Origin of the sequence: Caldimonas brevitalea (assembly GCF_001017435.1) — a bacterium.
In the GTDB taxonomy this organism is placed as follows: domain Bacteria; phylum Pseudomonadota; class Gammaproteobacteria; order Burkholderiales; family Burkholderiaceae_C; genus Caldimonas; species Caldimonas brevitalea.
The window spans coordinates 4,237,455-4,464,963 of the sequence record NZ_CP011371.1; the positions used below are offsets into that span (position 1 = coordinate 4,237,455).

General features: G+C 67.9%; 197 protein-coding genes, 1 other RNA gene and 1 pseudogene (2 of these 199 only partly in view). 93 read left to right on the forward strand and 106 right to left on the reverse strand.

Features of this window, described 5'->3' with window-relative positions; all coding sequences use genetic code 11:
• Positions 1-268 carry the 5' portion of an AraC family transcriptional regulator gene (locus AAW51_RS17660; protein WP_047195650.1) on the reverse strand. 770 nt of this gene lie to the left of the window's left edge, so the window shows 268 of its 1,038 coding nt (coding positions 1-268); its start codon is at positions 266-268; its stop codon lies beyond the left edge, outside the window.
• 279 nt (positions 269-547) lie between these two features.
• Here AAW51_RS17660 and AAW51_RS17665 point away from each other — a divergent pair, with 279 nt between their 5' ends.
• The gene (locus tag AAW51_RS17665) at positions 548-1,672 is read left to right on the forward strand and encodes a zinc-binding dehydrogenase (protein WP_047195651.1); all 1,125 of its coding nucleotides are present in this window, start codon (positions 548-550) and stop codon (positions 1,670-1,672) included.
• Positions 1,673-1,746: 74 nt separating this feature from the next.
• The gene (locus AAW51_RS17670; RefSeq protein ID WP_047197979.1) at positions 1,747-3,171 is read left to right on the forward strand and encodes an aldehyde dehydrogenase family protein; all 1,425 of its coding nucleotides are present in this window, start codon (positions 1,747-1,749) and stop codon (positions 3,169-3,171) included.
• Positions 3,172-3,269: 98 nt separating this feature from the next.
• Here AAW51_RS17670 and AAW51_RS17675 read toward each other — a convergent pair whose 3' ends face one another.
• The 10 genes from AAW51_RS17675 to AAW51_RS17720 form a co-directional block, all read right to left on the reverse strand.
• Entirely contained in the window at positions 3,270-4,889 is a 1,620-nt protein-coding gene (locus AAW51_RS17675; protein WP_053013686.1) for a carboxylesterase/lipase family protein, read from the reverse strand.
• Positions 4,890-4,964: 75 nt separating this feature from the next.
• Positions 4,965-6,026: a lipase secretion chaperone gene (locus tag AAW51_RS28315; protein ID WP_053013688.1), complete on the reverse strand. Its 1,062-nt coding sequence runs from the start codon at positions 6,024-6,026 to the stop codon at positions 4,965-4,967.
• Complete coding sequence (locus tag AAW51_RS17685; RefSeq protein ID WP_047195652.1) at positions 6,023-6,916, reverse strand: peptidylprolyl isomerase; 894 nt, start codon at positions 6,914-6,916, stop codon at positions 6,023-6,025. The genes AAW51_RS28315 and AAW51_RS17685 overlap by 4 nt, the downstream gene beginning before the upstream one ends.
• A 132-nt stretch (positions 6,917-7,048) precedes the next feature.
• Positions 7,049-7,681, reverse strand: coding sequence for an esterase/lipase family protein (locus AAW51_RS17690; protein ID WP_047195653.1), 633 nt, complete (start codon positions 7,679-7,681; stop codon positions 7,049-7,051).
• A gap of 346 nt (positions 7,682-8,027) precedes the next feature.
• Complete coding sequence (locus AAW51_RS17695) at positions 8,028-8,663, reverse strand: esterase/lipase family protein (protein WP_053013690.1); 636 nt, start codon at positions 8,661-8,663, stop codon at positions 8,028-8,030.
• A gap of 367 nt (positions 8,664-9,030) precedes the next feature.
• On the reverse strand, positions 9,031-9,648 hold the full coding sequence (locus AAW51_RS17700; RefSeq protein ID WP_047195654.1) for a TetR/AcrR family transcriptional regulator: 618 nt from the start codon (positions 9,646-9,648) through the stop codon (positions 9,031-9,033).
• A gap of 74 nt (positions 9,649-9,722) precedes the next feature.
• The gene (locus AAW51_RS17705; protein WP_047195655.1) at positions 9,723-11,396 is read right to left on the reverse strand and encodes a long-chain fatty acid--CoA ligase; all 1,674 of its coding nucleotides are present in this window, start codon (positions 11,394-11,396) and stop codon (positions 9,723-9,725) included.
• A 67-nt stretch (positions 11,397-11,463) separates the two neighbouring features.
• Positions 11,464-12,696: an acyl-CoA dehydrogenase family protein gene (locus AAW51_RS17710; RefSeq protein WP_047195656.1), complete on the reverse strand. Its 1,233-nt coding sequence runs from the start codon at positions 12,694-12,696 to the stop codon at positions 11,464-11,466.
• A 48-nt stretch (positions 12,697-12,744) separates the two neighbouring features.
• Positions 12,745-13,836, reverse strand: a complete 1,092-nt coding sequence (locus AAW51_RS17715; protein ID WP_047195657.1) for a phosphotransferase — start codon at positions 13,834-13,836, stop codon at positions 12,745-12,747.
• A 16-nt stretch (positions 13,837-13,852) separates the two neighbouring features.
• The gene (locus tag AAW51_RS17720) at positions 13,853-14,626 is read right to left on the reverse strand and encodes an SDR family oxidoreductase (RefSeq protein ID WP_047195658.1); all 774 of its coding nucleotides are present in this window, start codon (positions 14,624-14,626) and stop codon (positions 13,853-13,855) included.
• 253 nt (positions 14,627-14,879) lie between these two features.
• On the opposite strand from AAW51_RS17720, the gene AAW51_RS17725 reads away from it, so the two are divergent.
• The 3 genes from AAW51_RS17725 to AAW51_RS17735 are packed head-to-tail and all read left to right on the forward strand — an operon-like array spanning position 14,880 to position 18,262.
• On the forward strand, positions 14,880-16,676 hold the full coding sequence (locus tag AAW51_RS17725; protein ID WP_047195659.1) for an acyl-CoA dehydrogenase: 1,797 nt from the start codon (positions 14,880-14,882) through the stop codon (positions 16,674-16,676).
• Between the two features lie 20 nt (positions 16,677-16,696).
• Positions 16,697-17,149 (forward strand): PaaI family thioesterase, encoded by a 453-nt coding sequence (locus AAW51_RS17730; protein WP_047195660.1) that lies wholly within the window; start codon positions 16,697-16,699, stop codon positions 17,147-17,149.
• 36 nt (positions 17,150-17,185) lie between these two features.
• Entirely contained in the window at positions 17,186-18,262 is a 1,077-nt protein-coding gene (locus AAW51_RS17735; protein WP_047195661.1) for a chemotaxis protein CheB, read from the forward strand.
• Positions 18,263-18,293: 31 nt separating this feature from the next.
• On the opposite strand, the gene AAW51_RS17740 is transcribed toward AAW51_RS17735, so the two are convergent.
• Positions 18,294-18,686, reverse strand: coding sequence for a BLUF domain-containing protein (locus AAW51_RS17740; protein ID WP_053013692.1), 393 nt, complete (start codon positions 18,684-18,686; stop codon positions 18,294-18,296).
• Between the two features lie 221 nt (positions 18,687-18,907).
• On the opposite strand from AAW51_RS17740, the gene AAW51_RS28320 reads away from it, so the two are divergent.
• Both AAW51_RS28320 and AAW51_RS17750 read left to right on the forward strand, forming a co-directional pair.
• Complete coding sequence (locus AAW51_RS28320; protein WP_053013694.1) at positions 18,908-21,292, forward strand: hybrid sensor histidine kinase/response regulator; 2,385 nt, start codon at positions 18,908-18,910, stop codon at positions 21,290-21,292.
• A gap of 119 nt (positions 21,293-21,411) precedes the next feature.
• On the forward strand, positions 21,412-22,716 hold the full coding sequence (locus AAW51_RS17750; protein WP_053013696.1) for a sensor domain-containing phosphodiesterase: 1,305 nt from the start codon (positions 21,412-21,414) through the stop codon (positions 22,714-22,716).
• A 38-nt stretch (positions 22,717-22,754) separates the two neighbouring features.
• On the opposite strand, the gene ctaD is transcribed toward AAW51_RS17750, so the two are convergent.
• Entirely contained in the window at positions 22,755-24,398 is a 1,644-nt protein-coding gene (gene ctaD, locus AAW51_RS17755; protein ID WP_047195662.1) for a cytochrome c oxidase subunit I, read from the reverse strand.
• 306 nt (positions 24,399-24,704) lie between these two features.
• Between ctaD and AAW51_RS17760 the strand changes: the two genes are divergently transcribed.
• Positions 24,705-25,373 (forward strand): FkbM family methyltransferase, encoded by a 669-nt coding sequence (locus tag AAW51_RS17760; protein ID WP_047195663.1) that lies wholly within the window; start codon positions 24,705-24,707, stop codon positions 25,371-25,373.
• A gap of 10 nt (positions 25,374-25,383) precedes the next feature.
• Here AAW51_RS17760 and AAW51_RS17765 read toward each other — a convergent pair whose 3' ends face one another.
• A complete protein-coding gene (locus tag AAW51_RS17765) occupies positions 25,384-26,628 on the reverse strand; it encodes a cation:proton antiporter (protein WP_047195664.1) in 1,245 nt (414 codons plus the stop codon).
• A 238-nt stretch (positions 26,629-26,866) separates the two neighbouring features.
• Between AAW51_RS17765 and AAW51_RS17770 the strand changes: the two genes are divergently transcribed.
• The gene (locus AAW51_RS17770) at positions 26,867-27,385 is read left to right on the forward strand and encodes a hypothetical protein (RefSeq protein WP_047195665.1); all 519 of its coding nucleotides are present in this window, start codon (positions 26,867-26,869) and stop codon (positions 27,383-27,385) included.
• A gap of 51 nt (positions 27,386-27,436) precedes the next feature.
• Here the strand turns inward: AAW51_RS17770 and AAW51_RS17775 are convergent, their stop codons facing one another.
• The 7 genes from AAW51_RS17775 to AAW51_RS17805 all read right to left on the reverse strand — a co-directional run bounded on the left by AAW51_RS17775 (position 27,437) and on the right by AAW51_RS17805 (position 35,918).
• Positions 27,437-27,649 (reverse strand): hypothetical protein, encoded by a 213-nt coding sequence (locus tag AAW51_RS17775; protein WP_047195666.1) that lies wholly within the window; start codon positions 27,647-27,649, stop codon positions 27,437-27,439.
• Positions 27,650-27,813: 164 nt separating this feature from the next.
• Positions 27,814-28,500: an anti-sigma factor gene (locus AAW51_RS17780; protein WP_047195667.1), complete on the reverse strand. Its 687-nt coding sequence runs from the start codon at positions 28,498-28,500 to the stop codon at positions 27,814-27,816.
• Positions 28,497-29,120: a sigma-70 family RNA polymerase sigma factor gene (locus AAW51_RS17785; RefSeq protein WP_047195668.1), complete on the reverse strand. Its 624-nt coding sequence runs from the start codon at positions 29,118-29,120 to the stop codon at positions 28,497-28,499. Before AAW51_RS17785 ends, AAW51_RS17780 begins: the two co-directional genes overlap by 4 nt.
• A 127-nt stretch (positions 29,121-29,247) precedes the next feature.
• The gene (locus AAW51_RS17790; RefSeq protein WP_047195669.1) at positions 29,248-31,395 is read right to left on the reverse strand and encodes a PQQ-dependent dehydrogenase, methanol/ethanol family; all 2,148 of its coding nucleotides are present in this window, start codon (positions 31,393-31,395) and stop codon (positions 29,248-29,250) included.
• A gap of 68 nt (positions 31,396-31,463) precedes the next feature.
• On the reverse strand, positions 31,464-32,939 hold the full coding sequence (gene styD, locus AAW51_RS17795) for a phenylacetaldehyde dehydrogenase StyD (protein ID WP_047195670.1): 1,476 nt from the start codon (positions 32,937-32,939) through the stop codon (positions 31,464-31,466).
• 117 nt (positions 32,940-33,056) lie between these two features.
• On the reverse strand, positions 33,057-34,031 hold the full coding sequence (locus AAW51_RS28325; RefSeq protein ID WP_053013698.1) for an AraC-like ligand-binding domain-containing protein: 975 nt from the start codon (positions 34,029-34,031) through the stop codon (positions 33,057-33,059).
• 177 nt (positions 34,032-34,208) lie between these two features.
• Positions 34,209-35,918 carry a sensor domain-containing diguanylate cyclase gene (locus AAW51_RS17805; protein WP_047195671.1) on the reverse strand — a complete coding sequence of 570 codons (1,710 nt, stop codon included), beginning with the start codon at positions 35,916-35,918 and terminating at the stop codon, positions 34,209-34,211.
• A 255-nt stretch (positions 35,919-36,173) separates the two neighbouring features.
• Between AAW51_RS17805 and AAW51_RS17810 the strand changes: the two genes are divergently transcribed.
• On the forward strand, positions 36,174-37,022 hold the full coding sequence (locus tag AAW51_RS17810) for an alpha/beta fold hydrolase (RefSeq protein ID WP_047195672.1): 849 nt from the start codon (positions 36,174-36,176) through the stop codon (positions 37,020-37,022).
• On the forward strand, positions 37,019-39,130 hold the full coding sequence (locus AAW51_RS17815) for an EAL domain-containing protein (RefSeq protein ID WP_053013703.1): 2,112 nt from the start codon (positions 37,019-37,021) through the stop codon (positions 39,128-39,130). Before AAW51_RS17810 ends, AAW51_RS17815 begins: the two co-directional genes overlap by 4 nt.
• A gap of 10 nt (positions 39,131-39,140) precedes the next feature.
• Here the strand turns inward: AAW51_RS17815 and AAW51_RS17820 are convergent, their stop codons facing one another.
• Positions 39,141-41,195, reverse strand: coding sequence for a M3 family metallopeptidase (locus tag AAW51_RS17820; RefSeq protein WP_047195673.1), 2,055 nt, complete (start codon positions 41,193-41,195; stop codon positions 39,141-39,143).
• Between the two features lie 141 nt (positions 41,196-41,336).
• Here AAW51_RS17820 and AAW51_RS17825 point away from each other — a divergent pair, with 141 nt between their 5' ends.
• On the forward strand, positions 41,337-42,383 hold the full coding sequence (locus tag AAW51_RS17825; protein WP_053013704.1) for a 5'-methylthioadenosine/S-adenosylhomocysteine nucleosidase: 1,047 nt from the start codon (positions 41,337-41,339) through the stop codon (positions 42,381-42,383).
• 8 nt (positions 42,384-42,391) lie between these two features.
• Here the strand turns inward: AAW51_RS17825 and AAW51_RS17830 are convergent, their stop codons facing one another.
• Genes AAW51_RS17830 through AAW51_RS17840 form a run of 3 tightly spaced genes read right to left on the reverse strand, consistent with a single transcriptional unit; the run spans position 42,392 to position 46,072 of the window.
• Complete coding sequence (locus AAW51_RS17830) at positions 42,392-43,321, reverse strand: DHH family phosphoesterase (protein ID WP_047195674.1); 930 nt, start codon at positions 43,319-43,321, stop codon at positions 42,392-42,394.
• On the reverse strand, positions 43,318-45,609 hold the full coding sequence (locus tag AAW51_RS17835) for a xanthine dehydrogenase family protein molybdopterin-binding subunit (protein WP_047195675.1): 2,292 nt from the start codon (positions 45,607-45,609) through the stop codon (positions 43,318-43,320). The genes AAW51_RS17830 and AAW51_RS17835 overlap by 4 nt, the downstream gene beginning before the upstream one ends.
• Before the next feature lies 1 nt (position 45,610).
• Entirely contained in the window at positions 45,611-46,072 is a 462-nt protein-coding gene (locus AAW51_RS17840) for a (2Fe-2S)-binding protein (RefSeq protein WP_047195676.1), read from the reverse strand.
• A gap of 174 nt (positions 46,073-46,246) precedes the next feature.
• Here AAW51_RS17840 and AAW51_RS17845 point away from each other — a divergent pair, with 174 nt between their 5' ends.
• From AAW51_RS17845 to AAW51_RS17855, 3 genes are all read left to right on the forward strand, one after another.
• Positions 46,247-46,858, forward strand: coding sequence for a flavin reductase family protein (locus AAW51_RS17845; RefSeq protein ID WP_047197989.1), 612 nt, complete (start codon positions 46,247-46,249; stop codon positions 46,856-46,858).
• A gap of 66 nt (positions 46,859-46,924) precedes the next feature.
• Positions 46,925-49,333, forward strand: a complete 2,409-nt coding sequence (locus AAW51_RS17850; protein ID WP_083438393.1) for a putative bifunctional diguanylate cyclase/phosphodiesterase — start codon at positions 46,925-46,927, stop codon at positions 49,331-49,333.
• 294 nt (positions 49,334-49,627) lie between these two features.
• The gene (locus AAW51_RS17855) at positions 49,628-50,563 is read left to right on the forward strand and encodes a Tim44 domain-containing protein (protein WP_047195677.1); all 936 of its coding nucleotides are present in this window, start codon (positions 49,628-49,630) and stop codon (positions 50,561-50,563) included.
• A gap of 31 nt (positions 50,564-50,594) precedes the next feature.
• Here the strand turns inward: AAW51_RS17855 and AAW51_RS17860 are convergent, their stop codons facing one another.
• From AAW51_RS17860 to AAW51_RS17870, 3 genes are read right to left on the reverse strand one after another with little or no spacing between them, the layout of a single operon-like run.
• Complete coding sequence (locus AAW51_RS17860) at positions 50,595-51,416, reverse strand: metallophosphoesterase family protein (RefSeq protein WP_047195678.1); 822 nt, start codon at positions 51,414-51,416, stop codon at positions 50,595-50,597.
• Complete coding sequence (locus tag AAW51_RS17865; RefSeq protein ID WP_169788048.1) at positions 51,413-52,537, reverse strand: diacylglycerol/lipid kinase family protein; 1,125 nt, start codon at positions 52,535-52,537, stop codon at positions 51,413-51,415. The genes AAW51_RS17860 and AAW51_RS17865 overlap by 4 nt, the downstream gene beginning before the upstream one ends.
• Positions 52,534-52,827, reverse strand: coding sequence for a hypothetical protein (locus AAW51_RS17870; protein ID WP_047195679.1), 294 nt, complete (start codon positions 52,825-52,827; stop codon positions 52,534-52,536). Before AAW51_RS17870 ends, AAW51_RS17865 begins: the two co-directional genes overlap by 4 nt.
• A 247-nt stretch (positions 52,828-53,074) precedes the next feature.
• On the opposite strand from AAW51_RS17870, the gene AAW51_RS17875 reads away from it, so the two are divergent.
• Positions 53,075-53,440 carry a hypothetical protein gene (locus AAW51_RS17875; protein WP_157359950.1) on the forward strand — a complete coding sequence of 122 codons (366 nt, stop codon included), beginning with the start codon at positions 53,075-53,077 and terminating at the stop codon, positions 53,438-53,440.
• Between the two features lie 102 nt (positions 53,441-53,542).
• Here AAW51_RS17875 and AAW51_RS17880 read toward each other — a convergent pair whose 3' ends face one another.
• The 3 genes from AAW51_RS17880 to AAW51_RS17890 all read right to left on the reverse strand — a co-directional run bounded on the left by AAW51_RS17880 (position 53,543) and on the right by AAW51_RS17890 (position 58,035).
• Positions 53,543-55,465 carry an ATP-dependent metallopeptidase FtsH/Yme1/Tma family protein gene (locus tag AAW51_RS17880; protein ID WP_053013706.1) on the reverse strand — a complete coding sequence of 641 codons (1,923 nt, stop codon included), beginning with the start codon at positions 55,463-55,465 and terminating at the stop codon, positions 53,543-53,545.
• A gap of 148 nt (positions 55,466-55,613) precedes the next feature.
• Positions 55,614-56,624: a cytochrome d ubiquinol oxidase subunit II gene (gene cydB, locus AAW51_RS17885; RefSeq protein ID WP_047195681.1), complete on the reverse strand. Its 1,011-nt coding sequence runs from the start codon at positions 56,622-56,624 to the stop codon at positions 55,614-55,616.
• Positions 56,614-58,035: a cytochrome ubiquinol oxidase subunit I gene (locus tag AAW51_RS17890; RefSeq protein WP_047195682.1), complete on the reverse strand. Its 1,422-nt coding sequence runs from the start codon at positions 58,033-58,035 to the stop codon at positions 56,614-56,616. The genes cydB and AAW51_RS17890 overlap by 11 nt, the downstream gene beginning before the upstream one ends.
• Positions 58,036-58,206: 171 nt before the next feature.
• Here AAW51_RS17890 and AAW51_RS17895 point away from each other — a divergent pair, with 171 nt between their 5' ends.
• Together AAW51_RS17895 and AAW51_RS17900 are read left to right on the forward strand one after the other, a co-directional pair.
• On the forward strand, positions 58,207-58,500 hold the full coding sequence (locus tag AAW51_RS17895) for a hypothetical protein (protein WP_047195683.1): 294 nt from the start codon (positions 58,207-58,209) through the stop codon (positions 58,498-58,500).
• A gap of 59 nt (positions 58,501-58,559) precedes the next feature.
• On the forward strand, positions 58,560-58,748 hold the full coding sequence (locus tag AAW51_RS17900) for a DUF3606 domain-containing protein (protein WP_047195684.1): 189 nt from the start codon (positions 58,560-58,562) through the stop codon (positions 58,746-58,748).
• Positions 58,749-58,821: 73 nt separating this feature from the next.
• On the opposite strand, the gene AAW51_RS17905 is transcribed toward AAW51_RS17900, so the two are convergent.
• The 3 genes from AAW51_RS17905 to AAW51_RS17915 form a co-directional block, all read right to left on the reverse strand.
• Entirely contained in the window at positions 58,822-59,586 is a 765-nt protein-coding gene (locus tag AAW51_RS17905) for a 2OG-Fe dioxygenase family protein (protein WP_047195685.1), read from the reverse strand.
• Between the two features lie 93 nt (positions 59,587-59,679).
• Positions 59,680-59,916 carry an RNA-binding S4 domain-containing protein gene (locus AAW51_RS17910; protein WP_047195686.1) on the reverse strand — a complete coding sequence of 79 codons (237 nt, stop codon included), beginning with the start codon at positions 59,914-59,916 and terminating at the stop codon, positions 59,680-59,682.
• Positions 59,917-59,996: 80 nt separating this feature from the next.
• Positions 59,997-61,121 carry an ABC transporter substrate-binding protein gene (locus AAW51_RS17915; protein ID WP_047197993.1) on the reverse strand — a complete coding sequence of 375 codons (1,125 nt, stop codon included), beginning with the start codon at positions 61,119-61,121 and terminating at the stop codon, positions 59,997-59,999.
• Positions 61,122-61,472: 351 nt separating this feature from the next.
• Here AAW51_RS17915 and AAW51_RS17920 point away from each other — a divergent pair, with 351 nt between their 5' ends.
• Both AAW51_RS17920 and AAW51_RS17925 read left to right on the forward strand, forming a co-directional pair.
• Positions 61,473-62,387, forward strand: a complete 915-nt coding sequence (locus tag AAW51_RS17920; protein ID WP_047195687.1) for a gamma-glutamyl-gamma-aminobutyrate hydrolase family protein — start codon at positions 61,473-61,475, stop codon at positions 62,385-62,387.
• A 114-nt stretch (positions 62,388-62,501) separates the two neighbouring features.
• Complete coding sequence (locus tag AAW51_RS17925; RefSeq protein ID WP_047195688.1) at positions 62,502-63,557, forward strand: NADP-dependent oxidoreductase; 1,056 nt, start codon at positions 62,502-62,504, stop codon at positions 63,555-63,557.
• A 109-nt stretch (positions 63,558-63,666) separates the two neighbouring features.
• Here AAW51_RS17925 and AAW51_RS30900 read toward each other — a convergent pair whose 3' ends face one another.
• The 4 genes from AAW51_RS30900 to gorA form a co-directional block, all read right to left on the reverse strand.
• A complete protein-coding gene (locus AAW51_RS30900; protein ID WP_053013708.1) occupies positions 63,667-64,275 on the reverse strand; it encodes a BON domain-containing protein in 609 nt (202 codons plus the stop codon).
• Positions 64,276-64,468: 193 nt separating this feature from the next.
• On the reverse strand, positions 64,469-64,810 hold the full coding sequence (locus AAW51_RS17935) for a hypothetical protein (RefSeq protein WP_047195689.1): 342 nt from the start codon (positions 64,808-64,810) through the stop codon (positions 64,469-64,471).
• A gap of 168 nt (positions 64,811-64,978) precedes the next feature.
• Positions 64,979-65,848: a D-hexose-6-phosphate mutarotase gene (locus tag AAW51_RS17940; RefSeq protein ID WP_047195690.1), complete on the reverse strand. Its 870-nt coding sequence runs from the start codon at positions 65,846-65,848 to the stop codon at positions 64,979-64,981.
• A 42-nt stretch (positions 65,849-65,890) separates the two neighbouring features.
• Entirely contained in the window at positions 65,891-67,282 is a 1,392-nt protein-coding gene (gene gorA / locus AAW51_RS17945) for a glutathione-disulfide reductase (protein WP_047195691.1), read from the reverse strand.
• A 122-nt stretch (positions 67,283-67,404) separates the two neighbouring features.
• On the opposite strand from gorA, the gene AAW51_RS17950 reads away from it, so the two are divergent.
• The 4 genes from AAW51_RS17950 (at position 67,405) to AAW51_RS17965 (ending at position 70,776) form a co-directional block, all read left to right on the forward strand.
• Positions 67,405-68,472, forward strand: a complete 1,068-nt coding sequence (locus tag AAW51_RS17950) for an oxidoreductase (protein ID WP_047195692.1) — start codon at positions 67,405-67,407, stop codon at positions 68,470-68,472.
• A gap of 65 nt (positions 68,473-68,537) precedes the next feature.
• Complete coding sequence (locus AAW51_RS17955) at positions 68,538-68,954, forward strand: DoxX family protein (RefSeq protein WP_047195693.1); 417 nt, start codon at positions 68,538-68,540, stop codon at positions 68,952-68,954.
• Positions 68,951-69,916, forward strand: a complete 966-nt coding sequence (locus AAW51_RS17960; protein WP_083438395.1) for an ion transporter — start codon at positions 68,951-68,953, stop codon at positions 69,914-69,916. Before AAW51_RS17955 ends, AAW51_RS17960 begins: the two co-directional genes overlap by 4 nt.
• 41 nt (positions 69,917-69,957) lie before the next feature.
• Positions 69,958-70,776: an acyl-CoA thioesterase gene (locus tag AAW51_RS17965; RefSeq protein WP_047195694.1), complete on the forward strand. Its 819-nt coding sequence runs from the start codon at positions 69,958-69,960 to the stop codon at positions 70,774-70,776.
• A gap of 6 nt (positions 70,777-70,782) precedes the next feature.
• Here AAW51_RS17965 and thpR read toward each other — a convergent pair whose 3' ends face one another.
• Complete coding sequence (thpR, locus tag AAW51_RS17970) at positions 70,783-71,319, reverse strand: RNA 2',3'-cyclic phosphodiesterase (protein WP_047195695.1); 537 nt, start codon at positions 71,317-71,319, stop codon at positions 70,783-70,785.
• A gap of 124 nt (positions 71,320-71,443) precedes the next feature.
• Between thpR and AAW51_RS17975 the strand changes: the two genes are divergently transcribed.
• The 6 genes from AAW51_RS17975 (at position 71,444) to AAW51_RS18000 (ending at position 77,144) form a co-directional block, all read left to right on the forward strand.
• Positions 71,444-72,205: an SDR family NAD(P)-dependent oxidoreductase gene (locus AAW51_RS17975; RefSeq protein WP_047195696.1), complete on the forward strand. Its 762-nt coding sequence runs from the start codon at positions 71,444-71,446 to the stop codon at positions 72,203-72,205.
• Between the two features lie 369 nt (positions 72,206-72,574).
• A complete protein-coding gene (locus AAW51_RS17980) occupies positions 72,575-73,438 on the forward strand; it encodes a branched-chain amino acid ABC transporter permease (RefSeq protein ID WP_047195697.1) in 864 nt (287 codons plus the stop codon).
• 1 nt (position 73,439) lies between these two features.
• Entirely contained in the window at positions 73,440-74,471 is a 1,032-nt protein-coding gene (locus AAW51_RS17985) for a branched-chain amino acid ABC transporter permease (protein ID WP_047195698.1), read from the forward strand.
• Entirely contained in the window at positions 74,464-75,228 is a 765-nt protein-coding gene (locus AAW51_RS17990) for an ABC transporter ATP-binding protein (RefSeq protein ID WP_047195699.1), read from the forward strand. Before AAW51_RS17985 ends, AAW51_RS17990 begins: the two co-directional genes overlap by 8 nt.
• Positions 75,215-75,922 carry an ABC transporter ATP-binding protein gene (locus tag AAW51_RS17995; protein ID WP_047195700.1) on the forward strand — a complete coding sequence of 236 codons (708 nt, stop codon included), beginning with the start codon at positions 75,215-75,217 and terminating at the stop codon, positions 75,920-75,922. Before AAW51_RS17990 ends, AAW51_RS17995 begins: the two co-directional genes overlap by 14 nt.
• A 46-nt stretch (positions 75,923-75,968) precedes the next feature.
• Complete coding sequence (locus AAW51_RS18000; protein ID WP_047197996.1) at positions 75,969-77,144, forward strand: ABC transporter substrate-binding protein; 1,176 nt, start codon at positions 75,969-75,971, stop codon at positions 77,142-77,144.
• Positions 77,145-77,447: 303 nt separating this feature from the next.
• Here the strand turns inward: AAW51_RS18000 and AAW51_RS18005 are convergent, their stop codons facing one another.
• Positions 77,448-78,659: an MFS transporter gene (locus AAW51_RS18005; RefSeq protein ID WP_047195701.1), complete on the reverse strand. Its 1,212-nt coding sequence runs from the start codon at positions 78,657-78,659 to the stop codon at positions 77,448-77,450.
• A gap of 111 nt (positions 78,660-78,770) precedes the next feature.
• Between AAW51_RS18005 and AAW51_RS18010 the strand changes: the two genes are divergently transcribed.
• From AAW51_RS18010 to opgC, 6 genes are all read left to right on the forward strand, one after another.
• Positions 78,771-79,826 (forward strand): AraC family transcriptional regulator, encoded by a 1,056-nt coding sequence (locus AAW51_RS18010; protein ID WP_047195702.1) that lies wholly within the window; start codon positions 78,771-78,773, stop codon positions 79,824-79,826.
• A gap of 546 nt (positions 79,827-80,372) precedes the next feature.
• A complete protein-coding gene (locus AAW51_RS31370; protein ID WP_083438396.1) occupies positions 80,373-80,741 on the forward strand; it encodes a tlde1 domain-containing protein in 369 nt (122 codons plus the stop codon).
• A complete protein-coding gene (locus AAW51_RS18015) occupies positions 80,741-81,193 on the forward strand; it encodes a hypothetical protein (protein ID WP_083438397.1) in 453 nt (150 codons plus the stop codon). Before AAW51_RS31370 ends, AAW51_RS18015 begins: the two co-directional genes overlap by 1 nt.
• A gap of 295 nt (positions 81,194-81,488) precedes the next feature.
• Positions 81,489-82,799, forward strand: a complete 1,311-nt coding sequence (locus AAW51_RS18020; RefSeq protein WP_047195704.1) for an Hsp70 family protein — start codon at positions 81,489-81,491, stop codon at positions 82,797-82,799.
• A 140-nt stretch (positions 82,800-82,939) separates the two neighbouring features.
• Entirely contained in the window at positions 82,940-83,707 is a 768-nt protein-coding gene (locus tag AAW51_RS18025; RefSeq protein WP_047195705.1) for a ProQ/FINO family protein, read from the forward strand.
• Positions 83,708-83,873: 166 nt separating this feature from the next.
• Entirely contained in the window at positions 83,874-85,037 is a 1,164-nt protein-coding gene (gene opgC, locus AAW51_RS18030) for an OpgC domain-containing protein (protein ID WP_047195706.1), read from the forward strand.
• On the opposite strand, the gene AAW51_RS18035 is transcribed toward opgC, so the two are convergent.
• From AAW51_RS18035 to AAW51_RS18045, 3 genes are all read right to left on the reverse strand, one after another.
• A complete protein-coding gene (locus tag AAW51_RS18035) occupies positions 85,015-85,857 on the reverse strand; it encodes an SGNH/GDSL hydrolase family protein (protein WP_238947626.1) in 843 nt (280 codons plus the stop codon). The genes opgC and AAW51_RS18035 overlap by 23 nt on opposite strands.
• The gene (locus AAW51_RS18040; RefSeq protein ID WP_047195707.1) at positions 85,854-86,213 is read right to left on the reverse strand and encodes a hypothetical protein; all 360 of its coding nucleotides are present in this window, start codon (positions 86,211-86,213) and stop codon (positions 85,854-85,856) included. The genes AAW51_RS18035 and AAW51_RS18040 overlap by 4 nt, the downstream gene beginning before the upstream one ends.
• A 165-nt stretch (positions 86,214-86,378) precedes the next feature.
• Positions 86,379-86,828 carry a VOC family protein gene (locus AAW51_RS18045; protein WP_047195708.1) on the reverse strand — a complete coding sequence of 150 codons (450 nt, stop codon included), beginning with the start codon at positions 86,826-86,828 and terminating at the stop codon, positions 86,379-86,381.
• A 156-nt stretch (positions 86,829-86,984) separates the two neighbouring features.
• On the opposite strand from AAW51_RS18045, the gene AAW51_RS18050 reads away from it, so the two are divergent.
• The 3 genes and pseudogenes from AAW51_RS18050 (at position 86,985) to AAW51_RS31380 (ending at position 88,325) form a co-directional block, all read left to right on the forward strand.
• On the forward strand, positions 86,985-87,263 hold the full coding sequence (locus AAW51_RS18050) for a GNAT family N-acetyltransferase (protein WP_047195709.1): 279 nt from the start codon (positions 86,985-86,987) through the stop codon (positions 87,261-87,263).
• A 93-nt stretch (positions 87,264-87,356) separates the two neighbouring features.
• Positions 87,357-87,620, forward strand: a pseudogene (locus AAW51_RS31375) (PPC domain-containing DNA-binding protein); the annotation flags it as partial.
• 117 nt (positions 87,621-87,737) lie between these two features.
• Positions 87,738-88,325 carry a DUF924 family protein gene (locus tag AAW51_RS31380; protein WP_053014028.1) on the forward strand — a complete coding sequence of 196 codons (588 nt, stop codon included), beginning with the start codon at positions 87,738-87,740 and terminating at the stop codon, positions 88,323-88,325.
• A gap of 19 nt (positions 88,326-88,344) precedes the next feature.
• Here the strand turns inward: AAW51_RS31380 and AAW51_RS18060 are convergent, their stop codons facing one another.
• The 3 genes from AAW51_RS18060 to AAW51_RS28330 all read right to left on the reverse strand — a co-directional run bounded on the left by AAW51_RS18060 (position 88,345) and on the right by AAW51_RS28330 (position 93,897).
• A complete protein-coding gene (locus AAW51_RS18060; RefSeq protein ID WP_047195710.1) occupies positions 88,345-90,066 on the reverse strand; it encodes a long-chain fatty acid--CoA ligase in 1,722 nt (573 codons plus the stop codon).
• 69 nt (positions 90,067-90,135) lie between these two features.
• On the reverse strand, positions 90,136-92,388 hold the full coding sequence (locus AAW51_RS18065; protein WP_053013710.1) for an ATP-binding protein: 2,253 nt from the start codon (positions 92,386-92,388) through the stop codon (positions 90,136-90,138).
• Positions 92,389-93,897, reverse strand: coding sequence for a serine/threonine protein kinase (locus AAW51_RS28330; protein ID WP_053013712.1), 1,509 nt, complete (start codon positions 93,895-93,897; stop codon positions 92,389-92,391).
• Between the two features lie 365 nt (positions 93,898-94,262).
• On the opposite strand from AAW51_RS28330, the gene AAW51_RS28335 reads away from it, so the two are divergent.
• Positions 94,263-95,354: a porin gene (locus AAW51_RS28335; RefSeq protein WP_053013714.1), complete on the forward strand. Its 1,092-nt coding sequence runs from the start codon at positions 94,263-94,265 to the stop codon at positions 95,352-95,354.
• Positions 95,355-95,632: 278 nt separating this feature from the next.
• On the opposite strand, the gene AAW51_RS18080 is transcribed toward AAW51_RS28335, so the two are convergent.
• Positions 95,633-96,889: an EAL domain-containing protein gene (locus AAW51_RS18080; protein WP_238947627.1), complete on the reverse strand. Its 1,257-nt coding sequence runs from the start codon at positions 96,887-96,889 to the stop codon at positions 95,633-95,635.
• A gap of 153 nt (positions 96,890-97,042) precedes the next feature.
• On the opposite strand from AAW51_RS18080, the gene rarD reads away from it, so the two are divergent.
• Positions 97,043-97,927 carry an EamA family transporter RarD gene (gene rarD / locus AAW51_RS18085; protein WP_047195711.1) on the forward strand — a complete coding sequence of 295 codons (885 nt, stop codon included), beginning with the start codon at positions 97,043-97,045 and terminating at the stop codon, positions 97,925-97,927.
• 30 nt (positions 97,928-97,957) lie between these two features.
• Here the strand turns inward: rarD and AAW51_RS18090 are convergent, their stop codons facing one another.
• The 3 genes from AAW51_RS18090 to AAW51_RS18100 all read right to left on the reverse strand — a co-directional run bounded on the left by AAW51_RS18090 (position 97,958) and on the right by AAW51_RS18100 (position 103,801).
• Entirely contained in the window at positions 97,958-98,779 is an 822-nt protein-coding gene (locus tag AAW51_RS18090) for a TIGR00266 family protein (protein ID WP_047195712.1), read from the reverse strand.
• A gap of 147 nt (positions 98,780-98,926) precedes the next feature.
• Positions 98,927-101,539: a cyanophycin synthetase gene (gene cphA, locus AAW51_RS18095; RefSeq protein WP_047195713.1), complete on the reverse strand. Its 2,613-nt coding sequence runs from the start codon at positions 101,537-101,539 to the stop codon at positions 98,927-98,929.
• A 54-nt stretch (positions 101,540-101,593) separates the two neighbouring features.
• Positions 101,594-103,801, reverse strand: a complete 2,208-nt coding sequence (locus tag AAW51_RS18100; RefSeq protein WP_083438399.1) for a cyanophycin synthetase — start codon at positions 103,799-103,801, stop codon at positions 101,594-101,596.
• Positions 103,802-104,052: 251 nt separating this feature from the next.
• On the opposite strand from AAW51_RS18100, the gene AAW51_RS18105 reads away from it, so the two are divergent.
• From AAW51_RS18105 to AAW51_RS18120, 4 genes are all read left to right on the forward strand, one after another.
• Positions 104,053-106,335 carry a cyanophycin metabolism-associated ABC transporter gene (locus tag AAW51_RS18105; RefSeq protein ID WP_047195714.1) on the forward strand — a complete coding sequence of 761 codons (2,283 nt, stop codon included), beginning with the start codon at positions 104,053-104,055 and terminating at the stop codon, positions 106,333-106,335.
• A 21-nt stretch (positions 106,336-106,356) separates the two neighbouring features.
• A complete protein-coding gene (locus AAW51_RS18110) occupies positions 106,357-106,833 on the forward strand; it encodes a cyanophycin metabolism-associated DUF1854 family protein (RefSeq protein ID WP_047195715.1) in 477 nt (158 codons plus the stop codon).
• 66 nt (positions 106,834-106,899) lie between these two features.
• The gene (locus AAW51_RS18115; protein ID WP_047195716.1) at positions 106,900-108,699 is read left to right on the forward strand and encodes a zinc ribbon domain-containing protein; all 1,800 of its coding nucleotides are present in this window, start codon (positions 106,900-106,902) and stop codon (positions 108,697-108,699) included.
• Between the two features lie 143 nt (positions 108,700-108,842).
• Positions 108,843-109,352 (forward strand): hemerythrin domain-containing protein, encoded by a 510-nt coding sequence (locus AAW51_RS18120; RefSeq protein ID WP_047195717.1) that lies wholly within the window; start codon positions 108,843-108,845, stop codon positions 109,350-109,352.
• A gap of 110 nt (positions 109,353-109,462) precedes the next feature.
• On the opposite strand, the gene AAW51_RS18125 is transcribed toward AAW51_RS18120, so the two are convergent.
• On the reverse strand, positions 109,463-110,524 hold the full coding sequence (locus AAW51_RS18125) for an AcrVA2 family anti-CRISPR protein (protein ID WP_047195718.1): 1,062 nt from the start codon (positions 110,522-110,524) through the stop codon (positions 109,463-109,465).
• Positions 110,525-111,185: 661 nt separating this feature from the next.
• On the opposite strand from AAW51_RS18125, the gene AAW51_RS18130 reads away from it, so the two are divergent.
• The 8 genes from AAW51_RS18130 to AAW51_RS18165 all read left to right on the forward strand — a co-directional run bounded on the left by AAW51_RS18130 (position 111,186) and on the right by AAW51_RS18165 (position 124,390).
• The gene (locus tag AAW51_RS18130) at positions 111,186-114,047 is read left to right on the forward strand and encodes a type VI secretion system Vgr family protein (protein ID WP_047195719.1); all 2,862 of its coding nucleotides are present in this window, start codon (positions 111,186-111,188) and stop codon (positions 114,045-114,047) included.
• Positions 114,044-115,093, forward strand: coding sequence for a DUF4123 domain-containing protein (locus tag AAW51_RS18135; RefSeq protein ID WP_047195720.1), 1,050 nt, complete (start codon positions 114,044-114,046; stop codon positions 115,091-115,093). Before AAW51_RS18130 ends, AAW51_RS18135 begins: the two co-directional genes overlap by 4 nt.
• A 24-nt stretch (positions 115,094-115,117) precedes the next feature.
• Complete coding sequence (locus AAW51_RS18140) at positions 115,118-118,330, forward strand: T6SS effector BTH_I2691 family protein (protein ID WP_047195721.1); 3,213 nt, start codon at positions 115,118-115,120, stop codon at positions 118,328-118,330.
• Entirely contained in the window at positions 118,327-119,433 is a 1,107-nt protein-coding gene (locus tag AAW51_RS30070; RefSeq protein ID WP_157359952.1) for a DUF6708 domain-containing protein, read from the forward strand. The genes AAW51_RS18140 and AAW51_RS30070 overlap by 4 nt, the downstream gene beginning before the upstream one ends.
• Positions 119,434-119,592: 159 nt before the next feature.
• Complete coding sequence (locus AAW51_RS18150; RefSeq protein WP_047195723.1) at positions 119,593-120,699, forward strand: DUF6708 domain-containing protein; 1,107 nt, start codon at positions 119,593-119,595, stop codon at positions 120,697-120,699.
• Between the two features lie 90 nt (positions 120,700-120,789).
• Positions 120,790-121,596: a DUF6708 domain-containing protein gene (locus tag AAW51_RS30075; RefSeq protein WP_157359953.1), complete on the forward strand. Its 807-nt coding sequence runs from the start codon at positions 120,790-120,792 to the stop codon at positions 121,594-121,596.
• A 420-nt stretch (positions 121,597-122,016) separates the two neighbouring features.
• Positions 122,017-123,123, forward strand: coding sequence for a DUF6708 domain-containing protein (locus AAW51_RS18160; RefSeq protein WP_047195725.1), 1,107 nt, complete (start codon positions 122,017-122,019; stop codon positions 123,121-123,123).
• Positions 123,124-123,283: 160 nt separating this feature from the next.
• Positions 123,284-124,390, forward strand: a complete 1,107-nt coding sequence (locus tag AAW51_RS18165; RefSeq protein ID WP_047195726.1) for a DUF6708 domain-containing protein — start codon at positions 123,284-123,286, stop codon at positions 124,388-124,390.
• 278 nt (positions 124,391-124,668) lie between these two features.
• On the opposite strand, the gene AAW51_RS18170 is transcribed toward AAW51_RS18165, so the two are convergent.
• The 18 genes from AAW51_RS18170 to flgB form a co-directional block, all read right to left on the reverse strand.
• Complete coding sequence (locus AAW51_RS18170; RefSeq protein ID WP_047195727.1) at positions 124,669-125,322, reverse strand: response regulator; 654 nt, start codon at positions 125,320-125,322, stop codon at positions 124,669-124,671.
• Between the two features lie 28 nt (positions 125,323-125,350).
• A complete protein-coding gene (locus tag AAW51_RS18175) occupies positions 125,351-126,412 on the reverse strand; it encodes a hybrid sensor histidine kinase/response regulator (protein ID WP_047195728.1) in 1,062 nt (353 codons plus the stop codon).
• A gap of 14 nt (positions 126,413-126,426) precedes the next feature.
• On the reverse strand, positions 126,427-126,816 hold the full coding sequence (locus AAW51_RS18180) for a response regulator (RefSeq protein ID WP_047195729.1): 390 nt from the start codon (positions 126,814-126,816) through the stop codon (positions 126,427-126,429).
• Complete coding sequence (locus tag AAW51_RS28340) at positions 126,813-130,076, reverse strand: PAS domain-containing sensor histidine kinase (RefSeq protein ID WP_053013716.1); 3,264 nt, start codon at positions 130,074-130,076, stop codon at positions 126,813-126,815. The genes AAW51_RS18180 and AAW51_RS28340 overlap by 4 nt, the downstream gene beginning before the upstream one ends.
• A gap of 282 nt (positions 130,077-130,358) precedes the next feature.
• Positions 130,359-132,956 carry an EAL domain-containing protein gene (locus AAW51_RS28345; protein ID WP_053013718.1) on the reverse strand — a complete coding sequence of 866 codons (2,598 nt, stop codon included), beginning with the start codon at positions 132,954-132,956 and terminating at the stop codon, positions 130,359-130,361.
• Positions 132,953-135,166, reverse strand: a complete 2,214-nt coding sequence (locus AAW51_RS28350) for an ATP-binding protein (RefSeq protein ID WP_053013720.1) — start codon at positions 135,164-135,166, stop codon at positions 132,953-132,955. Before AAW51_RS28350 ends, AAW51_RS28345 begins: the two co-directional genes overlap by 4 nt.
• Before the next feature lie 216 nt (positions 135,167-135,382).
• Positions 135,383-136,399 (reverse strand): hypothetical protein, encoded by a 1,017-nt coding sequence (locus AAW51_RS18200; protein ID WP_047195730.1) that lies wholly within the window; start codon positions 136,397-136,399, stop codon positions 135,383-135,385.
• A 22-nt stretch (positions 136,400-136,421) separates the two neighbouring features.
• Complete coding sequence (flgL, locus tag AAW51_RS18205; RefSeq protein ID WP_047195731.1) at positions 136,422-137,333, reverse strand: flagellar hook-associated protein FlgL; 912 nt, start codon at positions 137,331-137,333, stop codon at positions 136,422-136,424.
• 40 nt (positions 137,334-137,373) lie between these two features.
• Positions 137,374-138,753 carry a flagellar hook-associated protein FlgK gene (gene flgK / locus AAW51_RS18210; protein ID WP_047195732.1) on the reverse strand — a complete coding sequence of 460 codons (1,380 nt, stop codon included), beginning with the start codon at positions 138,751-138,753 and terminating at the stop codon, positions 137,374-137,376.
• 102 nt (positions 138,754-138,855) lie between these two features.
• Positions 138,856-139,269, reverse strand: a complete 414-nt coding sequence (locus AAW51_RS18215; RefSeq protein WP_047195733.1) for a rod-binding protein — start codon at positions 139,267-139,269, stop codon at positions 138,856-138,858.
• 13 nt (positions 139,270-139,282) lie between these two features.
• The gene (locus tag AAW51_RS18220) at positions 139,283-140,392 is read right to left on the reverse strand and encodes a flagellar basal body P-ring protein FlgI (protein WP_047195734.1); all 1,110 of its coding nucleotides are present in this window, start codon (positions 140,390-140,392) and stop codon (positions 139,283-139,285) included.
• Between the two features lie 35 nt (positions 140,393-140,427).
• Entirely contained in the window at positions 140,428-141,087 is a 660-nt protein-coding gene (gene flgH / locus AAW51_RS18225; protein ID WP_157359954.1) for a flagellar basal body L-ring protein FlgH, read from the reverse strand.
• Entirely contained in the window at positions 141,087-141,875 is a 789-nt protein-coding gene (flgG, locus tag AAW51_RS18230) for a flagellar basal-body rod protein FlgG (RefSeq protein WP_169788050.1), read from the reverse strand. Before flgG ends, flgH begins: the two co-directional genes overlap by 1 nt.
• A 31-nt stretch (positions 141,876-141,906) precedes the next feature.
• On the reverse strand, positions 141,907-142,632 hold the full coding sequence (flgF, locus tag AAW51_RS18235; RefSeq protein ID WP_047195737.1) for a flagellar basal-body rod protein FlgF: 726 nt from the start codon (positions 142,630-142,632) through the stop codon (positions 141,907-141,909).
• A 10-nt stretch (positions 142,633-142,642) separates the two neighbouring features.
• A complete protein-coding gene (locus tag AAW51_RS18240; RefSeq protein ID WP_047195738.1) occupies positions 142,643-143,830 on the reverse strand; it encodes a flagellar hook protein FlgE in 1,188 nt (395 codons plus the stop codon).
• A 12-nt stretch (positions 143,831-143,842) separates the two neighbouring features.
• A complete protein-coding gene (locus tag AAW51_RS18245) occupies positions 143,843-144,514 on the reverse strand; it encodes a flagellar hook capping FlgD N-terminal domain-containing protein (protein ID WP_047195739.1) in 672 nt (223 codons plus the stop codon).
• Between the two features lie 4 nt (positions 144,515-144,518).
• Positions 144,519-144,941, reverse strand: a complete 423-nt coding sequence (gene flgC / locus AAW51_RS18250) for a flagellar basal body rod protein FlgC (RefSeq protein WP_047195740.1) — start codon at positions 144,939-144,941, stop codon at positions 144,519-144,521.
• 4 nt (positions 144,942-144,945) lie between these two features.
• Entirely contained in the window at positions 144,946-145,305 is a 360-nt protein-coding gene (flgB, locus tag AAW51_RS18255) for a flagellar basal body rod protein FlgB (protein ID WP_047195741.1), read from the reverse strand.
• Between flgB and flgA the strand changes: the two genes are divergently transcribed.
• Positions 145,304-146,053, forward strand: coding sequence for a flagellar basal body P-ring formation chaperone FlgA (flgA, locus tag AAW51_RS18260; protein WP_238947628.1), 750 nt, complete (start codon positions 145,304-145,306; stop codon positions 146,051-146,053). The two genes, flgB and flgA, sit on opposite strands and share 2 nt — an antisense overlap.
• Here the strand turns inward: flgA and AAW51_RS18265 are convergent.
• The 17 genes from AAW51_RS18265 to fliE form a co-directional block, all read right to left on the reverse strand.
• A complete protein-coding gene (locus AAW51_RS18265) occupies positions 146,038-146,790 on the reverse strand; it encodes a glucosaminidase domain-containing protein (RefSeq protein ID WP_047195742.1) in 753 nt (250 codons plus the stop codon). The two genes, flgA and AAW51_RS18265, sit on opposite strands and share 16 nt — an antisense overlap.
• A complete protein-coding gene (locus AAW51_RS18270; protein ID WP_047195743.1) occupies positions 146,777-147,202 on the reverse strand; it encodes a flagellar protein FlgN in 426 nt (141 codons plus the stop codon). Before AAW51_RS18270 ends, AAW51_RS18265 begins: the two co-directional genes overlap by 14 nt.
• Entirely contained in the window at positions 147,199-147,480 is a 282-nt protein-coding gene (gene flgM / locus AAW51_RS18275) for a flagellar biosynthesis anti-sigma factor FlgM (RefSeq protein ID WP_047195744.1), read from the reverse strand. Before flgM ends, AAW51_RS18270 begins: the two co-directional genes overlap by 4 nt.
• Positions 147,481-147,514: 34 nt before the next feature.
• Entirely contained in the window at positions 147,515-148,480 is a 966-nt protein-coding gene (locus tag AAW51_RS18280) for a flagellar motor protein MotB (RefSeq protein ID WP_047195745.1), read from the reverse strand.
• Positions 148,481-148,499: 19 nt separating this feature from the next.
• Positions 148,500-149,369 carry a flagellar motor stator protein MotA gene (gene motA / locus AAW51_RS18285; protein ID WP_047195746.1) on the reverse strand — a complete coding sequence of 290 codons (870 nt, stop codon included), beginning with the start codon at positions 149,367-149,369 and terminating at the stop codon, positions 148,500-148,502.
• 15 nt (positions 149,370-149,384) lie between these two features.
• Positions 149,385-150,101: a FliA/WhiG family RNA polymerase sigma factor gene (locus AAW51_RS18290; protein ID WP_047195747.1), complete on the reverse strand. Its 717-nt coding sequence runs from the start codon at positions 150,099-150,101 to the stop codon at positions 149,385-149,387.
• A 4-nt stretch (positions 150,102-150,105) separates the two neighbouring features.
• Positions 150,106-150,570 carry a flagellar basal body-associated FliL family protein gene (locus tag AAW51_RS18295; RefSeq protein WP_047195748.1) on the reverse strand — a complete coding sequence of 155 codons (465 nt, stop codon included), beginning with the start codon at positions 150,568-150,570 and terminating at the stop codon, positions 150,106-150,108.
• 6 nt (positions 150,571-150,576) lie between these two features.
• Complete coding sequence (locus AAW51_RS30915; RefSeq protein WP_053013722.1) at positions 150,577-151,908, reverse strand: flagellar hook-length control protein FliK; 1,332 nt, start codon at positions 151,906-151,908, stop codon at positions 150,577-150,579.
• Positions 151,905-152,216 (reverse strand): hypothetical protein, encoded by a 312-nt coding sequence (locus AAW51_RS18305; RefSeq protein WP_047195749.1) that lies wholly within the window; start codon positions 152,214-152,216, stop codon positions 151,905-151,907. The genes AAW51_RS30915 and AAW51_RS18305 overlap by 4 nt, the downstream gene beginning before the upstream one ends.
• Positions 152,209-152,595 carry a flagellar export chaperone FliS gene (gene fliS, locus AAW51_RS18310; RefSeq protein WP_047195750.1) on the reverse strand — a complete coding sequence of 129 codons (387 nt, stop codon included), beginning with the start codon at positions 152,593-152,595 and terminating at the stop codon, positions 152,209-152,211. The genes AAW51_RS18305 and fliS overlap by 8 nt, the downstream gene beginning before the upstream one ends.
• 34 nt (positions 152,596-152,629) lie before the next feature.
• A complete protein-coding gene (fliD, locus tag AAW51_RS18315) occupies positions 152,630-153,994 on the reverse strand; it encodes a flagellar filament capping protein FliD (protein ID WP_238947629.1) in 1,365 nt (454 codons plus the stop codon).
• Between the two features lie 106 nt (positions 153,995-154,100).
• Positions 154,101-154,523 carry a flagellar export protein FliJ gene (fliJ, locus tag AAW51_RS18320; protein ID WP_047195751.1) on the reverse strand — a complete coding sequence of 141 codons (423 nt, stop codon included), beginning with the start codon at positions 154,521-154,523 and terminating at the stop codon, positions 154,101-154,103.
• Positions 154,520-155,830, reverse strand: coding sequence for a flagellar protein export ATPase FliI (gene fliI / locus AAW51_RS18325; protein ID WP_047195752.1), 1,311 nt, complete (start codon positions 155,828-155,830; stop codon positions 154,520-154,522). The genes fliJ and fliI overlap by 4 nt, the downstream gene beginning before the upstream one ends.
• Positions 155,827-156,516 carry a flagellar assembly protein FliH gene (fliH, locus tag AAW51_RS18330; RefSeq protein WP_047195753.1) on the reverse strand — a complete coding sequence of 230 codons (690 nt, stop codon included), beginning with the start codon at positions 156,514-156,516 and terminating at the stop codon, positions 155,827-155,829. The genes fliI and fliH overlap by 4 nt, the downstream gene beginning before the upstream one ends.
• On the reverse strand, positions 156,513-157,550 hold the full coding sequence (locus tag AAW51_RS18335; RefSeq protein ID WP_047195754.1) for a flagellar motor switch protein FliG: 1,038 nt from the start codon (positions 157,548-157,550) through the stop codon (positions 156,513-156,515). The genes fliH and AAW51_RS18335 overlap by 4 nt, the downstream gene beginning before the upstream one ends.
• The gene (gene fliF, locus AAW51_RS18340; RefSeq protein ID WP_238947630.1) at positions 157,534-159,276 is read right to left on the reverse strand and encodes a flagellar basal-body MS-ring/collar protein FliF; all 1,743 of its coding nucleotides are present in this window, start codon (positions 159,274-159,276) and stop codon (positions 157,534-157,536) included. The genes AAW51_RS18335 and fliF overlap by 17 nt, the downstream gene beginning before the upstream one ends.
• A 24-nt stretch (positions 159,277-159,300) precedes the next feature.
• Positions 159,301-159,564, reverse strand: a complete 264-nt coding sequence (gene fliE / locus AAW51_RS18345; RefSeq protein ID WP_238947919.1) for a flagellar hook-basal body complex protein FliE — start codon at positions 159,562-159,564, stop codon at positions 159,301-159,303.
• A gap of 603 nt (positions 159,565-160,167) precedes the next feature.
• On the opposite strand from fliE, the gene AAW51_RS18350 reads away from it, so the two are divergent.
• From AAW51_RS18350 to AAW51_RS18385, 8 genes are all read left to right on the forward strand, one after another.
• Positions 160,168-161,031 (forward strand): FliM/FliN family flagellar motor switch protein, encoded by an 864-nt coding sequence (locus AAW51_RS18350; RefSeq protein WP_047195756.1) that lies wholly within the window; start codon positions 160,168-160,170, stop codon positions 161,029-161,031.
• Between the two features lie 14 nt (positions 161,032-161,045).
• Complete coding sequence (locus tag AAW51_RS18355) at positions 161,046-161,402, forward strand: FliM/FliN family flagellar motor switch protein (RefSeq protein ID WP_417903625.1); 357 nt, start codon at positions 161,046-161,048, stop codon at positions 161,400-161,402.
• Positions 161,399-162,157, forward strand: a complete 759-nt coding sequence (gene fliP, locus AAW51_RS18360; RefSeq protein ID WP_047195758.1) for a flagellar type III secretion system pore protein FliP — start codon at positions 161,399-161,401, stop codon at positions 162,155-162,157. Before AAW51_RS18355 ends, fliP begins: the two co-directional genes overlap by 4 nt.
• 4 nt (positions 162,158-162,161) lie before the next feature.
• A complete protein-coding gene (gene fliQ / locus AAW51_RS18365) occupies positions 162,162-162,434 on the forward strand; it encodes a flagellar biosynthesis protein FliQ (RefSeq protein ID WP_047195759.1) in 273 nt (90 codons plus the stop codon).
• A 19-nt stretch (positions 162,435-162,453) separates the two neighbouring features.
• The gene (fliR, locus tag AAW51_RS18370) at positions 162,454-163,236 is read left to right on the forward strand and encodes a flagellar biosynthetic protein FliR (RefSeq protein WP_047195760.1); all 783 of its coding nucleotides are present in this window, start codon (positions 162,454-162,456) and stop codon (positions 163,234-163,236) included.
• On the forward strand, positions 163,229-164,353 hold the full coding sequence (locus AAW51_RS18375) for an EscU/YscU/HrcU family type III secretion system export apparatus switch protein (protein WP_047195761.1): 1,125 nt from the start codon (positions 163,229-163,231) through the stop codon (positions 164,351-164,353). The genes fliR and AAW51_RS18375 overlap by 8 nt, the downstream gene beginning before the upstream one ends.
• A gap of 19 nt (positions 164,354-164,372) precedes the next feature.
• Complete coding sequence (locus AAW51_RS18380; protein ID WP_047195762.1) at positions 164,373-166,460, forward strand: flagellar biosynthesis protein FlhA; 2,088 nt, start codon at positions 164,373-164,375, stop codon at positions 166,458-166,460.
• A gap of 180 nt (positions 166,461-166,640) precedes the next feature.
• Positions 166,641-167,255 (forward strand): class I SAM-dependent methyltransferase, encoded by a 615-nt coding sequence (locus tag AAW51_RS18385; RefSeq protein WP_047195763.1) that lies wholly within the window; start codon positions 166,641-166,643, stop codon positions 167,253-167,255.
• Positions 167,256-167,352: 97 nt separating this feature from the next.
• Here the strand turns inward: AAW51_RS18385 and AAW51_RS18390 are convergent, their stop codons facing one another.
• Both AAW51_RS18390 and AAW51_RS18395 read right to left on the reverse strand, forming a co-directional pair.
• Complete coding sequence (locus tag AAW51_RS18390; RefSeq protein ID WP_157359955.1) at positions 167,353-169,206, reverse strand: hypothetical protein; 1,854 nt, start codon at positions 169,204-169,206, stop codon at positions 167,353-167,355.
• Between the two features lie 358 nt (positions 169,207-169,564).
• Positions 169,565-170,425, reverse strand: coding sequence for a flagellin N-terminal helical domain-containing protein (locus AAW51_RS18395; protein WP_047195765.1), 861 nt, complete (start codon positions 170,423-170,425; stop codon positions 169,565-169,567).
• Between the two features lie 292 nt (positions 170,426-170,717).
• On the opposite strand from AAW51_RS18395, the gene AAW51_RS18400 reads away from it, so the two are divergent.
• Positions 170,718-171,752 (forward strand): purine-nucleoside phosphorylase, encoded by a 1,035-nt coding sequence (locus tag AAW51_RS18400; protein WP_047195766.1) that lies wholly within the window; start codon positions 170,718-170,720, stop codon positions 171,750-171,752.
• A 223-nt stretch (positions 171,753-171,975) separates the two neighbouring features.
• The gene (glgX, locus tag AAW51_RS18405; RefSeq protein WP_047195767.1) at positions 171,976-174,159 is read left to right on the forward strand and encodes a glycogen debranching protein GlgX; all 2,184 of its coding nucleotides are present in this window, start codon (positions 171,976-171,978) and stop codon (positions 174,157-174,159) included.
• Positions 174,160-174,202: 43 nt separating this feature from the next.
• On the opposite strand, the gene AAW51_RS28360 is transcribed toward glgX, so the two are convergent.
• Positions 174,203-177,253 (reverse strand): GAF domain-containing protein, encoded by a 3,051-nt coding sequence (locus AAW51_RS28360; RefSeq protein WP_053013726.1) that lies wholly within the window; start codon positions 177,251-177,253, stop codon positions 174,203-174,205.
• Positions 177,254-177,790: 537 nt separating this feature from the next.
• Here AAW51_RS28360 and AAW51_RS18415 point away from each other — a divergent pair.
• Genes AAW51_RS18415 through cynS form a run of 5 tightly spaced genes read left to right on the forward strand, consistent with a single transcriptional unit; the run spans position 177,791 to position 182,921 of the window.
• A complete protein-coding gene (locus tag AAW51_RS18415; protein ID WP_047195768.1) occupies positions 177,791-179,179 on the forward strand; it encodes a CmpA/NrtA family ABC transporter substrate-binding protein in 1,389 nt (462 codons plus the stop codon).
• A gap of 21 nt (positions 179,180-179,200) precedes the next feature.
• On the forward strand, positions 179,201-180,583 hold the full coding sequence (locus tag AAW51_RS18420; RefSeq protein WP_047195769.1) for a CmpA/NrtA family ABC transporter substrate-binding protein: 1,383 nt from the start codon (positions 179,201-179,203) through the stop codon (positions 180,581-180,583).
• Positions 180,584-180,641: 58 nt separating this feature from the next.
• Positions 180,642-181,514: a nitrate ABC transporter permease gene (gene ntrB, locus AAW51_RS18425; RefSeq protein WP_047198012.1), complete on the forward strand. Its 873-nt coding sequence runs from the start codon at positions 180,642-180,644 to the stop codon at positions 181,512-181,514.
• The gene (locus AAW51_RS18430) at positions 181,504-182,439 is read left to right on the forward strand and encodes an ABC transporter ATP-binding protein (protein WP_047195770.1); all 936 of its coding nucleotides are present in this window, start codon (positions 181,504-181,506) and stop codon (positions 182,437-182,439) included. The genes ntrB and AAW51_RS18430 overlap by 11 nt, the downstream gene beginning before the upstream one ends.
• A gap of 38 nt (positions 182,440-182,477) precedes the next feature.
• Positions 182,478-182,921, forward strand: a complete 444-nt coding sequence (cynS, locus tag AAW51_RS18435; protein ID WP_047195771.1) for a cyanase — start codon at positions 182,478-182,480, stop codon at positions 182,919-182,921.
• On the opposite strand, the gene AAW51_RS18440 is transcribed toward cynS, so the two are convergent.
• The 3 genes from AAW51_RS18440 to phnF are packed head-to-tail and all read right to left on the reverse strand — an operon-like array spanning position 182,915 to position 184,990.
• Positions 182,915-183,532 (reverse strand): AAA family ATPase, encoded by a 618-nt coding sequence (locus AAW51_RS18440; protein ID WP_047195772.1) that lies wholly within the window; start codon positions 183,530-183,532, stop codon positions 182,915-182,917. The genes cynS and AAW51_RS18440 overlap by 7 nt on opposite strands.
• The gene (locus AAW51_RS18445) at positions 183,529-184,215 is read right to left on the reverse strand and encodes a DUF1045 domain-containing protein (RefSeq protein ID WP_053013729.1); all 687 of its coding nucleotides are present in this window, start codon (positions 184,213-184,215) and stop codon (positions 183,529-183,531) included. The genes AAW51_RS18440 and AAW51_RS18445 overlap by 4 nt, the downstream gene beginning before the upstream one ends.
• Before the next feature lie 7 nt (positions 184,216-184,222).
• The gene (gene phnF / locus AAW51_RS18450) at positions 184,223-184,990 is read right to left on the reverse strand and encodes a phosphonate metabolism transcriptional regulator PhnF (RefSeq protein WP_053013730.1); all 768 of its coding nucleotides are present in this window, start codon (positions 184,988-184,990) and stop codon (positions 184,223-184,225) included.
• Between the two features lie 70 nt (positions 184,991-185,060).
• Here phnF and phnG point away from each other — a divergent pair, with 70 nt between their 5' ends.
• The 8 genes from phnG to AAW51_RS18490 are packed head-to-tail and all read left to right on the forward strand — an operon-like array spanning position 185,061 to position 191,427.
• Positions 185,061-185,549 carry a phosphonate C-P lyase system protein PhnG gene (phnG, locus tag AAW51_RS18455; RefSeq protein WP_047195774.1) on the forward strand — a complete coding sequence of 163 codons (489 nt, stop codon included), beginning with the start codon at positions 185,061-185,063 and terminating at the stop codon, positions 185,547-185,549.
• Positions 185,546-186,268 carry a phosphonate C-P lyase system protein PhnH gene (gene phnH / locus AAW51_RS18460; protein ID WP_047195775.1) on the forward strand — a complete coding sequence of 241 codons (723 nt, stop codon included), beginning with the start codon at positions 185,546-185,548 and terminating at the stop codon, positions 186,266-186,268. The genes phnG and phnH overlap by 4 nt, the downstream gene beginning before the upstream one ends.
• Positions 186,269-187,393: a carbon-phosphorus lyase complex subunit gene (locus AAW51_RS18465; protein ID WP_047195776.1), complete on the forward strand. Its 1,125-nt coding sequence runs from the start codon at positions 186,269-186,271 to the stop codon at positions 187,391-187,393.
• Positions 187,390-188,247, forward strand: a complete 858-nt coding sequence (locus AAW51_RS18470) for an alpha-D-ribose 1-methylphosphonate 5-phosphate C-P-lyase PhnJ (RefSeq protein ID WP_047195777.1) — start codon at positions 187,390-187,392, stop codon at positions 188,245-188,247. Before AAW51_RS18465 ends, AAW51_RS18470 begins: the two co-directional genes overlap by 4 nt.
• Positions 188,244-188,732: a GNAT family N-acetyltransferase gene (locus tag AAW51_RS18475; RefSeq protein WP_047195778.1), complete on the forward strand. Its 489-nt coding sequence runs from the start codon at positions 188,244-188,246 to the stop codon at positions 188,730-188,732. The genes AAW51_RS18470 and AAW51_RS18475 overlap by 4 nt, the downstream gene beginning before the upstream one ends.
• Entirely contained in the window at positions 188,722-189,510 is a 789-nt protein-coding gene (phnK, locus tag AAW51_RS18480; RefSeq protein ID WP_238947631.1) for a phosphonate C-P lyase system protein PhnK, read from the forward strand. Before AAW51_RS18475 ends, phnK begins: the two co-directional genes overlap by 11 nt.
• Before the next feature lie 14 nt (positions 189,511-189,524).
• Positions 189,525-190,274, forward strand: a complete 750-nt coding sequence (gene phnL, locus AAW51_RS18485) for a phosphonate C-P lyase system protein PhnL (protein ID WP_047195780.1) — start codon at positions 189,525-189,527, stop codon at positions 190,272-190,274.
• A 13-nt stretch (positions 190,275-190,287) separates the two neighbouring features.
• Positions 190,288-191,427 carry an alpha-D-ribose 1-methylphosphonate 5-triphosphate diphosphatase gene (locus tag AAW51_RS18490; protein WP_047195781.1) on the forward strand — a complete coding sequence of 380 codons (1,140 nt, stop codon included), beginning with the start codon at positions 190,288-190,290 and terminating at the stop codon, positions 191,425-191,427.
• Between the two features lie 10 nt (positions 191,428-191,437).
• Here AAW51_RS18490 and AAW51_RS18495 read toward each other — a convergent pair whose 3' ends face one another.
• The 5 genes from AAW51_RS18495 to phnC form a co-directional block, all read right to left on the reverse strand.
• On the reverse strand, positions 191,438-192,034 hold the full coding sequence (locus AAW51_RS18495) for a GAF domain-containing protein (RefSeq protein WP_047195782.1): 597 nt from the start codon (positions 192,032-192,034) through the stop codon (positions 191,438-191,440).
• A 237-nt stretch (positions 192,035-192,271) separates the two neighbouring features.
• Complete coding sequence (locus AAW51_RS18500) at positions 192,272-192,895, reverse strand: HD domain-containing protein (protein ID WP_157359957.1); 624 nt, start codon at positions 192,893-192,895, stop codon at positions 192,272-192,274.
• A 54-nt stretch (positions 192,896-192,949) separates the two neighbouring features.
• Positions 192,950-193,765, reverse strand: coding sequence for a phosphonate ABC transporter, permease protein PhnE (gene phnE, locus AAW51_RS18505; protein WP_047195783.1), 816 nt, complete (start codon positions 193,763-193,765; stop codon positions 192,950-192,952).
• 15 nt (positions 193,766-193,780) lie between these two features.
• A complete protein-coding gene (phnD, locus tag AAW51_RS18510) occupies positions 193,781-194,752 on the reverse strand; it encodes a phosphonate ABC transporter substrate-binding protein (RefSeq protein ID WP_047195784.1) in 972 nt (323 codons plus the stop codon).
• A gap of 59 nt (positions 194,753-194,811) precedes the next feature.
• Entirely contained in the window at positions 194,812-195,660 is an 849-nt protein-coding gene (gene phnC, locus AAW51_RS18515) for a phosphonate ABC transporter ATP-binding protein (RefSeq protein WP_047198015.1), read from the reverse strand.
• A gap of 140 nt (positions 195,661-195,800) precedes the next feature.
• Between phnC and AAW51_RS18520 the strand changes: the two genes are divergently transcribed.
• From AAW51_RS18520 to AAW51_RS18535, 4 genes are all read left to right on the forward strand, one after another.
• Positions 195,801-196,748: an HAD family hydrolase gene (locus AAW51_RS18520; protein ID WP_053013733.1), complete on the forward strand. Its 948-nt coding sequence runs from the start codon at positions 195,801-195,803 to the stop codon at positions 196,746-196,748.
• Between the two features lie 136 nt (positions 196,749-196,884).
• Entirely contained in the window at positions 196,885-198,648 is a 1,764-nt protein-coding gene (locus AAW51_RS18525; RefSeq protein ID WP_047195785.1) for an alkaline phosphatase D family protein, read from the forward strand.
• Positions 198,649-199,134: 486 nt separating this feature from the next.
• Positions 199,135-200,550 (forward strand): sigma-54-dependent transcriptional regulator, encoded by a 1,416-nt coding sequence (locus AAW51_RS18530; protein WP_047195786.1) that lies wholly within the window; start codon positions 199,135-199,137, stop codon positions 200,548-200,550.
• Between the two features lie 4 nt (positions 200,551-200,554).
• Entirely contained in the window at positions 200,555-201,832 is a 1,278-nt protein-coding gene (locus tag AAW51_RS18535) for a cytochrome P450 (protein ID WP_083438404.1), read from the forward strand.
• A gap of 33 nt (positions 201,833-201,865) precedes the next feature.
• Here AAW51_RS18535 and AAW51_RS18540 read toward each other — a convergent pair whose 3' ends face one another.
• The 7 genes from AAW51_RS18540 to ompA form a co-directional block, all read right to left on the reverse strand.
• The gene (locus AAW51_RS18540; protein ID WP_047195788.1) at positions 201,866-202,903 is read right to left on the reverse strand and encodes a LacI family DNA-binding transcriptional regulator; all 1,038 of its coding nucleotides are present in this window, start codon (positions 202,901-202,903) and stop codon (positions 201,866-201,868) included.
• Between the two features lie 94 nt (positions 202,904-202,997).
• Positions 202,998-205,685: a glycoside hydrolase family 3 protein gene (locus AAW51_RS18545; protein WP_083438405.1), complete on the reverse strand. Its 2,688-nt coding sequence runs from the start codon at positions 205,683-205,685 to the stop codon at positions 202,998-203,000.
• A 383-nt stretch (positions 205,686-206,068) separates the two neighbouring features.
• Positions 206,069-207,034, reverse strand: a complete 966-nt coding sequence (locus AAW51_RS28365) for an SGNH/GDSL hydrolase family protein (protein WP_053013735.1) — start codon at positions 207,032-207,034, stop codon at positions 206,069-206,071.
• A 790-nt stretch (positions 207,035-207,824) separates the two neighbouring features.
• Positions 207,825-208,184, reverse strand: a transfer-messenger RNA (tmRNA) gene (gene ssrA / locus AAW51_RS29350).
• A 59-nt stretch (positions 208,185-208,243) separates the two neighbouring features.
• Positions 208,244-208,963, reverse strand: coding sequence for a phosphoglycolate phosphatase (gene gph, locus AAW51_RS18560; RefSeq protein ID WP_047195790.1), 720 nt, complete (start codon positions 208,961-208,963; stop codon positions 208,244-208,246).
• Positions 208,960-209,667 carry a bifunctional 2-polyprenyl-6-hydroxyphenol methylase/3-demethylubiquinol 3-O-methyltransferase UbiG gene (gene ubiG / locus AAW51_RS18565; RefSeq protein ID WP_047198019.1) on the reverse strand — a complete coding sequence of 236 codons (708 nt, stop codon included), beginning with the start codon at positions 209,665-209,667 and terminating at the stop codon, positions 208,960-208,962. The genes gph and ubiG overlap by 4 nt, the downstream gene beginning before the upstream one ends.
• Positions 209,668-209,775: 108 nt before the next feature.
• Entirely contained in the window at positions 209,776-210,420 is a 645-nt protein-coding gene (gene ompA / locus AAW51_RS18570) for an outer membrane protein OmpA (RefSeq protein WP_047195791.1), read from the reverse strand.
• A gap of 280 nt (positions 210,421-210,700) precedes the next feature.
• Between ompA and gyrA the strand changes: the two genes are divergently transcribed.
• The 11 genes from gyrA (at position 210,701) to AAW51_RS18625 (ending at position 223,675) form a co-directional block, all read left to right on the forward strand.
• A complete protein-coding gene (gene gyrA / locus AAW51_RS18575; RefSeq protein WP_047195792.1) occupies positions 210,701-213,349 on the forward strand; it encodes a DNA gyrase subunit A in 2,649 nt (882 codons plus the stop codon).
• Between the two features lie 86 nt (positions 213,350-213,435).
• Positions 213,436-214,026 carry a DUF2059 domain-containing protein gene (locus tag AAW51_RS18580; protein ID WP_157359958.1) on the forward strand — a complete coding sequence of 197 codons (591 nt, stop codon included), beginning with the start codon at positions 213,436-213,438 and terminating at the stop codon, positions 214,024-214,026.
• Between the two features lie 5 nt (positions 214,027-214,031).
• Positions 214,032-215,123 carry a 3-phosphoserine/phosphohydroxythreonine transaminase gene (serC, locus tag AAW51_RS18585; protein WP_047198020.1) on the forward strand — a complete coding sequence of 364 codons (1,092 nt, stop codon included), beginning with the start codon at positions 214,032-214,034 and terminating at the stop codon, positions 215,121-215,123.
• Positions 215,116-216,216: a prephenate dehydratase gene (gene pheA / locus AAW51_RS18590; RefSeq protein WP_047198021.1), complete on the forward strand. Its 1,101-nt coding sequence runs from the start codon at positions 215,116-215,118 to the stop codon at positions 216,214-216,216. The genes serC and pheA overlap by 8 nt, the downstream gene beginning before the upstream one ends.
• Before the next feature lie 19 nt (positions 216,217-216,235).
• Positions 216,236-217,120, forward strand: coding sequence for a prephenate dehydrogenase (locus AAW51_RS18595; RefSeq protein WP_047195794.1), 885 nt, complete (start codon positions 216,236-216,238; stop codon positions 217,118-217,120).
• A gap of 37 nt (positions 217,121-217,157) precedes the next feature.
• A complete protein-coding gene (locus tag AAW51_RS18600; protein WP_047195795.1) occupies positions 217,158-219,161 on the forward strand; it encodes a bifunctional 3-phosphoshikimate 1-carboxyvinyltransferase/cytidylate kinase in 2,004 nt (667 codons plus the stop codon).
• Positions 219,162-219,402: 241 nt separating this feature from the next.
• The gene (rpsA, locus tag AAW51_RS18605; RefSeq protein WP_047195796.1) at positions 219,403-221,118 is read left to right on the forward strand and encodes a 30S ribosomal protein S1; all 1,716 of its coding nucleotides are present in this window, start codon (positions 219,403-219,405) and stop codon (positions 221,116-221,118) included.
• A 52-nt stretch (positions 221,119-221,170) separates the two neighbouring features.
• Positions 221,171-221,524: an integration host factor subunit beta gene (locus AAW51_RS18610; protein WP_047195797.1), complete on the forward strand. Its 354-nt coding sequence runs from the start codon at positions 221,171-221,173 to the stop codon at positions 221,522-221,524.
• Between the two features lie 108 nt (positions 221,525-221,632).
• Positions 221,633-221,950, forward strand: a complete 318-nt coding sequence (locus AAW51_RS18615; protein ID WP_047195798.1) for a LapA family protein — start codon at positions 221,633-221,635, stop codon at positions 221,948-221,950.
• On the forward strand, positions 221,940-223,097 hold the full coding sequence (gene lapB / locus AAW51_RS18620; protein ID WP_047195799.1) for a lipopolysaccharide assembly protein LapB: 1,158 nt from the start codon (positions 221,940-221,942) through the stop codon (positions 223,095-223,097). Before AAW51_RS18615 ends, lapB begins: the two co-directional genes overlap by 11 nt.
• Before the next feature lie 236 nt (positions 223,098-223,333).
• Positions 223,334-223,675, forward strand: coding sequence for a ComEA family DNA-binding protein (locus AAW51_RS18625; RefSeq protein ID WP_047195800.1), 342 nt, complete (start codon positions 223,334-223,336; stop codon positions 223,673-223,675).
• A 210-nt stretch (positions 223,676-223,885) separates the two neighbouring features.
• Here the strand turns inward: AAW51_RS18625 and AAW51_RS29355 are convergent, their stop codons facing one another.
• Together AAW51_RS29355 and AAW51_RS18635 are read right to left on the reverse strand one after the other, a co-directional pair.
• Positions 223,886-225,712, reverse strand: a complete 1,827-nt coding sequence (locus AAW51_RS29355) for a glycoside hydrolase family 6 protein (RefSeq protein ID WP_083438406.1) — start codon at positions 225,710-225,712, stop codon at positions 223,886-223,888.
• A gap of 299 nt (positions 225,713-226,011) precedes the next feature.
• The gene (locus tag AAW51_RS18635; protein ID WP_047195801.1) at positions 226,012-227,241 is read right to left on the reverse strand and encodes a patatin-like phospholipase family protein; all 1,230 of its coding nucleotides are present in this window, start codon (positions 227,239-227,241) and stop codon (positions 226,012-226,014) included.
• A 61-nt stretch (positions 227,242-227,302) separates the two neighbouring features.
• On the opposite strand from AAW51_RS18635, the gene AAW51_RS31235 reads away from it, so the two are divergent.
• Positions 227,303-227,509, forward strand: the 5' end (the start) of a protein-coding gene (locus tag AAW51_RS31235; RefSeq protein WP_157359959.1) for a hypothetical protein. Its footprint extends 246 nt past the window's final position; 207 of the gene's 453 nt are visible here — the first part of the coding sequence; its start codon is at positions 227,303-227,305; the stop codon falls past the right edge of the window.

Consider the following 227,509-nt stretch of genomic DNA (forward strand, 5'->3'; position numbering starts at 1 on the left):
GCAGTGCAACCAACAGGCTGCGTGCATCCAGCAAACTCAAACAGGTGAACTTGAGCGCCCCCGGTCGCAGGGGCCGCGAAAACAGCCGCGGCATCTCGTCGTCGAGACGCGTCGCGAGCAGGCGGTACAGGCGCGCCACCTGCTGCTCGGTCACCCGGGCGGTGGGCTGGCTGGCGAAGCCGGGTGAGATGCCGACCTCTTCGAGGATGCCGGGCAGTTCGTCCCCCGGCAGTTCCATCGCCTCGCACAGGGCGTTCAGATAGGCCATCGAGAGAGTCTGCGAAGACGCGCGCACTTTCATCTGCCACCGCCGCAGAGGTTGAGTTGGCAGTAAATGCAAGGACAACGGCTCAGTTCGCAAGTGACGACCCGCCTTGACCGTAAGAAACTCCTGGGCACTGCCTATCGCCCGGGAGCGAGAAACATAGCATGCAGTGGCCGAATCTGCGACTCGGGGTTGTCCTGGAGATCAGGGCCGGTTCACACGACAGAGGGCTCTGCAAGAGGGCCTGCCCGGGCGCTGCGGCCTCATCAAGGAGAGATCACCATGTCCACCCCCCCACCGCCTTTCAAAGCCAAGGCCGTCGTCTGTCGCACCATCGGTGCACCGGTGACCGTCGAGGAGATCCTCGTGCAGCCGCCCGGGCCGGGCGAGATCACGATGAAGGTGGCTGCCTGCGGCGTCTGCCACAGCGACCTGTCGGCCACCAACGGCACCATCCCCTTCCCGCCGCCCATCGTGCTCGGGCATGAAGGCGCCGGCGTGGTGGTCGCGGTCGGCGAAGGCGTGTCGCGCTTCGCAGTGGGCGATCACGTCGTCAGCTCGTTCGTCAGCATGTGCGGCAAGTGCCGCTACTGTGCCGAGGGCCGGCCGCAGCTGTGCGACCAGTCGGCCAAGACCACCGTCAGCCTGCCCGACGGCAGCGTGCGCACCTTCGACTTGCAGGGCAAGCCGCTGGGCGTGTTCGCGGGTTGCGGAACCATGGCCGAATACGCGACGCTGCACGTGGACAGCGTGGTCAAGATCGACCGCGAGATGCCGCTCGACCGCGCGGCCTTGATCGGCTGCGGAGTGATGACCGGCTTCGGCGCCGTCCACAACACCGCCCATGTGCAGGCGGGCTCGGCCACGGCCGTGTTCGGTTGCGGCGGCGTCGGGCTCAACGTGATCCAGGGGTGCTGCATCGCGGGCGCCTCGACCATCGTCGCGATCGACACCTCCGACGAGAAGCTCGAACTGGCCCGCCAGCTCGGCGCCACCCATGTGGTCAACGTCGGCCAGCAGGACAACGTCGTCAAGACGGTGCGCTCGCTCACCCAGGGCGGCGTGGACTACAGCTTCGAGTGCGTCGGCAACGGCCAGGTGGTCTCGCAAGCCTACGGCGCGTTGCGCAAGGGCGGTACAGCCGTGGTCGTGGGGGTGGCCAAGCAGGACGACACCACCTCGATCCGCACCGCGACGCTCACCTTCGACGAAAAAACGCTCAAGGGCAGCTATTTCGGCTCCGCCCGCCCGGCCGTGGACTTTCCGCGCCTGGTCAGCCTCTACCGCCAGCGCCGCTTGCGGCTGGATGAATTGGTCACGCACGAGTATTCGGTCGACGACGCGCCGCAAGCCTTTGCCGACCTCGCCGAAGGCCGCAACGCCCGCGGCATGATCGTGTTCCGCTGAACCCTGGAAAGCCCGCGGCGACGCGTTTGTCGCGCTGCGGCTATCCTCCCAGTTTCTCTGATCCCATCCACACCATGAATCGTCGCGACAAGTTCTACATCGGCGGCGCCTGGATCCCCTGCCATGGCGCAGAGATGATCGAGGTGCTCTCTCCTTCCACTGAAGAGGTGATCGGCGCGGTGCCCGGCGGCACCCAAACGCATGTGGACAGCGCCGTCGCCGCGGCACGGCGCGCTTTCGACAGCTGGTCGCAAACGCCGCCGGCGCAGCGTGCCGACGTGCTGCAGCGCATCCACGAGGGCCTCAAGGCGCGGGCCGCCGAGATCGCCCACACCATCTCGTCCGAGATGGGCATGCCGCTCACCCAGTCGCTCAAGATCCAGGTCGGCATGCCGGTCGCGAGCTTCAAGATGTATGCCGAGCTGGCGCGCACGACCGAGTTCGAAGAACGCGTGGGCCACTCGCTGGTGCTGCGCGAAGCCGTCGGTGTGGTGGCCGCGATCACGCCGTGGAACTATCCGCTGCACCAGATCGCCGCCAAGGTCGCCGCCGCGATGGCCGCCGGCTGCACCGTCGTGCTCAAGCCGTCCGAGGTGGCGCCGTTGAACGCCTTCCTGCTGGCCGAGGTGATCGACGCGGCCGGCGTGCCGCCGGGTGTCTTCAACCTGGTCACCGGCTATGGCGGCACCGTGGGTGAGGCACTGGTGGCGCACCCGGATGTCGACATGGTGTCGTTCACCGGCTCCACGCGGGCCGGCAAGCGCATCTCGGAGGTGGCCTCCCATACGATCAAGCGCGTCTCGCTCGAGCTGGGCGGCAAGTCGGCTGCGGTGGTGCTGTCCGACGCCGACCTGCCCCGTGCCGTGCAAGGTGTGGTGGCCAACTGCTACATGAACGGCGGCCAGACCTGCACCGCCCACACGCGCATGCTGGTGCCCGACGCGTTGCACGACGAAGCCGCGCGCCTCGCGGTCGAGGCAGCAGCCGGCTGGCGCGTCGGCGATCCGTTCGACGAGCGCTCCACCCTCGGGCCGGTGGCCTCGGCGATGCAGCGTGAGCGCATCCGTGAATACATCCGCGCCGGCATCGCCGGTGGCGCCGAGCTGCTGTGCGGCGGCCCTGACGCACCGTTGGGTCTGGAGCGCGGCTACTATGTGCGCCCCACGGTGTTCGGCCGCGTGCGCTCGGACGCCCGCATCGCCCAGGAAGAGATCTTCGGCCCGGTGCTGTCCATCATTCCCTACCAGGACGAGGACGACGCGGTGCGCATCGCCAACGACACCATCTACGGCCTGTCGGGCGCCGTGTGGTCGGGCTCGGACGAACACGCACAGCAGGTCGCGCGTCGCATGCGCACCGGCCAGGTCGACATCAACGGCGGCGGCTTCAACCTGAAGGCACCGTTCGGCGGCTACAAGCAGTCGGGTCGTGGTCGCGAGCTGGGCCGCTACGGGCTGGAGGAATTCCTCGAATACAAGTCGCTGCAGTTCAAGCGCTGAGCAGCAGAGGCTGGGCGCCGTGCCGCGGCGCCGATCGTCAACGGCCGGCCCTCCGCAAGGGGGCCGGCCGTTGTCTTTCTACGGCCTCACGGCCCGGGTCAAACGCCCGGGGTCCAGGCCTCGCAATGGTGCTCTTCGCTCAGGTCGGTGATCACCGCGTTGCCTTCGGGAGCCAACCGCCAGTAGCGGTCATTGGCGTCGTAGCGCGGCCAGGCCGACGCGGTCGTCCCGTTCGGATTGCCGGTCTTCGCGAAGTTCGTCCAATACGCCACCAGACTCGCCGCCAGGTCACGCTGCTGGGCATTCAAGGTCTGCCCCGCAGCTGTCGGCACATCGAACAGATACTGGATCTCGGCCGCGTGGTACGACTTGTACGGGAAGCTTGCGGGTGGCTGCAGCGACATCGGCGCGTTCGGGTCGTCGAACTCATAGGTGTAGACCGGCACCTGGTTCATCAGACCGCGCGCCAGCCGTCGTCCGCCACAGACGAAGGTCGCATCGGTGCGCAAGGCGCTGATCGCCAGGCTCGGGCTCTCGTAAGCCGACAGCGGGTACAGCGCCAAGGCCTGCTCGGCGCTGAGTGCCGTGCCGACGACCGCGGCGGCCACGGCGGCCGGGTAGTCCGCGGCCGTCAGCGGGCCGTTGCGCATCTCGCTCTGCGAATACTGGAACACCGTGTATTCGTCATGCGTCGCGCCGGTCAGCACCGGCACCTTGTTGAAGCTGGCCGAAGCAAAGGCGGCGGCAGTGGTTTGCGTCAACAAGGCGCCGTCGACGTTGGGCGCGTAGGCACGCGGTTGCTTGGCGACGATCTGGTCGACCGGCAAGGCGCGCAAACAGTTCGCCGCGTTGGCATCGTCGGGGCAACCGAGTGTGGCAGCCGCGGCGACGCCGGCCGCCTGCGCGGCCGCCCCGCTCGGCTGGACCGACATGTAGCCGCCGCTTTGCACGATGGCCTTGTGGAACAGGCCGGCCGCGAGCGGCGAGGCCAGCTGCGTCACGACGCTCGCACCGCCCGCCGATTGGCCGAACAGCGTGACGTTGCCGGCGTCACCGCCGAAGTTGGCGATGTTCGACTGCACCCATTTCAGCGCCAGTTGCTGATCCATCAGCGCATAGTTGCCCGAGCGGCCCTGCGCGTCGTTCAGGGCCGGGTGCGCCAGAAAGCCCAGGGCGCCGAGCCGGTAGTTCAGCGTCACGACGACCACACCTTGTTCCACCAGCCGGGTCGGGTCGTAGCCGTTGCTGCGACCGAGGTAGAAGGCGCCGCCATGGACCCACACCATGACCGGATGCGGGCCCGGTGTGGTCGGCGCGTAGACGTTCAGGTAAAGGCAGTCTTCCTGACCGCCGGGGGTGCCGTACTGCAGCGGCGCGGTATCCGGCTGTGGGCAGTGATTTCCGAAGGCGGTGGCCTCGCGCACACCGGCCCAGGCCGCGGCCGGCTGCGGCGGTTTCCAGCGCAGCGCACCGACGGGCGGTGCAGCATAGGGAATGCCGAGCCAGGCACGCAGCGTCGCACGCTGGCTGCCCTTCACGATGCCACCCTGGGTGTTCACCACCGTGGCGTCGGCCGGCGGGTCGACCGGTGGCGGCTGGTCGTCATCGTCGTCGCCACCGCCGCAGGCGGCCAGGCCACAGGCCAGAAAGGCCGCCACCAGCCAGCGGCCGGTGGTGCTGCGGGGCCCTTGCGGGCGTTGCAGGCGGTTGGGTTTCATCGTGCGTCTCCTTGGTTGTGTGGCTCGTCGGACGAGCCTTGTCGTGCGGCCCGGCGGCCGCGGTGGTGGCGCGCCTTAACGGCCGCGGTCACGTTCATAAGCACGCGCGGCGGCCAGTTCACCGTCGGCGAAATGGCGTCGCAACAGCTGTTCGACCTGGGCCTGGCGCTGCGACGCGTCGGGCACACCGGCGGCTTCCAGGGCACGCCGTTCGGCCGCGTAGGTGTCGTAGCGGCGCTGCCAATCGGCCTGCTGGGCATCCATCTGCGCGAGGTAATCGGCCTCTTCGGCGCCGAGGCGCGCACGCCGGAACGCGAGCACTTCTTCGGCCGTGGCGCCACGCTCTCGCATCGCGGCGACTTCGGCGGCGACCGCCAAAGCGCGGTCGCCGACGCCTGCCACGGCGCCGCCCGGCTGAGCCGGTGGCAGCGGTTGCTGTTGCTGCTGCAACGCCTGCAGCCGCGCGAGCTTTTCGCGCTCGCTCAGGCGCGGATCGGACTCGATCTCGGCGCGGGCCAACGCCAGCCGGGCCTCGGCCTCCTGCTCGCCGAACAGCGCCTCGCCTGCCGCCGCATCGAAGTGCTGCCGCCGCAACGCCGTGGTGCGCTCGAGCAGCGTGCGCACTTCGCCGAGGCTGGCCGGCATGCCGGCCGCGGCGCTGGCCTGCTGCACGTCCTTGCGGTAGTCGCGGTAGCGGTGCAGCAGCTCGAGCACCTTGTCGGCCTCCTCGGAAGGCAGGCTGCCGCGCAGTTGCCGCTCGAATGCGGCGAGGTCGGCCTGATCGGGCTGCGCCCCCAGTTCGCCCAGCACGATGTCGAGGGCCGCGCGGGTGCGCTGGTCGACCACCAGCCCGCCGCCATAGCCCAGCTCGAACATGCGGCTGGCATCCAGGCGGCCGGCCTGTTCGAGCAGCGGAGGGGCCAGGGGCAGGCCCGCGCCGGTCGGCTGGTGGGCGGCCCGGGCGTCGTGCCGCGCAGCGGCGGCCTCGGGGGTGGCAAGGTCTGTCTGCACGGTCCAGACCACGGCCCCCAGCACGACGGCGGTGCCGAGCAGCACCGCGGCGAGCAGCGCGCCCGCAGAGCTGCGCCGGGGCGGGCGGCCGTTGTCCTTTCGGTTGGGCACCACGCCGGCCGTCATCGGGTCATCCTCGCCGTGGCACCCACGTTCAGTTCGACCGCAGCTTGCCGTTGCAGCGCGGCCAGCCGGCCCTGCACCTTCTCATGCAGCAATTCCTCGCGCAGCACCGCGCGCATCGAGTCCAACGAGGGCCGCGGCAGCTCGCGGCGCCCCTGCAGCAGCACCACGTGCCAGCCATAAGGTGTTTGCACCGGTTCACGCGTGTACTCGCCCACGCCGAGCGACTGCAGCGCGGCGGCGAACGGAGCTTCCAGCTGGTTGAGCATCAGCCAGCCCAGCTCGCCGTTGCGCCGGCTGCGTGTGTCGGTAGAACGCGCCTTGGCCACGGCGGCGAAGCGCGCGCCGCGCTGCAGCTGGGCGATGGTCGCGCGGGCGGCCGCCTCGTCAGGCAGCAGCACATGGCTGACCTTGTATTCGTACTGCGGCGGCCGCTCGCGGTAACGCTGCTCGATTTCGGCCGGCTCGACGCGCACCTCGGCGACGATCTCGCGCACCAGCTGCTGCGCCAGCAGCGTCTTGCGCTGCAGCTCGAGTTCTGCGGCCACCTCGGGCCGCTGGTGCAGCCCCCGCTGCGCCGCGGCCTGCACCAGCACTTCGGTCATCACCAGGTCGCGCAAGGCGGCTTCGCGGTCTTCCGGCGTCGGCGCGGCCTTTGCGTCGGGGGCGGCTTCCTCGTACGGATTCGGCACCCCCTGGCGGGCCTGCAGCAGCGCGTCGAGCAAGGACCGCTCGATGCCCACGCCGTTGACCTTGGCCACCGCCGTGCCGGCAGCGCCCGGTGGGTTCGCATCGCCCGCGGCCCACGCTGGCACTGCGAGGGCCAGCCAGCACAGCAGGGCCGCCAGCGCTGCGCTCGTCAGGCCCCGACACGTCTTGGAATGCACGTGCATCACGACTCTCCCCGGACCGAACGGTGCAAGTGCCCCGCCCGGCCCTGTCTCATCATCGGTCGAGTGCGACGACACCACCATCGCGATGTCGTCGCCCTGCAGGTCAGGTGCACGTTCGGTGCACCGTCACCCTCATTGCAACTGCGTGCGCAACTGCGTGTACACGCGAGAGTCGGTCAGCAGGTCGAGATGGCTGACGTCGGCAGTGCGCGTGCTGACACCACACTGCGCGCTGGACGCCGGCAGGATGATGCCGTCGGTGTTCGACCACAGCGAGCGGTCGCAGGCACGCGAGCCCAGCGTGGTCAGCAAGCTGGAGCCGGGGCGCATCTCGAAACATGCGGGGCTGTAGCACGCATAGGCCCAGGTGGTGCCGCGGTGCGGCGTGCCCAGCGTCACGAAGCGGCGGGTGGCCGTTTCGCCGCCCAGCTCCGCGCGATACCAGCGCGACACCAGCCCGCCGTTGGAGTGGGCGACCAGCGCGATGCGGGCGTTGCCGTGGCGCGAACGCACGGTGTTGACGAAGCTGCGCAGCTCGCTGGCGCTGGTGCGGTTGCTGCTGACCAACGAGTTGTAGTTGAAGGTGTAGAGCGAGCCGGACGCATAACCGCTCGACCGGAAGCGGCCCAGCATGGTGTCCCAGTTGGATGCGCTGCCGGAATAGCCGTGCACGAACACGATGGGCTCGGTCTGCGCCGAGGCCGAGGTGCAGGCCAGCAGGCCGAGCAAGGTGATGCCGGCAAGCCGGGCTTTGAAGTACTTCAAGTCTTGTCTCCTGTCGTGAGATTGAGATCCGAAAATCCCGACCCAGGGTCTGATGCCCTTGTTTGCGCCCGACGCGCCGTGGCGGTCGTCCTTGCCATGGAGGTGCAGGTGCCCCGGCCCTCGGGCGCCCTCGTCATGCGCGAGAGGTGTCTCGAGACCGCCGGGCCGCGCAGCCCTGCCTTCCTCTCGAGCGGGGCCAGTTTGCGTTTGCACGCCGGTGTGGTCATTGGCAAGCTCAGCCGTTGTGCTGGCGAGTTCGGCCAAGGTGTTGTGCGTTGCAGCAGCAGCAGCATGAGATGGGCACGGGCGCGCGCAACGCCGACACATCGGCTCGCCCGTGCGCGCATCACTGCAGCTGCTCGCGCACCTGCTGGTAGACGCGCTCGTCCGACAGCAGCCCGTTGTGGCTCACGTCCGGCGTCCGTGTGCTGCTGCCGCACTGCGCGCTCGTGACCGGCTGGATGATCTCGTCGGTGTTCGACCACAACGAGCGATCACAGCCGCGCCCCGCCAGCGTGTTCAAGAAGCTGGAGCCGGGGCGCATGTCGTAGCACGCCGGGCTGTAGCAGGCATAGGCCGAGTTGGTGCCCTTGTGCGGCGAGCCGAGCGAGACGAAGCGGCGCATCGCCGCCTGGCCGCCGAGCTGCGTGCGGTACCAACGTGTCACCAGGCCACCGTTGGAATGCGCCACGATGCTGACCGTCGCGTTGCCATGGCGCGCCCGCACCGACTCGACGAAGCTGCGCAGCTCGCTGCCGCTGGTGCTGTTGGCGTTGACGAAGGAGTTGTAGTCGAAGGTGTAGAGCAGTTCGGCCGGATAGCCGCTGGCCTTGAATCGGCCCACCATCGTGTTCCAGTTCGAGCTGCTGCCCGAATAGCCGTGCACGAACACGATGGGCTCGGTCTGCGCCGCGACGCTGCCGCAGGCCAGCAGGGCCCCGCAAGCAACCCCGGACAACATGGCGCGGAAGTTCTTCTTCAAGACATGTCTCCTGTGACTGAGTTTGAGATCTGCGTATCCCGACCCCGGGTCTTGCGCCCTTGTCACGCGCGCCGCCACGGCGGTCTCGTCGAGACCGACCGAAACAGGCCAGCGCCCTCGTCAGTGGAGATGATCAGAAGCCGGCCACCGAACGGCGTCGTGAGCCGTGCGGCGGAGCGGCGGCGGGCAGCGCCCGGGAGTCGGGACGCTGCCGCCTGAGACAGCAGGATGAGGCTGGCACGGGACAGTTTCCCGGTCACGCCGGGCAGCGTCATTGGCAGATTCGGCCGCCGCAGTAGCAACTTCGGCCAAGGTGTTGACGAACGCAACAAGACGCCCGCCCTGCAGCACGGGCAGCGGGCTGGCTTCAGCCGTGCAGTTGGAAGCTGCGGTAGGTGGACATCAGCCGCAGGTAGGCGGCAGTGACCCGTTCGCGCACCTGGGGGTCGCGGATGAAGCGGCCGTCATGCAGGTAGCCGATCATCAGGCTGTTGATCTCGTACACCAGTTGCCACGGGTCGGTGTCGGGCCGCAGATGGCCCTCGGCCAGTGCCTGGCGCACCGTGCGCACCAGCACGGTCCGCCACCGCGTGACACTCTCGCGCAATCGCTCGCCCAGCGGGGTTTCGGCGGCCACGAGGTCGAAGGCCGCACTTGCATGCAAGGCGCCGGCCATCGGGTTGCGGGCGCTGCCGCGGCCGATCCACAAACGCACGATGGCGTCCAGTCGTGGCACGCCGCGCGGCTCGCGCAAGGCCGGCAGGAACACGTGCTCGGCGAACAGCCGCTCGTATTCCTCCAGCACCAGATACTGCAGCGACTCGAGCGAGCCGACCCGCATGAACACGCCGCTCTTGCTGATGTTCAGCCGTTTCGCGACACCGGCCAGCGACACCGTGTGCAGGCCCTGCACCACGGCGATCTCCATCGCGGCCGACACGATGGCCGCGAGCGTCTGCTCGCTCTTTTCTCGTGTGACGGGCATATGGTCCCTCTCTCTCCCTGCGAAGAGTATAGGACCGCATGGGCGGCCTTCCCGCCGCGGGCCGGCGAGGGCCTCTATGCCAGTTCGCGCTCCTGTAGCTCGCGCCACTGGATCTTGCCGGTGCCCGAACGCGGCAGCGCATCGATGAACTGCACGATGCGCGGGCTCTTGTAGGCGGCCATGTGGTCGTGCGACCAGTCGATGATGTCCTGCTCGCTGACACGGCCGCGCTGGTCGGGTTTGAGCACCACCACCGCCTTCACCGTCTCGCCGCGCCGCGCATCGCGCGCCGCGATCACGCACACTTCCTGGATCGCCGGGTGGGCGTACATCAGCGCCTCGACCTCGGCCGGCCAGACCTTGAAGCCCGATGCATTGATCATGCGCTTGAGCCGGTCGACCATGAAGAAATAGCCGTCCTCGTCGGTGCGGGCGAGGTCACCGGTGCGCAAAAAGCGCTTGCCGTCGATCTCGACGAAGCTGTCGCGCGTGGCCTGCGGATTGTTCCAATAGCCCTGCATCACCTGCGGCCCGTGCACGATGATCTCGCCCACCTCGCCCGGCGGCAGTTCGCGCAAGGTGGCCGGGTCGACGACACGCGCGTCGACGTCGCACAGCGGAATGCCCAGGCATTGCTTCTTGGGCCGCTCGGGCGGGTTGATGTGCGTCGGCGCGATGGTCTCCGACATGCCGTAGCCTTCGATGTAATCGAGCTTGCACAGCGTCTTGAGCTTTTGCGCGATGGCCTCCGGCATCGCCGCCCCGCCGCCGCTCAATCGCCGCATGCTCGACAGGTCGTACTCGCCGATGCGCGGATGTGACAGCAGATCGACCACCATCGGCGCGATCAACTGGCTCACCGAGACGCGGTAGCGCTGGATGTATTCGAGTGCGGCATCGCGGTCCCAGCGCGGCAGCAGAATCATCGTGGCGCCGATGTAGAGCGAGCCGTTCATGCCGTTCTGCATGCCGGTGACATGGAAGAAGGGCAGCACCGACAGGTGCACCGCGTCTTGCTGGGTCGACAGCCATTGGCCGCCGGCGACGGTGTTGTACATCACGCTGCGGTGGGTGTGCATGCAGCCCTTGGGGTGGCCGGTGGTGCCCGAGGTGTAGGGCATCACGGCCAGATCATCGGGGCCGGCCTGCAGCGGGCCGGGGCGCAGACCTTGCGCCAGGACGTCCATCCACAGCACGGTGCCCGGGTCGGCGATCGGCTGGCGCGGTGCGGCGACGAACTCAGGCACCCGCAGCTCGGTCGGGGCCGTTGCGTAATCGCTATAGGCCGCCACGATCACATGCTGCAGCCCCCTGCCCGCCTGGCGGCCCTCGGCCAGCAGCGGTTGCAGCTGGGGGTACAGGTCTTGCGGTGCGAAGGCGGTGGTCGCGCCCGCGTCTTCCACATAGTGCCGCAGCTCGGCCGTGAGGTTCATCGGGTTGACCGGCACCACCACGGCGTCGGCACGCAAGATGGCGTAATAGGCCAGCACGAACTGCGGGCTGTTCTGCATGTAAAGCAGCACCCGGTCGCCCTTGCGCACGCCGCACGCCTGCTGCAGGTAGCCGGCCAGGCGTTCGCTCTCGTCCTGGAAGCGCGCGTAGCTGAGCGGCGTGTCGAAGAAGATCAGGAAGGGCTTGTCGGGAAACCGCATCGCAGAGACTTCGACGTTGCGGTAGAGATGCGTCTGGGGCACCGTCAGGTGCCGGGGCAAATGGCTGGGCCAGTGGGCGTAATGGCGGTCTGACATGGTCTTGCAGTGACAGGCAGGAAAGCCCGGCACGCACAGGCGGCCGGGCGAGAGGGGTCGGGCAGGTTCAGCGTTTCGGCAGCGTCAGGTAACGCTCGAGCTCCATCTTGCCGATCTGGTTGCGGTGCACTTCGTCGGGGCCGTCGGCAAAACGCAGCGTGCGGGCGCTCGCGTAGGCGGCGGCCAGCGGGAAGTCGCCGCTGACACCCGCACCACCGTGCACCTGAATGGCCCAGTCGATCACCTGGCACGCCATGCTGGGGGCCGCGACCTTGATCATCGCGATCTCCTTCTTGGCAACCTTGTTACCGGCCGTGTCCATCATGTGGGCGGCGTTGAGCACCAGGAAGCGCGCCTGGTCGATCAGGATGCGGGCATTGGCGATGCGCTCGCGCGTGACACCATGGTCGGCGACCGCACGCCCGAAGGCGTGGCGTTCGAGCGCGCGCCTGCACATCAACTCGAGCGCGCGCTCGGCCAGGCCGATCAAACGCATGCAGTGGTGGATGCGGCCCGGGCCCAGCCGGCCCTGTGCGATCTCGAAGCCGCGGCCTTCGCCCAACAGCACGTTGCCGACCGGCACACGCACGTTCTCGAAGCTCACCTCGCCATGGCCGTGCGGCGCATGGTCGTAGCCGAACACCGTCAACGGCCGCTCCATCTTCACGCCCGGCGTTTTCATCGGCACCAGGATCATCGACTGCTGGCTGTGCCGGCTCGGGTTGTCGGGGTCGGTCTTGCCCATGAAGATCAGGATCTCGCAGCGCGGGTCGGGCGCGCCCGAGGTCCACCACTTGCGGGCGTTGATCACGTAGTGGTCACCGTCGCGCTCGACGCGCGCCTCGATGTTGGTGGCGTCCGACGACGCCACCGCCGGCTCCGTCATCGCGAAGGCCGAGCGGATCTTGCCTTCGAGCAGCGGCTGCAGCCATTCACGCTGCTGGGCCTCGTTGCCGTAGCGCACCAGCGTTTCCATGTTGCCGGTGTCGGGAGCCGAGCAGTTGAAGGCCTCGGGGGCGATGTGAGAGCGCCCCATGATCTCGCACAACGGTGCGTATTCGAGGTTGGTGAGCCCGGCGCCGTACTTCGACTCCGGCAAGAACAGATTCCACAGCCCTTGTGCCCTGGCCTTTTCCTTCAGCTCTTCCATCACGCGCGTCGGCTGCCACGGATTGCCCTGTGCGCGGTGCGCTTCCACCTCTTCGTGATAGCGGTGCTCGTTGGGATAGATGTACTCGTCCATGAAGGCCGAGACGCGCCGCTGCAGTTCGCGGACCTTGGGGGTGTAGGAGAAGTCCATGGGTGCTTCCAGTGATGTGTTTGATGCTCAACCGCGCTCAACCGCGGCTCAACCGCGCGCCAGCAGTCGCTCGACCTGCCGCCAGGCCTGCTCCGCCAGCGGACGGGCGCGGCGCCCGGTGGCCAGCGCCTCGGCGCTCGACGCGTTGCCTTGCAGCGCGCGCGCCATCACGCCTTGCAAGATGCCGGTGAGCCGGAACATGTTGAAGATGAGGTAGTACTCCCAGTCGCGCTCGGCGATGCCGTCGCGGCCGGTGCGGCGGCAGTAGGCCGCCACGTACTCGGATTCGCTCGGCAACCCCAGCTCGCGCAGTTGTGCGGCGCTCAAGTCGCCCAGGCCACGGCTGTTGTCGCCCTGCATGCGCCACGTCATGCAGTGATAGGCGAAGTCGGCCAGCGGGTGGCCCAGCGTCGACAACTCCCAGTCGAGCACGGCCAGGATGCGCGGCTCGGTCGGGTGGAAGATGACGTTGTCGATGCGGTAGTCGCCATGCACGATGCGGGTTTCGTCGCCGGCCGGGATGTTCTTCGGCAACCACTCGATCAAGTGCTCGACGGCTTCGATACGCTCGGTTTCCGAGGCTCGGTATTGCTTGGTCCATCGCGCCACCTGGCGGGCCAGGTAGTCGCCCGGCTTGCCGTAGTCGGCCAGCCCCACCTCGGCCGGGTCGACGCGGTGCAACGCGGCGATCACACGGTTCATCTCGTCGAACAACGCACTGCGCTCGGCCGGCGTGTGGCCGGGCAGCTTCGGGTCCCAGAGGATGCGACCGGGCACGTAGTCCATCAGATAGAAGGTGGTGCCGATCACCGACGCGTCTTCGCACAAGGCATGGCAGCGGGCCACTGGCACGTCGGTGCCGGCCAGTGCGCTGATCACGCGGAACTCGCGGTCGACGGCATGGGCCGAGGGCAGCAGCGCGCCGGGCGGCTTGCGCCGCATCACGTACTGGCGCTCGCCGGCACGCAACAAAAAGGTCGGGTTGGACTGACCGCCCTTGAACTGCTCGACCTGCAGGTCGCCGTCGAAGCCGCCGACCTCGGCGCGGATGAACTGGGCCAGGCGGGCGACGTCGAAGGCATGTTGCGGCGCCACCGCCCGGGTGCCGACAAAACGCTCGACAGAGGAGGACTCGCTCACGGTGTCGGCGCCTTCGTCAAATGATGCTGGCGCCGCCGTCGACCACCAGCGCCTGGCCGGTGATGTGACGCGACGCCTCGGAGGCGAGGAACACCACCGCGCCCTTCAAGTCTTCTTCGCCGCCGATGCGGCGCAGCGGCGTGCGCGCCAGCAGCGTGTCCGACAGCTTCTCGATCAACCCGTTGGCCAGCTTCGACGGGAAGAAGCCCGGGCAGATGGCGTTGACGTTGATGTTGTACGGCCCCCATTCCGACGCCAGGGTGCGGGCGAAATGGATCGCGGCTGCCTTCGAGGTGTTGTAGGCGATGGTGTTCATGCCGGGCGGCGTGCCCTTCAGCCCGGCGGCCGAGGCAATCACGATGATCTTGCCGGCCTTGGCCGGGATCATGCAGCGCCGGCCCACCTCGCGCGACAGGAAGAAGGTGGCGTTGACGTTCAGGTCCATCACCTTGTGCCAGGCCGCGTCGGGATAGTCTTCGGCCGGCGCCCCCCAGGTGGCGCCGGCGTTGTTGACGAGGACGTCCACGGTGCCGAAGCGCTCGACCACACGGTCGACGAGCCCCGGGATCTGATCGAACTTCGACAAATCGTTGACGAAGCTCTCGACCTCGATGTCGCGCGCCCGCAGATGCGCTTTCGCCTCCTCCAGCTCGTCGGCCTTGCGCGCCGTGATCGCCAGCTTGCAGCCCATCTCGCCGAGCGCCTCGGCCATTTGCAGGCCCAGGCCGCGCGAGCCCCCGGTTACCAGGGCCACGCGGCCGCTCAGGTCGAACAATGCTTTGACACTCATGCCTGTCCTTCTTCAGCAGATATGAAAACGCGGCGGGGCGCCGCAGGTGCCGTCCCGACCGTGTCCACACTTTCCACACGGCGCCCATAGTTCCGGCAGGCGGAACACCGTTTTGCGATGAGCCAAATGCTAGTCCCGTCACGCGGGCTGTCACAGGGTATTTACCAGGGGTTGACCCGTTCCGCCGCCTTAATGAATCATGGTCATCAATTCCGGAACTCATACTCTAGTTCCACGCAGTGGAAACAACAGCATGCACACCATCATCAACCGGCGCGACCTCGACTTTCTGGTTTTCGAGCTGCTCGACGCCGCGTCACTGATCGAACGCCCACGGCACGCCGACCACAGCCTCGACACCTTCGCCGCCGCCCTCGACACGGCGCAGGCGATTGCCACCGACCATTTCGCGCCTCACAACCGCCGGTCCGACGAACACGAGCCGCAGTTCGACGGCCAGCGCGTGACGCTGATCCCGGAAGTGAAGGCCGCGCTGCGCGCCTATTGCGACGCCGGCATGCTGGCCGCCAGCCACGACTACACATTGGGGGGCATGCAGCTGCCGAGCCTGTTGGCCCAGGCCTGCAGCTCCTTGTTCAAGAGCGCCAACGCCGCCACCACCTCCTACCCCGGGCTCACCCTGGGCAATGCCAACGTGATCCACCGCTTCGGCACCGAGGCCCAGAAGCGGCGCTACCTGAGCTCGCTGCTGTCGGGCCGCTTCTTCGGCACGATGGCCTTGACCGAGCCGCAGGCCGGCTCGAGCCTGGCCGACATCAAAACGACCGCGACGCCCAATGCCGACGGCAGCTACTCGATCGTCGGCCAGAAGATCTTCATTTCGGCCGGCGACCATGAGCTGAGCGAAAACATCGTGCACCTGGTGCTCGCCAAGATCCCGGGCGGCCCGCCGGGGGTGAAAGGCATTTCGCTGTTCATCGTGCCGAAGCGGCGGGTCGACGACGACGGCCAGGTGGGCGAGCCCAACGACGTGGCGCTGGCGGGGCTGATCCACAAGATGGGGTGGCGCGGGACCACGTCGACGATGCTGTCGTTCGGCGAGCATGGGCAGTGCCGCGGCGAACTGGTGGGCGAGCCGCACAAGGGCTTGTCTTATATGTTCCACATGATGAACGAGGCCCGCATCGGCGTCGGCCTCGGCGCGGTGATGCTGGGCTACCGGGGTTATCTGGCCTCGCTCGCCTATGCGCGCGAGCGCCCGCAGGGCCGCTCGCCGAGCGCCAGGGATCCGCAAACACCGCAGCAACTGCTGATCGAGCATGCCGACGTGCGCCGCATGTTGCTGGCCCAGAAAGCCTATGTGGAAGGCGGCTACGCGCTGTGCCTCTACGCGGCACGGCTGGTCGACGACCAGAAAACCGGCCCCGACGAATCGACCCGCCGCGACGCCGCGGCCCTGCTGGACCTGCTGACGCCGGTCGTCAAATCATGGCCGTCGCAATGGTGTCTGGAGGCGAACAGCCTCGCGATCCAGGTGCATGGCGGCTACGGCTACACCCGCGAGTACCCGGTTGAGCAGTTCTACCGCGACAACCGGTTGAACCCGATCCACGAAGGCACGCACGGCATCCAGGCACTGGACCTGTTGGGCCGCAAGGCCCAGATGGATCAGGGCGCCACGGTCGCGCTGCTGGCGCATCGGATGCAATCCACCATCGACGCCGCCGCGGCGCTGCCCGAGCTGCAGGGCGAGGCCCGCGCGCTGCAAGCCGCACTGGCCGACGTCGAACAGACGCTGGCGGTGCTGCGCCCGGTGCTGGCCGAGGACAGCGAGCGCGGCCTTGCCAACGCCTCGGTGTTCCTCGAAGCCTTCGGGCACACCGTGGTGGCCTGGATCTGGTTGCGGCAGGCCGTGATAGCCTCGCGCGCCCTGCCCACGGCCGAAGGCGCCGACGCCGACTTCTACCGCGGCAAGCTGCACGCCTGCCGTTGGTTCTTCGGCTGGGAACTGCCACGCACGCAGGCCCAGCATGCCTTGTTGCGGCGCCTCGACGACACCCCGTTGACGATGGCGACCGACTGGTTTTGAGCAGTAGCCTCCCCTCCACAATGACCTCACCCCACGACGCCATTCCCCCCGGATTCGAGCCGGCCTTCACCGAATCGAACACCTTCATCGGCCTGTGCGGCCCCATGTACGTCAAGCGCGGTGCCGACGGCACGCCGGTGCTGGCGATGCGCATGCTGCCGCAACACCTCAACCTGAGGGGCATCGTGCACGGCGGGCTGCTGGCGACCTTGGCCGATTCGGCGCTGGGCTACGTGCTCAACCACGCGCGCCGCGCACCGCTGTCGCTGGTCACCGTCAACCTCAGCATCGACTTCGCCGAGGCCGCCGGCCTGGGCGACTGGGTCGAGGCGCACGTCGACGTGCAGCGGCTCGGCGCCCGCATGGCCTTCGCCAACTGCTACCTGCAGGTGGGTGAACGCCGCATCTTGCGCGCGAGCGGCGTGTTTGCCGCCGTCAAGCCCGCCGGCACGCTGCCCGCCGCGCTGGCCTGACCTGCAGCGCGCGCATGCGGATTGCTCGCAATCCGTATGGTGTTCGATCCTCACCCCAAGCGGCGCCGTGACGTCGTGGTCATCGGGGCCTCGGCAGGGGGCGTGATGGCGCTTCAACAGCTGGTGGCGCAGCTGCCGCCCGACTTCCCGGCCGCCGTCCTGATCGTGCTGCACATCGGCGCCCGGTCCAGCACGCTGCCCACCTTGCTCAGCAACGCCGGCCCGTTGCCGGCCCGCGCGGCGCGAGGCGGCGACCGGTTGGTGCCGGGCACGATCTACGTCGCCCCGCCCGACCACCACCTGGTGGTCGCCGAAGGCCACACGCATTTGACACACGGACCCAAGGAAAACCACGCACGCCCGGCCGTCGACCCGCTGTTCCGCTCCGCCGCGGTCGCCTACCGCGACCGCGTGATCGCCGTGGTGCTGACCGGCTATCTCGATGACGGCACGACCGGGGCCGAGGCCGTCGAAGCCTGCGGCGGGACGGTGGTGGTGCAAAACCCGCTGGACGCCTTCGCGCCCAGCATGCCCAGCAGCGCTTTGAGGGCGACCCGGTCGCCCCACATCGCGACGCTTGCGGAAATGCCGGGGCTGCTCACCCAGCTGACCGCCGAAGAGCTGGAACCGCACCGCCTTCCGGTGCCCGAATGGGTCAAACTCGAGAACGCCATCTGCCTGCTAGAGGGGCATCCGATGAAGAACCTCGAAGAGATCGCCCAGCCGTCGCCCTTGACCTGCCCGGATTGCAACGGCACCTTGTGGCGGGTGCTGGACGGCGGTCGGCCACGCTACCGCTGCCACACCGGGCACGCCTTCTCCGAGCTCGCGCTGCGCGACAGCCAGTCCAAATCGACGGAAGAGGCCTTGTGGAAAGCCGTGCGGTCGCTCCAGGAAGAGATGATGGCGGTGCGGGAGATGGCGTCCACCTTGCGGCTGATGGGCCGCTATGACGAGGCGGCACAACAGGAGCGCCTGCTCGCCCGTCTCGAGGACCGCGCCGACCGGGTGCGCGACCTGGTGCAGGCCGATGCGCCGCAATCGGCGCATGGCGTGCCGCCCGACGATCTGCCGGCTGCGCAGCCGGGCTTCCCCGACACACCGCCTCACTAGCCACCACAGGGGTTGGCCACACCAGCACCCCTCAGGGCTCCTCGGCGAACAGTCGACCGATCAACTCGTCCATGCTCTGGCCTTCGACCCGGCCGGTCTGGCACAACTGCTCGGCTTCGCGGGTCCACTGGTGCCGGTCGACCAGACCCATCGACCAGGACGCGAAGCGGCGCCGGTCGATCGGCTCGTGCACCAGCACCCGCAATTGCTCATGACGAGGGTCCTGGCCGATCCGCTGCATCAGCTCCGTCAGCGCCTCCGAGCGGCCTTCGAGCACCTGCACAAAATGGCTGTCGATCAGCGCCAGCATGCCCGTGACGTCGAGCCGGCGGTTGCGGATCTGGGACACCCACAGGATGCGCTGGACGTCCATGCGGGTGACGGCCGGACTGACCCGGCTGATGTACACCAGTTGCTCGAGCACACGATCCTCGAATTCCTACGCTCCGATCGTCAATTCGAGCAAGCCCCGTGCGCGTGGGGGACGCCGCCCCGGGCTGGCCGGCAGCCCCGTCCCCGTCCATTCAGGCCAGTCGCGCTACCCGGGCACGCTGATTGCTCAATCTCTCACTTCCGGTTTCCCGGCGGCCGGTGCTCCTGCCCTCCTCGCTCACGCCGGCTCTGATTTGTCGTGGGAAGCACGTCATGAAGCGCGCGCTTGCATCCGGGCTGGCGTCCGGTATTCCCGGGCGGCTGCCGGCCTATTTCGCGGCCGCCCTGTTCGCCGCACTCGCGGTAGGACTGCGGGCCGCACTCGACCCGACGCTCGGCATCGGTTTGACGTATTTACTGGTGGTGCCGGTGGTCATGGCCGCCAGCTGGCTGGGAGGCGCCGGCCCGGGCGCGCTGGGTGGCGTGTTGGCCGCCGGCGGCACCTTGTGGCTCTACACCCGCCACGGCGGCGATCCGGCGCAGCCGGCAGTGGCCGCACAAACGGCCTTGCTGGCCGCCGCCGCAGGGGCGATCTGCTGCTGCACCGAACATTTGCGGCGCGCGCGGGGCCGCGCCGAGGCGAACGCCGCGGCGTCGCTGCGCACCGCCCAACAACACCTGCGCGCGGCCTTCGCCTCGGCGCCGATCTCGCTGTTCGACATGGACACCGAGCTGCGCTATACGCGCGTCATCAACCCGCCGTACGGGCTGCGTGAAGCCGACCTGATCGGCAAACGCGCCGAAGACGTGCTGCAACCGGCGGCCGCCGCGCGCGTGACGGCGGCCCGCCGCCAGGTGCTGGCCACCGGGACCCGGCAGCGCGTTGAGATCACCTCCACGCTGCGCGGCTGCGACGACCCGCACAGCTACGACATCGTCATCGTTCCCCGGTTCGACGCCTACGGCGCGCTGGTGGGGCTCACCAATGCAGTGGTCGACATCACCGAAAAGGTGGCGGAACAGGCGCGCGCACGTGAGACCGAAGAGCGTTTTCGCATCGCCCAGGAAAGCGCGCTCGACGGCTTCATGGTGCTGCGGGCGGTGCGCAACCGCACCGGCGTGATCGAAGATTTCACCTGGGACTACATCAATCCTGTCGGCGCGGCGGCGATGCGCCTGGCACGCGAACGGCTGCTCGGCCAGCGCTTGCTGATGCTGTTGCCCGGTCACCGGCACCACCTCGACCTGTTTCCGGCCTACGCCGCGGTCGCCAACGGCGGCCCGCCGCGGCGCGCCGAGGTGTTTTACGACCGCGACGGCTTTCGCCACTGGTACAAGACGGTGGTGGTGCAAGCCGGCGACGGCGTGGCCGTGACCTTCAGCGACATCAGCGCCGAACGCGCCGCCGCCGACCGCAGCGAGCAGGCCCTGCAGGCGGCCGAGGCCGCCAACCGGGCCAAGGACGATTTCCTCGCCAACCTCAGCCACGAACTGCGCACGCCGCTCAACGCCATCCTGGGCTGGGCCCGGCTGATGGGCATGGAGCAGGACGCCGGCGCCAAGGTCAAGCACGCCGCCGAGGTGATTGCACGCAACGCGCGCACGCAGGCCGACCTGATCGACGACCTGCTGGACATGAACCGCATCTTGTCGGGCCAGGTCACGCTCGAATTGCAGACGGTGGACGTGGCCGAGGTGGTCGAGCGGGCCATCGAGACGGTGGCCCCGGACGCCGCACGCAAGAGCGCGGTGTTGCAGAACACGGTGCCACGCAACCTGCTGGTGCAGGCTGACCCGCAGCGGCTCAAGCAGGTGTTCTGGAATTTGCTCGCCAACGCGGTCAAATTCACGCCGGAAGGCGGCCTGGTGCGCGTGGGCAGTGCGGTGGCAGGCGACAAGGTGTGCATTTCGATAGAAGACACCGGCGAAGGCATCGCACCGGACTTTTTGCCGCATTTGTTCGAGCGGTTCCGGCAGCACGATGCGTCGTCGACCCGCCGCCACGGCGGCCTGGGGCTGGGCCTGTCGATCGTCAAAAGCCTGGTCGAACTGCACGGCGGCCATATCAGCGCCAGCAGCCGCGGGCGAGGCTTCGGCGCCCGCTTCGACCTGGAACTGCCGGCCGGCACAGCGGCCAGCGGTGCCAGCGGCAGCGGCGGCGTCGACGTGCTCACCCATTACCTGTCGAATGCCCTGAGCGGCCTGCGCGTGCTGGTCGTGGACGACGAAGCCGACGCGCGCGACCTCGTGCGTGAGGTGCTCGGCGGCCACGGCGCCGCGGTGGACGTGGCGCAGGACGCCGGCGAAGCCCTCGACCTGTGGAGCACCCGCCAATACGACGTGCTGATCAGCGATCTCGGCATGCCTTTGGTAGACGGCTATGAGTTGATGCGGCGGCTGCGCGGCTCCCCCGCGTGGGCGCCGCCCCGCCACGCGATCGCGCTGACCGCCTTCGGCCGGGCCCAAGACCGCCGCAAGGCGGCTGAAGCCGGCTTCGACCTGCTGATGGCCAAACCGTTCGAGCCGAACGAACTGGTGCAAACCATTACCGCGCTCGCGATGCCGGTGCCCGAGCCGGCGCCGGCCCGCCCGTCGCCCGCCGTCGACCCCCTGCTACAGCGCACCGGAGCCCAGCGACAGCGCCCCTCCACGCCCTGAGATGGTTGGCCGTGGGCCCGGCGCCGCCAGCGCTCGGCGGGCCGGCGCCCTCTCGCCAGGCCCAGGGCTCAAGTCCGTGGCGAGACGGCCGATACCAGGCTGTCCCTACACCTGCCACCATGAGCTTCCCGTCCCCTCCTCCGTCGCCGACCACCGACACGTTGTCCGATGTCGACAGCTTGCTTCGGCTGCTGCGCACCGGCCCGGACGGCCGGATGGTGGCCGAGCACGGCGGCTTGCGCTATGGCAGCCAGTTCCAGCCGGTCTACAGCCTGTCGCATGGCAGCGTGGTCGGCCACGAAGCGCTGCTGCGCGCCCAGACCCTGGACGGCCGCCCGGTGCCGCCGCCCCTGGTGTTCGCCGGCTGCGCCAGTTTTGCCGAATTGTTGGAGCGCGAGCGCATTTCGCGGCTGGTTCACCTGGCGAACTTTCGAGCCGGCCCGACCGGTCAGCAGTGGCTGTTCCTCAACGTGCACCCGGAGGTGTTCGTCGGCTGGCTGCACCACCAGGCCGATACGGTCGTGGCCCAGATGCAAAGGCACTTCGAACTGCCGGGACACCGGGTCGTGATCGAAGTGCTCGAGCAGGCGGTGCGGGACGACAGCAATTTCGACACTGCCGTGCAACGGGCGCGCGCGTTCGGCTGCTTGTTGGCGCTCGACGACTTCGGCGCCGGGCACTCCAACTTCGACCGCGTCTGGCGGATCCGTCCCGACATCGTCAAACTCGACCGCAGCCTGGTGGCGCGGGCCGCCCGCGAGCGCGAGGCGCGCCGCGTCATCGTGCAGATGGTGTCGCTGCTGCACGAGTGCGGCACGCTGGTGCTGATGGAAGGGGTGGAGACCGAACACGAAGCGATGGTGGCGCTCGAGGCCGACGTCGACCTGGTGCAAGGGTATTTTTTCGGCCGGCCCCAGGCCGAGTTGCTGCCCCATGGCCATACGCCGGCGATCTGGCAGCCGCTGTGGCAGCAATTCGAGAGCCGCTGGCAGACGGACCGGCAGACCTTCCGCGACAGCACCGCCCCTTATCTCGAGGCCATCGAACGCGCCGCCGCGGCGCTGGCCCAGGGCCGCTCGCTGCAGGAAGCCTGCGCCGGTTTTCTGGCACTGCCGCGGGCCGAGCTGTGCTATCTGCTGGGCGCAGACGGGAGCCAGATCGGCCCCAATCTCTGGGGCGACCCGGCCGCGCCCCGCCAGGCGCCGGCGTTCGAGCCGCTACGCGAGCTGGAGGGCGCGCGCTGGGTGCGCCGGCCCTACTTCCGGCGCGCCGTCGACGCGCCGGGCAAGCTGCAGCTGACGCGGCCGTACCGGACGCTGCACGGCGGGCATTTGTGCGTGACCGTCTCGCTGGCGTTCCCGACCGAGCGCGCCGACGGCCAGCGCGAACTGCAGGTGCTTTGCGGCGACATCGAATACCGCTGACGCACCGCGGTTCTGGCGCCCCCTGAAGTTGGCCCTGCTCATCCGATCACGCGAGTGCCGGAGGCATCGAGCTTGGGCGGCACTTCGAAGGTGTGGAAGGGCGCCGGCGACGGCACCTCCCACTCCAGGCCTTCGGCGCCTTCCCAAGGGCGCTGCGACGCTGGCTGGCCCTTGTGGCGCAGCACCGGCCAGACGACGAACAACAGGAAATACACCTGTACCAGGCCGAAGACGAAGGCGGCCACCGTGGCCAGTGCGTTGAAGTCGGCAAACTGCATCGGGTAGTCGGCATAACGACGCGGCATGCCCGCCAGCCCAAGGAAGTGCATGGGGAAGAACGCGACGTTGAAACTGACGAGCGAGACCCAGAAGTGCACCTGGCCGTGGAATTCGGAGTACATCACGCCGCTCCACTTCGGGGCCCAGAAATAGAAGCCGGCGAACAGCGCGAACAGCGAACCGGCCACCAGCACATAGTGGAAATGCGCGACCACGTAGTAGGTGTCGTGCAGTTGGAGGTCGATGGAGGCCATCGACAGGATCAGCCCGGTGAAGCCACCGATCGTGAACACCCAGATGAAGCCGACCGCGAACAGCATCGGCGTCTCGAAGGTCAACGAGCCTCGCCACATCGTCGCGACCCAGTTGAAGATCTTCACGCCGGTCGGCACCGAGATCAGCATGGTCCCGTACATGAAATACAGCTGGCCGGTCAGGGGCATCCCGGTCGCGAACATGTGGTGGGCCCAGACGATGAACGACAGCACCGCGATCGCCCCCGTCGCATACACCATCGACGTGTAGCCGAACAGCCGCTTGCGCGCAAAGGCCGGCACCACCTGGCTGACGATGCCGAAGGCCGGCAGGATCATGATGTAGACCTCGGGGTGCCCGAAGAACCAGAAAATGTGCTGGTACATGATCGGGTCGCCGCCGCCGGCGGGGTTGAAGAAGGTGGTGCCGAAGTGGCGGTCGGTCAGCGTCATCGTGATCGCGCCGGCCAGCACCGGCATCACGGCGATCAGCAGGTAGGCCGTGATCAGCCAGGTCCAGCAGAACATCGGCATCTTCATCAGCGTGAGCCCGGGCGCACGCATGTTGAGGACGGTCACGATGATGTTGATCGACCCCATGATCGAGCTGGCGCCCATGATGTGCAGCGCGAAGATGGCGAAGTCCATCGAGGCGGGCATCTGGTAGGTCAGGGGCGCGTAGATGGTCCAGCCCGCCGCCGGCGCACCGCCCGGCATGAAAAATGTGCTCGCGAGCACGATGCCGGCCGGCACCAGCAGCCAGAAGCTGAAGTTGTTCATGCGCGCGAACGCCATGTCGGACGCCCCGATCTGCAGCGGGATCATCCAGTTCGCGAAGCCGACGAAGGCCGGCATGATGGCGCCGAACACCATGATCAGCCCGTGCATCGTGACGAACTGGTTGTAGAGGTGCGGATTGAAGAACTGCAGCCCGGGCTGGAACAGCTCGGCCCGCAGCAGCAGCGCCAGCACCCCGCCGAGCAAAAACATCGTGAAGCTGAACAGCAGGTAGAGGGTGCCGATGTCCTTGTGGTTGGTCGCGTACACCCAGCGCCGCCAGCCGTGCGGGTGGCCGTGCGCGTCGTGCTCGCCGGGGTGGTGGCCGGCGACATCGGCCGGGGCGACATGGGTCGAGGCGGGAATGCTCATCGAGGGGCTCCTTCGGCGAAGGCATGGCGCGGCACGCGTCGGTGCGGTGGAGGTGCAAGCGGGATACCCGCTCGCCAGCCGCGGGGAGTGGCTGGCGGGCGCTGAAAACGGCACGCCTGGCGCGTAAATCCCTCTGCGGCGGCGAAGTTTTCCAGGCCGCTCTTCATTCACGCCGAAAGCCGCCAATTGGACCGGGAACCGACGCCTAATGCGGCGTTGGGCGTCGAGCAGCGGTGGAAGAATCCGGGCCACTGCAGCGTCTCGGGGCAGGCCCGACGCCACCACCGCCCATTCGAGACCCCCGCGATGTCGATACCCTTATTCGAGACCTTGCAATCGCTAGGCCTCGCCGCGCCGCGCGGCATCCTGCAGGTCGGCGCCAGCTATGGCCAGGAACTGCCGATGTTCCTCCAGCACGGTGTGCGGCATGGCGTGTTCATCGAGCCGCTGCCGCAGCCATATGCCCATCTCGCGGCGACGTGCCGGCAGATCCCGAACTATGTCGCGGTACAAGCTCTGTGCACCGACGAAAGCGGCAAGACCTACACCTTCCACCTGGCGACCAACGGCGGCATGAGCAGCAGCATCCTGCCGCCGGCCAACCATCTCACCGTCTTCAGCGACGTCAAGTTCGAGGGCACGGTCGAGCTGAGTTCCCACACGCTCGACGATGTGACCGCCTTCCTCGGCGCCAACGGGCACGCCGCGACGATGGCCGAGCTCGACACGCTCTACATGGACACGCAGGGCGCCGAGTTGAAGATCCTGATGGGCGCCAATCGCACCCTGAAGTCGATCAAATACATCTTCACCGAGGTGATGCGTGGCGACCTGTATGCCGGCCAGACGCCGTTTCCGAGCTTCTGCGCCTGGCTCGACGCCTGCGGCTACACGCTCAACAACGTCTATTTCGACCGCCACCACGCGGGCGACGCCTTGTTCATCCGCAAGGACGTGCTCGGGCTGACAGCCTGAGGCGCCGCCCCTAGCGCAGCCCTCGGTCGCGTCGGCGGCTGTAGCGCTCCATCAGCGGGGTCGACGACACGCCGTGGACGAGGATGGACAGCGCGATCGCGATCAAGGCCGCACTCGCGACCGGTTCGGCCAGTGCCTGGTCGACGTCGTGCCCCACCGCATAGGTGAGGTAATAGACCGAGCCGACGCCACGGATGCCGAACCAGGCCACCAGGCGGCGCTGCGCACGTGACAAAAACCGGCGCGGCACACTCGCCAGCACGGCCAGCGGGCGCACCAGCACCGTCACGATGAGCGCAAAGCCGACCGTCTTCCACTCCCATTCCACCCAGGCGAGCGATGCGCCGATCAGCAGCACCACCGCCACTTCGGCGAGCCGCTCGCACTGCGCGCTGAAATTGATCAGGCGAGACGAATGGGCCGCGTCCGGCGCATCGGCCGGCTCGACCCGGTTGCACATCTCGGTGTGTGTCAAGGCGGCGCCTGTGGCGAACACCGCGAGAAAGCCATACGCCTTGATCGCCAGCGCAATGCCGTAGACCAGCGCGATGACGCCGAAGACGAGGAACTCCTCCGACTCCAGCGAGTGCCCGGTGCCGCGCAGGCGCAGCACTGCGCGGCCGACCAGCTTGCCGCACAACCAGCCGAGCAGCAGCCCGGCGCCCACCGCCCACACCACGTCGACCAGCACCCAACGCCACCCGTAGGCGCCGATCTCGTGCAGCCCCATCACCCCCAGCGCCAGCATCACGGCCGGAAAGGCGGTGCCGTCGTTGACGCCGCCTTCGGCAGTCAGCGAGAAGCGCACCCGGTCGCGGTCGCCGGGTTCGTGGATCTGCACGTCCGACGCGAGCACCGGGTCGGTCGGCGCGAGGATGGCGCCGAGCAGCAGCGCGGCGGTCCAGGGCACGCCGAGCAGGGCCCAGGCCACCAGAGCCGTCAGTGCGGTGGTGAGCACCATGCCCAGCGTCGCGAGCCGGATCGGCACGGCCCACTCGGCCAGCGAAAACGGGATGCGCAGCCGCAAGCCGACGGCGAACAAGGTGATCAGCACGGCGATCTCGGTCAGCAGCTCCAGTTGCGCCGCATGGCGCATCGGCTCGACCGACAGCATGTTGGCACCCAGCGGCCCGACGAGAGCCCCGACGCCGAGATAGAGGATGGCCGGCGACAACGGCAGGCGCTGCACCCAGCGCGATGAAAAGGCCATCACGATCAGCACAGCGCCGACCAGCACAAACCAGGGAATCAACATCGAGGGGGGATGGGGGTGGGGTGAACGGAGACGGCCGAGTCAAGCAAACCCGGTGCCGGCGCTTGCACCTCAGCCCTTTCCGACGCTGCAGTTACAGTCCGGCACCAATCCAGCGATGTCTCGCCACTGTGTCTCAGCGGCGCCTGTGTCTCGGCCAGGACCGCCTGTTGCTGAGGAGTGGAGCAGGCCCGCCCCAACCGCGCGGCCTGTCCCACACTTCAACTTGCAGGAGAGAGCAATGGCTGATTCAAGACTCGTGACTGGACTGTTCCGCGACCGTGAGAGCGCCGAGCGCGCCTACCAGTCCATCACCACCCGGGGTTACGGCAAGGATGACGTCAACGTCGTGATGTCCGACGAAACCCGCAAGCGCCATTTCGGCGCCAGCGGCGAGACCACGGAGCTGGGCAACAAGGCCGCTGAAGGCGCCGGCATCGGTGGGGCCGTCGGCGGCACGGTGGGCGCGATTGCCGCGGCGATCGCCGCGGTCGGCACCTCGGTGGCGATCCCGGGGCTCGGGGTTGTGATTGCCGGCCCGCTGGCGGCGGCACTCGCCGGTGCGGGCGCCGGCGCGGCCACCGGCGGCCTGCTGGGCGCCCTGATCGGCTGGGGCATCCCGGAGGAACGCGTCAAGCACTACGAGCAGGGCATCAAGGACGGCGGCATCTTGTTGGGCGTGCGTCCGCGCTCGGACGACGACGCGCTGGCTTTCGAGCAGGACTGGAAGTCCAACCGGGGCGAGCACGTGTACCGCTGATCGTGTCCGGCGGCGCGGCCTCGCGCCGCGTAGGCTACGGCGCGCCGCCTGTCAGTCGCGGCGGCGCGCTGCCAACCGCAGCCGCGCCGCCTGCTGGCGCACCAGCGGGGCACTGAGCATCAGCGCGGCCGAGGCGGCCAGCGCCATCGGCACCATCGAGCCGAAGTGATCCATCCCCCAGGCGCCGAGCAAGATGGCTCCGTGCCCCAGGAAGTAAAGGCGCAGGTTGCGCCGCCGGCTGTCGGTGTTGTTGGTGGTGGTCATAAACCCTCTCGCGACCCGGCCTCGACGGGCCGATGCGAGATTCTTGACCGCGACGGCCTCGGCCTGCGTACCGCCGGCGACCACGCCGTCTGCCGGTCGTCCATTCCGTCACGCTCGGCGCCGCTTTGTGTCACTCGAGTAGCGAAGGCCGCATCCGAGCGCCATCACAACCGTAGCGAGCCGCTGTACAGGATGGGGCCGGTCGGCGCGCCGGTCTTCGAGCCGCCGGCCGGCTCCAGGCTGACCGCGAAGGCGGCGACACCCTCTGGCACCCGGCCCGGCTGCAACACCGTCGGCCGTTCAGGCGAGATCAGCCCGAGCGAGCGCGGCGCCCCGGTCACCGGCACCGCCCACAGCTCCAGCGCCTGCCCCGCCTTCAGGCTGACCGGGGCGAGCGGCCGCACCAGCAGGCTGCGCCCGTCCGCCGCCACGCCAGCGACAAAGGAAGAAGCGCCTTCCGGCGCGCTCAGCACCACCACCATCGGCGGGCGCGAGGGCGAAGGCGTGCCGAGCAGCACCGCAAACCAGACCGCGGCCGCGGTGGCGAAGACCGCCCAGGCGCGCCAGAAGTCGAGCGTCTGCCAGCGCCGCACCGGCGCGCTCGTGCGTCGCGTGCTCGCGGCCGGGTCGAGCCGGGCCTCGAGGCGCTGCCAGACCTGCGGTGTCGGTTCGACCGGCGGCACGACTTGTGACAGTGGGGTCAGACGCACCTGCCACGCCGCCACCGCGTCGCGCAACGTCGGGTGGGCCGGCAACAAGGTTTCGAAGCGGCGCCGGGCGCCGCCGCTCAGCGTGCCGAGCACGTATTCGGCGGCCAGCCGGTCGGCCAGGTCGGGTCGGGTGTAGTTCACACCGCCCCCTCGGCACCGGCCCGCTCGAGGCACTGCTTGAGCGCCTGCAAACCGCGACGCACCCACGACTTGACCGAGCCCAGCGGTGCATGCAGTTGTTCGGCCACCTCGGTGTGGCTCAGGCCCTGGTAATACGCGAGCGCCAGGCTTTGTTGCTGTTCGGCCGACAAACCGGCCAGGCAGCGCTGCAGCAAGCGGGCCGCCACCGCCTGTTGCCACAGGTCGGCGGGCCCCGGGCCCGGGTCGGGGTACATCTCGGTCACGTCGATTTCCTGCTCTTCGTCTGCCGCAGCAGCCTCGGCCATCTGCGGCCGCGCCTGCAAGCGCCGTACGCTGTCGATCGCCCGGTTGCGGGCGATGCTGGTCAACCAGGTCATCGGCTGGCTCTGTGCCGCCTGATACCCGGGCGCGGCACGCCAGATGTTCAGGTACACCTCCTGCAGCACCTCTTCGGCTTGCGCACGCCGGCTTTGTATACGCAGGATCACGCCCAACAGATGCGAGGCGCTCAGCCGGTACAACTCGGCGAACGCCGCGCGGTCCCGCAGTCCCGCGCGGGCGAGCAAGTCCGCCAGCCTTCGGCTGCGGTTCGACCACGCGTCGGGAGGGAGTTGAGACATGGCGCTCGATGGCAGGGGTAGGACGTGGTGAAGGCGCCGCGGTCCGGGGGGGCACCGCCCGCGTCGCACACACAGGATAGGCGCCGTGCAGCGGTCGCCGCACGGCGCCCTCCTTCCCCCTCCCCTCTCAGTGTTTCGCGGCGGGTGCCGGTGTGGCGGCCGTCGCCGGTGCCGATGCGGCGGCGGCAGGCGCCGCGGAGCGCCGGTGGTCCTCGTATTCACGCGCCATCACATAGGCCTTGATCGCCGCCAGGCCGTCGGCGTCCAGCAAATCGTCGAAGGCCGGCATGCCGCGCGCTTGCAAGGCTCCTTTGAGCACGATCTCGGGAAACGCCGCCCGCGTCGCGTCGCTCGAGCGGCGCAGATCGGGGATCACGCCGCCGCTGACGGCCCCGACGCCATGGCACATCGCGCAGGTGGTGTGGTACAGCCGGCTGCCGCGTGCCACCGTCTCGGCACTCGCCGTCACCGGCTGTGGCATGCGCGCCACCTGGTCGGGGCGCGGCGGCAGCGGCGGCAACACCGCCTTGCCACCGAGCTTGAACACCAGCAAGCGGCTGACGTTGCGCACGCCGGTCGCCACCGTGGCCTCACCGCCGATCAGCGCGGCCGAGCCGCCCCAGCCCGCCATCACGGCCACATACTGCTCGCCGCCAACGGCGTAACTGACCGGCCCGGCCATCACGCCGGTCTGCGCACCAAACTCCCACAGCTTGCGGCCATCGTCGGCCGCGTAGGCGACGAAGCGGCCGTCCGCCGTGCCCTGGAACACCAGGTTGCCGGCGGTCGCCATGGTCCCGCCGTTCCAGTGGAAGGCGTAGGGCGCTTTCCAGGCGGCGCGCTGGCGCACCGGGTCCCAGGCGATCAACGCGCCGCTCGCCACCTCGCGCGGGAAGGCGGTGAACTGCTCTTCACCCGCGCCGACGTTCCAAGCGCCGTTGCGATAACGGAAGTCACGTTTGCCGTTGATGTAGACGAACGGCAGTTCCTGGTAGGGGATGTAGACCAGCCCGGTTTTCGGGCTGAACGACATCGGCTGCCAGTTGTGGGCCCCGAACGGCCCCGGCCATTGCACCGACGGCTCCTGCGTGTAGCGCGTCTTCGCCGTTTCCACCGGGCGTCCGGTGGCCTTGTCGACACGTTCGGCCCAGGTGACCTTGCCGAACTTCTCGGCCGACAGCAGCTCGCCGGTGGCGCGGTCGAGCACATAGAAAAAGCCGTTCTTGGGCGCCTGCATGATCACCTTGCGCCGCACGCCGTCCAGCATCAGGTCGGCCAGCACCAGGTCTTGCGTCGCGGTGTAGTCCCAGCTGTCGCCCGGGGTGGTCTGGTAGTGCCACACCAGGCGGCCGGTGTCGGGGTCGATCGCGAGGATGGACGAGAGATAGAGGTTGTCGCCGCCGCCGGGGCTGCGGATCTCGCGGTTCCAGGGCGAGCCGTTGCCGGTGCCCACGTACAGCAGCTTCAGCTCGGGGTCGTAGGCCATCGCATTCCAGACCGTGCCGCCGCCGCCGTATTTCCACCACTCGCCGTTCCAGGTCGCCAGGGCCTTTTGCAGCTCGGGCGACTCCTGCGGCTCGGCCGGGTTGCCGGGCACGGTGTAGACGCGCCACAGCAGCTTGCCGTCGCGCGCGTCGTAGGCCGAGAAATAGCCGCGCACGCCCAGCTCGGCGCCGCCGTTGCCGATGATCACCTTGCCCGCCACCACACGCGGCGCACCGGTGATGGTGTAGGGCTTGCTGTTGTCGGTGGTCTGGGTCGACCAGACCGGCTTGCCGCTCGCCGCGTCGAGCGCGATCAGCCGGCCGTCGAGCGTGCCGACGTAGACGAGACCCTTCCACACGGCCACCCCGCGGTTCACCGAATCACAGCAGGCATGCCGGCCCTTGGCCTTGTGCACGCCCGGGTCGTACTGCCACAGCGTTTTGCCGCTGCGCGCGTCGACGGCGATCACCCGGCTCCAGGCCAGCGTTGCGTACAGCACACCGTCGACCACGATCGGCGTGGCCTCCAGCCCGCGATCGTTGTCGAGGTCGATCCACCAGGCCAAACCGAGCCGGTCGACGTTGCGATCGTGCACCGATTGCAGCGGGCTGTAGCGCTGCTCGGCATAGGTGCGGCCGTGGCTGAGCCAGTTGGCGCCGTCGCGCTCGCTGGACGCGATGCGGGCGGCGTCGACCCGGCCCGCCGCCGGCGCTGCGTGGGCGCCCGGCAGCAGCGCCAGGGCAGCGCACAGGGCGGCCGCCGCGGTGCGCGACAAGGTTGCAATGTTCATCGCAGCTGTCCTCCCTTGATGGTTCTGGCGGTGCCGGCAACACGTCCCCGCGCCGCCGGCCTGCGATGTCAGTAGGCGATGCAGACCGACTTGATCTCGGTATACGCGTCGAGCGCCGCGCGGCCGTGCTCACGACCCACGCCCGAGCTCTTGAAGCCCCCGAAGGGCATGCTCGGGTCGATGATGTTGTGGGTGTTGACCCAGACCGTGCCGGCATCGAGCCGCTCGACGATGCGGTGGACGGCCCGCAAGTCGTTGCTCCAGACACTCGCGCCCAGGCCGTAGTCGCTGTCGTTGGCCTGGCGCAGCACCGCGTCGATGTCGTCGAAGGGCATCGCCACCACCACCGGGCCGAACACCTCTTCGCGCACCAGCGTCAAGGGTTTGCAGGCGGTGTTCGCGACCACCGTGGGGTGGACGAAGTAACCCGCACGCGCCGCGGCTTGGCCGCCGGTGACGATCTCGGCGCCCTCCGTGCGGCCGGTCTCGATCAGGCCCATCACCCGCTCGCGCTGTCGCTGCGAGACCAGCGGGCCCATCTGCACGCCGGCATCGAAACCCGACCCGAGGGTCAAGCTGTCGGCAATCTTGGCGACCTCGCCGACCACCTTGTCGTACAGCTTGCGATGCACGTACAGCCGCGACCCGGCCGTGCACACCTGCCCCTGGTTGAGGAAGATGGCCGACGCAGCGCCTTGTGCGGCCGCGGCGGGATCGCAATCGTCGAGCACCAGCACGGGGCTCTTGCCGCCCAGTTCGAGCGACACGCGCTTGAGGCTGCGACCGCACTCCTCGCCGATCAGCCGGCCCACCTCGGTCGACCCGGTGAAGGTGATCTTCTGCACGCCGGGGTGGCGCACCAGCGCGGCACCGGTGGCGCCGTCACCGGTCACGACGTTGAGCACCCCCGCCGGGAAACCGGCCTGCTCGGCCAGTTCCGCCAGCCGCAACGCCGTCAGCGGCGTTTCTTCGGCGGGCTTGAGCACCACGGTGCAGCCGCACGCCAGGGCCGGCGCGATCTTCCACACCGCCATCAACATCGGGAAGTTCCACGGCACGATGGCGCCCACCACGCCCACCGGTTGACGCCGCGCCGTCGCGCTGTAGCGCACCCCCGGCGTGAAACCCACCGACAGGTCGAGCGCCTGGCCCTCGATCTTGGTGGCCCAGCCGGCCATGTAGCGCAGCCACTGCACGCTGGACGCGATGTCGATCGCCTGGCTCACGCCCAGCAGCTTGCCGTTGTTGAGGGTTTCGAGCCGCGCCAGTTCGTCGGCGTGGGCCTCGACCAGATCGGCCAGCTTCAGCAGCAAACGTTCGCGTTGTGCCGGCAAGGTGGCGCGCCAGGGGCCGTCGAACGCCGTGCGTGCGGCGCGCACCGCGCAGTCGACATCCTCCGGGCCGGCCGCCGGCACCTGGGCGATGCACTCGCCGGTGGCCGGGTCGTACACCGCGAAGGTCTCGCCCGACCGGGCGGCGCACCACTGCCCGTCGATGAGCATGGCTTGGGGAAGCTGGGACAGCACTTGGGGGCGAGCGTTCATCGCGGGTCTCCTGTCGTTGTAAGAGACCGCAAGGTAGCCTTGTCGCCCACGCTGGCGCTTGAAGCCGCGTGCAGCCGGCTTGTCGCGGCGTGCAAACCGCGGGTTGATCCCGAGGTGTCAGGCCGCCTGACCCTCGTGCGCGGTGGGCGCCCGGCACTCCAGCCGCCAGCGTGTCGGGCTGAGACCGAAGCGCTGATGGAACAAGCGGCTGAAATGGGCCGCATCGGCAAAATTCAGCTCGCAGGCGATTTCGGTGACGCTGCGCGTCTCGCGCCGGTCGGCCAGCCAAGCCCGGGCGCGCTGCAGCCGCATCTCGCGGATGTAGGCCTGCGGGGTCAGCCGGGCCCGGTCGAACAGCTTGTAAAGCGTGCGGCGCGACATGCCGAAGCTGACGGCCAGGGCGTCGGGGGTCAGCGCGGGGTCGCCCAGGTGCTCGGCGATGTGGCGCTGGATCGACCGCAGGGTGCGCAGCGCGGCGCCTTCGCCGGCCGGCTCGTCGTCGTCCAGCCGGGTGTTGCGCAGTGCCGCGCCGACCAGCGCGAGCACCGAGTCCTGTAGCGTCTGCTGGGCCAGCGGGTCGAGTGCACTGCGGTCGCGCAGCAGGCCACGCAGCGCGCCGAGCGCGACTTGCGCGGTGCCCTGCAGCGGCAGCGCGACGCCGCACAGGTGCTGCAGCCGCGGGTCCCAGCCGAGCAGGCCGGACTGCGGCAACAGCAGCGTGATGAAGCGGTTGCCGCCGGCCGCTGCCAGGCTGTAGGCACGCGAGGTGTCGTAGACCGTCCACATGCCGGGCTGGAGTGTGGTGCGGGCGTCGCCCTGGGTGATCTCGCTGCGGCCGTCGAGCTGCCACAGCACCTTGAAGCAGGCGGCGTCGGTGCGTGCGGCCAGGGCCGGGGTGCGCACCACCTGGTGGCCGCCGGTGGCCACCTCGGCCAAAGTGCTGTCGTGGAAGCGCACCATGGTGCAGCGCACCCGCAAGGTGTCGGGCCCAGAGGCCGCCACCTCCAGCGGCAGGAAATGGGTCCAGACCATCTCGCGCCAGGTCTCGAGCGCGTGGGTGGCGAACCGGACGCGGCTGTAGGGGTGGCTCATGCAGTCTCCTCGGGCGCCGCCGAGGCGGCGACCCGGAAAGAATGCCACCGCCTTCGACGGCCGCGCGACGTGCGGGGGCAAGCAGCGCCTTCGCCGTCACGGTCTTGTCGTGGCCACAGGGTAGGACCGCCGGCCGCCCGGCGGCGTCACCTCGGCGACACCGCCCGCGCCGCGCCCTCAGCCGAGCAGGTCGGGCCCGGCCGCGGCCGTATGGTGGCCGGCCGCCACCACCACCCGGTCGCGCCCCTGCCGCTTGGCCTCGTAGAGCGCCTGGTCCGCGGCCCGCAGCATCGCCTTGGGACTCGGCTCCGGCCCCTGCGGCTGGGCCACGCCGATGCTCAGCGTGACGGTGCCGACCGGTGCGATCGGCTCCGCACAGACCGCCCGGCGCAGTTTCTCGGCGGCCTGGACGGCGCCGAGCGTGTCGGTCTCGGGCAGCAGCAGCAAAAACTCCTCGCCGCCGACCCGGGCGATGAAGTCGGTGCCGCGGCAATGCGCCGACAGCCGCTGCGCGACCTCGATCAGCACCCGGTCGCCGACCTCGTGCCCATGGGTGTCGTTGACGCGCTTGAAGTGGTCGACATCGCCCAGCAGCACGGCCAGCGGGCGGCCGTGGCGGCGGTGCAGCGCCAGCTCGTGTTCGAGCCGGTCGTCGGCGGCACGGCGGTTGAACAAGCCGGTCAGCGGGTCGCGCCGTGCCAGGCTTTCGAGTTCGGCGGTGGCCCGTTCCAGTGCCGCCGTGCGCTGCGCCACCCGCATTTCCAGGTCTTCGTTGGTGCGTTCCACCTCGCGCCGCTGCTCGACCAGCGTGCGCGTCATGGCCTGCAAGGATGCGCCGAGTTGCTGCAGTTCCGCGCTGGTGGCGTCGGCCGGCAGTTGTACGTCGAGGTCACCGGCCTCGATGCGCCGGGCCGAAGCCGAAATGCGCTGGAGCGGACGACTGAAGTGCCCGGCCACCACCCATGCACACGCCATCGCCCCCAGGGCGGCCAGCCCTCCCGCGCCCAGCACGAGGTCGCGGGCGCTGCGCGCGGTCTCGAACGCCTGGGCCACCGGCTGGCGCACCACCACGGTCCAGCCCAGATCGGTGGTGGGGTGTTTGGCCGGCACGGTGGCACGCGCCGTCAGGTAGCGCTGGCCGTCCGGCCATTGCAGCTCGCCCACCTCCCCGCCTGCCAGCATGGCCGGCGGCAATCGTTCTTCCGGCCGGCCCTCGCCTTCCGGGTGATGGATCACGACACCCTTCGCATCGACGATGAAGACGCCGATGCCTTGCGCCCGCCCGGCCTGGCTGAGCAGCGTCGAGGTGATCTCGCCGGCCCAGGCCCAGCTGCCGTGCGCCCCCAGCACCCCCAGCAGCCGCCCCTGGGGGTCGTGCAGCGGTGCCGCGAAGTCGATGAAGCGCATCGGTTCCCCGTCGTCGGGGCGCGGCAGCAGCTTTTCGAGCAGCTTCGCCGGGTGCACGTCGCCGGCGTACGGGGCCGAGCGCGCATGCTGGAACCACGGCCGCGCCGAGACGTCCTGCCCTTGCAGCAGTCCGCCGGTCGAGGCGTGCACCACGCCCTTGGCGTCGGTCACGCCGATCCACGCGAAGTGCGGGCGCGTGCGCTGCATACGCTCCAGCAGCGGCCGCCAGAGTGCCGGGTCGAGGCCGGCGCCGGCGACGTCCGGGTTGGCGGCCAGCAGCTCGATCTCGCGCATGCGTTCGTACAGGCCTTCCGACAAGATGCTGCTGGTGCTGCGGGCCAGCAGCCCCAGCGCCTGCCCCTGATTGCGCGCCACCTGGGCGCCGATCACCTGGGTCAGCACCACCGACAGCGACACGGCGACCGCCGCGCATATCAAGCCGAATACGAGGGTGATCTGGAGACGAAAGCTACGTAGCATGCAGTGCGACCTGTTGAACATGGCGGCCCGTCACACCGTGACAGGCGGAAGCTGGCCACACGCGTATTTCGGCCATTCCTTTACCAGCTTGAGCACCTTTTGGGCCGACCCGCCGGCGGCAGCAGCGCATGCGCCCGATTCCCCGCTCATTTCGAGCGATCGCCGCCGGCCGTTGATGAGAGGATGCACTAGCCACCCGCTGGCTCGCCCGCCCTCCTCACCCCGCCCGCCCCACGCGGTGCCTGCCTGCTCACGATGTCCGCACTGCTCCGTCACAACGTCACGTTCTCCGGCAACGGACGTGTCCCGCTCTTGTTCGCCCATGGCTACGGCTGCGACCAGCATGTCTGGCGCTTCGTGGCGCCAGCGTTCGAAGAGCACTTCCGCGTGGTGCGCTTCGACTATGCCGGGGCCGGCGGCGCCGCACCGGGTGCCTACGACTTCGAGCGCCACGGCAGCCTGCGCGGCCATGCCGAGGACCTGATCGAGATCTGCGACGAGGCGGGTTTGGAGCGGCCGGTGCTGGTGGCCCACTCGGTCGCGACGATGATCGGCGTCGTAGCGGCGGGCCTGCGGCCGGAGCTGTTCAGCCGGTTGGTGCTGGTCGCGCCGTCGCCCTGCTACCTGAACCAAGGCGACTACGTCGGCGGCTTCGAGCGGGAGGACATCGACGCCCTGTTGGAAACGCTGGACAGCAACTATTTCTCGTGGGCCCGCATGATGGCGCCCGTGGTGATGGGCAACGCCGACCGCCCGGAGCTGGCCGAGGACCTGGGCAACAGCTTTTGCCGCACCGACCCCGCGGTCGCGCATCATTTCGCCCGCGTGACCTTCTTGTCGGACAACCGCGGCGACTTGCCCGGGATGCGCGTGCCCTCGCTGGTCCTGCAGTGCCGCGACGACGCGCTGGCGCCGGCCTCTGTGGGGCGTTACCTGCAGCAGACCCTGCCCTGCGCACAGCTGGCCGAGTTGCAAGCAACCGGCCACTGTCCGCACCTCAGTGCGCCGGGCGAAACCATCGAGGTGATCCGGCAGTTTCTGGCCGAGCTGCTCGAGCGCGACACCGGGGCCCAGCGCCGAAGCGCTCCAGGACAGACCGCGTGAACATCGAACACTACCCGGCCGACGCCGACGTCTTCTATGAAGACGCGCCCTGCGGCTTCCTGCTGACCACTGCCGACGGCACCATCCTGGCGGCCAACCGGCGTTTCGCACAATGGTGCGGCCGGCCCGCAGAAGCCTTGACGGCCGGTCTGCGGCTGCAAGACCTGCTCGCCCCGGCCAGCCGCATCCTGCACGAGACCCACTATGCGCCCTTGCTGAAGCTGCAAGGGTTCGCATATGAAGTGTCGTTCGACCTGGCCCTGCCCGATGGGCAACGTTTTCCGGTGCTGGTCAACGCCTTGCGGCGCGAGGACAGCGCCCCCGGCGGCCCGACGCGCATCAGCATCACGGTGTTCAACGCCACCGAGACACGCCGCTACGAGCGGGAGCTGATCGCCGCACGCAAGGCCGCCGAGTCTGCCGCGCTGGCCTTGTCGACCGCAAACGACACGCTGTCGGCGCAGAAAGAGCAGTTGCGCATCACGCTGTATTCCATTGCCGACGCCGTCGTGACCACCGACGCGGCCGGCCTGGTCACGTCGATGAACCCCGCGGCCACCGTGCTGACCGGCTCGCCGGAGGCCCGCGCATTGGGGCAACCGGTGCAGCAGCTGGGGCAGTTGTTCGACGGCGCCACCCGCAGCCCGCGCGAGTCGCCGGTGCTCGCCTGTCTGCACGCCGGCACCGTGCAGCGCGGGGCCGAGCCCGGCCTGCTGCTGCGGGGAGACGGTGCGGAACGGTTGATCGCCGACACGGCGGCGCCGATCCGTTCCGCCGACGGCCGGGTGACGGGCGCCGTCTGGGTATGCCACGACATCACCGAACAGAATGCGGCGTCGGAGCGGCTGGATCACGCCTCTCGCCACGACACGCTGACCGGCCTGGCGAACCGGGCCGAGTTCGAGCAACGCCTGACGCAACTGGCCTGCGACGGTGGCCTGGTGTGCCACCTGGACCTCGACCAGTTCAAGATCATCAACGACACGCTCGGGCATGTCGCCGGCGACGAGCTGCTGCGCCAGGTAGCCGAGCTGTTGCGCCGCGGCGTGCGTCAGTCGGACACGCTGGCGCGGTTGGGCGGCGACGAGTTCGGCCTGCTGCTCAGCCGCTGCCCGCTGGGGCGCGGCCGCACCATTGCCGAGAGCCTGCGCGAGCGGGTGGCGTCGTTCCGGTTCCGCTGGGGTGACCAGAGCCATCCGATTTCGGTGAGCATCGGCATCGCCGAGCTACCGGCGGGCGGCGAGACCTCGGCCGTGCTCGGCCATGCCGACATCGCCTGCCACGCGGCCAAGGAAGCCGGCCGCAACCAGGTCTATTGCTTCGACGAGAACGACCCGCAATGGCAGCACCGCAAGGGCGAGATGGGCTGGGTGCCGCGCATCCAGCGCGCCCTCGACGAAGACCGCTTCACGCTGTACTTCCAGCCCATCGTGCCGACGCAGCCCGACCCGTCGGCGCCGCCGCGCGGCGAACTGCTGCTGCGGCTGCGCGATGAATCCGGCCAGCTGCTGGGGCCCGGCGCCTTCATCCCGGCCGCCGAGCGCTTTCAGCAGATGCAGGCCCTCGACCGCTGGGTGGTGCGCAAGGCGTTCGAGTGGATGCAGCGCACGCCCGGGGTCTACGCGGCCGTCAACATCTCGGGCCAGTCGCTCGGCGACGCCGCGTTTCTGGCCCACGTGGTGAAACAGTTCGAGCTCACCGGGCTGGACGCCAGCCGGGTGTGCTTCGAGATCACCGAAACCGCCGCCATCGGCAACCTCACCGCGGCCTTGCATTTCATCGCCACGCTGCGGCAGCTGGGTGCGCGTTTCGCACTCGACGATTTCGGCGCCGGCCTGTCGTCGTTCGCCTACCTGAAGACGCTGCCGGTCGACTACGTCAAGATCGACGGCAGTTTCGTCAAAAGCCTGGCCGAGGACGCGTTGAACCGCGCCATCGTCGAGTCCATCCACCGCATCGCGCGGCTGTCGGGCTTGGAGACGGTGGCCGAATGGGTCGAGAGCGAGGCCGTGCTGCAGGAGCTGCGGGTCATCGGCGTCGACCATGCGCAAGGCTGGGGCGTCGGCAAGCCGGTGCCGGTGGAGAGCGTGTCGGCCCGCGTGGTGTGAAGGGTGCCGGTCACGCCGGCAGCAGCCCCCGTTTCGCGAGCATCGCCTCGACGCGCGCATCCCGGCCACGGAACGCGCGATAGGCCTGGCCGGGCTCAATCGACGCGCCGGCACCGTAGATGTAGCGCTGCAGCCGCCCGGCCACTTCGCGGTCGAAGATGTCGCCGGCTTCGACAAAGGCCTGATACGCATCGGCGTCGAGCACTTCCGCCCACAGGTAGACGTAATAGCCGGCGGCATAGCCATCGCCGCTGAACAGGTGGCCGAAATGCGGCAAACGGTGCCGCATGCCGACGGCGGTTGGCAGGCCCAGTCGCTCGATCTGCTCGCGCTCGAAAGCCGCCAGGTCGAAGCCGTCGAACGAGGTGCGGCCGTGCAGCGCCAGGTCGATCAAGGCCGGACCGACGTACTGCACCGTCTCGAAGCCCTGGTTGAAAAGCTGCGCTGCCTGGAGGCGTTCGATCAGGGCCTCGGGAATCGGCTCGCCGGTCTCGGCATGCAGCGCATGCCGGCGCAGCACCTGCGGCTCCAGCGCCCAGTGCTCGAACAACTGCGACGGCAGCTCGAGGAAGTCCTGCAGCACATAGGTGCCTGACAGGCGCCGATGGCGCACGTCGCTCAGCAGACCGTGCAAACCATGCCCGAACTCGTGGAACAGGGTGCGCACGTCGGCGAAGCTCAACAAGGTCGGCTGGCCCGGCGCGGCCTTGGCGAAGTTGTTGTTGTTGACCACCACCGGCAACGTACGCTCGTCGCCCTGCCGCGCCTGGTCACGGTAATGGCCCATCCAGGCGCCGCCGCCCTTGTGCGGGCGGGCATGGTTGTCGCCGAGGAAGACGCCGACCAGGCGGTCGTCGCCGCGGTCGCGCACCTCCCACAGCCGCACGTCAGGGTGGTAGAGCGGCACGCCCTCACGCTCGACGAAACACACACCGAACAAGCGCCCAGCGCAATCGAACATCGCCTCGATCATGCGGTCGAGCCGGAAGTACGGCTTCACCTCGGCATCGTCGACCGCATAACGTTTGCGGCGCACCCGCTCGGCGTAGTGGTACCAGTCCCACGGCTGCAGCGTGTCGAGGTCGCCGGCCTCCTCGAGCAGGGCCGATTGCTCCTGTGCCGCCTTGAGCTTCGCCGGGCCCCAGACGCGCTCCAGCAAGGCGGTGGCCGCCGCTGGCGTGCCGGCCATCCGGTCGCGCAAGGCATGCTCAGCGTAGCTCTGGGCGCCGTGCAGGCGCGCCAGTTCGAGGCGCAGCGCAAGGATCTCGGCCACCAGCGGCCGCGTGTCGCGCTCGGGCGCCCCTTCACCGCGCGAGGTCCAGGCCCGCCAGGCGGTCTCGCGCAGGTCGCGGCGCGTCGAGAAGGTCAGGAAGGACTCGATCGCCGAGCGCGACAAGGTCAGGATGCGGCGCTCGCCCAGGCCCCGCTGCAGCGCCGCCTCGCGCGTGGCATCGAGCATGAAGGGCGGCAGGCCTTCGAGGTCGTGCGGTGCCGCCAATTCCAGCTGCCAGGTCGACTCGTCGGCCAGCACCGCCTGGCTGAAGGCGGTGTACAGCCCGGCCAGCCGTTCGGTGATCTGCGCGTGCCGCGTGCGCGCCTCGCGCGACAGGCGCGCGCCGGCCCTGACGAAATCGAGGTGCAGGCGTTCGAGCAGGCGGCGGTCTTCTTCGTCCAGGCCCAGGCCATGGCGCCGCTCGTGCAGCGTGTCGAGGCGGGCGAACAGCCCCTCGTGCAGGTACACCGCACTCTCATGCGCTGCCAACCTGGGCGCCATCTCGCGTTGCACGGCCTGCAGTTCGGGGAGGCTGTGCGAATCGCAGAGGTTTTCGAACAGCTGCTCGAGGTGCCGCAGCAAGGTGCCGCTGCGGTCGAGTGCGACCACCGTGTTGTCGAAGCCGGGCGGCTGCGCAGAGGCGGCGATCGCCTCGATCTCGGCCAGGTGGCGCGCCATCGCCTGCTCGAACGCCGGTGCGAAATGCGACGGCTGCAGGCGGTCGAAGGGGGGCAGGCCATAGGGCGTGTGCCACGCCTGTAGCAACGGGTTGTCGGTCGGCTCGGTGGGCATGGCAGGCTTTCGAAGACGTGGCGGATCACTGTGACACAAGCAAGGGGCGGCAGATTGAACACCCCGTAACAGCACGCGCGGCGCGGGAATTGCAAGCTCGGTGCCATTCATTCTTCACGAGCTCACCCCTAAGGAGTGCCGATGAGCATCCACCGTCTTGCGTCCCTGTTGGCCGGCCTGTTGACGACGCTGGCCCTGATGGCCGGCCCGGTGCCGGCTGCCCATGCCAGTGGCCAGCATCCCGACAAAAGCTGTTTGAGCGACTGCGTGCGCCGCATCGGCATCGTGTCGGCCTTCGGCGCCGAAGCCGACATCCTGATCGCACAAACCGAGCGCAAGCGTACGCTGACGATCAACGGCAACCGGTTCACCACGGGTGTGCTGCGAGGTGTGCCGGTCGTCATCGTGTTGAGCGGCGTCAGCATCGTGAACTCGAGCATGGTGACGCAGTTGATGCTCGACCACTTCCGCGTCGAGCGGCTGATCATGAGCGGCATTTCCGGCGGCGTGAACCCGGCGCACCACATCGGCGACGTGATGGTGCCCGACCGCTGGGCCATGCCGCTGGAGGTGTACTGGCATGGCAACAACTCGGTGCCGGCGCCGTGCGGCGCGCCGGGCGACGTCGGCTGCCTGGGGTTGCGCCTGGCCACCCGTGACGGACAGCCGCTGCCAGCCTACCGGGTGCCGACACCGCAGGGGCCGGTGGACAGCGGGCTGTTCATCCGCGAAACCTACGTGCTGAACGCGCGGTCGGCGCCACAAGGCGAGTTCCGGCTCGACTACCCCGCCGACCCCGAGATGCTGCAGGTCGCCCGTTCGATCTCACCGCGCCTGGAACGCTGCGGGCCGAAGAACCCGTCCTTGTGCGTCACCGCCCAGCCGCAGCTGAAGGTGGGCGGGCGCGGCGTCAGCGGCCCGGCCTTTCTGGCCAACCCCGACTACCGCCGTTATCTGTACGACACGCTGCAAGCCGAGACCATCGAGATGGAAACCGCTGCGCTCGCGCATGTGGCGCATGCCAACCAGGTGCCCTACATCGGCTTTCGCAGCCTGTCCGACCTGGCCGGCGGCGACGACTTCACCGAGGTCGGCGCCTTTTTCGGCAGCGGGCTGGCCGAGGCCAACGCGTCGGCCGTGACGCTGAGTTTCCTCGAGGCCTGGAAGCGCCACCGGTCGGGGCGCTGAGTCGGAGCCTAGGTCGGCGCCGCGGCCGGTTGGCTCGGCTGGGCGTCGAACACGCCCGACAGCAATTCCGGCAGGCGCGCCACCGGCATCACGAAGCCGGTGGCATTGCGGTGGCCGCCGCCGCCCATGCTTTCGGCCAGCGGGATGGTGTTGAAGTCACCGACCGAGCGCAGGCCCACCTTCACCTTGCCGGTGCTCGAGATGTTCCACATCAGGGCAAAGCTGCCGCAGCGCTGCGCCAACAAATTGCCCACCTCGCTGTGAAAGGCGCCCGGCGCGTTCACCATCAGGCCGTCCAGGCCGTTGAAGCGGATCGGCAAGGCGGCCGCGGCGATGTCTTCGGCCAGCCGGTTGAACTTCTCGTCCATCGCCCGACCGCGTTCGACGAAGGCCTGCAGTTCGGGCTCGTCGAAGCCCGCAATGCGATCCCAGCGTTCGAACACTTGCGCTTCCATGTCGAGGGCGGCCAGAAACGGTCGGCTGTCGGGGAACTCCCATTTCCAGATGTCGCGGTCCTCGACGTAGCGCACCAGGGCCGGCAACGGGTCGCCGGGGCAGAAGTAGTCCCAGGCCAGCCGGGCCCCCGATTTCTTCATGTCGAAGTGCACGGTGCCGCAGCGGCACTTGAAGCCGCGCAGCTTGTCGGCCGCGCTCTGGTGGTGGTCGAGCATCACCAGCTTGGCGGCCTGCGCGTCGAGCTGCAGCATGCCCTCGAGCGGAAACGAGAAGTCGAGGATGTAGACGGCGCGGCCGGTCACGTCCGGCGGCGGCTGGCCATGCTCGAAGCCCTGGAACTCGGCCTGGCCTTCGTAGTAGCGCCACGCGGCCAGCGCGGCCGCGAAACCGTCGGGGCAGCGACCGTGGTAGATGATCAGGGGCTTGGGGTCGCTGCGGTCGGGCGCGACCGTCGGCGTGGAGGGGGTCAGGATCGAACTCATCTCGCCATGGTAGCGGCCCCTTCGCGACCGCCCGCCGCCTTGGCCGCGGCCAGCCGGATCGGCAGCTGGCGCACCCGCTGCCCGGTGGCCGCATACACCGCGTTGGTGATCGCCGGGGCGATGGCCGAGGTGCCCGGCTCGCCGATGCCGCCGGGGGCATCGTGGCTCGGCACGATGTGCACCTCGACGCGCGGCGCCTCCGGCATGCGCGCGACCCGGTAGTCGTGGAAGTTGCTCTGCACCGCCCGGCCCTTGTCGAACACAATTTCGCTCCACAGCGCCGCGCTGAGGCCGAACACCACGCCGCTTTCGATCTGCGCCGCGATGCCGTCGGGGTTCACTGCCTGGCCGCAGTCCACCGCGCAGACGACCCGGCTGACCGCCACCTCGCCCTGCGCATTGACCACCACTTCGGCCACCTGCGCCATGTAGCTGCCGAAGGCCTGCTGCACGGCCATGCCTCGCCCGGCCCTGCTGCCGGCGGGCGCCTTCAGCGGCGTGCCCCAGCCCGACTCGGCGGCGGCCAGGTCGAGCACCGCCCGCAGCCGGGGCACCTTGGCCAACAAGGCGCGACGGTAGTCCACCGGGTCGCGCCCGGCCGCGGCCGCCAGTTCGTCGATGAAGCTCTCGACGACGAAGATGTTGTGGGTCGGGCCGACACCGCGCCAGAACGCGGTCGGCACCGGCGGCTCGTGCCGCACGTAGTCGACCTGCACGTTCTCGATGCTGTAGGGCAGGTCGCGCGCGCCTTCGACGGCGTCGCTGTCGACGCCGTCCTTGACCGCCTCGGGCGCGAAGCGCGACATGATCGACGAGGCCGTGACGCGGTGCGACCAGGCCACCGGCAGGCCCTTGTCGTCGAGCCCGGCCGCCAGCCGGTCGTAATAGTAGGGCCGGAACATGTCGTGCTGGATGTCTTCCTCGCGCGACCAGACGAACTTGACCGGGCCGCGTGTCTGGCGCGCAAAGGCCACGGCCTGCGTGATGAAGTCCACCTCGAGCCGGCGCCCGAAACCGCTGCCCAGGTAATGGTTGTGCACCTGCACCTTGTCGAGCGGCAGGCCGGTGATCTTGGCCGCGGCCGCCTGCGCGAAGGTCGGCACCTGGGTGCCCACCCAGACGTCGCAGCCGTCGGCGCGCACGTCGACCGTGCAATTGACCGGCTCCATCGTCGCATGCGCGAGGAAGGGCATCTGGTAGACCGCGCTCAACCGCTTGGCCGCACTCGCCTGGGCCTTGGCGGCGTTGCCGTCCTGCCGGGCCACCGCACCGGGCCGCTGCGACGCCGCCTCCATGTCGGCCACCAGCGTGGCGTTCGAAAAGCCGGCGTGCGGGCCGTCGTCCCAGGTGGGCGCCAACGCAGCCAGACCTTGCTTGGCGGCCCACATGTGATCGGCCACCACCGCCACCGCGTTGTCCAGCCGCAGCACCTCGCGCACGCCCTTGACGGCTTTGGCCTTGGTGTCGTCCGCACCCTTCAGCCGCCCGCCGACGACAGGCGATGCCGACACTGCCGCCACCCGCATGCCGGGCAGGCGCACGTCGATGCCGAACACCGCGCGCCCGTTCACCTTGTCGGGCGAATCCAGACGCGGGTGGGACTTGCCGATGAGGCGGAACTGCTTCGCATCCTTCAGCTTGACCTCGCGCGGCAGTGGCAGCCGCGAGGCGTCGTCGACCAACTGCCCGTAACCCAGTCGCCGCCCGCTCGGCGCGTGCACCACGCTGCCGTTCTCGGCCCGGCAGCTGCCCGGGGGCACTTGCCAGCGCGCCGCGGCGGCCTGGATCAACAGCACACGGGCGGTGGCACCGGCCGTCCGCAACGGCACCCAGGCGCCGCGCACCGAGGTGGACCCGCCGGTGACCTGCCCGCCCAGCAGCGGGTCGCTGTAGCGCTGCCCATCCGGGGGCGCCTGTTCCAGCCGCACACGCGACAGGTCGACCTCGAGTTCCTCGGCGATCAGCATGGGCATCGCCGTGAAGGTGCCCTGCCCCATTTCGACCTTGTGCATGACCAGCGTGACCAGGCCGGCGGGGTCGATGCGGATGAAGGCGCCCGGGGCGAAGCCCGAGGCTTCGCCGGTGGCCTTGGCCGAGGCCTTCCCGACGGCCGCCTCCGGCGGTGGTTCGTTGCGGTGCTGCTGCGCGGCGGCCGGAAACCGGATGGCGATCAACAGGCCACCGCCGGCGGCGGCGCCCGCTTGCAGAAAGCGGCGTCGGGAAACCGGCGCGTCGACGCGGCGCGCGGGGCTCGCGTCTTCAGACGGTGTGGAGTGCGACGGCGACATCTCAGGCCCCCTTCTTCTGGGCGGCCTGCTTGATCGCGGCACGCATGCGCCCATAGGTGCCACAGCGGCAGATGTTGCCGCCCATCGCCGCATCGATGTCGGCGTCGCTCGGGTCGGGGTTGGACTGCAGCAAGGCGGTAGCCGACATCACCTGGCCCGACTGGCAGTAGCCGCACTGCACCACGTCGAGCTCTCGCCAGGCCGCTTGCACCCGCTGACCCACCGGGTGTTGCTCGATCGCCTCGATCGTCGTGATGCGTTTGCCCGCCAACGTGCCCACCGGCGTGATGCAGGCGCGCACGGCCTGGCCGTCCACGTGCACCGTGCAAGCGCCGCACATCGCGATGCCGCAGCCGAACTTGGTGCCCGTCAGCCCGACCACGTCACGCACGGCCCACAGCAAAGGCATGTCTTCGGCGACGTCCAGCTGATGCGACTTGCCATTGATGTTCAGGCTCAACATGGAAACTCCTCGGGTCAGGCGACCGACAACAGGACACTGTCAAATCAGACAGTCCTGCATGTTTGCGTCGCGCGGCGTCCGCGTCCAGATGGATTTTTTACCCCTGCTCTGAACAGGCCGATCGCGATGGCCGACCGCCCCACTCGGCTCACCCGCTGGCCCTACACTGAGGCCATGTCTCACCTTGCCCATGTAGAACTCGCGAAGGCCTATCGCCTCCTCAACCACGGCCCGACGGTGCTGGTGACCAGTGCGCATGGCGGCCGCCGCAATGTGATGGCCGCTGCCTGGTCGATGCCGCTCGACTTTCAACCCCCCAAGGTGGCGGTGGTGATCGACAAGACCACCTACACCCGCGAACTGGTCGAAGCATCGGGCCACTTCGCACTCAACCTGCCCTGCCGCCGCCTCGCGTCGGTGACGCTGGCCGTGGGCAACAGCTCGGGGCGCGAGTTGGCCGGCCGCGAAACCCCCGACGACAAGTTCTCGTCGCTCAACCTGCGCACCTTCCCCGCCAGCCTGGTCGACGTGCCGCTGCTCGAAGGCTGTGTCGGCTGGCTCGAATGCCAGGTGATCCCGGAGCCGCACAACCACCAGCAGTACGACCTGTTCATCGCCGAAGTGGTGGCCGCCTGGGCCGACCAACGGGTGTTTGCGAACGGGCGCTGGCTCTACGATGAGCAGAGCGACCCGGCGTTGCGCACGCTCCACTATGTGGCCGGCGGGGCCTTTTTTGCGGTCGGCGAGGCCTTCGACGTCGCACCGGCGATGCCGGCCTCGCTATGATGGGCCGACGTCGAGAAATCGACGACACGCGGCTGCCACGCACAGCCGCTACACGCAGGTGAGGGCATGAACAAGCATGGGGTGACATCGAACGAGGTCGAACTGCCTTGGCAGCTGCTGCCCGGCCTCGTCGTGGTGAGCGAAGCCAACGGCTGCCCGCGCCACATCAGCCCCGCTTACGCGAACCTGACCCGTTTGTCCGGCCTCGACGCCGCCGACGCCACGCGGTACACCTGGCTGGACGCGTTCGACACTGCCTCGCGCCAAGCGCTGCTGGCCGCGTTGCGCGAGCCCGAAGACTTTTGTGTGCCCTTGCGGTTGGCGCCCGGCGTCGGTCCCGCCCGCTGGTTCGAAGTGCGCTCGCATTGGGCTGCTGCGTCGCGCGTGCACGTGTGCTTGTTCCACGACGTGACGGCCGGCAAGCAGGCCGAGCTGGCGGCCCTGGGCCAGGCGCAGATCCTGCGGCTCACGGCCGACGCGGTGCCTGCCCTCATCGCCTACTACGAGGCCGAAGGCAAGCGCTGCGTGTTCGCCAACCGGCAATACGCCCACACCTTCGGCTGGGACGAGGTGTCCATCCTCGGGCGCACCTTGGCCGAGGTGATCGGCGCCGCGGCGGCGCGCCAGATCGAGCCGCATGTGGAACAGATGCTGAGCGAACAACGCGCGGTGGTGTACGAGCGCGAACTGACCCGCGCCGACGGCCAGCGGCAATGGATCGAAGTGAATCTGCTGCCGCATGTCGACACCGAAGGCCGCTCGGTGGCCGCGTTCGTGCTGATCGTCGACATCACCCGACACCGCCTGGCCGAGCGCGCCGTGCGCGAGTCGGAAGAGCGCTTGGCCAAGTTCATGCAGGCCAGCGCCGAGGGGATGGTGTTCCATCGAAACGGGATCATCACCGACGTCAATCCGCCCCTGTGCGCCCTCACCGGCTACACGCACGAGCAACTGGTCGGGCGCCATGTCCTCGACTTCGTCGCGCCCGACGAGGTGCCGCGCGTCAGCACGGTGATGGAGCAAGCCGCCGAGGTCACCTACGAAAGCGAGATCGTCGATCGGCACGGCCACCGTATCCCGGTCGAATTCATCGCGCGCACGATGACGCGCAACGGTGAGCGCCTGCGCATGACGATCGTGCGCGACCTGCGCGACCGGCTGGCCGCGCAAGCCCGCATCCACCACCTTGCGCACCACGACGCGCTGACGGGGCTGGCCAACCGCACCGCCTTCGTCGACCAGCTCGATCACCGCATCCTCGACGCAGCCGCCAGCGGCGAGCAACTGGCCTTGCTGTTCATCGACCTGGACGACTTCAAGCGCGTCAACGACTCGCTCGGCCACCTGGCCGGCGACAAGCTGCTGCGCACGGTCGCGATGCGCCTCACCGACACACTGGGCAGCACCGAACGGACGGCGCGTTTCGGCGGCGACGAATTCCTGGTGTTGCTGCCGCAGGTGCGTGACCGCGGCGCCATCGAAGCGCTGGCGCGCGAGCTGCTCGCGGCGATCGAAGTGCCGGTCGAAGCCGACGGTCGCTTGATCTCGGTGACACCTTCGATCGGCATCGCGGTCTACCCGGAGCATGCGCAGACGCCTGCCGAGTTGATCCAGCATGCCAACACGGCGATGTACCTCGCCAAGTCGCGCGGCCGTGCCAACTACCAGTTCTTCGACCCCGCGCTGGCACAAAGCGCCTACACGGCGTTGGTGATGGAGAGCCGATTGGTGCAGGCGATCGAGCGCGACGAGTTCGTGCTGCACTTCCAGCCGCAGGTGCGCTGCAGCGACCAGGCGGTGGTGGGCGCCGAGGCGCTGATCCGCTGGAACCATCCCGAGCGCGGCTTGCTGCTGCCCGACGCGTTCATCCCCTTCGCGGAGCAGCAGCGGCTGATGTGGCCGCTCGGCCAGTGGGTGTTGCGCGAGGCGGTGCGTTCGGCCAAACGCTGGCAGGCGGCCGGTCTGGGCGCCACGCCAATCGCGGTCAACCTGTCGACCGTGCAGTTCCAGGCGATGGGCTTCGTCGAGGCGGTCGAGCGTGTGCTGCACGAAGAAGGTGTGCCGGGCGCATGGCTGGAACTGGAACTCAGCGAACGCATGCTGATGGACGACCTGCCCGAGGTGCGCGCCAAGCTGCAACGCCTCAAGGCCCTGGGCATCTGCATTTCGGTCGACGACTTCGGCACCGGCTACTTCTCGCTGCGCCACCTCAAGGAATTGCCGATCGACAAGGTGAAGATCGACCGCTCGTTCGTGCAGGACCTGCCGCATGCGCCCGACGCCGCCGCGATCGCACGGGCGCTGATCCAGATGGCGCTGAGCCTCGGCCAAGATGTGATCGCCGAAGGGGTCGAACACCCGGCCCAGCGCGATTTCCTCGCGGCCCACGGGTGCGAGCAGTTGCAAGGCGAGCTGATCAGCCCACCGCTGGCGGCTGCCGAGTTCCAGACCTGGCTGGTGCAGCAGCGCGCCTGACGCGCCCGGTGCAGCAGCGCGCCTGACCCACATGGTGCAGCGGCGCGGCGGACGCCCCCGCGCACGCCAATTGCCCCTCCAAGATCATGTCAGGCCCGGGGTGCGGCGCGCCGGCGCAAGGCGGCGGTCTGGGGCTGTCGCACGGTGGCCTCGGTCGCGAAGAAGGTCAGCGTCGTCGTTGCGGCCTCAGCTCCGGTGGCCGCTGATGCCGTCGTCACGGCGATCACCCGCCACCCGCGCCTCGCCGTTGCACACCGCGCCCCTGCTGGAGCGCGACAGCCGTGGAGGTTGATCATGAAACGTCTCGTCCTGAGTCTTGCACTCGCGGTTCTGAGCCTGGGCGTCGGCCTGGCCCCCACCGACGCCGACGCCCGCCGCCTGGGCGGCGGCGGCTCGTCGGGCATGAAGCGGCAGCTGCCGCCGCGGCAGTCGCCCGACACGCCGCCCCGCCAGGCGCCGCAGCAAGGCCAGCAGGCGGCCCCGACGAGTCCCGCGGCGCCGGGTGCCGTGCAGCCGGCGCCGCGCCGCTCATGGATGGGCCCGATCGCCGGCCTGGCGGCGGGCCTGGGCCTGGCCGCACTGATGAGCCATCTCGGCCTGGGCGCCGGCTTCGCGAACTTTTTGACGCTGCTGTTGCTGGCCGCGGTCGCGGTGCTGGTGGTGCGTTTCCTGTTGCGACGCTTCGCCCCGCGCGCAGCCGCGGAACCCGCTCCGTTGCGCTTTGCCGGCAGCACGGCCAGCGGCAGCAGCCCGAGCTGGAACGACACGGCCGCGGCGACGCCTGCGACGCAACGCAGCAGCAGCGGCGCCAGCGAGGTGCCGTTCGGACGTCCGGCGGGCGCTGCCAGCGCCCTGCAACCGCCCGCCTTCGACAGCGCCGGTTTCGAGCGTGCGGCCAAGCTGATCTTCATCCGCATGCAAGCGGCGAATGACGCCGGCAACCTCGACGATCTGCGCCAGTTCACCACGCCCGAAATGTTCGCCAGCGCGCGGCTCGACCTGCAGGAGCGCGGGGGCATGCCGCAGCGGACGGATGTCGTGCAGCTCGAAGCGCAGTTGCTGGAGGCCGCGCGTGAGGGCGACCACGACGTGGTCAGCGTGCGCTACCAGGGGCTGTTGCGCGAGGAGGCCGACGGCGTGGCGGCACCCTTCGACGAGGTCTGGCACTTGGTGCGCCCGTCCGACGGCAGCCGCGACTGGGCCATCGCGGGCATCCAGCAGACGGCCTGACGCCGCCGGGCGAGAGAAGAGGCCCCGCGGCTCAGCCGTGGGCAGCCCGGTGCAACGGGATCGGCGTCGTGCTGTGGCATTCGAAGCGGCGTGCCGCCGCCTGGTAGTCCCAGCGTTCGACCTGGCACGCCGACGCCCCGCTGGCCGCGTCGTAGCGCACCACGTTGACCGAGTTCGGCACGCCGTCGCGCACACGATGCGACAAGGCCGTGCCCGCCTGTACCGCCCACACAGGGCGTGCCAGGCCCAGCACCGCTTCGTCGAGCGGGCGCACATAGGGCAGGTGGATGTGCCCTCCCATCACCAGGTCGGCACCCGCCGCCGCCCAGGCGCGCGCGGCGTCCCGGTAGCCGTGCAACAGGTTCTGCTCGTCGGCCAAGCGCGTCACGAGCATCGGCTGATGGGTCACGACGATACGCAGTTGACGCGGCGAGGCTGCGCGTAGCCGCGCGGCCACGCGCTCGATCTGCTCGGGTGACACCTCGCCGTCCTTGTGCCGGCGCGCCCGCGTGGTGTTGACGCACAGCACGAGCAAGTCTTCGGCCTCATGGCTGGGCTCGAGGTCATCGCCGAAGGCGCGCCGGTACTCCGCATACGGCGACAAGGCGCGTGCGGCGATGTTGAACAGCGGCAAGTCATGGTTGCCGGGTATGACCAGCGAGACCGGCACCGCCAGCGTGTCGATGAAGCGGCGTGCCGCGGCGAACTGCTTGCGGCGCGCCCGCTGCGTGACATCGCCCGACACGACCAGCAGCCGTGGCGCCAACACGTCAGTCAAGGCGCGCAGGGCCGTCTCGACCTCGGGACGTTCGGTCCCGAAGTGCGGGTCCGACACCTGCAACACCACCGTCATGCCGCGGAAGACGCCGTCTTGGCTGCGGGCCCGGCCTCGCCGTCTTGCGGCCGGGGCGGCTTGAGCAGCCACAAGGGTTGGGGCGCGACGCGAAACGACAACGGCGCGGCCATCCAGGTGGTCTCGCCGTCGGTCGCCACCTTGAGTCGCGCGCGTCGGCCCGGTGCGACCACCGGCGACACCTCCATGCGCCGGAAGTCGAAACTCACCACATGGTCGGCATCACCCAGCCGGCCGACGGCACCCCGCAGCACCAGTCCCAGCATCGCCCACGAGCTGACCGGCTTGACGCTGAGGGCCACCAGCCGCCCCTGGTCGAGCGATTCAGCTTCGGGGATGCCCACCTGTTCGAGCTGCAGGCTGTTGTTGCCGATGAACAGTGTCGAGGTGCGCACCAGCCGCGCCTCGCCCTCGTGCTCGATGCGCAGCAACAGCTGCCGACGCTCGCGCATCAGCGTCACCAGGCCCGACCACAGCGCCACCCAGCGGGTGCGCCCGTATTGACGCTTGAACACCTCGCGGTCTTCGAGCAGCTTCGGGTAGAGGCCCAGACTGGCGTTGACGAGAAAGATCCGGTCGTTCACCAAGCCGACCTGGGTCGGCTCCGGCTGGGCCCCCAGCAGGGCGCGCGTGGCCTCACCGGCATCGAGCGGGATGTGGTGGGTCCGCCCGAAGTAATTGAAGGTGCCCTGCGGCAACACGCCGAACGGCAACCCTGTGTCCAGCACCGCCTGCGCAACGCTGTTGATGGTGCCGTCGCCGCCCGCCGCCACCACCACACCCTGACGTTCGCGGGCGCGCTCGACCGCTCGGGCGGCAGTCGACTTCAGCGCGTCGGGCCGCTCCACCTTCAGCAGCTCATAGGGGCGGCCGGCCTCGCGCAGCACGGCCTCGATCGCCTGCACCGGGTCTTGCCCGTCGTGTTCGCCGGAGCGCAGATTGAGCACAATGAACAACGGCCCGTCGCACGGCGGGCGGCGGTGCAGCACGGCGCCCGCGCTGCCCGCGGCGGCCAGCTCGGCACCCGCGGGCCCTCGCCCTGCCGTCCAACCTTCCCTCAGCGCCCCCTGCCCCGGGTCCAACGAAGAAACCGGCGCCGCGCCGTGGGCCGGGCGCGTCATTCGCGCGCCAACATCCGCTCGGCCGGTGTCACGTCGCGCGCGACGACGTCGACCACCTCGCCCGACGTCTCACCGCCTCGCCCGGAGGCCCGCGTGGACGAGCGCGACGCGAAACTCCAGACCCGCGGTCGCGGGCCGAGTCGACGGGTGCCACCGACCCAGCGCCATGCAAGCAAGCCGGTGAGGCCGACCGCACCGGCCGTCACCAGCACGGTCGTCAGCACGAAGCCGATCAGCAAAGCCGCGGCGCCGAACGCAGCAAACATGAGCCGGCGCAGGAAAGTCGTCATCTGGGTCATCGCCTTTGGAGCAAGGCCGAACGGGGTCGGTTCCCCACGGGCGCCCCTGGCTGTCGCGATTATGGGTGCGCGGCCGCGGCTTGAATGGGCAGTCACCTACATTCGGAGATCTTGCTTTCGATCAGAAGCATGCAACGCGGGCCATCCAAGGGTCTGTCTTTTGCTTGAGTTGGGGGACGGCGGCCGGCCCGCCTGCCTTGTCGCGCAGGTCGCCCCGACACACGAAAGGAGAACCACCATGGCAGTAGCCGACAGACTGTCCGAAGGAGGACTGGTGAGCTTGCCGCCGGAGGCCGGCGACATCAATTCACCGGTGTTCGAGTTGAACGAGGAGTGGCTGCGCGGCGCTGAGCCGACGCTGCAGAAGGCCGCGATGTGGCGCTGGTTCGCCACGCGCTACGAAGACCCGGAGCTGACCACACCGCACGACACGGAGGGCAACTACCTCTATACCGAGGGCGGCCCCTACATGGCCGACGAGGTGCTGCACCAGCACTTCGACACGCTGGTGCCCACCGAAGTCGTCGACGAGCTGGTCGAGCACGTGAAGAGCGAGGTCGGCAACGAGTGGGCCCCCAAGCAGATGGACAAGATGAGCAGCTGACGCCTGTGGCCCCCAAAACGCGACAGCACCTGGGCCGCAGGCGGCGCAGGTGCTGTCGAGGGCACCGGAAGGCGCTACGGCCTCCGGTGACGGCGCGTGCGATCAGAGCGAGCGGGTCGTCCCTTCCATCGCGACGCGCAAGGCCGGCGCGTGGGGATGGGTTTCCTCCTCGGCCCCGGCGGGCAGCAAGCGCTGCAGCAGCGGGCCCGAAACCGTGTCTTCGCGCAGCAGCGCATCGGTCAGCGCGTTGAGCGCATCGCGGTGGTGGTGCAAGGCGTCGCGGCACAGGTGCTGCGCCTTGTCGAGCAAGACCTTGGCTTCGGCCAGCACCTTTTCCTGGATGTGCGGGCCGACCAGCTTCTCGGGCACACCCTGCAGGCTCAGCAAACCGAATTCGGTGCTGAAGCCCATCGAGCTGACCATCTCGATCGCCAGCTCGGACGCCCGCTTCAGGTCGTCCGACGCACCCGACGTGGTGTTGCCGAAGGCCATCAGCTCGGCCTCGCGGCCGGCCAGCATCATGCTCAGGCGCGCGTGCAGTTCCTGCTCACCGTACAAGGGCACTTCGTTGGGCCGGGTCACGAAGGTGACGCCCAGGGCCTGGCCGCGCGGCTCGATGGTGACCCGCTCGACGGTGCCGGCCTTCATCACGTGCGCGACGATGGCGTGGCCGCTCTCGTGGATGGCGATGCGATGCCGAGCCTCGGGCGTGAACATCGCTTTGATGCTCGACACTTCGCCGCCCAGCTGGTGGGTTTCGAGCGCGCGGTGCAAATGCTCTTGCGTGACGCTGCTGCTGCCCGCCTCGGCGGCCAGCACGGTGGCGCGGTTGACGACGTTGGTGATGTCGGCATGCGACAGCCCGGTGCTGGAGCGCGCCAGCGTCTCGAGGTCGATCGCGTCGGCCGCCTTGACACGCTTCAGGCACAGCTGGAACAGCTCGCGCCGATCGTTGACGTTGGGCAGTGCCACCCGGGCCACCAGGTCGAAGCGGCCGGGACGCTTCAGCGCGTCGTCGACATTGCCGACGTGGTTGGTCGCGCCGATCACGACGATGTTCTCGGACTCGGCGAAACCGTCCATCTCGACCAGCAGCTTGTTGATGATGCGGTTCTCCTCCGACTGACCGCCCGCCACCTTGTTGCCGGTCGAACGCTTGCCGATGCCATCGAATTCGTCGATGAAGACGATGCAGGGTGCGTGCTTGCGCGCGGTGGCGAACAGCTCGCGCACCTTGGTGATGCCGGCACCGTAGAACATGCTCGAGAAGTGCGAGCCGTCGACGGCGATGAAGTTCGCGCCGCACTCGCCCGCCAGGGCTCGCGCCAGCAGCGTCTTGCCGGTGCCAGGGGGGCCTTCGAGCAGCACGCCGCGCGGCGGCTTGGCGCCGAGCGCGAGGTATTTCTCGGGGCTGCGCATGAAGGCCGTGACCTGCTGCAGCGCGGCCTTGGCTTCGGCGGAGCCGATCACATCGTCGAAATTGGTCTGCGGCTTCTCGGCCAGCTTGGCCTTGCTGCCACCACCTTGCGTCTGGCGCACCAGGTAGACGGCGATCAGCCCCATCACGGCGACCGTCAGCAGACCCATCAGGCGTTGCAGCACCGCGCCGGTGCTGTCGCCCACCTTTTGCAGCACGCTGCGTTGGTCGACCTTCACCGGCGTGAGCGCGAAGCCGCGCTCCTGGCTCAAGGCCTCCAGGCGTGCGCCCAGGCCCTGCTGCGTCGCCAACAGCTCGGCGCTATAGCGCTCGCCCGACCTGGTGGTGACCAGCACGCGGCGGCCATCGACACCGACCTCTTTGACTTGGCGCTGCTCCAGCGCGCGTTCGAATTCGGACACGTCGCGCGGGTTCGCCAGCCAGGGGCTGGGGTCACGCTCGAACTGGAGCGCCAGCGCCGTGCGAGGCCCGGAGGCGGGGGCCTGCGTGTGATAGTCCATCGCGACAGCGGCGGCGAGGACAAGAAGGCCGGCAACGGTGCCGACGGAATATTGCGCCCAGCGGGGCCAGGTTTTGAAGGGCTTCATGCGTTTCTCGGAGGAGAGGACGATATGAGAACGCAAACCCGCCCCTGCAAGAGGAAGCAACAGCGGCAAGAAAGGCCATTACTTCCACTCTTAGAGAAGCCTCTCCATGCGTGCCCGGAACTAGGTCACGAATGAAGCAGTGAAAAAATTACACGCCGTGATGGCCGTGGTGCCCTTTCACCTTTCCCCGGAAGACCCAGTAGGACCAAAACACGTAGAGCAGGATCACCGGCAGCAAGAACATCGTGCCGATCAACATGAAGGCCTGTGACTTCGGGGCCGCGGCCGCATCCCACAGCGTGATGGACGGCGGCGCGACGTACGGCCAAAGACTGATCACGAGCCCCGTGAAGGCCAGGAAGAACAGCCCCATCGAACACAGGAAGGGCACGACGTCCCAGCCACGGCGCAAGCCGCGCTCGAGCTGCCAGGCGAGCACGACGGTGAGCAGCGGCACCGGCGCGAAGTAAAACACGTTGGGCAGGCTGAACCAGCGCGCGGCGATGCGCGGCTCTGCCAGCGGCGTCCAGACGCTGATCATTGCGATGAAGGCCAGCACGCCCCAGAGGCAGCGACGCGCCATCTGTTTGGCCCATTGCTGCAGCTCGCCTTCGGTCTTCATCACCAGCCAGGTGGCGCCCTGCAGCGCATAGCCGGCCACCAGCCCGAGGCCGGTCAGCAGTGCGAACGGCGAGATCCAGTCCCAGCTGCTGCCGGCGAACTGGCGACCGGACACCGGAAAGCCCTGGATGAAATTGCCGAGCACGACACCCTGTGCGTAGGTCGCCACCAGCGAGCCGCAGAAGAAGCCGCGGTCCCACAGCGCGCGACGCGGGCCCGCCACCTCGCGGAACTCGAACGCCACGCCGCGGAACAAAAGCCCGAGCAGCATCAGCAGGATCGGGAAGTACAGCGCCGGCATCACGATCGCGAACGCCAGCGGGAACACCGCCAGCAGCCCGCCGACGCCGAGGATCAGCCAGGTTTCGTTGAAGTCCCAGATCGGCGCGACCGACGCCACCATCAGGTCGCGTTCATGCTCGTCGTGGCGCAACGCGAACAGCATGCCGACGCCGAGGTCGAAGCCGTCGAGCAGCACGTACATGAAGACGGCCAGCGCCATGATGGCGGCCCACAGCGGCACGAGGTCAAGCAGCATCGCCGACCTTTCTGGCGCCCGGCGCCGTCGGGGTGTCGGTCAATGCCGACAGCGGGCGCTTGGGCCGCGCGTCGCGGTCGGGCCGCTCCTGCGCCTCGGCGGCCCGCGGGCCTTGCCGCACCAGATGCCGCAGCAACAGGAAGCCGCCACCGAAGATGACCAGGTAGCTGAGGATGTAGCCTGCCAACGAGAGCCCGACATCACCGGTGGTGAGGGTCGGCGAGACCGCATCGCGCGTGCGCATCAGGCCGTAGACCACCCAAGGCTGGCGGCCCACCTCGGTCACGGTCCAGCCGGCCAGCACCGCGATGAAGCCGAGCGGCATGGCCCGGTGGGCGAGCCGCAGGAAGGTGGGCGACGTGTAGAGCCGGCCGCGCCAGCGCTGCAGCCAGCCATAGGCCACCAGCGCCAGCATCAGCAGGCCGATGCCGACCATGATGCGGAAGGCGAAGTAGACGATGGCGACCGGCGGGCGGTCCTGCTTGCGCCAGTGCTTCAGGCCCTTCACCTCGCCGTCCCATTCGTGCGTCAGGTAGAGGCTGCCGAGCGCCGGGATGGCGATCTCGAAGTGATTGGTCTCGGCCTCGGCGTCGGGGATCGCGAACAAGGAAGCCGGCACGCGCCGCTGGGTCTCCCACAGCCCTTCCATCGCCGCCACCTTCGCCGGCTGGTGTTCGAGCGTGTTGAGGCCGTGCAGATCGCCCACCACCACCTGCAGCGGCACCATCACGCTGAGAAACGCGAGCGACATCTTGACCATCACCCGGCTCTCGTCCACATGGCGCCCGTGCCGCAGGTAGCCGGCGCCGACCGCCAGGATCACAAAGCCAGTGGTGACCAGAAAGGCGACCACCGTGTGCGTCAACCGGTAGGGAAACGACGGCGTGAAGATGACGGCCCACATGTCCAGCGGGACAAAACGGCCGTCCACCACCTCGTGCCCTCTCGGTGTCTGCATCCAGCTGTTGACCGCCAGGATCCAGAACGACGACATCAAGGTGCCCAGCGCCACCATCAGCGCGGACACCACGTGCGCCCACTGCGGCACCAGCTTGCGCCCGAACAGCAGGATGCCGAGGAAAGCCGCCTCGAGGAAAAAGGCTGTCAGCACCTCGTAAGCCATCAGCGCGCCGACGACATTGAACGCCGCGTCGGAGAAGCGGCTCCAGTTGGTGCCGAACTGGAAGGGCATCACGATGCCCGAGACCACACCCATGCCGAACGAGACGGCGAAGATCTTGATCCAGAACGCCGACAGCCGCAGAAAGATCTCGCGCTTGGTGATCCACCACAGCGTCTCGAGCGTGGCGATGTAGCAGGCCAGTCCCACGGTAAAGGCCGGCAGCAGGATGTGCCACGCGATGACCCACGCGAACTGTAGGCGTGACAGCAGCAATGCATCGAGATCCAAACGGCCTCCTCCTTGTGGCGCGGCACCCCCCCCCGCCAGTGCAGTTCGCCCAAGCAAGCGCGACTCCCACCAGCACCGGCGGCCGCTGGGGCGGCGGGGCATGGCGCTTGCTGCCGCCGCTGTGAGGGCATGTCTACGTGGCATGCCTCCCGAGCCTCCAGGAGTACCAAGATGTCGCAGTCGCCGAACGCCACCGGGTCCAAGGACCGGCAGCACCACCGCGGAAATTACGCGGTCGGCGGCGACCACGCCCGCTGTTCATGGCAGTCGAGATGCACCGCCGTGGAGTACTCGGTGCTCGCCCACCGTCGCCATGGCCCCTCGTGGGCCACCGGTGCGATGCGTGTGCAAGCGCCGAGGGACCCCTCGTGGCATGCGCAGCTTTACACGGGTGTGAATATCAAAGGTATGAAGGATCGCCGGGACCGACACAAAGAGGAGCTGGAGCGCATGGTCGCCCGCTGAAGTCCGCCGGGCACGTTGACTGCTGCCCGCACCACATCGCCATACGCCAGGAGGTTTTCATGGCAACCGACATCTTCGAGCGCGCCGGTCACGACCGCATCGCAGTAGACGTGGACGAGGAAAGCGAACTCGAGTATTGGGTGACCGAACTGGGGGTCAGTGCTGACGACCTCCGGCGTGCCGTCGAGGCCGTGGGTCACCACGCCCTCGCGGTGCGCGAGTACCTGGCGAGCCACACCACCGTCTAGGACCGTGCGCCAGCGCGTCGGTGCAGAAGGCCCACTGGCATGGGCAGTGTCAGGCCAACGTCAGGACCACAGCCTAAGGCTGCGGTCCCTGGAACCCGCCGGCCCGCAGCGTCACGACCAGGGTGTCGCGATGACCTGCAGACGCCGTGAGCGGCTGGATCGGCGTCGTCTCGTGCACCACGCGGGCATCGTCGAGCAGCAGCAAGGTCCAAGGCTGCTCCATCGTGAAGCGGATGCCGCGCGGCCCGTCCGCCTCGAACACACGCGTCTCGCCGCCCTTCACGCCCTGCCGACCCACCAGCAGCACGGCCACGAAGTCGACGCCGTCACGATGAGCACCTTCAGGCGTGGGCCGGCCGATGCCGTCGGTGGTGTCGATACGGAACTGGTGCGCCTCGATGTACCAGGGGCCGGCATCGGGCCGCAGTGTCGTGCAGCAGCTGCTCAGTGCGCCCAGCAGCCGCGGCCACACCGGCAGGTCCAGCGAGGCCGCTTCCATTGGCTCGAACCAACGCTCCAGCCCGCCGTGTAGCGCGTTGTATTCCACCGGCTGCCAATGCGCGCGGTGTGCCACCGACTCCAGCCGGTCGCCATGCGAGACAAAACAGGAATGCCGGCGCCGCCGGTAGCGGCCGCCGTCGCGCAGGTAGGCGTCGGGGGGCAGGCGCTCCCAGCCGGGGCGCAGTGCCTCGAGGTCGGCCCGTTCGCAATCGAGCCAGGCGCACAAGTCGGCCGGCTCGAGCACCGCGTATCCGTCGCGACGCAGCGCGTCGGCCAGCAAAGGTAGCGGGGTATACGGGGGCCGCAAGGACGGCGGTGAGGCAGGCGGTAGGCTCATGCCCTGCACTGTAGCAAGACGCTGCGGGACGGCGCGTTGCGCACCGACGGCCGGGCAGACTCGGCGGTACTGCCGTCCCGCGGCGCGCCGGGCTCAGGCGCCGGCCGGTTCCCGGGCCGCGCAGATGCGCACGCGGGTGCCGTGGACCGCGACCACCTGGCCTGCGCGCACCTTGCAAGTCTTGCGCAGTTCGTCTTGCCCATCGACCTGCACCTTGCCGGCGGCGACCATGGCCTTGGCCTCGCCGCCGCTGTCGGCCAACCCGGTTGCCTTCAGCAGACGGTCGAGGGTGATGAAATCGCCGCGGAGTTCGAAATCGATGATGAGCATGTGCAGGGGCGGTGCGCTTGGCGCACTTTGGTGTCAGGGCAGGAAAACCAGCCCTAGGATTGTGCCCGCTGCGCGCTGCTTCACTGCACGATCTTGCCACCGTCGCCGATCATGGCGAAGTCGACGTAGCGCGACGCGGTGCGGTCCTGCTTGCTGAAGTCGAGCCGGAAGCCCCCGACATCGAGTTCGCTCGAACTCTCAAGCGTCGCATACACGGATTCAGCGCTGGGCTTGCCCGCCTTCTCGATCGCCTTGACCAGGGCCTTGGCGGCGATGAACCCTTCCATCGAGCGTGTCGACAGGTCGGGGTTCTTGGCCGTCTCGCGCAGCCGCACGTACTCGCGCACCACTTCACGGTCACTCTTGCTGGACAGCGGCAGCACCACCGAGAAGGCATAGCCGCGGGCACGGTCCGGGCCGAGCGCCTTGAGCAGCGCCTCGGTGTCGATGATCGACATGCCGTACATCGTGGCCTGGCCGCCGCCCTCGCCGTACTGCTTGACGAACTGCACTGCGGCGGCGGTGGTCGCGCCGAGGAAAATCACCTGAGGCTGGGCCTTCAGCATGCTGCTGACCGCCGCCTGCACCTCGGTCGTGTTGCGGGGGTACCCGGCGCGCCCCACCAGCGTGATGCCGTACTGCTTGGCGGCCTTGTCGGCGCCGACCAGCACGTCCTTGCCGAGACCGTCGTCCTGGTACACCAGGCCGACGCGCGTCAGGCCCAGTTGCGAAAGCTGGCTGAACAGACGGCCGATTTCGTCGTGGTAGCTCGCCTTCACCACATGCAGCCCGCGCACTTGAGCGACACTGGCGGCGCCCGACACCGCGCCGACCAGGGCGACACGGCTCTTCTCGAGCACGCCGTCCTTCGCCAGCGCCTCCAGGTTGCTGGTGCCCACGCTGCCCAGCAGCGCCACCGGCTGTTCCTGCGAGATCAGTTCCTTGACCAGGCGCACGGTCTCGTCGGGCTTCTGCGCGTCGTCACGCGTCACCAGCTTCAAACGCTGGCCACGCACGCCGCCGCGCGCGTTGACGGCATCGATGTACAGCTTGGCGCCGGCATGGATGGCACGGCCGGTGACCCCTTGGGGCCCACTGAAGGGTGCGACCTGGCCGACCACGATGTCGGCGTGGGCCGCACCGGCGGCCGCAATGACGGCAAGCGCGACAAACGACCGGGAAATACGGGGCAGAAAGCGGAACATGGACGGCTTGAAGGTCAACATGGCAAGGGGAAGTGGGGATCGGATGAAGGGGGAAACCCAGGCGCCACGAAGCCGCGCGACACGTCGTTCGGGGCTGTGGCAGTGCTCGGCGATTCTAGGGAGGACCCCAGGGTTTTCCCTTAATGCAGACTGACGCCCGTGGCACAGGCAGGAGGCTCGTGACGTAATGCACAAAACTTTTGGTCACAGAACCGACAACCGTCGGCGGCGGCGGCCGGCAAGGCGGGCGCGCACGGTGCACCAGGAAACACGTTGCTGCCCGGCGCACCGTTTGCTTGCTCCTCGGCAGCACCGGCCACGGCCGGCATTTGAAGTGTTGGAGAGAAGGGCATGACGCAGAACCCGTCCCAGACCCGGCCCTTGCGCATCGGCATCTCGGCCCGCTTGCTGTACCAGGTGCCGTCCGAGCTGGGATTTCGGAACAAGACGCTGCAATACCTGGAGCAGTCACTGGCCCACTGGATCATGGAGCACGGCGCGATCGCGTTCATGGTGCCGGCGGTGGCCGAGGACAGCCGGCGCGCCGCGCGCCATTTGTCGGTCTTCGACTATGTGAACGAGCTGGACGGGCTGGTGCTGCAGGGCGGTGCCGATGTCTCCCCCCAAAGTTACGGCCAGGAGCCGATCGACCCGCGCTGGGCTGGCGATCCGGTGCGCGACCGCTACGAGCTGGCGCTGCTGCGCGCCTTCATCCAGCAACGCAAACCGGTGATCGGCGTGTGCCGCGGCTGTCAGCTGCTCAACGTCGCCTTTGGCGGCACGCTCTACCAGGATGTGATGACGCAGGTGCCGGCCGCCCACGCCCACGTCGACGCCGACCTGTACGACCAGCTCGAGCACGACGTCAGTTTCGTCGCCAACAGCCAGCTGGCGTCGCTCTACCCCAAAGCGACCCGTTTGCGGGTCACCAGCATCCACCACCAGGCGGTCGCCAAGCTGGGCAAGCAGATCGAGGTCGAGGCCGTGTCCAGTGTGGACGGCGTGGTCGAAGCGATCCGGTGGACCGGCGAGGGCTATGCGCGCGGGGTCCAGTGGCACCCGGAGTTCCATCGGGAACGCCATGCGCTGGCCGACAGCTCGCCGATCATCCTCGACTTCCTGAACGAGGCACGCGCGGCCGCGTTGGCGCGATTGCCCGACCCCGATTGCCCCGATCGTCGACCGCCACGTGCGCCGCTGGCGCTCGCCGTGGACCGGCCCGAGCCCCGCCCGGAGCCGGCGGCCGCCAGCAATGCCGTGTCGTGAGGCGGGCGACGGGGCACGGAGGCGCCGCCGGCCACGTCTCGTCACGTAAGTGACGCAACGCGCGGGTCACCTGTGGTTTCATCCGGCGCATCGTCAACTCCCGGGGCGTCTTCGATGAACACCACCGCGAACACCTCGCCGCTGAGCGGCCTTGCCAACCGCCAGGTCCGCCTGGCCTCCCGTCCCGTCGGGATGCCGACCCGGGACAACTGGCAATTCACCACCGAGCCGGTCGCGGAGCCCGACGACGGCGGCCTGGTGGTGCAAACCCTCTACCTGTCGCTCGACCCTGCGATGCGCGGCTGGATGAACGAGGGCAAGTCGTACATCCCGCCGGTCGGGTTGGGTGAAGTGATGCGGGCGGGCGGCATCGGCCGCGTGATCGCCTCGCGTCATCCCGATTTCCCGGTCGACGCCTACGTCACCGGCACTCTCGGCGTGCAGGAGTACGCCCGCTTTGGGCGCGACGAAATCAAGCGCCTCGGCGTTGCCCGCATCGATCCGCGCCTCGGCGGCCTGACCCAATGGCTCAACGTGTTGGGCATGCCGGGCATGACCGGCTACTTCGGGTTGATGGACATCGGCCAGCCCAAGCCGGGCGAGACCGTGGTGGTGTCCGGCGCGGCAGGGGCGGTCGGGCAGACCGTCGGGCAGCTGGCCAAGCTCAAGGGTTGCCGCGTCGTCGGCATTGCCGGCGGCAAGGCGAAGTGCGACTGGGTGGTGCATGAACTGGGCTTCGACGCCTGCATCGACTACAAGGGCGGCGCCGTCAAGGACGGCCTCAAGCAGCATTGCGCGCAAGGTGTCGACATCTATTTCGACAACGTTGGCGGCGAGATCCTCGACACGGTGCTGACCCGCATCAACCGCAAGGCCCGCATCATCATCTGCGGTGCGATCTCGCAGTACAACAACACCGAGACGGTCCAGGGCCCGAAGAACTACTTGTCGCTGCTGGTGAACCGCGCCCGCATGGAGGGCATGGTGGTGTTCGACTACGCCGACCGCTACCCGCAGGCCATCGCCGAACTGGCAGGCTACCTGCAAGCCGGCCGCATGAAGTCCAAGGAAGACGTCGTGTTCGGCCTCGACACCTTCCCCGAGACCTTGCTCAAGCTGTTCACCGGCGAGAACTTCGGCAAGCTGGTGCTGCAAGTCGCCAAGACCTGAGGGCGCGCCCTCGCGCGCAGAGCCGGCGTGCCGTCGGGCAACCACGCCTGACAAAAACGAACCCCCGCCGAGGCGGGGGTTTCGCATTGAGGGGCCGCTCCGGCCCCGATCAATCGGCCTTGCGGCCCTTGTCGGCGGCCTTCACCTGCAGCTGGTTGTCGACGCCGGTCACACCGCGCACGCTGGAGGCCAGCTGGGTGGCCCGCTCACGCGCCGAATCGCTCGGCGCGGTGCCGCTCAGCGTGACGCGGCCGTTGGTGGTGTCGACATCGATGCGCAGCGCGCTCAGGTCGTCGGCCCGCGCCAGCTCGGCGTTCACCGAGGCGGTGATGGCGGCGTCGGACACCGCATCGCTGGCACGCGCGGCCATTTCGCCGCCCGTCTCGCGCGCATTGGCGGCCACTTGGCTGCCCTTTTCCTTGGCGTCGGCGGCCAGCTCGCCGCCCTTCTCACGTGCTGCAGCGGCGACCTCGGCGCCCTTCTCGCGGGTGGCGTCCACCGCTTGGGCGCCCTTTTCCTGGGCGGTGTCGACCGCCTGGCCGCCGGCTTCACGGGCGCGTTCGCCGGCGTTCTCGGCCTTGTCGCCCGCCGTCTCGGCCTGCGCCACCACGGTGGCGTCGGCGTTGGCGGCCGCGGTGCTGTCCTCAGGCGCCCGCTCACAGGCCGTCAGGGCCACGGCCGCCGCCACGGTACTCACCAGTGTCAGTGCTTTCATCATGCTTGCTCTCCTTTTTCAGAAAGACGCCGCGCCTGGGGCACGACCACTGCCGGCGGCCTGGACAGCACCGCGAGGTGCTCGAACAGACCCGGCGCCGTTCGCGGTGCCCGTCGGCGTCCGCTCAAGCGAGGGCCCGGCGCACACCGTGCTGCCCGGCCCACCCATCTGCATCTTCGAGTTCTGCTTCACCGTGTCACACCAACAGCCGGGGCAACCCCACCACGCCGGGGCGGCGGACCAGCCAGTCCGGCTCTTCCGTCCCCAGGCCCGGCACCGTTTGTTCGCCGTCCCCGCCGCCGCAGAACGCATCGCTGGTGCCGCCCGCAGAGCGGGTCAGCACCCAGACCGGGCGGGACACCTGGGCGGGGTGCGGTGCATGGGTGAACTCCTGTCGCACATCCGCGCACCGGACGAACTGCACCTCGTCGGGCCCCAGCCCTTCCTGCGCAGCTGCCTTCTTCACGGCCATCACACCCACGCTGCCTGCAGCGCCCAACAACACGGTGCCGATCACGGCGAACAAGGAGCCGGTCATGACGAGTCCTCGGTGACGGGTGGCCTAAGCCACTCGGATGAAGCGACGATGGACTCACTGTAGGGCGGCACCCCCTGGCGGGGATGTCAGCAGCCCGGGGCCGGCCGTGTCAGACGCCGCTGACACCGGTAGCCTGGCGGCCCCGGCCCGGTGCGGGTGCGCTGGGGATCAGCCGGCGACCAGGCTTTGCCGGCCCCACCACTGCTCCCCCGGCTGCAGCACGACCGGCTCGCCGATCAAGGCCGCTTCGACGCACAGCATCTGGCGAAACCCAAGCGGCGGCATATCGGGCAGCGCAGCGCACTTCCGGTCCCACGGGTTCCAGACCACCACGTCGGGAAACTGCTGCGCTTCGATGCCCAGCGCACGGTGGGGTTCGTCGAGCAGCAAGGCCCGGGTGGCGCCGAAATAGATGCGGTCGATCTCGTCGGTGATGGCCAGCGCGCCGCTGCTTTCGACCGCTTCGGCGCCTTGGCGTGTGCTGTCTTGGTAGCGCACGCCCTGCAGCCCTTTCAGGCGCGCTTCCTCGACCTCGCGCACGCGCAGATAGGTGTGCAACGCCGCCATGAAGCTGAACGGAGCCGCGCCTTGCGCGCCACGGTGCTCGACTTCGAGTTCCAGGTCCAGCCGGTTACCGCCGACCGCCACCGTCAGCTCGACGGCGAAGGCGTGCGGCCACAGGCTTCGCGTCGCCTCGTCGTCGGTGAGGCCCAGCACCGCGATGGCGTCGTCGCGGCCGGTGTCGGCGCGCAGCAACTTCCAGCGTTTGGTGCGCGCGAAACCGTGGCGGGGCAGCGGCCCGCGCTGTTCGAACTGCGGAAAGATCACCGGCACGCCGCCGCGCACGGCCTTGCCGTCCTCGAACACGGCGCGCTCCGACAGGTACAGCCGCTCGGACCCTCCGGCGGGCGACCACGAGATCACCTGGCCGCCCTGCAGCAGCACGGTGGCGCGGGCGCCATCGGGCGCGCGCAGTTGGACGACGGGTTGGCCCTGGAGGTAGACGAGTTCGGGGGTGGAAGGGGATGTGAGACTCATGGTGCGGCGAGCTTACTCCTTCCCGTCTGTGGCGCGGGGCGCTCAGGCCACGCTGCTGCCGCCCTTGCACACCTCGTCGCGCATCAGCACCACCTCTTCCGCAAGGGTGGGATGCACCGCCACCGTGCTGTCGAACAACGCCTTGGTCGCGCCGGCCTTGAGCGCGACCGCGAAACCTTGCACGATCTCGGGCGCCTCCGGCGCCATCATGTGCAGGCCCAGCACCCGGTCGGTGGTCTTGTCGACCACCAGCTTGATCAGGGCCCGCTCGTCGCTGCCGGCCACTGCATGCCGCAGCGAGCGGAATTCGGAGCGGTACACGGCCACCGCGTCATGACGTTCCCGCGCAGCCTGCTCGGTCAGGCCGACGCTGCCGATCGGAGGGTCGCAAAACACCGCCGTCGGCACCTCGTGTTCTTCGTGCATTTCGCGCCGCGCCCGCCCGGGGCAGCCGTAGAGCCGGTCGACCAGCGCGGCCGCCTGCATCAGCGCCACGGGCGTCAGGGCCTGCCGGCCGATCACGTCGCCGATCGCATAAAGCCAGGGCAGCGAGGTGCGGAACTCTGCGTCGACCTGCACCGCCCCCGTCTCGCTCAGCGCCACCCCCACCGTGTCCAGGCCCAGCCCGGCGGTGGCGGGACGCCGGCCGGTGGCCAGCAGCACGGCGTCGGCTGGCACCGGCTCGCCGCCGTTTGCCAGCCGCACCTGCAGCGCCCCGCCGGCACGTTCGATCGCGCCGACCGGGGTGCCGGGCCGCAGCGTGATGCCCTTGCCCGCCAGTGCCTGGGCCGCGAAGCGACGCAGATCATGGTCGAAGCCGTCGAGCGGCAAGTCGCCGCGGTACAGCACCGTCACGCGCGCCCCGAGGCCGCTGAAAATCGAGGCGAACTCGCAGCCGATGTAGCCGGCGCCGATGATGACCAGACGGCTCGGGAACGGCTGCAGGTCGAACAGTTCGTTCGACGTGATGGCCAGCTTCGCCCCTTCCAGCTCGGGGGTGTAGGGCGCGGAGCCGGCCGCCACCAGCACCCGTTCCGCATGCACCCGGGCCTCGCCCACGCGCACCGTCTGGGTCGCCTCCACGCGGGCCCGGGCGGGATAGACCGTCACGCCCGCCTCGCTCAGCAGTCGCGCGTAGACCGCGTTGAGCCGCGCCACCTCGTCGGCCCGCCGCTGCTGCAATCGGGCCCAGTCGAACTGAGGCGCGGTGTCGAAGTGCCACCCCAGCGCGGCAGCTTCTTCGAAGGCGGCCGCATGGTGGGCGGCATAGCTGTAGATCTTTTTCGGGATGCAGCCCAGGTTCACACAGGTGCCGCCGAGCCGACCGGCCTCCGCCAGGGCGACGCGGGCCCCCTGCTTCGCCGCCAGGCGCGCGGCGCGCACGCCACCGCTGCCGCCGCCGATGACGAACAGGTCGAATCGAGGATCGGACATCGCGCACTCCCATCGTGGTAGCCGCACTGTACCGAAGGCACCTTGCTTGCGATTAAGCTCGGGCCTGCTCGGGTCGCGCCACCCGCGGCCCGGTTTGATGCTTTCAGAACGGATTCCTGCAGATGAACACACTTCGGGTCGGCCTGCTCGGCTACGGCTACGCCAGCAAGACCTTCCATGCCCCGCTGATCGCCGGCGTCCCGGGCTTGCAGTTGGCTGCGGTGTCGAGCCGCGACGCCGCCAAGGTGCACGCCGACTGGCCGGGTTTGACCGTCGAGCCCACGCCCGAGGCGCTGATCGCCCGGCCCGATCTCGACCTGATCGTGGTCCCGACACCCAATCCGACCCACCACCCGCTCGCCAAGGCCGCGCTGCTGGCCGGCAAACACGTGGTGGTCGACAAGCCCTTCACGGTCACGCTGGCCGAGGCGCGCGAGCTCGACGCGCTGGCGCGGCATCGGCGCCGGGTGCTGTCGGTGTTCCACAACCGCCGCTGGGACGGCGACTTCCTCGGGCTGCGGGCGCTGCTCGACGCAGGCTCGCTCGGCCGGGTGGTGCACTTCGAATCGCATTTCGACCGCTTTCGCCCGCAGGTACGCGCGCGCTGGCGCGAACAATCGGGGCCTGGCGCCGGGCTGTGGTACGACCTCGGGCCGCATCTGGTCGACCAGGCCCTGCAGCTGTTCGGCGTGCCCGACGCGGTGACGCTCGACCTCGCGGTGCTGCGCGACGGTGCCGAGACCGACGATTACTTTCATGCCCAGCTGCGCTATGAACGTCTGCGCGTTGTCTTGCATGCCAGCAGCCTGAGCGCCGCGCCCGGGCCGCGCTTTGTCATGCATGGCACGCGAGGCAGCTACGTCAAGCACGGTCTCGACCCGCAGGAGGACCTGCTGAAGGGCGGCGCCCGTCCCTCGCTGCAGGCTTTGGGCGACTGGGGCAGCGACTCCGAGCCGGGCCGGTTGACGCTCGAGGACACATCGCAGCAGGCCGTCGCGGCGCCGGCGGGCAACCACCTCGCCTACTATGCGGCGTTGCGTGACGCGCTGTGGTCAGGCGGCCCGCCTCCGGTGACGGCGGAAGATGCCATTGCAGTGATGGCGGTGATCGAGGCCGGCAGCCGCAGCGCGGCCGAACGCCGGGAGGTGGCGCTGCAACGGCTCCCAGGCCTGCCACGGGAAGCGGCGTGATTGCGCTGCCACGGTGCGCCTCCTATGCTCGCGTGACCAGCCTCACCGCAACAGGAGTCAACCCCATGGCCTTTATCGAAAAGTTCGGCCCGTTGATGGGCCGTGTCCTGCTCGCCCTCATGTTCGTGCCGGCGGGCTTCAGCAAGATCGACAACTTCGGCGGCACCGTGGGCTACATCGGTAGCAAGGGCCTGCCACTTCCGACCGTGCTGGCCGGCGGCACCGCGGCGCTCGAGGTGGTGGCCGGCCTGGCGCTGCTGCTGGGCTGGAAGGCGCGCTGGGCGGCGCTGGTGTTGGCCGTGTTCGCGGTGCTTGCCGCACTGTTCTTCCACAACTTCTGGGCGGTCGACCCCTCGCAGCAAGTCGCCCAGAGCATCAGCTTCTACAAAAACCTCGCGATCACCGGCGGCCTGTTGTACGTGGCAGCGTACGGCGCCGGCCCGGTGTCGCTGGATCAACGGGAACGTCCCCCTGGCACATGACCGGCCGCAGCACCACGTCCTCCTTCAGCACGCCCACGCTCTCTTCGCCCGCTGACGATTTCGGCAAGCCGGACACCGGTTGGCGGGAGCGGCTCTACACCATCATCTTCGAGGCCGACACCCGCGCCGGCCGCATGTTCGACCTGACGCTGATCTGCGCCATCCTGGTCAGCGTGCTGGTCGTGATGCTCGACAGCGTGCAGGGCCTGCACCTGCGCTGGCACCGCTGGTTCGACGCGCTCGAATGGTGGTTCACGCTGCTGTTCACGCTGGAGTACGCGGCGCGCCTGGCCTGTGTACGCCGGCCCATGCGCTACGCCACCAGCTTCTACGGCATCATCGACCTGCTGGCCATCCTGCCGGCCTATCTGGCCGCCTTCGTGCCCGAGCTGCACCTGCTGATGGATGTGCGCATCCTGCGATTGCTGCGCATCTTCAGGATCTTCAAGCTGACCCAGTATGCGGAGGAGTACCGGCTGCTGGCCACCGCACTGGCGAACAGCCGGCGCAAGATCGCGGTGTTCCTCGGCTTCGTGCTGATGGTGGTGCTGGTGGTGGGCACGCTGATGTTCCTGGTCGAGGGGCCGCAGCACGGCTTCACCAACATCCCCACCTCGGTGTACTGGGCCATCACGACGCTCACCACGGTCGGTTTCGGCGACATCACACCCAAAACCGATGTCGGCCGGTTGATCGCGTCGTTGATGATGCTGCTCGGCTGGGGCACGCTGGCGGTGCCGACCGGCATCGTGACGTCCGAGATGGCGACGCTGCGGCTGCGCCCGGTCACCACGCGGACCTGCCCAGAGTGCCTGACCGAAGACCAGGCGCCGGACGCGAACTATTGCCGCCATTGCGGCGTGAAGCTGCCGCCCTACCAGGTCGACCCGCCGCTTGCGGCGACGGTGCTGGCCGAGGGTGACAAGCGGGCGACAGGCAAAAATAGCACGATCGTTCGATAATCGGGCTGTTTTTCACCCGCCCCCTCGGGGGCCCTGCCGTCATGGACACACGCCTTCCCCTCTCGCAGCTGCTCGCCGGACGCAGCCTCCAGGGCTCCACCGTGAGCTTTGGCATCACCGACGACTGGCTGCAAGGCCGCACCACCTTCGGCGGGCTCATCTCGGCCTGCGCCGTGGCGGCGATGCGTGAGGTGGCCGGCGCCCAGTGGCCGACCGGCGTGCGCCTGATCGCGCTCCAGACCAACTTCGTCGGGCCGGTCGGGCTCGGCCAGATGGACGTCGAGGTGCAGCTGCTGCGCGAAGGTAAGAATTTGCGGCAGGTGCAAGCGGTGGTGCGGCAGGCCGGCGAAACGGCTGCGGTGCTGCTGGGTGTGTTCGGCGTTGCGCGCGAGACGGCGTTGCCGCGGCTCGCACCGGTGCCTCCGGCCGTCCCCGTGACACCCGGCGATGCGGCCCCGCTGCCCTACATCGCCGGCATGACGCCCAATTTCACCCAGCACCTCGACTTCCGCTGGGCCGAAGGCCATTTGCCGTTCAGCGGCCAGGACACTTGGCAGGCACGCGTGTACGCCCGCCTGAAAGACGACAAGGTGGACGACGAGTTGTTGACCGTGCTGCTGGCCGACGCCGCCCCCACCGCGGCGATCAGCCGGCTCACGACCCGGGTGCCGAGCAGTTCGGTGTCGTGGGCGCTCGAACTCGCGGCGCCCAGCCGGGCGGGCACCGGCGACGGCTACTGGCGCATCGACAAGGACACGCGCGCGGCCGCCGGCGGCTATGTCAACGACACCACGACGCTGTGGACGCCCAACGGCGAACTGGCCGCCTTCGGCTACCAGGTGGTCGCGGTCTACGGCTGAGCGGCCTCAGCGGTACTCCCGCAGCACCCGATACTCGGGCACCGGCTGCAGCACCGACTCCACCAGCACATAAGCTTCGACGTGCCAGCGCAGCTCGGGCTGCCCCTCGGGCGGCTGCGCACGCCGGGCATCGCGGGCCAGCGTGACGTGAGGCTCGTAAGGGCGCGAGTCGAGGGTATACCCGAGGCGCAACAACATCTCCCCGAGGCGCTGCTGCAACGCCATCAACGCCGGCGGCGGCGCCAGTGGCCGCAGCCAGGCAATGCCGCCCCAGGTGCCGGCCGATGCGAGCGACAGCTCGAACGGCTCCACCGGCACCTCACCGGCCTGCAGCAGTTCGGCCACCCGCTCGCGTGGCACCTGCGGCAGGAAGTGCAACGTCACGTGCAAGCGCTGCGGCCGCGTCAGCCGCACGCCTGGGGGCCAGCGCCACAGCCGCTGCTGCGCACACAAGGCCTCGCGCTCGCTCGGGCTGGGCCACAGCGCGAAAAACAGCGGCGTCGATTCCGGCGCCGCACGGTCGTCCGATATCTGCTCCGACATTGGGGCATCCCCTAGCTTGTCCCTTGCGTGACAGACCCGTGCCGGCACCCCCCTTACCGTGTCTGTCACACCGATCACAAAAAGAGCGTTCGGAAACACACCGACGCCTACAAGGAGACGCACGATGCAACTGTTTCGGCTTGATGGCAAGGTCGCCATCGTCACGGGGTCCAGCCGCGGTATCGGCCGCTCCATCGCAGAAAACCTGGCGCGCTGCGGCGCGCGCGTCGTGATCTCCAGCCGCAAGGCGGATGCCTGCGAGGCGGTGGCGGCCTCGATCCGGGCCGAAGGCCTCGACGCGATCGCGCTGCCGGCCAACATCTCGAGCAAGACCGACCTCGAAGCCCTGGTGGCGCAAACGCGCGAGCGCCTTGGCCCGATCGACATCCTGGTCTGCAACGCGGCGACCAACCCCTATTACGGCCCGACGACCGGCCTCACCGACGACGTGTTCGACAAGGTGATGCGCAACAACGTGTTGAGCAACCTGTGGTTGTGCAACCTGGTGCGCCCCGACATGGCGGCGCGGCGCGATGGCGCGATCGTCATCGTCTCGTCGATCGGTGGCCTGCACGGCTCGAGCACCATCGGCGCCTACAACGTCTCCAAGGCCGCCGACATGCAGCTCGCCCGCAACCTGGCGGTCGAATGGGGCCCTGACAACATTCGCGTCAATTGCATCGCGCCGGGGGTCATCCGCACCGATTTCGCCCGCGCCATTCACGAGGACCCGCGCATCCGCGGCCTCGTCGAAGCTGAATTGCCGCTGCGCCGGATCGGCGAGCCCGACGACATCGGCGGGGTGGCGGTGATGTTGTCGGGCGCCGCCGGGCGGTATATCACCGGGCAGACCATCGTGGCGGACGGCGGTTATATGGTGCGGTGACCGGCGGGCCGGGAGCACCGGTCTCATGGTTTTTGATGCCCCCGTCGGATCCGTACTGTCCTATTTTCTGACGCCTCGCCTGACGTGCGCGGCGGCACGGAAATCACTCGCCCCCAATATTCTGCTTAGCGGAACAATAAACCGAAATACAGCGCTTTTCACCCGAGAATCGGTGTAAACACCGCCTTACAGCTCCCGCACCGCAGAACAACACGGGGGAACCCGCGTTGACGGCGCCCAAGCCGGCGTGACAAAGTGCGCATCGAGGGTGCACCGCAAGAGCGCCACAGAGATCAAGACCCAGAGGCCGCCGGATTTTCTCCCGGCATTTACTCGGGTTCCGAATTCTGCAGTATCAAAGGAGAAATCTTGGAATTGTTCTTCCAGCAAATATTAAATGGCTTGACGCTCGGGGGCATATACAGCCTCGTCGCGCTGGGCCTGACGCTGGTGTATGGCATTTTGCACGTACCCAATTTCGCCCACGGCGCGTTTTATATGGCTGGTGCTTATGCCGGCTTCTACCTGATGAGCGCGCAGGGCTTCAACTACTGGGCGGCGATGGCCGGCGCGGCGGTGGTGGTGGCCCTGATCGGCGTGCTGGCCGAGCGCTTGGTGTTCCACCCGCTGCGCAACTCGCCCGGGCTGCATCACATGATTGCCGCCATCGGCCTGATGCTGTTCCTCGAAGCCGGTGCCCAGGCGATCTGGGGCGCCGACTTCCACCGGATGGAAACGCCCTACTCCGCGGTGGTCAACGTCGCCGGCCTGACCGCGCCGCTGCAACGATTGCTGATCATCGCGGCCGCCTTCGGCCTGATGGTGTGTCTGCACCTGTTCCTGAAGAAGACCACCACCGGCGCGACCATCATCGCGATGGCGCAAAACCGTGAAGGTGCTGCCCTGGTGGGCATCGACGCCAACAAGGTGGCGATGATGACCTTCGCGATCTCGGGCGCGCTGGCCGCGGTGGCCGCAGCGCTCTACGCGCCGATCAACCTGGTCTACCCCTCGATGGGCCACCTGGTGATCACCAAGGCCTTCGTGATCATCATCCTGGGCGGCATGGGCAGCGTGCCCGGCGCCATCGTCGGCGGCCTGATCATCGGCTTCGCCGAGAGCTTCGGCGCCTTCTACATCTCCCCCGACTACAAAGACATCATCGCCTTCGCACTGCTGGTGGTGATCCTGTCGCTGCGACCGCAAGGTCTGTTCACCAAAGGAGTGCGCTGAGATGGCTTACCTCGAAGGCAAGGTCGGCTGGAGCGTTTTGCTGGCGCTCGGCCTGGTGTTTCCGTTTCTCGCCGGCAACGACTACCACCTGACGGTGATGTCGAATGCCTACATCTTCGCGCTGGCCACCGTCGGCCTGAACCTGATCACCGGCTACACCGGGCAGTTCAACCTGGCCCACGCCGGCTTCATGGCGGTCGGCGCCTACACGGTGGGCATCCTGACGGTCGACCACCAAGTGCCGTTCTGGGTCGCGTTCGCGCTGTCGGGCTTGTTCGCGGCGGTGCTGGGCTTCTTCATCGGCATCGTCTCGCTGCGCCTGAAGGGCCACTACTTCTCGATCTTCACGCTGTGCGTGGGCTACATCATGTTTTTGGTGATCGAGAAGTGGGAGAGCCTGACGCACGGCACGGTCGGCATCATCGGCATCCCGTCGCCGGAAGCCATCGGCCCGATCGGCTTCGAATCGCCGCGCGAGCTGTACTACCTGGTGCTGTTCTTCCTGGCGGTGGGCATGTGGGTGATGCACCGCATCGTGCGCTCGCTGCTCGGCGCCACCTTCATCGCGATCCGCAACAGCGAGGAACTGGCCGAGTCGCTGGGCATCAACCTGATGCGCAACAAGGTGCTGGCCTTCATGCTGTCGGTGTTCTACGCCGGCATGGCGGGCGGCTTGTACGCAGGGTATGTGCGCTTCCTGGGCCCGGGCATGGCCGCGGTGGAACACACCTTCGACATGACGATGTTCATGCTGATCGGCGGCATCGGCACCTTGCTCGGCCCGCTGCTCGGCGCGCTGATCATGCCGTGGGTCACGCAGTATCTGCAGTTCCTGCAGGAGTACCGCTTCTTGGTGTTCGGCCCCATCCTGGTGTTGCTGGTGATCTTCGTGCCCAACGGCATCGTCGGCACCTATGTGCAGTGGCGCATGCGTCGCGATGCCCGCCGCGCCCCCGCGGCTGCACCGCGCCCCGCGTCCGCCAACCCCACCGCCCAGCCGCTGCAAGAAGCCCGCGGAGGCAGCCATGCTTGAGATTCGCAACCTGACCAAACGATTCGGCGGCCTGACCGCCGTGCGCGACGTGTCCGTGACGATGGAAGCCGGCAAGATCAACGCGATCATCGGCCCCAACGGCGCCGGCAAGACGACCTTCTTCAACCTGATCAGCGGCGTGCACCAGCCCACCAGCGGATCGATCGTCTTCAAGGGCCAGGACGTGACGCGTCTGCGGGCCGACCAGATGGCCCGCCTGGGGGTGTCGCGCACCTTCCAGACCACCGCCCTGTTCGACAACGCCAGCGTGCTCGACAACCTCATCGTCGGCCACCGGCTGCGCACCCGCAGCGGGCTGTGGGACGTGCTGGCGCGCACCCGCCTCGCCCGTGAAGAAGAAAAGATCTGCCGCGACAAGGCCGAACGTGCGCTCGACTTCGTCGGTCTGAACCACATCCACCACCGCCTCGCGGCCGACATCTCGCAGGAAGAGCGCAAGCGCGTCGCCTTTGCGCTGGCGCTGTGCACCGACCCGAACATCGTGCTGCTCGACGAGCCGGCCGGCGGTGTCAACCCCGAGGAGACCGTGGGCCTGGCCGCGCTGATCCGCAAGATGGTGGACAGCGGCCTGACGGTGTGTTTGATCGAACACAAGATGGACATGATCATGAGCCTGGCCGACAAGATCCTGGTGCTCAGCTACGGCGAGAAGATCGCCGAGGGCACGCCGGCGGAGATTCGCGCCAACCCGCAAGTGATCGAGGCCTACCTGGGGAGCGAACATGCTGCAGCTTGAAAACGTCTCGCTCAACTACGGCAGCTTCCGCGCACTCGACAAGGTGTCGCTGCACGCCAAGCAAGGTGAACTGGTGGTGCTGCTGGGCGCCAACGGGGCCGGCAAGAGCTCGATCTTCGGCACCATCAGCGGCCTGCACAAGGCCGCCAACGGGCGCATCCGCTTCGGCGACCAGGACCTGGTCGGGCAGAAGCCCTCACGCGTGGTGCAACACGGCGTGCTGCACTGCCCCGAGGGCCGCAAGCTGTTCCCCGGCATGTCGGTGCTGAAGAATTTGATGCTGGGCGCGTATGTGCACCGGCGCGACCGCAAAGGCATCCAGCGCACCCTCGAAGAGGTGTTCGCGATGTTCCCCATCCTGTTCGACAAAAAGGACGACGCGGCCGGTTCGCTCAGCGGCGGCCAGCAGCAAATGGTGGCGATCGGGCGCGCCTTGATGGGCCGGCCCCAGGCCCTGCTGCTCGACGAGCCCTCGCTGGGCCTCGCGCCGCTGGTCGTCAAACAAGTGTTCGAGGTGATCCAGAAGATCAACCGGGCCGGCACCACCGTGCTGCTGGCGGAACAGAACGCCTACGCGGCACTGCAGATCGCAAGCCGCGCCTACGTGATCGAAAGCGGCCGCATCGTGATGGAAGGCAGCCGCGACGAGCTGATGAACAACGACGCGGTCCGCCGCGCCTACATCGGCGCCTAGTTTTACTTTTGCATCTTCGATCTACATAAACCAAGGAGACATGACCATGACCTTCCGCTTCCCCCTGGCCCGCCTCAGCGCCGCCCTCACCCTCGGCTTCGCCCTGTCCGCCGGCTCGGCCCTTGCCCAGGAGGTGGTCAAGATCGGCTACTCCGGCCCCTTGAGCGGTGGCGCCGCGCTGTACGGCAAGAACGTGCTGTCCGGCATGCAGATGGCGGTCAGCGAGATCAATGCTGCCGGCCTCGAGATCGGCGGCAAGAAGTACAAGCTCGAGATCGTCGCACTCGACGACAAGTACAACCCGAGCGAAAGCGCCATCAACGCGCAGCGCCTGGTGCAGGAGCACAAGACCCCGGCCATCCTGGTGCCCCATTCGGGCGGCAGCTTCGCGGTGCAGGCCTTCAACGAGCGCTCCAACTTCATCCTGCTGTCGTACACCAGCGTGCCGCAGATCACCGCCCGCGGCAACAAGCTGACCATCCGCATTCCGCCGGAGTTCACCGGCTATGTCGAGCCCTTCGTCAAGCATGCGATGAGCAAGTTCGGCAAGAGCGTGGCGATCGCCAATGCCGACCACGACTACGCCAAGGCCTGGACTGCGGCCTTCAAGCCGGCCTGGGAAGCAGCGGGCGGCAAGGTGGTGGCCGACAACCCGATGTCCTACAACAAGTCGACCGACTTCTACAGCGGTGTGAGCCGCGTGATGGCGGCCAAGCCGGAAGTGATGTTCATCGGTGGCGCCTCGGAGCCGTCGGGCCTGGTGGTCAAGCAGGCGCGTGAGCTGGGCTTCAAGGGCGGCTTCGTGATCATCGACCAGGCCAAGATGGACGAGATGGCCAAGGTGATCGGCGGCTACGGCCCGCTGGAAGGCTCGATCGGCGTGCTGCCGCTGGTGGACGACGAGCGTGCCGACGCCAAGGCCTTCGTGCAGCGCTTCCGCCAGGCCAACCCGGGCCGTGACCCGAGCAGCGAAGTCTCGCTGAACTACTCGGCGGTGCACGCCACCGCGCTGGCGATGAAGCTGGCCGGCTCGGTGAGCGACCCCGCGGCCATCCGCGCCAAGATGAACGAAGCCTTCAAGACGCTGCCGGCGAAGTACAACCCGAACGACTACGACGGCGTCGACGAAAAGGGCGGCACGATGGCCAACACCTGGGTGGGCACGGTCGAAGGCGGCAAGGTCAAGCAGATCAAGCTGCGCGACCTGGCGGCGGCGAAGTAAGGCGGTGAGCATTGGCGCCCGGTGGCTTTGGCCCCGGGTGCATCATGTTCCGGGCCGGGGCGTCTCACGCAGAGGCCCCAGCACCGGATGAGCGGCAGGCGATCGCTCACGTCATCCCGGCAAATGGCAGCGGTTCATCTGAACCCGTCGCTGCCTTTGCCCGTTCGGTCACCCTGGCGGCTCGTGCTGGCTGCGGCCTGAGCGACCGTCACGGCAAGCGTCTTTCGCAGGCGCTCACGCCTCAGGCAACGACTCGAACGCTTCAAGCCGAAGCCGCACCCACTCTTTGAACGCGTCGCGTCTTCAGAGAGCCCGGTGCTCCGGGCGCGGACCATAACGCAAGGTGAGCAGCGTGCCCAGCGCCAACGCAACGACGGCAAAGGCAGGCCCGCCGAGCGCCCCGATGTGGTCGACCAGCAAACCCCCGCCGATGGCACCACTCGCAATGGCAATCTGGAATGCCGCGACCAGCAAGCCGCCCGCGCCTTCGGCCTGGTCTGGCGCGACGCGGATGATCCAGGTCTGGAACCCGACCGGGAAGGCGCCGAAGGCGAAGCCCCACAGGGTGACGGCGACGGCCGTGACGACGGCAGAGCTGCCCGCCAGCAACAAGCTCGCCGCGAGCCCGACAATCAGCACACCACCGAAGACGATGGCAAGACGCTCACTGCGTTCGGCGATCATGCCGCCGGCGAAGTTGCCGAAGAAGCCGCCGATGCCGTAGCCAAGCAGGATGGCCGAGATGGCGCCGACAGACAGCCGCGTGACGTCTTCCATCAGGGGGCGGATGTAGGTGAAGCCCGCGAAGTGGCCCGAGATGACGAGCAGCACCGCTAGCAGCGCGACGCGCACGCCAGGCCGCGCGATCAGCTCGGCCAGCACCCGCAGGTCCGGGTTGTCGCGCGGCGGCAGCGCCGGCAGCGTGAAGAGTTGTGCGGCGAGCGTGAGCACGCTGACCGCGCCGGCGGCGACGAAGGCGCTGCGCCAGCCCCACAGTTCGCCCATCCAGGCGCCGACGGGGGCAGCACAGACGGTAGCGACGGAGACACCCGTGAGAATGACAGACATCGCGCGCGCGAAGAGCCCCTCCGGCACCAGGCGCATCGTGAGCGCGGCCGCCATGGACCAGAAGCCCCCCAGCGCAATGCCCAGCATCACGCGCGCCAAGAGCAGCACAGGGAGGCTGCCCGCGATGGCCGCCAGCGCGTTCGAGAGCACCAGCAGCACGGTGAGGGCGAGCGAGACCGCCTTGCGGTCGTAGCGGCGGGTGAGCAGCGGAATGGACGGCGCGGCGACCGCGGCGACCAGCGCCGTCACGGTCACGGCCTGGCCCGCGGCGCCGGCGGAGACGTCGAGGTCGGTGGCCATCGCGGTGAGCAGACTGGCGGGCAGAAACTCGGCCGTCACGAGCGCGAACACGCCCAACGCCAGCGAGGCCACGGCAGGCCAGCGTGCGGGCGTAGGGGCATGTGCGAGGGGGGTGCAAGGCGCGCCGGACAGAGCAGCGGCACCCATGTCGAGGGCATCGGGGCAGGAAGCGGAGGACACGTTGGATGTAGCGTGGTGGTGGGACGAGTCCGCAGCTTAGGGATAAGATCTCGGCGTTTCCATGCCGGAAAAGCCAGAATGCTTGACCGTTTGTCCAAGCCTTCGCGCCTCGACACCTCCGATCCGCCCGGGGCGCGGGACACACTCACCAGGATCTTGCTGGGCCTGCGTCTCGAAGGCGTGGAGTACGGCCGCTGCCTGCTGCGCCCACCGTGGGCCGTTGCCTTTCCGGCACAGCGTTCGGCGCGTTTCCACTTCGTCGCGCGCGGGGGCGGCTGGCTGCGCACGCAGGCGGCGGACTGGGTGCGTCTGAATGCAGGTGACGCGGTGCTGCTGCCGCGCGGCAGCTTCCACGTGCTCGCGAGTGCGCCCGACGTGCCGGCCGTGGACATCCACTCGCTCGCTCACGTCTCGCTATCGGACAACATCTACCTGGTACAGGGCGATGCCCCGGCCGGTGACTCAGCCGACAAAGCACGCGATACAGCGCCGCCCGACGTGTTGTTCTGCGGCTCTCTGCGTTTCAACCTGGACCCGCTGCATCCTCTGATGGCGATGATGCCGGAGGTGATGCGAGCAGGTGACCTGGCGCAGCGCGATCCCACCGTGCCAGCCCTGCTGGAGGCGATGGAGCGCGAAGTCGCGCTCGACCGCCTCGGTGCCTGCGGGATCCTCGCACGGCTGGCGGACGTCCTCGCGGCCAGCATCATCCGCGCGTGGGTGGAGTGCGGCTGCAGCGACTCGACCGGCTGGATCGCGGCCCTGCGCTGCCCGAAGGTCGGAAAGGTGCTCGCCGCCATCCACGCGGAGCCCGAACGGGACTGGACCGTCCCGATGCTGGCCGAGCTGATGAGCGCGTCGCGCTCGAGCTTTGCGGAGGCCTTCACGCGCACCGTCGGCGAGAGCCCGGCGAAATACGTGGCGAAGGTCAAGATGTTCCAGGCGCGGCGCTGGATCACGCAGGACGGCATGCGCATCGCCGCGGTCGCCAACAGGCTCGGCTATGACTCGGAAGCGTCGTTCAGCCGCGCCTTCAAGCGCATCATCGGGCAGCCGCCGAGCGCAGCGCGCGCCGAGCATGTGCAGGCGCGCGGTACCGTTCGGGTGCAGGATGGGCGCCGGGAACTCGCCTAAAGGTTCAGGTACTTGATGGCGGCAGCATCGGGTCGACCGCATGCTGGCCGCACCCAGCTGGCCTCGCCTTGGCGATGCCGACGCAGGACCATGCGCTCAACCTTGTGCAGTTCTATGCCCTGTAGCTGAGCCAGCGGTGTCAGCCAACACTTCCGCGGGTTTTCCATAGAGTTCGGACTACGGAGGACGCGAAGACCAGCCTAAGCATGAGTTCATGCGCTTGAACTCGTGCTTGCTCAGGCCGCGCCAACTGAATCGGTCGGCTCGGCCGGCTAGTTGGGTGACTGGACCTGAGTGGATGGCATTCAGCCGCGGGCACTCGCGGAAATGATGTCAGGAGATGTCTCTGCGGGGCGGGCACGCAACGCTGCGTCGCTGCACTGGACTTGTTGCCGGTCGTTGTTGACAGGGACGAAGGCGGCGCCCCCCAACCGGGTGGCGATAACTACACGCAGTTACTCCCCCGCGCGCTACATTCCCGCTCGGGTAATGCTTTTTCGGGGACAGGAAGCGGCACGTCCATAACCAAACAGGAAGGAATGTCTGATGGTCTGGCAATATGAGGTGACAGCGAGAAAGCTGTATCGGGACAACCAACTTATCGCGTCTGGCCCTGGTGTATACGCTGGCCGCGGTCTCCACAAGAATAAGCCGACCTCTGAACACATTCAGGATTGGGGGCCCATTCCTCGTGGAAGGTGGCGGATCGACGGCACTAGCAATAGCAAAGGGCCGGTCACGATCATCCTGAACCCCGCGCCGGGAACGTACACATATGGACGGACAGCTTTCCGAATTCACGGCGACAGCGTTGGTGATCCCGGGAACGTGTCGCACGGCTGCATCATCGTGGGCCGCCCCGTCCGCGACATGATTGTCGCCTCAGGCGATAGAGACCTTGAGGTGGTTTGGTGATGGGCAAATCGACAGCCGCGCTCGCCCTCGCCTTGGCAGGTTTTGGCCTGCTTCAGAATGCACTTGCCGAGCCAGCAGAGAAGATTCCCCCTTGCTATGGACCCAAGAGGTGGGCCACGCAGATCGCACTCGATCAAATGGTTGAGGCAGGTCTCATTCGTGATGTTGCCTCCATTTATCGCGAGGGCGACACCCCGTACTTTTTAAAGACGAAGCTTCTAGAATCAAAGAAGATCGGGGAATACACGAGCCCCGGCTATCCGCCAGAAAGCATTTACCGGCAGATCCAGCAGTTTGTGGTAAAGACCAAGGAGGGGCAATCGTATGAGGTGCTGACCATCAGCGAAGCGTCCCCTAAAGAGTGTTCCATGGCAAGTCTGGCAACCGTGGTCCTCTCCCCCGAGTTTCGGATATTGAACACCGGAAAATCCGTCTTAGACAAAAAGAAATAGGCACAGGGGGTTGACCGAATATGGTGCCTAAGCACTTTGCGGGCAGCACGCCGGTGATGGCGACACGCCCGCTGTACAGCAGGACTCCCCCTTCGTGTCCACTCACGGGCGACGGCAGCGCGAAGGAACGACAAGAAACAATCCAAAAACAACAGTCAACAGCTGACTTTCCTGACGTGCTCCAAGGACGTTCTCCACCACCGGTGCGCCCCCGTTCCCGATGGCCCTAGAATCCGCCCCCCCTCCTTCTGCTCTACAGCGTCCGCCTGCGCCCGCCGGCGACGCCCTCCCTGCCATGCCCTCACCCGACTACTGCGCCATCGACTTCGGCACGTCCAACTCGGCGATCGCCATCGCAGCCGACACGGCCGGCCACCGGCTGGTCGCCGTCGAGGGAGAGCATCGGACCATGCCCACGGCCGTGTTCTATTTCGCCGACGCCGACGACGCGCCACCCGACGTGCCCGCGCCACCGCGCGCCTTCGGCCGCGCCGCAGTCGCGGCCTATGTCGACGGCTACGAAGGCCGGCTGATGCGCTCGATGAAGTCGGTGCTCGGCTCCAGTCTGGTCGACCAGACCACCGACGTCGGCGGTGGCCGCGCGGTGAAATACCTGGACGTCATCACCGGCTACCTGCAGCATTTGAAAGCCAAGGCGGAAGCCGAAGCCGGCACGACACTGCGGCGCGCCGTGCTGGGCCGCCCGGTGTTTTTCGTCGACGACGACGCGCAACGCGATGCCCAGGCGCAAGCGGCGCTCGAAGCGGCCGCACGCGCGGTGGGCTTCCAGGACATCAGTTTCCAGTACGAGCCGATCGCGGCCGCCTTCGACTACGAACAGCAGACGCAACACGAGGAACTGGTGCTGGTGGCCGACATCGGCGGTGGCACCTCCGACTTTTCGGTGGTGCGCGTGGGGCCGGAGCGCGCCCGGCGCATCGAGCGCAAGGACGACATCCTCGCCAACCACGGCGTGCACGTGGCCGGCACCGACTTCGACCGGCGCGTCGAGTTGGCCAGCCTGCTGCCGGCCCTGGGCTACGGCTCGCGCGGCAAGGCGGCCGGCGGCCAGCCGGGACGCGAAGTGCCGAGCGCGGTGTACTTCGACCTCGCCACCTGGCATTTGATCAACACCGTCTACCAGCCGGCGCGCATCGCCGAACTGCAATCGATGGCCGGCTTCTACGGCGTGCCGCTGTTTCACCGCCGGCTGATGCACGTCGTGCGTGAGCGGCTCGGCCACGAACTGGCCGCGCGCGCCGAGGCGGCCAAGATCGCCGTGGCCGCCGGCGGAGCGCACCGGGTGCAGCTCGACATGGTGGAATTGGGGCTGGCCATGGACGTCGACGAACTGCAGGCCGAGCGGGCCATCGCCGACGACCTGCAGCGTATCGTGGCCACCGCGCACGAGACGGTGCGTGCCGCCGGCGTGCCGTCCGAGCGCATCGACGCCCTTTATTTCACGGGCGGCTCGACCGGCTTGCGCTTGCTGACCGACCGGCTGGCCGCCGCTTTCCCGGCAGCGCGGGCCGTGCGCGGCGACGGTTTTGCGAGCGTCGCCACGGGACTGGGTCTCGACGCGGCACGACGTTTCAGCACCGCCTGACGCACGCGCCAGCCGGCAGGGCGGACACACCGGTGGGCGCCGCTGACAGTAGTGCCCCCTGGCAATCCCCGGGCTCCGCGTGTGCGCGGGACGCTCAGGGGCTTCACAATACGCACCGCAACAGAAACCAGACACACCGGATGAACCCGCAAGACAAGCCTGCCGCCCCCTCCGACGAGGCCATGACCGTCTCCGCCTGCGCGGCGCTGCTGCGGGAGCGCTTCCCAGCCCTTTTCGGGGGCAAACCCAAGCCGCTGAAACTGCGAGTGCAAGTGGATATCCAGGAGCGCACGCCCGGCGTGTTCCCGAAACAGGTGCTGTCGGCCTTTTTGCGCCGCTACACGATGAGCGACGGCTATTTGCGCGCCGTGGCCGCAGGCACCCACCGCTACGACCTCGACGGCGAGGCGGTCGCCGAACTGAGCGAAGAACACCGCAAGCTGGCGCAGGAAACCCTGAGCCAGCGCCGCTCCCAGGGCGACGCCAAGCGCGCCCAGGAACAGGCACAGCGCAACTTCCGCGCCTCGGTGTTGAAAGACTACGAAACCACGACGTTGACGCGCGAGAACTTCTGCGTGCTCAAGGGTGTCGACGCGGCGCAGCTCGACGAGTTGCTGGAGGTGGCACGGCGCGAACGCGACGAGCGCCAGCAATACGTGTCGGAACTGGTCAAAGGTTTCCAGGCCAGCGGCAAAAACGTCGCCGACTACGCCAACGAAAAGCGCATGCACCCGGTGCAACTCGAGCGCCTGCTGCGCGAAGGCGGTGTGCGCTTCGGTCCGCCGCGGCATGACCGCGGGCCCGGCCCGGGTCCGCGCCGCAACGAAGGCCCGGGCGGCGGGCGCCGCGACGAGCGGGGCCAGGGCGGGCACCGGCAGGACAGCGACCGCCCGCGTCCGAAGCGCTGACCGCTGGGCCCCCGCGCATCTCAGCTTCCGAACCGGCGCACCGTGACGGTGCAGCCTTGTCAGACGGGCAGGAAGTGGGGTGTCAGAGACCCTGTTTCGGGCACAGCTGCTGCCGCTCTACTCCCGTACCCCGGCGCTTTCCGCCGGGACAGCGGGAGCGGCGAGCATGTCACGACGGTGGGAACTGGATGCGTTGCGCGGGCTGATGCTGGTCCTGATGACGCTCACCCATCTGCCGACACGGTTTTCCTATCCGCTCGGTCACACCTTCGGCTTCGTGTCGGCGGCCGAGGGTTTTGTGCTGCTGTCGGGCTTCATGGCGGGCGCCGTCTACACCCGCCGCGCACGACAAGGCGGCTGGCAGGCCATGCGGCAGGCCTATTGGCAGCGCGCCCGGCTCATCTACGCATGCCACCTGGGGCTGCTCTTGGCGCTGTTGCTGGTCTACGCGCCCTGGGCCGCCGCGCGCGGGCAGGCCGACCTGACCCAATTGACCGCCTATTTCACCAGCCACCCGTGGGCCGCCACCGCCAGCGCCGCCGCGCTGTTGTGGCAACCGGCCCTGCTGGACATCCTGCCGATGTACGTGATCTTCATGCTGTTGAGCCCGCTGCTGGTGCAGCAGGGCCAACGGCACGGCTGGGGGTGGGTGTTGGGCGCCAGCGTTCTGGTCTGGGGGCTGGCGCAGTTCGACGTGGGCGCCCGGCTCTATGACGCCGCCGCTGGCGCCACCGGTCTTACGCTGGCACGCGAGGAGACCGGCTCGTTCGTCGTGCTGGGGTGGCAGTTCCTCTGGGTGCTGGGCCTGTGGCTGGGCAGCGCACAGGCGAACGGGGAACGGCCGGTCGGTGCGTTCCCGACCTGGATGGTCCATGCGGCGCTCGGCATTGCGGTGGTTTGTCTGGTCTGGCGACACCTCGTCGGCCACGACCCGTTCGGCACCGACATGTCGCTCAACGCGCTGTTCGACAAATGGCATCTCGGGCCGCTGCGCGTGCTCAACCTGTTCGCGCTGCTGGTGGTGGTGCTGCACTTTGGCCCCGCACTGGTGCGCGGCCAACGCCCCCGGCTGGCCTATTTCGAAACCCTGGGGCGGGCCTCGCTGAGCGTGTTCTGCGTGCACCTGCTGGTGGTGCTGCTGGCGTTGACGCTGTTCGGCGGCAACCCGCAGCGGCATTCGATCTGGATCGACCTGGCCCTGCTGGGCGGCTGTTTCACCGTGCTGTGGTGCACGGCTCGCTGGGCCGGGCGCCCGCCGTCGTCGGGCGCCCGCCTTGGGCCCCGGCCAGCGGCGGCGGCGCTGCGCGTCAGCGCAGGTGCGCCTCGATGATGCGCTTCCACAGGCCGTAGCCGTCCTGGTTCAGGTGCAGCGCGTCGGGGCCGAACAGCTCCTCCCGCGGTTCACCGTCGGCGCCGAGCATCGGCGTGTAGACGTCGATGTAGGCCAGCCCTGGCACGCTGCCGGTGTAGCGTTCGATCATCTCGTTGGTCTGCCGCGCCAGCGGCATCAGGCCGCGCCGCGACGGGCTGGGCTTGATCGAGACATAGGCAATGCGCACGGCCGGCAGTTCTCGACGCACGCTGCGCACGAACTCGGCGAAGCTGTCGAGCACTTCATCCGGCGTGCGGCCTTGTGCCAGGTCGTTGTCGCCCGCGTAAACCACCACCAGACGCGGCCGGTAGCGTGTCACCAGCCGGTCGGCATGCTCGGCGCAGTCGCGCAAGGTCGAGCCGCCAAAGCCGCGCTTCAACACCACCGGCGGCAGTTCGAACTGCTGCTCGAGGTCGCTCCACAGCCGGATCGACGAACTGCCGACGAACACCACGCCACCCGGCGGCGGAGGGGTGGTTTTGTCGGCCTGCTCGAAGGCGGCAAAACTGTCCGCCCAGGGCGACGTCGAAACCGGGGCCGCGGCCACCGCCGGGGTCGCGGGCACTTCGCGCGCAGCAGCCTCTGGTTGGGCCGCCACCAGCCCGCTGCACACCAGGCTCACCGCGGTGACGGCATGTCGCCACCATCGGGTTCGCAGGGGGTCGAGCGCGACCCGCCCAAAAGCGGGATTTGGAACCGGCGTCAGCTCGACGCCGGGGTGCGCCGACAGGGGTGCGCGGTCGCTGCCTTCCGTCCAGGCGGTTGCCGCGCCGCTCACAGAGGTGCTGGCAGCAGTTTGAGGCCGAGCCAGGCGGCGCCCAGCATGGCATTGACCGGCAGCGAGATCGCCGACGGCACGAAAAACAGGCTGGCGAGCCAGCCGCCCCCGGCCGATTGCTCCACCAGCGCGCCGGCCATGAAGGCGCCCAGGCCGACCACCAGCCAGCGCTTCATGTAGGTCGGCAACCAGCGCGCCTGTTCCTGGTTGTGGCGCCAGGCGGCAGCCCGTTCGAAGACGTTGCCGCGGCCGACGTCGCGAAACAACCAGGCGAAAAACCAGTAGCGGTAGAGCAAGGTGCGCAGCGGCAAAGGCGCTCCGCGCCGCGCGCTCGGGGATGTCGTGACCTCTCTCATCAATGCCTCCATCAACACGCCTCGCAGCGTCGAGCGGTGCAGGCCGGGCGGGAGGGGCCGCTTGCAGGCCAGACGACGGCCCGCGGCTGCCCACACTCGGCGCGCCGTGGGAGTTGGAGGCAGTCAAGGCCGCAACGTTCCGTTGTGGAAGAGAACCGGCGCGGTTCAGCCAGCGCCGTGCGCGTGGTCGTGCGCTGCGCCGTGACCGGCGCCGTCCAGGCTCTCGTCCCAGAAGGTGGCTTCGATCTTGTGACCGTCGAGATCGCGGATGAAACAGCCGTAATACGCTGCACCGTAGTCGGGCCGCGGCCCCGGCCCGCCGTCATCGCGCCCGCCCTGGGCCAGCGCGGCCTCGTGAAAGGCGCGCACCTGTTCGCGGCTGTCGGCGACGAAACCGAAATGCACGCCGTTGGCGGTGGCCGCCGGGTGCCCGTCGATCGGCTGCTGAACCCAGAACTCGGGGTACAGGCGGCCAAAGGCCACCGCCTCGGGGAACTCCATCAGCTTGCGGCAGCCGAGCGTGGCGAGCACGTGCTCGTAAAACTGCACCGCGCGCCCGAACTGGTTGGTGCCGATCGACACGTGGGACAGCATGCTGGGGTTTTCAGTCGTCATAAATCCTCCCTGTCGGCATGTCAGGCTTGGCATGCCATGATGGCCCTTCTGCCCTGTCGCCCCGCGCCAGCGCACGCTCGGGCCCGCTGTGATGTGGTTCGGCGCCTCCCCTTCGGGTGTCAGGGGTTCGTGGTCCCACTTCTACACGACACATCCATGACCGTGCAAGTGATACATCGTCCCGAAGCGCAACGCTTTGAAGCCACTGTCGACGGCAAGCTGAGCGTCGCCGACTACCGTTTGAGCGAAGGCGTGATGCACATGACCCACACCGCGGTGCCGGCGGCCTTGGAAGGTCGCGGCATTGCGGCCGCGCTGGTGCGCGAGGCATTCGCGCATGCGCAGGCGCATGGGCTCAAGATCAATCCGCTGTGCTCTTACGTGCGGCAGTACGTGCAGCGCCATCCCGAAACGCAGCCGCTGTTGGCGGATTGAACGCTCGACCGGCCTCGCCGGTCAGGGCTTCGGACGCCGCCGCGCCCCGGTACCATCGGGCCGCCTTTGCCCTTCCCCACGTCCAGCACGCCGATGTACACCCTGCCCTTGCGCCTGCCGCCCGGTGCCGACCTGCGCGCCGCTTTGGAACGCCACGCCCACGATCACGACCTGTCGGCCGCCCAGGTGGTCGGCGGGGTGGGCAGCTTGTCGGAGGCTCAGGTGCGCTACGCGGGGGCGGCGACACCCACCGGCTTGTCGGGCCCCTTCGAGCTGCTCGGCCTGTCGGGCACCCTGTCGCCGCAAGGCGCCCACCTGCATCTGACGCTGGCCGATGCGCAGGGCCGGGTGATCGGCGGGCATCTGTGCGCCGGGTGCACGGTGCGCACGACGGTCGAGGTGCTGCTGCTGGTGCTGCCCGAACACCGCTACCACCGTGAGCCGGACGCGGCGACCGGCTACCTGGAGCTGGTGCTGCGCCCCGGCGCAGAGGCGCAGGAGGTGCTCGATTTCTGGTTCGATCGGCCGGACGGCCCCGAGCACGGCGCGCCGCGCAGCCTGTGGTTTCGCAAGGACGCCGCGGTCGACGCCGAGATCGCCCGTCGCTTCGGCCCGCGCGTCGAAGCGGCCCTGGCAGGCGGCCTGCGCGACTGGGAAGCCACGCCCGAGGGCACGCTGGCCCGTTTGCTGTTGCTCGACCAGTTCACCCGCAACATCTACCGCGACACGCCGCGCGCCTTCGCCGGCGACGCCCAGGCCCTGGCGCTGGCGCGCCGGCTGGTGCGCACGGGTGACCACCTGGGCCTGCCGCCGTTGCAGCGCTGGTTCGCCTACATGCCCTTCGAGCATGCCGAGGACCTCGAGGCCCAGGACGAAAGCGTGCGGCTGTTCAGCGCGCTGGCCGAAACGGCCGGGCTGCCCCCCGACGCGCTCGACTACGCGCACCGACACCGCGAGGTGGTGCTGCGCTTCGGCCGCTTCCCACACCGCAACGAGGTACTGGGCCGTGCGTCCAGCGAGGCCGAGCTGGCATTCCTGCGCCAACCCGGCTCGCGTTTCTGAAGCGGCGCGCCAGCCGGCGTCAGGCGGCGGCCGCCACCCGCTGGTTTTCCTGGTCCTGCAGCAGCCGCCACATCACCTTGCCGGAGCCCGACTTGGGCAAGGCGTCGACGAACTCGACCGAGCGCGGGTATTTGTAGGCCGCCATGTTCTCGCGCGCCCAGGCCACGATCTGCTCTTCGCTGGTCTTGCCCTTGGCGTGCTGCTTCAGCACGATGACCGCCTTCACGCTCTCGCCCCGATAGGCATCGCGCGAGGCGATGATGCAGGCCTCCTGCACGTCGGGGTGCTGGTACAGCAGGGCCTCGACCTCGGCCGGCCAGACCTTGAAGCCGCTCGCGTTGATCATGCGCTTGAGGCGGTCGGTGAGGAAGAAATAGCCGTCTTCGTCCATGCGCCCCAGGTCGCCCGAGCGGAAGAACCGCTTGCCGTCGATGTCGACGAACGCCGCCTGGGTGGCCTCAGGCTGGCGCCAATAGCCTTTGAACACCATCGGGCCGTGGATCAGGATCTCGCCCACCTCGCCGGGCGGCAGTTCTTCCAGCGTGACCGGGTCCACCACACGCGCGTCGACGCCGAAGATCGGCATGCCCAGGCATTGCAGCTTGGGGCGCTCCGGCGGGTTGGCGTGCGAAGGCGCGGCCGTCTCGGTCAGGCCGTAACCTTCGGCGAACAGCAGGCCGTATTGCTGGTGCAGCCGCTCGGCGACCGCCTGCGGCATCGCCGCACCGCCGCCGCTCAGATAGCGCAGGCTGCTGAGGTCGAACCGGGCCATGTTGGGGCTGCCGAGCAAGTCGATGATCATCGTCGGGATGCAGGTCCAGTGCGTGACCTTGTAGCGAGAGATCCACTGCCCCGCCAGCTCGCGGTCCCAGCGCGGCATGATGACCACCGTGGCGCCGCTGTAGATCGGGCTGAGCAGGCAGTACTGCATGCCGGTGATGTGGAACATCGGCACCACCCCCAAGGTCACCGTCTCGGCGCTGCCATGCCCCCACTGGCCCCCGCCGATGGTGTTGTGCATGATGGTGCGGTGGGTGTGCATGCAGCCCTTGGGCAAGCCGGTGGTGCCCGAGGTGTAGGGCATCACGGCCAGGTCGTCGGCTTGTGCCGTCGCGGGCCCGGGCACCCGCCGCTCGGCCAGCGCATCGGCCCAGCGCGTCGCCCAGGCCGGCAACGGCGGGTCAGACCGCAGCCATGCTTCCATCGCAGCGGGCGGCGCCTCCGCCGGCGTGTCGAACTGCTCCGGCATCGCGTCGGCGTAGCGGGTCACGACGAGGTGCTCAAGGCGCTGGGATTCCGGCAGTTCGGCGTTGGCCGCCTCCACGTGGGCGGCAAGATCTGCGCTGCAGATCGCGACCTTGGCCTCCGGGTCGCTGATGTAGTGCTTGAACTCTTCGGCACGGTTCATCGGGTTCACCGGCACCACCACCGCGTCGGCGCGCAACACCGCGTAGAACGCCACCATGTACTGTGGACAGTTCTGCAGGTAGACCAGCACCCGGTCACCCCGCCGGACCCCGCGCTGCTGCAACCAGCCCGCCAACGCCTCGGCCTGGCGGTGCAGTTCGAGAAACGTCAGCTCGCGACCGAAGAACAACGCCGCCGGCTTGCGGGGGTAGCGGCGGGCCGACACCTCGAGGTTGAACCACAGCGACGTCTCGGGCACCACCAGTTCGCGCGGCAGGCGCTTGGGCCAGAACTTGATGTGCGGACGGTCGGGGGTGGGGGCTGCTGCTTCCAAGGTCTTTTCCTTTCTTGCCGTGAGGATCGACCTTAAGCCCGGCCCGCGACCGAGAACACGGGGCAAACGCTAGCCGGGTGTCACCCGCGCGACAGCAGGGGCCGGCGGGCCCGTCGGGTTCGGCGGCTCCGTCTCGGTCGCGGCTGCCGGCGCGGCGGGCCGCCCGGTGTGCCAGCGCAGCAGTACATGCTCGAGTTGTTCCAATGTGAACGGTTTGCCCAGGAAGTCGTCCATGCCGGCGGCCCGACCGCGTTCGCGGATGTCGGGTTCAGGGTTGCCGGAGACCGCGACGATCGGCGTGCGCACCGCTTTCCGCTGCGCCTCGGCCTGGCGCAGCCGCTGGGTTGCCTCGAGTCCGTCCATGCCCGGCATCTGCACGTCCATCAGCACCACATCGAAGCTCTGCTCGGCGTAGCGCCGCAGGGCTTCCTGTCCGTCGCCGGCAATCACCACCTGCAGCCCCAGCCGCTCCAGCATGGCTTGCGTCATCACCTGGTTGACCGGGTTGTCCTCGACCAGCAGCACCCGCCCGGTCAGCAGGATGGCGGTCGCCGCCCGCGCGGGCGCAGGCGCCTCGGGACCGGCGTTACGACGCAGATGAGCAGCCCACTGCACCCCTTCGTACAGCGCGCGTGGGCGCACCGGCTTGCTGAGCACGAACACGCCGTCGAGCGCGACATGTGTGCTGTCGCGCGACAGCGCCTGCATCAGCAGCACCGGCAGCCCGGCCTCGCTCACCATCTGCTCGAGCCGCTCGCGCCCGCACGAGCCGAGCAGCCGCTCGTCCAGCAGCACCGCGCCGATGCCGAGGTCGCGGGCGCTTTGCAACTCGGCCGCGGTCGGCGGCAGCGCCTTCAGCTCGACCGCCACGGCACTGCCCCGCAACAGCGATTCGACGTGCTGGACCAAACGGTGCTGGTTGGCCACCAGCAGCAGCCGGGTCGGTGCCAGCGGCGGCAAGGCCGGCTCCGCCGGTTCGCCGCTGACCTGCAAAGGCACCGACAGCGTGAAGCACGAGCCCTGCCCCGGGGCGCTCTCAGCCTGGATCTCGCCCCCCATCAGCTCGGCCAGCTCGCGGCACAGCGCAAGGCCGAGGCCGGCCCCGCCGACCCGGCGTGAGCCCGAGGCATCGGCCTGCGCGAAGGCGCCGAACAGCCGGGGCAATTGGGCCGGGTCGATGCCGATCCCGGTGTCTCGCACCTCGATGCGCAAACGCATCACCTCGCCCGGCCCCCGTGGCCCATGGGACCCGTCCACCGCAAGGTGCACGTGCACGCCGCCGTAAGGCGTGAACTTGACGGCGTTGGAAATCAGGTGGCCGAGGACCTGGCGCAAGCGCGTCGGGTCGCCCAGCACCGTGACGGGGACCTCGGGCATCGCGCTGCAGGTCAGCTCCAGCCCCTTCTCGTGTGCGGCGCCGGCAAACAGATCGAGCGCGTCGAACACCAGCGCGCGCGGGCTGATCGGCACTGGCTCGAGTTGCAGCCCGCCGCCCTCGAGGCGGGTGTAGTCGAGCACGTCGTTGACCAGCGCCATCAGCGAATCGAGGCTCTGGCGCTGCATCGACACCAGCTGCTGTTGCCGCGCGTCGAGCCGGGTGCCACGCAGCAGCTCGGTAGCGCCCAGGATGCCGTTGATCGGTGTGCGCAGTTCGTGGCTGATGTTGGACAGGAAATTGGCCTTCACCTGCGATGCCCACCAGGCTTCGTCGCGCGACCGCTGCAGCTCCGACAACGTGTGTCGCAGCTCGCGCTGCAGATCGCTGCGCAGCTTGAGGGAAAAGCCGACGAACACGCCATAGAGCAGCAGCGAGCCCCCCATCGAGACCAGGTGGTGCAGTCGCGGCGCCGAGCTGAGCAGAGGCGGCGGCAGCCAGCCGTTGCGCTCGGCGCCCCACATGAACACGAACACGCCTCCCACCAGCGCCCCGAGCAACAGCCCGCCGCGGATCGAGCCGGCCAGCATCCACAACCAGGGCAGCACGATCATCCACCACAAGGTGGGCGCGGACAGTCCCCCCTGGAGCCACATCTTGTGCGACAGCGCCACGCACAGGGTCAAGGCGATGCCGGCCATGCCCTGGTCGGGACGGTTGGAGACGCGGACATGCCACGCCAGTGCGCCGACGACGAGGAGCGTCGCGGCGTCCATCCACGCCAGCCGCGCTGGGCCCTTGATCAGGAAGAACGACAGGAACAGCAGGCTGGCGACGAGCGTGAGCGTCGCCGCGAGCCAGAACATGCGCGCCTGCATGCGCCGCGCGAGTTCGTCGGCCACGTGCAGTTCGCCACGCGACGCGTCGGGTTGGTCACGACGCTCCACTCAGAGCGCCCCGCGCGGCGACCGCCGCCAAGATCCTGCGGGCTGCCGGCAAGGGGCGGTCGACGTGATCGAGCCCGCACCTGAGCCGTCTCGAGCAGCACCGACGCGCTGCTCCTGTGGCCCCCGAGCGGAGCATGCAGCGTCTTCGCTTGCCGGCCGATGGGCGGTGCGCGACAACGCCGCGGCCGCTTCGTGCGGCCCCACCAGCCCCGGGTCGACCGGCGGTGGCTCGGACCCGGCAGGTTGTACGGCTGGGGCGCGCGACGAGCCGGTGTGCGCGGAGTCGTCGCGCTCCCCGCCCCACCACCAGGCGCCGATGAGCAGCAAGGCAGCGGCACCGAAGGCGACCGCCGCCGTGAGCCGGGGCGAGCGCCGGGGCCGGAGCGGCGGGCGGGTCGCGATCCGTCCCGGCGGCCGGGTGACCGGACGCTTGGGACGACGCGGCCGGGGCGCCTGCGGCACGGTGGGGCCGAAAGCGTCGTTGGTCGGCGTCTGCGGTTTGATGCGTGCGGGGGCACGCGGAGCGCGAGCCGGCGCGGCGGCGGCCACCCGCCCGTCGAGCGCAGCACGGAACTCCGCCACGCTCTGAGGCCGGTCCTGAGGACGCACCGCCATCGCCCAGTCGATGGTCTTCAGCAGCGTATCGCCGTAGCGACGATGGGGATAGGCGCTCGACAGGTGACGCGCCACCTCGCGCGCCGGCTTCAGTTGATCTTGCAAGGCACGCGCCACCGACGGCATCGGCGCCTCGTGGCTCAGGCAGTAATGCACCACCGCCGCCAGCGCGTACAAGTCGGTCCACGGCCCCTGCTTCAGGTGGCTCGCGTCGGCGTATTGCTCGATCGGCGCGAACGAGGGCTTCAGGATCGCCGTGAGGTTCTGCGTGCGGTCGGCGATGACCCGGCGCGCGGCGCCGAAATCGAGCAGCACAGGCTGACCGTTTTCGAGCAGCAGGATGTTGTCGGGGGCGATGTCACGGTGATAGCAGGAATGCGCGTGCATCTCCTCCAGGGCGCCCAGCAGCGGCATCAACAGCGCCCGCAGCCAGGCCTCCGTCGGCGGTCCGATCATCTCGCGGCACGCCGCCTGAAGCGTGACGCCCTTGTAGTAGGGCATCACCATGTAGGCGGTGTTGTTCGCTTCCCAGAAGCGGTAGACCTTCACCAGCGACGGATGGTCGAAACGCGCCAGCAGCTTGGCCTCGTTGACGAAGGATCGCAAACCGGTGGCAAAGGTCTGCGCATGGGAGCGCGAGCGTGTGCGCAGCACCACACGCTTGTTGCTCGAGCGCGCGGCGAGCGACGCGGGCAAATATTCCTTGATCGCCACCTGGCGTTCCAGGATCACGTCGAAGGCGAGATAGACAATGGCGAAGCCGCCCATGCCCAGCACCCTCAGGATCTGGAACTCGCCCAGCCGGGTCCCGGACGGCAGTGCGTCCTGGTGGCTGAGCGTCGGCGCGGCGGCCTGAGCCGGCCCGTGAGCCGGCGGCAACGGCGAGGCAGGCATGCGGAGGGTCTCGCTCGGATGTCGAGGCCGAAGCTTAGCGCAGCGCGTGGCGGCAGCCGCGGCAACCCGCTGCCGGATCAGCTCACAGCGCCCGACCGACAGCAGATCCGACGTATGTGACGCAGACATGTCGATCACAGGGGCAACGTCGCACAAACGCGACGCATCTCGCTGTCGCGCCAGCAAGGCGCGCGATAACCGTCACGCAAGTGGTTGTTTTGCCGAACCTTTCCCAACCATTGCAGATCCCGCAATACGGCATTGCGTTTCGGAGTGTCCTCTCGTATCAGGGTCAACCCTATCCTTCGCAGCACTTTCTCTCGCCGCCCTGTGTGGCGCTTTCCATAAACCACAGGAGATACTCCATGGCAATCAAACAAGTCGCATTGGCAGCGATGGCTTTTGTGGCGGGCGCTTCCGCCAACGCCCAGACCTCTGGCGTGACGCTGTACGGTGTGGCCGATGCCTTCGTGCAATACACCGACGCCGACGATTCCGTCACCCGTCTGCAGTCCGGCGGCCTGAACGGCTCGCGTCTGGGTCTGCGCGGGGTGGAAGACCTCGGTGGTGGTCTGCGCGCGGTGTTCACGATTGAGCACGGTTTCAGCATCGACAATGGCGGCGTCGGCCAGTCCGAGGTGTTCTGGGGCCGCCAGGCCTTCGTCGGTCTCGCCGGCAACTTCGGTCAGGTGACGCTGGGCCGTCAGTACAGCAGCATCTATCCCGCTACCAATGACTTCAGCGCCTTCACCAGCGGCTCCTACGGTCCGAGCACGGGCGTGATCGGTGGCTTCGGCGGTTATGAGCCGGTGCGCGGCACCGGCGGTACTGCCGCCACTGCAGGCACTGTATCGGGCACCGGCCTCGGCGGTCCGATCCGCATCAACAACTCCGTGAAGTACGAAACGCCGTCGCTGGGCGGCCTCAAGATCGGCGCGTTGTGGGGCATGGGCGAAGCTGCCGACAGCGCAACCGACACCCGCGTGGCCGACATCTACGCTCGCTACTCGGCCGGCCCGATCGACGCCATCGTGTCGTTCGTGGACGACCGTATCGAAGCCACCGACGTCCAGCACCGCACCATCACCGCGGCTGCCACCTACAGCTTCGGCGCCTTCCGCTTGCTGGGCGGCTACCTGAAGCTGGACGACCGCGGCGCGACCGATGTCGACGGCGACGGCTGGTGGCTCGGCGGCGAGTTCAAGTTCGGCCCGAGCACTCTCCGCGCTCAATACGTCGCGAACAACCCGGACCAGGGCGACAACGACAGCCAGGCCTTCGGCGTGGGGTACCAGTACGACCTGTCCAAGCGCACCGCGCTGTACACGGCAGTGACGCACTTCAAGAACGACGGCACGATTCGCTACAACAGCAGCGTGCCCGGCGGCATCGTTCCGACTGGCGCGACCGGTGAGAACATCAACGAGTTCGCGGTCGGCGTCCGCCACTCCTTCTAAGTTAGTGTGAGCGTGCCGGGCCCCGCAGCGGCGAGTGGGGTACGGCACGGTTGAAAGGTTGAACAAGAGGTTCCGACCTCCTTTGGGGTCTGGGTTCCAGGAGCGCAAGCTCCGCGGCACCCAGGCCCTGTTTTTATGGGCGATCGATTTTGGTGTCGATGCCCCGAGGGCCGGCTCGACCCTGCTCGACGCGCCCTCACGCGCCTGGTGCGCACGCGTTCCCCCGCGCCACTGCGCCGGTACACCGGCCTGCGGCGTCAGCACCGCGCGGCGCCGCCTCACTCGCCCTCCCACGAGATATCGCCCCCCAACACCAGTACCTGCCCTCGGCAGCGCAGGCTGACCGACGCCGTGACGCAAAGACGGGCTCCGTGCACCGTCAAGTAAGGACGCGTCACTTGCACACGGCCGAAATTCTCGAGCGCCCGGCGGAAGTAAGGCCGCTTCGCCCAGCGTGCCTGGCGAGCATCGGCCAACGGTGCGAATCGCGCACCCAATTGCCCCTCGAACCGGGCCGAGGTCACGTTGTGTCCCACTTGCAGTCCGCGCTCGTCGAGCAGGTAGCACAGCTCGGCGGCGGGCAACGCGAGAAAGGGCCGGCAAGCCTCCTCGACCGAACGCCCAGTGGCGACCCATCCCGCCGCGTTGCCCAAGGCGTGCAGATACGGTGCCAAGCGCTCCTGATAGCAACGCTCGGCCCGCACATGCTGCTCGTCGAAACGCTGCCATACGGCCTCGAGCGGGTCGAGCGGGCCCTCGATGTCGCACAGGTCGGGCGCAGGCCGGCCGAACAGATACCCCTGGACGAAATCGACGTCCGACTCGAGCGCGAGGTAGCCCTCGTCCAGGGTTTCGATGCCTTCACACACCACCAGCGCGCCGCATTCATGCAGCAGCGAGACCATCTGTGCGACCACGCGCGCCACGCGCGGCTCCTGCGCCGCCCGCCGCACCACACTGCGATCGAGCTTGACGATCTCGGGCCGGATGTTCCAGACGCGGTCGAAGTTGGAATGGCCCGCGCCAAAGTCATCCAACGCCAGCAAACACCCGAGTTCACGCGCGAGCGCCACCGCCTGGCCGAAACGTTCGTCTTCGCCGATGGCCTCTTCGGTGACCTCCAGCACGATGTCGCTGGGCTTCAGGCCTGTTTCTTCCGACAAATGATTGAAGAAGGCACGCGTGCCGCGCTGCGGCCCCCGTGCGAACACCGCCGGGTGCACGTTGACGAACAACCAGTGGTCGCCCCGTCGTTGGCTGGCGAAGTTGTTCGCATGCAACCACCGGCACACGCGGTCGACCTCCAGCAACTCACCGAGCGCCGCGGCCGAGGCCAGCACCTGCAACGGCGACACCGGGTTCCCCGCCCCGTCCTGGGCGCGTAGCAAGGCCTCGTGGCCGACCGCCCGACGGTGCGACAGGCTGTAGATGGGCTGGAAATGCGTGCTGAACCGCAGATCGCCCCGCACGGTCGTCCAGCGTTGCCCGTCGCGCTCCAGCGCCGGCAACCCGAACTTCACATCGGTGGCATCCATACAGCCTGCCTTCCTCGAGTTGGACATCTGTCCCGCCCGTTGTCAGCCTAGCAGTCGGCATGCCGGGCCGGCACGGCCGCTGCCACTGCCACTGCCACAATAGCCACCACCCCGCCCACACACCTCCACGCACCTAAATCGCAGCCCCAGTCGATGACCCCCGGCATCACCTACGCCGCCCTCGCCTACACGCTCTGGGGCCTGTTCCCGCTTTACTTCAAGTCGCTCCAGGGGGTGGCCTCCGGCGAGGTGGTGGCGCACCGCATCATCTGGTCGCTCGCCTTTGTGCTCGGCGTGCTGACCGTCCGCCGGCAATGGGGATGGCTGAGCCAGGCGGCCCGACAACCACGCCTGGTCGGGGCGTTTGCACTCAGCGGCTTGCTGTTGTCGGGCAACTGGTTCGTCTACATCTGGGCGGTGCAGCACGACCGAGTGGTCGACGCCAGCCTCGGCTACTTCATCACGCCGCTGGTCAACGTGTTGATGGGCTACGCCGTGCTACACGAACGGCTGCGGCGCGGGCAGTGGGCCGCCGTGCTGCTGGCCGCCTCGGGCGTCGCCTGGTTGACCTGGCAAGCCGGCACGCTGCCCTGGATCGGGCTGATCCTGGCCGGCACGTTCGCCACCTATGGGCTGCTGCGCAAGGTGGCGGTGCTCGGGCCGCTCGAAGGCCTCGCGCTCGAGACGCTGCTGCTGTTTCCCCTCGCGCTGCTGGCGATGGCCTGGTGGGTCTCGAACGGCCAAGGCAGCTTCGCCGGTGCGACGCCGGGCCTGCAGGCACTGCTGGTCCTGGCGGGCCCGGTGACCGCCGTGCCCTTGCTGCTGTTTGCCGCCGGAGCACGCCGCATCACGCTGGCCACGCTGGGGCTGCTGCAGTACATCGGCCCCACGCTGCAACTGCTGCTGGGGGTCTGGCTCTACCGCGAGCCTTTTGCGCCCGCCACGGCGGCGGGCTATGCGACGATCTGGGCCGCGCTGGCCGTCTACTCGGCCGAAGGCTGGCTGCACAGCCGCCGCCCTGCCGCGGCGGCGGGTTGACGGCGGGCGCCGGCGCCCGCCGCCGCAACATCAGTCGTCGTCACCGCCGCCCAACACGCCGCCGAGCAGACCGCCCACGCCGAGGCCGCCGAGCAGCGAGCCTTCTTCACGGCCGCCGCCGCCCATGTTCTGCGGTGCCGCGGCAAACACGCGCGAGGCGAGACGCGAGAACGGCAGCGACTGCAACCAGACCGTGCCGGGGCCGCTGACCTTGGCGAAGAACAGGCCCTCGCCGCCGAACAACGCCGTCTTGATCTTGCCGACGTACTGGATCTCGAAGTTCACACTGGGGGTCAGCGCGACCAGGCAGCCGGTGTCGACCATCAACGTCTGCCCAGGCTGCAGCTCGCGCCGCACCACGGTGCCGCCGGCATGCACGAACGCCAGGCCGTCACCTTCGAGCTTCTGCATGATGAAGCCTTCACCGCCGAAGAACCCGACCGACAGCTTTTGTTGGAAGGCGATGCCCAGCGACACGCCACGCGCCGCGCACAGGAACGAGTCCTTCTGGCACAGCAAGGTGCCGCCGAGCTGGCGCAGATCCATCGGCATGATCTTGCCCGGATAGGGCGCGGCGAAGGCGACCCGCTGCTTGCCCTGCACCTGGTTGGTGTAGACCGTCGTGAACAGCGACTCCCCGGTGATCAGCCGCTTGCCGGCGCCCAGCAGCTTGCCGAAGAAGCCGCCCTGCTGCTGCGAGCCGTCGCCGAACACCGTGTCCATGCTGATGCCGGCGTCCATGAACATGAGGCTGCCCGCCTCCCCCACTGCCGCTTCGCCGGGATCGAGTTCGATCTCGACGAACTGCATCTCGGAGCCCTTGATTTCGAAGTCCACCACGTCCATCGCCATGATCCGATTCCTTTCCGACCAGAAGAGTTTTGACGGCGAAATGGTAGCGGAGCGCGGACGCCGTGGTGGACCCGCCCGCCCTTGGATGTCCAGGCGGCGCACAGATGAAAAAAAAGCCGGCCCGAAGGCCGGCCGAGGCACCCCGGGTCAGGCCGCTTCGCAGGCGGACGCCGACGGCATGGCCACCGCCTGCTCGCGGCAGCGCTGTGCAATGTGCGCCAGCGCCTCGTCGATCTGGTCGATCAGGATCAGACAGAGGTCGCCGGGCGCGAGCCGTGCCAGCGCGGCGTCGATGGCGGCGAACTCACCGCGGATCTCGACCACGTGACGGGTGCGCCGCGCCTTGGCCAGTCCCTCACGCAGCAGCGCCAGCACTTCGCCGTCGGCGCGCCCGCGTTGGCATTGGTCCTGGTACAGCACCACCTCGTCGAAGGCGTCGCCGAGGATCTCGGTTTGCTGGCGGATGTCCTCGTCGCGCCGGTCGCCGGCACCGCTGATCACCACCGAGCGGCGGCGTGCCGGCATGCTCTCGACGGCCTTGCTCAGCGCCGCGATCGCATCGGGGTTGTGGCCGTAGTCGGCGATCAGCGTCGCGCCACCGTAGTCGAACACGTTGAAGCGCCCGGGTGCGTTGTCGGCGTCGTTGACGAAGCTGCGCAGGCCACGTGCGATGGTGTCCCAATCGAGGTCCAGCGCCCAGGCGGCCGCCACCGCCGCCATCGCATTCTCGACCTGGAAGCCGATGCTGCCGCCGCGCGTCAACGGCACCTGCGACAGCGGAATGCGGTGCTGGCGCCGGCCTTCGGCGGCGACGATCGCGCCGCCTTCGACATACACCACCCGGCCGCCTTGCGCACGATGAGCGGCCATCACCGGCACATGGCGGTCGGCCGCGAAGAAAGTCACCCGACCCGGGCAGCCATGTGCCATTTCGGCCACGATGGGGTCGGCTGCGTTGAGCACGGCCATGCCGTCGGGCGCGACGTTCTGCACCACCACCCGCTTGAGCACCGCCAGGTCTTCCACCGTGGTGATGTAGTTCAGGCCCAGGTGGTCGCCCTGGCCGATGTTGGTGACCACGGCGACCTGGCAGCGGTCGAAGGCCAGGCCTTCGCGCAGGATGCCGCCGCGTGCGGTCTCGAACACGGCGGCGTCGACGTCGGGGTGCATCAGCACGTTGCGGGCGCTGCGCGGGCCGCTGCAGTCGCCGGTGTCGATGCGCTGGCCGGCGATGTAGACACCGTCGGTGTTGGTCATGCCTACGCGCTTGCCCGAACAGCCCAGCAGATGGGCCGCCAGACGCACCGTCGTGGTCTTGCCATTGGTGCCGGTCACCGCGACGACCGGGATGCGGCCGTCGTCGCCCGGCTCGAACATGTCGGCGACGATGGCCTCGCCGACACCGCGGCCCTTGCCGTAGGACGGGCTCAAATGCATGCGCAGGCCCGGCGCCGCGTTGACTTCGACGACACCGCCCTGCTGCTCTTCGAGCGGCTTGTGCACCGTCTCGCACACCACGTCCACGCCGCAGATGTCGAGCCCGATCATCTGCGCCGCGGCGATGGCGCGCTCGGCGACTTCGGGGTGTACGTCGTCGGTGACGTCGGTGGCCGTGCCACCGGTGCTCAGGTTGGCGTTGTTGCGCAACACGACTCGCTTGCCCTTGGCCGGCACGCTGTCGGGCGTGTAGCCCTGCACCGCCAAACGGGCCAGCGCGATGTCGTCCAGACGCATGCGCGTCAGCGAGGTCGCATGGCCGTCACCGCGGCGCGGGTCCTGGTTGACCTGGTCGACCAGCTGACGGATGGTGTGGCGCCCGTCGCCGATCACATGCGGCGGGTCGCGGCGTGCCGCGGCCACCAGCTTGTCGCCCACCACCAGCAGTCGGAAGTCGTGGCCGGGGATAAAACGCTCGACCATCACGTCGGAGCTGATCTCGTGCGCCGCCGCATAGGCGAGCAGCAAGTGATCGCGTGTCACGATGTTGACCGTGACACCCTTGCCCTGGTTGCCGTCACGCGGCTTCACCACCACCGGCAGGCCGACCTCGCACGCCGCGGCCCAGGCGTCTTCGGCATCGCTGACCGGCCGGCCGAGCGGCACCGGCACACCGGCGGCCAGCAGCAGCTTCTTGGTCAGTTCCTTGTCTTGCGCGATCGATTCGGCAATCGCGCTGGTGCGGTCCATCTCGGCCGCCTGGATGCGGCGCTGCCGGCTGCCCCAGCCGAACTGCACCAGGCTGCCACGCGTCAGACGGCGATAGGGAATGCCGCGCGCCACGGCCGCCTGCACGATCGAGCCGGTGCTCGGGCCCAGGCGCTCGTCCTCGTCCAGCTCGCGCAGTTGCGCGAGCGCAGCGGCGAGGTCGAACGGCGTGTCGTCGAGCGCGGCCTGACACAGCGATTGCGCCAGTTCGAAGGCGAGCCGGCCCACCGCCTCTTCGGTGTATTCGACCACCACCTGGAACACGCCCGGCTCGGGCGTGCGCACCGTGCGACTGAAGCTCACCGCGCAGCCGGCCTGGGCCTGCAGGCGCAGCGCCGCGAGTTCCAACGCTTCGGCCATCGTCACCGGGGGATGGCGCCGGCCGCTGGGCTGCAGCTCGCCGATCTCGGGGAAGCGCGCCCGCAGCCGCACCTCGAACCCGGGCAAGCGATCCAGCGCGCACTCGGCTTCGCTGCAGGTCACGACCGCTTCGATCGCCACACGGCGACTCCAGAGGTTGGGGCCTCGCAGTGCCCGGATGCGTGATACGTCCATGAAGTCTCTTTCTGGATATGAAAACTACGTTCGGCGTCGCAACCAGGGCGGCGCTCAGCTGGCGTGCGGATGCGCGCCGCGCGGCCCCGCGTCGAGCGAGGTGACGTGGTCGGGGTCGAAGGTGCTCGCGCCGGCGCGGATCAGCTCCGGCGACAGGCCCAGCGCGCACGCGGCTCCCACGGCGGCCAGCAGGCTTTCGGCGGCGACCGGCGAGCGGGCGTCGTGGGCCAACGGAAAACTCGCCAGCGCCCCGAGCACATGCTCGTCGTCGCCTTCGGCGATCACCACCTGCCCTGCGCGGAGGAACACCACCCGACCGCCCTGCGCCCGGTGCTCCACCAGCGCCGGCAGCTCGGGATCGAGGCCGTAGAACAGCACCTCACCGTCGCACAACGGCGCCATCTCGGCCACCAGCGGATCGTCGGCATTCAACACCGCCGTGCCCTCGGGCAACACCACGTCCACCTGGGTGCGCAACACGTTGTACACCTGCTGCGGTTCGTGCACATGGAAACCAGCCAGCGCATCGGCGCCGCTGACGTCGGTCACCACACCGACCAGGCAGCGATCGTAGGCCAGGCCATGCGCGAGGATCTCCACCGCGCCATTCTCGATCACCGCCGCTTCGACGCTACGGTTCATCAGCACCCGTTGGCCGGCTGCCCAGTCGGCGCTCGGGCGGCTGTCGACGCGCCGGCGGTCGAGGTAGAGGCCGTCGCTGCAGGCCAGGCCCACATAGCGGCCGTTCAGCTGCAGCAGCCACGACACCAGCCGGGCGATCACGGCCGTGCCGCTGGTGCCGGCAATGCCGACCACCGGGATGCGGCCGCTCTGGCTTTCGGGGAACAGATGGTCGACGATGGCCCGGCCCACCGGCCGCGGCGGGCTGTCCACCGGCTTCAGATGCATCAGCAGACCGGGGCCGGCGTTGACTTCGACGATCGCACCGTGCTGCGGCCCGAGCGGCTGCGAGATGTCTTGCGCGACCAGATCGATGCCCGCGATGTCGAGCCCGACGATACGCGCGGCCAGCGTGGCGGCCGCGGCCACCTCCGGGTGCACCTGGTCGGTCACGTCGAAGGCGACATTGCCGTTGCGCTGAACCAGCACGCGCTGCTCGGCCGCGGGCACCGAGTCGGGCTGCAGGCCCTGGCGTGCGAGTTCGAGTGCGACCGCCGGCTCTTCGTCGATCAGGATCGGGTTGAGCGGGAAGTCTTCGGTGAGGCCACGACGCGGGTCGGTGTTGAGCTGGCGGTCGATCAGCTCGACCACCGTGGACCGGCCGTCGCCCACCACCCAGGCAGCCTCGCCCCGCGCGGCCGCCACCACCTTGTTGCCGACCACCAGCAAACGGTGCTCGTTGCCCGGCACGAAACGCTCGACGATCACCTCGCTGCCTTCGCGTTCGGCCACACCGAAGGCGGCTTCGACATCCTCGCGGGCCGACAGCTCGATCGAAACGCCGCGGCCGTGGTTGGCATCCGACGGCTTCACGACCACCGGCACGCCGATGTCTTCAGCCGCGTCCCAGGCATCTTGTGCATCGCTCACCACCCGGCCTTCGGGCACCGGCACACCGCAGGACGCCAGCAGCGTCTTGGTCAGGTCCTTGTCGCTCGACACGCTTTCGGCGATCGCGCTGGTGCGGTCGGTCTCGGCGGTCCAGATGCGGCGCTGCTGCACGCCATAGCCGAGTTGCACCAGGTTGCCTTCGGTCAGCCGGATCGAGGGAATGCCGCGGTCGGCAGCCGCGTCGACGATGCAGGCGGTGCTCGGGCCCAGGCACAACGAGTCGACCATCGCACGCAGGCCGGCCAGCGTGGCCGGCAGGTCATACGGCCGGCCGTCCATCGCGGCCAGCACGAGTTCACGCGCGGCCGCCAGGCAGGCCCGGCCGACCTGCTCGTTGCGGGCGCGGAAGGCGACTTTGTACACCCCCCGCTGCCCGGTCTCGCGGGCCTTGCCGAAGCCGGCCTGGCTACCGGCCAGGTTCTGCAGCTCGATCGCGACATGCTCGAGGATGTGCGCCGGCCAGGTGCCCTCCTTCAGCCGCTGCAGAAAACCGCCGCGCTCGCCGATACCGCAGCGATGCTCGACCAACGACGGCAACCAGGCCACCAGGCGCTCGGGAAAACCCGGAATCTTGTTGGACGGGAAGTCTTCGAGCTCACCGATGTCCACCCAGGCTTCCAGCACCGGCCGGTAGGTCCAGAGGTTGGGCCCGTTCAGGTAGGCCACTCGGAGGATCTTGATATCTTTCATGGGTGCGTTCAGCGTGGCCCCGGCCGCGGCAAGGCGGGGCCTGTCAAGTTGGTGGTCGGAATCAGTGAAATTGCGAAACGTTCACGACTCGGGCGAGTCGTGATGGCGAAAGTTGCACGATGTTGTCAACCGTCTGGTACTTCCGTGCGTGACGTTCAGATCGCCCAGCTTCGCGCGCGAAGACCGGGGCCAGGCGTCTTGCCTCCACCTGAACGGCGTTGCTTCGATTCGAAGCGCACCACACGATGACAATGTCACCCTCCAACTCAACCTTAGCCGCCGGCTCGCTGCCGGATCCTTGGCAGGCGGATCTCGGATCCACCCTTGCCGAAGGGGAAAACGTTCTGGCCTGGCTGCAGGTTGACCTCGACACGCAACTTCGCTTTGCGAGCGGTCTGATTGCACTGACCGAGCGCCGGCTGCTGGTGCGCGAACCCGGCCAGGCGTGGCAAAGTTGGCCCTTGCACCTGGGCCTGGCCTTGCAGCACGAGGATCATGCCGGCGTCGGTCGTGTCGAACTGCACGATCGGCAGGCCCGTTTGGGCTGCTGGCGCTACACCTTGCGACACCATGCCGAAGCGCTGCAGCTGATCGACCGCTTCAACGCACAGCTAGAAACTTTGGCCACGGGCGTGACGCATGTCACGGATGGCGACGTCTGCGAGCGCTGCAAGACGCCGCTCGCACCCGACCAGGAGGACTGCCCGGCCTGTCACCGCGAAACGCCCGCCGCTCCGTCCACCTGGACCCTGCTGCGCCTGTGGCGCTTCGCCAAGCCCTACAAAGGCCAGCTGCTGGCCGGCTTTGCCCTCACCCTCGGCTCCACCGGCGCGACGCTGGTGCCGCCCTACCTGACGATGCCCTTGATCGACAAGGTGCTGATCCCCTACCAGAACGGCACGCCGATCGACACGACACAGGTGCTGTTCTACCTCGGCGGCCTGCTGGCGGCCGCGCTCGTGGCCTGGTCGCTCGGCTGGGCCCGCACCTACATCCTGGCACTGGTCAGCGAACGTATCGGCTCCGACCTGCGCACCACCACTTACGAGCATTTGCTCAAGTTGTCGCTCGAATATTTCGGCGGCAAGCGGACCGGCGACCTGATGGCGCGCATCGGCAGCGAAACCGACCGCATCTGCGTGTTTCTGTCACTGCATCTGCTCGACTTCGCCACCGACGTGCTGATGATCCTGATGACGGCGGCGATCTTGTTCTCGATCAATCCGTGGCTGGCCCTGGTGACGCTGCTGCCGCTGCCCTTCATCGCCTGGTTGATCCACGTCGTCCGCGACAAACTGCGCACCGGTTTCGAAAAAATCGACCGGGTCTGGTCCGAAGTCACCAATGTGTTGGCCGACACCATCCCCGGCATCCGGGTGGTCAAGGCGTTTGCCCAGGAGCAGCGCGAAGCGACCCGCTTCCGCGACGCCAACCGTCACAACCTCGCGGTGAACGACCGGCTCAACAAGGTGTGGTCGCTGTTCTCGCCCACCGTGTCCTTCCTGACCGAGGTCGGTCTGCTGGTGGTGTGGGCCTTCGGCATCTGGCTGGTGGCACACGGGCAAATCACCGTCGGCGTGCTGACCGCCTTCCTCGCCTACATCAGCCGCTTCTACACCCGGCTCGACTCGATGAGCCGCATCGTCTCGGTGACGCAGAAGGCCGCGGCCGGGGCCAAGCGCATCTTCGACATCCTCGACCATGTGTCGAGCGTGCCCGAACCGGTTCGGCCGGTGCACAAGGAGCACTTCGAGGGCCGCATCGAGTTGCGCGACGTCGGCTTCCGCTACGGCAGCCGCTCGGTGATCCGCGGCCTCGACCTCAACATCGCACCGGGCGAGATGATCGGCCTGGTCGGCCACAGCGGCTCGGGCAAGAGCACGCTGGTCAACCTGATCTGCCGCTTCTATGACGTGACCGAAGGCGCGATCCGGGTCGACGGTGTCGACATCCGCTCGCTGCCGGTGGCCGAATACCGCCGCCACATCGGGCTGGTGCTGCAAGAGCCCTTTTTGTTCTTCGGCACCATCGCCGAGAACATCGCCTACGGCAAGCCGGGCGCCACCCGCGAAGAAATCATCGCGGCCGCGCGCGCCGCCCATGCACACGAGTTCATCCTGCGGCTGCCGCACGGCTACGACTCGGTGGTCGGCGAACGCGGCCAGGGTTTGTCGGGCGGCGAGCGGCAACGCATCTCGATTGCGCGCGCACTGCTGATCGACCCGCGCATCCTGATCCTCGACGAGGCCACCTCGGCCGTCGACACCGAGACCGAAAAAGAAATCCAGGCGGCCCTCGACAACCTGGTCCGCGGGCGCACCACGATCGCGATCGCCCACCGGCTCAGCACGCTGCGGCAGGCGGACCGGCTGGTCGTGATGGACCGCGGCCAGATTGTCGAGGTCGGCCCGCACGACACGCTGATGGCCCACCAGGGCGCCTATTGGCGGCTCCATCAAGCCCAGGCGGCCAACGCCGAAGGCGGTGCTGCCGCGGGCTGGAACGAAGACAGCGCCGCCCGCGACGCAGCCTGAACACGACGCAAATCGCCATCCATGTCTCATCAACCCCCTTTCGAGCTGAGCCGCAACACCTTCGGCCGCCTGGTGCTCACCACCGTGAGCGGCGACGTGCATGAAGGTGTCACGCCGGTGCGTGCCTTTCCGATTGCGGCACCCGACGAAGGCATCGCCCTGGTCGGGCCCGACGGCCACGAAGTCGCCTGGGTCGACCGGCTCCACGACCTAAGTGACACCTCGCGCGCGCTGGTCGAGCAGGAACTGGCCACGCGCGAGTTCTTTCCCGAGATCCGCCGGCTGGTCTCGGTCTCGACCTATTCCACCCCCAGCACCTGGCAGGTCGAAACCGACCGCGGCCCGACCACGCTGCTGCTCAAGGGCGAGGAAGACATCCGCCGCCTCGGCGCGCAGTCCGTGATGATCCTCGACGGCCATGGCGTGCAGTTCGTGATCCGCGACCTGGCGTCGCTCGACAAAACCAGCCGCCGCATGCTCGACCGCTTCCTGACCTGAGTTCGCGCGCCGGGGCGAGCCGGTTGACAATGTCCTCCCGAACAACATCAACAGGAGGACGTGGCGATGGCCTACGACTACAGCTCGGACAGCAAGCGTTTGGAGCTGCCCAACCCCTACCGGTTGCAGAACCTGCTGCTCGGTCTGTGCGCCCTGATGCTGGTGGCCGGTGGCGTGCTGTGCCTGTGGTGGACCCGCGAAGCGCTGCAGGCCCAGAGCATGCGGCTGGTGTTGGCCCCGCTGGTGGCCGGGCTCGCGTTGCTGGTCAGCGGCTTGGCCGCGGCCGGCATGGCCGCGCGGCGCCTGCGCTTCTTCTTCGGCCGCGGCCGCCCGGCCTCGCTCGCCCCCGAGATCGCGCCCGGCACCACCGGAGAATCGCCGGCGGCCGGCGTCTACCAGGAGATGTTGCGCCAGGGTGGCCTGACCTACCCGGAGCCGCAAGGCGCACTCGAGGGTGTGCTCTACCACGCGGTGCCGCACCTGATCACCGCACCGCTGGCCGTGCAGGAACTGGCTCGTCGCCACTTCTTCAACCTCGTCGCGATCGCCGCCACCGCACTGAGCTTCGCCGTCTCGTGGTGGGTGCTGGGCACCGATGTCTCGCGGCCGTGGATCGGCGTGCTGTACTTCCTGTTCGGCGTGTTTTTCCTGATCAAGCCGCTGATCACCGACCGCCGCGCCCGGCTCACGCTGGCCTCGGTGGTCGGGTTGGTGGCTGCCGCGCTGCTCGCCCCGGTGCTGATCGGGCTGATCGGCGGCAGCTTGCCGTCGCTGGGCACTTTTTCGCTCAGCCTGCAGACCGCCCTGATGCTCGGCACCGGCCTGTTGGCGGCGCTGCTGATCGCGCTCGCGGTGTGGGCGCAAGTCGGTGAGCCGCCACGGGCGCAGTCGGGCGTCGAGCAGATCAAGCTGTCGATGAACGGGCCCCCGAATCTGCTGCTCGACGAGCTGGACCGCAAGTTGCAGCACGAATGGACCGAGCACATTCCCAACCGCCGCTACGCCAGGCTCGAGCCGGCCATCGACATGTCGCGCAGCGCCGGCCCGTTTGCCGCTGAACTGATGGAGGAGACCCAGCCGACGCCGCTCGGCGGCCGCATTGCGCCGACGTTGCGCTCGGCACTGGCGCATCGCGCCCACCGCTGGCTGGTCGCGCTGGATCTCTATGCAACGCTGCTGGTGGCAGTGGCCGTCGGCTTGTTGCTGTATTTCGTGCGCGAGTTCGACGTCGGCGCCGCCTGGCGCGACAACCGCTTGTCGATGGCCGGCACCTCCACCATCCTGCTGCTGGTCGCCCTGTATTGTTTCCAGGCGGCTGCCGCGCTGTGGGGGCGCTTCGACTTCGAGTCGGTGCTGGTCTGGGTCGAGATGGCCGGCACCTACCAACGCTCGCGTGTCGGGACCGGCAATCAGTTCAACAGCCGGCTCAACACCGACAGCGAGATCGTGCGCACCGAATCGATGACCTTGCGCGTCTGGCGCGCGCGCCTCGAGTCGGTGGTGTTCGGCAAGGACGGCGAACGTCAGGTCACCGCGATGTTTTCGACCGGGGTGGAGGCCAAGGACCTGGCCGCCCATCTGGCGGCCTTCGGCCGCAGCCAGAGTGTGCTGGTGGCCCCCGGCAGCGAAGAGGATCAGGCGCGCATCGCCGCGCTCAACGCCGGCGAGCGCGCCCTGGCAGACAACACGCCGCCCGCCGCCCAACTGCACCACGACATCCGCGCTGCCGCCGTGCTCGCGCCGGCCGCTCCCGCGTCGTCCGGCCCGGCAGACCCGGCCCCGGGCCACTGCGGCGCGTGCGGCGCCGCCCTCACCCCTGGCGCCCGCTACTGTGCCGCCTGTGGTGCGCGGGTGGACCCCGTCTGACCAGGAACGGGCGGGCGGGCATCGTATTTGCCACGGATTGCCGGGACCGGGCGCCCGGCCGCCTCCGCGCGGATCTGGCGTCCTTCGAGAGGCCCTCGCGGCCTCGGTCATCCGACAACAAACCCACGAAGGAACCCCACACCATGGCAACCGCAAAACGTCCCCAGAACGACGCCGTCGACGCGATCGAGCTGCTGACCGCCGACCACAAGAGGGTCAAGGCCCTGTTCAAGCAATACAAGAAGCTGGCCGAGGAAGGGGCCTCGGTGCCGCAACGGCGTGAGATCGCCGAGCAGATCTGCACCGAACTGACGGTGCATGCACAGATCGAGGAAGAGCTGTTCTATCCGGCCGTGCGCAAGGTGCTCGACGAGAAGGATCTGATCGACGAAGCCACCGTTGAACATGCCAGCGCCAAGGACCTGATCGCCCAGATCCAGGCCATGCACCCGCGCGAGAAGCTCTACGACGCCAAGGTGATCGTGCTCGGCGAGTACGTCGACCATCACGTCAAGGAAGAGCAGAACGAAATCTTCAAGAAGGTGAAGGACAGCGGGCTCGACCTGCAGCGGCTGGGCGCGAAGCTGAGCCAGCGCAAGGCGGCGCTGATGTCCGAACTGGGGCTGGGCGAGGAAGTGCCGGTCGAGGTGTGAGCGTTTGACCGGCTGGATGGCGTTGCGCAGGCAGCAGCCGAGCAACGCCTTGCCATCACGAGAGGGCTGCGCCCTACAACATGCTGCTCAACACTGCCGTGTGCGCGGCGTCAATCGCCCGGCATTCGATCCGCCCGAACGATGGTGGGCGCGATGAACATCACCTTGCGCAGCGAGGCCTGTGGGCCGTGCGGCTGAAGCCGGAAGTGGCCCCGCCGCCAATGCGTTGAAACTGCGCTACGACCGTCGACAGGAGCGGCATCCGGCTGGTCGGAGAGATCGCCCGCACCGGCCAGTGCCACTGGGCCCAGAAGGTAGCGGTCATACAGCTTCTCGATCTCGCGCTGACGCTCCTCGCGCTTGCGCCGCCCGAGCCCCGAGAACTGCCGAGGCGCTTCGCTGTAGGGCCGCTTCTGCGTGACCTCCGCGTCATCCAGCCCGAGGTACAGCAGCACTTTCACGACGTAGTCGAGCAGTTCGCGGTTGATCGGGCGGAGTACCGCCGCCGCCTCCTCGTTGACCGTGCCATCGGGCTCACGGCAGACCTCTTCGATGGTCCGCTCCAACACGGCGCTCAGCGGCTCGTCCTCGTCTTGGACTCTGAGCATGAGCGTCAGGCTCACAACGCCGGGGTGCGGAGTGCTCACTTCCTGGTGCGCTACGACGGTGATCGCGCGATGTGCAGGAGCGTCCACGGCTTCAACGCCGTGAGAAAACACCTGGATCGCGTCCAGCGTGCCGCAGAGGTGCGGCTCGCCGAGCGGTGGCAGAACGCACATCGCTGGCACCGGCGTGCGGAAGTAGCGCATCGGCAGGTCTTGTGACCAATCCGTTTCGCGCAGCAAGGAAGTGAGTGCGGGTGTCGGCTCGTACAGCGAACCGCCGCGCCACCAGTGCGCCAGCCAAGGTGTCACGTCGAGCAAGGCGTTGTTGCACTGTTGATCGCTGTGCTTCTTCATGTACGGGCGGACGCTGTGCACGGTCCCGTCGTGCGCTGACACGAACGGCACCGCCGGGTCGGACAGCGCCAGGCGAGCCGAGCGTATGCCGGGGAGCTCGTCCACGACGCGCTGCCAGGCGTCCAGCACGCCGCAGGCGCGCATCCGCACCGGCAAAGGCAGACCGCTGTAGTCCGTTGCCTGGGTCCGCTGATGCGCGAGCAGCGCGTTCATGATCCTCTCGTCGAGCGGTGCCTCCTCGATACGCAGAACAGCAGGTGTCGCATAGGGGGGAAGCGGGACCGCACCCGTGCTGGCCCTGAGGGTTGCCGCGCGGCGTTCGGGCCGCGACCCAATTGGCGCAGCCAGAAGCGATCGTTTCATCAGCGTCCTTTGTCTCTAGCAGGAAAGCCCGGCGCGGGGTGCAGGGCACCAGTCGGTGCGCCCGCCCACTGCTCGCGCGCCCGGGGTACCGCCGGTGTGGAGGCGATATCGACGGCACGGGCGGCTGGGGCTCTCTGAGGGTGAACCTCAACGCGCGTGTAGCCGGCGGAGGATCAGCCAAGGCCCTCAGTAAATGTGATCTGAACAATTTTGCGCAGGAAACGGATGCAACGTGCCCCTCGTTCGAGGGGACAGCCCGACCCGATCCCGCCAAAACTCATGACATAACACGAAGTTTCACATGAACACGCCCCCCTCGGATGGGGGAACGCCGAGGTTTACGCCGCCGAGCCTCGATAAACTCTGTCCCCCAACAGAGCGCGAGCATGGCGCTGCGTTCATACCAACAACCGAGGGAGTCCATGCACACGTCCATCCTGGCCCACGCCATTCTTCGTGCGGCGGGCGGCTCTTGCCGCGCCCGCTTTTTGAGCCGCTGACCGGGCCACGCATGACGGACCTCTCCTTCCTGCCGGCCGCGATTCAAGCCTTGCTTGCCGGCTACACGCAGAACGACCGGCTGCTTCACCTGCACACGCTGCTGGGCCCCAATGTCCTCTTGGCCGAGCGCATGGCGCTGACCGAGAGCATCGGACCGAGCGGCCCGGACTGCGGCTTCAAGCTGGAGCTGACGGCGCTGAGCGCCGACACGCACCTGGAACTCAAGCAGTTGATCGGCCAGCCCGTGTTGCTGGAGTTGCTGACGCAAGCCAGCCGCACCGCTCTGCGGCCCTTCCACGGCCAGGTCACCGGCTTTTCGCTGCTGGGGGCGGACGGGGGCTTGGCGCGCTATCGATTGACGGTCGAGCCGTGGCTGGCCTTTCTGGCACACCGGCACGACAGCCGCACCTTCCAGAGCCGGACGGTGATGGAGATCGTCGAAGCGGTCTTCGCCGGCTACCAGGGGCAGGGCGCGCTGGCGCCCGCCTGGCGCTGGGACCTGGCAGACCGTGCCGCTTATCCACAACGCTCCCTCTGTACGCAATATCAAGAGAGCGACCTCGCTTTCATCGAGCGCCTGCTGCGGGAAGAAGGCCTGTTTTATTGGTGGGAGCACACCGGTGACGCCGGCAGCAAGACGCTGGGCCAGCACGTGCTGGTGATCGCCGACCACAACGGTGCCTGCAAGCCGAACCGTCAGCCGCGGGTGCGCTACACCCAGCCCGGCGCGACGATGAAAGAAGACAGCCTGCGCAGCTGGCACGGTGAACGCCGGGTGACCACCCAGGCAGTCAGCATGGCGAGCTGGGACTACCGCAGCACGCAGCTGCGGCCCGTCAGCGCCGCGGCCCTGCACCCCGCCGGCGGCATCGCCACGGAATGCCAGGACGTGCCGGGCGTCTATGCCTACGAAGACAGCCATCAAGGGCAGCGGCTGGCGCAGCGACAGCAAGAAGCGCTCGACGCCCGTGGCCGGTTGTATTACGGCGAAGGCACCGTGCGCACCTTTGCGCCCGGCAGCGTGATCACCGTCCTGGACCACCCGCACCACACGGGCGAAGACAAAGACCGCTTCGTGTTGCTGCGCGCCGAACACCGCGCGCGCAGCAACGTGTCGGCCGACCATCGGGCGATGCTCCAAGACCTGCTGCCAGGGCTCCTCGGCACAGAGAAGGAGGATAGCGGTGCGACCAAGGCCGGCAGCCTTGCGAACGACGGCGACGAGCCGCTGTACAGCGTCAAGGTCGTGGCGCTGCCGGCTACCGTGGTGGTGCGTGCGCCCGCGCTCGACGCCGCGCTGAGCCCGCACGCCGGCCTGGACAGTGTGGTCCAGCACCCGCGACCCACCGTCACGGGCACGCAGACCGCCATCGTGGTGGGCCTGGGTGCGCCTATCCACACCGACCGCGACCACCGCATCAAGGTGCAGTTCCACTGGCAACGCGGTGCCCAGGGCAGCCACCGGCTACAAGTGCAGGGGGTCGACAACGCGCCGGCCAGCGATGCCAGCGGCACGTGGGTGCGGGTGGCAACGTCCGTGGCCGGGGCCAACTGGGGCAGCGTCTTCACGCCACGTGTCGGGCAAGAAGTGCTGGTCGCCTTCTTGGATGGCGACATCGACCGACCGGTGGTCATCGGCAGCCTCTACAACGGCGTGGGGCAGGACAACGCGCAGGGCAACCAGGTGAACGGCGGCGCCGCCGGCGCCACCGGCAATGCCCCGGCCTGGTTCCCCGGCTCCCAAGCCGCAGGCCAGCACCAGGGGCACCAGCACGCGGCGGTGATGACGGGGCTCAAGACGCAGGAGCTGTCGGCCAGCCAGAGCGGGGCCGGCGGCTACAACCAGCTGGTGTTCGACGACACGCCGGGGCAGGGCCGCATCCAGCTGGCGAGCACGCAGCATCGCAGCCAGCTGAACCTCGGCCATGCATTGAACCAGAACGACAACCAGCGCCTGCACCCGCGCGGACACGGCAGCGAGCTGGTGACCGAGGCCAGCGGAGCCTTGCGCGCAGGTAGCGGCCTGCTGATCAGCGCTGAGGCTCGGGCAGCGGGCTCGACCGGGGGCACCGCGCAGCTCGACACCCGCGAGGCCGAGCAGCAGCTACAGCAAAGCGCAGAGCTGACGTCGACGCTGATCGACACCGCGCAGAAGCACAACGCGAAGCTGAAGGACGAACCGCAGGCCAAGGACTTGCCCGTGCCCCAGGCACAGAAGGCCCTGCGGGAGAGCATCGAGACGACCGATCAGCGCGGCGACGCCGGCAGCGGCGACCAGGCGATCGGCGGCGGCGCGGGGGCCGTCAAGGCCTGGAGCCGACCCGACCTGTTGGTGAGCGCGCCTGCCGGGGTGGGGCTGTACAGCCCGGCGAACACGATTTTCAGCGCGGGCAACACTGCCAGCTGGGTGGCGGGGCAAGACATCACCCACAACGCCCAGCGCCACCACAGCATCGCGGTGCAAGGTGGCATCAGCTGGTTCACCTACGGCAAGGCGAGCGACCCGAGCAAGCCGAACCAGGAGACCGGCATCATGCTGCACGCCGCGAGCGGCAGCGTGAGCAGCCAGAGCCAGAGCGGCGCTACCAAGCTGACAGCGGACAAGGCGGTGGAGGTCAGCAGCACTCAAGCGGCCATTCAGATGGGCGCGCCAAAACACATCCTGCTGACGGCGGGCGGCTCGTCGATTCGGATCGAAGGCGGCGACATCACGTTGACAACGCCGGGTGCGGCGCAGTTCAAGGCGAGCATGAAGGAGTTGACGGGGCCTGCGAACGCGAGTTCCAGCGCCGACCTCCCCGCTCCTCAGTCCGTCCCTCCTTGCGGCCAGCAGCAGGCGGAGAGCGTGTCGAATGGAGCTGCGCTGCTATGACGGGCGAGAGCGCCCCGCCCTCGGCGGCTCCCGTCGCCAGTCGTTTGGACCAGGGTCAGAGCAAGCCCAAGTTCCTGAGCCAGACGCCTCTGCCGGTGCTGCAAGGTCTTCCCCTCTATGCACTGATCGACCCGTTCTTAGGCGAGCCCCACCTTCTCGCTGGCGCATCGACTAGCGCGACGGACCTGGATGACTTGCAGGCGGCGCGGCGTTCGGCCTGGAAGCGGGCGGTGTGGGTCGCTCGTGACCCATCTCCACGCGTGGAGGCGGATCGGATGCCGTATGTCGTGCAGCTGGAAGGCGCTGATGATCCCTTGGTGGAGTTGCTGGTCCAGGGCGCAGCGATGGAAGCGCAACAGGCTTCGGAGACGTCTATCGGCAAGCTCGGCATCGGCGCCCTCATCGAGACGCCGCTGGATGGCCAACGGCTCATGCAGCGCATCGAGCAAATGACCACCGTCATGGTGCGTGGAAGGCCGCGCTACTTGCGGTTGGCCGACCCGCGTGTCTTCGAACTGCTGGTTCACTTGTTGTCGGCGCGTCACTTGGCCGAGTGGCTCGGGCCTGTCGGCAGATGGCATCTACGTCTTCGAAACGGCACATGGGGCTGCTGCCTGGGCTTGGCTGACGATGCTTTCCTGTCCACCGAAGCCGAACTGTACGGTCGCCGGCAAAGGGTCGAGGAGCTGTTGACCAAGCCGGCTCGGCTTCTCCTCAGCGTTGAGCAAGAGGCCCGCCTGTTGGATGGCGAAGCGGTCTCGCTAACACTCGCCGTGCTCCAACGCGAGTTGGCGGATGTGCCGGACCATGCACATGAGGCCGCCTGGACAGCCTGCGAGCAGGCTGCGGCCGTGGGGTTGACGGACTTGAACGATCGTGTGAGCTATGCCTGGCGCGCGGCTCTCGGTCGACCCGTCAACGGCACAACGCGGGGCCGCGAAGCGATTGACGCCGCAAAGAGGAATCCGGGAAGTTTGGAAGAACGGCTCTGGGAACTGGATGCAGATTCCCAGCAGGGCACAAGCAGCGATGACGCGCGCGCTTAGAAGCGCCGAAGACCAGAGATCAACATGAGCACCGAAACCTGCAAGGCCTGCGAGAACAGCGGCCTGCCGATCCTCTTCCTGTATCACAGTGCGGTTGCCAAGGACGCGGCGTTCGCCCCACTCAATGCCGCCAAGCTCAAAGAGCACGACGCATCGGTGAAGGAGGTCGGCCTCCCGCCCTTGAAGTACGCCCGTTATGTACTGCGCACCTTGCGGCCGGGAATGTACTTGCACGTGTACCACGAGACGCCGCCGCGAGCTTTGAAGTTGGCGGCAGCACGGCGGCAAGCAGGCGGGAAGGCTGGCGCAGCAGACCCCGATGCAGCTCATTGGGAAGTGTTCCGTGTGCTGCCAAACGGAGCCCTCGTCCCTGAGGGACACCCGCATTTCGTGACCGGCGAAGCCTTCGCTTGCCGACGTGACGGAGGCTCCCACCTCCTGACGACCGTGACCTATCGTCTCCAGGACGCGCATGCAGCAACTGGGTTGTGGGTTGCCGTGGGCGCCAACCTGTGGGACCGGAAGTTGCGGGCACAAAACAAGATGAAGCCCGAGGTGATGCAGCGCATCGACATCGCGAAGGCGCGCACCGCTGGGGAGAGTTACGTTCGCCCGACGGCCCAGTGGCTCGCGGAACACGTCGCGGACTTCGCGTTGTTTGACCTGCAGCACGCGAAGCGCAACTCAACGTCTGTCCTCGCGCCCCTCTCCAACCTCGAAGAGATGCTCTGCCAGCGCATGCTTGCGCTGTCCGCGGGGCACCCGCTCACCAAAGGCAAGGGTTTCGTGTTCCCCTTGCGCGACCCTGTCGGAACCGCAGAGGCGTTGTCGGACATCGCACGCGCCCGATATCAACAGGGGTTGGACTACTCGTACTCCCAGCGGCATCCATTGGGAGCCCTGGCCGGGATCGAGTTCATCCGCAAGCGCGTCTATGGTGTACAGCTCGCGACCCTGCACGAACAGTCACCGCTGCGTTCGACCGACCTCGTTGACGCCAAGCACCGCCCGCTGATCGACCCCGCATACCAGCGTGAAATACCGTCGTCCGGAGAGATGCCTCAATGGGTCCGCCTCGGCACCGTGCGCCTTGAGAACTTTCAGCTGGATCGCAAGCCAGGTGGAGAGCTTCCGAACAGCGCACGTTGGTTGCAATTGAAGGGGATGCCGCAGTACGGCATCGTCATCGCTCCCGCGGCAGACATGGCCCAGCTCAAGGCGAAAAAGTCCACCCAGAAGATGGACCGGCTGCACAAACGGGATGAAGTCGAGCAATTCGTTTCCAGCTTCAAGGACAAAATCGACGCCTACAACAAGCTGGTGAGCCAGCATGATGAGGACAGAGCGCAGCTGCTGACCGCGGCAGCGCTTTGCACCTACTTCCGCCGGCATTTCGATCCCTCGGATCCCAATCCACTCGGGGCAACGCGTACACCGGGTATCGAGTACATGCGCGAGGTCAGCAAATCCCTGATCGGTTGGGGGGGCGTGAGCGCCGGGTTGGAGCGGGCTGTCCGGAAGCTGCTGCTGACGGAAGACATCGAGGGAGATGACGGCTGGGTCTGGCGCGGTCTGGTCGCCAACGACGATGGCTTGTTCGGAACTTTGAGATCGTTCACCGGGAGCCAAGCAAAGTGGTGGACAGATGAGGAAGCCAAGCTCGACAAGACGTACGACACGGTCAAAGGACTCCTGACGGATGCTGACTTCGGTCCCAAAGTGAGCTGGGCCACGGGTGCCGGCGCAGGCTTGAGTTTCGGCATCATGGGCGCCGTCGCCGGTGCGGCGACGCACTTGGCCTTCTCGGCGGCAGAGAAACTGGGGCCGGCGGGTGCGGTTCAATCCGTCAAGGCCTCTGCACAGGCAGCGGCCCAGAAAGTGGAAAGCGCCACGCAGAAGGCAGCGGACTTCTTCTCCAGCAAGGAGGCCGCCCTCGCGAACAACGTGCAGGCCTGGTGTCACCAGCAAAAGCTGATACTCGACGGCGCGCTGAACAAGAAGCCGCCTGCGAGGCCCCTCTATGCTCGCGTCCAAGTGACGTTTGCCGAGGCCCTGGATCTCTTCGTCGACATGGAGAGGCAGGGAACGACGCTGAACGAGAAGAACCGCAAGCTCAAGGAGCGGATCCAGGCGATGCCGGCTGACGTTCGCGACCAGAAGATCTCCCTCGACTTTTTGACAAGCGACGTTGACCTTCAGGACGCGAAGAACGTTCGGGGCCTTGCCGGTCAGGCACAACAAATTGGGGTGAACTTCCGCGGTTCTGCCGGCATTCCGGTGCAGATGCTCACCGTCGATCAGCTCGGGCAGCTTTACCGAAAGGCCCATCGCTTCGACGCGCTGAAGAGCGGCGTCCTCCGTCTGGCCGACCTCGTCGAGCGTCAGACCTCGCGGATGACGACGGGGGCCATCAAAGTTGCGGTTTTGCCCGGCAAGGCGGCCGCGGGGGCCGTTCGTGGCGCCGTCGATCCCGAGTCACGTCTGTCGATCTTTGGTGCGTTTCTTCAATGGAGGCTCCACGAGGTCAACCAAGGGAAAATTGAAGCCCTTGTCGAGCGTCTGGAGAAAACGCCCAACCTGTCGCCGGAGCAACGGGAGGCGATTGAGGACGCGATCGCCATGACGCGCGTGGGCATGTGGGATAACAAGTGCGGTATCACGGGCGGCGTGGCGGAAGTGGTGGCGACAGGCGCGAGCAATTTGAGACTCGTTGGCACGGCGGCTTTGGCGACGACCACTGCGGCGGTCCTCGGAGCTTGCGGGAACGTGTTGAATGCCACCCAAAATTTCATGAAGGCATTCGGCAAACGGGCTGATGGGGATACCCCGTTTGCTATAGCTTACGCGGCCGTCGGGGCGGCATACATGTTAGCGGCAGTTGGATCTGCGGGCGCGGGCGTCGAGGTCGCCGCTTACTGGCTCGCCAGGCGAGGTCTTCTCCAAGGCTCGATCAGAGGCGCGACGGGTATTGCAGGTACCGCGATGCGGCTCCGCGGGCTCAGCTTCACTGGCTGGGGTTTGGTATTGACCGTCGTGGCGTTTGCCGGAGAAGGAATCGTTGTGTACTTTGATAGGACGGCGCTTGAGCTTTGGGTTGAAAACTGCTACTTCGGGACCAAACCCAAGTATCGCCGTGTCGGGGAGTCACGCCCCAATCCCGAGGCGTGGGAGTCTGAGGCCAAAGACTTCGAGAGCGCGCTGAAAAAGGCGGAAGCGGACGGAGCAGCCTCGGTATGACAACGTACATCAGACGACGCGCCGCCGATCTGCGCCCCGGTGCCCCAAACACTAACGATCTCGGGGAGAGTGAATCGAAGCGGCTTCAGAAAGGGAAAGCCGCCTCCGACAGTCCTCGCACACTGGGCCTCCTGCATGCGGTATACCAGCATGCGATTGCATTGGAAGCGGCATCGACCCGGACAAGAGGCATTGTGAGTGTTTTTGCTTTGGTGTTTGTTCCCGTTGCGATTCTCGGTCTGCTTTTCTTCGATCTGTCCGTTGGTCTGACACAAGACAGTATCAGGGAAGGATCTGCTTTGCTCGCACTTGCGTCGCTTGTATTGGCGGCGGTGAGTCTGCTGATTTTCTTCTGTGCTTTGACTGGTGCAATTCGCGCTTTTCGGATTGACTTATTCAGTCCGCTTCAAATGCCCATTCTGTTCAACGCGAAGACGCGCAAGGTGTACCGGTTCATACAAGATATGCCCGGAACAAACTTCAGCACGGCTCTAGTGAACATGAAGTACTGGCCGGGCGTTTTCAAGCGTTGGCCGTTGATCCTGGTTGAGTATGATTGGGATTGCTTGGAAGCAGAACATGCCAAGGAAACACGCGTCAGCGGAAATGTCGTGCAAACCTTGCACGAACTGAGGTTTATTGCAAAGGAGTCGCCGGGTAGTGGCGGCGTGGTCGATGGCTTCACGGTGGCCTCGCCGCTTATGCTGGGGTCGGAGACATGGCCTGAGCTGTGGGAGTTCATCCGGCGCTATATGGAAGAGCAGAGCCTGGCGGCCCTCGACAACGAGTCGTTCGCCCCCGAGCCACCGAAGACCCTATTTCAGGCTGCAAACGCTGTAGCGCCCGCTGGTTGGTTCTGGGCTGTCGCGGGCGGCATCGGCACCGCTTGGATTGCCTGGCGGTCGGGGATTCCGGAAGGGAGCCTTGCGTCAATCACATGGTTCCTGTTTGCGGTGTTTAGCGGCCTGACCCTTGTGATCATCATGTTCAACTGGCTTGCTCACCGCTTGGCTCCCCGAGTAGAGCTGCCGGCGGACCTCCTGGCAGAAGCTGGGAGTCCCATTGAGCGGTCCGAACTCACGATAAAGACGGCCGCGAAGTAAGAACTGACAGCTCCTAGGCGGCATGTGCTTATTACCTAGTGCGAGCTGAAAATGCATGCGGCCAACTTTTTGGCAACAAACGAAAACTCCGAAAAAAGAGTCCAGGTCCGTCGGTCGACGGTTCAGTGAAGAAAGGCGAAGCAGTCGGAGTGTGTCGGTATGACCAACTACATCAGGCGTCGCGCTTCCGGGCAGCATCGCAGCAAGGCCGCCAATCTCGAACCGGACTCTAGCGAGGTGAATCGGCTCGACAAGCGTAAGTCTGTCTCCGACACGCCTCGCTCGCTTGGCCTTCTCCAAGGGATCTACGAGCACGCCCTTGCATTGGAGGCCGCACCTACCCGAACAAGAGGCATGGCGAGCGTTATCGCCTTGTTGTTTGTACCCGCTGCAATACTCGGTCTACTGTTTCTTGATGGCTCCACTGACTTGCTGGGGGACAACATCAGGGATCGAGCCGTTATTGGCGTGCTTCTATCGCTTGTGCTGGCGATTGTGAGCCTACTGCTTTTCCTGGGTGCGGTGACCGGTGCCATTCTGGCTTTTCGAATCGATTTGTTCAGCCCGCTTCAGATGCCCATCCTGTTCAACCGGAAGACGCGCAAAGTATATCGGTTCATACAAGATATGCCGGGCACCCACTTCAGCACTGCTTTCGTGAACATGAAGTATTGGCCGGGGGTTTTCAAGCGGTGGCCATTGATCCTCGTCGAATACGACTGGGATTGCTTGGAAGCAGAGTACACCAAGGAAACCCGCCTCAGCGGAAACGTCGTCCAGACCCTGGACGAGTTGAGGTTCGTTGCGAAGGAGTCGCGAAGGGGCGTGCGCGTCGTCGACGGTTTTACCGTGGCGTCCCCGCTTATGTTGGGTTCCGAAACTTCGCCTCAGCTCTGGGAGTTCATCCGGCGCTACATGGAAGAGCAGAGCCTGGCGGCCCTCGACGACGAATCGTTCGCACCCGAGCCGCCCACGACCCTGTTTCAGGCTGCAAAGGCTGTAGCGCCGGCGGGTTGGATCTGGGCTGTCGCGGGAAGCGCCGGCACCGCTTGGATTGCCTGGCGATCGGGAATTCCCGAGGGGAGCTTCGCGGCGATTACATGGTTCCTTTTTGCTGTGTTTAGCGGCCTGACGCTTGTGATCATCATGTTCAACTGGCTCGCTCATCGCTTTGCTCCCCAAGTAGAACTGCCGGCGGACCTCCTTGCAGAAGCGGGGAGTCCCATCGAGCGGTCCGAACTCACGACAAAGGCGGCCGCCAAGTAAGAACTAAGACTTGAGGCGGAACAAGAGAGCGTCGCCGTCCTGGCGCGACCCCCAGTTGAAGAAGGCCGAACTAGACGGAGCAGCATCCGTATGACGGATTACATTAGGCGGCGCGCCGCGGAGTTGCACAACGCCTCACGGGAGAGTCCAGATCTCGAAGCGTCCAAAGCGAAGCGGCTTGATAAGCGGAAATCAGCGTCGGACACGCCCCGTTCGCTCGGCCTTCTTCAACAGGTCTACGAACGCGCCATTTCGTTGGAGGCTGCACCGACGCGGACAAGAGGTATAGCAAGCGTCCTTGCATTGCTGTTCGTTCCAGGCGCGATTCTCGGCATACTTCTACTAGATGCATCCATTGAGTTTCTGCTGCGAGACATTAGAAACCAGCGCGTTGGTTGGGCGGTTCTATCGGTTGCAATGACGGCTGGGAGCCTGCTGCTTTTCTTGTTCTCGCTAACGGGCGCGATAAGAACTTTCAGAATTGATCTACTCAGTCCGCTTGAAATGCCTATCCTGTTCATTAGGAAGGCACGCAAGGTATACCGATTCGTTCAAAAAATGCCGGGTGACCACTTCAGCAAGGCTTTTGTCAACGTGAGGTACTGGCCGGGAGTTTTTAAGCGGTGGCCATTGATTCTTGTTGAATATGACTGGGATTGCTTGGAGGCAGAGTACGCTAAGGAGACGCGGTTCAGCGGAAATGTCGTTCAAACCTTGCACGAACTGAGGTTTGTTGCCAAAGAGTCGCGTAGTAGCGCACGGATCGTCGACGGTTTCACGGTCGGGCCTCCACTCACATTGGGTTCGCAGACCTGGGCTGAACTCTGGGAGTTCATCCGGCGCTATATGGAAGAGCAAACTCTCGCAACTCTCGACGCCGATTCGTTTGCGCCCTAGCCGCCGAAGACCCTATTTCAGGCTGCAAATGCCGTCGCGCCGGCCGGGTGGATCTGGGCTACCGCGGGGAGCGCAGTCACCGCCTGGATTGCCTTGCGCTCGGGGATTCCGGAAGGAAGCCTCGCGGCAATCACGTGGTTCCTGTTTGCCGTGTTTAGCAATGTGCTCCTGATGATCATTGTTTTCAACTGGATCGCCCACCGCCTGGCTCCGAGGGTAGAGTTGCCCCCCGACATTCTGGCGGAAGCCGGAGTTCCGGTTGAGGCGTCAAAGATGGCGACAAAGGTAGGGTGAATTGGACTGGGGACGGTCTTGGTTTCTCTGTGGCGAAAGGCCCAATTTGCAAAGGCCGGGTGCAGGGGCCCAAATCCGCCGGTCGAGGTTTAGTGAAAAAGCCCAAACAGTCGGAGTGGCGTCGGTATGACCAACTACATCAGGCGTCGCGCTTCCGAGCAGCATCCCAGCGGGGCCGGCAATCTTGAACCCGACTCTAGCGAGGTGAATCGGCTCGACAAGCGGAAGGCGACTTCCGCCACCCCCCGCTCACTCGGCCTCCTCCAGCGCGTATACGAGCAAGCCATTGCGTTGGAAGCCGCGAGCACCCGGACCAGAGGGATCGCCAGTGTCATGGCGTTGATGTTGATTCCGGTGGGTGTTCTCGGTCTACTTCTGCTCGATGGATCAGTTGAGCTGGTGCGAGACAGCATCAGGGATAAAACTATTGGGGCCGCGATCCTCGCACTCGCCGTGGGAGTTGTAAGCCTGCTACTTTTCTTGTTTTCATTGACGGCAGGCATAAGAACCTTGCGGATCGACTTGTTCAGTCCGCTTGGGATGCCCATCTTGTTGAACAGGAAGACCGGCAAGGTGTACCGATTCATACAAGATATGCCTGGCACGGACTTCAGGACCGCTTTGGTGAACATGAAGTACTGGCCGGGGGTTTTCAAGCCATGGCCGTTGATCCTCATCGAATACGATTGGGATTGCTTGGAGGCAGAATACGCTAAAGAGACGCGCCTGAGCGGAAACGTCGTCCAGACCTTGCACGAATTAAGGTTCGTTGCAAAGGAATCCAAGGGCAGCGCACGGGTGGTCGACGGCTTCACGGTCGCGTCACCGCTTATCTTGGGCTCGGATACCTGGCCTCAGCTTTGGGAGTTCATCCGGCGCTACATGGAGGAGCAAAGTCTGGCGCCTCTCGACGAAGCTTCGTTCGCGCCAGAGCCGCCCAAGACTTTACTTCAGGTCGCCAATGCCGTTGCGCCGGCTGGGTGGATCTGGGCTGTTGCGGGGAGCGTCGGCACTGCTTGGATTGCCTTGCGTTCCGGCCTTCCCGAAGGAACTCTTGCGGGCGTCACGTGGCTGCTTGTCGCCGCATCGAGCAACATCCTTCTTGGGACTGTCGCGTTCAACTGGCTTGCTCACCGCCTGGCTCCAAGAGTAGAGCTGCCGGCCGACATCCTTGCAGAAGCCGGGGCTCCCGTTGAGCGGTCCAAGATCACGATAAAAGCCTCCGCGAAGTAAGAGTCAGGAACTCCTAGACGAATCACGCGTCCATTACCTACTGCTGGGGCAAAATGCAAGCGGCCAATTCTCTGGCGGTAAAGCGAGGACTCCTAAGGGGAGTCAACGCCACTGCTTCAGGTTCGCTGAAGAAGGCCGAAGCAGACGGAGCAGCATCGGTATGACTCAGTACACCAGGCGACGTGCTGCGGAACTGCAATCCGCTGCCCCGGACACTCTTTATCCCGACGCGAGCGAAGCGAAGCGGCTTGACAAGCGCAAGTCTGTCTCCGACACCCCAAGCTCGATGGGTCTACTCCAAAAGAACTATGAGAACGCCATCGCGTTGGAAGCATCCTTTACGAGGACGAGAGGTATCGTCAGCACACTTGCTCTGATGTTCGTGCCCATTGCAATTCTGGGCATGTTTCTCCTCGACCTGTTCGTTGACGTACTCCGAACGAATCTCAGAGGCGGCAGTGCCGTCATAGCGTTCATGTCGTTCGTGTTGGCCGCAGCAGGCCTGCTGATCATTTTGTGCGCATCGGCTGGCGCGATCCGGGCCTTTCGAATTGATTTGTTCAGCCCGCTTGGGATGCCCATCCTGTTCAACAGGAAAACGCGCAAGGTCTATCGGTTTATACAAGATATGCCGGGCATACACTTCAGCGCCGCCCTGGTGAACATGAAGTACTGGCCGGGCGTTTTCAAGCGTTGGCCGTTGATCCTGGTTGAGTATGATTGGGATTGCTTGGAAGCAGAGCATGCCAAGGAAACACGCGTCAGCGGAAATGTCGTGCAAACCTTGCACGAGCTGAGGTTTATTGCAAAGGAGTCGCCGGGTAGTGGCCGCGTGGTCGATGGCTTCACGGTGGCCTCGCCGCTTATGCTGGGGTCGGAGACGTGGCCTGAGCTCTGGGAGTTCATCCGGCGCTATATGGAAGAGCAGAGCCTGGCGGCCCTCGACAACGAGTCGTTCGCGCCCGAGCCGCCGAAGACTCTATTTCAGGCTGCAACCGCTGTAGCGCCCGCTGGTTGGGTCTGGGCTGTCGCGGGCGGCATCGGCACCGCTTGGATTGCCTGGCGATCGGGGATTCCGGAGGGGAGCCTTGCGTCAATCACATGGTTCCTGTTTGCGGTGTTTAGCGGCCTGACCCTTGTGATCATCATGTTCAACTGGCTTGCTCACCGCTTGGCTCCCCGAGTAGAGCTGCCCGCGGACCTCCTTGCAGAAGCCGGGGCTCCCATTGAGCCGTCGAACATCACGATAAAGGCCTCCGCGAAGTAAGACCCGGGAGGCTCTACGCGAGCCATGGGTCCATTACCTGGTGCACCAGTGCGAAGGCCAAAGGCAAGGGGCAATTCTCCGGCGTTAAGCGATGGCTCCTCAGGAGAAGTCCAAGGACACTGCTCGAGGGTCACTGAAGAAGGTCGAAGTAAACGCAGTGGCATCGGGATGACCAACTGCCTCAGGCGCCGCGCGGCCGATGTTTCTATGGAACTGTAGTTCGGCCAGGAGCCAGCGCCGCCGCTACTGGGCGGCCTGGTCAGCATCTCAACGCCCCCTCAGGGCACATCGCGCGACGGATCGATCAGTCCCTGCCGCACGCAGTACAAGGTCAGCCCCGCGACATCGTTGATGCCCAACCGCTCCATGATGCGCGCCCGGTGCACATCCACCGTCTTCGGGCTCAACCCGAGCTTGAAGGCGACCTCCTTGGTCGCCAGCCCGCGCGCGATCATCAGCAAGATCTCCAGCTGCCGCTCGGTCAGCAGCTCTTCAGGCGCCCGCTCCTTCGCCTGCAACAGCTTCTGCGACACCTGCGCACTGAAGTAGGCGTGGCCGCGCATCACGCTGCCCACGGCTTGCTCGAGTTCCAGCGGCGAACTCTCCTTGAGCACATAACCGGCCGCCCCCAGCTGCACCGCCCGGCGGATGAAGTCGGGTGAGTCGTGCATCGACACCACCAACACCTTGGGCGCGGGCGACATCGCCCGCAGCTGGCTGAGCGCGGTGAGCCCGTCGACGTCGGGCATCGAGATGTCGGTGACAACAAGGTCCGGTTTCAAACGCTGGGCCGATTCGATCAGCTCGGCGCCGTTGCGGGCCTCGTACACCACCTTCAGGCCCTCCACCATCTCCAGCAAGAGCTTCAGGCCCGAGCGCACCAGGTCGTGGTCGTCGGCGAGGATGGTGCGGATCGTGGGAGTGGCAGTCACGTTGAGTTCCCTCGGTAAATGCGATGAGCTATGCAATGAAAAGCTGCAGCACGCTGCCGCGTCCCGGCGTGGAGCGCCAGCGGATGCGCCCTCCCACCAGCTCGGCGCGCTCGGCTATGCCATACAGGCCCAGGTTCTTCTCGCTGACCCCACCGGCCAGCACTTGCGCCACGTCGAAGCCGCGGCCGTCGTCGGCCACCGTCATCACCAGTCGTTCGGTGCCGAAGAAATGCAGCCGCACGACCGCCTTGTGCGCTCGCGCGTGCCGCGCCACGTTGGTCAGCGCCTCCTGCAGGATGCGCAAGGCCACCGCGTGCGAAGGGTGGGTGCCCACGGGATGCGGCCCCCGGATGCGCACGTAGCCCTGCACGCCCGTGTTCTCGAGCTGGCGCTCCAGCGTAGCCTGCACGGCGGCCACGAAGCCGAGCAAATCGAGCTGCGCCGGCCGCAGGTTGAACGACAGCGTCTTGACCTGCTCGACCGCCTGCTGCGCGAGCGCGGTGGCGCGCTCGTTGAAGCGGCGCACCTGCTCGGCCTCACCGCTGCGCTCGGCCGCATGCAGGTGGATCACGATGCCGGTCAGCAGTTGGCCCAGGCCGTCGTGCAGATCGCGTGCGATCAGCGTGCGCTCGCGCTCCTGCGCGTCGACCACGCGGGCCGACAGCTGCCGCAAACGGTCGTAGGCCTGCCGCAGCTGTTCGGCGGTGCGGCGGCGCTCCCGCTCGAGAGCGCGCGCCTGCAGCACCCGCTCGATCACCGAGGGCAACAAGGCCAGCTTGTCCTTGGCAACATAGTCTTTCGCGCCGGAGCGGAACAGCTTCACCACCGCCTCTTCGCCGATCGCGCGGGTGACGACGATGAGCGGCACATCGTGCTGGCCCTGAGCGAGCAAGGCCAGCGCCCGTTCGGCCGAGAAGCCGGGGATGCTGTAGTCGCACAGCAGCAGGTCCGGCGGCGCCGCCAGGTGACGCAGCAGCCCAGGCTCGTCGGCCACCTGCACCAGTTCGGCATCGACACCGGCGCGGGCCAGGCTCAGCCGCACCAGCTCCACGTCGTCTTCCTCGTCTTCGATACACACGATGCGCAGCATGGAGAGCACCCCCTTCACGCGTCGCGCCAATGGCGCATCAGCTCGGCGATCACATCCGCCCAGCTGCGGTCACCGTGCGGCTTGAGCACATACCCGTCGGCGCCCGAGTCGCGTGAGCGCTGGATGTCGCCCGCCTGGTCGGAGGTCGACAGCATCACGATCGGAACGCCGGCGGCCGTGGCGATACGCCGGATGCGCCGCACCGTGTCCGGGCCATCCAGCCCCGGCAGGTTGACATCGAGGACGACCAGGCCAGGCGTGACGACACCTCGCTCCAGCGCCTGCACGCAGTCGCTGCCGCTGCCGAAGGTGACCACCGGTCGAGCCAGGGGCGACACCTCGAGCGCGAGCGACAGCAGTTCGAGCTGGTCGGGGTTGTCGTCGACGAGCACGAGTTCCTTCATGGCACGGCCTCCGGGGTCTCCGACGGGCTTTCCTTGGGCTGCGGCTCGGGTTGCAACGGCAGGCGCAGCTCGAACACCGCACCGCCTTGCGGCCGGTTGCGGCCCTCGATGGTCCCGCCGTGCAAATGGGCGATGCGGGCCACCGTGGCCAGGCCCACGCCGGTGCCGGCGAAGGCGTCCTGGCTGTGCAGGCGTTGGAAGGGCCGGAACAAGCGATGGGCGTACTCGGGCGGGAACCCCACCCCCTCGTCGGCCAGCTCCAACACGGCCTGGCCGCGTTCACGCCGCGCCGTGAACTCGAGGCGGCACACCGGCCGGCCCTGCGAGAACTTGACGGCGTTGTCCATCAGGTTCTCCAGCACCACCTGCACCAGCCCGCGATCGGCGACGAGGTCGAACTGTGTCGGCGTCCAGCACTCGACCACCCGGTCGGGGTAACGCTCCTGGATGGTTTCGACCACACTGCGCGCGAGCGCGGCGACGTCGAACCGGGTGCAGCGCAACGGCGAGCGCGACAGCCGCGACAGCGCCAGCATGTCGTGGATCAACTCGTCCATGCGGCGCGCATTGCGCAACACGCGTTCCAGGTACCCGCGCGCACGCTCGTCGACCTGCCCGCCCTGCCCGGACAGCACCGCATCGAGAAACCCCTTCATCACCTGCACCGGCGCGCGCAGGTCGTGCGAGATGGAGTACGAGAACGACTCCAGTTCGTCGTTGAGCTGCTGCAGTCGGCTCGACTGCCGTTCCAGCTCGGTGATGTCGGTGTCGACGCCCACCCAGCGTTCGATACGCCCATTGGCGTCGAGCACCGGCGCGGCCACCCCGAGGAAGCTGCGGTAGGCGCCCGAGCGGGCCCGCAACCGGCGTCGCACCCGCATGGTCGAACGGCTCCGGAAGGCCTGCAGGAAGGCCTCGCGGGTGGCGTCCAGGTCGTCCGGGTGCACCACATCGAGCCAGCTCGTGCCCAGCCATTGGTCATCGCTGGGACCGACCAGTTCGTACCAGGCGCGGTTGAGGTAGGTCACCTCGCCGCCCGGATTGCATTGCCACAGGATCTGCGGCGACAGGTCGGACAACACCCGGTACAGCTGCTCGCGCTGCGCCAGCTCGCGCGTGCGTTCTTCCACCGTCGCTTCGAGTTGGCTGTTGAGCAAGCGCAGCGCTTCGATCGCGGCCTGCTCGGCACTGCGATCGACCGGGCACACCAGCCGGTGGCCCGGGCCGTCGAAAGGTGCGTCCTGGCCGTAGATATCGACGGTGATGATCTCGCCATTGGCCAGCCGATGGCGCCAGCGGCGCGTCTGCAGCGCCTCGGGGCGGCCGCCGTGCAGCGAGTCGCGCACCGCGTCGACGTCTTCCGCGGGATGCATCTGCAACACCGAGCGCTGCAGGAACTCCTCGCGTCGATAGCCGTATTTCTCGATCGCCGCCGGGTTGACGTCGACGATGCGCAGGCTGCCGGTGTCGTAGATCCACATCGGCAAGGGATGGTGGTTGAACAGTTCGCGGTAGCGTTTCTCGCTGTCGCGCACGCGCTGCTCGGCCTCGTGGCGCGCTTCGATGTCGCGCAGCACCAGCAGCCAGTGCACCTCGCCGCCCTGCGCCGGCACCACCGGGATCACGTCCAACTCGAACCAGCGTGGGCCCAGCCGCAGCGTCAAGGCCATTTCCAGCCGGAGTGGCTGCTGCTCGCGCAAGGCCTTCTGCACCACGTCGGCCTGCGATCGCAACAGCCCGCGCTCGGAGTGCAGCAACTGTTCGTGCGTCGAGGCATGGGCGGTGCCCAGGCCGTGGTGCATCGCGTCGTAGGCCGGGTTGGCCCACAGGCGCACCAACTCGCCCTGCGACGTCACGCGGGCCAGCAGCACCGCATCCCCGGTCAAGAACAGCGCGCCCGACAGGGCTTCGTTCAGCCGCGCCGCGCCGAAGGCCTCGGTGATGTCCTGCACAGTGCCCATCGCACTGTCGGGCCGGCCCTCGTCATCGCGGCTGGCCACCACGCCGCGCGCATGGTGCACACGTTCGCTGCGGTCGGGGCGCACCACCCGGTACACCAGGTCGAATTCGGCGCCGCCGTCGAGCAGGGCCTGCGTGTGGCGCTTGAAGTTGGGCTGGTCGTCGGGGTGCACCATGCCGCCGACCAGCTCGAGCGTCAGCGACACATGACGCGGCACACCGTACAGCGCGTAGGTCTGGTTCGACCACTCGATGCTGCCGTCGCGCAGGTCCAGTCGCCACGAGCCGATGGCGGCCGCGCGCTGCACGTCTTCGAGGCGCTCGGCATTGCGACGCAAGGCGTCGGTCAGCTGCGCCGCACGCGCATGCCCTGCGGCCATCGCGCGCGCCACGTCCGCGAGTTCACGCAACCGGATGGTGTCGGCCAGCGCCGCCGCCTCTTCCGGGTGGAGCGCGCCGCGGGCGAGCTTGGCGACGTCGCGGCGGATCACACGTTGACCATGCACGGCCAGCGCCAGTGCGAGCAGTGCGAGGCAGCCCACCGTGAGGCCCAGCATCGTGCCGACCCGGTCGAGCGCCTCGCTGCCGAGCGGCAGGGTACCCGGCACCGGCGCCGCCGACACTTCGCCGACCGCCTGGCCGCGCAGCACGATGGTGTGGGTGTAGCCCTCTCGGTCGTCCGACGCCATGCGCCGCGCCGGCAAGGGCCGCGCACCGTCGTACCACCGCACCGCCAGTTTGAACCGGCCGTCCAGCAGGTGCAGATCGTGACCGGTCAGGTCGGCCGTGTCGACGCGGATCGCGAAACTGCCGGCCGGAGCGTGCTCGTCGACGCCGACGCGGTAACGCAGCACCACGCCCTCGCGGTCCAACCCGAGGTTCCAGGGTGCGCCGCCGGGGCCGGGCAAGGGAGGCAGCGTCGCCGGCGGCAGGCCCGCGGCTCCCGCGCTGTCGGCGCCGCACAGCGGCTTGCCATCCGGCGCCAGCACCCAAGCAGCGGCAATGCTCTTGTCGCTACGCAGCAGGTCCTGCGGCACCCGCCCGCAGCCATCGGGCCCGGCCGAGGGCTGGGCCAGGCGCGCCGCACCGAAGGCGAGCACCTGCAAGGACCGCTCGAGGTTGCGTTCGACCAGGCGCAAGTGCCGGTCGGTCGCCTGCACCAGCGTGTCGCGTTCAAGACGGAGGTCTTGGCGGTAGTCGTCGTAGGCCTGCCATGCCGCCAGCCCGAGCAAGGGCAACAAGGTCCACCCGGCGGCGCGCAGAAGCACCCGGTACAGGGGCAGTTCGGTGAGTGCACTCATGCGCATGCGCCTCGGCCAGGGCGGCCCGGCCCTGGCGTCAAGCTGCCGGGCTGCATCGGGTCCGTGAAGGTGGACACCAGCGGCTGGACCTCCTGGTAAAAAGGAAACGGTGGCAGGCCGTGCTCCAGGCCCTACTGCCAAAAGCGACGCCAAGGGCGACGGCCAAGGGCGCCGGTTTTTCGTCCCGGCTGCTGCCCGGCGCCACGCGCGAGTCGAGCAAAGCTCCTCAACGGTCAGCAAACCCTGCGCCCGCGCGGCGCATGAGTTCTCGAGGCCAGTGGCTCATGCCAGGCGATGCGGGCCACGCCCCCCCTTCGTGTCGGCCGCCACGTCTTGTGCGGAAGCCGAACGCAGCGCCTGCCTCACCTGCCAGCGCAGACTGTCGTCCTGCCACGGCACCAGCAGGCGGTGCTCGCACAAGCCGGCGGCCAGCGCCCGCTCCGCGACGGCGGCGTCGGCCTCCCGGTGGAGCAGGCCGCGCACCACCGGTGCAAAATCGCGGCCGACCTGTTCCAGCAGCTCGACACCGCTGCGGTCGGTCAGGTGCTGATCGGCCAGCACCAGGTCGACCCGGTGTTGCGCCAGCATCGTGAGGGCCGTTGCCGCATCGGCGGCGCCCAGCACGGTCAGGTCGTCGCGCTGCAGCACCCGCTCCAGCGCGCGCAGCACGCTCGCCTCGGCATGCACCAGCAGCAGCGTCGGGCGGGTCCGCAGGGCGTCCGGGCGCGCCAGCGTGTCGCGCAAGTGCTCGGTCAACTCAGCGGCCGACATCGGTTTGGCCAGCAGGTAGCCCTGCGCCTCGTCGCACCCGTGGCGCCGCAGCCAGTCCAACTGCGCCTCGGTTTCGACACCTTCGGCGACCACGCGCACGTCCAAGTGCCGGGCGATCGCGATGACGCTGCGGGCGATCGCCGCGCCCTCGCCCTCTTGCCCCAGATCGGCCACGAAAGAGCGGTCGATCTTGACCTTGTCGACCGGGAAGCGCTTGAGGTAGCCCAGGCTCGAAAAGCCGGTGCCGAAATCGTCGATCGCGATGCGTACGCCGCGCTGGCGCAGCTGCGCCAGCACTTCCGTGCCGCGGCCGACCGTGTCCATCAGCACCGACTCGGTCAACTCCAGTTCGAGCCGGTGGGCCGGCAGGCCGCTGGCCGCGAGCACACCCTCGACCAACGCCACGAAATCGGGGCGCTGGAACTGCAGCGCCGACACATTGACGGCCACCACGGCGTCGACCAGCCCTTGCGACAGCCATTGCTGATGCTGGGCGCAAGCACGCGCGAGCACCCAGGCGCCGATGGCGTCGATCTGGCCGGTCTCCTCGGCCACCCGGACGAACCGCATCGGCCCGATCTGCCCCAGGCGCGGATGCTGCCACCGCACCAGCGCTTCGATCGCGCGCACCCGGCCGCTGGTGAGGTCGATCTGCGGCTGGTAATGCAGCTCGAACTCGGCACCCCGTATCGCCTCCTGCAGGCGCTGACGCATGTCGATGCGCTCGTTCAGCCGCTGCACCAGTTCAGGGCCATAGCACTGGCTGGTGTTGCGGCCGGCCCGCTTGGCGGCATACATCGCAAGGTCGGCCTGCCGCAGCCACTGCAGCGGGTCGCCGACCTCGTCTGCGCCCACCACCGCGACCCCGATGCTGCTGCTGCCATGCAGCGCCTGGCCCTGCAGCTCGTAAGGTGCGCCCAGGCGCGCGAGCAGCGTCTGCAGGGTCGGCAAGGTGTCGTCGGGATGTGCCAACGGGCCGAGCAACACGCCGAACTCGTCGTCGCCGAGACGGGCCACGCATGCCGCCTCGGGCACGCAGCCGCGCAGCCGCCCGGCCACTTCCTGCAGCATGGCGTCGCCCACCGCATGGCCCAGCGCGTCGTTGACTTCCTTGAAGTGGTCGAGATCCACCACCAGCAGTGCCAGCTTGTGGCCCTGGTCGCGGGCGGACGCGAGCGCGTCTTGCATGCGCGCCAGCAGCAGGCTGCGGTTGGGCAGGCCGGTCAGTGGATCGTGCGTGGCCTGGCGGACAACAGACCCCGCGGCATCGCCCGGACGCAACGCGAGGTCGTGCGGTGCGCCGGCGGGGGCCGCCCTTTCGGGAAGGACATCGCGCAGCGCCAGCAGCCAGGCGGGCCGCCCGTCCCATTCCGTCGCCGAGCGACGCAGTTCCAGCGCACGCTCGCGCCCCTGCGCGTCGGGCAAGCGGACCGCACCCACGGCGTGCGCGCCGGCTTGCAAAGCGGGCATCAGCGCCATGGCGAGCGCCGCGGGCAGCGGTTCACCCAGCGTCGGCTCGGGCCGGCACAGCTGCAGGGCCGCGGCATTGAGAAAGCGCACCCGCTGGTCGTCCGAGACCACCAGCCAGGCGTCGGCACTGTCGCGCAGCAGCGCCAGCAGTTGCGCCTCGCGCCGACTCAGCGCGCGCACCTGCTCGACCTGCGCGCGCAGCAAACGCCGCAGGCGGTCGCGTTCGCCCACCCCTTCGGAGCCCAGTTGCCGGCGCGCCACGGCCGCCGCGATGCCGCGCCCCAGCGTCGCCGCGTCGAGCTCACCTTTGACGAAGCAGTCGGCCGCGCCGCGCCGCAGCATCTCGCGCTCGAGCACCGGGTCGCCGGCATCCAGCAGCATGATTACGGCAGGGCTGGCCGGCAGCGAGGTGGCGAGGTCGAGCAAGGCGGCGCCGCGGTGCGCTCCGAGGTGTTGCGCGACCAGGCACACATCGTGTGCGGCCGCCTGCAAGGACCGGGCGGCCGCATCGAAGTCTTCCACGGCGTCGACCCTGAAACGCCGGCCCGGCGCTGCCTCCAGCGTCTCCTGCAGCAGCAGCCGGTCTTCCGCGTCGTCGTCGGCCAGCAGCAGGCGCAGCGTGGTGCCGTCCGGCGTCATGCAGCGTCCTGCCCGGCCGGCACGCACGCCACCACCGGTGCGGGCAGGCCGTCCCCGCTCGGGTCGACCGTCGCCTCGGTCGTCTGGCGCAGCGGCAAGCGCACGACAAAACGGCTGCCGGCCCCGTCGTGCGGCCACAACGAGACGCTGCCGCGGTGCTGTTCGACGATGCTGCGCACGACGGCCAAGCCGAGGCCCGAGCCTTCGTAGCGGGAGCGCGGATGCAGGCGTTCGAACGGCCGGAAGATGCGCTCGGCCTGCTGCGCGTCGACGCCGATGCCCTCGTCGCGCACCTCGATCTCGACCTGCGGCTGCAGCGCGCCGCCCTCAGGCAAGGGCGCGACCAGCGAACGGGCGCTGATGGTGACCCGCGGCGCCTGCCCGGGGACGACGAACTTCACCGCGTTGTCCAGCAGGTGGTGGAGCAGCTGCTGCAGCCGGGCCGCGTCGCCTTCGACCACCGGCAGCGGCGACACGGTGACGACGGCGCCGCCACGCTGCAGTGCCGGCGCCAGGTCTCGCTGCACCTCGCCGACCAGCTGGTACAGGTCGACCGAGCGCCAATTCGGCTCGCCGCCGAGCACCCGGCTGTACGCGAGCAGGTCTTGCAGCCGGGCGCGCAGACGGCGGGTCGCCTGTCCCACACGCCCCAGGTCTTCCCGGCCTTCGTCGTCGAGCCGGCCGGCCTGCCGCTGCAGCAGGCGCTGCGCGAAACCCTGGATCTTGCGCAAGGGCTCCTCCAACTCGCCCACGGCCAGCACCGCCAAGCGTTCGACCTCACGTGCCGGTGCCCGGGCCGCGCCGGTGCCACTGACCGGCGTCACCGCGGTGTGGCCGGTGTCGGCGACCACCGCCGTTGCCGGGGCGCGGGCGGGCTGGCGCTGCCGCAGTTCCCGTTCAGCCAGCGCGGCGCGCCGGTACAAGGCGTCCGATTCGATCGCCGCCGCGGCGAGCAACGCCAGCTGCGTGGCCACGGCCAGATCGTCGGCGTCGAAATCGCCCTCGTACTTGTCGGACAGTTGCAGCACCCCGACAGGCTGGCCGTCGCGCCCGAACATCGGCACCGCCAGCCAGCCGCGCAACGGCGGCTCACCGGCACCCGGGTCGTCGACACGGCGCCAACGGGGGTGTCGTTCCAGCTGCTCCTGGGTCAGCAACATCGGGCTGGCGTGCTGCAACACCATGGCGTGCAGAGGTGGCACGCCCGGTGCCGCCGCCCGCTGGCGGTAGGCTGCGTACTTGCTGGAATACGAATGGGCCTGGCCGGCCGGCGCACCGCCGTCGCCTCCGGACACCCTGATGACACACTGGTGCGCCGCGATCAGATGGCGCGCGTCGTCGGCGATCCGCTGCACCAGATCGGGCTGGCCCAGACGCCGGCTGATTTCGACCGAGGCCCGGCTCAAACCCAGCAAGCGCGTGCTATGCGCGTTGGCGCGCTCGAGCGTGCGGCGCAAGGTGTCCTCGGCCAGCCGTCTGGCGGTGATGTCCAGGCCGTAGACCAGCAGCAGGTCGCCGCCGGCCTCGCCCGCCGCCAGGCGCGAGACGGACAACAGCACCCACAAGGCATCCCCTTGCTGGGTCAGCGCGCGCACCTCCAGCTCGGCCGCGCCGCCGTCGGCCGCCGCACGCGATCCTTGCGTCAGCAGGTCGTGCAGGGCCAGCCGGTCGCCGTCCTCGAACAGGTCCTCGAACGGACGGCCCAGCATGGCCTCCGGCGTCCGGGCGAACACACGCGTGGCGCCCTGGTTCCAGCGCAACACCCGTCCCTGCTCGTCGAGCACCGCCACGGCGTCGTGCGTGCGTTCGATCACCTCCGCCTGCATCTCCAGCTGGCGCAGGTGCCGGCGCGCGTCGACCGAGTGGTCGAGCATGCGCTGCTGCTCCTCCACCCGTTGTGCCAGCGCGTCGCATTGCCGCTCGAGCCGATGGTGTGCCTCTCGGCGGGCCGCGAGGCGGCGGCGGGCCCGCTGCAGGCTGCCACGCCGACGCTCCACCTGCCGCAGCGCCACACCGCGGCCGACCGCGATGCACGGCAAGGCGCCCAGGCCGGCCAGCACCAGCGCCAACCACGGCCAGCCCAGCACCCCGGCGGCCAGCGCGCAACACAGCACGGCAGCACCACCGAAGAGCGGTGCCGCGGGCCCCATGTTGCGACTGCCGCCGCTGGGCGCACACCGTGAGTGCAGCAAGCGGCTGAGGAAGTCCATTCCGGCAGCATAGGCAAGCGCAGGCCCGGACCGCCGCGCGCTTGCCGTAGCGGGGACTAGGAAAAATGCTTATGAGGGGGAGTCAACGCCGAGAGGGGACCCGAGGGCTGCCGCGGCGTGGTGCGGGCGCCAGCGGCAAGGCGGCGGGCCGGCACGGGCCGAGCGTGCCGGCGGTTGCGGCAGCGCGGTGGGCCCGGGTGCCGGTGAGATGGAGGATCAGGCGGTCAGGCCGAGCAAGGCCATGACCCGTTGGCGGTCGATGCCGATCAAGGCCGGCGCAATGGCCGACAGCAGTTGGTAGCCCGGCTCGCGACTGGCCGATTCGAACTCGGCCGTGAACGTCGACGCCCAGCTGCCTTCGACCGCCGCCACGGGGGGGTCGACCTGCCGCGCGGCCTCGTCCAGCGCCTGCTGGATCGCGTCGCGCGAGCGGCGCACGCGGTCGAGCGCGTCCACCACCTGCTGCAAGGTCTGGCGCAGCGCGGCCCGGTCGTTGCCTTGCCAGCCTTCCGGCCGCACGGCCTGGGGCTCGGGCTCGGTGCGCACGCTGTGGAAGCGGCCGCTCGGGAAGCGGATGCCACCGCCCTGCATCGCCAGGCCGTCGCGTACCGCGGGCCAGTTGGTCTCGGGGGTGCTGAAGCCGAGCCGGCCTTGCGTGTCGAGGCCGGCTCGGATGCCGATCGGGGCCAGGGCCTGGTCGAGGCGGGCCGCCACCTCGGCGTCGCCGAGAGCGGGGTCGATGTGCACCCGCACTGCCCGCTGGCCGCTCGCGCCGACCGAGATCGCCAGCGTTTCCGCCGCACCAGCGCGCACGGCCTTCAGGTCGAGGCCGCGGATCTTGAACTGCTGGCGGGCGCCGCCCTTGCCTTGGTAGGCCAGCTGGCCGTCGAGGCTGGCCGCACTCGCCTCGCTGCGGCGACGCCACAAGGCCTCGAACCGCTGCAGGGCCTCGGCGGTGCCGCTGTCGCCCGCTTCGCCTTTGGCGAGCTTGCCGCTCAAGGTGGCTTTCAGCTGCTGCAACTGGCTGTCGGCTTCGTCCAGAAAGCCGAGTGCCTGCTGGGCGCCGGCCACCTGGCCGTTGAACTGCGGTTGCCAGCCACGCAAGCCGGCGCCGGCCAAAGGTGCGGAGGTCGCGGTCGCCTGCGTCGAGCCGGCAGCGGCCGCCGCCGGGCGGTCGGTGCCTGGCGCCCGGCGCAAGGCCGGCAAGCCGGAATCAAGGGGCGCGATCTGCATGGGAAAGTCTCGTCTTCGATCCTCAGAGCACGTCGAACAACGACAAGCGGCTCACCTGGCCATAGGCCTTCTGGGTCGCTTGCAAGGCGGTGGTGTAGCCGTTGAGCTGAACGGCGGCGTCGCCGTAATCGAGTTGCCCAAGCTTGAGCACCGCCTGCTGGTTCGACAGGCTGACGTTCTGATGGTTGGTGTCCAGGGTCGACAGCAGGTTCTGGGCGCCGCCCAGGCCAGCGATCTTGACGTTGACCGCGTCCAGGCCGGCGTCCAGGCCGTCGATCGCCGCCGACAGTTGGGCGTGGGCGGCGGGGTCGCTGACGCGCACACCAGGGGTCGCGAGTGTCGCGACGGTCTGGTCGAGCAGGTTCAGCAGGCCGTGCATCTCTTGCAAGCTCACGTTGGCCGTCTGCGTCACGCCGTTGCCGACCATGACTTTCTGGGCCTCGGTGTTGCCGGTGAAGCTGTAGCGCGCACCGGGCGCGGCGGCCGGGTCGTACGTGAGGGCCGGCGTGGCCGTGGCGGTGCCGGAAAACAGGTAGCGGCCTTCCTGGTCGCGGCTGTTGACGCTGTAGAACAGGCTGTCGCGCAGCGCGGCCAGCGAATCGGCCATCGCGCCGACGTCCTCCGACGTGTTGCCGCCGTCGGCCGCCCACACCAGCAGGTCGCGCGCCTGCAGCATGTCGCGGCTCATGCCGTCGAGCAGGGTTTCGTTCTGCTGCAGCCGGCTGCGCAGCGCGCCGATGTTGTCGCGGTACTGGGTCAGCGCCGCGTCCTCGCGCATCAAACGCGACAGACGCACCTGCCGCACCGGGTCGTCGCTCGGCTTCAGCAGATGCTGCCCGGTGGCCATGCGGTGCATGACGTCGGCCACCTTGGACGAGGCGGTCTGCAGCGCGGTGTTCATCGTCGCGTGGTAGTGGGCGCTGGCGATACGCATGGCGGTGTTTCCTTGGGGCGCGGGGCGTGAGGCAGAGGGATCAGCGGAACATGGCCAGCGTCGCGTCGAACAGCTGGTTCGCCACCGCGATCACCTTCATGTTGGACTGGTACATCTGCTGGTACTGCATCAGGTTGATCGCTTCTTCGTCGCTGTTGACACCGCTGGTGGACTTCCAGCTTTCCTCGGCCTGGTTGCGCACGGTTTCGGCGGTCTTCAAGGCCGTCTGGTTCTGCTGGCTGTCCATGCCCAGCTTGCCGACCAGCTGGGTGTAGGCATCGCCCAGCAAAACGTTGCCGAGCACGCCGGCGGACACCGGCTGCTGCTTGATCGCGATCAGCGCGAGCAGGTTGTCGCTGTTGCCCGGCTGGGTCGGGTCAGCCGACAGCGCCAGTTCGCCCGCCTCCATCTCGGTGTGCACCTGCAGCAGGCCGCCGACGCTCGAGGCGTCGAACTGGAACAACGCGGTGCCGGCGCTGCCGTCCATCGCATAACCGGCCGCCAACTGCGTGTTGAACTTGTCGGCCAGTTCGCCGGCCATCGCCGTGATCGAGTCGGACAGCGGTGCGAGCACGCGGCGTTCAAAATCGTTCAAACCGCCCAGCGGGCCGCCCAGGCCGTCGGGCGACAGCGTGAAGGATTCGCGGGCGAAGTTGAGCGTCAGCTTCTGGGAGCCGTCGGGCAGGCCGACCGCGGCCATCGTGGCGGCGCCAATGCCGACCACCAGCGGTTGACCGCCGCGCAGCGACACCGAGCGCGAGCCGTCCGTCTGGTCGACCACCTGCACCCCCACCAGCCCGGCCAGCGCGTCGATCTTCTGGTCGCGCTCGTCGATCAGGCCCGACGGGTTCAAACCGGTGGCGCGGGTGGCGGAAATCTCCTTGTTGAGCGAGGCGATGTCGGCGGTCAGCGTGTTGATCTGCGCCACGCTCGACAAACGCTGCTGATAGATCGAGGCGCGCTGGTGCGCCAGCACCTGGTCGAGGCTGTTGAAACGCTGGGCCAGCGCGTCGGCCGAGGTGATCACCTGGCGGCGCAGCGGGCTCGACGTCGGTTCGACGCTGGCGGCATTGAGGGCGCCGAAGAAGGCGTCCAGCCCGGAGTTGATGCTGGAGGCCTCGTCGCCCATCACCTGCTCGAGCTGCGTCAGATAGGGCTGCACGGTCTCGCGCTCGCCCAGCTCCGACGCCGCCTGCCACAGCTGCAGATTCTTATAGCCGTCGCTGAAGCGCATCAGTGCCGGCACCTGCACACCGTCGCCGGCGCCCAGCGCGCCGGCCTGCGACGGCTTGGAGGCCACCAGCATCACGCCCTGGCGGGTGTAGCCGGGCGTCATCACGTTGGCGATGTTCTGGCTGGCGGTGTTCAGCGCGGCCTGGGCCGCCAGGGCACCGGACAGAGCGTTGTAGATGGTGGACATGAGAATAGGTGTCTGTTACTTGGACAAGGCGACCACGCACTCCGCCGCCTTAAACACCGGCGGCCCGGAACGTGGATTTGTACCGGCGCCCGGCCGTTTGCCTCACCGTGGCGGCGTGTCCGGGGCCTCCGCCCGTGGCCAGCGGCCGCGCTCGGTATCCACCGCGCCGGCACCTTCCGCCGGCAACAGCTGCCGCAGGATCGCGTCGGCGATGCCGAAGGCGCGCTGGCCCGATAGGCTGTCGGCCATCTGGCCGTCGGCCATGTCCAGCATGTCCTGGTTGATGCGGTTGTGGAACACGCTGTCTTCGCCGCTCATCTCGCGGGTGGTGCGGCGCATCTGGCGCAAGACCTCGGTGATGAAAAACGCCTCGAACTTCTGTGCCGCAGCTTCGACCTTGGCGCGCGCCTCGTCGCCCGTGCCGGCGGCGGGCGCGGCCTCGGGGGCGCCGGTGCCGCCACTGCCGATGGGCGTGGTCAGGGCGAAGGCGCGTGCAGCAGGGGTGGTGAGGTCCATTTTGTCGTCCTCATCAGATGATGACCAGTTCGCCGTCGATCGCGCCGGCCTGGTCGAGGGCCTGCAGGATGGCCATGATGTCGTCCGGCGAGGCGCCGGTGCTGTTGACCGTGTCGATGATGGCCTGCAGGCTGACGCCGGCCGGCCACTTGAACATCGGCTTGCCGCCCTGCTCCACCGCCACGCGCGACTGCGGCGTCACCGTGGTGTCGCCGTTGCCAAACGGCGCCGGCTGGCTGACCTGGGGCGACTCGGAGATCACCACCTTGAGCGCGCCGTGCGACACGGCGGCCGCCCGCACGCGCACACCTTCGGCGATCACGACCGTGCCGGTGCGGGAGTTGAACACCACCTTGGGCACCTCGGCGCCAACGTCGATCGCCATCGATTCGAGCCCGGCGACGAAGGCGACGCGCTGCGTCGGATTGGCCGGCGCCATCACTTCGACGCTGGTGGCGTCGCGGGTGGTGGCGATCTCGCCATAACGGCGGTTGATCGCTTCCACGATGTTGGTCGCGGTCTGGAAATGCGGGCGCTTGAGGCTCAGGCGCACCGTCGGGCGGCTGTCGAAATCGGTCTCGATCTCGCGCTCGACGCTGGCGCCGTTCGGAATGCGGCCCGAGGTCGGCGTGTTGACGGTGACGCTCGACCCGCTCGCGCCTTGCGCGCTCAGGCCGCCGATCACCAGGTTGCCCTGGGCCAGCGCGTAGACCTCACCGTCGGCCGCCTTCAGCGGCGTCAGCAGCAGCGTGCCGCCGCGCAGGCTCTTGGCGTCGCCCAGCGACGAGACCGTGATGTCGATGGTCTGGCCGCGCCGGTAGCCGGGCGGGAACACGGCGCTGACCATCACGGTCGCGACGTTCTTCAGCTTGGTGTCGCCACGGCCCGGCAACTCGATGCCGAACTGCTTCAACAGATTGGTGACCGACTGGCCCGAGAACTTGACTTGCGTGCTGTCGCCGGTGCCCTGCAGGCCCACCACCAGGCCATAGCCGATCAGCTGGTTCTCGCGCATGCCTTCGACGCGCACGAGGTTGCGCAGCGCCTGCGCGGCATGCGCGGTCGGCACCAGGGCCAGGAGGGCGGTCAGGATGAGGCCGGCGGCCAGATGGCGGGTGTTCATGGGATGTTGGTTGCTCGTGTTGGGGCGGGCCGTGCTCAGAACGGCATCACGGGGCTGAAGAACAGCCGCGTCAGCCAGCCGGCGTTGTTGGCGTCCGCCAGCGCGCCCTGGCCGGCATAGGTGATGCGGGCGTTGGCAATACGTTGCGACGAGACGCGGTTGTCGTTGTCGACATCGGTCGAGCGGACATAACCGCTCAGGCGGATGAATTCCTCACCCTGGTTCAGACTCAGCACCTTCTGGCCGTTGACGCGCAGCAAACCGTTGGGCAGCACTTCGTGCACCACCACCGTGATCGCGCCTTGCAGCGTGTTCTGCTGGGTGCTCGACGCACTGCCGGAGAACTCGCGCGTGGCGTCCACGCCGACGTCGGCCTTGAGCGTCTTGCCGGCCAGCACCGGGGCCTTGATCGACACGCCGCTGTCCTTGCCGATGCTGGTGTCGGCCTTCTTGCTGGCCTGCGTGGTCTCTTGCAGGATCACGGTCAGCACGTCGCCGGGCTGGAAGGCGCGGCCGTCGGCCGTCATCGACCAGCTCGAGCCGCCGACGAACACACCGCCGGCACTGCCCTTGGGCTTGGGGGCCATGGCCACCGGCGGCACGTCGTCGACCGGCGGCGGGGCCACCGACGGCGCGGTCGCGCAGCCGGCAGTCGCCAACAGCGTGAGCAGCCCGCAATACAGCGCCGTTCTCATCACCGCACCGCCTGTGCCAGCGACTGCAGCATGTTGTCGGCCGCGCTCAGCACCTTGGTGTTCATCTCGTAGGTGCGCTGGGCCGCGATCATGTCGACCATCTCTTCGACCACCTGCACGTTGGAGCCTTCCAGCGCGCCCTGCTTGAGCTTGCCGAAGCCTTCCTCTCCCGGGGTGCCTTCGTTGGCGGCACCGCTGGCGGCGGTGACCTGGTAGAGGTTCTCGCCCAGTGCCAGCAACCCGGTCGGGTTGATGAAGTTGGCGAGCTGCAGCTGGCCCAGCTCGGTCGGTGCGGTCTGGCCGGCCACGGTGGCCGACACCATGCCGTTGTCACCGATGCTGATGGCGGTCGCATTCTCCGGCACGGTGATCTCGGGCAGCAGCGGCAGCCCCTGCGCGTTCACCAAGCGGCCTTCGGCGTCGACTTGCAGCTGGCCGGCGCGCGTGTAGGCGGTCTCGCCGTCGGGGCGGCGCACCTGCAGGAAACCATTGCCGACGATGGCCACGTCGAGCGACTGGCCGGTGGTCTGCAGGTTGCCGTTGGTGAACACCTTCTGGGTGCCGACGATACGCGTGCCGGTACCGAGCTGGATGCCCGACGGCGACAGCGTGTTGTCGGCGCGCTGCGCGCCGGGCTGCTGCTCGATCTGGTAAGCCAGGTCTTCACTGACCACGCGGTCGCGCTTGAAGCCGACCGTGTTGACGTTGGCCAGGTTGTTGGCGATGGCCTGCAGCTTGGCGTCTTGCGTCTGCACGCCGGTCTTGCTGATCCACATTGCGGGATTCATGACATCTGTCCTTTCGTGTCTTGGTTGCCGCTCACTCGCGGATCAGACGGTTGCCGGCCTCGGCCATCGAATCGGCCGCCCGGTAGAGCTTCATCTGCACTTCGAAGTCGCGGTTCAAACTCATCGTCGCGACCATCTCCTCGACCGCCGAGACGTTGCTGCCTTCGAGAAAGCCGCTGCGCACCAGCACGGTCTCGTCGGCATTCAGCGGCTGGCCCGTGCGCGAGACGATCAAACCGGCCTCGTTCTTGGTCAGCTCGGCGGCCTCGGCCTTCACCAGCTTGAGCTTGTCGACCGGCTGCATCTCCTGCTGGCCGGGGGGCTGGATCGAGAGGGTGCCGTCGGTGGCGATCTCGACACGGTTGAACGGCGGCAGCACGATGGGGCCGCCGTCGCCCAGCACCGGATGGCCGTTGACGCTCAGGGCGCCTTCGCCGTCGAGCGTGAACGCGCCGGCGCGCGTGTAGGCCTCGCCGCCACGGAACTGCACCGCGAAATAGCCCTGCCCCGCCACCGCGACATCGAGGTCGCGGCCGGTCTGCTTGAGCGTGCCCTCGCGCGCGCTGACGGCGTTGGCCTCGAGCTCGCTCATGTGGCGCGCGTCGTAGCCCGGCCCCTGCACCGCCTGGCTGGTGGCCATTTCGAGGTCGGCCCGGAAGCCGGTCGTGTCGACGTTGGCCAGGTTGTTGGCATGCACCTGCTGAGCGCGCATCGCACGCTCGGCGCCGCTCATGATGGTGTAGATCAGGGCGTCCATCTAACCTGCCTCAGACCGCCTGCATCAGCGACTGCATCATCTCGTTGTGCGTCGAGATGACCTTGGTGTTGGCCTGGTAGTTGCGCTGGGCCGACATCAGCGTGACCAGCTGGGCGGTCATGTCGACGTTGGACTGCTCCAGCGCGCCCACGCTCAGCTTGCCGGCCATGCCGGTGCCCGGTGCCGAGTACAGCGCGGCGCCCGAGCCGACCGAGACCGACCAGCTGGTCTCGCTGACCGGGGTCAGCGCGGTTTCGTTCGGGAAGGTGGCGAGCACCAGCGTGCCGACGCTCTGCTTCTGGCCGTTGCTGTACTGCGCGATGACCGAGCCGTCTTCGGCGATCTGCAGGCCGATCAAGGTGCCCGACGCGTTGCCGTTGGCGCCGTTGACCGTGGTGGTGGCCTCGCCGGCGAACTGGGTGGTGCCGGTGTAGTCCAGGTCCACCGTCATCGGGTCAGCGCCCGTGGGCGTGCCGAGCGCGAGCGGCACTGCGCCGATCGGCGACACCATCTGGCCGTCGCTGCCGAAGTTCAGCACGTTGGTCGTGCCCAGGTCGGTGCCGTCGAAGGTGTAGTGCACCGTCACCTGATTGGTGTTCGTCTTGACGAAGTACTGCGTGATGCTGTGTTGAGCGCCGAGCGAGTCGTGCACGGTCGAGACCATCGAGCCGTTGAAGGTCTGCGGATCGGTGCGGTCGAACGGCGTGGCGGTGGGCGTGCTCCACGAGGCCGACAGGTTGCCGACGTACTTCAGGTTGTCGCTGGCCTTGGCGGCGATCTGACCCTGCGGCACGCGCAGGTCGCCCATCGGGCCGGGCGTCGTGCTGCCCTCGATGGCGGCCTGGCCCTGCACCTTGCGGCCGGCGCTGTCGACCACGTAGCCGTCCTTGTCCGAGGCGAACACGCCGACGCGGGTGTACAGCTGCTCACCCGACGCGTCGCGCACCACGAAGAAGCCGCGGCCGTGGATGGCGGCGTCCATCGCGCGGCCGGTGTTCAGCACACCGCCGCCGGTCTCGATGCTCTGGGTCAGCGAGCCCACTTCGGCGCCGGTCGGCTGGGTGCCGGCGACCATCGCGGCGAAGTTGGCGCGGCTCGACTTGAAGCCGTAGGTGCCCGAGTTGGCGATGTTGTTGCTGATGGTGTCCAGCTGGGTGTTGATCGCGTTGATGCCGGACAGTGCAATTTCGAAACTCATGGTGCGGTCCTGTTAGCGGGAGGTGGTGCGCCGACCTTGCAGGCCGGTGATCGAGGTCGCAGCGACCTCGCCGATGGTGTCCAGCTGCAGCAGCGTGCCGCCCGTGGACGAGAATTTGACGTTGAGCAGTTCGCCCGAGACTTCGACTTCCGGCGCTTGGCGCGCGTCGCTGTCGATGCGGATCGCGTAGCGCCCCGGCGCAATGCCGTAGCGGGCCGGATCGATCTCGAAGCCGACGTCGCCGGCGGCCTGCGGCCCCAGATCGATGCGGTGTTGCTGGCCGGTGGCGCTGCTCAGCACCACGCTCGCCTGCGAGGTGCCCGACTCCAGCGTGAAGCGTCCGACCAGCGGCTGTTCGCCGATCGACACGCTGTCGGTGCGCACGCTCACCTGCGAGCCGACCTGCGCGCCGAGCGCGAGTTGCTGCAGGTTCTCGAGCAGCGACGCGTTGCCGGCGCTCTGGCTGGCGAGCTTCTGCAGCGCTTCCATCTGGCTCAGCTGCGTCAGCTGGCCGACGAACTCGCTCGGGTCGGCCGGCTCCAGCGGGTTCTGGTTCTTGATCTGCGCGACCAGCAGCGTCGTGAACAGCTGCGAGGGCGCGCCGTTGCCGGCGATGGCCGCCGCGGCGGCGTCCGGGGTCTCGGCGGCGCCTTGCGCTCCGGTGGTCAGGAGTTGGGTCTGCATGGGATCAGCCCTCGCCCAGGCGCAGCAGCGACTGCTGCATCTGCTTCACGCGGCCCATCACCTCGACGTTGGTCTCGAAGGCGCGCGAGGCCGACATCATGTCGGTCATCTCGGCCACCGGATTGACGTTGGGGTAGTAGACGGTGCCGTCGGCATCGGCCAGCGGATGGTCGGGCTCGTGCGCGCGGCGCACCGGCTCGTCGCTCTGCACGACGTCCAGCACTTGCACACGGGCACCGGCGACGGTGCCGTCGGCGCTGCCGCCTTCGAATACCGACGCGAACACCGGCTTGCGGGCGCGGTAGGCCTCGGCTTCGGTGCCGGCGGCCGACTGCGCGTTGGCCAAATTGCTTGCGACGGTGTTCAGGCGCACCGTCTGCGCCGTCATCGCCGAGCCGGCGATCTGGGTGATCTGGCGGAATGTCATGCTCTCACTGTCCCGAGATGGCCTTGGCCAGGCCCTTGAGCTTCATGTTGAGAAAGGTCAGGCTGGTCTGGAAATCGGAAGCGTTCTGCGAGAACGCCGCCTGCTCCACACCCAACTCGACGGTATTGCCGTCCTGCGACGGCTGGTTCGGGACGCGATACAGTGCATCGGTGTCCAATGCCAGGCCCGCACCGCCTTCGTCGTTGACGACGCTGGCCAGCGTCGAGGCGAAGTCGATGTCGCGAGCCTGGTAGCCCGGCGTGCTCTCGTTGGCGATGTTGGAGGCCAGGATCTTCGTCCGCTCGGCGCGCAACTTGAGGGCTTCCGGGTGCAGTCCCAAGGCTTTGTCGAAATCGATACCCATGCGTATGCCTTTGAAGTGGAAGTGGGGGATGCGGTGTTGTGGTCAGGCCGCCGTCTGTTGCTGGCTGCCCCTGACCCTCGCGGCAGCCGCACCGCGAGCCGAGGAGACGGTCGAACAGGCCGCGCGCGAACTGCTGCAGCAGCAGGCCGAGCGCGACGGGCTGGTCAACCCGGTGTTTTCGTTGACGGTGCTCACCGGCGTGCGGCCGTTGCCGCCCTGCCCCGAGACACCGACGGTGGCGCCGCTCGACACCCGGTACCCGGCGCGCATGCGCTTTACCGTCACCTGCAGCGCGCAAACGGGCTGGAGCCAACCGGTGGTGGTGCGGGCCGAGGTGAGTGCCGACGTGGCGGTGACCACCGGCGCCATCGCGGCCGGCACGCCGATCGACCCCGCCGGCTTGCGCATCGAACGGCGCAGCATCACGTCGACGCCCGACGCGCTGTCCGACCCGCAAGCCGCGGCGGGCCGCGCCAGCCGCAGGCCGCTGCGCGCCGGCCAGGTGTTGCAGCAGCGGCAGCTATACGCGCCCCAGGTGATCAAGCGCGGCGACGCGGTGCGCATCGTGGCGCGCCACGAAGGGCTGGAAGTGAGCAGCGCGGGCGAAGCGCTGGAAGCCGGCGGCCAGGGCGAGACCGTCCGCGTGCGCAACACGCGCACCGGCAAGGTGATACGCGGGCGCATCACGTCGAGCACGACGGTGGAAGCGGAGATCAGCGCGCCCATGCCCGCTCACTCCCCTGACTGAAGGCGCGCGGCAATACGCGCCAGCTTGTCGGCGTAGGCCGGATCGGTGGCGTAGCCGCCGCGTGCCAAGCCTTGCGCAAACGCGTTGGCATCGCCGCCGACGTTGAGCGCTGCGCGGAAGCGCGGGTTGGCGGTCAGCATCGCCGCATAGTCTTGAAAGGCCGCGCCGGTGTCGGCATAGCTGCGGAAGCGCTCGGTCTTGCGCAGCGCGACGCCACCCTCGTACTCGGTGGTGAGGTTGTCGGCGGTGGCACCTTCCCAGCGGCTGCCGGCCTTGATGCCGAACAGGTTGTGCGTGTCGCTGCCGTCGGGGTTGCGCAGCGGCCGCTGGCCCCAGCCCGATTCGAGTGCGGCGTGTGCGGCGACCAGCTCGGGCGCGACGCCCAGGCGGCGGGCGGCCTCGGTGGCATGCGGCAGGATCTCGGCCAGAAACTCGCTCTGCGGGGTGTCGCCCGACACGCCGGCGAGAGCGGCGGCCGCGACCTCCACCGGAGCGTCGGCTGTGATCGGTGCCGGCGAGGCCAAGCGCGCCTGCCAGGCGCGGCCTTCAGCGCTCAGGCCACCGGCTGCGGCAGCCGATGCGCTGCCATGCTGGATGTAGTCGACCACCTCGTCGCGCACCTGGCCCATCAGGCCGGCAAAGCGGGCGCCGGCCGGTGAGGCCGACGGCACCACCGGCACGTGGGCGGGCTGCGCCGGTGTCGGCATCGCGAAGGCGGCCAACTCAGGTCGGAGCATAGGTATGCACCTCGCTGTGCAGCACGCGCTGCATGATCTCGTGCTGATCCATCATCAGCCGGCAATTGCGGGCATTCAGGGCCTTGCACTCGCGCACCAGCGCTTCCAGCGTCTGCCACCAGTCCTGCAGTGCGGCACGCGCCGGCGCGGGCACCAGCGGCACCAGCCGCTGCATCGACACCGGCGCATCCTTGCCCAGCAGTTCGGCGGCCAGCGCCACCCGCTCGCCGCGGCGTGCTTCGAGCGCCGCGGTCAGCGCGCTGATGCGCTCGGCGGTCTCGGCCATCTGTTGGCTGTCGTGGCGCAGCGCCACGTCGAACTGTTCCTGCAACAGTTCACGCAGGCGCGCATAGTCGGCCAGGTCGGCGCGCACGCCGAGCAGCAGCCGCGCCAGGGCCGGCGGCGCTTTCATCGGCCGCCCCCGTGGAAGCGCTCGATCAGGCCGGCCAGACGGGCGGCGTCGAAGCGGATGTCGCCACGTGCCAGCGCGTCGCGCAGGGCTTCGACCTTGGCGGTGTCGATCTCGGGCAGCGCTGCCATCGCGGCCAGCGCGGGTTTCATCACGTCCGACTGCAAGGCCGCCGGTGCAGCGCCGGCAGAGCTGGACGGGGCGCGCGAGTCGACGGCCGTGACCGGGGTCGGACCGGCGGCCGGTGCCAAGGCACCGCTGCCCGTGCTCGTGATTCTCATTCGATCACCTCGTGTCTTGTTGGTACGCATGTCGTCAGCGGTCGGTGCCGCGCGGTGCGGAGTCGATCAATCGGTCGCGCAGGCTGCTCGGTGTTTCGGTATCGGGCAGCGCCGAGTCGACACCATCGGTCAGCGGCTGCACCTGGTTCGGCACGCCGAACATCGCGGCCGTGGCGCGGGCTTGTGCGGTCGTCAGGATCAGCAGCTCAATGCGACGGTTGACGCCGGCGTCGGGGCGCTGTGCGTCGAGCGGCGCCTGGTCGGCCATGCCCACCACCTGCAGCACGCTGCTGCCCGGCATGCCGCCGGCCAGCAGGTGCGACCGCGCCACCATCGCCCGATTGGTCGACAAACCCCAGTTCGACATCGCCCCTGCGCCGCCGCCCGCGTATTGCAACGAATCGGTATGACCGACGATCAGCATTTGGTTCTCGATGCGGGCGAACAACGGCCCCATCTTGCGCAGCAATGCACGAAACTTTTCGCTCGGGACCGCGCTGCCGCGCTCGAACATGCCCTGCCGGTCGGTGTCGTGCAGCATCACCCGCAGCCCCTGCGCGGTCACCGCCGTCTGCAGGTTGCCCGCCAGACCGGTCTCTTCGCTCAGCTGCTCCAGCAACTTCGACAAGTCTTCCTGCTCGGCCGCGGTTTCGTAGCGGCGCTTCACCAGCGCCTGGCCCGGGGTCGGCTCGCCGGCCGGCGTGCGGCGGTCGGTGGCCGGGACCGGTTCACGCGAGATCAGGCTGCCCGGGTGGGTGCGCGCCGATTCGCCCAGCTTGGGGCCCCTGCCTTCGTCGATCTGGCTGCCCGCCGCAAGCGCTTCCTGCGCACGTTCGCTGTCGCGCGCGGAGAGCACCCACAGCAGCATGAACAAGCACATCAGCGCCAGGCAGAAGTCGGCGAACGCGACTTTCCAGCCGCCGCCGTGGCCCTCGTCCTCATGCTTGCGCGAGACGCGCTTGATGACGGCTTCGCCGTGCTTGTCGTGCTTGGAAGACATCTCGGGTGACCCCTGCCGCTCAGGCGCCGGCCTGCTGCAGCGCGTCGATCCACGACTCCAGCTGCGCAAAGCTCGGTTTGATGTTCAGCTGCACCAGGCGCCGCCCGGCGTCGATCGCCAGCAGCGCCGGCTTGCCGGAGACATGGGTGACCAGCACCACCTTGACGCATTCGAGCGTCGACATCTCCTGCGTCACCAGCTGCTTCATCATGTTGCTGATCGGATCGAGCACGCCGTAGCAGAAAAAGATGCCGATGAAAGTGCCCACCATGGCCGCCGCCACCTTGGTGGCGATGTCCGCCGCGGCGGCGCCGTCCGCCACCGTGTTCATCGCCATCACAATGCCCAGCACCGCGGCCAGAATGCCGAAGCCCGGCATCGCCTCGGCAATCTTGTGCAGCGACTTCGACGGCTGGGTCAGCTCGTCGTGAATCGCTTCCAGCTCCTGTTCCAGCACGCCTTCCAGCTCGTGCGCGTTGATCTTTCCCATCGCCATCAGACGAAAGTTGTCGACGATGAAGTGGAGCAGCTTTGGCTCTTCGAGGATCAGCGGATAACGCTGGAACAAAGGGCTCTCATGCGGGGCTTCGACGTGCTGGTCGAGTGCTTTCAGACCGCCGGCGGCGGTTTGCAGCAGTTCGTACATCAGCAGCAACAGCTGCCGCTGGAACTCCGACCCTTGTTTGCGCATGGTCACCAGCTTGCGCAGCTGGATCACCATCTCGTTGAGCACGTGGCGCGGGTTGCCGAGCACGATCGCGCCCAAGGCCGCACCGGCGATGATGAGCAGTTCGACCGGCTCCCAGATCACCTTCAGGGACCCGCCCATCAGCATGAACCCGCCGAACACGCAGCCGAGCACGATGCCGGCGCCGACTATTTGCTGCATTTTTCCGTTCTCCCTTCAGGACGCCTCGATGAAGCTCTTCATCTTCTTCAGCGCGCCCTTGTTGATTTGGCACACGCGTGCCTCGGTCAGGTCGAGCACCGCGGCGATCTCCTTGAAGCTCGCCTCGTATTCGTAGTAAAGCTGGATCACCTTCTGCTCGCGCTCGTTGAGCTGCAGCAGCGCCTGCTCCAGCGTGCGCCGGCGCACCAGCTGCGCTTCCGGCGACAGGGTGTCGGCTGCGTGGTTGCTCAATTCGTGAAGCAGTTCATCGAAACTGGCCAGCACCTCGGCGTTTTCTGCCAGCTGGTGCTCCTGGTAGGCCTCGCCGCTGATGCCCAGCGTCGCGACGATCTCCGCCTCGGTCGGCTCGCGCCCCAGCTTGCGTGTCAGTTCGCGCACTGCGTCACGCACGCGGTGGCTTTCCTGGCGCACCGCGCGCGGCCGCCAGTCCTGGCGGCGCAGCTCGTCGAGGATGGCGCCGCGCACGCGCATGGCCGCATAGGCGCCGAACTTCTCGTCGGGCTGGCCGTAGCGCCGCAGCGCCTCCAGCAGGCCCAGCAAGCCGATCTGCTCCATGTCTTCGCGGTCCATCGCGGCGCCCGCCTGGGCGCCGAGCTGGCGCACGATGCGCTTCACCAGCGGGGTGTAGGCGACCAGCTCGCGCTGTTCGTCCACCGCCTGATGGGCGCCGTGGTGACCGACCGACTGCTGCTCTGCGTACGCGAAATCCATGCCGTCACTCGATGATCAGCTTGCCCACCATGGCCTGCACGAACGGCTTTTCGATGCCGTCGGTCGCATAGCTCTTGGCATAGGCCTCGTTGAGGGCAGCGGTGAACTGCTCGATCGTCATCAGCCCCGCTTGCTGCAGCGTGTAGGACGACAGCGCCTGCACCGTGATGCTGCGCAGCAGCGGCAGCTGGGCCTTGGTCGCCTTTTCCAGCTTGGGCGAAGTGCGGAACACCAGATCCACCGCCACGTAGTTCGTCAGCGGCTCGCCGGCGCCACCGCGCAACATCACGATGACTTTGTCGAGCGTCACGTAGCGCCAGTCCTGCGGCTCGGCCGGCCTCGGCGCCGCCGCCGTGGCGGCGGCCTTGGCGTCGCCATGCGGCAACAGCCACCAGGCCGCGGCGCCACCGGCGCCCGCGAGCAAGGTGCCGCCCAGCACGAGCGTCAACACCAGAGTGCTTTTCTTCATGGTCGATCAGTCCCTGTCCTGTGTGAGCGAGAAGCGTCCGGGACGCGACTCGTGGGTGCCGTCCGAGAGGGCCCGGCCGGGCTCTTCCTGTTCGGGCTGCGGCCGCCCCTGCTGACGCGCGTCACCATCGCGCTCGCGGCCCGGCTGCGCCACCACGACGGACACATCGCCGTACTGGCGCTGCACCAGGTCCTGGCGCAGCGTGTCGCCGATGGTCTGCAGCTGGCGCGCGACCTCGCTGTGGCTGGCGCTCAGTTGCACTTGCAGCGAGCCGGCCTCGTGCCGGATGACGATCTCGACCGTGCCGCCCATCGGCGGGTCGAGCCGGATCACCGCGCGCTCGATGCCACCTTGCACCTGCACCCGCAGGCGCTCCCCGAGCACTTCGGCGAGCGGCTGCTGGCCCACCGTGGCGCCGGCGTGCAGCGTCGGGCGGGTCGACGTTGGCGCAGCGCTGCGCACGACGGTTTGCAGGGCGCTGTCCCAGACCGGCAGCGCCGGCTGCGGCGCGGCTTCGGTCGGGCCGCCGGCCTCGACCCACTCGGCGCCGGCTTGGCCCGCCGCCAGGGCCGGCGTGTCGGCCACGGTGGCGGACGGCGAGGTGCCGGTGGCGGTGAGGTCGGCGGGCGCAGAGGCCGGCGCGCGGCCTTGCAGAGCCGCTTTCATGTCTTGCGCGACGGCCGCGAGCACGGGCAGCGCGCTCGGCGCCGCCGTCGGCGCGACCTGCACCACGGTGATGCCGGCGCTGCCGTTGACGACAGCAGGGCCGGATGCGGAGGCAGACGCCACGACAGGCACTGCCGCATGCCGTTCGAGCCCGACCTCGCCGGCTGCAGGCAGCGGCGCCAGCGACCAGCTGGCCGCCCCGCCTGCCAGCAGGTCTGCTGGTTGGGGCAACACCGCGGCCTCCACCTCGGCCTTCAGCACTGTCAGCTGGGCCGGGCGTGCCGCGTGCGCGCGCGGCGCCGCATCGGCCGGGCCGGTCGGCGCCGCCGCGTCGGCAGTCGACGCTGGCGCGGGCGTCGCGAAAACGAGCGCAGGAGCCAACGTCAGCAGGGTGGCCGGCAGGGCATCGGGAGTCTCGAGACGGTCCGATTCAGCAGCGGCAGGCGCCGCTGCTGAATCGGGGGCCGGCACACTCGCGAGGTCCGACAGTGGCACAGACCCTTGCGGGGCTGCCGCACTGCGGTTGAGCATCTGCGCGAACTGCGCCAGTGACGCGGGCACCGCCGTGGGCTCGCCTGCGGCCAGCGCGGGCAGGCCGATCGCGGCGGTCGGCGCCGCCGGCAATGCCGCCACGTCGCGCGGCATCGGCAGGTTGGGCAGCATCGGCGTCATGCGGGGCTCCCTTCTCCGGCGTCTGCCATCGCATACGCGAGCCAGCCTTCCTTGCGGCTGCCCAGATCGGCCAGCCGCGCTTCCAGCGCGGCGGCTTCGCCGGCGCACGCGGCCTGCGCCCGGCTGTGCGCATGCTGCAGCACGGCCATCGCGTCACGCACGCTGCGCGACTGTTCGGTCGGCGGCGCAAGGCGACCCAGTGCCTCGGCCAGCTCACGGTCGACCTGGGCCAGCGCGGCCCAGTCGCACGCGCTGGCGGCGGCACTCAGCCGCTCGGCCAGGGCCAGCAGTTGGCGCGCGTCAGCCACGCTGCGCCTCCACGCCCTGCCAGCCGCTGCGCAAGGTGGTCAGCAGCTTGACGACCTCGTCGACCAGGGTCGCGTCGAGTTCGAAGCCGGCCTGGTAGAGCCGATGGGCGCAGTGGTCGTAGAGCCGGCCGAGGTTGTTGACGACCTCGCCGCCGGCGTCCGTGTCGAGCGCGCTCGACAGCCCGTTCAGGATGTCGATGCACTTGTCGAGGCTGCGGGCCTTCAGCTCGATGCGGCGGGCCTGGATGTGGGCCCGGGCGCGCGCGAGTTCTTCCAGCAGCCCGTCCATCAGGATCAGCACCAGCTGCACAGGCGAGGCCTGGGCGGTGCGGGCTTCGAGGTTGACAGCGTGGTAGCTGCGATAGGCGTCGTGGTTCACGGCGGAGGTCTCTGTCTGGGTTGAAGCGTCGGCGTCAGCCGGCGCTGGTGAACAGGCCTGAGGTCTGGCTCATCTGCGACATCAGCGTCTGCAGCTGGCTGAACTGCAACAGGTAGCGGTCGTAAGACCGCTGGTATTGGTCGTCGAGTTGCGCCTGGCGTTGCCGGGCGGCCTTCTGTTGGGTTTGGACCGAGTCCTGGCGGCGCTTGATCTGGCCGCTGGTGGTGTCGGTCCACAGGTCGAGATGGGTGTCCAGCGCGCCGAGCAGGCCGGAACGAGCGGTCAGGCTGGCGCTGCCGAACAGCGTGTCGAGCGACAGCGTGCCGGCGGCCAGCGTCTTGTCGAGCTTGGCGGTGTCGAGCGACAACGCACCGTTGCGGTCGCTCTTGATGCCGAAGTCCAGCAAGCGCGCGCCGCCGAAGTCCTGGCGGATCAGGTCGTTGAGCTTGTTGCGCAGCGCCCGCACGCCCGAGTCGGAGGCGAACACGGCGGCTTCGGTGCCCTTCTCGGCATCGGCCGACTTGGTCAGCTCGTCGAGGGTTTTCTGCAGCGTGTTGTAGGCATCGACAAAACCGCGCAGCTTGTCGGCGGTGGCGGTCTTGTCGGCCGTCACGGTCAGCTGCACCGGCGCCTCGCCCACCGCCATCGCACGCTTGAACGTCATCGTGACGCCCTGCACCGAGGTGTAGGTGTTGGAGGCCTGCTGGATCTTGACGCCGGTGTCCTTGGCGCCGAGCCAGACGATGGCGTCTTGCGCCGCGACCAGCGTGTTGGGCACCGCGGCCAGCGTGGTCTTCAACGCGCCCGCGGGCATCGCCGAGGTGTCGAGCGTGATCTGGTTGGCAGCGCCGGTGGCCGTGGAGCTGAGGACCAGCTGGGTCGTCGCGCCCACCGTCACCACCATGGCCGACACCTGGCCCTTGTTGTCGGCGGCCTGGTTGATCGCACGGGCGGTCTCCGCCGGCGTCAGGTTGCCGTCGGCGTCGAGGTCGGCCGTGGCAAAGTTCACATTGAATGAGGTGCCGCCGGCCAGCTGCACGCCCAGCACGCCACCCTGCGCCACCGGCACGGTGGGCAAGTTGTCGTAGGCGATCTGGTGCGCCGTCGCAAGGCGCTCCACGTAAAAGCTGTGCGTGCCGGGCTGCGCCGTCGACGAGGCCGTCGCCGTGCCGATGTCGGCCGTGCTGAAGCTGGCTGCGTACTGCATCACGCTTTTGCCGGTGCCCGACAGGCCCGACGCAGCGGTGTTGAAGGTGCGCAGCGCCGATTGCAGCTTGGTCAACGCAGCCGCGACCGCGTCAGTCTTCTTGGTCTGCGTCGTCAGCTGCGTCTGCAGGCCTTGCGTGTAGGCGGTGGCCAGCTGGGTGGCCATCGTGGTGGGGTTGAAATCGGTCAGCACGAGCGGTCTCCTTGGACAGGGTGGGTCATGGATAAGGCGACCGCCGCGGCCGGTTGCTGAAACCGGCGCGATTCTTGGCGAGCGTGACGGCGGGCGTGGCGGCGGTTCATCGCTGCCCCCTCCACCACACCTGCGTGGCCAGCTCGTCCTGGCGCTTCTGTTCGCGCGACTCGTGTTCGCGCAGCAGCTGGGCCTGGCGGCGCGCCAGCAGCTGCTGAAAAACCTCCTGCTTGCGGGCGGCGGCGTCGAGCGCGCGCTGCGACACCGCCATGTCGGCTTCGTGCAGCGCCAGGTCCTGGCGGTGCAGATCGACCATGCCCAGCATGGCCTGCTTGTAGTTGCCGCAGTTGAGCGACAGCGCCGGCGGCAGCGCGGCGCTCGCGCCGCTGCCTTCGCACAACGCGGTCATGCGCTCGAGGCTGCGGCGGTAGCGGTCGCCGACGGCGCGCTTGTTCGCCACTTCGACGTTCAGACGCTCGACTTCGCGTTCGCGCAACTCGATCAGACGGTTCAGGCTGTGCACGCTCATGACGTCAGGGCTTCCAAATGACTGCGGGTTTCGGCCAATGGCGCCGCTTCGCGGGTGCCCTGGCGCAAAAAGGCTTCGATGCGGGGGTACAGCGACACCGCCCGGTCGGTCAGCGGATCGGCACCGGGCACATACGCGCCGAGCGGGATCAAGTCGCGCACCTGGGCATGGCGGGCCGCCATTTCCTTCAGGCCGCGCGCGGCGCGCAGATGCGACTCGGGCACGATCTGCGCCATGCAGCGGCTCACCGAAGCGGCGATGTCGATCGCCGGGTAGTGACCGCGCTCGGCGAGTTCGCGCGTCAGCACGATGTGGCCGTCGAGGATGGCGCGCGCGGTGTCGACCACCGGGTCCTGCTGGTCGTCGCCTTCGGCCAGCACGGTGTAGATGGCGCTCATGCTGCCGCGGTCGTGCTCGCCGTTGCCGGCGGCCTCGACCAGCTGCGGCAGCAGGCTGAACACCGACGGCGGATAACCACGCGTGGCCGGCGGCTCGCCGAGGGCCAACGCCACTTCGCGACGTGCCATGGCATAACGTGTCAGCGAGTCGACCAGCAGCAGCACATGCTGGCCCTGGTCGCGGAAGTGCGCGGCGATGGTGTGGCACAGCTCGGTCGCCATCAGCCGCATCAACGGCGATTCGTCGGCCGGTGCGACCACCACGACGGCGCGCTTCAGGCCTTCTTCGCCAAGCGACATCTCGATGAACTCGCGCACCTCGCGGCTGCGCTCGCCGATCAGGCCCACCACCACCACGTCGGCCACCGTCTGCCGGGTCATCAGGCCCAGCAGCACGCTCTTGCCGACGCCGCTGCCGGCGAACAGGCCGACACGCTGGCCCTTGCCGAGCGTCAACATGCCGTTGATGGCGCGCACGCCGACGTCGAGCGTCTCGCGCACCGGCTGCTTGCGCAGCGGGTGGACGCGCGGCGGGTGCGCCGGCAGCGGATGTTCGCCGCCCAGGCGGCCACGGTCGTCGAGCGGTTCGCCCATGCCGTTGACCACACGGCCCAGCCACGACGGGCCGATCATCAGATTCGATTTGTCCGGGCCGGGCAACACCCGCGCACCCGTGACCAGGCCGTTCGGCTTCTTGAACGGCATCAGGTAGGAGGTCTCGTTGCGAAAGCCCACTGCCTGGGCAGCCAGCCACTCGCCCGAGGCGGTCTCGATGCGGCAGCGCTGGCCGGTCTGCAGCGGGCAGCCGACACTTTCGAGCAGCAGCCCCGAAGCGCCGACCAACCGGCCAGTGGGGGTGGCCACCGGCACGCTGTCGAGTTCGAGCTTGCGCAGCACGTCGGCGATCACGGTGTCACCTCCGCGGCCTCGGCGCCGGGCAGCAGCTGCGCGGCGATCTGTTCCATGCTGGCGGCCAGCCGCTGCCGGCAGCCTGCGTCGGCCTCGCGGCCGTCGGCCTTGACGCGGCACTCGCCCGACTCCAAGCGGGGGTCGGGGATCAAACGCCAGCGTTGTGCACGCTCGGGGTCCAGCTCGGCGATACGCTGGGCTTCCTCGGGGTTGAGGTAGACCTCGACACCCTCACGCACCGGCGGCATCGTGGCCAGGGTCTCGTCGACCAGCGCGAGCAGCTGCACGGGCTGCAGGGCCAGTTCGCAGCGGATCACCTGGCGCGCCACGCGCGCCACCAGCTCGACCACTTCCTTGCGCAACGCGGTCTGGTAGTCGGACTGCAGCTGCTGCAGGCCCTCGAGCATCGCGTCGAGCGGGCGGGTCAGCGACTCGAAGCGGGCCAGTGCCTCGCGCCGAGCGTCGTCGCGGCCGGCGGCAAGGCCGGCCTCGCGGCCTTCGGCGTGGCCTTCTTCGCGGCCGCGCTGTTGGCCACTCTCGTAGCCTTCGCGGTAGCCGCGGTCCAGCCCCTGCTGGAAACCTTCGGCCAGCGAGGTCTGCACGTGCACCGACGCGCCAGGCTGCAGCGCCACGCCCGAGGCGAGCTGCGACAGCGGCGGGAAACGGTGCGGCCGGTGGTGTTTCATTCGACCACCGCCTCGGCGAACAGCTGCACCTCGATCTCGCCGGCGTCGGCCAGCGCCTTGACCTGCGCCATGATTTCCTGGCGGGTCTGCTCGACGCGGCTGAGCGGCACCGGGCCGTTGCGGCGCATGGTGTCTTCGAAGGCCTGCGCCTGGCGGCGCGGCATCGAGCGCAGCACCGCATCGCGCACCGCCGGCTCGGCGCCCTTGAGCGCGATCGCCCACTGGTCGAGCGGCACCTCTTCGATGATGCGGGTCAGCACCGCCTCGGTCTGGCGCGACAGCACGAAGAAGTCATACATGCTGACTTCGATCTTGGACACCACCTCGGGGTCGCGCGCGCGCAGCAACTCGACCATCTGCTGGCGGTTGCCGGGCAAGCGGTTCAGGATCTCGGCGGCCTGGCGCACACCTTCGACGCTGGCGCTCTGGTGGCCCAGGCCCTCGAGGCAGCGGTCGACCAGCGCGTCGAGTTCTTCGAGCAGCTCGCGGTCGATGTCGCCCAAACGGGCCACTTGCAGCAGCACCAGGTCGCGGCCTTCGGCGGGCAGCGCCTCGACCACGTCGCCCGCCAGCGCGGGCGGCAAGAAGGCGATGAACACCGCTTGCATGCACACGTGCTCGCCGGCGATACGCTCGGCCAGCCACTTCGGTGCGGCCCACTGCAGTCGCGCCATCTTGGGACGGATGGCGTCGCCGTAGATGCTGTCGAGCACGTTGTTGGCCACGTCGCTGCCGAGCGCGAGATCGAGCGAGCGCTTCAGGAAGGCACGCGACGCGCCGTGCACGCCGCTCTGCTGCCGGTAGTCGTCGAAGAAGTGCGTGATCGCGGACTTGACCGACTCGACCTTGATGCCGCTCAGGCGCGACATCACCTGCGTCAGCTCGAGCAGCTCTTCGCGCGACAGGCAGCGCAGCACCGCGGCCGCGGGCTCCTCGCCCATGCTCAACAGCACGATGGCGGCTTGCTCGATCTGGCTGGGCGCACCGTTCGACTCGGCGCGGTCGGCGGCTTGCGGTTTATTCAGCTCGGCCATGCTTTTGCATCCACTGCTTGACGACTTCGGCGACGCGCTCGGGCTCCTTGCCCGCGAGCACCTTCAGGTGATCGACCATCACGTCGACCGGCGAGCCTGCCGGCGGCAGGTCGTAGTTCTCCAGCAAGGGCACCACCGGCATGCCGCCGCTGCCCTCGGCTGCGGCATCGGCCTGCAGCGCCGGCGTGCCCATCGGCATCGCGATGGCGGCACCGGCCGGTGCGGCCAGCGCGCCTGCGCCATGGATGTCGCCCTTCTCACGTCCGCCGCCCGGCAGTTGCGCCATCGGCGGCGTGGGGATCTCGCGGGCCTGCACCGGCACCACGGCACGCTGCAGCATCTTCAGCAGCGGGCGCAGCACCAGCAGGTAGCCGAACAGCGCGGCCAACGGCGTGAGCAGCCACGAGCCCAGATCGACAAAGTTGTCGCGCTGCTCCCACCAGGCCTGCACCGGCACCTTGGGTTGGGCCGGGAAGGCCACCGACGTGACGGCGAGTTGGTCGCCGCGTTGGGCGTCGATCGCGAGGCCGGTGCTCAGCATCTTTTCGATGCTGGCGATCTCGGCGGGGGTCCAGCTGCCCTTGCCCGAAGGCGCGGCGGCGTTGTTCAGCATCACCGCCACACCCAGCTTGGCGAGCCGGCCGCGGCTGCGCTTGATGCGCGTGACGCTGCGGTCGTAGGCGTACTGGCGGGTGGTGGCGTTGTTCTTGTGGGCCGGCGCACCATCGACGGAGGCCGAGGCCGCTTCCGCCGCAGCCACCGGGCGGTTGCTCAGCGAGCCGGGCACGCCGAGCGGGATCGGGTTGCGGTCCAGCTGCTCGCGCATCGCCTCGTTGGTGACCTTGGGCGTCTCGCCGTAGCGCTCGTGCGTCTCTTCGACGCGGTCGTTGTCGACCACCGCCGTGACGCTGAGCTTGTAGTTGTCTTCACCCAGCACCGGCGCGAGCAGCTCGCGCACGTTGCGGCGCACTTCGTCCTGGGCGCGGCGGGTGGCATCGTCGGCATTCGCGCTGGCGTCGAAACCTTCGGTCAGGTCGACCCGGGCCGACAGCAGGTTGCCGGCCTGGTCGACCAGGCTGACGCGCTGCGGGTCGAGGCTGGCGACGCTGCCCGACACCAGCTTGATGATGGCGGCGATCTGCTCGGCGGTGAGCGAACGGCCGGGCTTGAGCGACACCACCACCGAGGCGGAGCTCTGCGAGCCGTCGCTGACCACGAACGACGAGGACTTGGCGATCGACACGTGCACACGCGCCGAGTCGACCGCGTCGAGCGACTTGATGCTGACGGCCAGCTCACCTTCGATGCCGCGGCGGAAGCGCACGTCCTGCACGAACTGGCTGACCCCCAGCGGATCGCTGCGGTCCATCAGTTCGAGACCGGCGGGCAGTTGCGCCACGACACCCTTGGAGGCGAGCAGCATGCGCACCCGGCCCAGTTCGGACTCGGGCACCAGCACCTGGCCGCTGTCGGGATGCAAACGGTAGGGCACCTGCTCGGCGTCCAGCACCGACATCATGTCGGACGCGGCCACCTTTTCACGTGCGCCGAACACCGGCTTGTAGGTGGCTTGGTCGCGCCACAGCAGCATCATCACGACGGCCGTGACGGCCACCGCGAGCACGACCAGCGGCAACAAGCGGTTCAGCAGCCCGGCGGGCAGCACGATGCGCACGCCTGCCGGCGCGACCCGCTGCAGGCCGTTCTTCACGAAAGCATTCAACACGACGCGGTTTCCTGACGGGCGGGTTTACAGCTGCAGCTTGATCAGCTCGTCCATCGCGCCGACCACTTTGTTGCGCAACTGGGTCAGCATCGCGAAGGACAGGCTGGCTTCCTGGCTGGCGAGCATGGCGCCCACCAGGTCGTCGCTGCGGCCGCTGTCGACCGCGGCCATGCGGTCTTCCGCCGCCCGCTCTTGCGCGTCGACGCTCTTGACCGCTTCCTTGAGGCTGTCCATGAAGCCACCCACGCTTGCGGGCGCCTCGCCTTCCGCCGGCGCGGGGGCCGGCATGGCGATGTCGGCCACGTCGGCGCCGATACCGGTGGCGGTACCGGTGCGGACCCAGCTTCCCAAATCAAAGCTCATTCTCGGTTCCTTGTATTCGCTGCGTGCCCGGTTTCGCCAAAGGCAGTTGAAACAGGGCTCTGTTCGGGCAGCGATGTTGCGACCGGAGATAAGCTTGCCGCTAAGGGGGATGCGGCAGAAGGACACCGGAAAATTCTTATCAAGCCGAGAGTTCGAGCAGGAATTCTCGGTTTTTGGGTGTGGCTGCGAGGTGGCCCTAAAGTTTTCTTCGCGACCTCATGATCACCCGCTTACGCCAGAGCTGGCGCCATTTCCGGTGGTTTTTCACGGGGCATGCGGCAGCCCGGGAAGCGCTTCACGAATGGCGCCGCCTGATAAGCAAATTCCTTATCTCGTGAAAAAGTCGCTCCCTACAATCCGTCCGCCTGAGAGATCGGATCGCAAATGGAGCCACTGCCGTCGAATAAGAGACGGCCTCAGCTCCACAAGGCGACCGTTCCAACGAAAAGATTAAATCCGAATTCAAGATTTTTCGAGATTCGACGATATCGCGCCGACCAGACGGCACACCCCTAGATCCAGACCGCCATGACACGACCGACGACCCAGCCGACGCCCCATTTGGTGCTCGACCCGTCCCTGCTGGGGCGGCCGGTGCACCGGCTGGGCGCCTTCAATGAGCGCTGGCGCGAGGACCTGGGCCAATGGCTCAAGGAGGGGCTGAACCGCCGCTACCGGGCCGCCTTCGAGGTCGGTGACGTGACGCTGGTGCGCGGCGAGCCAGAACCCACGGCGGGCCGCTGGCTCGGCTACTCGCACGCCAAGGGGCCGATCCATTTCGCCATCGAACGCTCGGTGCTCCTGGCCGTGCTGGCCTACCGCTACGGCGCCCCTGGCGGCTCGCCTGCCGTCGCCGCATCCGCCGACGCACTGCCCGAGACGCGCACCGAAGAACGCCTGGCGACGGCGCTCGGCCACCATCTGGTCGAGATGCTGGCGGCCCGCATGGCCGCCGGGCTGAGCGAGACCATCGAGTCTCCGGCCGAGCCGGGCTTCAGGGCCAGCGGGCGGCAGACGCCGCGCGGTGCGGCCTGGACCTTGCGCGCGGCCGTGATCGATGCGGCGATGAACGTCAGCGGCAGCGTTTCGTTCCGACTCGACGACGCCTGGATGACGCAGCTGCTGAGCCGTTTGGCCCCGCCGCGCAAACGCCCCGCCGACCCTGCCATCGACACGCCGTCGCTGCCGCAGCGACTGCAACTGACGCTGTCGGCGCGCCTGCTCGAGAAGGAACTGCCGTTGGGCGACCTGATCGAGCTGCGCGTCGGCGACCTGATTCCCGTGCGACTGGGCCCCACCGAGGTGCTGGTGGACGACGCACGCCTGTTCACCGCGACGGTGGCCGAGCACCAGGGCAAGCTGTGCCTGACCGCTTTCACCGTAGCCGAATGAAGACCGCCATGGACATGACCAGCGACCACACCGCCATCGATTCCCTGCTGGCCGAGGCGAACGAAGCCGGCGCCGAGACGCCGTACGCCGCAGCCGCCGACACGCGTCCCAAGCACGACCTGTCGCAGATGATGCGCAAGATCCCGGTCACGCTGACGTTGGAAGTCGGCAGCGCCAAGGTGTCGCTGCACGACCTGGCCAACATCGGCGCCGACAGCGTCGTCGAACTCGACACGCTGGCCGGCGAGCCGCTGCTGATCAAGGTCAACGGCACCACCATCGGCCGCGCCGAAGTGGTGGTGGCCGGCGACAACTACGCGCTCAAGGTGGTCGAGCTGGGTCAACTCGACCTGGGAGCGCTGGCCGCATGAAGCTGACGAGAGGCCGGCAGGCCTGGGCCCTGGGGCTCGGCGCCGCCCTGCTGCTCTCGCCCTCGCTGGCCGGGGCGGGCAGCATCGAGCTGCTGGGCAGCACCACCGGGGGCACGCCCACCGAGTTCACGGTGAAGACCCAGGTGCTGGTCATCATGACCCTGCTCGGGCTGCTGCCCGCGCTGGTGCTGATGATGACGAGCTTCACGCGCTTCGTGATCGTGCTGTCGCTGCTGCGCCAGGCCCTCGGCCTGCAGCAAGGCCTGCCCAACCGCATCGTCACCGGCATCGCGCTGATCCTCACGCTGCTGGTGATGCGGCCGGTCGGCGACCAGATCTGGACCCAAGCCTTCGTGCCCTACGACGAAGACAAGATCGGCCTGACCCAAGCGCTGCAGATCGCCGAAGTGCCGCTGTCGCGCTTCATGCTGGCGCAAACCAGCAAGGCGTCGCTGGCGCAGATCGTCGGCCTGGCCGGCGCGCCCAAGGTCGAAAAGCCCGAGCAGCATCCGTTCACGGTGAAGCTGGCGGCCTTCGTGCTCAGCGAGCTGAAAACAGCCTTTCAGATCGGCTGCATGCTGTTCATCCCGTTCCTGGTGATCGACCTGGTGGTGTCGTCGGTGCTGATGGCGATGGGCATGATGATGCTGTCGCCGTTGGTGATCTCGCTGCCGCTCAAGCTGCTGCTGTTCGTCCTGGTGGACGGCTGGACGCTCACCGTCAACACGCTCGTGACGAGCATACAGGCGTACTGACATCATGCTGACCCCGGACGTTGCCGTCGACCTCGTCGGCGAAAGCCTGCACCTCGTGATGCTGCTGGTCGCCGTGCTGTCGGTGCCCGGCCTGATCATCGGCCTGCTGGTCAGCCTGTTCCAGGCCGCCACGCAGATCAACGAGCAGACCCTGAGCTTTCTGCCGCGCTTGCTCATCACGCTGCTGGTGATCACGCTGGCCGGCCGCTGGATGGCCGGCACGCTGATGGACTTCTGCGTCTCGATCTTCGAACGCGCCGCCAGCCTGGTGGGCTGACCCGGGCTGAGGGCGTCCTGTGGAGCTGGTGTTCAGTCAACTCGTCGCACTGCTGAGTGCACTGTGGTGGCCGTTCTGCCGGGTGCTGGCGATGTTGAGCGCCGCGCCGGTGATCGGCGACGCCATGGTGCCGATCTCGGTGCGCGTGCTGCTGTCCTTCGTGCTCGCGGTGGTGCTGCTGCCGGTGGCCCAGCCGACGGTGGGCATCGACCCGTTCTCGCTGCACGGCGTGGTCGCCACGGCCGAGCAGGCCCTGATCGGCTTCGGCCTCGGGCTCGCTTTCCACATGACGATGGCCGTGATGACCGTGCTCGGCTTCATGGTGTCGTCGCAGATGGGTTTGTCGATGGCGGTGATGAACGACCCGATGAACGGCAGTTCCTCCGATGTGGTCTCGACGCTGCTCTACATGCTGTGCATCCTGGTGTTCTTCTCGGTCGACGGCCATCTCGTGCTGGGCGGCGTGGTGGGCGCGAGCTTCAAGGCCTGGCCGGTGGGGGCCGGGCTGCCGCTGGTGTCGCTGCACTCGATCGCGCTGAACATCGCCTGGGTGTTCTCGGCGGCCCTGCTGCTGGCCTTGCCGGTGATCTTCTCGACGCTGGTGGTGCAGCTCGGCTTCGGCTTCCTGAACCGGGTGGCGCCGTCGCTGAACCTGTATTCGCTGGGCTTTTCGGTGGTGACTTTGTTCGGGCTGTTCGTGCTGACGCAGATCGTGCGTTTCGTGCCGACCCACTACGTACGCATGAGCGAGCGGGTGCTCGAGATGCTGCAGCAGAACTTGAAGGCGGTGCCCCATGGCTGAGGCCGGCAACGACGACAAGACCGAAAAGCCATCACCACAGAAGCTGCGCAAGTCGCGCGAGCAGGGCCAGGTGGCGCGCTCGCGCGACCTGGCCACGGCGGTGGGGCTGTTGGTGGCGCTCAAGATCACCGTGGTGCTGATGCCTGGCTGGCTCGACGACTTCCGTTCCCTGTTCGCGCAAGGTTTTCTCGATGCCTCCGGCGACGGCACGCTGGGCAACGCCTGGTCGAACGCCTTCGTGACCACCATGCTGCTGCTGATGAAGATGGTGCTGCCGCTGCTGGCGGTGCCGCTGGCCGTGCTGTTCGCCTCGCTGGTGCCGGGCGGCTGGGTGCTCAGCGGCAGCAATCTGAGCCCCAAGTTCGAGCGCCTCAGCCCGATGAAAAATTTGGGCCGGCTGTTCTCGGGCCGGCATGCCAGCGAGTTCGGCATGTCGCTGCTGAAGGCCGGCGTGCTGATCGCGGTGCTCTACCACGTGGGCACCAGCACGGTCGAAGAGCATCTGCGCGCGCAGGCCATGCCGATGGCGCAGGCGGTGCCGCATGCGGTGAACGTCGCGCTCGACGGCGTGATGGCACTGGCCGGCGTGTTCATCGCCTTCGCGCTGCTCGACTTGCCGCTGCAGAGCTTTTTCTTCCTGCGCGGCCAGCGCATGAGCAAGCGCGAATTGAAGGAAGAACACAAGACCAGCGAAGGCCGCCCGGAAGTGCGCCAGCGCATCCGGCAGCTGCAGCAGCAGATGGCGCGCCGCAGCGTGCGCAAGACGGTGCCGACCGCCGACGTGGTGGTGGTCAACCCCGAACACTACGCGGTGGCGCTGAAGTACGACGAAAACCGCGCCCAGGCCCCCTTCCTGGTGGCCAAGGGGGTCGACGAGATGGCTTTCTACATCCGCCAGGTGGCGGCGGAGCACGGCGTGGAGGTGGTGTCGATGCCGCCGCTGGCGCGTGCGATCTACAACACCAGCCAGGTCCACCAACAGATTCCGGCGTCGCTCTACAAGGCGGTCGCCCATGTGCTCGGCTATGTGCTGCAGCTGAAGGCCTTCAAGGCCGGCCAGCGGCGCGCCCAGCCGGTGCTGGCCACCGACCTCGACGTCCCACCGCACCTGACCTGATCCAACCCGAAGCCCGACCATGAACGTCCTGACCCAGGCACTGGCCGAACTGCGCCGACACCGCTTCGCGATCCCGCTGTTTCTGCTCGCCCTCTTGTTGATGGTGATCCTGCCACTGCCCGGCCTGGTGCTGGACGTGCTGTTCACCTTCAACATCGTGCTGTCGCTGATCGTCATCCTGGTCAGCGTGAGCAGCAAGCGGCCGCTGGACTTCTCGATCTTCCCGACCGTCATCCTGGCCACCACCTTGATGCGGCTGTTCCTCAACGTCGCGTCGACGCGGGTCGTGCTGCTGCACGGCAACGAGGGCACGCACGTCGCGGGCAAGGTGGTCGAGGCGTTCGGCAACGTCGTGATCGGCGGCAACTTCGTCGTCGGCCTGGTGGTGTTCGTGATCCTGATGATCATCAACTTCATCGTGGTCACGAAGGGCGCCGAGCGCATCTCGGAAGTCTCGGCACGCTTCACCCTCGACGCTTTGCCCGGCAAGCAGATGGCGATCGACGCCGACCTGAACGCCGGCCTGATCAACCAGGAGAAGGCGCAGGCGCGCCGGCGCGAGGTGGCGGCGGAAGCCGACTTCTACGGCGCGATGGACGGCGCGTCGAAGTTCGTGCGCGGCGATGCGATCGCGGGCATCTTGATCCTGTTGATCAACATGGTCGGCGGTGTCGCGATCGGCGCGCTGATGCACGACCTGTCGGTCGGCGACGCCTTCCGCCAGTACGCCCTGCTGACCATCGGTGACGGCCTGGTCGCGCAGATCCCGGCGCTGCTGCTGTCGGCTGCCGCCGCCATCATCGTCACCCGGGTCAGCGATTCGGGCGACTTCGAACAACAGGTCGCCACGCAGCTGCTGACCTCGCCGAGCGTGCTCTACAGTGCCGCCGGCGTGATGGCGGCGCTGGCCGCCATCCCGGGCATGCCCTGGCTGACCTTTCTGTGCTTCGCCGCAGTGTTGGCCTACGTGGGGTGGAGGCTCAGCCAGCGCGCCATCAAGCCAGCCGAGCCAGACGCGGACGCCCTCAAGGCCGCGGTGCTTACCGAGCGCCCGCCCGAGCTGGACTGGCGCAGCCTGCCGGTGGTGGAGCCGCTGTCGCTCGCGGTCGGCTACCGGCTGGTGGGGCTGATCGATCCGGCGCAAGGGGCGCCGCTGACCAAACGCGCACAAGGCGTGCGCCAGTCGTTGAGCGAGTCGCTCGGCCTGCTGTTGCCGCCCATCGCCTTGCGCGACGACCTGACGCTCAAACCTTCTCAATACACGGTGCTGCTGAGCGGTAGCGTGATCGCCGAAGCCGAGGTCTACGCCGACCGGCTGATGGCCCTGCCCTCGCCGCAGGTCTGGGGCCAGCTCGACGGCATCCCCGGCATCGAGCCGGCCTACGGCATGCCGGTCACCTGGATCGACCCGCAGGACAAGGCGCACGCGCTGGGGCTGGGGTATCAGGTGGTGGAGGCGCCGAGCGTGATCGCCACACATCTGTCAAAGCTGGTGCGCGACCATCTGCCCGAGTTGCTGCGCCATGAAGACGTGCCGGCGCTGCTGGAACGTCTGGCGGCGCAGGCACCGAAACTGTCGGCCGCACTCGAGAAGGTGTTGACGCACAGCCAGCTGCTCAAGGTGTTCCGCGCGCTGCTGGCCGAGAACGTGCCGCTCAAGGACATCGTCGCGATCGCCACCACGCTGCTGGAAAGCGCCGAGACCACCAAGGACCCGATCCTGCTGGCCGCCGAGGTTCGCTGCACGCTGCGCCGCGAGATCGTCTCGGGTCTGTGCGGACGCGTGCCTGAGCTGAAAGTGTTCAGCCTGAGCGCAGAGCTGGAGAACATGCTGCTCGGATCACTGAACCAGGCACGCCAGGGCGGCAAGGTGGCGCTCGACAACTATCCGGTCGACCCGCAGCTGCTGTCGCAGTTGCAAAACCACATGCCAGCCGCTTGCGATCAGATGAAACGCCTGTCGCTGCCGCCGCTGCTCTTGGTGATGCCGCAGATCCGGCCGCTGCTGGCCCGCTATGCCCGGCTGTTCGCGCCGGGGCTTGCCGTGCTGTCGTACAACGAGATTCCCGAGCGGCGTGAGATCAGCATCGTCGGCACGCTGGGCTGACCCCCTGCTGGGGTAACACCCTCACCTCCAGACGCGGGTACAAGTCCCTGCTGACACCTAAGGATACCGGCGACAAGACCGGGCCTGTGCACACTTCAGCCCGTGAGCACAAGGCTCGCCGCCTTACTGCCGTTCGGCCCCTTGCGCGATCAACCTCTCGCCTTTTTCAAGGAGAAACGGATGATCCTGAATCTTGGTTGTGGCTCGCAGTTGTGCAACGATTGGACCAACGTCGACTACGCACTGGGGGCGCGCCTTGCCAAGGTGCCGTTGTTCCGGGCCGTCAATGCCCGGGTCAAGCTGTTTCGAATGGATTGGGACGACCGCATCGTCCTGCATGACCTGACCAAACCGTTTCCGTGGCAAAGCGGTACGGCCGACGGGGTCTACAGCTCGCATACGCTGGAGCACCTGGCGCGTGAAGACGGCCGCCGCTTCCTGCGTGAATGCCACCGGGTGCTGCGCCAAGGCGGGTTGATCCGCATCCTGGTGCCCGACCTGCGGCACCACGTGCAGTCCTATCTGGACGGCCGGGTGCGGGCCGACGACTTCGTCGAGCGGATGGACGTGCTGTACCACACGCACGGAGGTCCGTTGAAGCGCAAGCTCGCCCCCTTCGTGCAGTTCCCGCACAAGTGCATGTACGACACGCAGCGCCTGGTCGAGATCCTGCAAGAGATCGGCTTCGATGCCGAACCGCGGCAGCCGTTCGACAGCGGCATCCCGCACGTCAGGGAAGTGGAGACCGAAGAACGCACGCGCGACGCCGTGATCGTCGAAGGGCGCAAGCGCTGACGGCGCCGGGCGTCGCAGCGCCCCGACCTGACCGAGACGTCAGGCCGGGACGCCCAGGGCGTTACGCCTGAAGGCTACGCCCTGCCCACCGGGAGGCTCAAGAGTTGCCCGAGATGTAGGTGATGGAGCGGTCGTACACGGGCTTCACCGGCACCAGCGTCGTGCCAGCGTAGTTGCGCCAGTCCTGCACCGTCACCGTACCGCCTGCCACCCGGGTGTTGCCCTTGATCGTCGAGACGTAGGTGAAGTAGAGGTAGGTGCCTGAGAAGGCGTGGTTGCGCAGCGTGATCGGCAAGCCTCCCAGGTCGTTGTTGAGGATGGAGTTGAGCGTACAGGGCATGATCGAGTGCGTGAACTTGCCGTACGAAGTGAACCGGCGTGGCACACCCGACAGGTGCAACGACCGGATGCCCGATCGATCGAACACCGTGACGCCCGGCGCGTCGTTGATGAACTTGTTGCGCTCGATCCGGAAGCCGATGCACGGGCCCCACAACGAGAGCCCCACGCTGTGGATCTTCCTCGGGTTCCCCTCTCCGTCCACGCCGTCGATCACATTGCTGTGCACGACGTTGTCGGTGATCGAGAAGTTCGCGGCCAGCGCGCAGATGTTCACGTACTGGTTCTCGGTCACGTAGTCCAGGTCTTCCACCGTCAACTCGCCCACCGGCGGGGGCGGTACGTCGGTTCTGGAGCGCAGACGGTTCTCTGTCAAACGCGGGCTGCGCAAGCCGAAGGAGATCAGGTTGTCGCCGTGGTCCGCGCAGTCGTAGATCTGCGCGTACTTGCCCGCCAACGGTCCGTCGAGCCACGTCACGCAATAGTGCTGGTAGAAGGTCTCACTCACCGGCTGCGGGATGCTGCCGCGCTCCGGGTCCCCTTGGTTGCGCCAGATCAGGAGACGTCGAGGTGTGCCGTTCGTCATGCCCCGTTCATAGCTGCCATTGCGTCCGGTCAGCAGTTGATCCATGACGGGCTGGAGCAGGTTCTGGTTCGGCACCGCGTCCAATGCGATCGACTCCTCACGTACGCCCTTGAAGAAGTTGTGTCGTATGGTGGCGTCGTAGTGAGATTGATGTCGCGCCTGGGCGTAGTCGCCGTCGGTGGTGGCATTCAGCTCGGCCCAGAAGGCGTGGATGATGCCGGTGCGACCGCCTTCGATGTAATTGTTCCTGAACGTATTCTTTTCGCCGCCGGCACAGAAGATGTTGGCTGAAAGCGATTGCCGGAAGCAGTTGTAGGCGACCGTGGCGCCGCGCAGCGAGTGAGCCTGCAGACCGCCTTGGTGCCCGAGGAACTCGTTCCACTGCAGGTCGATCGTGTTCGCGCTGGTCGCACCGTAGGCCGGCGGAAGCGAGACCGCAATGGTCCTCGCCTCGGTGTTGCACGCGAAGGTATTGAACTGGATCACGAGTTGGCTCGTGTAGGACGCGCGGACCATGTACTTGGCCAGTTGCTCGAACCGGCAGTTGTAGATGTGCAGTCGCGCGCGCACCTCCAGCTCCGCGCTGCCGGTGAACCTGTGCTGCGGCCCCGACAAGTCGCTGTAGAGGCGCACCGCCATGGGTTCACTGCTGAACAGCTGCCAAATGGCGTCGAGCCGCGTGGTACCGCCCGGCTTGAGCCTGATGGGCCTGTTGACGCCGGTCCGCGTGTATTCCTCGCGCGCCGCGGTGATCGCGGCCTTCAGTGCTTCGAGGCCGTCGGTGTCGAGTTTGATCGGGTTGCTCGCGTTGAGCGAGGCGACGAGCTTCTGTCGCTCGATGTCACGCTGGGTTCTCCAGTTTTCCACCGAGGTGAACACCGTCTGGTCCAATGGCACGGCCGCAGCCTGCTCGGACCGGGCCCCGGCCGTACCGCTGTCGGCGTCCCCGTCCCCGCCGCCGCCGCAGGCCGTCAGCAGGGCGGACGAGGCGGCTCCCATCAGCAAGGCGCGTCGCGCTGGGGACACGACACGGTCGTCAGGGCAGGGGATGAGAGGGAATGTGTAAGGTGTGATGGGCATCGGCTGTTGTTCCTGTTCGGTGAGCCTGTTCGGTACGCCGCCTGGCCTGCAAGGCGGGGGCGAAGATGGATTGCATCTCAGGTTGCAATCCGATGCGCATGATGTTCATGAAGCGAACATCTGCGGTGACACGTGGTGTCGGCCGGTAACGGAGCCCACGGACCATCTACCGCCGCAAGCCCAAGCCGGAAGCCTTGGGTTACGGGGAACAGCGCCGCCCTTCAGGAAGACAAAAAAAAACCAACCGCGTTGCGGTTGGTTTCAGCGTCGTGCAAGGCGCCGGACACCGGCGCCAGACCCGGTATTACTGCATCAGCGACAGCACCAGCTGCGACATGCTGTTGCTCTGCTTCAGCATCGAGGTGCTGGCCTGCAGCAGCATCTGCTTGGAGGTCATGTTGGCGGTTTCGCTCGCGTAGTCGACGTCCATGATGCGGCCACGCGCTTGCGCGGTGGTCGTGCTCATGTTCGACAAGTTGTTGTAGACGTGGTTCAGGCGGTTGGAGGCCGCACCGAGGGCCGAGCGCACCACGCCGACCTTGTCGAGCGCCGTGGCGATCGTGCCGATCATGGCATTGGCACCGCCGCCGGTCAGTTCGGCGCCGGTCGCGGCAGCCGTGTAGTTCACGCTGACGGACGTGAAGGCGGTTTCCACGTCGGCCAGGGCCGTGGTGACGTCCACCGACATCGTCTCAGCGGAAGCCGAGCCGATCTGGAAGCTCACGGCGGCGGCCAGCTTGCCGGTGCCGGCGGCCATCACGGCTTCGCCACCGAAGGTGGTGTTCTTCATGATGTTGCTGACTTCGAGGCCCAGGGCGTCGAACTCGGCTTGCATCGCGGTCTTGTCAGCGGCGGTGGTCGAACCGTTGGCCGATTCGGTGGCCAGGTCCTTCATGCGCAGCATGATGTTGGTGATTTCGCTGAACGCGCCTTCCGCGGTCTGCATCATGGAGATGCCGTTTTGCGTGTTGCGCATTGCGACAGCCATGCCGCGGGTCTGGGCGTTCAAACGGGTGGCGATTTGCAGGCCGGCCGCGTCGTCCATCGCGGAGTTGATGCGGAAGCCGGTGCCCAGGCGGGTCATCGAGGTGTTCAGGGCGCTCTGGGTGGAGCCCAGGGCAGACTTGGTGGACAGGGACGCGGCGTTGGTGTGCAGGCTGAGCATGATGTACTCCAGGTAGATTCGTTGAGTCGGGGGGCAGGCGTTTCGCTGCCCTCCCCCTCATAAGGCGGCCGCCGCAACACGGGCCTTAAATCGCCTTCGCGCTTTCTGCACCAGCAACCGTGCGGTAGTTGGCACGGTTCGTGGAAGAAGCGCCTTTGGACCGCATCAGCGGGGGTGGCACACCCGCCGCCGCCTGGGCAGGCGCCGGCAGCAACACCCGGAAACGCAAAGGCGCCGGACCTTCACCATCGCCTGGCTACGATGCCCCGGCGTAGCCCAATAGGAGAAGCCGATGAAGATACCGACCGTCGCCCGCCTCTGCGCCGCCGCGCTCGCCCTGGCCACCACGGCCGCCGTGCAGGCGAGCGAGCCGCCGCGCCCGCTGAAGGTGCTCATCATCACGATGTTCGAGCCGGAAGCGACGCCGTGGATCTCGCCCTTCGCGCTGACGCAGGCGGTGCCGGTGCCGGGGCTCTCACAGGATGCGCCTGCACTGCGGTGCAATACCGACGATGTCTGCCTGTTGACCACCGGCATGGGGCACGCCAACGCCGCGGCCTCCACTTTGGCGGTGACGCTCGACCCGCGCTTCGACCTGCGCAAGACCTATTTTTTGATCGCCGGCATTGCCGGCATCGACCCGGCGCAGGGCACGCTGGGCACCGCGGCCTGGGCCCGCTGGCTGGTGGACGTGGGCATCGCGCACGAAATCGACGCCCGCGAGATGCCGCCGTCGTGGCGCACCGGCTATTTCGGCATCATGACGCGCGGCCCGGGCGAGAAGCCGAAATTCGATTACCGAACCGAGGCGTTCCGGCTCGACGAAGCCTTGCTGCAAAAGGCGCTGGAGCTCAGCCGCGGCGTGACGCTCGAAGACAGCGCCGAGGCGCGGGCCTACCGGCGCCGCTACCGCGAGCCGGCCGCCCACCATCCGCCGCGCGTCACACAATGTGACACGCTGGCCGGCGACACCTGGTGGCACGGTCACAAGCTCGGGCAGCATGCGCGCGACTGGACGCGCTTGCTGACCGACGGCGAAGGCGTCTACTGCACGACCCAGCAGGAAGACAACGCGACTTACAACGCCCTGGCGCGTGCGGCTGCCGCCGGCCGGGTCGACCTGAAGCGTCTGGCGGTATTGCGCACCGGCTCCAACTTCGACCGCCCCTACCCCGGCCAAAGCGCCTACCAGTCGCTGATGGCGTCGACACAAGGCCAGACCGGCGGTTTCGTGCCGGCGACGCGCAATCTGGAGCGCGCGGGCGGTGCGCTGGTGCGGGACATCGTCGCGCGCTGGGGGCTCTGGCAGGAAGGCGTGCCGCGTTGAGGCCACCGGTTTGGGGCCCCCACCGGCGGACGGCGCACCTGCGCTGTGCATGAGAACCGCATAGCACGAGGCCCGTTCAGGGTGCCGCCCGACACCCGAGCCAGACAGCCCGACCGTGACCAGGCGGCACGCCGCTTGGTCACTGCAAACGGCACGTCGATTGCTCCGATGCTTGGCCGCCGGCGCCGCCGGCGCGCTCCCCGCACGCTGGAAACCCACACTGATGAGCTACGACTTCGACTCCTCCCGCCTGGAGGAAGGCCTGCCCTTTCCTCGCGGTGCCACCTATGACGGCAAAGGCGTCAATTTCGCTGTCTTCTCGGCGCACGCCACCAAGGTGGAGCTGTGCTTGTTCGACGAACCGGGTGAGCGGGAAATCGCCCGCATCACCTTGCCGGAGTACACCGATGAGGTGTGGCACGGCTATGTGAGCGGGCTGCACCCCGGCACCCGCTACGCGTTCCGCGTGCACGGCCCTTACGAGCCTGAAGCCGGGCATCGCTTCAACCCGAACAAGCTGGTGCTCGACCCCTACTCGAAGGCCCATGTGGGCCAGGTGCGCTGGGCGCCCGAGTTGTTCGGCTACACGCTGGGTCATCCCGACGCCGACCTCAGCTTCGACGAACGCGACAGCGCGCCCTTCATGCCCAAGTGTGTCGTGGTCGACTCGCGCTTCGAGTGGAAGCAACCCAGCTGGATCCGCGTGCCCTGGGACCGCACGGTGATCTACGAGACCCACGTGCGAGGTCACACCATGCGACACCCGGCCGTGCCGGAACACTTGCGTGGCACCTTCGCCGGCTTCGCCTCGGACGAGGTGGTCGAATGCATACGGCAACTCGGGGTGACGTCGGTCGAACTGCTGCCGATCCAGATGGTCGTCGACCAACAAAACCTGCTCGAGAAGGGGCTGCGCAACTACTGGGGCTACGACACGCTGGGGTTCTTCGCCGTCGATCCGCGCTACCTCAGCGCCCCCTGGCTGGACGAGTTCAAGGCCATGGTCGATCGCTACCATGCGGCCGGGCTCGAGGTCATCCTCGACGTCGTCTACAACCACACCCCCGAGGGCAACGAGCTCGGCCCGACGCTGTCCTTCAAGGGCATCGACAACGCGAGCTACTACCGGCTGATGCCGGACAACCCGCGTTACTACATCAACGACACCGGCACCGGCAACACGCTCAACCTCAGCCACCCTAGAGTGCTGCAGATGGTGACCGACAGCCTGCGCTACTGGGCGTCCGAGATGCACATCGACGGCTTCCGCTTCGACCTCGCCACCATCCTGGCGCGCGAGCCCCACGGCTTCGACGATGGCGGCGGCTTCCTCGACAGCTGCCGTCAAGATCCGGTGCTCTCCAGCGTCAAGCTGATCGCAGAGCCATGGGACTGCGGCCCCGGCGGCTACCAGGTCGGCCGCTTCCCGCCAGGTTGGGCGGAATGGAACGACACCTTCCGCGACACGGTACGGGCCTTCTGGAAGGGTGACGACGGCCTGGCGCCCGAGATGGCCAAGCGGCTCACCGCGTCCGGCGACAAGTTCAACCGGCGTGGCCGCCGCCCCTGGGCCAGCGTGAATTTCATCACCGCCCACGACGGCTTCACGCTGAACGACCTGGTCAGCTACAACGACAAGCACAACGAGGCCAACGGCGAAGACAACCGCGACGGCCATTCCGACAACCGTTCCTGGAACTGCGGCGTCGAAGGCCCGACCGACGATCCGGAGGTGACCGACCTGCGCGAACGCCAGAAACGCAACCTGCTGGCCACGCTGCTGCTGTCGCAAGGCACGCCGATGGTGCTGGCCGGCGACGAGTTCGGCCGCACCCAGCACGGCAACAACAATGCCTATTGCCAGGACAACGAAATCTCGTGGATCGATTGGGAAGGCATCGACGAGCGCGGTCGCGGACTGACGGGCTTCGTGCGCAAGCTGCTGGCCCTGCGGCACGGGCTGCCGGTGTTGCGACGCAATCGCTTCCTCACCGGCGCCTGGAACGAAACCCTGCAGGTCAAGGACGTCAGCTGGCTCTGCCCGGACGGCAAAGAACTGGCGCCCGAGCAGTGGGATGACCCGTCGATGCGGTGTTTCGGCATGTTGATCGACGGCCGGGCGCAGGCTTCCGGCATTCCGCGGCGAGGCTCGGACGCCACCTTGTTGCTGGTGCTCAACGCTTGGCACGACCTGGTCGACTTCACGCTGCCCGACGTGCCGGGCGGCAGCCGCTGGACCTGCCTGGTCGACACCAATGTGCCCGAGCGCGACAGCCTTCCCGAGTTCGGCATCGGCGACCACTACCAGGTCACCGGACGATCCCTGCTGTTGTTCAGGCTGGACGCATCGGCCGAGTCGGAGCAGACCTTCGCCCAGCTGGAGACGGTGCTGACCGAGCCGAGTTGACGGCGCGAGCGGGCCGCAGCGATTGCGGCGCTTCGGCCGGGCCTCACGGCCCCGCCATCTGACCCTTGGGCGCTTCCAGCAAGGTGCGCATCGCCTTTTCGAGCGTGCCGAGGTCGACCGGCTTGGTGAAATGGCGGTCGAAGCCGGCCTGCAGCGTTCGCTGCTTGTCGGCTTCCTGGCCCCAGCCGGTCAGCGCGATCATCACCGGCGGCCGCGCGTGCGTCTCGCGCAGTCGGCTCGCCACCTGGAACCCGTTCAGCCGGGGCATGCCGATGTCGAGCAGACACACCTCGGGGCGAAACTCCTGCGCCACCGCGAGCGCCTGCTGTCCGTCGTAGGCGGTCCGCACGTCGTGTCCCTGCATTTGCAGGAAGGCCGACAAGGTTTCGGCGGCATCGCGGTTGTCGTCGGCCACCAGCACCCGGCGGGTACGCGCTGCCTGCACCGCGTCGCCGGAAGTTGTCGCCGCGGGCAGTCCGCCGTGTCCGGCACGCCCGAGCGGTAGGCGCACGATGAACTCGCTGCCGCGCCCGGGCCCCTCGCTGTGCGCCTCGACGCCACCGCCGTGCAACTCCACCAGACCGCGCACCAGCGCCAGCCCGATGCCCAGGCCACCTTGCGACCGGTCGAGCGAGGCGGTGGCCTGGGTGAACATGCCGAAGATGCTGCGCAAGGCGCTGCGCTCGAGCCCGATGCCGTTGTCGCGCACCGACGTGAACAACTCGCCGCCCTCGCAGTGTGCGCGCAGCACCAATCGGCCGCCCGGGTCGGTGTACTTGGCGGCGTTGGTGAGCAAATTGGCCAGGATCTGCGCGAAGCGCAGCGGGTCGGCCTGCAACCACACCGGCTCGGAGGGCAGGTCCAGCGTCAGGCTGTGGCGGCGTGCGTCGATCAACGGCTGCGCCGTCTCGACGGCCGAGCGCACCACGTCGCCCAGGGCCACGTGCTCCTTCTTGAGTTGGAGCTTGCCGAGCGTGATGCGTGACACGTCCAGCAAGTCGTCCAGCAGCAGGCTCATGTTGTGGACCTGGCGCTCGATGACACGCCGGCTCCAGCTGCGCTCGGCCTCACCGGCGGCCGGCATGCCGAGGATGTGGACCGCCTGCAGCACGGGCGCCAGCGGGTTGCGCAACTCGTGCGCGAGCGTGGCGAGGAACAAGTCCTTGCGGCGGTCCGCCTCGCGCAGATCGTCGACGAACTGCAAGCGCTCGTGCGCGATTGCGACATAACGCGCAATCGTGCTGAGGAACTCGACGTCGTCGTCGGTGAAGCTGTCGCGAGAGCGGCTGGCGAACGAGAGCGTGCCGAGCAAACGCTCGCCGTCGCCCAGCGGCATGCAGGCATAGGCACGCAGCCCGAAGCGCCGCGCGCCTTCGGTGCGCGGATCACGGCTTTCCTGGATGTAGGACGCGACGATGGGCTTGCGCTCGAGCGCCACCGCGCCACAGACACCCTGGCCGAACTCGATGCGCTGGATCACATGCGCCTCGTCCTGCGTGATCCCGGTGTACGACGACAGGTTGAGGGCCGCTTCGCCAGGCATGCGCATAAAGCTGAAATAGCAATCCAACTGCAGCTGCGGCGCCACCTTCTCGAACAGCTGCGACAGCATCGCCTTGGGGTTGCTGGCGTTCAGCATCACCTGCGCGGACGCCCACAGCAGCTTGAGGCGGTCGCTGCTCTGCGCCAGGGCCTGTTCGGTGCGCTTGCGGTCCGAAATGTCGATCACCGAGCCGACGTAGCCGAGGAATTCGCCGCGCTCGCCGAAATGCGGCGCCGCGGAGTTCAGCACCCAGCAATAGGAGGAAGCACCGGCACGCCGCAAACGGCATTCATGACGGAACGGATGGGGGTGCAGGCCGACGTGCTGCAAGGCCGACTGCGTGGCATGGCGATCATCGGGGTGCAGCGCCTCTATCCAGCCGCGCCCGAGGCCCAGCGACGGCGTCTGCCCGGTGAACTCGTACCAACTCTGGGACAGGTACGTGCAACAACCCTTGGCATCGGCGACCCAGACCATCACCGGCGCATGGTCGGCCATTGCCCGAAAGCGTGCCTCGCTTTCGCGCAGGGCCTCTTCGGCGCGTGCGCGCTCGACGGCCGCCCAGGTGCGCTCCGCCACCTCCCGCACCAGCGCCGCCTCATCCTCGCGCCAGTGTCGGGGCTGCTGCTGGTGCACGAACAGGATGGCCTCGAAGCGGCCGTCCTTCACCAGCGGCACGAGGCAGGCAGCGCGGGCATCGAGGCGCGCATAGGCGTCGGCGACCGCTGCGCCTTCCGTGAGAAGGTCGGTGCGCACATCCGCGATGCTGACAGTGGCGCCGGCGCGCAGGCGCTGGATCAAAGGCAAACCGAAATCGCTCAGGCGTCGGCGCCGCCCGGTCAGACGCCGCACGCCGTCCACGGCCCAGTCGCATTGCACGGTGCAGCGATCGCCGCCGTCGTCCACCTGCGCATACCCCACCCGCGACGCACGGAGGTGCTGTCCCAGCGACTGCAAGGACATGGCCATGATGTCGCGCGCGTCGCCCAGCTCGCGCAAGCGATCGCCGAAGGCGAGCAGAAACGCTTGCCGAGTCTCATTCCTTCTGAGGCTGTGCTCGACGCTGGCCGGGACTGTGTCGGCGGCAGCGCAGAAGATGCCGCGGACGACACCATGGTCATCGCGCACCGGAATACACGAGAAGGCGTAGCTGGCCTCCTGCGGATCGGTGCCCGCAGGGATCGACATGACGGGGAGGTCGTGCTGTGGCACCGAGTCGCCGGCGTACGCCCGCTCGACCAGTGAGGTCAGGCCCGCGAGCGTGTCGCCCAGGGTCCCGAGCGCCTGCCCCATCGCCTGGGGATGGCGCTCGCCGAGCCAGTCTCGGCAGCCGTCGTTGTAGACCAGCACACGCTCGGCGCCCCAGACGGTGAACATGGGCTGCCGGGACTGCAGCATCAGGCGCAGCAGCGTTCGCAACGGGGCGGGCCACTGCGCGGGCGGTCCGAGCGACGTGTTGGACCAGTCTCGGCTCCGTATCAGTGCACCGGTGTCGCCACCACCTGCAAGAAAGGTCAGCGCGCCGTTCGGGAACCCGTCCTCGTTGTCCATGTTGCGGTCTACCCTGAACGACCGAGGGCACCACGAAGCCTCGGCCTGAGGTTGATTGTGCACTCGCCACCTGTCCCTCGCCCAGACATGCAAGCCATGGCAAACCCGCATGGCGAACTCGCGCCGGGCGAGCGGCAGGACGCTTGACCCCGCGCATTCGCGGTGGATCAACGGCCATCACCTGCAATCTCTGACAGTCGCCGCGCTACCAGACGTTGTCTGATGATCCGGCTACGCCAAGTTGGCCGACCGGTGAGCAGCAAGGAGGCTGCCCGCGCTCCCCGTCCGGCCGATGTGCTCACCTGCTGCTTTTGCCAGTGCGTCACCTGCCGGAGCTGTACCACCGACGACGAGCCCTATCCCCGCCTCCCCTGCGCGACTGCGACACCGGGCCCCCTTGACGCCTACGCGGTCGCCGCCGGAGCGGGTCTTCGCCACAACACCTACACGACAGACGGCGTCCTTCGGCAACGACCTGCCCAGGCCGAGGACGCGTTGCGCCGTGCAGCCTTGTGTGAACGCATCCAGGGAACCAAGATGAACAACACCCACCACCACACCGACGCCTGCCCACACGACCCTTACGACGCTGAACGCCCCTTGCGGCTGCGTTGCCATTGCGGCGTCGACCACGGCGCTTCGCACCTGGCCACCGGCACCGCGCCGGCGTCACCGGCACGCGCGGTGGGCCCGGTCGAAGCGGCCTTCGTCAAGGCCCTGCTACCGCACGAGCCGCTGCGCCGCCGCTTCCTGCAGGCCGTCGGAGCCGACACGGCGCGCGCGGCGATCGCCTCGCTGCTGCCGCTCGGCGCGCTGGAAAGCATGGCGCAGGAGAAGGCGCCGCTCGAGAAGAAAGACTTGCGCATCGGCTTCATCGCCATCACCTGCGCCACCCCGCTGATCATGGCCGACCCGATGGGCTTCTATCGGCAGCAGGGCTTGAACGTGCAGCTGAACAAGACCGCCGGCTGGGCCTTGATCCGCGACAAGATGATCAACAAGGAGCACGACGCCTCCCACTACCTGTCGCCGATGCCGTTGGCCATCTCGATGGGGCTGGGCTCGACGCAGGTGCCCACCAGCGTCGCCACCATCCAGAACATCAATGGGCAGGCCATCACGCTGCACGTCAAACACAAGGACAAACGCGACCCGCGGCAGTGGAAGGGCATGCGCTTCGCAGTGCCGTTCGAGTTCTCGATGCACAACCTGCTGCTGCGCTACTACGTGGCCGAACACGGCCTGGACCCCGACCGCGACCTGCAGATCCGCGTCACGCCGCCGGCCGAGATGGTCGCCAACCTGCGCGCCGGCAACATCGACGGCTTCCTCGGCCCGGACCCCTTCAACCAGCGCGCCGTCTACGACGAGGCCGGCTTCATCCATGTGCTCTCGAAAGAGATCTGGGACGGCCATCCCTGCTGCGCCTTCGGGGTCAATACCGATTTCATCCGCCAGCACCCCAACACGTTCGCGGCCTTGTACCGCGCCATCCTCACCGCCGCCGACATGGCGCGCGACCCCAAGCACCGCGAGCTGATCGCCAAGGTCATTTCCACGCCCCCCTATCTCAACCAACCCGAGACGGTGGTGCGGCAGGTGCTGACCGGCCGTTACGCCGATGGCCTGGGCAACGTGCGACAAGTACCCGATCGGGCCGACTTCGATCCAATGCCTTGGCAGGCCATGGCCGTGTGGATCCTGACCCAGATGAAACGTTGGGGCTACGTCAAAGGCGAGGTCGACTACCGGCAGATCGCCGAGAAGGTGTTCTTGCTGACCGACGCCCGAAAACACATGAAGCAGTTGTCGCAGACGGTGCCGGAGACCCCGCGCCGCAAGATCGTCGTGATGGGGCGCGAGTTCGACCCGAACCACCCACGCGAGTACGTCAACAGCTTTGCGATCCGCCGCACCGCGGCATGAAGTAGGAAGGCAGGACAGCCCATGAACCATACCCCCACCGCGGGCCTCGACCCGTATGACGCCGACCGGCCCTTGAGACTGCGCTGCGCCTGCGGCCGCGACCATGGTTCGCCGTCGGAGCGCACGGCCGAGGCCACCGCCTCCGAGGGGCTGGAGCAGACCTGCAACCGCTACCTCGAGGCGGCCCTCATCAAAGCGATCTTTCCGCGCGAGACGGTACGACGCGCCTTCCTGAAAGCAGTCGGGCGGAGCACCGCCGTCGCGGCGATCGGCAGCGTGCTGCCCATCGGCACGCTGCAGGCGCTGGCGCAGGAGCGCGCCACGCCTGAGAAGAAGGACTTGAAGATCGGCTTCGTCAGCATCACCTGCGCGACGCCGCTGCTGATGGCCGAGCCGCTCGGCAGCTATCGCGACCAGGGCATCAACGTGCAACTGGTGAAGACCCCCGGCTGGGCGCTGATCCGCGACCGGGTGATCAAGAAGGAGCACGACGCCTCGCATTTCCTGTCGCCGATGCCGCTGGCGATGTCCTTGGGGTTGGGTTCGGCCAAGGTGGCGACGTCGGTCGCGACCATCCAGAACATCAACGGCCAAGCCATCACGCTGCACATCAAGCACAAGGGCCGGCGTGATCCCAAGCAGTGGAAAGGCTTCAAGCTGGGGGTGCCCTTCGTCTACAGCATGCACAACTTCCTGCTGCGCTATTACGTCGCGGAACATGGTCTGAACCCGGACACCGACATCGAGATCCGCATCGTGCCACCGCCGGAGATGGTGGCCAAGCTGCGGGACGGCGAAATCGACGGCTTTCTCGGCCCCGACCCGTACAACCAGCGCGCGGTCTATGACGAGGTGGGCTTCATCCACGTGCTGTCGAAAGACATCTGGGACGGGCACCCCTGCTGTGCCTTCGGCATGACCGAAGACTTCATCCAGCGGCATCCCAACTCCTTTGCCGCGATGTTCCGCGCCATCATCAGCGCATCGTTCATCGCCAGCGTATCGACGGATCGCACCCGCATGGCCAAGCTGATCGCGCCGCCCGCCTACCTCAACCAACCGGAAGCGGTGGTGGCGCAGGTGCTCACCGGCGAATACCCCGACGGGCTCGGCAACATCCGCAAGGTGCCCGACCGGGCCATCTTCGACCCGGTGCCGTGGCAGAGCATGGCGGTCTGGATGCTCACGCAGATGAAACGCTGGGGCTACCTCAAAGGCGACGTCGACTACTCGCAGATCGCCGAGAAAGTGTTCATGCTGACCGACGCGAAGAAACAGATGGGCATGGCCGGTTGGCGGCCGCCGGAGGGCGCCTACCGCAAGGCCAAGATCATGGGCAAGGTGTTCGATCCGGCCCGCCCGGACGACTACCTGAAGAGCTTCGCGATCCATCACACGGCCTGAGGCGGTTCCCGGTCGAGCACGACCGGGAATCCTCCGGCACGCCCGAGGACACCCACCCATGAACGCCCCACGCCGCCTTCGATGGCTCTCGGCCCTGCTGTCACTGCTGCTGCTGTTGTTGTTGCTGGCCGTCTGGCACGTCGCGACGCAGCCGTCGGCGGCGGCCGACGGCCCGCCGGGCGCCGACATGACGGCCGAGCAACTCGAATACGCGCAGCTGCTCGGCCATGGCACCACCACTCCCAAGAGCGCCGGCTTCCCGACGCCGGCCCAGATCGGCCAGGCGGTGCTCGACAACCTCGCCGACCCCTTCCGCGACGCCGGCCCGAACGACAAGGGCATTGCGGTGCAACTGGGCCACTCGCTGCTGCGCGTCGGGCTGGGTTTCGGCATCGCGGCGCTGGTGGCCGTGCCGCTCGGCTTTCTGATCGGCATGAGCCCGCTGGTCTACCGCGCCCTCGATCCCTTCATCCAGGTGCTCAAGCCGATTTCGCCACTGGCCTGGATGCCGCTCGCGCTCTACACCATCCAGGACTCGTCGATCTCGGGCGTGTTCGTGATCTTCATCTGCTCGCTGTGGCCGATGCTGCTCAACACCGCCTTCGGCGTCTCGGCCGTGCGGCGCGAATGGCTCAACGTCGCCCGCACGCTGGAGGTGTCGCGGTTGCGCCTCGCCTTCGAGGTGATCCTGCCGGCCGCGGCGCCGACCATCCTCACCGGCATGCGCATCGGCATGGGCATCGCCTGGCTGGTCATCGTGGCGGCCGAGATGCTGGTCGGCGGTACCGGCATCGGCTATTTCGTCTGGAACGAGTGGAACAACCTCTCGCTCGCCAACGTGATCTTCGCGATCCTGGTGATCGGCTGCGTCGGCATGCTGCTCGACCGGTTGTTTGCCGCCCTACAGCAGATGGTGACCTATGCTGAATGATCCGTCCAAGTCCGGGGCCGCGACGCCCTTCCTGCAGGTCGAGCACCTGGCCAAGGCCTTCGGCGACGCGGCCGACAGCGCGGGCGAGCCGGTGTTCGAGCAGCTCGGCTTCGAGGTCGAGGCCGGCGAATTCGTCTGCCTGATCGGGCATTCGGGCTGCGGCAAGACCACCATCCTCAACGTGCTGGCGGGCCTGGAGCGGCCCAGCGCCGGGCGCGTGACGTTGGCGGGGCATGCCCTCACCGGCCCCGGCCTGGACCGGGGTGTGGTGTTCCAGGGCCACGCCCTGCTGCCCTGGCTCAGCGTGCGCCGCAACATCGCGTTCGCGGTGCGCAGCCGTTGGCCCGAATGGCCGGCCCAGCGGGTCGAGGCCCAGGTGCGCAAATACGTCTCGCTGGTGGGGCTGGACGCGGCTTTGGACAAGAAGCCAGCTGCGCTGTCGGGGGGCATGAAGCAGCGCGTGGGCATCGCCCGTGCTTTCGCGATCGAGCCCCAGATGCTGCTGCTCGACGAACCCTTCGGGGCACTCGACGCACTGACGCGCGGCACCATCCAGGACGAGTTGCTGCGCATCTGCGCGAAGACACGCCAAACGGTCTTCATGATCACGCACGATGTCGACGAAGCGCTGCTGCTGGCCGACAAGATCTTGCTGATGAGCAACGGCCCGCGCGCACGCATCGCCGAGATCGTCGTCAACACCCTGCCCCGCGAGCGTGACCGCACCACGCTGCACCGCGAGCCTCATTACTATCCGCTGCGCAACCATCTGGTGGACTTTCTTGTGAAGCGCGCCGCGACGCTGTCGCACGGCCGCGCGCCGGCAAGGCCCAGCGTCGTCACCCCCGGGCTGCAGGCGCCGGCACAGCCACCGGTGCTGACCGCCGCGCTGCCCGGGCGCGGCAACCTGACGCGCGTGGTCTGAACTTTGCTATTCGCCCCCATTTCAACAGGAGCCATGCCATGAGCCGCATCGACGTCACCGAAAAGATCATCACCACCAAGGTCGCCAAGGGTCTCAAATGGGCCGATGTGGCCGCCCGCGTCGGCCAGAGCAAGGAGTGGACGACGGCCGCCTGCCTCGGCCAGATGACCCTCACCGCCGAACAGGCTGGCATCGTCGGCGAGATCTTCGGCCTCACGCCCGACGAGCAGCGATGGCTCACGGTGGTGCCCTACAAGGGTTCGCTGCCGACCAGCGTGCCGACCGATCCGTTGATCTACCGTTTCTACGAACTCATCAACGTCTACGGCACGACCTTCAAGGAACTGATCCATGAAGAGTTTGGCGACGGCATCATGAGCGCGATCGACTTCAAGATGGACCTGCAACGCGAGCCGCACCCGGCCGGCGACCGGGTCAGCATCACGATGTCGGGCAAGTTCCTGCCCTACAAGACCTACTGAGGACGGCCGAGCGCCGCGGCGGGCACGCGCACCGGCAGCGAATGCCACCAGGACAGGAAGCGCTCGGCGCAGCGCTCGATGGGGCCGCTGTTGTCGAGCACCAGCGCGCAGCCGGGCGGCGCGCCGAGTGAGGTGGCCCGCTGCAGCCGCAGTGCCATCGCGGCACCGTCTTCCCGCCCCCGTCGGGCCAGTCGCTGGGCCAGCACCTCCGGATCTGCCTGCACCAGGACCCCGAGCGCCTTCGGTGCGGCCGCGTGCAAGGTGGCCCAATGGCCGCGCGAGCCGTTCACGACCACCCAGCGGCCTTGCGCCAGCGGCGCCAGCTCCTCGGACCGGATGCCGTAGCGACACCCATTGGCCTCCCAGTAGAGCGCCAACTCACGCGTCGCCAGCAGACCGTCCATTTCCGCCTCGGCCACGTGCTCGTGCGCCTCGCCCCCCGGCTGTACCGCGCGCGTCAGGCTGCGGCGCGCGATGTGCAAAGGCGCGTGTGGCGGCAGCATCGCCCTGAGCCGACCGAGCAAGGTGTCCTTGCCGGCCCCGGAGGGGCCCATCACGTAGATCAGCCCGGCGCCTTCGGCCGGGACGTCAACACCAAAACGGTCGCTCATGGTGCTAAGGCAAAGCGCTGGACGACCCGAAACGGTGCACCGGGCTCGGGTTCGGCGAACACGGCGATCTGGTCGCAGCGCAGCGGGACCGACAGCGCTGCGGCGAAATGCTCACGGGCCGCGGCGGCGAACGACGCGTGTCGTGCATCCCCGTCGCGCCCCAGGCCGTCGCTCAGCGTCATGTGGAAACGCCAGCGGTCGAGCACATAGGGGTAACCGTATCGCTCGAGCAGTTCCCGTTGCCGGGCGTCGAGGGCGGCGATGTTGCGGCGCGCCCGTTCACGCGGGTCCGGCGGGGCGCGGAACCGGTCCAGGTCGGTCACGCAGGCATCGGCCAAGCGGCGCAGCGGATGCTGCGCCTGCAGCGGCTCGACCGGTTGCAAGGCGAGGAAGTCACCCAGCATCGCGACCTGCAGGCGCGGCATCTCGAACGCCTGGACGTCACTCGCAAGCCGAGCGACCGCTTCCAGCCAGGCGGACTCAGCATCGATGCTGCTCAGACGCAGCGGCGCCTTCAGCGTCGCGTGGAAGCCATAGCGCGCAGGTTCGCCCACGGGCACCGGGTGGCTCACGGGGCGCAACGCGGCGTCGGGGCGTTCCGGGTCGCATCGCAGCCAGGCGCAGCCGGCCTCCCACAACGGGTGCTCAGCAGCCGGCACGTAGTAGACGGCGTATCGGTACATGCTCGCCTCACTCGCCGGCGAAGTCATCAGGCACGACGCTGAGCTGCACCGCGTCGGATGCAAACAGCGTCATGCCGGCCTCGACCGGGCGCCCTTCGGCGTCGACGTTCAGGTAGTCCACCACCAGCACCGGGGCCGTCGCCGGTCGCGCCAGCGCATCGGCTTCCACTGCGCTGGGCATGCGGCACGAGACGATGCTGCGCGCGCGGGTGTAGTCCGACACCCCGAAGCGGCGCAACGACTCGGTGACCGAACCGGTCTCGGCGAAGGCCGCCGCCATGCCGGCGAAGCGCGGCAGCGGGAAGGCGCAGGTGCTCAGACCAATGACACGGCCGCGCACCGTCGCCCGGGTCTGCAGCACCTCGACCTTCTGCCGGGCCGTCAGGCGCAGCGCGGCGGCCCACCCGCCGGCCGGCTGCTGTTGCGCCGAACGCAGCTCACGGCTGGCCTGCTCGCCGCAGTCGGCCAGGTTCTGGGTCAACCGCGTGCGGCGCTGCAGCGCGTAATCGAGCACCAGTTCGCGCACGAAGGTGCCGCGGCCCTGCACCACCCGGACGAAGCCGCTGTCGGCCAACGACCGCACCGCCTGTCGCAGCGTGTGGCGGTTGACGCCGAAGCGCGCGGCCAGCGCGGTTTCGTTGGGCAGGCACTGGCCGGGCTGGAAACGCCCGGCGGTGATGTCGTCACGTAGCGCGGCGGCGATCGCCTCCCAGCGGCGCAACGACGATGACGGCGCGGCGGCCGCATCGGCTTCCATCAAGCTGTCTTTGAGCATCGCTTCAACAATCTGTCATCAAGCACTTGCACACTGCAGGGCATTATCAGGTCGTCTAGATGACAACACCATGTCGAAACACTTAAACGAACCCCACCCGTCCAGCCCGGAGGAACGCCGCCGCTGGTTGCAGGTGCTGGCGCGCGCCACCTCGGCCGAGCTGGCCCGCTGGGCAGCGCCGGTCGCCAACGCGCAGCGCTTCGACTGGCTGCGCCATCCCGAGCCGGGGCTGGTGATGCTGCGCGGGCGCATCGGCAACAGCGGCGACCGCTTCAACCTCGGCGAAGCCACGGTCACCCGCTGTGTGGTGCGGGTCTGCCTGCCCGAGGGCGAATCGGCCGCCGGCGTCGGCTACGTGCTGGGCCGGGACACGCAGCGCGCCTCCTGGGTCGCATGCATCGACGCGCTGCTGCAACTGCCGCTGTGCCGAGCCGACGTCATGCGCCGGGTGATCGAGCCTCTCGCTGCGGCAGCAGCCGCACGCCGCGCCGCGGCGCAGGCGCGCACCGCCACCAGCCGGGTCGAGTTCCACACGCTGCAAGCGGAGGTGGCCCGATGAGCCCCGGCCTCGCTGGCACCCCCGTCGCTGTCGCTGCCCTGGCACCCGGCTTCGCGGACCCGGTGCATGCTGCGCAAGCCACGTTCCGTCGACTGCTCGACGCGATGGCCCGCCCCGGCCGCGTCCAGACGCTGGACCGAGCGTCATTGCAGGGCCTGGAGCGCACCACCCCGATGGCCCCCGCCACGCTGGCCGTGCTGCTGGCGCTGGCCGACGCCGACACCCGGGTCTGGATCAGCCCCGAGGTGGGACGCGATCCACACCAGACCGACGCACTCGTCGCCTACGCGCGCTTCCATACCGGCATGGCAGTCGCACACGATGTGTCGTCCTGCGAATTCGCCTTTGCGCTCGTCGGCGCTGCTTGTGAAGACGTGCTGTGTCGCCTGAACCCCGGCAGCGATGAGGCGCCGGAAGATGGAGCCACCCTGGTGATCGAAGCCGCCGGGCTCGATGCGCTGGAAGAGCCCGCCGGGGCGGAACCGCCGACACAGCGTCTACCGGGTGACGGCGTCTGGGTGCGACTGACCGGCCCCGGCATACGGCATGCGCACCGCCTGCAGGTGGCGGGGCTGGACCTCGGGTTCTGGCAACAGCGAGCCGCGGCCCACCTGAGCTTCCCCCGCGGCATCGACCTCGTCTTCAGCTGCGGCGAGCAGCTGGCGGCACTGCCGCGCTCCACGCGGGTGGAAATCCTCGGCCACGACAGGAGCGTCTGAATGTATATCGCCGTCAAAGGAGGCGAGCGGGCCATCGATGCGTCGCGTCGCCTGCTCAGCGAAGAGCGCCGGGGCGACCCGGAGGTCCGCGAGCTCGAGGTGGGCCAGGTCGAGCAGCAACTCGGCTTGCTGGTCGACCGTGTCATGTCCGAAGCCTCGCTGTACGACCCCCAACTGGCTGCGCTCGCGCTCAAACAGGCACAAGGCGACGTCGTCGAGGCGGTGTTCCTGCTGCGCGCCTACCGCACCACGCTGCCCCGGCTGGGCTACGCCCTGCCGGTCGACACACAGCGCATGGCCGTGACGCGCCGCGTGTCGGCCATTTTCAAGGACCTGCCCGGCGGGCAGGTGCTGGGGGCGACCTACGACTACACCCAACGCCTGCTCGACTTCGGACTGCTGCGGCCCGCGACACCGCCGACCGCCAGTGCCCTGCCCTCCTCGCCGCAGGCCGACCCGGCCGCCCTGCCCGATGCCCTGAGCACCCTGGTGCAAGAAGGCCTGGTGGAAACCTGCGCACCGAGCGACGGCGACCCGGAGCCGAGCGACATCACCCGCACGCCCCCCAGCTACCCGCTGTCGCGGGCGGGCCGGTTGCAGATGCTGGCCCGCGGCGACGAAGGCTGGGTGCTGGGCCTCGCCTACTCCACCCAGCGCGGCTACGCCAACACGCATCCGTTCGCCGGCGAGATCCGCCTGGGCCCGGTACCGGTGGAGCTGGTGCCGGACGAGTTGGGCTGTGCGATCGAGATCGGCGAGGTCGAGTTGACCGAGTGCCAGATGGTCAACCAGTTCACCGGCAACGCCGACAAGCCGCCCCATTTCACGCGCGGCTACGGCCTGTGCTTCGGGCGCAGCGAGCGCAAAGCGATGGCGATGTCGCTGGTCGACCGCGTGATGCGGGCCGACGAGTTCGGCGAGGACCGCACCAGCCCGGCCCAGGACCAGGAGTTCGTGCTGCCGCACTCCGACAGTGTCGAAGCCTCCGGCTTCGTGCAGCACCTGAAGCTGCCGCACTACGTGACCTTCGAGAGCGAGCTGCAGCTGGTGCGGCAGCTGCAGTCCGAACATGGGCGGCCCGAGGGGGCGGCCGGCAAAAACGGCGCAGGGGAGCAGCCGCAATGAACACCACCACCGTGCAAGCAGCCGCCGAAGGCTACAGCTTCGCCTACCTCGACGAGCGGACCAAGCGCATGATCCGCCGCGCCATCCTCAAGGCCGTCGCCATCCCGGGCCACCAGGTGCCGTTCGCCTCACGTGAAATGCCGCTCGCCTATGGCTGGGGCACCGGCGGCATCCAGGTCACGGCGGCGGTGATCGGCCGGGCCGATGTGCTCAAGGTGATCGACCAGGGCTCGGACGACACCACCAATGCCGTCAACATCCGGCAGTTTTTCGCCCGCACCACTGGCGTGAAGACGACCGAGCGCACCCGCGAGGCGACCCTGATCCAGACCCGCCACCGCATCCCCGAGGCGCCGCTCACCGAGGCGCAAACCTTGATCTACCAGGTGCCGCAACCGGAACCGCTGTACAAGCTCGAACCACGCCGGACCGAAACGCGCAAGCTGCACGCGCACCGCGAGTACGGGCTGATGAACGTCAAGCTCTACGAAGACATTGCACAGTGGGGCCGCATCGAGACCACCTATGACTACCCGGTGCTGGTCGACGGCCACTATGTGATGGCACCGTCGCCGATCCCGAAGTTCGACAACCCCAAGATGGATCACATGCCGGCCTTACAGCTGTTCGGCGCCGGGCGCGAGAAGCGCATCTACGCCGTGCCGCCGTACACCCGGGTCGTTTCGCTCGACTTCGAGGACCACCCCTTCACCGTCGAAACCTCCGACCAGCCCTGCGCACTGTGCGGCTGCACCGGCAGCTATCTGGACGAAGTGGTGCTCGACGACGGCAACCGGCTGTGGACGTGCTCGGACACCGACTGGTGCCGCGAGCAGCGCGAGGTGCAATCATGAGTGCAGCCATGGAGGCCCCGGACAGCGACCCGATCGAGGTGGTGATCCGGCCCGCCACCCGGGACGACCTGCCGGCCGTGCTCGCGCTGTACGAGGCCGCCGGCCTCGATGCGCCCGGCACGCACGACCTGGCACGCGCGCAAGCGGCCTTCGACCGCATCAGCCGCTATCCCGACTACACCGTGTGGCTGGCCGAGCTCGAGGCTCGCCCCGTCGGCACGCTGGCCCTCGTCATCCTCGACAACCTGGCGCACGGCTGCGCACCGTCGGCGCTGGTCGAAGACGTCGCGGTCGCCCCCGATGTGCAAGGCCAGGGTCTCGGCCGGCGACTGTTGACCCACGCGATGCAACATGCGCGCACCCGTGGTTGCTACAAGCTGGCGCTGTCGAGCCGTGCTTCACGCGTCCGCTCGCATGACTTCTATCGTCACCTCGGCTTCGAGGTGCACGGCTACAGCTTTCTGGTGACCCTCGATGATGCATGACAAGGCGCAAGCGCTGCTGCGCGTACAAGGTGTGGGCCATCGTTTCGGCGACGGCCTGTGGGCGGTGCAGGACGCGAGCTTCGAGCTCTACCCGGGCGAGGTGCTGGCCGTGGTCGGCGAGTCCGGTTCCGGTAAGTCGACGCTGCTGGGGTGTTTGGCCGGACGGCACACGCCGACCCGCGGCAGCGTGCACTACCGCTCTCGGGACGGCCGATGGGTCGACGTGCATGCCATCGGCGAAGCGCAGCGGCGCTTGCTGGCGCGCACCGAGTGGGGCTACGTCGAGCAGCAGGCGAGCGACGGGCTGCGCATGTCGGTGAGCGCGGGCGGCAACATCGGCGAACGCCTGATGGGGCTGGGCGAACGCCACTTCGGACGGCTGCGCGCCGAAGCCTGCCAGTGGATGACGCGGGTGGAACTCGACGCCGCACGCATCGACGACCTGCCGCGCGAGTTCTCGGGCGGCATGCGGCAGCGTCTGCAGATCGCCCGCAACCTCGTCACCCGCCCGCGCCTGGTGCTGATGGACGAACCCACCTCGGGGCTCGACGTGTCGGTGCAAGCCCGCTTGCTCGACCTGATCCGCCTGTTGGTCGCGCGGCTGCACCTGTCGGCCATCATCGTGACCCATGACCTGGGCGTGGCCCGGCTGCTGGCGCACCGCACCGTCGTGATGCGACGGGGCCACATCGTCGAGCACGGCCTGACCGACCGTGTCTTCGACGACCCGCAGCACGAGTACACCCAGCTGCTGGTGTCGTCTGTCGTGACCCCTTGAGACCTGAACCCCAGATGAACACGCCCATCCCCGACGGCCTGCCCGTGATCGACGTGCAAGACCTGAGCAAGACCTTCACGCTGCACTTGCGCAGCCACCACCGCCTGCCGGTGCTCGACCGCTTTTCACTGCAGGTCCATGCCGGCGAGTGTGTCGCCTTGGTCGGCGCCTCCGGGCAAGGCAAGTCCACCGTGCTCAAGTGTTTGTATGGCAACTATGCCGGCGACGATCTGCCCGGGACCCGCGTGACGGTACGCACGCCGGACGGCGCAACCGATCTGCACCGCGCCTCGCCGCAGGAAGTGCTGGCGCTGCGCCGACACGGCGTGAGCTACGTGAGCCAGTTCCTGCGCGCGGTGCCGCGCGTGTCGGCGCTCGACGTGGTGGCCGAGCGCTTGCTCGAAGACCAGTTGCAGGACAGCCCGGCCGGACTCGACGATCCGTGCTGGGAAACCCAGGCGGAAGCCGCCCGCGAACAGGTGCGCGAGTTGTTCGCGCGACTCCACCTGCCCCCCGCCCTGTGGGCGCTGCCGCCGTCCACCTTCTCGGGCGGCGAACAGCAACGTGTCAACATCGCGCGCGGATTCGTCAAGCACACGCCGGTGCTGTTGCTCGACGAACCCACCGCGTCGCTCGATGCAACCAACCGGCGCGCGGTGGTGTCGTTGGTCCGCGCGGCGCGGGTGCGCGGCGCGGCCATCGTCGGCATCTTCCATGACGAAGAGGTGCGCGACGCGGTCGCGACCCGCTGCGTCGACCTCTGAGGGACGGCACGACATGACAGAACTGGTCTTGAACAACGCCCGCCTGGTGCTGGCGCACGAGGTGGTGCGCGGCAGCGTGCTGGTGCGCGACGGCCGCATCGCCTCGGTCGACCACGGCCCCAGCGCGCTGCCCCAGGCGGTGGACCTGGACGGCGACTACCTGCTGCCCGGCCTGGTCGAGGTGCACACCGACAACCTGGAGCGCCACATCATGCCGCGGCCCAAGGTGTCCTTCCCGGCCCAGCCGGCGGTCCAGGCGCACGACGCCGAAATGGCGGCCGCCGGCATCACCACCGTGTTCGATGCCATCGGCGTCGGCGACCCCTACGGCGAGGGCTTCCGGGCACAAGACCAGAGCGAGCTGCTGCGGGTGCTCGACCTGCTGGACGAGGCCGGCGTGTTGCGCGCGGACCATTACGTCCATGTCCGTTGCGAGCTGCCGGCGCCCAATGCGCAAGCCCTGTTCGCGCCGTTCGCGGGCCACCGGCGGCTCAAGCTGCTGTCCTTGATGGACCACACGCCCGGTCAGCGGCAATGGACCGACATCGAACACGCGCGCACCTACTACACCGGCAAAAAGGGCTGGAGCGACGAGAAGTTCGAGGCGGAACTGCGGGCCGCACCGGAGCGCCAGACCCGGCATGCCGAGCCCAACCGCAGCTGGTTCGTCGCGCACTGCCAGGCGCATGGCATCGCGGTGGCCACCCACGACGACACGACCGTCGCGCATGTCGACGAAGCCGTCGCGCTCGGCGCGGTGATGAGCGAGTTCCCCACCACCCTGGCCGCGGCGCGTCATGCCAAAGCGCATGGGTTGTACACGGTAGCGGGTGCGCCCAACGTCGTGCGCGGGGGGTCGCATTCGGGCAACGTCGCCGCGATCGAACTGGCCCGTGAAGGCGTGCTCGACGCGCTCTCGTCGGACTATGTGCCGTCCAGCCTGCTGGCCGCGGCCTGGTGTCTGCAGCAGGCTGCCGGCTTTTCGTTGAGCGAAGCGGTGGGTGTGGTCACCCGGGCGCCTGCGTGCGCCACCGGCCTGGTGGATCGCGGCCAGATCCACCCTGGGTTGCGTGCGGATCTGGTGCGCGTGCGCGAAGTCGCGGGCCGCCCGGCGGTGCGGATGGTGTGGCGCGCAGGCTGCCGCGTCGCGTAAGGCGGCGTCCCTACGGCTTCGGATGACTCAAGTGCCGTGCCTCGAGGCGGCCCACGACGAGGCTGATCTGCACTGCCACCTGTCGCAGCACCCGCTGCTCGGCGCTGGTCCACAGCCGGGGATGGCCAGTCTGTTCGATGCAGACGACGCCGAACACGCGGCCGTTGACCTTGAAGGTGGTGTCGAGCAGGGAGCGGATGCCGCGGGGCACGAAATAGGGCTCCACCAGCCCGCGCAGGTGCGGGTCGTCGAGGACGTCGCGGCAGGCGTAGACGCCGTGGCGCAGCAGCGTCTCGAAATACTCGCGGTATTCGCCCTGCTGCAGCGTGTCGCCGCCTTCGGACGCACCGTCCTGGGCGTCGAACACTGCCGTGCAGGTCAGCGACAGGTCGCCGGGGACGCGGCCGCCGAAGCGCCACAAGCTGGCCCGTGAGCAGTGGAAGGCGCGTTGCAGTTCCACGCACAGCAGGGCCCGGTAATGGTCGTGCGACAACCGCCCGGCCAGCAGGTCGGAGCTGTGCCCCTGCAAGCGCGCAGGGAGGGACTCCAGCGTGGGTGCCGCCGCCGCTTGCGGCCCGATCGCCGCGTTGTGTTCTACCGTGCTCATAGGTTCAGCCACTGCTCGCTCACGCTGCAGCTGCCCGACGTGCGCGGTGGCCCCGCGGCTGCGGTCTCGGCGAGACCGCAATGAATTCCGGGGACCGGCCCTTTGAGGGCGCCGCGACAGCACGTCGGGCTACTGCCCAAAGGGTGTCTATGGCGTTTTCGGCGTGGCGTGAAAGATCTTGAGCAAATAAGTCACGCCGGCGGCGCCGTCCTGGCCTCCGGAGGCAGGGGGAAACCCTCAGGCGATGCTGAACGAGCCGATGCCGGTTCGCGTGTCGATGAAAGGCCGGGCCACCACACCTTCGAGCACGCCGAGGTAGTAGTGCAGCGGCGGCGTGCGCTTGCCGGGCTGCTTGGCTAGGTCGTCCCACCGCCGCAGTTGCAGCGTGGCGACGGCATGCGGCCCGGTCTCGAAGGTCAGCGCCTCGTCAAGGCTCATCGGCCCGCCCTGCAGCAAGAGCGAGTGCGCCGACGCCGCGCTGAGGCCGGCCTGGTAGCCGGGGTCGCGCGCGCAAAGATAACGCTTGGCCTGCACATGCAGGCGGATCGGCTCGGTGACCTGCGGGCCGAAGTCGGCCCGCAACAGCGTCAGGGCGCGGACCTCGTGCTGGTCGTCCTCATGGTCGGCGGCCGGCGTCTCGTCCATCAAATGGCCCAGGTCGTGGAGAAAGGCGGCGGCGACGAGTGTCTCGTCGGCCTCCGCCCACTCCGCCAGTTGCGCACACTGCAGTGCGTGGTCGAGCGCGGTGACCGCCTCGGCGTGTGCGCCGCTATAGAGACGCTGGCCGCGGGTCAGGAACAGATGCTCGATCTGGGCCAGCACCGGCCGGTCTTCGAGAGCGTCGTCATCAAGGGCTTCCATCGGGGACTCCTTTCGGCTCTGTTCAACACAGCCGCACCGCCCGGGTGCGGCCGCTCACATCAACCGTTTGCGCAAGGCCGACGACAGCACGTCGATGATCGACACGGACACGACCAGCATCGCCAACACCGCCGCCGTCTCGGCATACTGGAAGCCGCGGATCACCTCCCACAGCACCATGCCGATGCCGCCCGCGCCGACCATGCCGACGACCGAGGCCGACCGCACATTGGCCTCGAAGCGGTACAGCGAATACGAGATCCACAATGGCGCCACCTGCGGCAACACGCCGTAGGCGATCTCCTCCAGCGGGTGCGCGCCGCTGGCCCGGATGCCTTCGACCGGCTGCGGGTCGATCGCTTCCACCGCCTCCGAGAACAACTTGGCCAGGCTGCCAGTGGTGTGGACCCACAAGGCCAGCACGCCGGCGAACGGGCCCAGGCCGACCGCGACCACGAACAGCAGGGCGAACACCATCTCGTTGATGGCACGGCAGCCGTCGAGCAGCCGCCGCACCGGCTGATGGAGCCACCACGGTGTGATGTTGGACGACGCGAGCAAACCGAGCGGCACCGAGCACACGATTGCGAGCGCGGTGCCCCACAGCGCGATCTGCAGGGTGACGATCAACTCGCTGGCGTAGTACTTCCACTCGCGGAAGCTGGGCGGGAAGAAGCCGACCAGGTATTCGGTGACGTTGCCGGCGTCGCGGAACAAGTCGAGCGGGCGCATGTCGGCGCCCTTCCACGACCCTGCCAGCAAGGCCAGCAACAGGCCCCACAGCAGCAAGCGCCCGGTGGACGCCTGCGCCGCGCGCGGGGCGGCCGGCGGCGGGCTGCCGCTCAAACGCTGGGTCAGCGTGTCGGACATGGTGCGCCGATCCGATTATTTGGCGCTCGCCAGCAGCTTCTGCAGCTCGGCGAGGCGGGCGTCGATGTCCTGCAGCCGCCGACGCTTCTCGTCGGCCGACAACGTGGTGTCGGACTCGGCCTTGGCGCGGTCGCGGGCCAGCTCGAGCTGCCGGATCGGCAGCAGCTGCTGGTTGTCCGAGGCGACGAAGCCGGCGAAGGTCAGCGTCTTGAGGATCTCCTTTTCGCGTGCGTCGCGGCCGTAGCCGAGCAGGAAGTCGCGCACTTTCTGACGCGCCGCAGCGTCCAGATCCTTGCGCCACACCATCGGGTCGCTCGCGATCAACGGCGAGCGCCACACCTCGCGCAGCAGGGCATGACGTTCCGGCTGCTTGATCTTCATGCGGTCGACACCGTCGCTGGCGACCGTGGCCACGTCGACCTGCTTGCTCGCCACCGCGAGGATGTTGGTTTCGTGGTTGGCGCGCACGGTGCGCTTGAAGTCCTTCACCGGATCGACCTGGTTCTGCGCGAAGGCGTAATAGCCCGGCACCAGCGAGCCCGAAGTGGAATTCGGGTCACCGAAACCCAGGGACAGCTCCGCACGGCGCTTGAGCACGTCGTCGAGCGACTTCAGCGGGCTGTCCTTGTGCACCAACATCAGGCTCCAGTAGCCGCCGGCGCCGTCGGCCTGCGTCACTTTGGCGAACACCTCACCGCCGGCCCGGTCCACCGCTTCCAGCGCCGACTTGTTGCCCATCCAGGCGACCTGCACCTTGTTGAAGCGCATCGCTTCGATCACGCCGGCGTAATCGGGCGCGAAGAAAGCGTTGACCTTCAGGCCGGTGGCCTTTTGCATGTCTTCGAGCAGCGGCTGCCATGCGCTCTTCAGGTTCTGCGACGACTCGGTGGAGATGAAACCGAAGTTGAGGGTCTGGGTCTGCGCGACGGCGCAGGGGCCGAGCAGGCCGAGGGCCAGCGCAGCGAGGGACAAATGACGGCGTTTCAAGGGAAGCTCCTGGCGGAAACGGGACAAAAGGGGTACGGCGAGCACACGGCGCAACGGGGTCACGCAAGCTGCAGTGCCGGCTGTGGGGCGGCGGTTCGGGGCGACGGGGCGACACTGCCCGACAAGGCGTGCTCGAACAATTCGTCGCTCTGCGTGCCGTAGAGGTCTTTCAGGCGCTCGCGTGTCAGCGAACGGGTCGGGCCGTCGTACACCACCTCGCCGTGCCGCAGCGCGACGGTGCGCGGGCAATAGGCGAAGGCGTAGTCGACCTGGTGCAGCGAGACCAGCACGGTGACACCCTGCTCGCGGTTCAGCTCGGCCAGCAGCTCCATCACGCGGCGGCTCGATTCCGGATCGAGCGAGGCGATCGGCTCGTCGGCCAGGATCACCTGGGCCCGCTGCACGATGGCCCTCGAGATCGCGGCCCGCTGCTGCTGACCGCCCGACAGCGTGGAGGCACGTTGCCAGGCCCGCTCGGCCATGCCCACCCGCTGCAAGGCCTGCAAGGCCGACGCCAGCTCGGCCGGCGGGAACCGGCCCAGCAGCGTGCGCCATAGCGGCAGGCGGTGGAAGGCGCCGGTGAGCACGTTGTGCAACACGGGCAGACGGTCGACCAGGTTGAACTGCTGGAAGATGGTGGCCACCGTGCTGCGGATGCTGCGGGCCTGGCGATCGAGCCGGCCGCCCTGCTGCACCAGCCGGCCCAGCATCGTGATCTCGGAGTGACTGCCGGCATCGGCGCGGTGCAAGCCCGAGAGGTGGCGCAGCAAGGTGGACTTGCCGGAGCCCGAGGCGCCCAGCAGGGCCACCATCTCGCCCTGCCGCACCGTCAGGTCCACGCCCTTGAGCGCGCAACAGTCGCCGAAGGTCTTGCGCAAACCGCGCACCTCGATCACCGGGTCGGACATGGACGTCTCCTGAGTTTGGTTGATCTGTGTGATGCCCAGCATCATCTAGACCACTCGTGACTGCGCGGTGAACCGCTCGTGACGCCCCGATGACAGCTTCGCCGGCTCGGCACGGGAATGGGGCTTGCCCGCCGACGGACATGCCGTCCCTGCTTCGACGCGCGCTGGCCCCTCGACCGGCCCTGCCCGGTTGGGAAACGCTGCACGACTTTGCCGACCGCTGGCGCGCCCAGCCCACCGCCGGCGTGGTCACCGATCTCGACGGCACCGCGCTGCAGGAGCGCGCAGGGCGCAGCGTCGTGCCGCGGGCCATCGCAGACGGCCTGCGGGCGGTGCACCGGGCCCACCGCCCGGTCATCATCGACACGCTGCGCTTTCCGATGTCGGTGATGCGGGAGATCGCGCCGGACTGGTTGCGCCACGCCGGGTTACCGATTCCGCTGGTGGCGATGAAGGGCAGCCAGATCGGGCAGATCACGGCTGCGGCCAGCGGCCTGCTGCGCTTCGAGGAGACCGCGGCCTATCCGCTGCAGCCTGAGGAAATCGTCGAAGTGCTCGACGGCGTGGACGGTCTGCTGCGCGACGGGGTCGACGAGCTGAGGGTGTTTTTCTATCCGCGCAACTGGCAGGTGGGCGAGCAGATCTGGACGCCGCGCCCCGCCCATCTGAGCGAGGTGCTGCAAAAATACCCGAGCGCGTCGCGCGTCATCGCCGGTCCGCTGGCGACCCTGAGGGCCCAGCTGCTGGCGACCGAGATCTGCATGATCTTCCTGCTGATCGACGCACCGCAGGACCGGCTGATGGCCTACCAGCACACACATCGCACCAGCTTCTTCACCCATGCGGGCGTCGACAAGCGCTCGGGCGCCGAGCATCTGGCGGCGCGGCTCGGTGTGGATCTCGCCTGCTCGGTGGGCGCCGGGGACGCCCCGCCCGACACCTTCTTGTCGGGCGTCGGGTTGGCGGTGATCGTCGGCAATGCCGAGCTGGACTACAAGGGGCTCGAGCAGACGCTGCGCTTGCCCGACCCGGCAGCCTTCGGTGCGTTGCTGGCCCGACTGAGCACGCCGGACGCGAAACGCCGTTGACACGCCGAGGCGCACCGTCCCGTGCGCGCCGATGTTTCGAATCGACCGCCGATGGACACCGGGCCGCGCCTCGCTGTCACCGGCGATTCACCGAGCGCCACTACGCTGCGCCGCTGCCCCACTCTGCGAGACAGCGATGCTCACGAAACACAAACGACAGTTGGCCGCCGACACCTCCCGGCGCCGCTTTATCCGCGACCTCACCCTGGGCTCGGTGGCGCTCGGCAGCGCCCTGGGGTTGAGCGGCTGCGGCGGCGGTAACGACGACGACCCGCCGCTACCGCCTGCCGAAGGGCCGGGCTCGGTCGCCTTCCAGCATGGCGTGGCCAGTGGCGACCCCTTGTCCGACCGCGTCATCCTCTGGACTCGCGCTACGCCGGCACGCGACGAGCGCTTGACGCTCGACTGGGAGCTGGCGACCGACGCCGAGTTCCGACAAGTGGTCGCGAGCGGCCGCGTCGACACCGATGCAAGCCGCGACTACACAGCCAAGGTCGACGTCACCGGCCTGACGCCCCACACCACCTACCACTACCGCTTCCGCCACGGCGAGACCCGCTCCCCGGTGGGCCGCACGCGCACGCTGCCCACCGGCGACGTGTCGCAGGTGAAGCTGGCGGTGTTCTCGTGCTCGAACTACCCCGCTGGCCATTTCAACGCCTATGCCGCCGCCGCGCGGCTCGACGATGTCGATGTGGCCGTGCATCTGGGTGACTACCTCTACGAATACGGCCGCGGCGGCTATGCCGACGACGACGCGGCCCGCCTCGGCCGTGTGTCGGAGCCGGCCCACGAGATCGTGGTGCTGGCCGACTACCGCGCACGCCACGCGCAATACCGCAGCGACCCCGACCTGCAGGCGCTGCATGCCGCCCTCCCGATGATCGCGGTGTGGGACGATCACGAAATCACCAACGACACCTGGCGGGACGGCGCCGAGAACCACCAGGCCCCCGCCGAAGGCGAGTTCGCCGCGCGCAAGGCCGTCGCGCTGCAGGCGTATTTCGAGTGGATGCCGGTGCGCATGCCCGACCCGGCGCAGCCCGAGCGGCTCTACCGCTCGTTCGACTTCGGCGACCTGGTGTCGCTGCACATGCTCGACACCCGCGTGATCGGCCGCGACCAGCAGCTCGAGCTGAGCCGTTACCTGAGTGTCAGCGGCGGCTTCGACGCGGCCGCCTTCCGGGCTGACGTCGGCGCCCCCGACCGCCAGTTGCTGGGGGCAGCCCAGACGCAATGGCTGCAGCAGCGTCTGCAAGCGTCCGGCGCGTTGTGGCAGGTGCTGGGGCAACAAGTGCTGATGGGCCGCATGAACATGCCCGCACCGGTCCTGTTCAACCTGATGAGCGGCGGTGCGCAGGGCCTGTCGATGGCCGACTACCTGGCGCTGGCGCACAAGGCGCGTGTCGCGCCCGGCACCTTGACGCAGCAAGAGCAGGCGGTGTTGGCGCAACCGGCGCTGCCGTACAACCTGGATGCATGGGACGGCTACCAGGCCGCGCGCGAGACGGTGCTGGGGATGGCGAGTTCGCTCGACCGCAACCTGGTGGTACTGGCTGGTGACACCCACAACGCCTGGGCCAGCAACCTGCGCACGGCGGGCGGGGCTGCGGTCGGGGTGGAGTTCGCGACGCCATCGGTCACCTCTCCGGGCTTCGAAGCCTATCTGCCCCACGTCAACCCGGCGCAACTCGCCGGTGCCCTCACGCAACTGATCGGCGACCTCGAATACGCCGACACCAGCCGACGCGGCTTTTTGGTCGTCACCGCCACCCGCGAAGAGTGCCGGGCCGACTGGCACTACGTGAGCCGCATCGATCGCCGCGACGCCACGGCCAGCCTCGGGAAAAGCCTCAAGGTCTTGCCTGGTAGCGGCCAGCGCAAGCTGGTCGAAGCCTGAAGCCGCGCCCCTCGCGGCCACTTCGGGCGGCGGGTCGGCAACCCCGGCCCGCCGTTGCAAGCCCACCCGCCCCGACACCTCAGGCTGTCTAGACAACGCCTCGACTGCAGAGTCCGGCCTTCGCGCTCCATCACCGGCAGCGGCGGGTGCCGCCGAGACCTGGGACGGGATGACGGCAAGGACAGCGCTGTCTCACACCGATGGCGCGGCCGGCTCTCCCTTGGACTGCATGTGCCTTGCACCTGCCACCGGTAGCCCCTACAAGCACGCGCCCTGTCGCTGGCGCCCAGCCAGGCGCGCCCGTGCATCAACACCCGCTCGGCTGCTGGCAGGGGCAGGGGCAGGGGCAGGGGCAGGGGCAGGAACAAGCCTTGCCTCTACTGCTGCGACCCTGGTGTAGAGGTCTGCCCTCCCCCGCCGTCATCAAGATCCGGCCACCTGACTTGTCGCCGATCTTCCTGTCACCGTTCAAGCTGGAGGCTCACCGTGGTTCACGCACTTATCGTCGAAGACGATCAGGAGTCCGCGCAAACGCTGGCGAGCCTGCTTGCTTGCGAAGGTCATTCCGCGGCAACCGCCGGCAGCCTATATGACGCACGCCGGCAGATTGCCTTCCAACGCCCGGACGTCGTGGTGCTCGACCTGCGGCTGCCGGACGGCAGCGGCCTCGACCTGCTGACATGGCGCGAAATGCTCGAAGACACCCGAGTGGTGCTGCTAACCGCCTATGCCAGCATCGAGTCGTCCATCGCGGCACTGCGCAACGGGGTGGTCGACTACCTCAAAAAACCGCTGCGTTTCGACCAGTTGCGCGAGTTGCTCGCGGACATGCCCTCGAACGCGCGCCCCGGTGTCGAACCTGCGCAGCTGCCACGGGCGTTCGCTCAACTGCTCGGCTCATCGGCCGCGATCGGGCGTCTGCGCACCGCCGTCTCGCGCGTCGGGCGTCACAACGTCACGGTGCTCGTGCAAGGCGACACCGGCGCCGGCAAGGAAGTGGTGGCACGGGCCATCCACGAGTCGAGCCGTCGTGCCGGGTTGCCTTTCTATGCCGTCAATTGCGGCGCGCTGTCGCCTCAGTTGATCGAGAGCGAGTTGTTCGGACATGAGCGCGGCGCTTATACCGGTGCCAACGAGCGTCGGGCCGGTCTGTTCGAACAGGCACATGGGTCCACCTTGCTGCTCGATGAAGTCACCGAGATGCCGCTGGCCTCACAGGTCAAGCTGCTGCGCGTGCTGGAAACCGGCACGTTCTCGCCCGTCGGCTCGGTCGAAACCCTGACGACGGACGTGCGGGTCATCGCCACCACCAACCGCAACCCCGAGGAGGCGGTGGCACAAGGGCACCTGCGCGAAGACCTGTACTACCGGCTGCAAGTCTTTCCGTTGCACGTGCCTTCGCTGTCGCAACGGATGGAAGACCTGCCGCTGCTGGCCAACGCCGTCCTCGCCGACCTCGCGTTGCGTGAAGGACACCGTAAACACTACTCCGACGCAGCCTTGCACAAGCTGGCACAGCACCCGTGGCCCGGCAACGTGCGCGAGCTGCGCAATGTCACCAGCCGCGCTTACCTGATGGCACCAGGCGAGGTGATCGAGCCCGACGACATCGAACTGCAGGTGTTGCCGAGCCGGGCCCCACCGGCAGGCATGCCACAGGTGCGGCTCGACGTCGGCACCAGTGTCTCGGAGGCGCACCGCCTGGTGACGCTCGCCACGCTGCAGCACTGCGGCGGCCACCGGCTGAAGACCGCCCGGATGCTGAACATCAGCATGAAAACGCTGTACACCCGCCTGCTGGAGTACCAGCAGCACCAGGCCGTCGCTGGCGATCCCGATTCTGCAGATCCGAACGATCTCGCCGACCCCGACGCGTCGCCCACCGACCACGAGCTCGAATGACACCATGACCCGTGCTGCCTCCAACTCCCATCAGCCCATGCCGAGCGAAAGCCAGCTCGACAGCACCATCGCCCTGCTGGCCAACCCCTACAGCTTCATCACCGAGCGGTGCAACCGCCACGGCAGCGAGCTGTTCACCGCCCGCATCATGCTGCAGCCCACCATTTGCATGAGCGGCCCACGGGCGGCCCAGTTGTTTTACGACGCGCGGCGCTTCACCCGGGTGTCGGCTGCGCCCGAGCCCCTGCGTGCCACCTTGTTCGGCGACGGCGGCGTGCAGACGCTGGACGGCGAGCCGCACAAGATACGCAAAGGCCTGTTCATGGCCGTGCTCGGCCCCGATCGGGTAGCCGCGCTGGCCGATCGATGCGCTCAGGAGTGGCATCGGCACGCCGAGGCATGGGCCCGGCAAGGCGGACAGGTGGTGCTGTATCCGGCGCTGCACACCTTGTTGACCGCGGCGGTGTGTGACTGGGCCGGCGTGCCGGTGCCGCCCGACGAACTGCCCACCCGCGCCGAGCAGCTCACCGCGCTGTTCGACCGGGCTGCGGCCAAAGGCGCCGGGCATCTGCAATCGCGCCGTGCGCGCAAGCACGCCGAGGACTGGATCAGTGGCTTGATCGAAGACATACGGGGCGGCCGCCTCGAGACACCGCCTGACAGTGCCGCCGCACGGGTGGCCCAACACCGCGATGCCGACGGCAGCCTGATGCCGCCGCGCGTGGCGGCGGTCGAACTGCTCAACGTGCTGCGGCCGACGGTGGCGGTGTCGGTCTTCATCGTGCAGGCGGCCCATGCGCTGCACGTCTACCCGGAGTGCCGACTGCCGCTGCAGAAGGCCGAACCCGGCTACGCGGACGCCTTCGTCGACGAGGTGCGTCGCTACTATCCCTTCTTTCCGGCGGTGGTCGCGCGGGTGCGCGACGATTTCGAGTGGGAGGGCTATCACTTCCCCAAGGGCCGCCGGGTCATGCTCGACCTGCACGGCACCAACCGCGACCCACGCGCTTGGCGAGACCCCGATGTGTTCCGGCCCGAGCGCTTCCGTGACACGCCGCCGGGCCTGTACAACTTCATTCCGCAAGGCGGCGACGTGGCGGCCACGCACCACCGCTGCCCGGGCGAAGGCGTGGCCAAGGCGTTGACGAAAGTGGCGCTCGACTTTCTGGTGCAGCGCTTGCGCTATCGGGTGCCGGAGCAGGACCTGCGGCTGAACCTCAAACGCCTGCCCTGCATCCCTCACGACGGTTTCGTGATCGAGGCGGTCGAGTTGCTGGCGTGAACAGCGCGGCCGCCGAGGGCGGGAGCGGCCAGGTCAGCGCAGCCGACTGGTGGTCTCCCGCACCATCAGGCTCAACGTCGGCATCTGCGGTTGTGCGGGGCCGCCTTCGATGAGCTGCAGCAGCGTCTGTGCCGCGAGCTTGCCGACCTCGAACATGGGTTGACGTACGGTGGTCAAGGGCGGCGTGGTGTACAGCGACGCCGGCAGGTCGTCGAACCCCACCAGCGCGAGGTCTTCGGGCACCCGCACGCCGCGACGGTACAGCGCCAGCCGGGCGCCATAGGCGGTCTGGTCGTTGGCTGCGAACACGGCGGTGAAGCTGCGCCCGCTGTCGAGCAGCCGGTTCATCGCCAGCAACCCGCCGCTCTCGCTGAAGTTGCCCGAGGTCACCAGGTGAGGATCGAAGTCCACACCGAATTCCTGCAAGGCACGCCGATACCCCGCCAGACGCTCCGCGGCATCACAGGTGCCGGGCCAGCCTTCGATGTGAGCGATCTGGCGGTGGCCGAGCTCGAGCAGATGACGTGTGGCGAGGTAGCCACCGGCCTCGTTGTCCAGCCGCAGCCCGCGCAGCGGCGAGGCCGACGTCTTGAACTGACGCCCGGTCGCGACGATGGGCACCTGCTGCGCCAGGCGGCGCAAGGCAGGCTCGGCCAGACGCCCGCTCAGCACGATCACACCGTCGACACGGCGCGCGATCAACCGCCGGATGCGTTCGGCCTCTTCCTTGGGGTTCCAGTGCACGCTGGTGATGAGCGGCTCGTAGCCGCTGCCGTCGAGCGCCGCTTCGACACCGAGCACGGTCTCGGTGAAGAAGGGGCTGTTGACGTCCTGCGTCAACACGCCGATGGTCATCGAGCGGCCGCGCTTCAAGCTCGCGGCCAGCAGATTGGGCTTGAAGTCGAGTTGGGCGATGGCCGCTTCGATGGCCTCGCGCTTGGCCTCGGAGACCCGGGTGACGCCGGTCAGAAAGCGCGAGACGGTGGCGACGGACACGCCGGCCGCTTCGGCCACCTGCACCGTCGTGACCGTCGCGCCTGAACTGCGCTTGCGCTTGGGGGTGGTGTTCATGTAAAGGCCGGCGAGGGCGATGCGACGCGATTGTATCGACGCCCTCCCGGCCCGCTGCCCACCGCTCGTGGCGGGGGGCAGCGGGCCGGCACGCTCAAGGCGCGGCGGCGATCGGTGCGCCGTTGCACCCCACGTTGGGCGTGCGCTTGGGCTCCCAACGGATGTTCGCGACGGCAGCTTCGAAGCGGCCAGACGTGTACATCAGGAAGGGCGTGTTGACGATGGCCAGGTCGGTGCCGGCGTCGGCGAAACACTGCAGCGACACCGCCACTTCCTTCCAGGCGTTGACCGGCTGGGCCTTGACGGCGCTGGTGACGTCGATCTCGCCCAGACAGGGCCAGCCGCAATCGACGCGCAGCTTGACCGGGTCGGTCGGCGCACTGACGACACGCAGGTCGAACACCAGCGCGCCACCGGAGTTCTGATAGGCCATCAGGTCCACCAGGTCGCCGGGGTTGGCGCTTTGCATGTAGAGCTGGCCGGGCTTGTCGTTCCAGGTCGCCTTCACCGCCGCCCATTGCCGCCCGGCCTTGTCGTCCACCGGCACGGCCTGCAGTTCGTTGGACGGCGTCGACGTCACCGCGCTGCTGGCCAGCGTCACATCGTTGCTCCAGCTCGACTCGGCGCCGATGCGCAGCTTCCAGTTGCCCTGGTTGGCTCCGCCTTCGAACACCGCCAGCGGCTCGGCCGTGGTGCCGCCGCCGTCCTGGATGCCGCAGCCGACCGTGGCACTGCTTTCGTCGTACGCGCTCTGATCGGTCTCCTCGCCGTATTGAAGGCCGTAGCCATAAGCGTAGAGCGGGTCGTAGGTGGCGTCGCCACGGTTGAGCGGCGTCTGGCAGGCCGACTTCGGCCACGAGAACGACAGCTTGCCGCTGAAGCCATGCGCGACGCTGCCGTCGGCCGCACGGAACAGCACGTCGGCGACGCCGTCGCCTTCGGTGCCGGGCAGCCACGCCGCCACGAAGGCGTCCGAGCGGTTCAGCTCCTTGTTGACGTAGAGCGGGCGGCCGGAGACCAGCAGCGTGACGATTTTCTTCACGCCCTTGGCGCGCAGGCCTTCGATCACGGCGAGGTCTTCTGGACGCAGCTTGGTGAGTTCCAGCGTCTTGCTGCGGCCGATGTCTCCGACACCTTCGGCGTACGGTGTTTCACCGATCACGACGATCGCGGCGTCGTAGGCATCGCTGCCCTTGGCGCCGTCGGCGCTGGTGTCGAGTTCGGCATTCGGGGCGATCTTCTGGATCGCCTGCCACACGGTCGTGCCGCCGCCGAAATCGGCGTTGGCGTTGCCGGTGCCTTGCCAGCTGAGCGACCAGCCGCCGGTCTGGTTCTCGAGGCTGTTGGCGCTCTTGCCGGCCACCAGGACCTTGGCATTGCGTGCCAGCGGCAGCACCCGGCCGTTGTTCTTCAACAGCACCAACGACTTGCGCACCGCTTCACGCGCGAGCGCCCGGTGTTCGGCGCTGCCGACCTCGCGCGAGGCCAGACGGGCGGAGGGTGTGGGCTTGTCGAACAGACCGGCGCGCAACTTGACGCGCAGGATGCGCCGCACCGCGTCGTCGATGCGCTCCTGCGCGATCTCGCCTTTGCGGACACTCGCAATCGTGTTGGTGATGAAGGCCTTCCAGTCGGCCCGGTACGGCACCATCACCATGTCGATGCCAGCGTTGATGGCCTCGGGGCAGTCGCTGTTGCTGCAGTTGCGCGTCGCGTTGCTGTTCTCGGTGGTGACCTGGCCGATGCCGTTCCAGTCGGACACCACGAAACCGTCGAAGCCCATCTTCTGCTTGAGGGCCTCGGTGAGCAGGTAGCGGCTGCCATGCATCTTGAAGGCCTTGGCGCCCTCGCCCTGCGACGGGTCCTGCCAGCTGTTGAAGGAGGCCATCACGGTTTGCGCGCCCGCCTCGAGCGCGGGGATGTAGCCGCGCGCATGGACGTTCAACAGGTCGCGCTCGGTGACCCGGGTGACCCCCTGGTCCTTGCCCTGGTCGGTGCCGCCGTCGCCGACGAAATGCTTGGCGGTGGCCACCACCTTCTCGTTGGCCTTCGCGTCCTGCGCCAATCGGCCCTGCAGGCCTTCGACCATCTTGCCGGCATAGGAGACGACGATTTCGGGGTCTTCCGAATAGCCTTCGTAGCTGCGGCCCCAGCGGTCGTCGCGCACGACCGCCAGCGTTGGCGCGAACACCCAGTCGATGCCGGTGCGTGCCACTTCCAGCGCCGTGGCGGCGCCGATGCGGGCGACCAAGTCGGGGTCGCGCGCGGCGCCCAGGCCGATGTTGTGCGGGAAGATGGTCGCGCCCTTGACGTTGTTGTGGCCGTGGACGGCGTCGGTGCCCCAGATGAGCGGGATGCGCCGCGGCTTGGCGGGATCCATCGACGCGGCCCACAAGGCGTCGGCCACCGCCAGCCAGTCGGTCACCGCCGCGCCCTTGTCCTGCTTCGGGAACGAACCACCGCCGTTGAGCACGGAGCCGATGTGGTACTGCCGGATCTCCTCCGGCGTCACCTCCTGGATTTCGACCTGCGTCATCTGGCCGACTTTTTCTTCCAGCGTCATCGCCGCGACGAGTGAGTTGACGCGGCTTTCGATCGCTGCGTCGGCGGTGATGCTGCTGTTGATGCGAGGCCAGTCTTTCAGCACGGTGTCAGTCGGGGGCTCGGGTTGACCAGGTGCGGGCTGGGGGGCGGTGCCGTTGTCGTCGCCGTCGTCATCACCACCACCGCAGCCTGCGACGGCCAGACACAGCACGGCACAGCCGAGCGCTAGGCGGGTCATGCGACCCCTCGGATGCAGGAACATTGTCTTCCTCCAGTCGTTGTCGAGATGTGCGGCACGCGGGCCAGCACCGGCGGAACGATAGAAGGATTTGAAAACGTTTACAAGGGTTTTTTGAATGTTTCCTTAATTTCCCCTACAGGGATGCAAACCAACGTTCAAAGAGCAAGAAAACGTATTCAGGACGACAAGGACGCCACGTTGGAGCTCGATTTGCCCGAGGCCAGGGCCAGGGCCAGGCAGGCGAGGCTCGGCGTCCAGCGACGCATCGAGTCCCAGGTGCTCCAGAGGAGCCGCGTTGCGGTTCGCACCGCTAGCGACACCGATGCGGTCGCGAGCGGCGATGGCGCGGCGGGTAGTTTTGCCCGGCCGCGTCTCCCCGCCTAGTCAGGCAAAGCCGCGGTACATGCGTAGCCAACCCAGGGGGGGCGTGCGGGACCGGTCGACGAGGCTCCGGAGCAGCGGCTCAGCAAGTCCACCAGTTGCTCCGCCATCAAGCGGTGCACGCGCGTCGTCTTGTGGGCGCTGTCCCAATGGACGAAGGTCTCGCCCACCGCCTGACCGTCACCGTAGACATCGTTGACGCAGGCGGGGACCGCGATGCACTGCTGGCTGACCTGGGTGAAGCCATAGTTCGACGGGTTGCGGATCATGTCGGCGATCGCGGCATAGGCGTCATAGAGCCGGATGTCGGCCGCCGTACGCTGCTTGACAGCGACGGCGGCAGCCTTGATCGCGACATTGAGGTCGACCCCATTCAGGTCGTCGTCGCTGCCGAGCGTCATGCGCGGTGTGCGGGTCGCTACCACGATGCGCCGGGCGCCGAGCGCGTAGAGGCGCTCGAGTGCGAGTTCGATGTTCGCACGCGCCGCCGCGATGCGGCGATCGAGGTCGCTACGGTTGGCACGTTGGGCACCGACCAGATCATTGGAGCCGATCCACAGCAGCGCCACCTCGTGTCCGACAAGGCGGCCCCCGGCTTGCCCGAACTCGTCCAACTGCCACGTCAGGCCGGTGCCATTGAGCCGGCTGTACTGAGGGTAAGAGGCAGACACCACGTTGTGCGTTCCTGTCGTCGCGCCCCCGACCGCATGGCTGTACAACTGCGCACCCAGCAGCTCGGCCACGTATTCGCTCACCACCGGCCCATTGGAGTCACGGCCCTGCCAGCGGGGCGGCGCGGGGTAATGCTGTTGCGTCAGCGAAAACAGCCCGCCGCTGTCGACGTTGCTGTCGCCGAAGACCACCAGGCGGCCCACCGGCCCCGCCGCTTGCGCAGCCGCCGCGCCGGCCATCAGAGAAATGGCCGCCAGGGCCTGGAACAGGCTGCTTCGTGTATCGCGCTCCATGGACACTCCTTCTCGCTCAGACCCGCGGCCGCCTCGACCTCGGGGCGGCCACAAGGCGCCCGCGCGCCTGGGTCATGGCTGAACAAATTCTTCTAGTTCAGAAGAAAGTCCAGGACAAGCTTGAAGCAGGGGGGCGCGCGGGGGTACCGCGCGGAGCATATGAACGACGGCCACAGCTGCACACGCTTGGCTCCAGGCGATGTGAGCAGGCGGACCGTCGCGACACGCGGGCGCGCCGTGATGCTGCGGCCACTGGCCTTCTTACGACGGAGCCTGAAGACACTCGAGCAAGGCCCGGATGACCGGAACGAGGGCGCGGTGCCGAAGCAGGGCACGCGGCCCTGGCGCGGTGACAGGGGTGATGGGCGCCACGCCGACGAGGGCCGCTGTCAAATGGCCTGCCGAGGTTCGACCGAGACGCACGGCCCTCTACGCCCACGGTCGTCAAATAGGCCCGTGCGGCTTGATTCGCAGGTAACCGTCCTTCTGCCCTGCGCAACAACAGCCGGCATAGTTTGCCGCAACGAATTCCCGCCCTTGAGGATTCAACGTCGCAGCGCCGGCAGTATCTCGGAAAGCCCGCGCAGCCCAATGAAATCAGAGATGCCGAGGAACGTCCTGAGGCCCCGCTGCCGCATGGCCTCCCAGCAATGCGCTTCGACGTCGCGCCGCGTTGCCGGCGGGAATGCGGCCGGGCCGCGCAGTGCGGCCGGAGATTTGGCCGCGCCCCGCGCAGCGCTTGCACGATGCACAAAGAAAAACCCCAACCGCAAGCGGTTGGGGTTCTATATGGTGGAGCCGGCGGGAATTGAACCCGCGTCCGCAAGCCATCCTCAGGCAGTTCTACATGCTTAGCTCACTGATTTGATTCTCACGTCGCGGTCGCGCAGGAGCACGCTACCAACGACGCCAGTCACTAGATCTCGTTCTGAACCGTGTGACCCGGCTCAGAACCAGCCGATATGAATGACCTCTCAGCCCTTGCGGGCCCGGCCTATCGGCCAACCGTTGAGAGGCTCACCGGTGTTAAGCGGCGAGAGCGAAACGTTCGTCGTTCGCAGTTACTTTGTTTCCAGTGGATTTACGAGCGAACTGGTGCTCGGCATGCCCTACTCTGATTCCGCACCCACGTCGAAACCAGGTCGGCCCCTTGGTCGGTATTGTAGTTCGGGTTGGATCGCGCCGCTTCAAGAGGGTCAACGCAAAAATTCACGCGCCCCGGTCGTCGCTGGGCAGTTCGACACCGATGAGCGGAAGAAGTTGCAGCAGATGAGCAATGACGGCGTCGGCCCGCCAGGCGGTCAGGTCGGGCGTTTCGCCCAGATAACCGTAGGCCGCCGCCACCGCCGGCATGCCGGCGGCGCGCGCCGCCTCCATGTCGCGCAAGTCGTCACCGACGTAGAGCGCCTGGCCCGGCTCGATCTGCAAGCGGCGACAGGCTTCGAGCAAGGGGGCGGGATGGGGCTTGGAGTGAGGCGTGGTATCGCCACCGATGACGACCGACGCCGTGGCGGCCAAGCCGAGACCTTCCAGCACGGGACCGGTGAAGCGCATCGCCTTGTTGGTGACGACCCCCCAGGCAATGCCGGCGTGTGTGAGCGCCTGCAGCACGGCGGCGGCACCGTCGAACAACACCGAGTCGACGTCGAGCGCCGACTCGTATTCGGCCAGGAACTCATCGCGCAGCGCTTCGTAGTCGGCCTGCGCCGGGCTGACGCCCAGGCCAACCGCCAACATGCCGCGCGCGCCGGCCGAGGCCACCGGCCGCAGCTGCTCCAGCGGCAGGGGCGGCAGGCCGCGACGCACCCGCATCCGGTTGACGGCGCCTCCCAGGTCGGGCGCCGTGTCGGCGAGCGTCCCGTCGAGATCGAACAACACGGCGCGTGGGGCCCAGCGAGCGCCCTGGTCGGTGGTGACAAAAGACGTCATGACTTGCGGCAAGCCAGCAGGTAATTCACGCTGGTGTCGTCGGACAGCCAGTAGCGTTGGGTCAGCGGGTTGTACTCCATGCCGCGGGTTGCCGCGAGGTCCAGCCCGGCGGCCCGGCACCACGACGCGAGCTCGCTGGGGCGGATGAACTTGGCATATTCGTGCGTACCCTTCGGCAGCAACTGCAGCACGTACTCGGCACCGAGGATCGCAAACAAGAACGATTTGGCGTTGCGGTTCAAGGTCGAGAAGAACACCCAGCCGCCAGGCTTCACCAAGGTGGCCGCTGCTTGCACGATGGCGCTTGGATCGGGCACGTGCTCCAGCATCTCCATGCAGGTCACGACATCGAACGTTTCGGGCTGCTCGGCGGCCAACACCTCGGCCGCCACCTCGCGGTACTCGACGTTGTCGGTCCCCGCTTCCAGCGCGTGCAATTGCGCCACCTTCAAGGGCTTGGACGCGAGGTCGATCCCGAGCACCTGCGCGCCTTTGCGCGCCATCGAATCGCTCAAAATGCCGCCGCCGCAGCCGATGTCGACCACGCGCTTGCCCGACAGCCGGGCCTGCTTGTCGATCCATTCGAGCCGCAACGGATTGATCCGGTGCAAGGGCTTGAACTCGCTATCGGGATCCCACCACCGGTGGGCGAGGTCGCTGAACTTGGCCAGCTCTTGCGGGTCAACGTTGGTCGCTTGGGTCATGACGGTGAATTGTGCCCGGAAGCGGAGGGGCTGCGGTGGCATCGCCAACGCTGGCGATGCCACCATAAAAAAACCCCGCCGAGGCGGGGTTTCCAGAGGAGAAGCGGATCAGCGGGTGCGCGTGCCAACCACCTCGATTTCGACGCGGCGGTTCTTCGCGCGTCCATCGGCGGACTTGTTGTCGGCGACGGGCTGCTTTTCGCCCTTGCCTTCGGTGTACACGCGGTTCTTCTCGATGCCCTTGCTGGTCAGGTAGGCCTTGACGGCTTCCGAACGGCGCACGGACAGCTTCTGGTTGTAGGCGTCTCCGCCAACGGCATCGGTGTGGCCGACGGCGATGACGACTTCAAGGTTGATGTCGCTCATCTTGCTGACCAGGTCGTCGAGCTTGGCGCGGCCTTCGGGCTTCAGCACAGCCTTGTTGAAATCGAAGAACGCGTCGGCCGCGAAGGTCACCTTCTCGCTGGTCGGTGCAGCGGGAGCGACAGGAGCGGGAGCGGGGGCGGGGGCCGGTGCCGGAGCGGCCACCGGGGCAGGAGCAGGAGCAGGAGCTTCGGCGGGCTTCAGGGCGCCGTCGCAACGTTGATCGGCCGTCGCGGGCGTCCAAGTGGCATCGCGCCAGCACAGTTCACTAGTGCCGTTCTTCCACACGTTGCCGTCCACATTGCGCCAGTTGTCGACAGACTGAGCGAGCGCGCCAGAAGCCAGTGCGGCCGAGGCAAACAGCATCGCCACTTTGTTGAGTTTGTTCATGTTTCTCCTCTCAAGAAAAGCCGCAGAGTGACTGCGTAATCGTCCATTAAAAGATCGGACGGCTTAAGGAAACACGCGGTTACGCGCGGGTCTCGCTACCGACAAATCATTGTGCCATAGCACGTCACATGGACAAGTTTTTGTCTATAGGGTGCGGTACTCCACACCCCCCTGTTGCGCCACGGCCACAACGCCCCCCATTTAGAATCGGGGGCTCTTGGCTTTTTGCGCCGAGACCCACCGGCTTCCGGCTGCTCGCAGCATCGATTTCAGGCATCGCATGACCCAGTTCGCTAAAGAAACTCTCCCCATCAGCCTCGAAGAAGAGATGCGGCGTTCGTATCTCGATTACGCGATGAGCGTGATCGTCGGTCGAGCCCTACCCGACGCTCGAGACGGGCTGAAGCCAGTGCACCGCCGCGTCCTGTTCGCGATGCACGAACTGAACAACGACTGGAATCGGCCGTACAAGAAGTCGGCCCGTATCGTCGGCGATGTGATCGGTAAGTACCACCCACACGGAGATTCAGCGGTCTACGACACCATCGTGCGGATGGCGCAGGACTTCTCGCTGCGGCACATGCTGGTCGACGGCCAGGGCAACTTCGGCTCGGTCGACGGCGACAACGCCGCGGCGATGCGGTACACCGAGATCCGCCTGGCCAAGATCGCGCACGAGATGCTGGCCGACATCGACAAGGAAACGGTCGACTTCGGGCCCAACTACGACGGCTCCGAGAAGGAGCCGCTGGTGCTCCCGACCCGGCTGCCCAACCTGCTGGTCAACGGCTCGGCGGGCATCGCGGTGGGCATGGCGACCAACATCCCGCCGCACAACCTCAACGAGGTGGTCGACGCCTGCTTGCACCTGCTGAGGAACCCGGAGGCGTCGATCGACGAGTTGATGGAGATCGTGCCCGCACCGGACTTCCCGACCGCCGGCATCATCTATGGCCTCTCCGGCGTGCGCGACGGCTACCGCACCGGGCGCGGCCGTGTCGTGATGCGCGCGAAATGCCACTTCGAGGACATCGACCGCGGTTCGCGCCAGGCGATCATCGTCGACGAGATCCCTTATCAGGTGAACAAGAAGAACCTGCTGGAGCGGATCGCCGAACTGGTCAACGACAAGAAGATCGAGGGCATCAGCCACATCCAGGATGAATCCGACAAGTCGGGCATGCGGGTGGTGATCGAACTCAAGCGCGGCGAAGTGCCGGAGGTCGTGCTCAACAACCTCTACAAGCAGACCCAGCTGCAGGACACCTTCGGCATCAACATGGTGGCCCTGATCGACGGCCAGCCGAAGCTGTGCAACCTGAAGGACTTGCTGAGCATCTTCCTCGAGCACCGGCGCGAGGTGGTGACCCGGCGCACGGTCTACGAACTGCGCAAGGCGCGCGAGCGCGGCCATGTGCTGGAAGGTCTGGCGGTGGCGCTGGCCAACATCGACGAGTTCATCACCATCATCAAGAACTCGCCGACGCCGCCGATCGCCAAGCAGGAGCTGATGAACAAGTCGTGGGACTCGTCGATGGTGCGCGAGATGCTCGCGCGCGCCGAGACCGAAGCGGCCGGCGGCCGTGCCGCCTATCGGCCCGAAGGGCTGCCCTCCTCCTACGGGTTGCAGAGCGACGGCCTGTATCGCTTGTCCGACGTGCAGGCCAACGAAATCCTGCAGATGCGTTTGCAACGCCTGACCGGTCTGGAGCAGGACAAGATCATCGGCGAATACAAAGAGGTCATGGCGCACATCGCCGACCTGCTGGACATCCTGTCGAAGCCCGAGCGCGTCACGGTCATCATCTCGGAAGAACTGACGGCCCTGCGCCAGGAGTTCGGCCAGACCAAGCTGGGCGCACGCCGCAGCGTCATCGAACACAACGCGCAGGAGCTCGACACAGAAGACCTGATCGCGCCCACCGACATGGTGGTGACGCTCAGCCACACCGGCTACATCAAGAGCCAGCCGCTGGTCGAGTACCGGGCGCAGCGCCGTGGCGGGCGCGGCAAGCAGGCCACGGCGACCAAGGAAGACGACTGGGTCGACCAGCTGTTCATCGCCAACACGCACGACTACATCCTGTGCTTCAGCAACCGCGGCCGCGTGTACTGGCTGAAGGTGTGGGAGGTGCCCCAAGGCTCGCGCAATTCGCGCGGCAAGCCCATCGTCAACATGTTCCCGCTGCAGTCGGGCGAGAAGATCAACGTGGTGCTGCCGTTGACCGGCGAGTTCCGCAGCTTCCCGGCCGATCACTACGTGTTCATGGCAACCGCGCAAGGCACCGTGAAGAAGACCGCGCTGGATGAATTCAGCAACCCGCGCAAGGCCGGCATCATCGCAGTCGACCTCGACGAGGGCGACTTCCTGATCGGTGCCGCGCTGACCGACGGCAAGCACGACGTGATGCTGTTCAGTGACGGCGGCAAGGCGGTGCGCTTCGACGAGAACGACGTGCGCTCGATGGGCCGCCAGGCCCGCGGCGTGCGCGGCATGACGCTCGAAGAAGGCCAGAGCGTGATCGCGATGCTGGTGGCCGAGGACGAATCGCAGAGCGTGCTGACGGCCACCATCAACGGCTACGGCAAGCGCACCTCGATCGTCGAGTACACCCGGCACGGGCGTGGCACCAAGGGCATGATCGCGATCCAGCAGTCCGAGCGCAACGGCAAGGTGGTCGCCGCCACGCTGGTGCGGGCGGAAGACGAGATCATGCTGATCACCGACAAGGGCGTGCTGGTGCGCACCCGCGTCGCCGAGATCCGCGAACTCGGCCGCGCGACGCAGGGGGTCACGCTGATCTCCCTCGACGACGGGTCGAAGCTCAGCGGTCTGCAGCGTATCGTCGAGAACGACGCGGCCGACAAGGTTGCCGAGCCGGGAGCCGACGAGACGCCGAGTGCCGAAGAAGGCGGTACGCAGGAGTAAACAACACGAAGGGCCTGCCGGCCCTGCCGCGACCTCAGGCCCAGGCCGATGTCGCGTTTCCTAATCAACATCTCCAGGAGCCCATTTTGTTCACAACCCGCTTGCTAGCCTGCTCAGCCGTGGCCTTCGCCTTGGTCAGCGTCGCCGTGCCCGTCCAGGCGCAAACCAAGAAGGAACTGGTGCAGAAGCTGCTGCAGTTGCAGCAGCCCGGCATCGAGGCGCTGGCTCGCAACATCGCCGAACAGCCGGCGGCGCAGCTGATGAACGAAGCCGGCCAGTTGCTCAAGACCCAGGTGCCGGAAGCCAAGCGCCAGGCCGCCGCGAAAGCCATCGAAGCCGACATCAAGAAGTACCTGGACGAGGCGACGCCGCTGGTGCGCGACCGCGCCGTAAAGCTCGCCCCTTCGACGCTGGGCGCCGTGATGGAAGAGAAGTTCAGCGAAGACGAACTCAAGCAGATCATCGCGTGGCTCGAATCGCCGGTCAGCAAGAAGTACCAGCAGTCGCTGCCCGACCTGCAGAAGTCGCTGGCGCAGAAGCTCGTCGACGACACACGGCCGAGCGTCGAGCCCAAGATCCGCCAACTGCAGGCCAACATCCGTAAACAACTGGGCATCGCCGAGCCGGCCGCGGGCAGCGCCTCGGCCCCCGGTACCGCGGCCAAGCCGAAGAAGTGATGCCGATGAAGCGCCCGTACAACTTCTCCGCCGGGCCGGCGACCCTGCCGCCGGAAGTGCTGGAACAAGCGGCGGCCGAAATGCTCGACTGGCATGGCAGCGGCATGGGCGTGATGGAAATGAGCCATCGCGGCCGCGAGTTCACGTCGATCCGGGACCAGGCCGAGGCCGATCTGCGTGAGCTGATGGCGGTGCCGGCCCATTTCAAAGTCTTGTTCATGCAGGGCGGGGGGCTGGCGCAGAACGCGATCGTGCCGATGAACCTTTCCCGCGGCGGTGCGGCCGACTTCGTCGTCACCGGCAGCTGGTCGCAAAAGTCGCACAAGGAGGCGAAGCGCTACTGCACGGCCCATGTCGCCGCCAGCAACGACGCCGATCGCCACACCCGCATCCCGGCGCCGGAAAGCTGGAAGCTCGACGCCAAGGCCGCCTACGTCCACCTGTGCACCAACGAGACCATCCACGGCGTCGAATTCCAGTCGCTGCCTGACCTGAAGGCTCTGGGCAGCGACGCGGCGCTCGTGATCGACTGCTCGTCGCACATCGCCACCCGGCCGATCGACTGGTCCCGTGTCGGCCTGGCGTTTGCCGGCGCCCAGAAAAACATCGGCCCCTCCGGCGTGACGATCGTGTTCGTGCGGGAAGACCTGCTGGGCCATGCGCTGCCGGTCTGCCCGTCGGTGTTCGACTACAAGGTGGTGGCCGACAACGATTCGATGCTGAACACGCCGCCGACCTACGCGATCTACATCGCCGGGCTGGTGTTCCAGTGGCTCAAGCGCCAGGGCGGCATCGCCGCGATGGAGCAGCGCAACGTCACGAAGGCGCAGCTGGTTTACGACTACGTCGACACCTCGGGCTATTACCGCAACGAGGTCGACAAGAGCTGCCGCTCGCGCATGAACATTCCCTTCTTCCTGCCCGACGACAAGCTCAACGACGCCTTCCTCGCCGGCGCCAAGGAGCGCGGCCTGCTGCAGCTGAAGGGCCACAAGAGCGTGGGCGGCATGCGCGCCAGCCTCTACAACGCAATGCCACTGGCCGGCGCCCAGGCGCTGGTCGACTACATGCGAGAATTTGCTGCTCGCCATGGCTGACCTCCCCCCCACCGCCGACCTGAACACGCTGCGCACCCTGATCGACCGCGTCGACCGGGAGTTGCTCGCGCTGCTGAACCGTCGTGCTTCGCTGGCCCAGGCGGTCGGCGAGTTGAAGAAGAAGGAAGGCTCGGTGGTGTTCCGCCCCGAGCGCGAGGCCCAGGTCATCGACGGCCTGAAAGCCGTCAATACCGGCCCGTTGATGACCGAATCGGTCGCACCGATCTGGCGCGAGATCATGTCGGCCTGCCGCGCCCTGGAAACACCCACCCGGGTGGCCTATCTGGGCCCGGCCGGCACCTTCAGCGAGCTGGCGGCGCTCGGCTACTTCGGCAACTCCATCGTCAGGATTCCGTGCGTCAGCATCGACGAGGTGTTCCGCACCACCAGTGCGGGTGCGGCCGACTTCGGCGTGGTGCCGGTGGAGAACTCGACCGAGGGTGTCGTGGCCCGCTCGCTCGACCTGTTCTTGACCGAGCCGCTGTTCATCATCGGCGAGACCAGCCTGTTCGTGCGCCACAACCTGCTGCGCAAGCACAACACGCTGCAAGGCATCGAGGCGGTGTGCGCACACCCGCAGGCGCTGGCCCAGTGCCACGGCTGGCTCAGCAACCACCTGCCCAACGTCGAGCGGCGGCCGGTGGCGAGCAACGCCGAGGGCGCGCGCCTGGCCGCCGAGGACTCCCGACTGGCGGCCATTGCCAGCGACCGCGCCGCCAGCGAATACGGCCTGCATGTGTTGTCGCCTGGCATCCAGGACGACCCGCACAACCGCACCCGCTTCGCGATCGTGACCCACCCCACCCGGCATCCGCAGCCCAAGTCGTCGGGCCACGACTGCACCAGCCTGGTAGTGTCGGTGACCAACCGCCCCGGCGCGGTGCACGACATGCTCGTGCCGCTGAAGCAGCACGACGTGTCGATGACCCGGTTCGAATCGCGACCGGCCCGGTCCGGGCAATGGGAGTACTACTTCTACATCGACTTGCAGGGCCATCCCGACGATGCCAAAGTGGCAGCAGCCTTGAAGGAGCTGCGCGCGGTCTGCGCCTTCTTCAAGCTGTTGGGCACCTACCCGATCGACGTGCACTGAGCCGGCGGAGTTTGCACAGATGTTCAATCAACTGGGTGTGATCGGCTGCGGCCTGATGGGCGGTTCGTTCGCGCTCGCCCTCAAGCGCGCCGGCCTGGTCAAGCGCGTGATCGGCTATAGCAAGTCGCCGTCGACCACAGAGAAAGCCAAACGGCTCGGGGTCATCGACATGGCGGCCGAATCGGCCTTGCTGGCCGTGTCGGGCTCGGACGTGGTGCTGATTTCGGTGCCAGTGGCCGCATCGGAGGCCACCTTCAAGGCGATTCGGCACCTGGTCGAGCCGGGCGTGCTGTTCATGGACGTGGGCTCGACCAAACGTGACGTCGTCGACGCTGCGCGGCGCGCCCTCAAGGACCGTGTCGAGTCGTTCGTCCCCGCCCACCCGATCGCGGGCAAGGAGGTGTCGGGCGTCGAGAACGCCGACCCCCTGCTCTACTCGGGACGCCAGGTGATCTTGACGCCGCTGCCGCAGACCGATCCCAAGCTGCTGCAGAAGGCGACCGACGTCTGGGCCGCCATCGGCGCCCAGGTGCTCAAGATGAGCCCCGAAAACCACGATGCCGCCTTTGCCGCCGTCAGCCACCTGCCTCATTTGCTCGCCTTCGCGTATTTCAGCTCGATCCACAAGCAGCCTGCCGGCAAGGACTTTTTGTCGTTGGCCGGCCCCGGATTCCGCGACTTCACGCGCATTGCCGCCAGCGACCCTGCCATCTGGCGCGACATTTTGCTGGCCAACAAGGAAGAGATCCTGAAGCAGTCGATGCGCTTTCGGCACACCCTCGACGCACTCGAGCACGTGATGAAGAGCGGCAATGCCGAAGCGCTCGAAGACCTGATCCGCAGTGCCGCCGATGCCCGCTCCGGCTGGCAGATGTCCACCCCCAAACCCACCCCGGGCCGCTGACGCGGCACACCCTCGACCGGCTCGCCGGCCCCCGCGCATGTACGCCACCGAGTTCCTCGACCTTCCCCCGATGCACGCGGCCGCCGGCACCGTGCAACTGCCTGGCTCCAAAAGCATTTCCAACCGATTGCTGCTGCTGGCGGGGCTGTGCCAAGGCCAGACCGTGTTGCACGACCTGCTCGACTCGGACGACACCCGCGTGATGATCGCGGCGCTGCGGCAACTCGGCTGCGCGATCGAACCGCGGCAGGACGGCGGGCTGCGTGTGACGGGGCTGGGCGGGCGGCTGGCGGTGAAGCAGGGGCAGCTGTTTCTCGGCAACGCCGGGACGGCGATGCGGCCGCTGTGCGCGGCGCTGGCGGTGCTGAGCGCGCGCGAAGGCGGCAGTTTCGAGGTCAGCGGCGTCGCCCGCATGCACGAGCGACCGATCGGCGACCTGGTCGACGCGCTGCGCGGACTGGGCTGCCGCATCGACTACCTGGGCCACGAGGGCTATCCGCCGTTGCGGCTGGCGGGCGGAAACGTGCACATCGGCGCGCAGATCCGGGTTCGCGGCGACGTTTCCAGCCAATTCCTGACCGCGCTGCTGTTGGCCTTGCCGCTGGTCAGCGACCACGGCGCCGTGGTCATCGAGGTCGAGGGCGAACTGATCTCCAAGCCCTACATCGAGATCACGCTCAATCTGCTGCAGCGTTTCGGCATCCAGGTCGAGCGCAACGGCTGGCGCCGCTTCACGGTGCCCGCCGGCAGCGTTTACCGATCGCCCGGGCAGGTGCACGTCGAAGGCGACGCGTCGTCAGCCTCCTATTTCGTCGCGTTGGGCGCGCTGGCGGCCCAGCCGGAGGCCCCGCTGCGCATCGAAGGTGTCGGCGCCGACTCGATCCAGGGTGACATCCGCTTCGTCGAGGCCGCCGAGGCGATGGGGGCGCAGGTGAAGCGCGGCCCCAACTGGCTGGAAGTGAGCCGTGGCCGCTGGCCGCTGCGCGCGCTCGACCTCGATTGCAACCACATCCCCGACGCGGCCATGACGCTGGCGGTGATGGCGCTTTATGCGGACGGCCCGACGACGCTGCGCAACATCGCCAGCTGGCGTGTCAAGGAGACCGACCGTATTGCCGCGATGGCGGCCGAGTTGCGCAAGCTCGGCGCCGAGGTGCGCGAGGGCGACGACTTCATCGAAGTGCATCCGTTGTCGGCGTGGCAGCCGGCGGCGATCAAAACCTATGACGACCACCGTGTCGCCATGTGCTTTTCGCTGGCAGCTTTCAACCCGCTGGCCGGGGCGAGCGTGCCGGTGCGCATCCTCGACCCGAAATGCGTCGCCAAGACCTTCCCCGACTATTTCGAAACACTGTTCGGCTGTGCCCGCGCGCACGTCGACGACATCCCGGTCATCACGATCGACGGGCCGACGGCGTCGGGCAAAGGGACCCTGGCCAGCGAAGTGGCCAAGGCCCTCGGCTACCACCTGCTCGATTCGGGCTCGCTCTACCGGGCGACGGCGCTGGCCGCGTTGCGGCAGTCGGTACCGGCTGACGACGAGGAAGGCGTGGCGCGGCTGGCCACCGCCTTGTCGCTGCGTTTCGACGACCACCGCATCGAGTTGGACGGTCAGGACGTGACCGAAGAACTGCGGCGCGAAGACGTGGGGCTGCTCGCCTCGCGCGTGTCGGCGCATGCCCGCGTGCGCGACGCGCTGCGCGAACTGCAATTGTCGTTCCGGCGCCTGCCCGGCCTGGTGGCCGACGGCCGCGACATGGGCACCGTCATCTTCCCTCAGGCCGCCCTGAAGGTGTTTCTGACCGCGAGCGCCGCGACGCGCGCCGAGCGCCGTCATAAGCAATTGATTTCTAAAGGCTTTTCTGCTAACATTTCCGACCTCCGGCAGGATTTGGAGGCGCGCGACGCACGGGACCGCTCCCGCAGCGCCGCCCCGATGAAGCCTGCCGAAGACGCGGTGTCGCTCGACAACTCCGCCTTGAGCATCGAAGAATCGGTGCAGCAAGTGCTGGCGTGGTGGAAGCAGCGCCAGCCGTTTTGATAGCCGGGGCCGATACGCTGACCGTTCGCCGCTGGGGTTGGCGCCAAAACTGGCGCTGACACTGGGGTCTGCCGATCCAGCGCCGCCCAGCGGTCGATGCGGTACCGTCTCGCGCGTGCGAGGCACCAGGCCCGGACTTTCCCCTCCTGTGCGGCAAAGCACGCTGAAAGTCCGGTTCGACAACGTAACCCGCAACTTCGGTTGCAGCCACCGCCAGCGACGGCTGGCCCCAGGAACCTGAATGTCTCAAACCACCCAAACCGCCCAAGGGTCGGAATCTTTCGCCGCCCTGTTCGAAGAATCGCTGCAGCGCTCTGAAATGCGCTCCGGCGAGGTGATCACCGCCGAAGTCGTCCGCGTCGACTACAACTTCGTCGTCGTGAACGCCGGCCTCAAGTCGGAGGCCTACATCCCGATCGACGAATTCCGCAACGATCAGGGTGAACTCGAAGTTCAAGTGGGCGATTTCGTCTCGGTGGCCATCGATTCCCTCGAGAACGGCTACGGCGACACCATCCTGTCGCGCGACAAGGCCAAGCGTCTGGCCTCGTGGCTGTCGCTCGAGCGCGCGCTCGAGTCCGGCGACTTCGTCACCGGCACTGTCTCCGGCAAGGTCAAGGGTGGCCTGACCGTCCTGGTCAACGGCATCCGCGCCTTCCTGCCCGGTTCGCTGATCGACACCCGCCCGGTCAAGGACATGACCCCCTACGAGGGCAAGACCCTCGAGTTCAAGGTCATCAAGCTCGACCGCAAGCGCAACAACGTGGTGCTGAGCCGCCGCGCCGTCGTCGAAGCCTCGATGGGCGAAGAGCGCGCCAAGCTGCTCGAAACGCTGCAAGAAGGCGCCGTGGTGCATGGCGTGGTCAAGAACATCACCGAATACGGTGCGTTCGTCGACCTGGGCGGCATCGACGGCCTGCTGCACATCACCGACATGGCATGGCGTCGTGTGCGCCACCCGAGCGAAGTGGTGCAGGTCGGCCAGGAGCTGACCGCCAAGGTCCTGAAGTTCGACGCCGAGAAGAACCGCGTTTCGCTGGGCCTGAAGCAAATGGGCGACGACCCCTGGGTCGGCGTCTCGCGTCGCTACCCCACCGGCACCCGTCTGTTCGGCAAGGTCACCAACATCGCCGACTACGGTGCGTTCGTCGAGATCGAGCCCGGCATCGAAGGCCTGGTGCACGTCTCCGAAATGGACTGGACCAACAAGAACGTCGCTCCCAGCAAGATCGTCACGCTGGGCGACGAAGTCGAAGTCATGGTCCTCGAGATCGACGAAGACAAGCGCCGTATCAGCCTCGGCATGAAGCAGTGCAAGCCCAACCCCTGGGAAGAGTTTGCCGAGAACTTCAAGCGCGGCGACAAGGTCAAGGGCCCGGTCAAGTCGATCACCGACTTCGGCGTGTTCGTCGGCCTGGCGGCTGGCATCGACGGTCTGGTGCACCTGTCCGATCTGTCGTGGAACGAGCCGGGCGAAGCCGCGGTCCGCAACTACAAGAAGGGCCAGGAGGTCGAAGCCGTGGTGCTGGCCATCGATGTCGAGCGCGAGCGCATTTCGCTGGGCATCAAGCAACTCGACGCCGACCCGTTCAGCAACTTCACCGCCGTCAATGACCGTGGCACCACGGTCACCGGCGTCGTGAAGACGGTGGACGCCCGCGGCGCCGAGATCCAGCTGGCCGACGACGTGATCGGCTACCTGCGTGCCTCGGAAATCTCGCGCGACCGTGTCGAAGACGCTCGCAACGTGCTGAAGGAAGGCGACGAAGTCACCGCCCTGATCATCAACATCGACCGCAAGACCCGCGGCCTGCAGTTGTCGATCAAGGCCAAGGACAACGCCGAGCAGCAAGAAGCGCTGCAGCGCCTGTCGGCCGAGAACCGCGAGAACGCCGGCACCACCAGCCTGGGCGCGCTGCTCAAGGCCAAGCTGAGCGACCAGCAGAACAACGGCTGATCCAGCCCGCGTTCCGACTGATCATCCGACGCCCCGATCCCGCTCAGGATTCATGACCCGATCCGATCTCGTGAACCAGCTGGCCGAACGTTTCGGCCAGCTCACCCACCGCGATACCGAGTTCGCGGTCAAGACCATCCTGGATGCGATGTCCGACGCTCTCGCGCGCGGGCACCGCATCGAGATCCGGGGCTTCGGCAGTTTCTCGATCAATCGCCGCCCGCCGCGGGTGGGGCGCAACCCCCGCTCCGGCGAGCAGGTGATCATTCCCGAAAAGCTCGTCCCCCACTTCAAGCCGGGCAAGGCCCTGCGTGAAGCGGTCGACGCACGCACCGCCCCCGAGGCTGAATCAGCCGAACCGGATGACGCAGCATCTGCTGCATCGGTAGACAAGGCTGCCGCCTGAGCGGCCACCGAGCCCGGCATCCACGATGCCCCTACACGGCTGCGCACGGCCTGACGCCGTGTGTCGCACCTCGACGAGGCGACGCGGGTCGCAGCTAGAATCGCTGCGATGCGAGCCCTGCTCTGGCTCTTCCGAGCCGCCATCTTCTTTCTGCTCTTCGCTTTCGCGCTGAACAATCAGCACGAAGCGCTCCTCCACTGGTTCTTCGGCTACGAGTCGCGCGCCCCGATGGTATTCATCGTGCTGGCAGCGTTTGCGCTCGGCTGCGCCTTCGGCGTGCTGGCGATGGTGCCGAGTTGGTGGCGCCATCGGCGCGCCGCCCGCAGCACCCCGCTGCCCACGCCTGCCGAAACGCCGGCGGCCACGGCGCCGGTGGTCGTCGAGGAAGCCCTGCCGCTGATGCACCCCCCGCGCGATGGACTTTGATTTCCAGTGGCTGCTGCTCGGCCTGCCGCTGGCCTTCGCGCTCGGCTGGCTTGCGTCGCGCATCGATGTGCGACAACTGCGCTCGGCGGAACGCGAGTCGCCCAAGGCGTACTTCAAAGGGCTGAACCTGCTGCTGAACGAACAGCAGGACAAGGCCATCGATGCCTTCATCGAGGCGGTCCAGCACGACCCCGACACCTCCGACCTGCACTTCGCGCTCGGCAATCTGTTTCGCCGGCGCGGTGAGTACGAGCGGGCGGTCCGGGTGCACGAGCATCTGCTCGGGCGGGCCGACCTGCCGCGCGAAGAGCGCGAGCGGGCGCAGTTCGCACTCGCCCAGGACTTTCTCAAGGCGGGTCTGTTCGACCGGGCAGAGATGGCCTACCAGGCGCTCGAAGGCTCGGCCTTCCGCACCGACGCCTGGCTGGCCCTGCTGACCTTGTACGAGCGCTCACGCGACTGGGGCAAGGCGATCGACGTGGCGCGCAAGCTCGAAGCGGCCGGCGCCGGATCGTTCTCGAGCCGCATCGCGCACTGCTGGTGCGAGATCGCCCTCGACGCCGACGCGCGCGCCGATGCCGCAGCGGCCGAAGAGGCCTTGCGTGAAGCACGCCGCGTGGCCCCTCAGGCGCCCCGCCCGGTGGTGCTGGCCGGCCACCGCCTGGCCCGCCAGGGCCGTCACGCCGAAGCGCTGGAGATGTGGCACGAATTGATGACCGCCAACCCGGCGGCATTTGCACTCGTGGCCCAGGACTATGCCGCCTCGGCGCTGGCCTTGCAGCAGCCGGAGCTGGCGAAGGAACGCCTCAAGGCCCTCTACGAGCGGGCCCCGTCGGTCGACCTGCTGGCCGCCTTGCGGCAACTGGAAGACGACCCGCGCATGCGCCGCCACGCCATCGCGCAGCATCTGTCCAAACACCCCTCGATGGCCTCGGCCCTGCACCTGCTCGACGAGAGCACTGTGCAGGGACAGGCGTTGTCGCCGGCCGAGCTGCAGCACCTGCAGCAGGTGCTGGCGCATTCGGCCAAACCCTTGCAGCGCTACCGCTGTGCCGCGTGCGGCTTCGAGGCCTCGCACTACTTCTGGCAATGCCCGGGCTGCCACACCTGGGACAGCTATCCGCCGCGGCGCATCGAAGACTACTGACGCCGGGGGCCAGAGGCCCTGCGCACGCGCGAGCACAAGAAGCGTGTTCGCCATGCGCTCCCTCCCGCCGCCTTTCATGCCGTTTCAGGGTCGCCTCTGACGGTAGTGCTTGACAGCCTGTGCATTCCTCCCGCTGACCTGCTTGACAGGCGACGCTTCCACCTCCCCGTCCTAGACTGCGTGCAGCTTGTCAGAAGCGTCTGGCAAGCGCCACACAACACCTCGGGAGGAAACGCATGCTGAAGAAGATTGTTCTGGTCCTGCTCACCTGTCTGGCCACCGCGGCCTCCGCCGCCGTCGATGCGAACAAGGCCGATCAAGCCCAGCTCGAAAGCATCAAGGGCGTCGGCGCGTCGCTGTCGACGCGCATCATGACCGAGCGCAAGAACGGCCCCTACAAGAACTGGGACGACTTGATCTCGCGGGTCCAAGGGGTCGGCAAAGGAAGCGCCGCACGCTTGTCGAAAGAGGGGCTGACCGTCAACGGTGCGCCCTACAGCGACGCGGTTCCGCAGACCAAGAACGACGACAAGGCGGCCCCGAAACCGGCCGCCCCCAAAGCAGCACCGAAGCCGTAAGAGCCGCTCAGTTCGACTGAGCCGCCACGGCAGTGAGTACGCCCCGGGTCCCGGGGCGTACTTTTTGATGCTGCAGACGAAGCGGCCGGCTCCGGGCGCCAACCGGTCATAGCCGGTTCAGCGGAGCGCCTTCGTACCGAGTTGGGTTGAGACCAGCCGCAGGTTCACGAGGGCGCCCCGGCGTAACGGCGGGGCCGCCACAGGCACTACCTACCACTTCGCGTTTCGAGCCAACTCCAGCGCGTATTCAGGGAACCACTGTCCGGCTTCCGGGCCTCCGTTGGCCGGACCATCCGAATCGCCTGGCACCTTGATGTAGAGATAACCGTCGACCAGGGGATGTGCGACCGACAACGTCGGCCGCTCGCCGAGCGCCCGTCCTGGGGGGTTGGCCCACTCATTGTTGGGGGCCGGACCGTTGCCGTTGCGGCTCGTATCGATGACGAAATGCTTGCCATCGACCAGCTTCGAAATGCTCTCGCCATAGCGGACGTTCTCCGCTGTCCAGTGAAAGTTGGAGACGTTCAGCGCAAAGCCGTTGGCCTTGTCGATCCCGCCCTGGCGCAAACGTGCGGCCATGACCTCGGCGGTTTTCCAGCTGGGATTGCCCGCATCGAGATAGACCTGCAACTGCGGATGCTGACGCAGAATGAGCACGGCCTCGCGCAGCATTTCGAGGCGATCGGCCTGTTGCGCTGCGGTCAATTGATCCAGCTGTGCCAGCGCATCGGGCTCGACCACCACCACCGCGGGGCGGTTGCCAAGGCCTGCTGCCACAGCCCGCACCCAATTCAAATAGGCCGCCTTGTCCGCCTCGCCACCCGAGGAATAGCCGCCTGCGTCGCGCAGAGGAATGTTGTAGAGGACCACCGTCCCCACCCGCCCCGCACGTGTCGCCGCTTCGATGTAGCGATTCGCTTCGCCCTGTACGTCGGCGAACCAACCGCCGATCCATAGCGCCACCGGTTGCGCTGCCATCTTGTCCATCTGCGCTGCGTCGGCCGGCCGAGTGGTGCGCCAAGCGTCAGCCTGCACTTTGGCCTTGTTTTCCGGGTTGACGTAGAGCGGCTTGCCGTACAAGGGCTTCGAGATGGGTGCAGGCGTTGGTGCGGGTGCGGGTGCGGGTGCGGGAGCCGGAGCCGGAGCCGGAGCCGGAGCCGGAGCCGGAGCCGGAGCCGGAGCCGGGGCAGGTGCAGGTGCAGGTGCAGGTGCTGGTGCTGGTGCAGGTGCAGCCCCCGTATAGATGTCGAAGCTGGTGCGCCCGATCTCCGCTCCATTCGAAACGGCATAGGCCACATAGGTGATGCGGTAAGGACCGCTGCCCTTCCAGTTCCAGTCGGCGACATTCACCAGCGCTTCCTTGTGCGGCGCATCGGTCTGCGAGTCACGCATCTCATGCTCTTGCACGCGACTGAAGTCGTTGTCCACCACCCAGTACATCTTGTAGGCATTCAGGCCCCAGCCCTCGACCACTCCTTTGAATGGCAGCGATCCGGACACGCGCGACCCTTGCACCGGCCACCAAGTTCTCACCTCGGGGCCATCCGCGCTGGCCGCCTTGTAGATGTTGAAGCTGAGCCGGCCGATCTCGCTGCCGTTCAACTCCGAGGCGATGTAGGTGATCGTGTAGGGGCCGTTGCCGCGCCATGACCACCGATCGATGTTGACGGTGGCCTGCTTGTGAGGCCCCCCGTCCCAAGAATTCCGCATCTCTTGTTGCTGCACATTGGAGAAGTCGTTGTCGACCACCCAATGAAGGCGGTAGGAGTCCAGCGCTCGATCGCGGATCAGTCCTTTGAAGGGCTGGTCGCCCGAGATCGCCTTGCCCTCCGTGGGCCACCACGAGATGAGCGAGCTGATGTATTGCTGCTGCTCAGCCTCTTTCTGAGCAGTGCGCCCCGCCTCTTGCGCGCTGCTCGCGCTGGCGGGGCCCGCGGCGTCCGTCGTGTTGCTTCCCCCACCACAGGCGGTCAGCCCGGTGGCGGCGCTCGCGATCAATGTCAGGGTGCGGTAGTTCAGGGTGCGATAGCGTCGCATGACGATCTCTGCCAAGTTGGGTGGGGGCCTCGCGGGCTGAATGCCAACGCGGCGGTCGTGCGAACGCTTGATGAGCAGCCTCGCGGAAGGCCGAGTATCGAAGTCCCTCCAAACGAGATCAACTACGGCTTTTCGGTTGCAAGGCGCTGCACACGTTCCAACTTGTACAGCTGTGCATCATCGCCGGGAGGCACTTGTCGGCACGCGAGCAAGAATCAAGTGATCGCCAACGCGACAGCTCTGCGGCGAGGCTGGTGGTGTGTGGGGTGCCGGGAAGGCAAGCCGGCGACGCGCCGCCCTCAGGCCCGGACCTCGATCTGGCCGCTCCCTGCGTCGGCCGTTCGGGCCTGCCAGCCGAAGAAGCGGATGACTTCGTCGCGTCGCGCCAGCGTGTCGTCTCGCCCCAGCGCCATCAGCTCGCGCGTGTAGTCGGATTCGAACAGCAGATAGCTGGCCAATGCGGCGCCGCGGGCGTCGCCGGGCACACTGGTCACGCCCAGGGCGCGCAGCATGGTGCGGATCGGCAGCGGCAATGCCGCCACATGGCGGCCGGCGATGTCGTCCAGGCGCTGGCTCGGGGCGATCACCAGCACGTCGAGCGGACGCAGCGACGTGCGGCTGCGCAGCTCAGGCGGCATCAGCGACAGGGTGTGGTTGATACGTTGCAGCCGCTCCACATCGACCGCCAGCGCATCGAGGAAGATGTTGGACAACGCATGTCCGGCGATCTGCGCCAGGTTGGGATAGTCCTGCGACACGATGCGGCGCCCCGGCGGCTCGTGCAAGCGCCCGGCCCCCACCACCAGGATGCGCTGCGCGCCGAGATGTACCGCAGGCGAAATCGGCGCTGCCTGACGCATCGAGCCGTCGCCAAAAAACTCGCGCGCGCCGGCCAACGGCAGCGGCACCGCGGGAAACACGAAGGGAATGGCCGACGAGGCGAGCAGATGCTCACGCGTGATACGGTCGCGGACCGCGAGGCGCTGGGAACGGGTCCACGGCAGGATGTCGTCGCTGCTCTGGTAGAAGGTGACGTGTTGCCCGGACGAGTAGCTGGAGGCCGTGACGGCAAGGGCCTGCAAGTGGCCCTCGTCCATCAGACCATCGAGCCGCTCGAACGGGATCATCTCGTCGAGCAGTGTCGCCAGCGGCGTGTTGTCGAGCAAGGAACGCGGCCGCGCCCGCCGCCACCGGGCGATCACCCACCCGAGCGACAGCATCGACAACCAGCGCGCCCCGCTGCGCATCACGCCCACCGAGTCGGCCCGGTAGACCTGTTCGGCACGGAAGTTCGACCACACCTCTCGCAGGTTGTGCACCGCGCCGAGGAAGTTGTCGGCCTTGCATGCCAGCGCGGAGCCGATGATGGCGCCCGCCGAGGTGCCGGCGATGATCGGGAAAGGATTGCCGCGGTCGTGGGCACCGCAGTCGCGGCAGATGTCGGCAATGGCTTCGAGCACGCCGACCTGATACGCCGCACGGGCACCGCCGCCCATCAGCACCAGTCCCGTGTTGGTGTGGTTGTGCATGGCCGGCCTTCAGCAGCAACAGAGGTGGAGCGTCGCGCTACGCCCTTCAGTCGTGCTTGTGATGTCCGTGTTTGTGATGACCGTGTTTGTGGCCGTGATGGCCGTGGTCATGCCCGCCGCGTCCGTGATCATCACCGCCGCGGCCATGACCGCGGTCGTGGTCGCGATCATGATCCCGATCGCGGTGGTGATGATGGTGGTGCCCACCGTGGTGCTGGCGGTAGCGATCGTAGTCTTTCACGAAGTAGACCGGCGTGCCGCACGCGTC

What these genes read in the sequence shown, in the direction of transcription:
- AAW51_RS17665 (WP_047195651.1), top strand. Translation starts at nt 548, where the DNA reads ATGTCCACCCCCCCACCGCCTTTCAAAGCCAAGGCCGTCGTCTGTCGC.
- AAW51_RS17670 (WP_047197979.1), top strand. Translation starts at nt 1,747, where the DNA reads ATGAATCGTCGCGACAAGTTCTACATCGGCGGCGCCTGGATCCCCTGC.
- AAW51_RS17675 (WP_053013686.1), bottom strand. Translation starts at nt 4,889, where the DNA reads ATGAAACCCAACCGCCTGCAACGCCCGCAAGGGCCCCGCAGCACCACC.
- AAW51_RS28315 (WP_053013688.1), bottom strand. Translation starts at nt 6,026, where the DNA reads ATGACGGCCGGCGTGGTGCCCAACCGAAAGGACAACGGCCGCCCGCCC.
- AAW51_RS17685 (WP_047195652.1), bottom strand. Translation starts at nt 6,916, where the DNA reads ATGCACGTGCATTCCAAGACGTGTCGGGGCCTGACGAGCGCAGCGCTG.
- AAW51_RS17700 (WP_047195654.1), bottom strand. Translation starts at nt 9,648, where the DNA reads ATGCCCGTCACACGAGAAAAGAGCGAGCAGACGCTCGCGGCCATCGTG.
- AAW51_RS17705 (WP_047195655.1), bottom strand. Translation starts at nt 11,396, where the DNA reads ATGTCAGACCGCCATTACGCCCACTGGCCCAGCCATTTGCCCCGGCAC.
- AAW51_RS17710 (WP_047195656.1), bottom strand. Translation starts at nt 12,696, where the DNA reads ATGGACTTCTCCTACACCCCCAAGGTCCGCGAACTGCAGCGGCGCGTC.
- AAW51_RS17720 (WP_047195658.1), bottom strand. Translation starts at nt 14,626, where the DNA reads ATGAGTGTCAAAGCATTGTTCGACCTGAGCGGCCGCGTGGCCCTGGTA.
- AAW51_RS17725 (WP_047195659.1), top strand. Translation starts at nt 14,880, where the DNA reads ATGCACACCATCATCAACCGGCGCGACCTCGACTTTCTGGTTTTCGAG.
- AAW51_RS17730 (WP_047195660.1), top strand. Translation starts at nt 16,697, where the DNA reads ATGACCTCACCCCACGACGCCATTCCCCCCGGATTCGAGCCGGCCTTC.
- AAW51_RS17735 (WP_047195661.1), top strand. Translation starts at nt 17,186, where the DNA reads ATGGTGTTCGATCCTCACCCCAAGCGGCGCCGTGACGTCGTGGTCATC.
- AAW51_RS28320 (WP_053013694.1), top strand. Translation starts at nt 18,908, where the DNA reads ATGAAGCGCGCGCTTGCATCCGGGCTGGCGTCCGGTATTCCCGGGCGG.
- AAW51_RS17750 (WP_053013696.1), top strand. Translation starts at nt 21,412, where the DNA reads ATGAGCTTCCCGTCCCCTCCTCCGTCGCCGACCACCGACACGTTGTCC.
- ctaD (WP_047195662.1), bottom strand. Translation starts at nt 24,398, where the DNA reads ATGAGCATTCCCGCCTCGACCCATGTCGCCCCGGCCGATGTCGCCGGC.
- AAW51_RS17760 (WP_047195663.1), top strand. Translation starts at nt 24,705, where the DNA reads ATGTCGATACCCTTATTCGAGACCTTGCAATCGCTAGGCCTCGCCGCG.
- AAW51_RS17765 (WP_047195664.1), bottom strand. Translation starts at nt 26,628, where the DNA reads ATGTTGATTCCCTGGTTTGTGCTGGTCGGCGCTGTGCTGATCGTGATG.
- AAW51_RS17770 (WP_047195665.1), top strand. Translation starts at nt 26,867, where the DNA reads ATGGCTGATTCAAGACTCGTGACTGGACTGTTCCGCGACCGTGAGAGC.
- AAW51_RS17775 (WP_047195666.1), bottom strand. Translation starts at nt 27,649, where the DNA reads ATGACCACCACCAACAACACCGACAGCCGGCGGCGCAACCTGCGCCTT.
- AAW51_RS17785 (WP_047195668.1), bottom strand. Translation starts at nt 29,120, where the DNA reads ATGTCTCAACTCCCTCCCGACGCGTGGTCGAACCGCAGCCGAAGGCTG.
- AAW51_RS17790 (WP_047195669.1), bottom strand. Translation starts at nt 31,395, where the DNA reads ATGAACATTGCAACCTTGTCGCGCACCGCGGCGGCCGCCCTGTGCGCT.
- styD (WP_047195670.1), bottom strand. Translation starts at nt 32,939, where the DNA reads ATGAACGCTCGCCCCCAAGTGCTGTCCCAGCTTCCCCAAGCCATGCTC.
- AAW51_RS28325 (WP_053013698.1), bottom strand. Translation starts at nt 34,031, where the DNA reads ATGAGCCACCCCTACAGCCGCGTCCGGTTCGCCACCCACGCGCTCGAG.
- AAW51_RS17805 (WP_047195671.1), bottom strand. Translation starts at nt 35,918, where the DNA reads ATGCTACGTAGCTTTCGTCTCCAGATCACCCTCGTATTCGGCTTGATA.
- AAW51_RS17810 (WP_047195672.1), top strand. Translation starts at nt 36,174, where the DNA reads ATGTCCGCACTGCTCCGTCACAACGTCACGTTCTCCGGCAACGGACGT.
- AAW51_RS17820 (WP_047195673.1), bottom strand. Translation starts at nt 41,195, where the DNA reads ATGCCCACCGAGCCGACCGACAACCCGTTGCTACAGGCGTGGCACACG.
- AAW51_RS17825 (WP_053013704.1), top strand. Translation starts at nt 41,337, where the DNA reads ATGAGCATCCACCGTCTTGCGTCCCTGTTGGCCGGCCTGTTGACGACG.
- AAW51_RS17830 (WP_047195674.1), bottom strand. Translation starts at nt 43,321, where the DNA reads ATGAGTTCGATCCTGACCCCCTCCACGCCGACGGTCGCGCCCGACCGC.
- AAW51_RS17835 (WP_047195675.1), bottom strand. Translation starts at nt 45,609, where the DNA reads ATGTCGCCGTCGCACTCCACACCGTCTGAAGACGCGAGCCCCGCGCGC.
- AAW51_RS17840 (WP_047195676.1), bottom strand. Translation starts at nt 46,072, where the DNA reads ATGTTGAGCCTGAACATCAATGGCAAGTCGCATCAGCTGGACGTCGCC.
- AAW51_RS17845 (WP_047197989.1), top strand. Translation starts at nt 46,247, where the DNA reads ATGTCTCACCTTGCCCATGTAGAACTCGCGAAGGCCTATCGCCTCCTC.
- AAW51_RS17850 (WP_083438393.1), top strand. Translation starts at nt 46,925, where the DNA reads ATGAACAAGCATGGGGTGACATCGAACGAGGTCGAACTGCCTTGGCAG.
- AAW51_RS17855 (WP_047195677.1), top strand. Translation starts at nt 49,628, where the DNA reads ATGAAACGTCTCGTCCTGAGTCTTGCACTCGCGGTTCTGAGCCTGGGC.
- AAW51_RS17860 (WP_047195678.1), bottom strand. Translation starts at nt 51,416, where the DNA reads ATGACGGTGGTGTTGCAGGTGTCGGACCCGCACTTCGGGACCGAACGT.
- AAW51_RS17865 (WP_169788048.1), bottom strand. Translation starts at nt 52,537, where the DNA reads ATGACGCGCCCGGCCCACGGCGCGGCGCCGGTTTCTTCGTTGGACCCG.
- AAW51_RS17870 (WP_047195679.1), bottom strand. Translation starts at nt 52,827, where the DNA reads ATGACGACTTTCCTGCGCCGGCTCATGTTTGCTGCGTTCGGCGCCGCG.
- AAW51_RS17875 (WP_157359950.1), top strand. Translation starts at nt 53,075, where the DNA reads ATGGCAGTAGCCGACAGACTGTCCGAAGGAGGACTGGTGAGCTTGCCG.
- AAW51_RS17880 (WP_053013706.1), bottom strand. Translation starts at nt 55,465, where the DNA reads ATGAAGCCCTTCAAAACCTGGCCCCGCTGGGCGCAATATTCCGTCGGC.
- cydB (WP_047195681.1), bottom strand. Translation starts at nt 56,624, where the DNA reads ATGCTGCTTGACCTCGTGCCGCTGTGGGCCGCCATCATGGCGCTGGCC.
- AAW51_RS17895 (WP_047195683.1), top strand. Translation starts at nt 58,207, where the DNA reads ATGTCGCAGTCGCCGAACGCCACCGGGTCCAAGGACCGGCAGCACCAC.
- AAW51_RS17900 (WP_047195684.1), top strand. Translation starts at nt 58,560, where the DNA reads ATGGCAACCGACATCTTCGAGCGCGCCGGTCACGACCGCATCGCAGTA.
- AAW51_RS17905 (WP_047195685.1), bottom strand. Translation starts at nt 59,586, where the DNA reads ATGAGCCTACCGCCTGCCTCACCGCCGTCCTTGCGGCCCCCGTATACC.
- AAW51_RS17910 (WP_047195686.1), bottom strand. Translation starts at nt 59,916, where the DNA reads ATGCTCATCATCGATTTCGAACTCCGCGGCGATTTCATCACCCTCGAC.
- AAW51_RS17915 (WP_047197993.1), bottom strand. Translation starts at nt 61,121, where the DNA reads ATGTTCCGCTTTCTGCCCCGTATTTCCCGGTCGTTTGTCGCGCTTGCC.
- AAW51_RS17920 (WP_047195687.1), top strand. Translation starts at nt 61,473, where the DNA reads ATGACGCAGAACCCGTCCCAGACCCGGCCCTTGCGCATCGGCATCTCG.
- AAW51_RS17925 (WP_047195688.1), top strand. Translation starts at nt 62,502, where the DNA reads ATGAACACCACCGCGAACACCTCGCCGCTGAGCGGCCTTGCCAACCGC.
- AAW51_RS30900 (WP_053013708.1), bottom strand. Translation starts at nt 64,275, where the DNA reads ATGATGAAAGCACTGACACTGGTGAGTACCGTGGCGGCGGCCGTGGCC.
- AAW51_RS17935 (WP_047195689.1), bottom strand. Translation starts at nt 64,810, where the DNA reads ATGACCGGCTCCTTGTTCGCCGTGATCGGCACCGTGTTGTTGGGCGCT.
- AAW51_RS17940 (WP_047195690.1), bottom strand. Translation starts at nt 65,848, where the DNA reads ATGAGTCTCACATCCCCTTCCACCCCCGAACTCGTCTACCTCCAGGGC.
- gorA (WP_047195691.1), bottom strand. Translation starts at nt 67,282, where the DNA reads ATGTCCGATCCTCGATTCGACCTGTTCGTCATCGGCGGCGGCAGCGGT.
- AAW51_RS17950 (WP_047195692.1), top strand. Translation starts at nt 67,405, where the DNA reads ATGAACACACTTCGGGTCGGCCTGCTCGGCTACGGCTACGCCAGCAAG.
- AAW51_RS17955 (WP_047195693.1), top strand. Translation starts at nt 68,538, where the DNA reads ATGGCCTTTATCGAAAAGTTCGGCCCGTTGATGGGCCGTGTCCTGCTC.
- AAW51_RS17960 (WP_083438395.1), top strand. Translation starts at nt 68,951, where the DNA reads ATGACCGGCCGCAGCACCACGTCCTCCTTCAGCACGCCCACGCTCTCT.
- AAW51_RS17965 (WP_047195694.1), top strand. Translation starts at nt 69,958, where the DNA reads ATGGACACACGCCTTCCCCTCTCGCAGCTGCTCGCCGGACGCAGCCTC.
- thpR (WP_047195695.1), bottom strand. Translation starts at nt 71,319, where the DNA reads ATGTCGGAGCAGATATCGGACGACCGTGCGGCGCCGGAATCGACGCCG.
- AAW51_RS17975 (WP_047195696.1), top strand. Translation starts at nt 71,444, where the DNA reads ATGCAACTGTTTCGGCTTGATGGCAAGGTCGCCATCGTCACGGGGTCC.
- AAW51_RS17985 (WP_047195698.1), top strand. Translation starts at nt 73,440, where the DNA reads ATGGCTTACCTCGAAGGCAAGGTCGGCTGGAGCGTTTTGCTGGCGCTC.
- AAW51_RS17990 (WP_047195699.1), top strand. Translation starts at nt 74,464, where the DNA reads ATGCTTGAGATTCGCAACCTGACCAAACGATTCGGCGGCCTGACCGCC.
- AAW51_RS17995 (WP_047195700.1), top strand. Translation starts at nt 75,215, where the DNA reads ATGCTGCAGCTTGAAAACGTCTCGCTCAACTACGGCAGCTTCCGCGCA.
- AAW51_RS18000 (WP_047197996.1), top strand. Translation starts at nt 75,969, where the DNA reads ATGACCTTCCGCTTCCCCCTGGCCCGCCTCAGCGCCGCCCTCACCCTC.
- AAW51_RS18005 (WP_047195701.1), bottom strand. Translation starts at nt 78,659, where the DNA reads ATGGGTGCCGCTGCTCTGTCCGGCGCGCCTTGCACCCCCCTCGCACAT.
- AAW51_RS18010 (WP_047195702.1), top strand. Translation starts at nt 78,771, where the DNA reads ATGCTTGACCGTTTGTCCAAGCCTTCGCGCCTCGACACCTCCGATCCG.
- AAW51_RS31370 (WP_083438396.1), top strand. Translation starts at nt 80,373, where the DNA reads ATGGTCTGGCAATATGAGGTGACAGCGAGAAAGCTGTATCGGGACAAC.
- AAW51_RS18015 (WP_083438397.1), top strand. Translation starts at nt 80,741, where the DNA reads ATGGGCAAATCGACAGCCGCGCTCGCCCTCGCCTTGGCAGGTTTTGGC.
- AAW51_RS18020 (WP_047195704.1), top strand. Translation starts at nt 81,489, where the DNA reads ATGCCCTCACCCGACTACTGCGCCATCGACTTCGGCACGTCCAACTCG.
- AAW51_RS18025 (WP_047195705.1), top strand. Translation starts at nt 82,940, where the DNA reads ATGAACCCGCAAGACAAGCCTGCCGCCCCCTCCGACGAGGCCATGACC.
- opgC (WP_047195706.1), top strand. Translation starts at nt 83,874, where the DNA reads ATGTCACGACGGTGGGAACTGGATGCGTTGCGCGGGCTGATGCTGGTC.
- AAW51_RS18040 (WP_047195707.1), bottom strand. Translation starts at nt 86,213, where the DNA reads ATGAGAGAGGTCACGACATCCCCGAGCGCGCGGCGCGGAGCGCCTTTG.
- AAW51_RS18045 (WP_047195708.1), bottom strand. Translation starts at nt 86,828, where the DNA reads ATGACGACTGAAAACCCCAGCATGCTGTCCCACGTGTCGATCGGCACC.
- AAW51_RS18050 (WP_047195709.1), top strand. Translation starts at nt 86,985, where the DNA reads ATGACCGTGCAAGTGATACATCGTCCCGAAGCGCAACGCTTTGAAGCC.
- AAW51_RS28330 (WP_053013712.1), bottom strand. Translation starts at nt 93,897, where the DNA reads ATGCCTGCCTCGCCGTTGCCGCCGGCTCACGGGCCGGCTCAGGCCGCC.
- AAW51_RS28335 (WP_053013714.1), top strand. Translation starts at nt 94,263, where the DNA reads ATGGCAATCAAACAAGTCGCATTGGCAGCGATGGCTTTTGTGGCGGGC.
- AAW51_RS18080 (WP_238947627.1), bottom strand. Translation starts at nt 96,889, where the DNA reads ATGGATGCCACCGATGTGAAGTTCGGGTTGCCGGCGCTGGAGCGCGAC.
- rarD (WP_047195711.1), top strand. Translation starts at nt 97,043, where the DNA reads ATGACCCCCGGCATCACCTACGCCGCCCTCGCCTACACGCTCTGGGGC.
- AAW51_RS18090 (WP_047195712.1), bottom strand. Translation starts at nt 98,779, where the DNA reads ATGGCGATGGACGTGGTGGACTTCGAAATCAAGGGCTCCGAGATGCAG.
- cphA (WP_047195713.1), bottom strand. Translation starts at nt 101,539, where the DNA reads ATGGACGTATCACGCATCCGGGCACTGCGAGGCCCCAACCTCTGGAGT.
- AAW51_RS18100 (WP_083438399.1), bottom strand. Translation starts at nt 103,801, where the DNA reads ATGAAAGATATCAAGATCCTCCGAGTGGCCTACCTGAACGGGCCCAAC.
- AAW51_RS18105 (WP_047195714.1), top strand. Translation starts at nt 104,053, where the DNA reads ATGTCACCCTCCAACTCAACCTTAGCCGCCGGCTCGCTGCCGGATCCT.
- AAW51_RS18110 (WP_047195715.1), top strand. Translation starts at nt 106,357, where the DNA reads ATGTCTCATCAACCCCCTTTCGAGCTGAGCCGCAACACCTTCGGCCGC.
- AAW51_RS18115 (WP_047195716.1), top strand. Translation starts at nt 106,900, where the DNA reads ATGGCCTACGACTACAGCTCGGACAGCAAGCGTTTGGAGCTGCCCAAC.
- AAW51_RS18120 (WP_047195717.1), top strand. Translation starts at nt 108,843, where the DNA reads ATGGCAACCGCAAAACGTCCCCAGAACGACGCCGTCGACGCGATCGAG.
- AAW51_RS18125 (WP_047195718.1), bottom strand. Translation starts at nt 110,524, where the DNA reads ATGAACGCGCTGCTCGCGCATCAGCGGACCCAGGCAACGGACTACAGC.
- AAW51_RS18130 (WP_047195719.1), top strand. Translation starts at nt 111,186, where the DNA reads ATGACGGACCTCTCCTTCCTGCCGGCCGCGATTCAAGCCTTGCTTGCC.
- AAW51_RS18135 (WP_047195720.1), top strand. Translation starts at nt 114,044, where the DNA reads ATGACGGGCGAGAGCGCCCCGCCCTCGGCGGCTCCCGTCGCCAGTCGT.
- AAW51_RS18140 (WP_047195721.1), top strand. Translation starts at nt 115,118, where the DNA reads ATGAGCACCGAAACCTGCAAGGCCTGCGAGAACAGCGGCCTGCCGATC.
- AAW51_RS30070 (WP_157359952.1), top strand. Translation starts at nt 118,327, where the DNA reads ATGACAACGTACATCAGACGACGCGCCGCCGATCTGCGCCCCGGTGCC.
- AAW51_RS18150 (WP_047195723.1), top strand. Translation starts at nt 119,593, where the DNA reads ATGACCAACTACATCAGGCGTCGCGCTTCCGGGCAGCATCGCAGCAAG.
- AAW51_RS30075 (WP_157359953.1), top strand. Translation starts at nt 120,790, where the DNA reads ATGACGGATTACATTAGGCGGCGCGCCGCGGAGTTGCACAACGCCTCA.
- AAW51_RS18160 (WP_047195725.1), top strand. Translation starts at nt 122,017, where the DNA reads ATGACCAACTACATCAGGCGTCGCGCTTCCGAGCAGCATCCCAGCGGG.
- AAW51_RS18165 (WP_047195726.1), top strand. Translation starts at nt 123,284, where the DNA reads ATGACTCAGTACACCAGGCGACGTGCTGCGGAACTGCAATCCGCTGCC.
- AAW51_RS18175 (WP_047195728.1), bottom strand. Translation starts at nt 126,412, where the DNA reads ATGCTGCGCATCGTGTGTATCGAAGACGAGGAAGACGACGTGGAGCTG.
- AAW51_RS18180 (WP_047195729.1), bottom strand. Translation starts at nt 126,816, where the DNA reads ATGAAGGAACTCGTGCTCGTCGACGACAACCCCGACCAGCTCGAACTG.
- AAW51_RS28340 (WP_053013716.1), bottom strand. Translation starts at nt 130,076, where the DNA reads ATGAGTGCACTCACCGAACTGCCCCTGTACCGGGTGCTTCTGCGCGCC.
- AAW51_RS28345 (WP_053013718.1), bottom strand. Translation starts at nt 132,956, where the DNA reads ATGACGCCGGACGGCACCACGCTGCGCCTGCTGCTGGCCGACGACGAC.
- AAW51_RS28350 (WP_053013720.1), bottom strand. Translation starts at nt 135,166, where the DNA reads ATGGACTTCCTCAGCCGCTTGCTGCACTCACGGTGTGCGCCCAGCGGC.
- AAW51_RS18200 (WP_047195730.1), bottom strand. Translation starts at nt 136,399, where the DNA reads ATGCAGATCGCGCCCCTTGATTCCGGCTTGCCGGCCTTGCGCCGGGCG.
- flgL (WP_047195731.1), bottom strand. Translation starts at nt 137,333, where the DNA reads ATGCGTATCGCCAGCGCCCACTACCACGCGACGATGAACACCGCGCTG.
- flgK (WP_047195732.1), bottom strand. Translation starts at nt 138,753, where the DNA reads ATGTCCACCATCTACAACGCTCTGTCCGGTGCCCTGGCGGCCCAGGCC.
- AAW51_RS18215 (WP_047195733.1), bottom strand. Translation starts at nt 139,269, where the DNA reads ATGGACCTCACCACCCCTGCTGCACGCGCCTTCGCCCTGACCACGCCC.
- AAW51_RS18220 (WP_047195734.1), bottom strand. Translation starts at nt 140,392, where the DNA reads ATGAACACCCGCCATCTGGCCGCCGGCCTCATCCTGACCGCCCTCCTG.
- flgH (WP_157359954.1), bottom strand. Translation starts at nt 141,087, where the DNA reads ATGAGAACGGCGCTGTATTGCGGGCTGCTCACGCTGTTGGCGACTGCC.
- flgG (WP_169788050.1), bottom strand. Translation starts at nt 141,875, where the DNA reads ATGAATCCCGCAATGTGGATCAGCAAGACCGGCGTGCAGACGCAAGAC.
- flgF (WP_047195737.1), bottom strand. Translation starts at nt 142,632, where the DNA reads ATGGACGCCCTGATCTACACCATCATGAGCGGCGCCGAGCGTGCGATG.
- AAW51_RS18240 (WP_047195738.1), bottom strand. Translation starts at nt 143,830, where the DNA reads ATGAGTTTCGAAATTGCACTGTCCGGCATCAACGCGATCAACACCCAG.
- AAW51_RS18245 (WP_047195739.1), bottom strand. Translation starts at nt 144,514, where the DNA reads ATGCAGACCCAACTCCTGACCACCGGAGCGCAAGGCGCCGCCGAGACC.
- flgC (WP_047195740.1), bottom strand. Translation starts at nt 144,941, where the DNA reads ATGACATTCCGCCAGATCACCCAGATCGCCGGCTCGGCGATGACGGCG.
- flgA (WP_238947628.1), top strand. Translation starts at nt 145,304, where the DNA reads ATGCGTATGCCTTTGAAGTGGAAGTGGGGGATGCGGTGTTGTGGTCAG.
- flgB (WP_047195741.1), bottom strand. Translation starts at nt 145,305, where the DNA reads ATGGGTATCGATTTCGACAAAGCCTTGGGACTGCACCCGGAAGCCCTC.
- AAW51_RS18265 (WP_047195742.1), bottom strand. Translation starts at nt 146,790, where the DNA reads ATGCTCCGACCTGAGTTGGCCGCCTTCGCGATGCCGACACCGGCGCAG.
- AAW51_RS18270 (WP_047195743.1), bottom strand. Translation starts at nt 147,202, where the DNA reads ATGAAAGCGCCGCCGGCCCTGGCGCGGCTGCTGCTCGGCGTGCGCGCC.
- flgM (WP_047195744.1), bottom strand. Translation starts at nt 147,480, where the DNA reads ATGAGAATCACGAGCACGGGCAGCGGTGCCTTGGCACCGGCCGCCGGT.
- AAW51_RS18280 (WP_047195745.1), bottom strand. Translation starts at nt 148,480, where the DNA reads ATGTCTTCCAAGCACGACAAGCACGGCGAAGCCGTCATCAAGCGCGTC.
- motA (WP_047195746.1), bottom strand. Translation starts at nt 149,369, where the DNA reads ATGCAGCAAATAGTCGGCGCCGGCATCGTGCTCGGCTGCGTGTTCGGC.
- AAW51_RS18290 (WP_047195747.1), bottom strand. Translation starts at nt 150,101, where the DNA reads ATGGATTTCGCGTACGCAGAGCAGCAGTCGGTCGGTCACCACGGCGCC.
- AAW51_RS18295 (WP_047195748.1), bottom strand. Translation starts at nt 150,570, where the DNA reads ATGAAGAAAAGCACTCTGGTGTTGACGCTCGTGCTGGGCGGCACCTTG.
- AAW51_RS30915 (WP_053013722.1), bottom strand. Translation starts at nt 151,908, where the DNA reads ATGACGCCGATGCTGCCCAACCTGCCGATGCCGCGCGACGTGGCGGCA.
- fliJ (WP_047195751.1), bottom strand. Translation starts at nt 154,523, where the DNA reads ATGAGCGTGCACAGCCTGAACCGTCTGATCGAGTTGCGCGAACGCGAA.
- fliH (WP_047195753.1), bottom strand. Translation starts at nt 156,516, where the DNA reads ATGAAACACCACCGGCCGCACCGTTTCCCGCCGCTGTCGCAGCTCGCC.
- AAW51_RS18335 (WP_047195754.1), bottom strand. Translation starts at nt 157,550, where the DNA reads ATGGCCGAGCTGAATAAACCGCAAGCCGCCGACCGCGCCGAGTCGAAC.
- fliE (WP_238947919.1), bottom strand. Translation starts at nt 159,564, where the DNA reads ATGCCGGCCCCCGCGCCGGCGGAAGGCGAGGCGCCCGCAAGCGTGGGT.
- AAW51_RS18350 (WP_047195756.1), top strand. Translation starts at nt 160,168, where the DNA reads ATGACACGACCGACGACCCAGCCGACGCCCCATTTGGTGCTCGACCCG.
- AAW51_RS18355 (WP_417903625.1), top strand. Translation starts at nt 161,046, where the DNA reads ATGACCAGCGACCACACCGCCATCGATTCCCTGCTGGCCGAGGCGAAC.
- fliP (WP_047195758.1), top strand. Translation starts at nt 161,399, where the DNA reads ATGAAGCTGACGAGAGGCCGGCAGGCCTGGGCCCTGGGGCTCGGCGCC.
- fliQ (WP_047195759.1), top strand. Translation starts at nt 162,162, where the DNA reads ATGCTGACCCCGGACGTTGCCGTCGACCTCGTCGGCGAAAGCCTGCAC.
- AAW51_RS18375 (WP_047195761.1), top strand. Translation starts at nt 163,229, where the DNA reads ATGGCTGAGGCCGGCAACGACGACAAGACCGAAAAGCCATCACCACAG.
- AAW51_RS18380 (WP_047195762.1), top strand. Translation starts at nt 164,373, where the DNA reads ATGAACGTCCTGACCCAGGCACTGGCCGAACTGCGCCGACACCGCTTC.
- AAW51_RS18385 (WP_047195763.1), top strand. Translation starts at nt 166,641, where the DNA reads ATGATCCTGAATCTTGGTTGTGGCTCGCAGTTGTGCAACGATTGGACC.
- AAW51_RS18395 (WP_047195765.1), bottom strand. Translation starts at nt 170,425, where the DNA reads ATGCTCAGCCTGCACACCAACGCCGCGTCCCTGTCCACCAAGTCTGCC.
- AAW51_RS18400 (WP_047195766.1), top strand. Translation starts at nt 170,718, where the DNA reads ATGAAGATACCGACCGTCGCCCGCCTCTGCGCCGCCGCGCTCGCCCTG.
- glgX (WP_047195767.1), top strand. Translation starts at nt 171,976, where the DNA reads ATGAGCTACGACTTCGACTCCTCCCGCCTGGAGGAAGGCCTGCCCTTT.
- AAW51_RS28360 (WP_053013726.1), bottom strand. Translation starts at nt 177,253, where the DNA reads ATGGACAACGAGGACGGGTTCCCGAACGGCGCGCTGACCTTTCTTGCA.
- AAW51_RS18415 (WP_047195768.1), top strand. Translation starts at nt 177,791, where the DNA reads ATGAACAACACCCACCACCACACCGACGCCTGCCCACACGACCCTTAC.
- AAW51_RS18420 (WP_047195769.1), top strand. Translation starts at nt 179,201, where the DNA reads ATGAACCATACCCCCACCGCGGGCCTCGACCCGTATGACGCCGACCGG.
- ntrB (WP_047198012.1), top strand. Translation starts at nt 180,642, where the DNA reads ATGAACGCCCCACGCCGCCTTCGATGGCTCTCGGCCCTGCTGTCACTG.
- AAW51_RS18430 (WP_047195770.1), top strand. Translation starts at nt 181,504, where the DNA reads ATGCTGAATGATCCGTCCAAGTCCGGGGCCGCGACGCCCTTCCTGCAG.
- cynS (WP_047195771.1), top strand. Translation starts at nt 182,478, where the DNA reads ATGAGCCGCATCGACGTCACCGAAAAGATCATCACCACCAAGGTCGCC.
- AAW51_RS18440 (WP_047195772.1), bottom strand. Translation starts at nt 183,532, where the DNA reads ATGAGCGACCGTTTTGGTGTTGACGTCCCGGCCGAAGGCGCCGGGCTG.
- AAW51_RS18445 (WP_053013729.1), bottom strand. Translation starts at nt 184,215, where the DNA reads ATGTACCGATACGCCGTCTACTACGTGCCGGCTGCTGAGCACCCGTTG.
- phnF (WP_053013730.1), bottom strand. Translation starts at nt 184,990, where the DNA reads ATGCTCAAAGACAGCTTGATGGAAGCCGATGCGGCCGCCGCGCCGTCA.
- phnG (WP_047195774.1), top strand. Translation starts at nt 185,061, where the DNA reads ATGTCGAAACACTTAAACGAACCCCACCCGTCCAGCCCGGAGGAACGC.
- phnH (WP_047195775.1), top strand. Translation starts at nt 185,546, where the DNA reads ATGAGCCCCGGCCTCGCTGGCACCCCCGTCGCTGTCGCTGCCCTGGCA.
- AAW51_RS18465 (WP_047195776.1), top strand. Translation starts at nt 186,269, where the DNA reads ATGTATATCGCCGTCAAAGGAGGCGAGCGGGCCATCGATGCGTCGCGT.
- AAW51_RS18470 (WP_047195777.1), top strand. Translation starts at nt 187,390, where the DNA reads ATGAACACCACCACCGTGCAAGCAGCCGCCGAAGGCTACAGCTTCGCC.
- AAW51_RS18475 (WP_047195778.1), top strand. Translation starts at nt 188,244, where the DNA reads ATGAGTGCAGCCATGGAGGCCCCGGACAGCGACCCGATCGAGGTGGTG.
- phnK (WP_238947631.1), top strand. Translation starts at nt 188,722, where the DNA reads ATGATGCATGACAAGGCGCAAGCGCTGCTGCGCGTACAAGGTGTGGGC.
- phnL (WP_047195780.1), top strand. Translation starts at nt 189,525, where the DNA reads ATGAACACGCCCATCCCCGACGGCCTGCCCGTGATCGACGTGCAAGAC.
- AAW51_RS18490 (WP_047195781.1), top strand. Translation starts at nt 190,288, where the DNA reads ATGACAGAACTGGTCTTGAACAACGCCCGCCTGGTGCTGGCGCACGAG.
- AAW51_RS18495 (WP_047195782.1), bottom strand. Translation starts at nt 192,034, where the DNA reads ATGAGCACGGTAGAACACAACGCGGCGATCGGGCCGCAAGCGGCGGCG.
- AAW51_RS18500 (WP_157359957.1), bottom strand. Translation starts at nt 192,895, where the DNA reads ATGGAAGCCCTTGATGACGACGCTCTCGAAGACCGGCCGGTGCTGGCC.
- phnE (WP_047195783.1), bottom strand. Translation starts at nt 193,765, where the DNA reads ATGTCCGACACGCTGACCCAGCGTTTGAGCGGCAGCCCGCCGCCGGCC.
- phnC (WP_047198015.1), bottom strand. Translation starts at nt 195,660, where the DNA reads ATGTCCGACCCGGTGATCGAGGTGCGCGGTTTGCGCAAGACCTTCGGC.
- AAW51_RS18520 (WP_053013733.1), top strand. Translation starts at nt 195,801, where the DNA reads ATGCCGTCCCTGCTTCGACGCGCGCTGGCCCCTCGACCGGCCCTGCCC.
- AAW51_RS18525 (WP_047195785.1), top strand. Translation starts at nt 196,885, where the DNA reads ATGCTCACGAAACACAAACGACAGTTGGCCGCCGACACCTCCCGGCGC.
- AAW51_RS18535 (WP_083438404.1), top strand. Translation starts at nt 200,555, where the DNA reads ATGACCCGTGCTGCCTCCAACTCCCATCAGCCCATGCCGAGCGAAAGC.
- AAW51_RS18540 (WP_047195788.1), bottom strand. Translation starts at nt 202,903, where the DNA reads ATGAACACCACCCCCAAGCGCAAGCGCAGTTCAGGCGCGACGGTCACG.
- AAW51_RS18545 (WP_083438405.1), bottom strand. Translation starts at nt 205,685, where the DNA reads ATGACCCGCCTAGCGCTCGGCTGTGCCGTGCTGTGTCTGGCCGTCGCA.
- AAW51_RS28365 (WP_053013735.1), bottom strand. Translation starts at nt 207,034, where the DNA reads ATGGAGCGCGATACACGAAGCAGCCTGTTCCAGGCCCTGGCGGCCATT.
- gph (WP_047195790.1), bottom strand. Translation starts at nt 208,963, where the DNA reads ATGACGTCTTTTGTCACCACCGACCAGGGCGCTCGCTGGGCCCCACGC.
- ubiG (WP_047198019.1), bottom strand. Translation starts at nt 209,667, where the DNA reads ATGACCCAAGCGACCAACGTTGACCCGCAAGAGCTGGCCAAGTTCAGC.
- ompA (WP_047195791.1), bottom strand. Translation starts at nt 210,420, where the DNA reads ATGAACAAACTCAACAAAGTGGCGATGCTGTTTGCCTCGGCCGCACTG.
- gyrA (WP_047195792.1), top strand. Translation starts at nt 210,701, where the DNA reads ATGACCCAGTTCGCTAAAGAAACTCTCCCCATCAGCCTCGAAGAAGAG.
- serC (WP_047198020.1), top strand. Translation starts at nt 214,032, where the DNA reads ATGAAGCGCCCGTACAACTTCTCCGCCGGGCCGGCGACCCTGCCGCCG.
- pheA (WP_047198021.1), top strand. Translation starts at nt 215,116, where the DNA reads ATGGCTGACCTCCCCCCCACCGCCGACCTGAACACGCTGCGCACCCTG.
- AAW51_RS18595 (WP_047195794.1), top strand. Translation starts at nt 216,236, where the DNA reads ATGTTCAATCAACTGGGTGTGATCGGCTGCGGCCTGATGGGCGGTTCG.
- AAW51_RS18600 (WP_047195795.1), top strand. Translation starts at nt 217,158, where the DNA reads ATGTACGCCACCGAGTTCCTCGACCTTCCCCCGATGCACGCGGCCGCC.
- rpsA (WP_047195796.1), top strand. Translation starts at nt 219,403, where the DNA reads ATGTCTCAAACCACCCAAACCGCCCAAGGGTCGGAATCTTTCGCCGCC.
- AAW51_RS18610 (WP_047195797.1), top strand. Translation starts at nt 221,171, where the DNA reads ATGACCCGATCCGATCTCGTGAACCAGCTGGCCGAACGTTTCGGCCAG.
- AAW51_RS18615 (WP_047195798.1), top strand. Translation starts at nt 221,633, where the DNA reads ATGCGAGCCCTGCTCTGGCTCTTCCGAGCCGCCATCTTCTTTCTGCTC.
- lapB (WP_047195799.1), top strand. Translation starts at nt 221,940, where the DNA reads ATGGACTTTGATTTCCAGTGGCTGCTGCTCGGCCTGCCGCTGGCCTTC.
- AAW51_RS18625 (WP_047195800.1), top strand. Translation starts at nt 223,334, where the DNA reads ATGCTGAAGAAGATTGTTCTGGTCCTGCTCACCTGTCTGGCCACCGCG.
- AAW51_RS29355 (WP_083438406.1), bottom strand. Translation starts at nt 225,712, where the DNA reads ATGCGACGCTATCGCACCCTGAACTACCGCACCCTGACATTGATCGCG.
- AAW51_RS18635 (WP_047195801.1), bottom strand. Translation starts at nt 227,241, where the DNA reads ATGCACAACCACACCAACACGGGACTGGTGCTGATGGGCGGCGGTGCC.